The organism is Nitrobacter winogradskyi Nb-255, assembly GCF_000012725.1.
Taxonomy (GTDB): domain Bacteria; phylum Pseudomonadota; class Alphaproteobacteria; order Rhizobiales; family Xanthobacteraceae; genus Nitrobacter; species Nitrobacter winogradskyi.
On sequence record NC_007406.1, the window covers coordinates 2,880,328 to 3,108,625 of the forward strand.

Annotated in this window: 219 protein-coding genes, 2 tRNA genes, 1 other RNA gene and 13 pseudogenes (2 of these 235 running past the window's edge); 108 read left to right on the plus strand and 127 right to left on the minus strand. The window is 62.3% G+C overall.

The window, feature by feature from the left end; translation table 11 throughout:
• The 6 genes from NWI_RS13755 to NWI_RS13780 all read right to left on the minus strand — a co-directional run.
• On the minus strand, positions 1-667 hold the 5' portion of the coding sequence (locus NWI_RS13755; protein ID WP_041345128.1) for a multicopper oxidase domain-containing protein. The gene continues 284 nt to the left of window position 1, outside the view; 667 of the gene's 951 nt are visible here — the first part of the coding sequence; it begins with the start codon at positions 665-667; the stop codon falls past the left edge of the window.
• Between the two features lie 46 nt (positions 668-713).
• Positions 714-1,070, minus strand: coding sequence for a c-type cytochrome (locus NWI_RS13760; RefSeq protein ID WP_011315852.1), 357 nt, complete (start codon positions 1,068-1,070; stop codon positions 714-716).
• Positions 1,070-1,747 carry a c-type cytochrome gene (locus NWI_RS13765; protein WP_011315853.1) on the minus strand — a complete coding sequence of 226 codons (678 nt, stop codon included), beginning with the start codon at positions 1,745-1,747 and terminating at the stop codon, positions 1,070-1,072. Before NWI_RS13765 ends, NWI_RS13760 begins: the two co-directional genes overlap by 1 nt.
• Positions 1,748-1,770: 23 nt before the next feature.
• Complete coding sequence (locus tag NWI_RS13770) at positions 1,771-2,847, minus strand: multicopper oxidase domain-containing protein (protein ID WP_011315854.1); 1,077 nt, start codon at positions 2,845-2,847, stop codon at positions 1,771-1,773.
• A gap of 309 nt (positions 2,848-3,156) precedes the next feature.
• On the minus strand, positions 3,157-3,807 hold the full coding sequence (locus NWI_RS13775; protein ID WP_011315855.1) for a tetratricopeptide repeat protein: 651 nt from the start codon (positions 3,805-3,807) through the stop codon (positions 3,157-3,159).
• Positions 3,808-4,043: 236 nt separating this feature from the next.
• Positions 4,044-4,472: an RrF2 family transcriptional regulator gene (locus tag NWI_RS13780; RefSeq protein ID WP_011315856.1), complete on the minus strand. Its 429-nt coding sequence runs from the start codon at positions 4,470-4,472 to the stop codon at positions 4,044-4,046.
• Between the two features lie 267 nt (positions 4,473-4,739).
• On the opposite strand from NWI_RS13780, the gene NWI_RS13785 reads away from it, so the two are divergent.
• From NWI_RS13785 to mnhG, 6 genes are read left to right on the plus strand one after another with little or no spacing between them, the layout of a single operon-like run.
• Entirely contained in the window at positions 4,740-7,682 is a 2,943-nt protein-coding gene (locus NWI_RS13785; protein WP_011315857.1) for a monovalent cation/H+ antiporter subunit A, read from the plus strand.
• The gene (locus NWI_RS13790; protein ID WP_011315858.1) at positions 7,682-8,020 is read left to right on the plus strand and encodes a Na+/H+ antiporter subunit C; all 339 of its coding nucleotides are present in this window, start codon (positions 7,682-7,684) and stop codon (positions 8,018-8,020) included. The genes NWI_RS13785 and NWI_RS13790 overlap by 1 nt, the downstream gene beginning before the upstream one ends.
• Positions 8,021-8,022: 2 nt before the next feature.
• Positions 8,023-9,630, plus strand: a complete 1,608-nt coding sequence (locus NWI_RS13795; RefSeq protein ID WP_011315859.1) for a monovalent cation/H+ antiporter subunit D — start codon at positions 8,023-8,025, stop codon at positions 9,628-9,630.
• Positions 9,627-10,115: a Na+/H+ antiporter subunit E gene (locus NWI_RS13800; RefSeq protein ID WP_011315860.1), complete on the plus strand. Its 489-nt coding sequence runs from the start codon at positions 9,627-9,629 to the stop codon at positions 10,113-10,115. The genes NWI_RS13795 and NWI_RS13800 overlap by 4 nt, the downstream gene beginning before the upstream one ends.
• The gene (locus NWI_RS13805) at positions 10,112-10,390 is read left to right on the plus strand and encodes a K+/H+ antiporter subunit F (protein ID WP_011315861.1); all 279 of its coding nucleotides are present in this window, start codon (positions 10,112-10,114) and stop codon (positions 10,388-10,390) included. The genes NWI_RS13800 and NWI_RS13805 overlap by 4 nt, the downstream gene beginning before the upstream one ends.
• Entirely contained in the window at positions 10,387-10,746 is a 360-nt protein-coding gene (mnhG, locus tag NWI_RS13810; RefSeq protein WP_011315862.1) for a monovalent cation/H(+) antiporter subunit G, read from the plus strand. The genes NWI_RS13805 and mnhG overlap by 4 nt, the downstream gene beginning before the upstream one ends.
• A gap of 105 nt (positions 10,747-10,851) precedes the next feature.
• On the opposite strand, the gene NWI_RS13815 is transcribed toward mnhG, so the two are convergent.
• From NWI_RS13815 to NWI_RS13830, 4 genes are all read right to left on the minus strand, one after another.
• Positions 10,852-11,256 carry a hypothetical protein gene (locus NWI_RS13815; RefSeq protein WP_011315863.1) on the minus strand — a complete coding sequence of 135 codons (405 nt, stop codon included), beginning with the start codon at positions 11,254-11,256 and terminating at the stop codon, positions 10,852-10,854.
• A 33-nt stretch (positions 11,257-11,289) separates the two neighbouring features.
• Positions 11,290-13,401: a multicopper oxidase family protein gene (locus NWI_RS13820; RefSeq protein ID WP_011315864.1), complete on the minus strand. Its 2,112-nt coding sequence runs from the start codon at positions 13,399-13,401 to the stop codon at positions 11,290-11,292.
• 329 nt (positions 13,402-13,730) lie between these two features.
• Complete coding sequence (locus NWI_RS13825; protein ID WP_041345129.1) at positions 13,731-13,949, minus strand: hypothetical protein; 219 nt, start codon at positions 13,947-13,949, stop codon at positions 13,731-13,733.
• A gap of 120 nt (positions 13,950-14,069) precedes the next feature.
• The gene (locus tag NWI_RS13830) at positions 14,070-14,930 is read right to left on the minus strand and encodes an SDR family oxidoreductase (RefSeq protein ID WP_011315865.1); all 861 of its coding nucleotides are present in this window, start codon (positions 14,928-14,930) and stop codon (positions 14,070-14,072) included.
• A 448-nt stretch (positions 14,931-15,378) separates the two neighbouring features.
• Here NWI_RS13830 and NWI_RS13835 point away from each other — a divergent pair, with 448 nt between their 5' ends.
• Together NWI_RS13835 and NWI_RS13840 are read left to right on the plus strand one after the other, a co-directional pair.
• On the plus strand, positions 15,379-15,987 hold the full coding sequence (locus NWI_RS13835; protein WP_011315866.1) for a cysteine hydrolase family protein: 609 nt from the start codon (positions 15,379-15,381) through the stop codon (positions 15,985-15,987).
• A gap of 65 nt (positions 15,988-16,052) precedes the next feature.
• Positions 16,053-16,550: a ferritin-like domain-containing protein gene (locus NWI_RS13840; protein ID WP_011315867.1), complete on the plus strand. Its 498-nt coding sequence runs from the start codon at positions 16,053-16,055 to the stop codon at positions 16,548-16,550.
• Between the two features lie 253 nt (positions 16,551-16,803).
• On the opposite strand, the gene NWI_RS13845 is transcribed toward NWI_RS13840, so the two are convergent.
• Positions 16,804-18,155, minus strand: a protein-coding gene (locus NWI_RS13845; RefSeq protein WP_148203761.1) for an IS3 family transposase whose coding sequence is annotated in 2 segments (ribosomal slippage) — positions 16,804-17,819 and positions 17,819-18,155 — 1,353 coding nt in all. Because the reading frame shifts where the segments join, the coding sequence is not laid out codon by codon here.
• A 238-nt stretch (positions 18,156-18,393) separates the two neighbouring features.
• On the opposite strand from NWI_RS13845, the gene NWI_RS18020 reads away from it, so the two are divergent.
• Positions 18,394-18,537: a hypothetical protein gene (locus tag NWI_RS18020; RefSeq protein ID WP_181410331.1), complete on the plus strand. Its 144-nt coding sequence runs from the start codon at positions 18,394-18,396 to the stop codon at positions 18,535-18,537.
• A 379-nt stretch (positions 18,538-18,916) separates the two neighbouring features.
• Here NWI_RS18020 and NWI_RS13855 read toward each other — a convergent pair whose 3' ends face one another.
• The 6 genes from NWI_RS13855 to NWI_RS13880 form a co-directional block, all read right to left on the minus strand.
• A complete protein-coding gene (locus NWI_RS13855) occupies positions 18,917-19,189 on the minus strand; it encodes a hypothetical protein (protein ID WP_244374918.1) in 273 nt (90 codons plus the stop codon).
• Between the two features lie 90 nt (positions 19,190-19,279).
• On the minus strand, positions 19,280-20,368 hold the full coding sequence (locus NWI_RS13860) for a lipocalin-like domain-containing protein (protein ID WP_011315869.1): 1,089 nt from the start codon (positions 20,366-20,368) through the stop codon (positions 19,280-19,282).
• Positions 20,358-22,820, minus strand: a complete 2,463-nt coding sequence (locus tag NWI_RS13865) for an ABC transporter permease (RefSeq protein WP_011315870.1) — start codon at positions 22,818-22,820, stop codon at positions 20,358-20,360. Before NWI_RS13865 ends, NWI_RS13860 begins: the two co-directional genes overlap by 11 nt.
• The gene (locus NWI_RS13870; protein ID WP_041345660.1) at positions 22,817-23,470 is read right to left on the minus strand and encodes an ABC transporter ATP-binding protein; all 654 of its coding nucleotides are present in this window, start codon (positions 23,468-23,470) and stop codon (positions 22,817-22,819) included. Before NWI_RS13870 ends, NWI_RS13865 begins: the two co-directional genes overlap by 4 nt.
• 317 nt (positions 23,471-23,787) lie before the next feature.
• On the minus strand, positions 23,788-24,279 hold the full coding sequence (locus NWI_RS13875; RefSeq protein ID WP_041345661.1) for a pyridoxamine 5'-phosphate oxidase family protein: 492 nt from the start codon (positions 24,277-24,279) through the stop codon (positions 23,788-23,790).
• A 633-nt stretch (positions 24,280-24,912) separates the two neighbouring features.
• Entirely contained in the window at positions 24,913-25,347 is a 435-nt protein-coding gene (locus NWI_RS13880; RefSeq protein WP_244374919.1) for a hypothetical protein, read from the minus strand.
• Here NWI_RS13880 and NWI_RS13890 point away from each other — a divergent pair.
• A protein-coding gene (locus tag NWI_RS13890; protein WP_148203808.1) for an IS3 family transposase occupies positions 25,317-26,668 on the plus strand; the annotation gives its coding sequence in 2 pieces (ribosomal slippage) (positions 25,317-25,653 and positions 25,653-26,668; 1,353 coding nt in all). The two genes, NWI_RS13880 and NWI_RS13890, sit on opposite strands and share 31 nt — an antisense overlap.
• A 73-nt stretch (positions 26,669-26,741) precedes the next feature.
• Complete coding sequence (locus NWI_RS13895; protein ID WP_011315874.1) at positions 26,742-27,692, plus strand: glutathione S-transferase family protein; 951 nt, start codon at positions 26,742-26,744, stop codon at positions 27,690-27,692.
• 153 nt (positions 27,693-27,845) lie between these two features.
• Here the strand turns inward: NWI_RS13895 and NWI_RS13900 are convergent, their stop codons facing one another.
• The 4 genes from NWI_RS13900 to NWI_RS13915 form a co-directional block, all read right to left on the minus strand.
• Complete coding sequence (locus tag NWI_RS13900; RefSeq protein ID WP_011315875.1) at positions 27,846-28,499, minus strand: hypothetical protein; 654 nt, start codon at positions 28,497-28,499, stop codon at positions 27,846-27,848.
• A gap of 340 nt (positions 28,500-28,839) precedes the next feature.
• Positions 28,840-29,082, minus strand: a complete 243-nt coding sequence (locus NWI_RS13905) for a hypothetical protein (RefSeq protein WP_041345662.1) — start codon at positions 29,080-29,082, stop codon at positions 28,840-28,842.
• A 206-nt stretch (positions 29,083-29,288) separates the two neighbouring features.
• Entirely contained in the window at positions 29,289-29,474 is a 186-nt protein-coding gene (locus tag NWI_RS13910) for a hypothetical protein (protein ID WP_244374920.1), read from the minus strand.
• Positions 29,475-29,603: 129 nt separating this feature from the next.
• Positions 29,604-30,185: a YqaA family protein gene (locus NWI_RS13915; protein ID WP_041345663.1), complete on the minus strand. Its 582-nt coding sequence runs from the start codon at positions 30,183-30,185 to the stop codon at positions 29,604-29,606.
• A gap of 277 nt (positions 30,186-30,462) precedes the next feature.
• On the opposite strand from NWI_RS13915, the gene NWI_RS13920 reads away from it, so the two are divergent.
• The 3 genes from NWI_RS13920 to NWI_RS13930 all read left to right on the plus strand — a co-directional run bounded on the left by NWI_RS13920 (position 30,463) and on the right by NWI_RS13930 (position 35,203).
• Positions 30,463-31,524: an ABC transporter substrate-binding protein gene (locus NWI_RS13920; protein ID WP_011315879.1), complete on the plus strand. Its 1,062-nt coding sequence runs from the start codon at positions 30,463-30,465 to the stop codon at positions 31,522-31,524.
• Between the two features lie 241 nt (positions 31,525-31,765).
• Positions 31,766-33,595, plus strand: a complete 1,830-nt coding sequence (locus NWI_RS13925; protein ID WP_041345132.1) for a glucan ABC transporter ATP-binding protein/ permease — start codon at positions 31,766-31,768, stop codon at positions 33,593-33,595.
• Between the two features lie 240 nt (positions 33,596-33,835).
• On the plus strand, positions 33,836-35,203 hold the full coding sequence (locus tag NWI_RS13930; protein ID WP_011315881.1) for a D-alanyl-D-alanine carboxypeptidase family protein: 1,368 nt from the start codon (positions 33,836-33,838) through the stop codon (positions 35,201-35,203).
• Between the two features lie 573 nt (positions 35,204-35,776).
• Here the strand turns inward: NWI_RS13930 and NWI_RS13940 are convergent.
• Positions 35,777-36,223 carry a universal stress protein gene (locus NWI_RS13940; RefSeq protein WP_011315882.1) on the minus strand — a complete coding sequence of 149 codons (447 nt, stop codon included), beginning with the start codon at positions 36,221-36,223 and terminating at the stop codon, positions 35,777-35,779.
• A 436-nt stretch (positions 36,224-36,659) separates the two neighbouring features.
• On the opposite strand from NWI_RS13940, the gene NWI_RS13945 reads away from it, so the two are divergent.
• From NWI_RS13945 to NWI_RS13955, 3 genes are all read left to right on the plus strand, one after another.
• Positions 36,660-38,342: a long-chain fatty acid--CoA ligase gene (locus NWI_RS13945; protein ID WP_041345136.1), complete on the plus strand. Its 1,683-nt coding sequence runs from the start codon at positions 36,660-36,662 to the stop codon at positions 38,340-38,342.
• Between the two features lie 88 nt (positions 38,343-38,430).
• Positions 38,431-38,991: a DUF924 family protein gene (locus NWI_RS13950; RefSeq protein ID WP_041345138.1), complete on the plus strand. Its 561-nt coding sequence runs from the start codon at positions 38,431-38,433 to the stop codon at positions 38,989-38,991.
• Between the two features lie 133 nt (positions 38,992-39,124).
• A complete protein-coding gene (locus tag NWI_RS13955) occupies positions 39,125-39,610 on the plus strand; it encodes a peroxiredoxin (protein ID WP_011315885.1) in 486 nt (161 codons plus the stop codon).
• A 69-nt stretch (positions 39,611-39,679) separates the two neighbouring features.
• On the opposite strand, the gene rnhA is transcribed toward NWI_RS13955, so the two are convergent.
• The 3 genes from rnhA to ispH all read right to left on the minus strand — a co-directional run bounded on the left by rnhA (position 39,680) and on the right by ispH (position 42,215).
• The gene (rnhA, locus tag NWI_RS13960) at positions 39,680-40,144 is read right to left on the minus strand and encodes a ribonuclease HI (RefSeq protein ID WP_011315886.1); all 465 of its coding nucleotides are present in this window, start codon (positions 40,142-40,144) and stop codon (positions 39,680-39,682) included.
• Positions 40,141-41,121, minus strand: a complete 981-nt coding sequence (locus NWI_RS13965) for a homoserine kinase (RefSeq protein WP_011315887.1) — start codon at positions 41,119-41,121, stop codon at positions 40,141-40,143. The genes rnhA and NWI_RS13965 overlap by 4 nt, the downstream gene beginning before the upstream one ends.
• Before the next feature lie 131 nt (positions 41,122-41,252).
• Positions 41,253-42,215 carry a 4-hydroxy-3-methylbut-2-enyl diphosphate reductase gene (gene ispH / locus NWI_RS13970; RefSeq protein ID WP_041345139.1) on the minus strand — a complete coding sequence of 321 codons (963 nt, stop codon included), beginning with the start codon at positions 42,213-42,215 and terminating at the stop codon, positions 41,253-41,255.
• A 230-nt stretch (positions 42,216-42,445) separates the two neighbouring features.
• Here ispH and NWI_RS13975 point away from each other — a divergent pair, with 230 nt between their 5' ends.
• A complete protein-coding gene (locus tag NWI_RS13975; RefSeq protein ID WP_011315889.1) occupies positions 42,446-43,147 on the plus strand; it encodes a DUF1013 domain-containing protein in 702 nt (233 codons plus the stop codon).
• A 139-nt stretch (positions 43,148-43,286) separates the two neighbouring features.
• Here the strand turns inward: NWI_RS13975 and NWI_RS13980 are convergent, their stop codons facing one another.
• From NWI_RS13980 to NWI_RS13995, 4 genes are all read right to left on the minus strand, one after another.
• Positions 43,287-43,559, minus strand: coding sequence for a hypothetical protein (locus NWI_RS13980; protein WP_041345141.1), 273 nt, complete (start codon positions 43,557-43,559; stop codon positions 43,287-43,289).
• Positions 43,560-43,940: 381 nt separating this feature from the next.
• Complete coding sequence (gene fba, locus NWI_RS13985; RefSeq protein ID WP_011315891.1) at positions 43,941-45,026, minus strand: class II fructose-bisphosphate aldolase; 1,086 nt, start codon at positions 45,024-45,026, stop codon at positions 43,941-43,943.
• Between the two features lie 121 nt (positions 45,027-45,147).
• Positions 45,148-46,020 (minus strand): phosphoribulokinase, encoded by an 873-nt coding sequence (locus tag NWI_RS13990; protein WP_011315892.1) that lies wholly within the window; start codon positions 46,018-46,020, stop codon positions 45,148-45,150.
• Between the two features lie 12 nt (positions 46,021-46,032).
• A complete protein-coding gene (locus NWI_RS13995) occupies positions 46,033-47,070 on the minus strand; it encodes a class 1 fructose-bisphosphatase (protein WP_011315893.1) in 1,038 nt (345 codons plus the stop codon).
• A gap of 128 nt (positions 47,071-47,198) precedes the next feature.
• Between NWI_RS13995 and NWI_RS14000 the strand changes: the two genes are divergently transcribed.
• Complete coding sequence (locus tag NWI_RS14000) at positions 47,199-48,137, plus strand: LysR family transcriptional regulator (RefSeq protein WP_011315894.1); 939 nt, start codon at positions 47,199-47,201, stop codon at positions 48,135-48,137.
• A gap of 76 nt (positions 48,138-48,213) precedes the next feature.
• On the opposite strand, the gene NWI_RS14005 is transcribed toward NWI_RS14000, so the two are convergent.
• Positions 48,214-48,290, minus strand: a tRNA-Pro gene (locus NWI_RS14005).
• Positions 48,291-48,357: 67 nt separating this feature from the next.
• Here NWI_RS14005 and NWI_RS14010 point away from each other — a divergent pair.
• On the plus strand, positions 48,358-49,344 hold the full coding sequence (locus tag NWI_RS14010) for an L-threonylcarbamoyladenylate synthase (protein ID WP_011315895.1): 987 nt from the start codon (positions 48,358-48,360) through the stop codon (positions 49,342-49,344).
• Positions 49,345-49,355: 11 nt separating this feature from the next.
• Complete coding sequence (locus NWI_RS14015) at positions 49,356-50,786, plus strand: FAD-binding oxidoreductase (RefSeq protein ID WP_041345664.1); 1,431 nt, start codon at positions 49,356-49,358, stop codon at positions 50,784-50,786.
• A gap of 62 nt (positions 50,787-50,848) precedes the next feature.
• Here NWI_RS14015 and NWI_RS14020 read toward each other — a convergent pair whose 3' ends face one another.
• On the minus strand, positions 50,849-51,616 hold the full coding sequence (locus NWI_RS14020) for an SOS response-associated peptidase (protein ID WP_011315897.1): 768 nt from the start codon (positions 51,614-51,616) through the stop codon (positions 50,849-50,851).
• Positions 51,617-51,679: 63 nt separating this feature from the next.
• Between NWI_RS14020 and NWI_RS14025 the strand changes: the two genes are divergently transcribed.
• The 4 genes from NWI_RS14025 to NWI_RS14040 all read left to right on the plus strand — a co-directional run bounded on the left by NWI_RS14025 (position 51,680) and on the right by NWI_RS14040 (position 53,529).
• On the plus strand, positions 51,680-52,192 hold the full coding sequence (locus tag NWI_RS14025; RefSeq protein WP_011315898.1) for a hypothetical protein: 513 nt from the start codon (positions 51,680-51,682) through the stop codon (positions 52,190-52,192).
• Positions 52,192-52,608, plus strand: coding sequence for an NUDIX hydrolase (locus NWI_RS14030; RefSeq protein ID WP_011315899.1), 417 nt, complete (start codon positions 52,192-52,194; stop codon positions 52,606-52,608). The genes NWI_RS14025 and NWI_RS14030 overlap by 1 nt, the downstream gene beginning before the upstream one ends.
• 115 nt (positions 52,609-52,723) lie before the next feature.
• On the plus strand, positions 52,724-53,071 hold the full coding sequence (locus NWI_RS14035) for a TIGR02301 family protein (protein ID WP_430691774.1): 348 nt from the start codon (positions 52,724-52,726) through the stop codon (positions 53,069-53,071).
• A gap of 191 nt (positions 53,072-53,262) precedes the next feature.
• On the plus strand, positions 53,263-53,529 hold the full coding sequence (locus tag NWI_RS14040; protein ID WP_011315901.1) for a hypothetical protein: 267 nt from the start codon (positions 53,263-53,265) through the stop codon (positions 53,527-53,529).
• 155 nt (positions 53,530-53,684) lie between these two features.
• Here the strand turns inward: NWI_RS14040 and NWI_RS14045 are convergent, their stop codons facing one another.
• Positions 53,685-55,013 carry a dihydroorotase gene (locus NWI_RS14045; RefSeq protein ID WP_011315902.1) on the minus strand — a complete coding sequence of 443 codons (1,329 nt, stop codon included), beginning with the start codon at positions 55,011-55,013 and terminating at the stop codon, positions 53,685-53,687.
• A 173-nt stretch (positions 55,014-55,186) separates the two neighbouring features.
• On the opposite strand from NWI_RS14045, the gene NWI_RS14050 reads away from it, so the two are divergent.
• Genes NWI_RS14050 through NWI_RS14060 form a run of 3 tightly spaced genes read left to right on the plus strand, consistent with a single transcriptional unit; the run spans position 55,187 to position 57,299 of the window.
• On the plus strand, positions 55,187-56,068 hold the full coding sequence (locus NWI_RS14050; protein ID WP_011315903.1) for a YgfZ/GcvT domain-containing protein: 882 nt from the start codon (positions 55,187-55,189) through the stop codon (positions 56,066-56,068).
• Positions 56,065-56,691 carry a DNA-3-methyladenine glycosylase I gene (locus NWI_RS14055; RefSeq protein WP_011315904.1) on the plus strand — a complete coding sequence of 209 codons (627 nt, stop codon included), beginning with the start codon at positions 56,065-56,067 and terminating at the stop codon, positions 56,689-56,691. The genes NWI_RS14050 and NWI_RS14055 overlap by 4 nt, the downstream gene beginning before the upstream one ends.
• The gene (locus NWI_RS14060) at positions 56,688-57,299 is read left to right on the plus strand and encodes a YfbR-like 5'-deoxynucleotidase (protein WP_011315905.1); all 612 of its coding nucleotides are present in this window, start codon (positions 56,688-56,690) and stop codon (positions 57,297-57,299) included. Before NWI_RS14055 ends, NWI_RS14060 begins: the two co-directional genes overlap by 4 nt.
• 78 nt (positions 57,300-57,377) lie before the next feature.
• On the opposite strand, the gene NWI_RS14065 is transcribed toward NWI_RS14060, so the two are convergent.
• From NWI_RS14065 to ruvC, 20 genes are all read right to left on the minus strand, one after another.
• Positions 57,378-57,974 (minus strand): hypothetical protein, encoded by a 597-nt coding sequence (locus NWI_RS14065; RefSeq protein WP_011315906.1) that lies wholly within the window; start codon positions 57,972-57,974, stop codon positions 57,378-57,380.
• A 296-nt stretch (positions 57,975-58,270) separates the two neighbouring features.
• Positions 58,271-59,653 carry a cell wall hydrolase gene (locus NWI_RS14070; RefSeq protein WP_011315907.1) on the minus strand — a complete coding sequence of 461 codons (1,383 nt, stop codon included), beginning with the start codon at positions 59,651-59,653 and terminating at the stop codon, positions 58,271-58,273.
• A 429-nt stretch (positions 59,654-60,082) separates the two neighbouring features.
• Positions 60,083-62,896 carry a pyruvate, phosphate dikinase gene (ppdK, locus tag NWI_RS14075; RefSeq protein ID WP_041345666.1) on the minus strand — a complete coding sequence of 938 codons (2,814 nt, stop codon included), beginning with the start codon at positions 62,894-62,896 and terminating at the stop codon, positions 60,083-60,085.
• Between the two features lie 358 nt (positions 62,897-63,254).
• On the minus strand, positions 63,255-65,177 hold the full coding sequence (gene ftsH, locus NWI_RS14080) for an ATP-dependent zinc metalloprotease FtsH (RefSeq protein WP_011315909.1): 1,923 nt from the start codon (positions 65,175-65,177) through the stop codon (positions 63,255-63,257).
• Between the two features lie 186 nt (positions 65,178-65,363).
• On the minus strand, positions 65,364-66,440 hold the full coding sequence (gene tilS, locus NWI_RS14085; RefSeq protein ID WP_049750586.1) for a tRNA lysidine(34) synthetase TilS: 1,077 nt from the start codon (positions 66,438-66,440) through the stop codon (positions 65,364-65,366).
• Between the two features lie 25 nt (positions 66,441-66,465).
• Positions 66,466-66,747 carry a VOC family protein gene (locus tag NWI_RS14090; RefSeq protein ID WP_187147982.1) on the minus strand — a complete coding sequence of 94 codons (282 nt, stop codon included), beginning with the start codon at positions 66,745-66,747 and terminating at the stop codon, positions 66,466-66,468.
• 83 nt (positions 66,748-66,830) lie between these two features.
• The gene (gene ybgF / locus NWI_RS14095; protein ID WP_041345142.1) at positions 66,831-67,796 is read right to left on the minus strand and encodes a tol-pal system protein YbgF; all 966 of its coding nucleotides are present in this window, start codon (positions 67,794-67,796) and stop codon (positions 66,831-66,833) included.
• A gap of 321 nt (positions 67,797-68,117) precedes the next feature.
• A complete protein-coding gene (gene pal, locus NWI_RS14100; protein WP_011315913.1) occupies positions 68,118-68,621 on the minus strand; it encodes a peptidoglycan-associated lipoprotein Pal in 504 nt (167 codons plus the stop codon).
• 226 nt (positions 68,622-68,847) lie between these two features.
• Positions 68,848-69,594 carry an N-acyl amino acid synthase FeeM domain-containing protein gene (locus NWI_RS14105; protein ID WP_011315914.1) on the minus strand — a complete coding sequence of 249 codons (747 nt, stop codon included), beginning with the start codon at positions 69,592-69,594 and terminating at the stop codon, positions 68,848-68,850.
• Between the two features lie 399 nt (positions 69,595-69,993).
• The gene (locus NWI_RS14110; RefSeq protein ID WP_041345144.1) at positions 69,994-72,315 is read right to left on the minus strand and encodes a putative bifunctional diguanylate cyclase/phosphodiesterase; all 2,322 of its coding nucleotides are present in this window, start codon (positions 72,313-72,315) and stop codon (positions 69,994-69,996) included.
• A gap of 425 nt (positions 72,316-72,740) precedes the next feature.
• Positions 72,741-74,066: a Tol-Pal system beta propeller repeat protein TolB gene (tolB, locus tag NWI_RS14120; RefSeq protein WP_041345146.1), complete on the minus strand. Its 1,326-nt coding sequence runs from the start codon at positions 74,064-74,066 to the stop codon at positions 72,741-72,743.
• A 69-nt stretch (positions 74,067-74,135) separates the two neighbouring features.
• Positions 74,136-75,188: a cell envelope integrity protein TolA gene (gene tolA / locus NWI_RS14125; RefSeq protein ID WP_011315917.1), complete on the minus strand. Its 1,053-nt coding sequence runs from the start codon at positions 75,186-75,188 to the stop codon at positions 74,136-74,138.
• 2 nt (positions 75,189-75,190) lie between these two features.
• The gene (gene tolR / locus NWI_RS14130; protein WP_011315918.1) at positions 75,191-75,646 is read right to left on the minus strand and encodes a protein TolR; all 456 of its coding nucleotides are present in this window, start codon (positions 75,644-75,646) and stop codon (positions 75,191-75,193) included.
• A gap of 31 nt (positions 75,647-75,677) precedes the next feature.
• On the minus strand, positions 75,678-76,391 hold the full coding sequence (gene tolQ, locus NWI_RS14135; protein WP_011315919.1) for a protein TolQ: 714 nt from the start codon (positions 76,389-76,391) through the stop codon (positions 75,678-75,680).
• A 421-nt stretch (positions 76,392-76,812) separates the two neighbouring features.
• Positions 76,813-77,301 carry a DUF2852 domain-containing protein gene (locus tag NWI_RS14140; protein WP_011315920.1) on the minus strand — a complete coding sequence of 163 codons (489 nt, stop codon included), beginning with the start codon at positions 77,299-77,301 and terminating at the stop codon, positions 76,813-76,815.
• 266 nt (positions 77,302-77,567) lie between these two features.
• Positions 77,568-78,281 carry a TetR/AcrR family transcriptional regulator gene (locus NWI_RS14145; protein ID WP_011315921.1) on the minus strand — a complete coding sequence of 238 codons (714 nt, stop codon included), beginning with the start codon at positions 78,279-78,281 and terminating at the stop codon, positions 77,568-77,570.
• 164 nt (positions 78,282-78,445) lie between these two features.
• Entirely contained in the window at positions 78,446-78,907 is a 462-nt protein-coding gene (gene ybgC / locus NWI_RS14150) for a tol-pal system-associated acyl-CoA thioesterase (protein ID WP_011315922.1), read from the minus strand.
• Positions 78,904-79,950, minus strand: coding sequence for a Holliday junction branch migration DNA helicase RuvB (gene ruvB / locus NWI_RS14155; protein WP_011315923.1), 1,047 nt, complete (start codon positions 79,948-79,950; stop codon positions 78,904-78,906). The genes ybgC and ruvB overlap by 4 nt, the downstream gene beginning before the upstream one ends.
• Positions 79,947-80,564: a Holliday junction branch migration protein RuvA gene (ruvA, locus tag NWI_RS14160; RefSeq protein WP_011315924.1), complete on the minus strand. Its 618-nt coding sequence runs from the start codon at positions 80,562-80,564 to the stop codon at positions 79,947-79,949. The genes ruvB and ruvA overlap by 4 nt, the downstream gene beginning before the upstream one ends.
• A 25-nt stretch (positions 80,565-80,589) precedes the next feature.
• Positions 80,590-81,108 (minus strand): crossover junction endodeoxyribonuclease RuvC, encoded by a 519-nt coding sequence (gene ruvC / locus NWI_RS14165; RefSeq protein WP_011315925.1) that lies wholly within the window; start codon positions 81,106-81,108, stop codon positions 80,590-80,592.
• 328 nt (positions 81,109-81,436) lie between these two features.
• On the opposite strand from ruvC, the gene NWI_RS14170 reads away from it, so the two are divergent.
• Complete coding sequence (locus NWI_RS14170; protein ID WP_011315926.1) at positions 81,437-82,045, plus strand: hypothetical protein; 609 nt, start codon at positions 81,437-81,439, stop codon at positions 82,043-82,045.
• Positions 82,046-82,108: 63 nt separating this feature from the next.
• Here NWI_RS14170 and mgtE read toward each other — a convergent pair whose 3' ends face one another.
• The 7 genes from mgtE to NWI_RS14200 all read right to left on the minus strand — a co-directional run bounded on the left by mgtE (position 82,109) and on the right by NWI_RS14200 (position 87,322).
• Positions 82,109-83,479, minus strand: a complete 1,371-nt coding sequence (gene mgtE / locus NWI_RS14175; RefSeq protein ID WP_011315927.1) for a magnesium transporter — start codon at positions 83,477-83,479, stop codon at positions 82,109-82,111.
• 305 nt (positions 83,480-83,784) lie between these two features.
• On the minus strand, positions 83,785-84,531 hold the full coding sequence (locus NWI_RS14180) for a YebC/PmpR family DNA-binding transcriptional regulator (protein ID WP_011315928.1): 747 nt from the start codon (positions 84,529-84,531) through the stop codon (positions 83,785-83,787).
• A 173-nt stretch (positions 84,532-84,704) separates the two neighbouring features.
• On the minus strand, positions 84,705-85,526 hold the full coding sequence (locus NWI_RS14185) for a TIGR00282 family metallophosphoesterase (RefSeq protein WP_011315929.1): 822 nt from the start codon (positions 85,524-85,526) through the stop codon (positions 84,705-84,707).
• Positions 85,527-85,529: 3 nt separating this feature from the next.
• A complete protein-coding gene (locus tag NWI_RS14190; RefSeq protein ID WP_011315930.1) occupies positions 85,530-86,117 on the minus strand; it encodes a 5-formyltetrahydrofolate cyclo-ligase in 588 nt (195 codons plus the stop codon).
• A gap of 201 nt (positions 86,118-86,318) precedes the next feature.
• A non-coding RNA gene (ssrS, locus tag NWI_RS17140) (6S RNA) lies at positions 86,319-86,478 on the minus strand.
• Between the two features lie 128 nt (positions 86,479-86,606).
• Entirely contained in the window at positions 86,607-86,990 is a 384-nt protein-coding gene (locus tag NWI_RS14195; protein ID WP_009799004.1) for a cell division protein ZapA, read from the minus strand.
• The gene (locus NWI_RS14200; RefSeq protein ID WP_011315931.1) at positions 86,987-87,322 is read right to left on the minus strand and encodes a DUF4164 domain-containing protein; all 336 of its coding nucleotides are present in this window, start codon (positions 87,320-87,322) and stop codon (positions 86,987-86,989) included. Before NWI_RS14200 ends, NWI_RS14195 begins: the two co-directional genes overlap by 4 nt.
• A gap of 283 nt (positions 87,323-87,605) precedes the next feature.
• On the opposite strand from NWI_RS14200, the gene tkt reads away from it, so the two are divergent.
• The 8 genes from tkt (at position 87,606) to NWI_RS14235 (ending at position 96,176) form a co-directional block, all read left to right on the plus strand.
• The gene (tkt, locus tag NWI_RS14205; RefSeq protein ID WP_011315932.1) at positions 87,606-89,591 is read left to right on the plus strand and encodes a transketolase; all 1,986 of its coding nucleotides are present in this window, start codon (positions 87,606-87,608) and stop codon (positions 89,589-89,591) included.
• A gap of 165 nt (positions 89,592-89,756) precedes the next feature.
• The gene (locus tag NWI_RS18025; protein ID WP_187147983.1) at positions 89,757-89,912 is read left to right on the plus strand and encodes a hypothetical protein; all 156 of its coding nucleotides are present in this window, start codon (positions 89,757-89,759) and stop codon (positions 89,910-89,912) included.
• 4 nt (positions 89,913-89,916) lie between these two features.
• Positions 89,917-90,924 (plus strand): type I glyceraldehyde-3-phosphate dehydrogenase, encoded by a 1,008-nt coding sequence (gap, locus tag NWI_RS14210; RefSeq protein ID WP_011315933.1) that lies wholly within the window; start codon positions 89,917-89,919, stop codon positions 90,922-90,924.
• 142 nt (positions 90,925-91,066) lie between these two features.
• A complete protein-coding gene (locus NWI_RS14215) occupies positions 91,067-92,263 on the plus strand; it encodes a phosphoglycerate kinase (protein ID WP_011315934.1) in 1,197 nt (398 codons plus the stop codon).
• Between the two features lie 123 nt (positions 92,264-92,386).
• Positions 92,387-93,418, plus strand: coding sequence for a class I fructose-bisphosphate aldolase (locus NWI_RS14220; RefSeq protein WP_011315935.1), 1,032 nt, complete (start codon positions 92,387-92,389; stop codon positions 93,416-93,418).
• Positions 93,419-93,584: 166 nt separating this feature from the next.
• Positions 93,585-94,286 (plus strand): thiamine phosphate synthase, encoded by a 702-nt coding sequence (locus tag NWI_RS14225; protein WP_011315936.1) that lies wholly within the window; start codon positions 93,585-93,587, stop codon positions 94,284-94,286.
• Entirely contained in the window at positions 94,283-95,323 is a 1,041-nt protein-coding gene (locus NWI_RS14230) for a tetratricopeptide repeat protein (protein WP_011315937.1), read from the plus strand. Before NWI_RS14225 ends, NWI_RS14230 begins: the two co-directional genes overlap by 4 nt.
• Positions 95,324-95,384: 61 nt before the next feature.
• Positions 95,385-96,176, plus strand: a complete 792-nt coding sequence (locus tag NWI_RS14235; RefSeq protein ID WP_011315938.1) for an inositol monophosphatase family protein — start codon at positions 95,385-95,387, stop codon at positions 96,174-96,176.
• Positions 96,177-96,345: 169 nt separating this feature from the next.
• Here the strand turns inward: NWI_RS14235 and NWI_RS14240 are convergent, their stop codons facing one another.
• Together NWI_RS14240 and NWI_RS14245 are read right to left on the minus strand one after the other, a co-directional pair.
• The gene (locus NWI_RS14240; RefSeq protein ID WP_011315939.1) at positions 96,346-99,507 is read right to left on the minus strand and encodes a multidrug efflux RND transporter permease subunit; all 3,162 of its coding nucleotides are present in this window, start codon (positions 99,505-99,507) and stop codon (positions 96,346-96,348) included.
• A gap of 6 nt (positions 99,508-99,513) precedes the next feature.
• Complete coding sequence (locus NWI_RS14245; protein WP_011315940.1) at positions 99,514-100,719, minus strand: efflux RND transporter periplasmic adaptor subunit; 1,206 nt, start codon at positions 100,717-100,719, stop codon at positions 99,514-99,516.
• A 464-nt stretch (positions 100,720-101,183) separates the two neighbouring features.
• On the opposite strand from NWI_RS14245, the gene NWI_RS14250 reads away from it, so the two are divergent.
• The 3 genes from NWI_RS14250 to NWI_RS14260 all read left to right on the plus strand — a co-directional run bounded on the left by NWI_RS14250 (position 101,184) and on the right by NWI_RS14260 (position 103,968).
• Positions 101,184-102,260 carry a flagellar motor protein MotA gene (locus NWI_RS14250; protein ID WP_011315941.1) on the plus strand — a complete coding sequence of 359 codons (1,077 nt, stop codon included), beginning with the start codon at positions 101,184-101,186 and terminating at the stop codon, positions 102,258-102,260.
• Positions 102,261-102,270: 10 nt separating this feature from the next.
• Positions 102,271-103,299: a peptidoglycan -binding protein gene (locus tag NWI_RS14255; protein ID WP_011315942.1), complete on the plus strand. Its 1,029-nt coding sequence runs from the start codon at positions 102,271-102,273 to the stop codon at positions 103,297-103,299.
• 219 nt (positions 103,300-103,518) lie between these two features.
• Positions 103,519-103,968: a GNAT family N-acetyltransferase gene (locus NWI_RS14260; protein ID WP_011315943.1), complete on the plus strand. Its 450-nt coding sequence runs from the start codon at positions 103,519-103,521 to the stop codon at positions 103,966-103,968.
• Between the two features lie 61 nt (positions 103,969-104,029).
• On the opposite strand, the gene NWI_RS14265 is transcribed toward NWI_RS14260, so the two are convergent.
• Entirely contained in the window at positions 104,030-105,913 is a 1,884-nt protein-coding gene (locus tag NWI_RS14265; protein WP_011315944.1) for an ABC transporter transmembrane domain-containing protein, read from the minus strand.
• 148 nt (positions 105,914-106,061) lie between these two features.
• Here NWI_RS14265 and rpmE point away from each other — a divergent pair, with 148 nt between their 5' ends.
• Positions 106,062-106,289 carry a 50S ribosomal protein L31 gene (gene rpmE / locus NWI_RS14270; RefSeq protein WP_011315945.1) on the plus strand — a complete coding sequence of 76 codons (228 nt, stop codon included), beginning with the start codon at positions 106,062-106,064 and terminating at the stop codon, positions 106,287-106,289.
• Between the two features lie 107 nt (positions 106,290-106,396).
• Here the strand turns inward: rpmE and NWI_RS14275 are convergent, their stop codons facing one another.
• Positions 106,397-106,945, minus strand: coding sequence for a DUF1465 family protein (locus tag NWI_RS14275; protein ID WP_011315946.1), 549 nt, complete (start codon positions 106,943-106,945; stop codon positions 106,397-106,399).
• Positions 106,946-107,282: 337 nt separating this feature from the next.
• Here NWI_RS14275 and NWI_RS17720 point away from each other — a divergent pair, with 337 nt between their 5' ends.
• Complete coding sequence (locus tag NWI_RS17720; RefSeq protein WP_148203875.1) at positions 107,283-107,516, plus strand: hypothetical protein; 234 nt, start codon at positions 107,283-107,285, stop codon at positions 107,514-107,516.
• Between the two features lie 18 nt (positions 107,517-107,534).
• On the opposite strand, the gene NWI_RS14280 is transcribed toward NWI_RS17720, so the two are convergent.
• A complete protein-coding gene (locus NWI_RS14280) occupies positions 107,535-107,723 on the minus strand; it encodes a DUF1192 domain-containing protein (protein WP_011315947.1) in 189 nt (62 codons plus the stop codon).
• A 206-nt stretch (positions 107,724-107,929) separates the two neighbouring features.
• Here NWI_RS14280 and NWI_RS14285 point away from each other — a divergent pair, with 206 nt between their 5' ends.
• Positions 107,930-108,928: an NAD(P)H-quinone oxidoreductase gene (locus tag NWI_RS14285; RefSeq protein WP_011315948.1), complete on the plus strand. Its 999-nt coding sequence runs from the start codon at positions 107,930-107,932 to the stop codon at positions 108,926-108,928.
• Positions 108,929-109,025: 97 nt separating this feature from the next.
• Positions 109,026-111,902 (plus strand): EAL domain-containing protein, encoded by a 2,877-nt coding sequence (locus NWI_RS14290; protein ID WP_041345669.1) that lies wholly within the window; start codon positions 109,026-109,028, stop codon positions 111,900-111,902.
• A 43-nt stretch (positions 111,903-111,945) separates the two neighbouring features.
• Here the strand turns inward: NWI_RS14290 and NWI_RS14295 are convergent, their stop codons facing one another.
• Positions 111,946-112,554: a YqgE/AlgH family protein gene (locus NWI_RS14295; RefSeq protein WP_049750643.1), complete on the minus strand. Its 609-nt coding sequence runs from the start codon at positions 112,552-112,554 to the stop codon at positions 111,946-111,948.
• Positions 112,555-112,771: 217 nt separating this feature from the next.
• Between NWI_RS14295 and NWI_RS14300 the strand changes: the two genes are divergently transcribed.
• Positions 112,772-113,614, plus strand: coding sequence for a protein-disulfide reductase DsbD domain-containing protein (locus NWI_RS14300; protein WP_011315951.1), 843 nt, complete (start codon positions 112,772-112,774; stop codon positions 113,612-113,614).
• A 262-nt stretch (positions 113,615-113,876) separates the two neighbouring features.
• The gene (locus NWI_RS14305; protein WP_148203951.1) at positions 113,877-115,214 is read left to right on the plus strand and encodes a flippase; all 1,338 of its coding nucleotides are present in this window, start codon (positions 113,877-113,879) and stop codon (positions 115,212-115,214) included.
• A gap of 128 nt (positions 115,215-115,342) precedes the next feature.
• Here the strand turns inward: NWI_RS14305 and NWI_RS14310 are convergent, their stop codons facing one another.
• From NWI_RS14310 to cysG, 8 genes are all read right to left on the minus strand, one after another.
• Positions 115,343-116,131 (minus strand): 3-hydroxybutyrate dehydrogenase, encoded by a 789-nt coding sequence (locus NWI_RS14310; RefSeq protein ID WP_011315953.1) that lies wholly within the window; start codon positions 116,129-116,131, stop codon positions 115,343-115,345.
• 135 nt (positions 116,132-116,266) lie between these two features.
• Entirely contained in the window at positions 116,267-116,776 is a 510-nt protein-coding gene (locus tag NWI_RS14315) for a CAP domain-containing protein (RefSeq protein WP_011315954.1), read from the minus strand.
• 286 nt (positions 116,777-117,062) lie between these two features.
• Positions 117,063-118,112 carry a sulfate/molybdate ABC transporter ATP-binding protein gene (locus NWI_RS14320; RefSeq protein WP_011315955.1) on the minus strand — a complete coding sequence of 350 codons (1,050 nt, stop codon included), beginning with the start codon at positions 118,110-118,112 and terminating at the stop codon, positions 117,063-117,065.
• On the minus strand, positions 118,102-118,971 hold the full coding sequence (cysW, locus tag NWI_RS14325; protein ID WP_011315956.1) for a sulfate ABC transporter permease subunit CysW: 870 nt from the start codon (positions 118,969-118,971) through the stop codon (positions 118,102-118,104). The genes NWI_RS14320 and cysW overlap by 11 nt, the downstream gene beginning before the upstream one ends.
• 11 nt (positions 118,972-118,982) lie before the next feature.
• Positions 118,983-119,768 (minus strand): sulfate ABC transporter permease subunit CysT, encoded by a 786-nt coding sequence (cysT, locus tag NWI_RS14330; protein ID WP_041345148.1) that lies wholly within the window; start codon positions 119,766-119,768, stop codon positions 118,983-118,985.
• Between the two features lie 81 nt (positions 119,769-119,849).
• The gene (locus NWI_RS14335; protein ID WP_011315958.1) at positions 119,850-120,839 is read right to left on the minus strand and encodes a sulfate ABC transporter substrate-binding protein; all 990 of its coding nucleotides are present in this window, start codon (positions 120,837-120,839) and stop codon (positions 119,850-119,852) included.
• A 129-nt stretch (positions 120,840-120,968) separates the two neighbouring features.
• On the minus strand, positions 120,969-121,733 hold the full coding sequence (locus NWI_RS14340) for a phosphoadenylyl-sulfate reductase (RefSeq protein ID WP_011315959.1): 765 nt from the start codon (positions 121,731-121,733) through the stop codon (positions 120,969-120,971).
• Positions 121,730-123,160 (minus strand): siroheme synthase CysG, encoded by a 1,431-nt coding sequence (gene cysG / locus NWI_RS14345; RefSeq protein WP_011315960.1) that lies wholly within the window; start codon positions 123,158-123,160, stop codon positions 121,730-121,732. The genes NWI_RS14340 and cysG overlap by 4 nt, the downstream gene beginning before the upstream one ends.
• A gap of 264 nt (positions 123,161-123,424) precedes the next feature.
• On the opposite strand from cysG, the gene cysD reads away from it, so the two are divergent.
• The 3 genes from cysD to NWI_RS14360 all read left to right on the plus strand — a co-directional run bounded on the left by cysD (position 123,425) and on the right by NWI_RS14360 (position 128,694).
• The gene (gene cysD, locus NWI_RS14350) at positions 123,425-124,231 is read left to right on the plus strand and encodes a sulfate adenylyltransferase subunit CysD (RefSeq protein WP_011315961.1); all 807 of its coding nucleotides are present in this window, start codon (positions 123,425-123,427) and stop codon (positions 124,229-124,231) included.
• A gap of 34 nt (positions 124,232-124,265) precedes the next feature.
• The gene (gene cysC, locus NWI_RS14355) at positions 124,266-126,191 is read left to right on the plus strand and encodes an adenylyl-sulfate kinase (protein ID WP_011315962.1); all 1,926 of its coding nucleotides are present in this window, start codon (positions 124,266-124,268) and stop codon (positions 126,189-126,191) included.
• 277 nt (positions 126,192-126,468) lie between these two features.
• Positions 126,469-128,694 carry a malate synthase G gene (locus NWI_RS14360; RefSeq protein ID WP_011315963.1) on the plus strand — a complete coding sequence of 742 codons (2,226 nt, stop codon included), beginning with the start codon at positions 126,469-126,471 and terminating at the stop codon, positions 128,692-128,694.
• 114 nt (positions 128,695-128,808) lie between these two features.
• On the opposite strand, the gene NWI_RS18030 is transcribed toward NWI_RS14360, so the two are convergent.
• Positions 128,809-128,964 (minus strand): hypothetical protein, encoded by a 156-nt coding sequence (locus NWI_RS18030; RefSeq protein ID WP_011315964.1) that lies wholly within the window; start codon positions 128,962-128,964, stop codon positions 128,809-128,811.
• 348 nt (positions 128,965-129,312) lie between these two features.
• Here NWI_RS18030 and NWI_RS14365 point away from each other — a divergent pair, with 348 nt between their 5' ends.
• Both NWI_RS14365 and NWI_RS14370 read left to right on the plus strand, forming a co-directional pair.
• The gene (locus NWI_RS14365; RefSeq protein WP_011315965.1) at positions 129,313-129,681 is read left to right on the plus strand and encodes a DUF883 family protein; all 369 of its coding nucleotides are present in this window, start codon (positions 129,313-129,315) and stop codon (positions 129,679-129,681) included.
• A gap of 250 nt (positions 129,682-129,931) precedes the next feature.
• Positions 129,932-130,354: a hypothetical protein gene (locus tag NWI_RS14370; RefSeq protein WP_011315966.1), complete on the plus strand. Its 423-nt coding sequence runs from the start codon at positions 129,932-129,934 to the stop codon at positions 130,352-130,354.
• 18 nt (positions 130,355-130,372) lie between these two features.
• Here the strand turns inward: NWI_RS14370 and NWI_RS14375 are convergent, their stop codons facing one another.
• Both NWI_RS14375 and NWI_RS14385 read right to left on the minus strand, forming a co-directional pair.
• Positions 130,373-130,756, minus strand: coding sequence for a hypothetical protein (locus tag NWI_RS14375; protein ID WP_011315967.1), 384 nt, complete (start codon positions 130,754-130,756; stop codon positions 130,373-130,375).
• Between the two features lie 239 nt (positions 130,757-130,995).
• Positions 130,996-131,802, minus strand: a complete 807-nt coding sequence (locus NWI_RS14385; protein WP_011315969.1) for a response regulator — start codon at positions 131,800-131,802, stop codon at positions 130,996-130,998.
• A 238-nt stretch (positions 131,803-132,040) separates the two neighbouring features.
• Between NWI_RS14385 and NWI_RS14390 the strand changes: the two genes are divergently transcribed.
• The gene (locus NWI_RS14390; protein WP_011315970.1) at positions 132,041-132,259 is read left to right on the plus strand and encodes a NepR family anti-sigma factor; all 219 of its coding nucleotides are present in this window, start codon (positions 132,041-132,043) and stop codon (positions 132,257-132,259) included.
• Entirely contained in the window at positions 132,259-132,801 is a 543-nt protein-coding gene (locus tag NWI_RS14395) for a sigma-70 family RNA polymerase sigma factor (protein ID WP_011315971.1), read from the plus strand. The genes NWI_RS14390 and NWI_RS14395 overlap by 1 nt, the downstream gene beginning before the upstream one ends.
• A 177-nt stretch (positions 132,802-132,978) precedes the next feature.
• Here NWI_RS14395 and NWI_RS14400 read toward each other — a convergent pair whose 3' ends face one another.
• The 3 genes from NWI_RS14400 to dapF form a co-directional block, all read right to left on the minus strand.
• Entirely contained in the window at positions 132,979-134,637 is a 1,659-nt protein-coding gene (locus NWI_RS14400) for a CHASE domain-containing protein (protein ID WP_011315972.1), read from the minus strand.
• Between the two features lie 428 nt (positions 134,638-135,065).
• The gene (gene mtaB / locus NWI_RS14410; RefSeq protein ID WP_011315973.1) at positions 135,066-136,334 is read right to left on the minus strand and encodes a tRNA (N(6)-L-threonylcarbamoyladenosine(37)-C(2))-methylthiotransferase MtaB; all 1,269 of its coding nucleotides are present in this window, start codon (positions 136,332-136,334) and stop codon (positions 135,066-135,068) included.
• Positions 136,334-137,206, minus strand: a complete 873-nt coding sequence (gene dapF, locus NWI_RS14415) for a diaminopimelate epimerase (RefSeq protein WP_041345152.1) — start codon at positions 137,204-137,206, stop codon at positions 136,334-136,336. Before dapF ends, mtaB begins: the two co-directional genes overlap by 1 nt.
• 277 nt (positions 137,207-137,483) lie before the next feature.
• Between dapF and NWI_RS18035 the strand changes: the two genes are divergently transcribed.
• The 8 genes from NWI_RS18035 to leuC all read left to right on the plus strand — a co-directional run bounded on the left by NWI_RS18035 (position 137,484) and on the right by leuC (position 144,948).
• On the plus strand, positions 137,484-138,212 hold the full coding sequence (locus tag NWI_RS18035) for a GyrI-like domain-containing protein (protein WP_011315975.1): 729 nt from the start codon (positions 137,484-137,486) through the stop codon (positions 138,210-138,212).
• Entirely contained in the window at positions 138,209-138,931 is a 723-nt protein-coding gene (locus NWI_RS14425; protein WP_011315976.1) for an SIMPL domain-containing protein, read from the plus strand. The genes NWI_RS18035 and NWI_RS14425 overlap by 4 nt, the downstream gene beginning before the upstream one ends.
• Before the next feature lie 195 nt (positions 138,932-139,126).
• Entirely contained in the window at positions 139,127-140,677 is a 1,551-nt protein-coding gene (gene ffh, locus NWI_RS14430; protein ID WP_011315977.1) for a signal recognition particle protein, read from the plus strand.
• 78 nt (positions 140,678-140,755) lie between these two features.
• Positions 140,756-141,088, plus strand: coding sequence for a 30S ribosomal protein S16 (gene rpsP, locus NWI_RS14435; protein WP_011315978.1), 333 nt, complete (start codon positions 140,756-140,758; stop codon positions 141,086-141,088).
• 12 nt (positions 141,089-141,100) lie between these two features.
• On the plus strand, positions 141,101-141,622 hold the full coding sequence (rimM, locus tag NWI_RS14440; RefSeq protein ID WP_011315979.1) for a ribosome maturation factor RimM: 522 nt from the start codon (positions 141,101-141,103) through the stop codon (positions 141,620-141,622).
• A gap of 163 nt (positions 141,623-141,785) precedes the next feature.
• Positions 141,786-142,505 carry a tRNA (guanosine(37)-N1)-methyltransferase TrmD gene (gene trmD / locus NWI_RS14445; protein WP_011315980.1) on the plus strand — a complete coding sequence of 240 codons (720 nt, stop codon included), beginning with the start codon at positions 141,786-141,788 and terminating at the stop codon, positions 142,503-142,505.
• Between the two features lie 220 nt (positions 142,506-142,725).
• On the plus strand, positions 142,726-143,106 hold the full coding sequence (gene rplS, locus NWI_RS14450; RefSeq protein ID WP_011315981.1) for a 50S ribosomal protein L19: 381 nt from the start codon (positions 142,726-142,728) through the stop codon (positions 143,104-143,106).
• A gap of 435 nt (positions 143,107-143,541) precedes the next feature.
• Positions 143,542-144,948 carry a 3-isopropylmalate dehydratase large subunit gene (leuC, locus tag NWI_RS14455; RefSeq protein ID WP_011315983.1) on the plus strand — a complete coding sequence of 469 codons (1,407 nt, stop codon included), beginning with the start codon at positions 143,542-143,544 and terminating at the stop codon, positions 144,946-144,948.
• 130 nt (positions 144,949-145,078) lie between these two features.
• On the opposite strand, the gene NWI_RS18310 is transcribed toward leuC, so the two are convergent.
• Complete coding sequence (locus tag NWI_RS18310; RefSeq protein ID WP_244374921.1) at positions 145,079-145,531, minus strand: hypothetical protein; 453 nt, start codon at positions 145,529-145,531, stop codon at positions 145,079-145,081.
• A gap of 19 nt (positions 145,532-145,550) precedes the next feature.
• Here NWI_RS18310 and NWI_RS18315 point away from each other — a divergent pair, with 19 nt between their 5' ends.
• Positions 145,551-145,784, plus strand: coding sequence for a hypothetical protein (locus NWI_RS18315; protein ID WP_244374922.1), 234 nt, complete (start codon positions 145,551-145,553; stop codon positions 145,782-145,784).
• A gap of 116 nt (positions 145,785-145,900) precedes the next feature.
• Here the strand turns inward: NWI_RS18315 and NWI_RS14470 are convergent, their stop codons facing one another.
• Positions 145,901-146,206: a hypothetical protein gene (locus tag NWI_RS14470; RefSeq protein ID WP_011315985.1), complete on the minus strand. Its 306-nt coding sequence runs from the start codon at positions 146,204-146,206 to the stop codon at positions 145,901-145,903.
• Between the two features lie 260 nt (positions 146,207-146,466).
• Here NWI_RS14470 and NWI_RS18040 point away from each other — a divergent pair, with 260 nt between their 5' ends.
• Positions 146,467-146,754 carry a hypothetical protein gene (locus NWI_RS18040; RefSeq protein WP_187147984.1) on the plus strand — a complete coding sequence of 96 codons (288 nt, stop codon included), beginning with the start codon at positions 146,467-146,469 and terminating at the stop codon, positions 146,752-146,754.
• A gap of 179 nt (positions 146,755-146,933) precedes the next feature.
• Here the strand turns inward: NWI_RS18040 and NWI_RS14480 are convergent, their stop codons facing one another.
• A complete protein-coding gene (locus NWI_RS14480) occupies positions 146,934-147,272 on the minus strand; it encodes a hypothetical protein (protein WP_011315987.1) in 339 nt (112 codons plus the stop codon).
• Positions 147,273-147,398: 126 nt separating this feature from the next.
• Here NWI_RS14480 and NWI_RS14485 point away from each other — a divergent pair, with 126 nt between their 5' ends.
• The 3 genes from NWI_RS14485 to NWI_RS14495 all read left to right on the plus strand — a co-directional run bounded on the left by NWI_RS14485 (position 147,399) and on the right by NWI_RS14495 (position 149,289).
• Positions 147,399-147,800 (plus strand): metallopeptidase family protein, encoded by a 402-nt coding sequence (locus NWI_RS14485; RefSeq protein WP_011315988.1) that lies wholly within the window; start codon positions 147,399-147,401, stop codon positions 147,798-147,800.
• Positions 147,801-147,883: 83 nt separating this feature from the next.
• Positions 147,884-148,489, plus strand: a complete 606-nt coding sequence (leuD, locus tag NWI_RS14490; protein ID WP_011315989.1) for a 3-isopropylmalate dehydratase small subunit — start codon at positions 147,884-147,886, stop codon at positions 148,487-148,489.
• A gap of 149 nt (positions 148,490-148,638) precedes the next feature.
• Positions 148,639-149,289, plus strand: a complete 651-nt coding sequence (locus NWI_RS14495; protein WP_011315990.1) for a carbonic anhydrase — start codon at positions 148,639-148,641, stop codon at positions 149,287-149,289.
• Positions 149,290-149,384: 95 nt separating this feature from the next.
• On the opposite strand, the gene NWI_RS14500 is transcribed toward NWI_RS14495, so the two are convergent.
• Entirely contained in the window at positions 149,385-150,419 is a 1,035-nt protein-coding gene (locus tag NWI_RS14500) for an aspartate-semialdehyde dehydrogenase (protein WP_011315991.1), read from the minus strand.
• A 396-nt stretch (positions 150,420-150,815) separates the two neighbouring features.
• On the opposite strand from NWI_RS14500, the gene NWI_RS14505 reads away from it, so the two are divergent.
• The gene (locus NWI_RS14505) at positions 150,816-151,208 is read left to right on the plus strand and encodes a hypothetical protein (protein ID WP_011315992.1); all 393 of its coding nucleotides are present in this window, start codon (positions 150,816-150,818) and stop codon (positions 151,206-151,208) included.
• A gap of 122 nt (positions 151,209-151,330) precedes the next feature.
• Here NWI_RS14505 and leuB read toward each other — a convergent pair whose 3' ends face one another.
• Both leuB and NWI_RS14515 read right to left on the minus strand, forming a co-directional pair.
• Positions 151,331-152,443 carry a 3-isopropylmalate dehydrogenase gene (gene leuB / locus NWI_RS14510; protein WP_011315993.1) on the minus strand — a complete coding sequence of 371 codons (1,113 nt, stop codon included), beginning with the start codon at positions 152,441-152,443 and terminating at the stop codon, positions 151,331-151,333.
• Between the two features lie 301 nt (positions 152,444-152,744).
• On the minus strand, positions 152,745-153,254 hold the full coding sequence (locus NWI_RS14515) for a superoxide dismutase family protein (RefSeq protein ID WP_011315994.1): 510 nt from the start codon (positions 153,252-153,254) through the stop codon (positions 152,745-152,747).
• A 333-nt stretch (positions 153,255-153,587) separates the two neighbouring features.
• Here NWI_RS14515 and NWI_RS14520 point away from each other — a divergent pair, with 333 nt between their 5' ends.
• From NWI_RS14520 to NWI_RS18045, 6 genes are all read left to right on the plus strand, one after another.
• On the plus strand, positions 153,588-155,144 hold the full coding sequence (locus tag NWI_RS14520) for a malonate--CoA ligase (RefSeq protein WP_011315995.1): 1,557 nt from the start codon (positions 153,588-153,590) through the stop codon (positions 155,142-155,144).
• Between the two features lie 144 nt (positions 155,145-155,288).
• On the plus strand, positions 155,289-155,690 hold the full coding sequence (gene sdhC / locus NWI_RS14525; RefSeq protein WP_041345673.1) for a succinate dehydrogenase, cytochrome b556 subunit: 402 nt from the start codon (positions 155,289-155,291) through the stop codon (positions 155,688-155,690).
• A gap of 29 nt (positions 155,691-155,719) precedes the next feature.
• Positions 155,720-156,094 (plus strand): succinate dehydrogenase, hydrophobic membrane anchor protein, encoded by a 375-nt coding sequence (sdhD, locus tag NWI_RS14530; RefSeq protein ID WP_181410497.1) that lies wholly within the window; start codon positions 155,720-155,722, stop codon positions 156,092-156,094.
• 3 nt (positions 156,095-156,097) lie between these two features.
• Complete coding sequence (sdhA, locus tag NWI_RS14535) at positions 156,098-157,921, plus strand: succinate dehydrogenase flavoprotein subunit (protein WP_011315998.1); 1,824 nt, start codon at positions 156,098-156,100, stop codon at positions 157,919-157,921.
• Positions 157,922-158,144: 223 nt separating this feature from the next.
• On the plus strand, positions 158,145-158,927 hold the full coding sequence (locus tag NWI_RS14540) for a succinate dehydrogenase iron-sulfur subunit (protein WP_011315999.1): 783 nt from the start codon (positions 158,145-158,147) through the stop codon (positions 158,925-158,927).
• 794 nt (positions 158,928-159,721) lie between these two features.
• Complete coding sequence (locus tag NWI_RS18045) at positions 159,722-161,584, plus strand: OmpA family protein (RefSeq protein WP_041345674.1); 1,863 nt, start codon at positions 159,722-159,724, stop codon at positions 161,582-161,584.
• A gap of 100 nt (positions 161,585-161,684) precedes the next feature.
• Here the strand turns inward: NWI_RS18045 and NWI_RS14555 are convergent, their stop codons facing one another.
• The 7 genes from NWI_RS14555 to NWI_RS14585 form a co-directional block, all read right to left on the minus strand.
• On the minus strand, positions 161,685-162,914 hold the full coding sequence (locus tag NWI_RS14555; protein ID WP_011316001.1) for an argininosuccinate synthase: 1,230 nt from the start codon (positions 162,912-162,914) through the stop codon (positions 161,685-161,687).
• 70 nt (positions 162,915-162,984) lie between these two features.
• Entirely contained in the window at positions 162,985-163,773 is a 789-nt protein-coding gene (locus NWI_RS14560) for a phosphatase PAP2 family protein (protein WP_011316002.1), read from the minus strand.
• 171 nt (positions 163,774-163,944) lie between these two features.
• The gene (locus tag NWI_RS14565) at positions 163,945-164,421 is read right to left on the minus strand and encodes a hypothetical protein (protein WP_011316003.1); all 477 of its coding nucleotides are present in this window, start codon (positions 164,419-164,421) and stop codon (positions 163,945-163,947) included.
• 36 nt (positions 164,422-164,457) lie between these two features.
• Complete coding sequence (rlmN, locus tag NWI_RS14570) at positions 164,458-165,651, minus strand: 23S rRNA (adenine(2503)-C(2))-methyltransferase RlmN (RefSeq protein WP_041345675.1); 1,194 nt, start codon at positions 165,649-165,651, stop codon at positions 164,458-164,460.
• A gap of 269 nt (positions 165,652-165,920) precedes the next feature.
• The gene (locus NWI_RS14575) at positions 165,921-166,469 is read right to left on the minus strand and encodes an invasion associated locus B family protein (protein WP_011316005.1); all 549 of its coding nucleotides are present in this window, start codon (positions 166,467-166,469) and stop codon (positions 165,921-165,923) included.
• Positions 166,470-166,833: 364 nt separating this feature from the next.
• Positions 166,834-167,214, minus strand: coding sequence for a YkvA family protein (locus NWI_RS14580; protein ID WP_011316006.1), 381 nt, complete (start codon positions 167,212-167,214; stop codon positions 166,834-166,836).
• Between the two features lie 109 nt (positions 167,215-167,323).
• Positions 167,324-167,629 carry a 4a-hydroxytetrahydrobiopterin dehydratase gene (locus tag NWI_RS14585; protein ID WP_011316007.1) on the minus strand — a complete coding sequence of 102 codons (306 nt, stop codon included), beginning with the start codon at positions 167,627-167,629 and terminating at the stop codon, positions 167,324-167,326.
• A 341-nt stretch (positions 167,630-167,970) separates the two neighbouring features.
• Between NWI_RS14585 and fdxA the strand changes: the two genes are divergently transcribed.
• Both fdxA and NWI_RS14600 read left to right on the plus strand, forming a co-directional pair.
• The gene (fdxA, locus tag NWI_RS14595; RefSeq protein ID WP_011316008.1) at positions 167,971-168,309 is read left to right on the plus strand and encodes a ferredoxin FdxA; all 339 of its coding nucleotides are present in this window, start codon (positions 167,971-167,973) and stop codon (positions 168,307-168,309) included.
• Positions 168,310-168,494: 185 nt separating this feature from the next.
• Positions 168,495-168,866: a DUF488 domain-containing protein gene (locus NWI_RS14600; protein WP_041345161.1), complete on the plus strand. Its 372-nt coding sequence runs from the start codon at positions 168,495-168,497 to the stop codon at positions 168,864-168,866.
• Between the two features lie 91 nt (positions 168,867-168,957).
• On the opposite strand, the gene htpG is transcribed toward NWI_RS14600, so the two are convergent.
• On the minus strand, positions 168,958-170,871 hold the full coding sequence (gene htpG, locus NWI_RS14605; protein WP_011316010.1) for a molecular chaperone HtpG: 1,914 nt from the start codon (positions 170,869-170,871) through the stop codon (positions 168,958-168,960).
• A gap of 454 nt (positions 170,872-171,325) precedes the next feature.
• On the opposite strand from htpG, the gene NWI_RS14610 reads away from it, so the two are divergent.
• From NWI_RS14610 to NWI_RS14625, 4 genes are all read left to right on the plus strand, one after another.
• On the plus strand, positions 171,326-171,973 hold the full coding sequence (locus NWI_RS14610; protein WP_041345677.1) for a PepSY-associated TM helix domain-containing protein: 648 nt from the start codon (positions 171,326-171,328) through the stop codon (positions 171,971-171,973).
• 10 nt (positions 171,974-171,983) lie between these two features.
• Positions 171,984-172,496, plus strand: a complete 513-nt coding sequence (locus NWI_RS14615) for a DUF2271 domain-containing protein (RefSeq protein ID WP_011316012.1) — start codon at positions 171,984-171,986, stop codon at positions 172,494-172,496.
• 160 nt (positions 172,497-172,656) lie between these two features.
• On the plus strand, positions 172,657-173,469 hold the full coding sequence (locus NWI_RS14620) for a DUF4198 domain-containing protein (protein WP_011316013.1): 813 nt from the start codon (positions 172,657-172,659) through the stop codon (positions 173,467-173,469).
• Between the two features lie 4 nt (positions 173,470-173,473).
• A complete protein-coding gene (locus NWI_RS14625) occupies positions 173,474-174,490 on the plus strand; it encodes an FAD:protein FMN transferase (RefSeq protein WP_011316014.1) in 1,017 nt (338 codons plus the stop codon).
• Between the two features lie 112 nt (positions 174,491-174,602).
• Here the strand turns inward: NWI_RS14625 and dusA are convergent, their stop codons facing one another.
• From dusA to NWI_RS14640, 3 genes are all read right to left on the minus strand, one after another.
• Complete coding sequence (dusA, locus tag NWI_RS14630; RefSeq protein ID WP_011316015.1) at positions 174,603-175,625, minus strand: tRNA dihydrouridine(20/20a) synthase DusA; 1,023 nt, start codon at positions 175,623-175,625, stop codon at positions 174,603-174,605.
• A 154-nt stretch (positions 175,626-175,779) separates the two neighbouring features.
• Positions 175,780-176,730: an IS481 family transposase gene (locus tag NWI_RS14635; protein WP_011313641.1), complete on the minus strand. Its 951-nt coding sequence runs from the start codon at positions 176,728-176,730 to the stop codon at positions 175,780-175,782.
• A 57-nt stretch (positions 176,731-176,787) separates the two neighbouring features.
• Positions 176,788-178,139, minus strand: a protein-coding gene (locus NWI_RS14640) for an IS3 family transposase (RefSeq protein ID WP_148203761.1) whose coding sequence is annotated in 2 segments (ribosomal slippage) — positions 176,788-177,803 and positions 177,803-178,139 — 1,353 coding nt in all. Because the reading frame shifts where the segments join, the coding sequence is not laid out codon by codon here.
• A 32-nt stretch (positions 178,140-178,171) separates the two neighbouring features.
• Here NWI_RS14640 and NWI_RS17155 point away from each other — a divergent pair.
• Both NWI_RS17155 and NWI_RS17160 read left to right on the plus strand, forming a co-directional pair.
• A protein-coding gene (locus NWI_RS17155; RefSeq protein WP_244375026.1) for an IS5 family transposase occupies positions 178,172-178,932 on the plus strand; the annotation gives its coding sequence in 2 pieces (ribosomal slippage) (positions 178,172-178,474 and positions 178,477-178,932; 759 coding nt in all).
• Positions 178,933-179,011: 79 nt separating this feature from the next.
• Positions 179,012-179,769: pseudogene (locus NWI_RS17160) on the plus strand (IS5 family transposase).
• A gap of 114 nt (positions 179,770-179,883) precedes the next feature.
• Here the strand turns inward: NWI_RS17160 and NWI_RS14670 are convergent.
• From NWI_RS14670 to NWI_RS14705, 9 genes are all read right to left on the minus strand, one after another.
• Positions 179,884-180,156, minus strand: a complete 273-nt coding sequence (locus NWI_RS14670; protein ID WP_011316018.1) for a hypothetical protein — start codon at positions 180,154-180,156, stop codon at positions 179,884-179,886.
• A 2-nt stretch (positions 180,157-180,158) separates the two neighbouring features.
• The gene (locus tag NWI_RS14675) at positions 180,159-181,103 is read right to left on the minus strand and encodes a phage tail tube protein (RefSeq protein WP_041345162.1); all 945 of its coding nucleotides are present in this window, start codon (positions 181,101-181,103) and stop codon (positions 180,159-180,161) included.
• Between the two features lie 23 nt (positions 181,104-181,126).
• Positions 181,127-181,270, minus strand: coding sequence for a hypothetical protein (locus NWI_RS17165; RefSeq protein ID WP_202943780.1), 144 nt, complete (start codon positions 181,268-181,270; stop codon positions 181,127-181,129).
• 26 nt (positions 181,271-181,296) lie between these two features.
• Positions 181,297-182,007: a PIN domain-containing protein gene (locus NWI_RS14680; protein ID WP_011316020.1), complete on the minus strand. Its 711-nt coding sequence runs from the start codon at positions 182,005-182,007 to the stop codon at positions 181,297-181,299.
• A gap of 5 nt (positions 182,008-182,012) precedes the next feature.
• Positions 182,013-182,678, minus strand: a complete 666-nt coding sequence (locus NWI_RS14685; protein ID WP_011316021.1) for a hypothetical protein — start codon at positions 182,676-182,678, stop codon at positions 182,013-182,015.
• A gap of 132 nt (positions 182,679-182,810) precedes the next feature.
• The gene (locus NWI_RS14690; RefSeq protein WP_011316022.1) at positions 182,811-183,443 is read right to left on the minus strand and encodes a DUF6441 family protein; all 633 of its coding nucleotides are present in this window, start codon (positions 183,441-183,443) and stop codon (positions 182,811-182,813) included.
• Complete coding sequence (locus tag NWI_RS14695; protein ID WP_011316023.1) at positions 183,440-183,751, minus strand: head-tail joining protein; 312 nt, start codon at positions 183,749-183,751, stop codon at positions 183,440-183,442. Before NWI_RS14695 ends, NWI_RS14690 begins: the two co-directional genes overlap by 4 nt.
• On the minus strand, positions 183,751-184,086 hold the full coding sequence (locus NWI_RS14700; RefSeq protein ID WP_011316024.1) for a DUF2190 family protein: 336 nt from the start codon (positions 184,084-184,086) through the stop codon (positions 183,751-183,753). The genes NWI_RS14695 and NWI_RS14700 overlap by 1 nt, the downstream gene beginning before the upstream one ends.
• A 77-nt stretch (positions 184,087-184,163) precedes the next feature.
• Entirely contained in the window at positions 184,164-184,424 is a 261-nt protein-coding gene (locus NWI_RS14705) for a hypothetical protein (RefSeq protein ID WP_041345163.1), read from the minus strand.
• Positions 184,425-184,551: 127 nt separating this feature from the next.
• On the opposite strand from NWI_RS14705, the gene NWI_RS14710 reads away from it, so the two are divergent.
• Both NWI_RS14710 and NWI_RS14715 read left to right on the plus strand, forming a co-directional pair.
• Complete coding sequence (locus NWI_RS14710; RefSeq protein WP_011316025.1) at positions 184,552-185,016, plus strand: zinc ribbon domain-containing protein; 465 nt, start codon at positions 184,552-184,554, stop codon at positions 185,014-185,016.
• 131 nt (positions 185,017-185,147) lie between these two features.
• Entirely contained in the window at positions 185,148-185,531 is a 384-nt protein-coding gene (locus NWI_RS14715) for a hypothetical protein (protein WP_011316026.1), read from the plus strand.
• 3 nt (positions 185,532-185,534) lie between these two features.
• On the opposite strand, the gene NWI_RS14720 is transcribed toward NWI_RS14715, so the two are convergent.
• From NWI_RS14720 to NWI_RS18325, 7 genes and pseudogenes are all read right to left on the minus strand, one after another.
• Positions 185,535-186,368 carry a DUF3883 domain-containing protein gene (locus NWI_RS14720; protein WP_011316027.1) on the minus strand — a complete coding sequence of 278 codons (834 nt, stop codon included), beginning with the start codon at positions 186,366-186,368 and terminating at the stop codon, positions 185,535-185,537.
• Between the two features lie 9 nt (positions 186,369-186,377).
• Complete coding sequence (locus NWI_RS14725; protein WP_011316028.1) at positions 186,378-186,899, minus strand: hypothetical protein; 522 nt, start codon at positions 186,897-186,899, stop codon at positions 186,378-186,380.
• A 79-nt stretch (positions 186,900-186,978) separates the two neighbouring features.
• Positions 186,979-187,560, minus strand: a complete 582-nt coding sequence (gene tcmP / locus NWI_RS14730) for a three-Cys-motif partner protein TcmP (protein WP_011316029.1) — start codon at positions 187,558-187,560, stop codon at positions 186,979-186,981.
• Complete coding sequence (locus NWI_RS14735; protein ID WP_011316030.1) at positions 187,560-188,327, minus strand: DUF5131 family protein; 768 nt, start codon at positions 188,325-188,327, stop codon at positions 187,560-187,562. Before NWI_RS14735 ends, tcmP begins: the two co-directional genes overlap by 1 nt.
• A gap of 375 nt (positions 188,328-188,702) precedes the next feature.
• Positions 188,703-188,792: transfer RNA gene (locus NWI_RS14740), tRNA-Ser, on the minus strand.
• A gap of 114 nt (positions 188,793-188,906) precedes the next feature.
• Positions 188,907-189,335: pseudogene (locus NWI_RS14745) on the minus strand (integrase core domain-containing protein); the annotation flags it as partial.
• A gap of 119 nt (positions 189,336-189,454) precedes the next feature.
• On the minus strand, positions 189,455-189,607 hold the full coding sequence (locus tag NWI_RS18325) for a hypothetical protein (protein WP_244374923.1): 153 nt from the start codon (positions 189,605-189,607) through the stop codon (positions 189,455-189,457).
• Positions 189,608-189,698: 91 nt separating this feature from the next.
• Between NWI_RS18325 and NWI_RS17170 the strand changes: the two are divergent.
• The 8 genes and pseudogenes from NWI_RS17170 to NWI_RS14775 all read left to right on the plus strand — a co-directional run.
• Positions 189,699-189,848, plus strand: a pseudogene (locus NWI_RS17170) (GNAT family N-acetyltransferase); the annotation flags it as partial.
• A 25-nt stretch (positions 189,849-189,873) separates the two neighbouring features.
• Positions 189,874-190,884, plus strand: coding sequence for a recombinase family protein (locus NWI_RS14755; protein ID WP_011316033.1), 1,011 nt, complete (start codon positions 189,874-189,876; stop codon positions 190,882-190,884).
• A pseudogene (locus tag NWI_RS18520) lies at positions 190,881-190,928 on the plus strand (hypothetical protein); the annotation flags it as partial. The gene NWI_RS14755 and the pseudogene NWI_RS18520, both read left to right, overlap by 4 nt.
• 105 nt (positions 190,929-191,033) lie before the next feature.
• Positions 191,034-191,381 (plus strand): annotated as a pseudogene (locus NWI_RS18050) (ATP-binding protein); the annotation flags it as partial.
• A 12-nt stretch (positions 191,382-191,393) separates the two neighbouring features.
• A pseudogene (locus tag NWI_RS14765) lies at positions 191,394-191,873 on the plus strand (zinc-binding dehydrogenase); the annotation flags it as partial.
• A gap of 898 nt (positions 191,874-192,771) precedes the next feature.
• Positions 192,772-193,056 (plus strand): annotated as a pseudogene (locus tag NWI_RS18610) (hypothetical protein); the annotation flags it as partial.
• Positions 193,057-193,210: 154 nt separating this feature from the next.
• Positions 193,211-193,336 (plus strand): annotated as a pseudogene (locus NWI_RS18615) (PAS domain-containing protein); the annotation flags it as partial.
• A 6-nt stretch (positions 193,337-193,342) separates the two neighbouring features.
• Entirely contained in the window at positions 193,343-194,038 is a 696-nt protein-coding gene (locus NWI_RS14775) for a GGDEF domain-containing protein (protein ID WP_049750588.1), read from the plus strand.
• A gap of 284 nt (positions 194,039-194,322) precedes the next feature.
• Here NWI_RS14775 and NWI_RS14780 read toward each other — a convergent pair whose 3' ends face one another.
• Complete coding sequence (locus NWI_RS14780; protein ID WP_244374925.1) at positions 194,323-196,128, minus strand: autotransporter outer membrane beta-barrel domain-containing protein; 1,806 nt, start codon at positions 196,126-196,128, stop codon at positions 194,323-194,325.
• 775 nt (positions 196,129-196,903) lie between these two features.
• Here NWI_RS14780 and NWI_RS14785 point away from each other — a divergent pair.
• Together NWI_RS14785 and NWI_RS14790 are read left to right on the plus strand one after the other, a co-directional pair.
• The gene (locus tag NWI_RS14785) at positions 196,904-199,096 is read left to right on the plus strand and encodes a caspase family protein (protein WP_244374926.1); all 2,193 of its coding nucleotides are present in this window, start codon (positions 196,904-196,906) and stop codon (positions 199,094-199,096) included.
• 34 nt (positions 199,097-199,130) lie between these two features.
• A complete protein-coding gene (locus NWI_RS14790; RefSeq protein ID WP_041345168.1) occupies positions 199,131-199,454 on the plus strand; it encodes a hypothetical protein in 324 nt (107 codons plus the stop codon).
• A gap of 96 nt (positions 199,455-199,550) precedes the next feature.
• Here the strand turns inward: NWI_RS14790 and NWI_RS17175 are convergent.
• The 4 genes and pseudogenes from NWI_RS17175 to NWI_RS14810 all read right to left on the minus strand — a co-directional run bounded on the left by NWI_RS17175 (position 199,551) and on the right by NWI_RS14810 (position 202,548).
• A protein-coding gene (locus NWI_RS17175; RefSeq protein ID WP_187147962.1) for an IS630 family transposase occupies positions 199,551-200,494 on the minus strand; the annotation gives its coding sequence in 2 pieces (ribosomal slippage) (positions 199,551-200,156 and positions 200,159-200,494; 942 coding nt in all).
• A gap of 529 nt (positions 200,495-201,023) precedes the next feature.
• Positions 201,024-201,402 (minus strand): annotated as a pseudogene (locus tag NWI_RS18340) (transposase); the annotation flags it as partial.
• A pseudogene (locus tag NWI_RS18345) lies at positions 201,396-201,575 on the minus strand (DUF932 domain-containing protein); the annotation flags it as partial. The pseudogenes NWI_RS18340 and NWI_RS18345, both read right to left, overlap by 7 nt.
• A gap of 22 nt (positions 201,576-201,597) precedes the next feature.
• A pseudogene (locus NWI_RS14810) lies at positions 201,598-202,548 on the minus strand (IS481 family transposase).
• 156 nt (positions 202,549-202,704) lie between these two features.
• Between NWI_RS14810 and NWI_RS14815 the strand changes: the two are divergent.
• Complete coding sequence (locus NWI_RS14815) at positions 202,705-204,669, plus strand: relaxase/mobilization nuclease and DUF3363 domain-containing protein (RefSeq protein ID WP_011316039.1); 1,965 nt, start codon at positions 202,705-202,707, stop codon at positions 204,667-204,669.
• Between the two features lie 193 nt (positions 204,670-204,862).
• Here NWI_RS14815 and NWI_RS14820 read toward each other — a convergent pair whose 3' ends face one another.
• Both NWI_RS14820 and nhaA read right to left on the minus strand, forming a co-directional pair.
• Complete coding sequence (locus tag NWI_RS14820; protein ID WP_011316040.1) at positions 204,863-206,107, minus strand: glycosyltransferase; 1,245 nt, start codon at positions 206,105-206,107, stop codon at positions 204,863-204,865.
• 15 nt (positions 206,108-206,122) lie between these two features.
• On the minus strand, positions 206,123-207,490 hold the full coding sequence (gene nhaA, locus NWI_RS14825; protein ID WP_011316041.1) for a Na+/H+ antiporter NhaA: 1,368 nt from the start codon (positions 207,488-207,490) through the stop codon (positions 206,123-206,125).
• Between the two features lie 209 nt (positions 207,491-207,699).
• Between nhaA and NWI_RS14830 the strand changes: the two genes are divergently transcribed.
• The 7 genes and pseudogenes from NWI_RS14830 to NWI_RS14860 form a co-directional block, all read left to right on the plus strand.
• Entirely contained in the window at positions 207,700-208,302 is a 603-nt protein-coding gene (locus NWI_RS14830; RefSeq protein ID WP_202943781.1) for a type IV toxin-antitoxin system AbiEi family antitoxin domain-containing protein, read from the plus strand.
• Between the two features lie 45 nt (positions 208,303-208,347).
• On the plus strand, positions 208,348-208,650 hold the full coding sequence (locus tag NWI_RS14835) for a DUF1778 domain-containing protein (RefSeq protein ID WP_041345682.1): 303 nt from the start codon (positions 208,348-208,350) through the stop codon (positions 208,648-208,650).
• A 3-nt stretch (positions 208,651-208,653) separates the two neighbouring features.
• The gene (locus NWI_RS14840; protein ID WP_011316044.1) at positions 208,654-209,166 is read left to right on the plus strand and encodes a GNAT family N-acetyltransferase; all 513 of its coding nucleotides are present in this window, start codon (positions 208,654-208,656) and stop codon (positions 209,164-209,166) included.
• 39 nt (positions 209,167-209,205) lie between these two features.
• On the plus strand, positions 209,206-209,481 hold the full coding sequence (locus NWI_RS14845) for a hypothetical protein (RefSeq protein ID WP_011316045.1): 276 nt from the start codon (positions 209,206-209,208) through the stop codon (positions 209,479-209,481).
• Positions 209,482-209,726: 245 nt separating this feature from the next.
• Positions 209,727-210,059, plus strand: a complete 333-nt coding sequence (locus tag NWI_RS18620; protein ID WP_011316046.1) for a hypothetical protein — start codon at positions 209,727-209,729, stop codon at positions 210,057-210,059.
• An 89-nt stretch (positions 210,060-210,148) separates the two neighbouring features.
• Positions 210,149-212,305 carry a ParB/RepB/Spo0J family partition protein gene (locus NWI_RS14855; protein ID WP_041345169.1) on the plus strand — a complete coding sequence of 719 codons (2,157 nt, stop codon included), beginning with the start codon at positions 210,149-210,151 and terminating at the stop codon, positions 212,303-212,305.
• Positions 212,306-212,344: 39 nt separating this feature from the next.
• Positions 212,345-213,589: pseudogene (locus tag NWI_RS14860) on the plus strand (OB-fold nucleic acid binding domain-containing protein); the annotation flags it as partial.
• Positions 213,590-213,729: 140 nt separating this feature from the next.
• Here NWI_RS14860 and NWI_RS17190 read toward each other — a convergent pair.
• A protein-coding gene (locus NWI_RS17190; RefSeq protein WP_430691788.1) for an IS5 family transposase occupies positions 213,730-214,481 on the minus strand; the annotation gives its coding sequence in 2 pieces (ribosomal slippage) (positions 213,730-214,151 and positions 214,151-214,481; 753 coding nt in all).
• 301 nt (positions 214,482-214,782) lie between these two features.
• On the opposite strand from NWI_RS17190, the gene NWI_RS17745 reads away from it, so the two are divergent.
• Together NWI_RS17745 and NWI_RS14895 are read left to right on the plus strand one after the other, a co-directional pair.
• On the plus strand, positions 214,783-217,485 hold the full coding sequence (locus NWI_RS17745; RefSeq protein WP_187147987.1) for a hypothetical protein: 2,703 nt from the start codon (positions 214,783-214,785) through the stop codon (positions 217,483-217,485).
• 62 nt (positions 217,486-217,547) lie between these two features.
• Positions 217,548-218,899, plus strand: a protein-coding gene (locus NWI_RS14895; protein WP_148203862.1) for an IS3 family transposase whose coding sequence is annotated in 2 segments (ribosomal slippage) — positions 217,548-217,881 and positions 217,881-218,899 — 1,353 coding nt in all. Because the reading frame shifts where the segments join, the coding sequence is not laid out codon by codon here.
• Positions 218,900-219,050: 151 nt separating this feature from the next.
• On the opposite strand, the gene NWI_RS14900 is transcribed toward NWI_RS14895, so the two are convergent.
• From NWI_RS14900 to NWI_RS16510, 5 genes are all read right to left on the minus strand, one after another.
• Positions 219,051-220,402, minus strand: a protein-coding gene (locus NWI_RS14900; protein WP_148203761.1) for an IS3 family transposase whose coding sequence is annotated in 2 segments (ribosomal slippage) — positions 219,051-220,066 and positions 220,066-220,402 — 1,353 coding nt in all. Because the reading frame shifts where the segments join, the coding sequence is not laid out codon by codon here.
• Between the two features lie 310 nt (positions 220,403-220,712).
• Positions 220,713-220,844, minus strand: a complete 132-nt coding sequence (locus tag NWI_RS18485) for a hypothetical protein (RefSeq protein ID WP_283805206.1) — start codon at positions 220,842-220,844, stop codon at positions 220,713-220,715.
• A 21-nt stretch (positions 220,845-220,865) separates the two neighbouring features.
• Entirely contained in the window at positions 220,866-222,158 is a 1,293-nt protein-coding gene (locus tag NWI_RS14910; protein WP_011316050.1) for a type II toxin-antitoxin system HipA family toxin, read from the minus strand.
• Positions 222,148-222,489 carry a helix-turn-helix domain-containing protein gene (locus NWI_RS14915; RefSeq protein WP_011316051.1) on the minus strand — a complete coding sequence of 114 codons (342 nt, stop codon included), beginning with the start codon at positions 222,487-222,489 and terminating at the stop codon, positions 222,148-222,150. Before NWI_RS14915 ends, NWI_RS14910 begins: the two co-directional genes overlap by 11 nt.
• A gap of 292 nt (positions 222,490-222,781) precedes the next feature.
• A complete protein-coding gene (locus NWI_RS16510; protein WP_187147988.1) occupies positions 222,782-223,063 on the minus strand; it encodes a hypothetical protein in 282 nt (93 codons plus the stop codon).
• A gap of 53 nt (positions 223,064-223,116) precedes the next feature.
• On the opposite strand from NWI_RS16510, the gene NWI_RS14920 reads away from it, so the two are divergent.
• The 5 genes and pseudogenes from NWI_RS14920 (at position 223,117) to NWI_RS14935 (ending at position 226,945) form a co-directional block, all read left to right on the plus strand.
• Positions 223,117-223,995 (plus strand): hypothetical protein, encoded by an 879-nt coding sequence (locus NWI_RS14920; RefSeq protein ID WP_011316053.1) that lies wholly within the window; start codon positions 223,117-223,119, stop codon positions 223,993-223,995.
• Positions 223,982-224,641 carry a hypothetical protein gene (locus NWI_RS14925; RefSeq protein ID WP_187147989.1) on the plus strand — a complete coding sequence of 220 codons (660 nt, stop codon included), beginning with the start codon at positions 223,982-223,984 and terminating at the stop codon, positions 224,639-224,641. The genes NWI_RS14920 and NWI_RS14925 overlap by 14 nt, the downstream gene beginning before the upstream one ends.
• A 376-nt stretch (positions 224,642-225,017) precedes the next feature.
• Positions 225,018-225,101: pseudogene (locus tag NWI_RS18625) on the plus strand (hypothetical protein); the annotation flags it as partial.
• A gap of 16 nt (positions 225,102-225,117) precedes the next feature.
• Positions 225,118-226,122 (plus strand): Mov34/MPN/PAD-1 family protein, encoded by a 1,005-nt coding sequence (locus NWI_RS14930; RefSeq protein WP_187147990.1) that lies wholly within the window; start codon positions 225,118-225,120, stop codon positions 226,120-226,122.
• Positions 226,123-226,396: 274 nt separating this feature from the next.
• The gene (locus NWI_RS14935) at positions 226,397-226,945 is read left to right on the plus strand and encodes a hypothetical protein (RefSeq protein ID WP_011316057.1); all 549 of its coding nucleotides are present in this window, start codon (positions 226,397-226,399) and stop codon (positions 226,943-226,945) included.
• A gap of 74 nt (positions 226,946-227,019) precedes the next feature.
• Here NWI_RS14935 and NWI_RS14940 read toward each other — a convergent pair whose 3' ends face one another.
• Both NWI_RS14940 and NWI_RS14945 read right to left on the minus strand, forming a co-directional pair.
• On the minus strand, positions 227,020-227,682 hold the full coding sequence (locus NWI_RS14940; RefSeq protein ID WP_011316058.1) for a hypothetical protein: 663 nt from the start codon (positions 227,680-227,682) through the stop codon (positions 227,020-227,022).
• Positions 227,679-228,298, minus strand: partial view of a hypothetical protein gene (locus tag NWI_RS14945; protein WP_011316059.1) — the 3' portion only. Its footprint extends 340 nt past the window's final position; 620 of the gene's 960 nt are visible here — the last part of the coding sequence; its start codon lies off the right edge, out of view; it ends in the stop codon at positions 227,679-227,681. Before NWI_RS14945 ends, NWI_RS14940 begins: the two co-directional genes overlap by 4 nt.

Below are 228,298 nucleotides of genomic sequence, written 5' to 3' on the forward strand. Positions count from 1 at the left end.
CCATATAGATGCGCACGCGCTCGCCGGGCTTGGCCTCGAGTGTCTGCGTGGCATGTTCATCATGCACGGGGTCATACTGGAATGGCACGGCGTTGAAGGCGTTACGCTTCCACTTGTTCGCCATCATGCTGTCTACGTCTTCGGGATTCTCGAAGATCTGATGCTCGATCAGGACATACTCACGGTCCGCCTTGGGCATCGCGTTGGGGTCTTTCGGATCGATGATGACCACGCCGAACATGCCGCGGGCGATGTGCTGGATCATCGGATCTGACCCGCAGTGATAGAAGAACACGCCAGGGTGTTCCGGAACGTAGGAGAAGGTCTTGGTCTCGCCGGGCTTGATCGACGCAAAATCCGTCAGAACATCCGAGCGCGCGGAGTGCATGTCGATCGAATGCGATTTCTTGTTCGCGGCATCGTTCTTCAAGGTGAACTCGATGGTGTCTCCTTCCGTCGCCCGGATTATCGGACCTGGGACCTGACCGTTGAAGGTCCAGGCAGCGACGGTGTTGCCCTGATTATCGAGCGGGACCGTCACTTCCTTGGCGACCAGTTCGATCTTGACGGTCTTGGCCTGGGCCGCGGTGATCGCGGCGCCGGCAAGCATCATGACGGCCGCCACGCTCCCCGCGATGACGCCATTCCTCAAACGTACAGTGGTCATTGAAATCTTTCTCCCCTTCATGGCCTGGTATGATTCCTCGTTGAGTTCACTTGCCGCATTTGCAGACCTGCCGCAGATATTTGACGAGGCCCTTGATCTGATCCTCGGACAGGACGTGACCCCAGGTCGGCATCAGCACCGACTTGTTGACGGCAAGCCCGCCTTCCTTGATGGCCTTGAACAGTTCGTCATCCGGCGTGTCGCCCATGCTTTTCGCATCGGTATGATCGCGCGGCTTCACGGAAAGGGCGGGCACGTTGACGCCGGTGCCGTTGCGCTGGAGGCCGTGACACTGCACGCAATAGACCTCATAGACCTGCTCGATCGACTGATCGGCCCGGCTTGTCGATGGCGCGAGCAGCAGGGCCAGACCAGCGAAAACCGCGAACATTTGCGTTTTCATCACTTGTCTCCTTGGCTCAACTGAACCAGAAATGCGGTCAGCCGCTGGATATCCTGATCCTTCAGGTTCGATGTCGGCATCCAGATATGCGGATCGAAACGCTGCGGATCGGCGGTATAGGCGGCGATGAAGTCCGCTTGCAGCCGCGCGCCGGCGTCGGTCAGCCGCGGCCCGGAAAGACCTCCCTCGCCTTTCTCGCCCTGATGGCAGGCGACGCAGCCGCGAAACTTGACGAAGGCGAGCGACCCCATCCGCGCGCCTTTCATCTCCCCCTTGAAAATGCCTTCCGGGACGAGATCGGCGGGAGCCTTCAAAGCCATCAGCGCCTCGGTAGCAGCCTCGGCGTCGGCTTTCTTGAGCTTCGGGTGGGCAGCGATCTTGGACGGATCGGGCACGTCGTTCTTGTCGCCCTTCTTGACCGTCTTGAAATACGGATAGCCGGCGGGACGGATCGGCTTGGGATCCTGCAACCAGGCAACCAGCCATTCCTTCTTGAACTTGCTGCCCGCGAACCAGAGGTCGGGACCCTTGCGGGTCAGCAGTCTGTCCAGCGACGTGTCGGCAGGCTTGGCCAGCGCATGACAGCCGGAACAGCTCGGATCAAGTTTATCGGCGGCGCTTGCGCTGCCCAGTAATGCCGCGGCCAGTCCCGCGACGGCGAGCAAAAGCCCTTTCATGTCCACTCTCCTTTCGATTGGGTTCAGGGCGCTGGATCGCCCTTGAAGGCAGGGCTCTCGTGCATGTCGAGCGGCTTCTTCATCGATTCCTCGTAATAGAAATCGGGCACGAACTCCTTGTTCTTCCATTTGTAGAAGGACTGCTCCTTCACCGGAATTTCCTCGTACTCGATGGTGGTCATCATGCCACCCATCGGAGAACTGCCGTTCGTGGTGTGCTTGTCGATGTGATCGTGCACCATCCAGATGCCGGGATTATCGGCGCGCAAGATCAGGTCATAGCGCTCACCCGGCCCGAACAGGATGGTGTCGGCGAGGTAGGGATTGGCGAGGGGCCGGCCATCCTTGGCGTAAACCTCGAAGAGATGGCCGTGGATATGGATGGAATGCAGTTCGTCGCCGGCGCCGATCAGGCGGATGCGGACCACATCGCCCTCCTTGATCCGCAACGGCTGGGTGTCCGGATAGGCCTTGCCGTTGATGGTGAAGAAATCCGGCACGTCGCCAGGGACGCCGCCATAGCCGGGCTTCTTCGCCCAGGCCGACGTCCAGCTGGAGAACATCATGATGTAATCTTTGGTGACTTCCTTCTCGACCGGCGGCGGGTCCTTCGGATCGATGATGAAAGGACCCCACATGCCGCGCATGGCGACATGCTCGTTGACGTTGACGTGACAGTGATACCACATGGTGCCGGACGGCTCGGCCTTGAAGCGGTAGGTGAAGGTCTCGCCCGGAGGAATCGCCGGCTGCGTGACATCCGGCACGCCATCGTGCTTCCAGGTGCCGCGCTGATACAGGCCGTGCCAGTGAATCGTATGCGGCAATGTGGTCTGGTTCTCGACCTCGATCTCGACGTCATCGCCTTCCTTCACGTGGAAAAGCGGACCGGGACTCTGGCCGTTGAACGAGAAGACATGGAAAGTCTGCTTGTCGACGAGCTTGAGGATCGTATCCTCGATGATCATCGAGAACTGCCTCGTCTCGGCAAGCGCCGCTCCCGGACTCACGGCGCACAATGCGGCGCTTGCTGCGAAGATGACTTTTGCGAGACGTGCGCGCAGCGCACGGCATTGCACGATCATGGGCATAACATGCATTCTCGATTGATGTTTTTAGACAAACCGCTACCAAGGCACAGGCGATCGGGAGCGTTCATCCGTCAGGCGCCTGCTCTCGCTGAAGTCGCCGATACTGAACAGTTGTCGTGATCATGACGCCTGAATTTCAACCTCGAACCGACTTCATGCGAAACGTGCCATCTTCACAGCCATAAAGCAATATTTAATATTCATCTTTTACACACCTCGTCGAGCCTTGAGATTATGCCTGACGATCGCGCGCGCGCTGCGTTGAATACGTTGCGCGACGGCGCCGGTTACATCGCGGCACGTTACATCGCAGCATGACTACATCCCCGAGGTGCAGAGAGCCTGCAACGTCAACTGGCTGATGCCGACCTCCTCCGCCGCCCTCGGCATCACCGTCCAAAGCCGATCATTCCAGGTCTGATCGTTCCCCACCGTCCGCATCAAGCCGACCCATTTCACCAGCGCCGGCTTCGCCTTGCCGTTTTGCAGCAGCCACTTCCCCATGTAGAATCGCGCGATCAGGTCGTTCGGATCACCTTTGAGCACGCGTTCAAATTCCGCCTTGGCCCGATCCGAGATCACGCCGCCATCCGCCAGCGCGAGAGCCTCCCCCAATGCGACATGCAGCACGCTGTTATCAGGATCACGCTTGATCGCGCGCTCAAGCAGCGGAATGCTCAAGCGAGGAAGGTTCAGTTGCAGCAATGCGCCACCCATGACTGCCCAAGGCTGGCTTGCGTGCTCCGCGGCCAGGAGCTTCGGCAAATCGAACAAGCCCTCAAGCGGCACGGGCGGATTGGTCGCCGCGCTGTTCAAGGGAACGGTGACCTGATGCGTGGTGAGAGGCGATTGATACGTGAACCAGACCGCGACAGCCATGCCGACCGCGGCACCGGCAAACGAGGAGCCAAGGTACAGCTTCAGCCAGCCTCTGGACCTCTGCGTTTGATCGACAGGTGCTTTCCTCATGCCTCACGCCGCGGATAGATCAAATCGTCTCACTCTCGGGCAACATGGATAAACATGCATTGGAGATATATGTTTGTACAGTCTGAAATCGACAAAAACACAGATTCAGGGGCAAGAGCGGCAAACGGTAGCAGGCCGATGCACGGCGATCGGCGGTGCACGACTCGCTTCAAACACGGGACAACGCTTCGATGCTGTCTGCCGACATCCCACAGCAATGACGGATGGCGCGCCGTTCAAGCAGCCGGCGGGACTCCGAAATCTTTCGGGCTGAGAATGAGATCGGCGAGCGTATAGCGATCGAGCGTCGTGGTGAACGCGTTCAGCGCTTCCCGCAACGGCGCCCGCAACCGGCAACTTGACGTGATCGGGCAGCGGTTATTCGAGGAAAAACATTCCACGAGCGCAAAATCCGGCTCGGTGGCGCACAAGACGTCGCCGAGCTTGATCCGGTTGGGCCGTTTGGCAAGCATCAGCCCGCCAGACCTGCCACGAACGGCCTTGAGATAACCCGCGCGCGTGAGCTGATTTGCCACTTTCATCAGATGGGTGCGCGAAATGCCGTAAACGCTGGCGGTCTCTTCAATCGTGATCAGCCGATCGCCATGGGTGGCCGCATACATCAGCAGGCGCAGAGTGTAATCGAAGAAGCTCGTCAGTCGCATCGGGTGTCCCGCCGGCGGCACGTCGCGTGATCAGGGGAAAAAGATGAACCGGTCCGACGCCTTTCGCAAGTGTCGATACGTAGCATCAGCCTTGACGCTGCATCAGTCTGGCCGCAACGCGCGGCAGTTCCAGAGAGCCCCGGGCCCGCGCATCGGCCCTGGCTGCCCGCGACTCGACGCCAGCTTGCCTTCCCGCCTACAAATCGACCATACCATGGTTCCCGGCCGACATAACCGTCTGGAGTTCTCGTCCCGAAAAGGTCACGAATGACGATGCCTTATGAAACGATCCTCATCGTCGTTCTCGCGCTCCCCTTCGCCGGGAGCTGTGTTGCCGCGGTCCTTCCGAGCAACGCGCGCAACGCCGAAGCCTGGCTGGCCGGCGCGGTGTCGCTCGCCTGCGTGGTGCTTCTGGCCGTCAGCTACCCTCAGATCGACGACGGAGGGGTGATCCGGCGTACCGTCGAATGGATGCCCGAACTCGGCCTCGACTTCTACCTGAGGATGGACGGTTTCGCCTGGGTGCTCGCCGCACTGATCGTCACCATCGGGTTCCTGGTGGTGCTCTATGCCCGCTACTATATGTCTCCCCAGGATCCCGTACCGCGGTTCTTTTCCTTTCTGCTCGCCTTCATGGGAGCGATGCTCGGCATCGTGCTCTCCGGCAACCTGATCCAGCTGGTTTTCTTCTGGGAGCTGACCAGCCTCTTTTCCTTTCTGCTGATCGGCTACTGGCACCAGACGGCGCAGGCGCGGGACGGCGCGCGCATGGCTCTGATCGTGACCTCGGTCGGCGGATTCTGCATGTTCGCCGGCATACTGATCCTGGGAAATATCGTCGGCAGCTATGACCTCGATCAGGTTCTCGCGTCCGGGGACAAGATCCGCGCGCATTCGCTCTACACTCCGACGCTCGTCCTCATTCTTCTCGGAGCCCTTACGAAAAGCGCACAATTCCCGTTTCATTTCTGGCTCCCTCAGGCGATGGCGGCGCCGACGCCGGTTTCGGCCTATCTGCACTCCGCCACCATGGTGAAAGGCGGGGTCTTTCTTCTGGTGCGGCTGTGGCCAGCGCTGGGCGGAACGGACGAGTGGCTTTGGCTCGTGGGTTCGGCTGGACTGATCAGCTTCATGCTCGGGGCGTTCATCGCTCTCTTCCAGCAGGACATGAAGGGACTGCTCGCCTACTCGACCATCAGCCACCTCGGGCTCATCACCCTGCTTATCGGCCTCGACTCGCCGATCGCGCAGGTCGCCGCCATCTTTCACCTGATGAACCATGCGACGTTCAAGGCGTCGCTGTTCATGGCGGCAGGGATCATCGATCATGAAACCGGCACCCGCGACCTGCGCCGCCTGAGCGGCCTGCGCCGCTTCATGCCGATCACGGCGACGCTGGCGATGGTCGCCGCCGCCGCCATGGCGGGCGTCCCGTTGTTGAACGGCTTCCTGTCGAAGGAGATGTTCTTCGCCGAGACAATCGAGACCCACACCAACTCGCTCCTGGACGAGGCGCTGCCCTACATCGTCACAGCGGCCAGCATGTTCACGGTCGCTTACTCGCTGCGGTTCATCGCCGAAGTGTTTTTCGGTCCCCCGCCGAAAGAGTTGACACGCACACCGCATGAACCGCCGTTCCTGATGCGCTTTCCCGTCGGGCTCCTCGTTCTTGCCTGTCTCCTTGTCGGCATTGTCCCCAGCCTTACGATCGGCCCCCTGCTCCTCACCGCGCTCCATGCGGTCCTCGGCGACATCATTCCCATTTACAGCCTTGCGATCTGGCACGGCTTCACGCCCGAGTTCGTGATGAGTCTGGTCGCGATCACCGGCGGAATCGCCATCTATCTGATGCTCAGGTCGTATCTGCTGATCGCGGAAGGGCCGCCGCTTTTGCGGTATATCCAGGGTCAGCGCATTTTCGACCGCGTGCTCGTCGCCATCTCATGGCAACTCGCAAGACGGCTGGAGGAATTGCTGGGCACGCGCCGCCTGCAACCACAGTTGCGGCTGGTGTTCTGCGCGGCTTTGCTGGCCGGGATCGCGCCGATGTTCGCTCACGGCATAGATATCTGGGGAGCGCCGAGAACGTCTTTCGATGTCACATTCGCGCTGATCTGGGCGGTAGGAGGCACCTGCGCGCTGGCCGCGGCCTATCAGGGCAAATTCCACCGCTTCGCGGCCCTCATTTTCATGGGCGGCGCGGGTCTGGTGACGTGCGTCAGCTTCGTCTGGCTGGCCGCGCCTGATCTCGCCCTGACCCAACTGGCGGTCGAGACCGTCACGACCGTACTGCTCCTTCTCGGGCTGCGTTGGCTGCCGAAGCGCATCGAGAAATTTCCCGCGGCCGACGTACCGGAGCGCGATCTCTCCTCGCGCCGCTACCGCGACCTCGGCATCGCGATCGCATCCGGAGGCGGGCTCGCGGCGCTGGCCTACGCGGTGATGACGCGAGCGGCGCCCGACAGCATCGCGCGGTTCTTTGTCGAGAACGCCTACACGCTGGGCGGCGGGACCAACATTGTAAATGTCATCCTCGTCGACTTTCGTGCGTTCGACACTTTCGGCGAGATCACTGTGCTCGGCATCGTCGCGCTGACCGTCTATGCCTTGCTGCGGCGATTCCGGCCCGCCGCCGAAAGCATTCCGGTCCCCGAGCAGCAGTCCAGTCAGGATCTTTACGATGAGGCTCAACCCAGTCGCGAGAAGGGCGACACGCTCAGGAGCGCGATGGCCGTCCCCCGGCTCATGATGGCATTGCTTTTCCCGGTGATCTGCACGACAGCGGCTTTTCTCCTGCTGCGGGGCCATGACCTGCCCGGTGGCGGATTCGTCGCCGGCATCACGATGGCCGTCGCGTTCATCCTCCAGTACATCGCTCGCGGAACCACCTGGACGGAGGACCATCTGCGCATTCTGCCCGTGCACTGGATGGGCGCGGGCTTGCTCATGACCGCCGGCGTCGGCGTGGGCGCGTGGTGGTTCGAGCGGCCTTTCCTGAGTTCGTCATTCTCATATCACGAGATCCCCTGGATCGGCCCGGTGCCGGTGGCCAGCGCGCTTCTCTTTGATCTCGGGGTCTTCGCATTGGTCGTCGGCGCCACCGTCCTGATGCTGATCGCGATCGCGCACCAGACCGTGCGCAGTCATCGGACGCCTTCCAGCCGCGCATCCAGCGCCGCGGCCGCATCCGCAACGGCCGAGGTGCGATAGTGGAGATCGTACTCGCTATCGGCATCGGCGTGCTCGCGGGTTCGGGGGTGTGGCTGCTGCTTCGACCGCGCACGTTTCAGGTGATCATCGGCCTGTCATTGCTGTCTTATGCGATCAATCTTTTCATCGTCGCGATGGGGCGGCTCAAGATCGACGCCGCCCCGATTCTGGGGTCGCACGCGGCTGCGGACATAACCGGCCTTCCGGATCCGTTGCCACAGGCGCTCGTCCTGACGGCCATCGTCATCAGCTTCGCGACCACTGCGCTGTTTCTGGTCGTTCTGATCGCATCCCGCGGCCTGACGGGGACCGACCACGTCGACGGACGGGAGCCGTAATCGTGAATAATCTGATGATCGCGCCGGTCGTGCTGCCGCTGTTTGCAGGCGCGATCATGTTGGCTCTCGGAGGAGAGCAGCGACGCAACATCAGCGCCGCGCTCAATATCATCACGTCTTTCGCGCTGGTGGCGATCTCCATCATCCTGCTGCGCGCGGCCGATGTCGCCCCGACGGGCGTCGCCGGCGTCTATCGCCTGGGCGACTGGCCCGCGCCCTTCGCAATCGTGCTCGTGGTGGACCGGCTGGCGACGCTCATGCTGCTGCTGACCAGCCTGCTCGCCGCCGCAGCGGCCGTATTCTCCCTGGCGCGCTGGCACCGCGCGGGAGTGCTATTCCATCCCCTGTTTCAGTTCATGCTGATGGGAATCAACGGCGCCTTCCTCACCGGCGATCTCTTCAACCTGTTTGTTTTCATCGAGGTCCTGCTCGCGGCTTCCTATGGCCTGGCGCTGCATGGCTCGGGATCGGCACGGGTCAAGGCCGGGTTACACTACATCGCCGTCAACCTGGTGGCGTCGCTGCTGTTTCTGATCGGCGTCAGCCTGATCTACGGCGTGACCGGCACGCTCAACATGGCGGATCTGGCCACCCGCATTCCGGCGATCGGCGCGCAGGACCGCGCGCTGCTGGAGGCGGGAGCCGGCATCCTGGGCATCGCGTTTCTCGTCAAGGCCGGGATGTGGCCGTTGTGCTTCTGGCTTCCCGGCACCTATGCGGCCGCGCCACCGCCGGTGGCGGCAATTTTCGCGGTGCTGACGAAGGTCGGCGCCTACATCATCATCCGGCTGTCGCTGCTGCTGTTCGGTGACGGCACGGGCGCATCGGCTCAATTCGGGGACCAGTTGCTGCTAATGGGCGGCATGGCGACGGTGGCGTTCGGCGCGATCGGAAGCCTCGCGTCGCAGGACATGGCGCGGCTCGCTTCCTTTTCAGTACTGGTGTCGTCAGGCACGATACTCGCCACGATCGGCCTGGGACAGGTCGGCGTGACCGGAGCCGCCCTCTTCTACCTGATCAGTTCGACGCTCGGCCTGGGCGCGTTCTTTCTCCTGATCGAACTTGTCGAGCGCGACCGCGAACCGGGCGCCGACGTGCTTGCGGTGACCCGTGAACTCTACGGCGACGAGGATGACTCGGAGAATTCGCAGGAAACCGGAATCGCGATCCCGGCGACGATCGGCATCCTCGGCGTGGCTTTCATCAGTTGCGCCCTCGTCATCTCGGGCATGCCGCCGCTTTCCGGATTTGTCGCCAAATTCGCGATCCTGACGACCGCTCTCGGCTCTCCGGCGAACGAACTCCCGCTCGCGATATGGATCTTTCTTTTCCTGTTGATCGTTTCAGGATTGGCGGCGCTGATCGCCATGACGCGCGCCGGCATCCGGTCGTTCTGGGCTTCGCCCGACCGCACCATCCCCCGCGTCCGCCTGATCGAGATGGCGCCCGTTGCGGTCCTCCTGCTACTTTGCGCAATTCAGACGGTCGAGGCGGGTCCGATTATGCGATTCATGCAGGCGACGGCGCAATCGCTGCACGCGCCTCACCACTATGTCCGGGGAGTTCTGGATTCCCCGGCCAAGCCCAGTGACTCACGGGGGCCGACATGACGCGCCTCGTGCCGTTTCCCCTGGTCAGTCTCAGTCTTCTCGGGTTCTGGCTGCTGCTCAATGAAACACTTTCGCCGGGCCACATTCTTCTGGGCGGCGTGGTGGCCCTTATCGGCGGATGGGGGCTCGCGGCATTGCAGCCGCCGAAGGCGCGGCCACGGCGGCTGGGCGCGATCTTCCGCCTGGCGTTTCTCGTTTTCGTGGACATCGTGCGATCCAACGTCGCCGTCGCCCGCATCATTTTCGGACCCGAACGAAGGGAACGGACCGTGGGCTTCGTGGAGATCCCGCTTGAACTCCGTAACCCCTATGGGCTGGCGGCGCTGGCCTGCATCATCACGTCGACGCCGGGCACCCTGTGGGTGGACTTCAACGAAGCGAGCGGCATTCTGACCATCCATGTGCTTGATCTGGTCGACAAGGCCGAATGGGTGGACATCATAAAGGGACGTTACGAGCGGCGGCTGATGGAGATTTTCACATGAGCATGATGCTTGCCTGGTCGATCACCACGGCACAGATCCTGCTGGGCTGCGCGATGGCGTGCGCCGCCTTCCGCATCCTCCGTGGGCCACGGGCGCAGGATCGCGTCGTCGGATTCGACAGCCTGTATGTGAACGCGATGCTGCTAGTTCTCACCCTGGGCATCCGCACCGGAACGACGCTTTACTTCGAGGCGGCCCTGATCATTGCGCTGCTCGGCTTCGTCAGCACGGTGGCCCTCGCCAAATTCCTGCTTCGCGGGGAGGTCATCGAGTGAATGCGGCAGATGAACTTTCCGCGCTGCCCGCCGTCCTGACGGCGGTTTTCCTGGTCGGCGGAGCGGCGATCACCCTGATCGGCTCGTTAGGCCTGCTCACGCTCCGGAGCTTTTACGAACGGGTCCACGCGCCCACTTTGGGAACCACCCTGGGAACGGCCTGCATCGCCATCGCGTCGATGATCTACTTCTCAGCGCTCGGAACGCGTCCGGTGCTGCATGAACTGCTCATCATTGTTCTTATCATCACGACGACCCCGATCGGCCTGATGATTCTGGTCAATGCCGCCCTCGTTCGGGATAAATCCGAAAGCGACGGGGCACCCCAGCGAAAGGCAAAAGACGAGCAGCCCTGATGTCCTATAGCGTTCTCGAAAGAAGCATGTCCTCGGGCTTGACCCGAGAATGGATCACCTGTTCGCGCGATGTCGCAGCCATTCCACCGCGGCCCGCCGTTGGAATCAACCTGCACGGACGGCATAGAACGACGCCACCACCCCCGCCTGGCTGGCGCCATGCGGAATGGTGCGCACGACCGAACCGACGATCGCAGGCACTTCCAGCTGATCTGTACTATTCGGCCACACCGGCACCAGCCAGCCGATGTAATCGTAGATCCATGGCTCGCCTCCGACGGTGCCCTTGCCCTGGAAGCGCACCTGCATGGGCGAACCGTAACCAAAACTGCCGCGCAGATCGAGCGACCACCCGGATCCGCCGATGGTCCCTGAAAGCTCGGTTTCGGACCGCTCCACGATGGTCAGCGTCCCCGCGCCGAAGAGCAGGTCATTGGCGGGCTTGTTGAGGTTGGGATCGTTGAGGAAGCTGCGATAGCTCCAGTTTCCGACAAAGGGATTGCTCATCATCGTTCTCCGAATCTTCCGCGTGGATTGGCTCCTTCACTTGTGCCCCTTGTGACCCCCCACCCGCGCGTGTTCTCCCGACCGCGCCGCGTCGCCCTGCGCGGGGCTGTCCACCTGGTCGGGAAGCACGACGGCGACGTTCTGCATCATGCCTTGATCTTCATGATCGAGGATATGGCAATGCAGAACGTATTCGCCGATGTAGCGCTGGTAGCGGGTGCGGAGCTTGATCGTATAGATGCCGCCGGGAGCCGACGATGGAGGGATCAGGCTCTTGATCCACAGCGTGTCCTTCCAGACTCCCTTGAGTCCGGGATATTGCGGATCGGGGGGCGTGCCGCCGGCGTCGTCGATCGCGCCCGCGGCGCTGACGTCCTTGCCGTTGGGATCAAGGATCGAGACGATCTGAAACGGGTTGACGTGAATATGGAAAGGATGGCTGACGAAATGCGACTGCAGCACCCATTCCTGCGCCTTGCCGAGCGGCAATGAGCGGTCGATGCGAGCCGGATCGTAGGGCTTCACGTCAGCCGTGTTCAGCGTGTTGCCGACTTCGAACTTCACGTCGGAGCCGGACGTGTCGATGAAGAAGGTCAGTTCCTGCGTCCCATTACCCCTCACCTCTTCGTCGGCGATGTCGGGATGCGGCGTGAAGCTGGAGAGTTTCGTACCATTCTTGAGGTCCGCGATCACCGTCTGCTTGACATCATCCGGCATGTTGGCTTCGGCCAGCGCCAGCAGCTTGCCGGTGATGTGGGATTGAATGTCCTTGACCGGCGTTCCCGCGGCCACGTCCACCACCGCCAGCAGCCGCGGACCGACATCCAGTCCGTTGACCACGCCTGATTTCGGCGCCGATGCGTCGATCACGCAGTATCGTCCGGCGTCAGGGAACGCGACAAGCGCATCGAACCGATAGCCTGGCTGGAAAGTCGCGAGTTCGGTCATCTGTCCCGCACCCATCGTCAGACCGTCCGCCGCGACCAGCATGTAGGGGACCGGCGTGGCGCCGCATGTATCCTTGATGAAATCGGCGGCAGCGCCTGCCTTCAAAAGGGTTTTCGTACCCGGCTTCAGCTTGCCGTCACGCACCTTGAAAAACTGCAGACTGATGGTGTCGCGCACGCCGGCATGGATCATGCGCCAGCGCTCGATCTCGCCCTGCTTCGCCTTGAGCGGATTGTCGGGATTGAAGACCAGCCCGTTGAGCGAGGTATAGCGGCCTGAGGCAGGCCAGGTCCCCGGACCGAACTGATCGTAGCCCTCGATGCCGCCGACATCGCCCGGATCACAGATGTACCGGCCGTCGGCGTCCTGCTTGATCGGGCCGAGTTCGCCCGGCTTGGGCGCGGGCCCGCGGCAGGCATACTGGATCTGCTGCATCACCAGCACCCGCTCCGGAATGGCCGACCTCGGGATCAGCGTATCGAGATCACCATGCGCGGTTGGCGACGGCGGGCGATCACCGCGAATGATCAGGGCGCCCGCCATGCCGCTGGAGACCTGCAGCGCGGTCGAGCCATGACGGTGGGTGTGATACCAGAAGGTGCCGGACGGGTGATCCGAGGGGATATTGTATTCGTAGGTGAACCGCGTTTGCGGATTGATCGACAGCAAGACGTTGTCGCTGTTGCCGGTCGGGCTTACCCACAGTCCGTGGGTATGGAGATTGGTGCCGTTGAAGCAATGCGGAATATCAGGCATCTGCGCCCCCGGCATGCAGCCGGGATCACCGGGTTGCGGACCCGCGGGCAACGTGTTGTCGAGGGTGATGCGCACCGTATCGCCGGGAATTGCCTCAATCGTCGGCGAAACAAATGGATCGTTCGGGTTGACGCCTTTTCCGGTGTAACCCCGCAAACGAACCTTGTCGTATCCGTCCTTCGACGGATTATAGATCTGACTGTCGATATATTCGATCTTGAGATCGAGTTGGCGGTCACCGCGTACAGGCTCCGCGCTTCCGGGCGCTGGCGCGGCGGGAGCCAGTTTCTTGAACGCCGGCTTGGCGATCGGCGCCCGCTCGTCCTGCAGCACCGGAGGATTGTTGATCTCGGCCGCGGCGGGAATTGCCCCGGCAATTGCTACGCCCCCGACAAAGGCACCCGCCAGATACCCGGCGCGCGCCAAAGATCCGCCACGCGACATGCGACCCCCTCCAATTGCTCCGGCTTGAAAAAGCTCCCCGCCTTCCGCAAGTATAATGCGCCACATATATGGCCGTGTCGAGCATTTGATGAGGAAAACGATAGGATATACTACGTATATATAGTATAATAAGTTTATTTACTTATTTTCACTGACTTTCTTATTATTTGAAGGGTCTGAAGCCATCCCCTGCCGTTAAACCGCGGGTTTTGATTCAAATGGAGCACCTCCGCGGGCGTGACCCGAGTATGGGGAATATCGCGTCGCGTGCGGGGTCTCAGAACAAGAATCTCATGCTTCGCTTCACTCGATCAGAAGCGAACCTATTTTCAGGAGGCGTCGGTCGGGAACTTGCCGTCGAATTGCAACTCAACCTCCTCGTTGACTTGCTTGACGTAAAGACCCCGCCGCGAGGCATCAACGTCCCGATAATCCGAGGCGGGAATGTTCGTAATCAGACCCGAACGCAGCGCCCGTCGCCATGCCTCAAGCTCGGTCGGGGCAGCCGCACCGATGCATTGATTCTGATAGAATAAAGCGTATGCCATTGTTCCTTCTTCCTCTCATATGGGACTATCAACGTGGCGCAACCTTCAACGTGACGGAAGGCAAATTGTCCCCTCGCCACGCCGCCTGCTCATTCACTTTCAGATGAAGCGTTTGCGCTTTCAGATGAAAGGTCTACCCCCGGTCACCGCCACGGTGGTGCCGGACGTATAGCTCGAGAGCGGATCGGCCAGCATGACATAGGCGGTCGCCAGTTCGGCGGGCTGCCCGGGGCGCTTCATCGGAACCTGCTTGCCGAAGTCGGTCACGACCTCCTCGGGCATGGTGGAGGGAATCAACGGGGTCCAGACGGGGCCGGGAGCAACAGCATTCACGCGGATGGATTTTTCGGCGAGCATCTGCGCCAGCCCACCCGTAAAGTTCTGGATGGCGCCTTTCGTCGTGGCATAAGCGAGCAGGATCGGATTGGGCATATCGGAGTTGATGGACGTCGTGTTGATGATCGCGCTGCCTGGTTTGAGGTGGGGCACCGCCGCCTTGGTCAGATAGAACATCGCGTGAATGTTGACCTCGAAGGTCATTCGCCACTCATCGTCGCTGATGTCCCCGATCTCCCTGAACGTCGCCTGATGCGCCGCGTTGTTGACGACGATATCGAGACCTCCAAGCTCGTCCACGGCGCGTCGAACGATCGCCCGGCAATGGTCGGGGTCGCTGATATCGCCGGCCACGAGGGCGGCCTTGCGCCCCTCCTTCTCGATCAATGATCTCACCTCCTGGGCGTCCTCGCTCTCGTTCAGATAGGCGATGAGAATGTCCGCGCCCTCGCGCGCGAAAGCGATGGCGACGGCCCGGCCGATACCGCTATCGCCGCCCGTAATGATCGCTCTCAATCCCCGCAGCCTGCCCGAACCCCTGTAGCTGCTCTCGCCATGGTCCGGCCGTGGTTCCATCCTTGCCGTCGTGCCTGGCATGGGCTGCTTCTGGGTGGCAAACGGTGGCGCGGGATGGTCTGACGACATGAGCGGTCTCCTGTTTGCGCGGCGATCCCATCGCCAATGGCAGCCGGGCCTGACGAATTCCTCCTATGCGATCGCGTCGCAAGGCGTCAGCGAACGTGTACGAAGGAAGTGTACGAAGGGATGAACTGCTGAAACTTCCTCACTTGAAGGCTTGGTCTCTGCCAACACGCCAGAACACGGGCCGTTCCAATGTCAACGCGTTACCGGGCCGCAAACCGGGCCATTGGAAAGCTCGGGATAGCGTATCGTCCGGCAAGGATTTAAGCGAACGATGCAGAGAGGCTTCGGGTATGCCGAGCGCGAACTGCATAGAACCTTTCCCGGGAACCGTCGCGTCGAGCGGTCGTTGAGGACTCGCCGCCCTCGCTCATGGACCATCAGGACATTATCGTGACCTTTATGCCCCCGTCAGGTTGGGCGCTCTCCTTGTTCCGCCACGGGTGCTGAAATGGGAAAGCTTAAAGCCGCTCCGGGACCTCACAGCATCCACCTCTGCATCGACATGCAGCGGCTCTTCGACGAAGGGGGTCCCTGGCCCGCTCCATGGATGGCGCGGGTTCTGCCGACCGTCGAGCGGCTTGTCACGCACGCCCCCGAACGCACGGTCTTCACCCGGTTCATTCCGCCGCAGAAGCCTGAGAAAGCAACGGGCATGTGGCGCGCCTATTACGCGAAATGGCCGCGGGTTACCCGCAACGTGATGGACCTGTCGTTGCTGCGGCTGGTTCCTGAGCTTGAAACTTTCGCTCCCCCCGCGCATGTGATCGACAAGCCCGCTTACTCCGCCTTCACGGCCAGCGCGCTTCAATCTTACCTGGCCGAGATGGGCGTCGATACGCTGCTCATTACAGGATCTGAAACCGACGTCTGCGTTCTCGCGACCGTTCTGAGCGCCGTGGATCTCGGCTATCGCACCATCGTGGTGAAGGACGGCCTTTGCAGTTCCTCCGACGAGACGCATGACGCGTCGCTGCGGCTTTACGCCCAGCGCTTCAACGTCCAGGTGGAGTTGACCGACGCCGCGGAGCTGATCGATAGCTGGCGGCCGGATCCGTAGACCAAGACAAGGAACTTCGCCTCGAATCGGCGATTATTGGAAGACCTCATGCAAGGGAGCTTCCGATGAGCAAGCAGAAACGGCTTCAAGACCTTTTTCACGACACCCTGAAGGACATCTACTTCGCGGAGAAGAAAATCCTGAGTGCGCTGCCAAAAATGGCGAAGGCCGCGCAAAGTGACGAACTCCGAGCCGCCTTCGAAAAGCACGTTGATGAGACCGAAGGCCAGATCGAGCGGCTCGAACAGGTGTTCGAGGAAATCGAGGCGAGACCGCAGGGAAAAACCTGCGACGCCATCCTCGGTATTATCGAAGAGGGGAAGGAGATCATGTCCGAGTACAAGGGCTCGCCGGCGCTGGACGCAGGACTGCTCGCGGCGGCTCAAGCGGTTGAGCACTATGAAATATCGCGCTATGGCACGCTGATCGCGTGGGCCAACCAGCTCGGATTCAGCAACTCCGCCAAACTCCTCAAGCAGACTCTGGTGGAAGAGAAGAAGACCGATGAAGCCCTGGTAACGCTCGCTGAGAATATCGTCAACATCGAAGCGGAAGCGGCATAGAACTCCACGACAGCCAAGCTGTTCCAAAAGCCATTACCGAAAGGTGATGGCTTCTTCTTTTCCGGAACTCGCATCGAACATCGTGAGCGAAATCTTTCGCCTGAAGAAGCTCAAAGCGAAGAACATCCGGACCTATCTAGCCGGAAGCGGAAAGACACTCTCGCCCGAAAGATTCGAAACTGTCCGTCGTCAGATGAATTGAGACTGTTCCGGGGTCACGGGAACGGAGGTTCTGGCTCATCTGGGTTTGAGGTTAGGCGGCCTGCAGGTGATGCTGCAAGCGTCTTTGGTGGATGGTCTGGCGTTTGATCCTTTCGCGTTCGGTGAGGATGGTCTGCCCGCGGCCGAAGTAGACGTCAGCGGGCGTGAGATTATCGATGCTCTCGTGATAGCGGCCGTGATTGTAGTGCTCGACGAAGGCCGCGACCTGCCGTTCAAGGTCGCCGGGCAGATAGTAGTTTTCCAGCAGGATGCGGTTCTTCAGGGTCTGATGCCAGCGCTCGATCTTGCCCTGCGTCTGGGGATGATACGGCGCGCCGCGAACGTGTTTCATGCCCTTGCCGTCGAGCCAGGTAGCGAGTTCGGCCGAGATGTATGAGGCGCCGTTGTCGCTCAACAGCCTCGGCCGATGCGCGACCGTGATCTGGTCGAGCCCCGATGCCGCCAGAGCCAGATCGAGCGTGGCGGTGACGTCATCCGCCCGCATCGTGGCGCAGAGCTTCCAGGCGACGATGAAGCGGGAGAAGTCGTCGAGCACGGTCGAGAGATAATACCAGCCCCAACCCGTGATCTTCAGGTAGGTGAAGTCGGTTTGCCAGAGCTGGTTGGGCGCTGTCGTCTTGTCCTTGAACTCAGACGCCGCCTTGATGACGATATAGGCTGGGCTGGTGATGAGATCATGAGCCTTCAGCAGCCGATATACCGACGCCTCCGAGACAAAGTAGCGCTTCTCGTCGGTGAAGCGCACCGCCAGCTCGCGCGGGCTCAGCTCCGTTTCGCGCAGCGCCAGCTCGACGATCTCGGCCCGGATTGGGTCAGGAATCCGGTTCCAGACACGATCCGGCCGCGAGCGATGATCGGCCAGAGCCTCGATCCCACCGGTGAGATAGCGATCGTACCAGCGATAGAACGTGGCGCGCGGGATGCCGAGCTTGTCCAGGGTTCGCCGTGCCGGCAGATGCGAGGCCTCGACCAGGCGAATGATCTCGGCCTTTTCGGATGCAGGATACCTCATGTGTCGTCCTCCCCATCCGCGAGCATGCTTTTTTTCAGCAGGCGGTTTTCCAGGGTGAGATCGGCCACGGCCTCCTTCAGGGCCTGCGCCTCACGGCGCAGCTCTTTCACCTCGTCCGACGTCGCGGCGCGGGCCGTGTCACCAGCGAGACGGCGCTTGCCGGCGTCGAGGAACTCCTTCGACCAGCCGTAATACATCGACGAGGCGATCCCCTCGCGCCGACACAGCTCGGCGATGCTCTCCTCGCCGCGCACGCCTTCCAGCACGATGCGGATCTTCTCTTCAGCCGAGAACTGCCGGCGCGTTGCCCGGCGGATGTCCTTCACGACCTGCTCTGCCGGTGCTTTCTCCGGCCCGGATTTCTGTCTCATCTGCGCTCCAAATTGGCTGCGATGATCCAGAAATCCTCCCTTCCCGAAAACCCCTAAACTGTCTCAAGAGCCCTGACGGCGGACATTCGAAACCACCTCTGCATGTTGCCATGCTGGAATAGCCAAGCTGTAATTTCGAGCTGCGAACCTCGTCCATCTTCAATTCGGAACGAAAGCTGACTCCTCAGGTTGACCCGATGCCTCATCGGCACGAAATCAGTTTCGCAGGAGGGACAAAATGAAGAAGGAAGATGGACGTATAGTTGAAACCACCATGGAGGCGCGCGGCGCCGAACGTGGGCCTACCGTGCGTAATGTCCTGGTCTGGAGTACCGGACTTGTGGTGATCGGATTCGCGGCAGTCTACCTGCTCTATTTCTAGGCCACTTCCAACCCGACGGGCCATCCCAAGGAGCATATGGATTCCCAGGCGGATCAGCGCGCGATCGAAAGGGATGAAACAGGATCGAACATAGATGAATCGAACGAGCGGATCACCTAGAGCGTTTCGAGCGAAGAAGTGGATATCGGCTCGCGTGAAGAAAACGCCTCAAAGAAACACAGCCTCCCGGTTCTGATTCAATCAGAAGCGGAATGGCTCTAAGCATGGAAGCAGCCGTCAGAGAAACTGTCCTCGGGCTTTGACCCGGGGATGGTTCGCTTGAAGATTAGCTGTCAGATCGAGCGTCCTGGGCACGCTGAAAAGTTCGCTCCCGTTTTTTATCAGAAGCGAAGTCGTTGTCGGCGTTACCCGCCACATCCTAATTATTACGGTCGCGCAATCCCTTGACGCCGCTGTTCTCCGCGCAATGGTCGCAGCAATAGAACCTGCCTTCCGATTCAAGCCCATGACCAACGATCCGAATCCCACAGTGCCCGCAAACAGGGGCAAGCGCATGGATCGCGCATTCGAAGCTGTCATACGTATGGGTTTTGCCATCCATCGTGACCTGGAATGCCTTGTCGTACTCGTTTCCGCAGGTTTCGCATTGAGACATTTTTCTCTCCGGCCGCTTGAGGACGTTGTCGCGCATGATCAATTGCCCGCGACGAAATCTGTTCCACGCGGCGAGTTCCTCAGCTGAACACCTTTTGCGTCGCGAACGAATGGTGGGCGGTCTCGATCAATAGCCCGTCATTTCTAGGTAGCCGACACCCCGGTGGGTGCCGGTGAAGCTGACCGGACCTTCCCAATAGGAAAAGCGCGTTCCCATCCAGCTTGCCGGATTCAGCGGGACGGTGTCGATCGTCATTCCCCGATCTTGAATGATGATACGCCATCCTGTCGGCATCCTGCGACCTGCGACCTCCGTCGTGGCTGTCGGGATCATGTCAGCGGTTCTGGGAGAGAGCGCAGCCGACCGTCCATCCGAACCGATCCAGTTGCCTGTAAGGTAAGGTTCTCCGCGTGTTTGCCGTAACCGATACAGCATCAGCTTCTCGCCGGTTTCGAGGTGCAGCGAGAACCAGTCCCATCCCGTCTGATCCGGGGCCAGCGGCTGACTGCTCCATTCTCGATCCATCCAGGCCTGCCCGATGACATCGGCGGACCTGCCGTCGATCGTGACGGTCCCAGCCGCCGTGAAGTGCGGCTGGCTGTAATAGTAGGATGCCTGTCCGCGTTCGGATTTCACGCTGTGGCCGGCGTCGCCCTGGAGCACGAGAGCCTTGTCAGCTTCAAGCCGCAGTACGTAACTGAACTCCGCGCTCGATGCATTGACCTCAAGCGGCGCAACGTTCATCGCCGACACGCGATCGAGCCCGCGCATTCGCCATGAATCGATCCAGGCGTGAAAAGGGTCTGCATCCACACCGGCTTGGCCCACGCCGCCGCGCGCAAACGTTTCGCCACAGCGATGCGCGTCGGCGCGAGTGACGGCGGCATGGCCCATCCAGACATGCTGGTTCGCCCAACCTTCGCGTTGCGGTCCCGGCTGAATCGCCTGGCGAAACAACGTCCACTGAATACCGAGCGCATCGCCGGCATGATCTCTAAGGTTGGCCGTGAGGTACCACCATTCGATCCGGTAATCCGGATGCGGGCCGTGATCCCGGGGAAATTCAAAACTCTTTCCGGGCATGACGGAAGCGAACCCGGACGCATCACCCCCAAGTCCCGCGAAGTTCTGCGCCAGCGAGGCGCCACGCCCGAAGCCGAGAAAGGCAAGTCCCGTCGCAAATGCGCGGCGCGAGATTTTTGGACTAGCGCTCATTGGAAAATATCCTGATCAGCGCCGCCGGAGGCATGCGCGTCAGCCGAAGGAGCGGAATCAACATCGCCAGCAGCGACGCAAGCATCGCCACAACGACAAGCTCGGCGAGATGCAGCGGAAAGACATGGAACGGCAGACGCCAGCCGAATGCTCTGACGTTGACAACAGCGATCAGGCACCAGGCCACCAGCAAGCCGAGCGGCAGCGCCAGCATCGCCGTGATGAACGCGATGAATACCGTCTTGAGAAACTCGATGCCGGCAAGCTGCCGCCTTGTCACCCCGAGCGCCCATAGCGGCGCCAGTTGAGGAAGACGGGAATGGCTGAGCGTCAACAGGCTGGTGAGCAGCGCCACTCCGGCGACACCGAGCGTAAACGTGTTCAGTGCAGCGGTCACGGCGAAGGTGCGGTTGAAAATTCCTTTCGATTCCATCTTCAACGTCGACTGATCGGAGAGACGGCTTTCGTCGAGATGAAATGCCTTGCGCATGTCATCGATCAGCGGCGCAATCTTGCCCGGCGATACGCGCAGGCCGAACCGGGTCCGCGGCAGACCTGGAAATCGATCCGTGAAGGCGTCGATGTTGACCGCGATCTGCCCTTTAGGGTTGCCGTAATCGGCATAGATCGCCGCGATGCGCAAAGACCAGTCGCCAGTGGGCGCGCCGACATCCAGCCGGTCGCCAGGCCTTAGCTTCAGCCTTCTTGCGAGTTGCTCGCTCACGAGTGCGCCCTCGCCCGACTTAAGGTCGTCCCACGCATTCGGCCGCGACTCCAGCAACGGCCAGAGGTCGCGATAGGTGGCGTGGTCGGCGAGACCAAGAATCTCCACCGGCCGGCCGCCGATCCCGGTCTCGGCGCGACCGCTCGGCAGGATGGCTGTTACCTCCTGGCGGGCGCGCAGGCTCGCTTCGATATCGCGCGCCTGAGCCTCACTCATCGCGTTCACATAGACGTCCGCGGCAAGCCGACCATCCAGCCATGCGGTGAAGGTCTTGCTGAAACTCTCCACCATGGTCCCGACTCCAACGTTAACCGCGAGCGCGAGCAGCAACGCCATCAACGCCAGCGACAGTCCGGGAAGCTGCTGGCGGCTGTCCGCCCAGAACCACAACACAAGCGGCCGCCGCGAGCTTCGCTCGCCGATACGCAGCAGGAATGCGAGCAGCACGGGAAGCACAAGCGCGGCGCCCACAAGCAGCAACCCCAGCACCACAAATCCCGAAATCAGCGACTCGCCGAGGATCAGGACGATGATGGCTGCGACAAGCATCGCGGCGGCCGTGACGCCTTGCCAGCCCAGCCATTGCCGCTGCGATTGCCGCCATGCATAAGGCTGCGCCGCCGCGAGCACCGGAAGCCGGATGACTTTCAACAGGCTCGTCGCCGACGCCGCCAATGTACCGATGGCGCTCATCGCCAGACCCGCGACCCACCATTCGGGCCTGAGGGCCAACGCTCCGGAAACCCGCGCGCCATACAGCCCCTGCAGGCTCGCGGCGACGTTGGGCAGCAACCCCGCGGCGATCAGATATCCGCACACCAGTCCGACCAGGCCGCCGGCGATGGCGAGGACCAGCAACTCGATCAGCAGCAAACCATTCAGCCTCCTCGATGATACGCCGCAAGCGCGCAAGGTCCGGAACATCGGCATGCGCTGCTCGAAGGCCAGACCTATCGCCGAATAGACGATAAAGAGTCCCACAAGAAACGACAGCAGCCCGAAGGCCGACAGATTGAGATGAAAGCTGTCGGTCAGATGTTCAAGATCGGTTCCGGCGTCCGCCGCGACATACCGCAGCATGTCACCGGTGACGGCTTCAAGCGGCGGCGACCGGCTGCGCGCGTCCGCGACCAGCAGACGGGAGAGTTGGCCTTGCAGGTGAAGAATGCCTTGCGCCGCTCCGATATCGACGATCACGACATCCGGCGCGAGTTGCGCGTGAGCCCTAAGTGGCGGCAAGGATGCGCCGTCGTCCGTGCGCAAGCCCGCGCCTTCCGTGCCGGCCAGCGCGATCAATGTCTCCGGCGCGACCAGAGCCTCGCCCGGAGGCGCGATGAACGATTTCAGATCCGGCGCTCCGATCGCCGGAATCGATCCCGCCTGCGCGGGAAACGTCACCGGCTCGATCCCCAGCAAGCGCAATGGCCTTCCCTGAACACGAACCCGCCCTTCGACGACGGGCGAGACTCGCCACCCCGCGCGCCGGAGATCAACGAAAAGCTGCTGAGAGAATGTGGAGCTACGCTGCCCGACCAGCATCGCGGTTCGGGGGCCGCCAAACACCGCCGCGGCCCGATCGTAGCTGGCGCGAGCCTGATGGTTCAACGCCTCCACGCCGCTCCACAAAGCAGTCGCGGAGATCAAGCCCACCATGAGCGTCATCAATTGCAGCGGATGCCGGCGCCAATGGCTGAGCAGAACCGCAAGGACCCAGTATCCCTGCTTCACGCAATCCGTCCGGCGCTCAGTCGAACTTTCCGGTCCAGCTTCGCGGCCAGCCGCGTGCTGTGCGTCGCCATAAGGAATGCGCATCCGGTCCGCTTGACGAGATCAAGCGCGATGTCCGTCACATCGTCGGCCGTCGCCTCATCGAGGTTGCCGGTAGGCTCGTCAGCGAGGAACAGAGACGGCCTGACCGCAAGCGCGCGCCCGATCGCGACCCGCTGCTGCTGGCCGCCCGAGAGTTGTTCGGGATAACGCTTCAACAGAGTGCCGAGGCCCAGCCGATCGACAAGTTCGTTTTGCCAATGGCCGTCATGGCGGCCGGCGATACGCGACTGGAAAGCCAGGTTATCGGCGATCGTTAAGGAGGGGATCAGATTGAACTGTTGAAAAACGAGTCCGATCCGGTCGCGCCGGATCGCCGCGCGATCCCGGTCCGACAATGCGGTCACCTCCGCGTCATCGATCCGGATCGAGCCGCCGTCCGCCTCGTCGAGACCCGCGATCAGATGCAGCAGGGTGCTTTTGCCGCTTCCCGATTCACCGGTCAGTGCAACGCTCTCACCCGCGACGACATGCACGCAGACCCCGCGAAGAACGGCGATCTTCTCCTGCGCCGAACAATAGGTCTTGGTCAGGTTCTGGATAGCCAGCATCGGCGCTTGCGGAATGGGCCTCGCCGCCCCGTCCGTCGTGGACGAAATATCGACCATCGTGCGCATCACTCCCTTTTCCTGGCCTCGCAACCTGGAGCCTTTCCGCTTCTGATTGAATCAGAAGCGGGGCTCTATGATTTTGTTTTGACGCGTTTTCTTCACGCGAACCGGTATCAATCCTCAGGTCAAGCCCGAGGACATGCTTCGCTCGAAAACGCTCTAGCCTCGCAAGTGACACCTTGATCCCGACGCTCCGTGTTCAACCTGCTTGTGAGCACACTCATCCGAAACCACAGTCAAAGCGTTGAATAGCAAAGCTACATCTTGACCGTCACCTTGCGGTTCTCGCCAAGGTTCGGCTTCTTGCCGGTCAGCTTTGCCTTGGCAAACTCGAAAGCAGTCGCGACGCTGCTTGCCGGGCCATCCCATAGTTCCGCGGTAGAGGGGTCAATCTGCAACAGGCATACGCTGGGATCTGCGGGTCCCCCCGGCCACCATACTTCATCTGTCTTGCGCCACGCCGCCCTGGTCATTTCGGCATCGCGAATGATGCAGGCTTGCCCGGTGATCGACAGGTAGGCTTTATCGCTCGAACCGATAAAGGCGAGGCCGATGTCCGGCCTTGCCTTTATCTCCTCCTCCTTCGGGCTGCGAATATCGGTCACGAAGAAAATCAGACCGGCGTCGCGATCCGGCCTTGCTTCGAGCGGCCGCGCGCGCAGCCCACCGGCGAATTGCGTGGTCAGCATGCAGACGCCAACTTTTTCAACGATGTCCCAAACCCGGTCGATGTCATTTTTCCTGCTCATGGCGAGACTCTTCAAGCTGCGAACCTTGATGCGATGATGCTCCATCATCATTAAGACGCGACTGAAGGATTATCTCCAAAAGCATCGCGAGATCGCGGACTGGCTGCCGACCACCGAAACAGCGTGCCCGGAGACATCCATTGATCAAATATCACCCGTTCACGACGAGGCCTTGACGCCCCCGGCCCGGTTCACGCGCGCCGGCACGAGCCTGTCAGGAAGGCAGGTGGAATCCAGTGAGAGCCTTTCGTTTCTGATCCAATCAGAAGCGAGGCTGTCCGGTCTTGATGTGATGCGTTTTCTTCACGCGAACAGCTCATCCCATCGGCTCGCCGCGAATAGGGCGCGAGCGCCGGAAACGACCGCTATTGAAGTCTGGAACGTGTGTAAGCCAACCTTGGGAACAGAGGCTCGTCCCTGGCGTTCTATGCCATTCATCATCCGGAGGTACCGATGGCTGACGCTCGCCACCCCGATCGCCGTTATGACCGCAGTTCCAGATTGGTAAGCAACCCCGGATCTACGATGGCCGAGCGCTTTCTCTCTTACGTCAAACGCTTCTGCCCTTACTTGAAATAAAGGCCCGGCGGGTCCTACAGGACCGAGCCGGGCCGAACGACGGTGTTTTCCTGCTCAGTGAGCAGGAATGGGCTTTCCAATCGGGTGAATCGGTTTGGCGCTCCTGAAACCGACGCGCGAGAACGAAACATAAAACGCGGCGATATTCATCAGCGCCCAGATCGCGAAACCCAACGTGTAGCCGCCCATCAGATACTTGCTGCCGGCAAGGATCGCGGTCATGGTGAACCCGCATGCTGCGCCGGCGGCCTTGGCCAACCCGCTGACCGCGCCGACGTGCACGAAGTACATGGGGATCAGCTTGACGACGGCCGCCGCCGCGGCGCCGGACAGCGCCGCAAGCGCGAAGATGACGCCCAGTTCGATGGTCAGCTGTCCGCCGTCAGGGCTCTTGAGACAGTTTAGGAGTTTTCGGGAAGGGAGGATTTCTGGATCATCGCAGCCAATTTGGAGCGCAGATGAGACAGAAATCCGGGCCGGAGAAAGCACCGGCAGAGCAGGTCGTGAAGGACATCCGCCGGGCAACGCGCCGGCAGTTCTCGGCTGAAGAGAAGATCCGCATCGTGCTGGAAGGCGTGCGCGGCGAGGAGAGCATCGCCGAGCTGTGTCGGCGCGAGGGGATCGCCTCGTCGATGTATTACGGCTGGTCGAAGGAGTTCCTCGACGCCGGCAAGCGCCGTCTCGCTGGTGACACGGCCCGCGCCGCGACGTCGGACGAGGTGAAAGAGCTGCGCCGTGAGGCGCAGGCCCTGAAGGAGGCCGTGGCCGATCTCACCCTGGAAAACCGCCTGCTGAAAAAAAGCATGCTCGCGGATGGGGAGGACGACACATGAGGTATCCTGCATCCGAAAAGGCCGAGATCATTCGCCTGGTCGAGGCCTCGCATCTGCCGGCACGGCGAACCCTGGACAAGCTCGGCATCCCGCGCGCCACGTTCTATCGCTGGTACGATCGCTATCTCACCGGTGGGATCGAGGCTCTGGCCGATCATCGCTCGCGGCCGGATCGTGTCTGGAACCGGATTCCTGACCCAATCCGGGCCGAGATCGTCGAGCTGGCGCTGCGCGAAACGGAGCTGAGCCCGCGCGAGCTGGCGGTGCGCTTCACCGACGAGAAGCGCTACTTTGTCTCGGAGGCGTCGGTATATCGGCTGCTGAAGGCTCATGATCTCATCACCAGCCCAGCCTATATCGTCATCAAGGCGGCGTCTGAGTTCAAGGACAAGACGACAGCGCCCAACCAGCTCTGGCAAACCGACTTCACCTACCTGAAGATCACGGGTTGGGGCTGGTATTATCTCTCGACCGTGCTCGACGACTTCTCCCGCTTCATCGTCGCCTGGAAGCTCTGCGCCACGATGCGGGCGGATGACGTCACCGCCACGCTCGATCTGGCTCTGGCGGCATCGGGGCTCGACCAGATCGCGGTCGCGCATCGGCCGAGGCTGTTGAGCGACAACGGCGCCTCATACATCTCGGCCGAACTCGCTACCTGGCTCGACGGCAAGGGCATGAAACACGTTCGCGGCGCGCCGTATCATCCCCAGACGCAGGGCAAGATCGAGCGCTGGCATCAGACCCTGAAGAACCGCATCCTGCTGGAAAACTACTATCTGCCCGGCGACCTTGAACGGCAGGTCGCGGCCTTCGTCGAGCACTACAATCACGGCCGCTATCACGAGAGCATCGATAATCTCACGCCCGCTGACGTCTACTTCGGCCGCGGGCAGACCATCCTCACCGAACGCGAAAGGATCAAACGCCAGACCATCCACCAAAGACGCTTGCAGCATCACCTGCAGGCCGCCTAACCTCAAACCCAGATGAGCCAGAACCTCCGTTCCCGTGACCCCGGAACAGTCTCAATTCATCTGACGACGGACAGTGAATGGAAAATGGACATCGGACTGGCAACCGGTCCAGGCCAAGGATGAAAAGGGCGGCTTTGTCCGTCAGACGTCCAGCTTCCGCAACTGGATCACTCCCGATGGAAGCGCCGGACCGAGCGGAGAAAGTGGCTTCCCCGCGGAACGCGGCCGCTACCATCTTTATGTCGCGTTGATCTGCCCGTGGGCCTCGCGCACACTCATTGCCCGCAAGCTGAAAAAGCTTGAGGAAGTTGTTTCGGCGTCCGTCGTGGAGCCGGTATTGACCGACCAGGGATGGCGCTTCGGCGATTATCCGGGCGCCGGGCGGGACGAGGTCAACGGCGCGACCTATCTGCACGAACTCTATACACGAGCCGATCCGGAAATCTGCGGGCGCGCGACGGTCCCGGTCCTCTGGGACAAGAAACGCAAGACCATCGTCAACAATGAATCCGCCGAGATCGTTCGCATGTTCAACTCGGGATTCGCCGGGTTGGCAGATGACAGCGTCGATCTTTATCCGCAGGGGCTCCGTAGCGCGATCGATGCGCTCAACGACCGCATCTACCCCGCGCTCAACAACGGCGTTTACCGCGCCGGCTTCGCCACGACGCAAATCGCCTATGACGAGGCGTTCGACGACGTCTTCGCGATGCTGGACCTGTTGGAAAACTATTTGGCGAACCGTCCGTTTCTGCTCGGCCCGCGCTTCACCGAAGCCGACATCCGCCTGTTCGTGACGCTGGTGCGTTTCGATACCGCCTATCACGGTCTTTTCAAATGCAACCTGCGGCGCCTCTCCGAGTACCCCAGCCTCACCGCCTATCTCAAACGTGTGCTGGACGTTCCCGGGATTCGCGAGACGGTCAGCATCGATCACATCAAGAGAGGGTATTATTCCATCAAGTCACTTAACCCGAACGGCATCGTCCCGAAAGGTCCGGATCTCAGCCACCTTGGCCTTTGATGTGAAGAGGATGCGCCCGCAGGGGCCATGGATATCATGCAAGTCGTCGCGTATACGCTCGACGATTTCGAGACGCCGGGATGCGGGCGGAAAACCGCTGCACGATTCTCATCATCCCGTCTCCTCATCCCGCTCTGGCTGCGTGCGGCGGTCTCAGATCAGCGAGGCCACCGCTTCCAGCCCGATAATACGCGCCAGCGCACGCACCTCCCGCTTCTGATCTTCCCGCAGCCTCGTCAACAGCGGCTGCGCCGCGACCTTTATCTGCTCGATCTCGCCGGCGCGGAGCGCGGGTTGCTTGCCCGGCGCCGAACGCCGCTCATGGATTTTCTGGGCGGTCTCCCGCAATGCGCGTTCCACGGCGGGCCAGTAAGGCTCCTGCCCCGGCGTCAGCCGCAGCCTTCCCTTCAACGCCGCGATCTGCATATCGCTGAGCAGCGAGTAGTCCTTCTGGACCAACTGGCTTGCGAGTTTAGGCCGCGGACGTGGCAGCGGCGGTTCCTCGATCGGCGGCGTCGAAGGTAAAATCTCGGCATCGAAGGGAGAATCGGTTGCAACCGCCGGCCGAAGCGCTTCCGGCAACGCGCCCTCGGCGTCAGGCGTCCCAGCTTGAAGCATGACCGGAAGCCTGTCTGCCTTGCGCTCGCGATTGGCCGCCGATTCGAGCGGCTCCCCTTCCGCGGACTGCGGGGACGGCGCAGCCACGAACCGAACCATCAGAACGTTGCCGTGGCCGAATATCTCCGCCAGCGCCACGCCTGTGACGACGCAGCACGCGAGCGCGAGAATCGTCATCGTCCGCGTCAAAAAGGATCTCCGGTTTCAATTCACGAGCGCGGCTGATTGATCCTCACAACGCGCTATGAATCAAGGCTTGCCGTGCAAGACGGAACCGGGCGGCTGTTTATTCCACATCGGGAATCCCGCCTCTCGGGCGCGGCCAGAGCATTTTCCGGCGAAGTGGATACCGGTTCGCCGCAAAAAAAGCGACCAGACAACCATTTCTAGAGCATGGTCCGATTCGACTTGATCGGATCATGCTCTAGAACGGGATGAGGAAAAGTGTGGTGCGATTTCCGCCCGCATCCCGCGTCTCAGAATTTTGGATCGATTCGATCCAAACCATCGTGATCGAACGCCCCAGAGGTCAGGCAGCCAAAGTGTAGGCATCCTGGATGTCGGCGACGAGTTCGGAGGCCTCCCAGATGGCATCTGGCGGGACCGCGCTCATGCTGACGGTCCAGTTCGCGCCGCTACGGGTTTTCGGCGTGCTGACGACGTCGAACCTCACCTCGCGACACAAGGGATGCCTGCCGAACGCTATGGCCACTCGTGCCTGCAATTCCTGGATGGTCGCCGGTATTTTCCGCGGCCCGATATCGCATTCCATGGCCTTTTTGCCCCGCCCGACGGTCCCTGGCCTTTCTCGCGGCAAGTGCATACCGTTCACGGGCAAAATTTGCCTCGATAGTGGTTAATGTGTTGTTAATACGGAACCGTCTGGTCCTTCACTCGGAGAACGGTGCCCGCCACGTTGCGGAGGCCTTTTGGAACGACGCCGGTTGAACGCTCGCCGCGGCGGCCCGACCCGGCCGATTACTTGGTCCGCTTGAGTTCCTCCAGCACCTCATCGATGGTCGCAAGATGCGTTTCCACGGCCTGGCGAACCAGCGTGTAGGGCTTGGGATCGTCGGGGTCGTCGGCCCTTCGAACAACGAAGCCGCGTTTGAAGGCCATCGTCCTCGCCTGCCTGAATTTTTCCAGGTCATCATTGATCGTCATCATCATGCTCCTCCCTTCTCCACCGTTAAAAGGCGGCATCGCCCGAAACTGCGGCCTCCATCTATTCCAACTCCGCCCTGCTCATCAACGCATCGGTTCGCGGAGGCGCGGGGAGCGCGGCCTCATTTTCTAGATCAAGCGGAACGCGATCACGAACCCGAGGACGATAACGGCAGCGCCAATCGCCGCCCAAAGGCCGAGCCGCTTTTCGATCTCGCGGCGAATGGCTTCACCGTAACGGTCGAGCACGACCGCGACGATGAAGAACCGGCCGCCGCGGGCGATGATCGAGCACAGGATAAACAGCCAGACGTTGTATCCCGCAAAACCCGAGGTGATGGTGACGAGCTTGTAGGGAATCGGCGTCAGGCCCTTGCCGATGATGATCCACGCGCCCCATTCCGCATATGACGCGCGAAACGCCTCGACCTTGTCGCCAAGCCCATAGAGATGAATGAGCCACTGGCCGACCGAGTCATAAAGGAGCGCGCCGATCGCATAGCCAAGCACGCCGCCGGCGACCGAGGCGATCGTGCATACGGTCGCGAACAGCCAGGCGCGTCGTGGCCGCGCCAGCGCCATCGGCAGCAGCATGACATCGGGCGGCACTGGAAAGAATGAGCTCTCGGCGAAAGCCACGGCCGCCAGAATCCAGAGCGCATGAGGCTTGTCAGCGGCGGCGATGCACCAGTCGTAGGTCCGTCTCAGCATGGCGCGATCAACCATTACGTGGCCGATTTGTCCATGGCCCACACGAAGATTCAGCGACGCCTGCACAACCGGTGAACATCGATCTCCGCGATCGGCTGCCCGCACGATAGGCAGCGCCGCCGTCGTTCCGCGTTGCCGATCCCGACGCAGCGCAGGAAGTCGAGCCTCACGCGCGCGATATCACGGGGGTCATCGCACATTCAGATCGTCTCTGATAAAGTACACCGCGTTACGGTCGCGCGCCGCGGCCCAGCCACCGAACTGCCGCAGTATCTTCATGCAAGTGCGTTCTTTGCGTCGTCTCTGGTGTATCCTGCTTGTGCTCGTGAGCGCGGTCGGCGTTGCATGTCCCGGCGTTGCGGACAATGGGGCCGACGCCGGCGCGCCAACCCAGATCAGGTTCTCGCTCGACCGCCCGATCGATGCCGCCGTGGCTCCGGTGGTTCTGGCATCGACCAGGGGACTGTTCCGCGCGGAAGGCCTGAGCGTCACGACGGCCGCGGCCGCCGACACCGCTGATGCGATTGCGCGTGTCGCGGCCGGCAAGAGCGATCTGGCGCTCGCGGACATCAACGCCCTGATCCGCTTTCGCGATCAGCGGGGCGCGCCCCCGGTCAAGGCCGTGTTCGTGCTGTTCGACAAGGCGGCTTACGCCTTCATCGCTCGCAAGAGCCGGGGCATCAACGCCCTTGCCGACATCGAGGGCAAGACAGTCGGCGTCATCGAGGGCGATCCTTCCATCAGGCTGTGGCCTGCGCTGGCGCGGCGGAACGGCCTGCGGCTCAAAACCGTGAAGTTGCAGCAGATCTCCCCGGCCGTTCGTGAACCGATGCTGTCGGCGGGCCAGCTCGACGCCATATCCGGCCTGTCGTACCTGTCGGCGATCGACCTGCGCGATCGCGGCATCCCGGCCGACGATATCGCGGTGCTGAGATTTGCCGACTACGGCTGCGCGGCCTACGGCAAGGCGCTGATCGTCAACCCGGCGTTCGCCGCCGGCAAGCCGGAAGCGGTGAAGGCGTTCCTGCGCGCGGTGATCGCCGGGCTGCGGCTCACCATCAGGGAGCCCGCGAAGGCCGTGGATGACGTGCTGGCTCAGATGGACGGCGGATCACGCGCTGTGGAGCTGGAACGCCTGCATACGGTCCTCAGCGACAATATTCTCACCAGCGAGGTCAGGCATAGCGGCATCGGCGGCATCGATCCGGCCCGGTTCGAGACGTTGCTCGACCAGATCGCCGAAGACTTCAGATTCCGCAATCGTCCGGCGGCTACGGATATCTTCGACAGCAGTTTTCTGCCCCCGGCCAGCGACCGCAGGATCACGCAGGTTGAGTGAGCGGCACGGGCCGCTATATTCCAGCGTCGGCCTCTGATTAGATGCCGTCTGCCGTCCGGCGCATTCTTCATCCGCGCCGGAATTTCTCAAGCTTTGCTTCCGATGGAATCAGAAGCAACGGTACGGACTGTTGCTCTGACTCGTTTCCTTCACGCGAACCGGCATCCATCCTGGGGTCAAGCCCGAGGACATGCTTCGCTCGAAAACGCTACAGCATCGCGATTCACAAGAGCCTTGCCTGATGTCGATGGTCCGCCTTTACACGCGCGTTCTCGAACTGCTCGGCGCGGAAGCGCGGCTCGGCTGGATCCTGGCCGGCGCCAACCTGCTGCTGGCGGGCGCGCAGTTCGCCGAGCCGGTGCTGTTCGGCCGCATCATTGACGTCCTGTCCGGCAATCCAGCCTCCGGCCTCTTTGGAATGGCCTCGACGTCACCCTGGCCGCTGCTGGCGGTTTGGGCGGCCTTCGGCCTGTTCACGATCCTGTGCGGCGTGACCGTGGCCCTGCAGGCCGACCGTCTCTCGCATCGCCAGCGTCAGGCCGTGCTGACCGGCTATTTCGAGCACATCATGCAGTTGCCGCTCGCCTACCACGCCGGCACCCATTCGGGACGGCTGATGAAGGTGATGCTGCAAGGCACGGATGCGCTGTGGCGGCTGTGGCTCGGATTTTTCCGCGAGCATTTCGCGGCGATGATGTCGCTCGTCGTGCTGCTGCCGCTGTCGCTCTATATCAACTGGCGGCTGGCGATCCTTCTGTTCGCGCTCTGCATCGTATTCACGATGCTGACGACGCTGGTGGTTCGCAGAACCTTCGACATGCAGAACGAGGTGGAGGCGCATTTCAGCGATCTTTCCGCGCGGGCCTCCGACGCCCTCGGCAACGTCGCGCTGGTGCAGAGCTTTGTTCGGGTCGACGCCGAGGTGCAGGGCCTGCGGTTCGTCGTCGACAAGCTGCTGTCTGCGCAGATGCCGGTGCTGTCGTGGTGGGCCGTCGTCACCGTGATGACGCGCGCCTCCACCACCATCACCATTCTGGCAATCTTCACCGCAGGCATCGCGCTGAACCAGCGGGGAATGACGTCGATCGGCGAGATCGTGATGTTCGTGAGCTTCGCCACCATGCTGATCCAGAGGCTGGAGCAGGTCGTTTCCTTCATCAACAGCGTGTTCATGGAGGCGCCGCGTCTTAAGGAGTTCTTCGACGTGCTCGACGCCGTTCCGGCCGTGCGCGACCGGCCCGACGCCGTCGATCCCGGACGATTGCAGGGACGCGTTGAATTCAACGACGTGTCGTTCTCCTACGACAGCAAAAGGCCGGCGGTCGCGAACCTGTCGTTTGTCGCATCGCCTGGGGAAACCATCGCGCTGGTCGGCCCGACCGGCGCGGGCAAGTCCACCGCCGTCGCGCTGCTGCACCGGGCGTTCGATCCGCAATCCGGCATCATCAGGATCGACGGCATGGACATTCGCGACCTCACGCTCAGCGGGTTACGGCGAAACATCGGCGTGGTGTTCCAGGAGCCGTTGCTGTTCAACCGCTCGATCGCCGAGAACCTCCGCGTCGGCAAGCCCGACGCCACCGACGAGGAGATGCGGCTCGCCGCCGGACGTGCCCAGGCGCTGGACTTCATCGAACGCGGCGAGAAAAAATTCGATACGCATGCCGGCGAGCGCGGGCGAATGCTGTCCGGCGGCGAACGGCAGCGGCTGTCGATCGCCCGCGCCCTGCTGAAGGATCCGCCGATCCTGATCCTCGACGAGGCGACCAGCGCGCTGGACGCCGTGACCGAGGCCAAGGTCAACGCCGCGCTCGACGAGGTGATGAAGGGACGCACCACATTCGTCATCGCGCATCGGCTGTCCACCATACGGAACGCCGCGCGAATTCTGGTTTTCGCGGATGGCCGCGTGATCGAAAGCGGAACTTTCGGCGAACTCCTGGCGAACGGAGGTCATTTCGCCCAACTCGCGAAAGCGCAATTCATGACGCAGGAGAGTACCCAGGCAGACCTGTCCTCATCGCGAACCAACCCGGCCGTCGAAATTCGGCCCCTTTCGTTGGGGAATTAGGCTGAGGACCATCTGTTCTGGCCTGTCGGGCTGGTATAGATTGGAGCGGCCGCGACGACGGCGCCCGGACACGCTTGAAACCCAGCCGCGTATTCCGCAAAAATGGATGCCGGTTTCGCGATCAGACGACGCGCAGCTACCGACCGAGCGCATCTTCTGACGCCTGACCGGACTCCATCGGAAAATGCTCGAGAAGCAGACCGTCTTGCTGAAAGAGGGTCTTAAAGGACCGGATCGACCGTGCATTCTTCCATCTTCCCGTTTCGCAAATGGCTACCGACCTGCATCGTCCTCGCGGCCGTGGCGCTGGTTACGCTCGCGCCATCCCGCACAGTTCATGCCACCGAAGCGCATCTGCTGATCGAAGCGGATACCGGAAAGGTGCTGGAAGCCGAGAATGCCACCTTTCCCTGGTATCCGGCCTCGGTCACCAAGCTCATGACCGCTTACGTCACGCTGACGGCGGTCAAGCAAAAGCGCCTCACGCTCGACACGCTGTTGACGGTATCGCCGACCGCCGCCGCACAGTCGCCATCGAAGATGGGCTTTCGGCCGGGCACCCAGGTGACCGTCGACAACGCGCTGAAGATGATGATGGTGAAGTCGGCCAACGACATGGCCGTGGTGCTTGCGGAAGGCGTCGGCGGGTCGATCGACGGTTTCTCGGCCGAAATGAACGCGGCCGCGCAGCGGCTTGGCATGACGCAGTCGAGCTATGTCAACCCGAACGGCCTGCCCGCCGACGGCCAGATTTCCTCGGCGCGCGACATGGCCATTCTCGCGCGCGCATTCATTCACGATCTGCCCGAATACGAATATTTCGTGCACATCCCCTCGATACGCTACGGCCGCAGGGTGACGCACAACTTCAACAAGCTGATCGGACGCTTTCCAGGCGCCGACGGCTTCAAAACCGGCTTCATCTGTGCCTCCGGCTACAATCTCGTCGCATCCGCCACGCAGAACGGCAAGCGCCTGATCGCGGTGGTGCTCGGCGCATCGTCGGGTACGATGCGGGCTGTGCGCGCCGCGCAGATGCTGGAGCGCGGCTTCGCCAATAACTCGCTGTCGTGGCTGCGACCGGCGCTCGGCACCGTCGACAGGCTGGCGCCGATCGCCGCGACGCCTCCCAATCTGCGCGATGAAATGTGCGGGCCGAAACGCAGGCATCCCGCCAGCGACGAGGATAACGATGTCGTCGCCAACACGTCAGCGACAAGCGCCGCCGTGATGTCGTTCTTCGCGACCGGCGCGCAACCGCCGACGCTTCGGCCGGTGGACATGATCGCGGCCGCCCCGGCGCCCTCGGATCCCGTCATTGTCTATACCGGACCGACGCGCACCGGCGCCGCCATCGCCGCCGCGGCGGAAGCCGACGCCGCGCGCGACGCTCCGCCGAAGAGCAAGAAGCCTGGCAAGACCGCCCGCGACAAACCCGCGCCGAAAGCAGAAGCCAGAGAAAAATCAAAGAACCGGGTCTCGATCACCATCGACCCCAAGTCCGCATCCAAGTCCACGCCCAAGTCCACAAAGCCCCCGGTCAATACCAAGCCCGCCGCCAGCCCATCCGCCAAGCCCAAAACCGCTGAAGGCAAGTCCAAACCCTAGCTGTTTAGTCACGCCGTTTTACTGAGCTTCATTGTTGTTGGATTTATTGTTCTGATCGGGATTGCTGGCCTATCTACCGAGCATCGCGGTCCCTTAAAAATAGAAAACCCCGCCGGAGCGGGGTTGAGTTCGTAAGCGAATGCGACGAATACGACGCTACCGTTAATCAGTCATATTTCAACGCGGGGCCCAGTATCCGCTCGGATGGGGACCCGTCCCCAAACGGTGGCATGCACCGCCTGGACCTCGGTAATTGCGAGTGCCACAGCCCTCACCGCGATGGCTTCCTGCAAAATTTCCGCCAGGATTGGGACCGCGTCCGAACCGATGACATGCGCCTCCCGGCCCGCGATAACGTCCTTGACCGCACCCGTCGGCAACCTGAACGATGTCCGTGGACCATCCCGGCGCGGAGGCAACCGGCATCGCCTGCAACGGCGTCGAAAGGAGGGAGAAAGCCGCAAATGCAAACGCAACTCTGAGGGCATTCATTATTGCCTTCTCCATGTTCTTCCCTCCGGAGCGGGGTTTTGCTCTGAGCAAGAAGCCGAAGCCGCCAACCTGTCTGGCGGATCAGGGGACTATAAGAACGGGGATAGGTGCGGTTGCAAGAACCTCGGCGGTTTGGCTGCCTAAAAGGACACTCTTGATCCCGCGGCGTCGATGAGAGGCCATGACGATCAGGCTGCATCCATTCTTCTTCGCCACATCAACAATAGCTGCGGCCGGTGAGACGTTCTGGGTATGGAGTGTCTCGACGGTCAATCCTATTTTTTCTGCCGCTGCTTTGGCTGCCGAAAGGATAGCTTTTGCATGCCGCGTGTCGGCATCTTCAAGCCGATCCGGATCCATACCAACCTTACCCCATTCGCTTTCACCAATAGAGGGAACGGGCGACTGCTCTGTCACAGTGATGATTGTAACCTTGCCGCCATATCCGTCGGCCAGCGACAGACCATAGTCGACACCTTTCTGTGCCAGTTCGGAGCCATCAGTAGGAATGAGAATATGACTGTGCATAGCGAGACCCCTCAGCCCTCAAAAACCCGCGATGATCATAACCATCACCTCTCAACTCAACAAGGAGCCCTTTCTCCCCGCGCACTCCATCATCAGCCACCAAACGGCAGCAGCGTGGCACCAGCGCCTAGACTCGTCTAGCTGTTGTTTTAACACGTTTTCTTCACGCGAGCCGGCATCCATCCTCGGGTCAAGCCCGAGGACATGCTTCGCTCGAAAACGCTATAATAACAGGCGGCAAACGCCGCACAGGCGAACCCTGCACGTTGGCCTCCAGACCATTTCGGGCCTGCCGACGGAATAAACCGTTAAGCTTGCTGCGGCGGTATTCGCGCGTCGTGATCGCGCAACTACTTGCCTTGGACTGCCGCCTTGCCCGATATTCCCTGCACAAGACATTCTCTTTCCCTTGAACATGGGATCACCGGGACGTCACATGGATCGCATCTGGCTCAGGCAATATCCCGCAGGCGTGCCCGCCGACATCGACGCTTCGCAATACGCTTCGTTGATCGAGTTGCTGGAGGAGAGCTTCGCCAGGTTCAGCGACCGCAAAGCTTTCATCTGCATGGACACGGCGATGACCTATCGCGAGATCGACGAAACGTCGCGTGCTCTCGGCGCTTACCTGCAGAGCCTGGGACTGAAAAAGGGGGCGCGCGTCGCGCTGATGATGCCGAACGTGCTGCAATATCCGATCTCGACGGTCGCCGTGCTGCGCGCCGGCTATGCCGCGGTCAATGTCAACCCGCTCTACACGCCGCACGAGCTTGAATATCAACTCAAGGATTCCGGCGCGGAAGCGATCATCGTGCTGGAAAACTTCGCAGCGACGGTGCAGCAGGCGATCGGTAAAACCGCCGTCAGGCACGTCATCGTCGGCAGCATGGGTGACCTGCTCGGCTTCAAGGGCCTGATCGTCAATTTCGTTGTCCGCCACATCAAAAAGATGGTGCCGCCATCATCGATTCCGCACGCCGTCAAGTTCAACGACGCCCTTGCCGCGGGGCGCGGCATGGCGCTGGCCCGGCCCGAACTCGCGCCTGACGATGTGGCCTTCCTGCAATATACCGGCGGCACAACCGGCGTCTCCAAGGGAGCGACGCTCCTTCATCGCAACATCCTCGCCAACATGCTGCAGAATGACGCGTGGCTACAGCCGGTGCTGAAAAAGCCGCCGGTGATCGATCAGCTTTTCATCGTCTGCGCCCTGCCGCTCTATCATATCTTCGCGCTGACGGCGTGCTTCATGCTGGGAATGCGCGCGGGCGGAGTCAATCTGCTAATCCCGAACCCGCGCGACATTCCCGGACTGGTGAAAGAACTGAGGAAGTATCAGATCAACTGCTTCCCGGCGGTGAACACGCTTTATAACGCTCTGCTCAACGCGCCCGGTTTCGAGCAGGTCGACTTCTCCAAGCTGAGGGCGTCGATCGGCGGTGGCATGGCCGTGCAGAAGGCCGTGGCGGAGAGATGGCTGAAAGTGACGGGATGCCCGCTGCTGGAAGGCTACGGTCTTTCGGAAACCTCGCCGACGCTGACCTGCAATCCCGCCGACGGCGACAAATATACCGGCTCCATCGGGCTTCCCCTGCCGTCGACATACATCTCCATCCGCGACAATGACGGGAGGGAGATGCCGCTCGGCGAGGCGGGAGAAATCTGCGCCAGCGGGCCACAGGTCATGCCGGGCTATTGGAACAGGCAGGACGAAACCGCGAAGGTGATGACGGCGGACGGCTTCTTCCGCACCGGCGACATCGGCGTCATGTCCACGGACGGTTACACCCGGCTCGTCGACCGCAAGAAGGACATGATCGTGGTCTCCGGTTTCAACGTCTACCCGAACGAAATCGAGGACGTGATCGCAAGCCATCCAGGCGTGCTCGAATGCGCCGTGATTGGAGTCAAGGACGAGAGGTCGGGCGAAACGGTCAAGGCGTTCGTAGTCAGGAAGGATCCTGATCTCACGCGCGAGGAAATCATCAAGTTCGCCCGGACGGAATTGACGAACTACAAGGTGCCGAAACAAATCGAGTTTCGCGATTCCCTGCCGAAAACCAATGTCGGCAAGATTCTCCGCCGCGCATTGCGCGACGAGAACAAGACGGCGGCGTGAGGCGGATACGGCCCTGCCCAACTGAAACTTTCCAATGGAAAAGTTGTCCGCGCATGCGTGGACAACGAGAACAGCAAAGCGTTGCATCATGAAATCCGAAAGCACGTCCCTCCCCTCTCCCGCCGATGTCCTCGCTTTCTGGCGCGCCGCCGGACCGGGCAAATGGTACACAAAGGACAACGCGTTCGACGTTGAGGTGAGCCGTCGCTTTCTTCGGCTTTGGGAAGCCGCCGGCGCGGGCGAACTCGCAGAATGGGAGAAGACCGACGACGGCGCGCTGGCGCTCGTCATCGTGCTCGACCAGTTTCCGCGCAACATGTTCCGCAGCGACGCCCGGACCTTCTCGACCGACGACCAGGCGCTGGCCGTCGCCGAGCGTGCCATCGCCCGCGGCGCCGACACGCGCATAGAGGCCGACCTTGTCGAGTTCCTCTATGTTCCCTTCATGCATTCCGAACGGCTGGCGGATCAAGACCGTTGCATTGAGCTGTTTCGCACCCGCGGCCGACCCGAGAATCTCAAATTCGCAGAAATCCACGCCGACATCATTCGCCGGTTCGGCCGTTTTCCCCACCGCAACCTTGTGCTCGGACGCGCGACGAACGCGGAAGAGCAGGCGTTTCTCGATACAGGTGGATTCGCCGGGTAGCTTTTCAGCCGCGCGTTGTGTTCGCCGGGGCCTTGATGACAGCGCCGTGAGCGCGTGACGATTGCCGTTTCGCGGCTATGGAATACTGTATGTTCGTCCCTCCACGCCCACCGCCATTCCAGGAGATTTGACGATGACCATCAAAGTTGGCGACTGCCTGCCCAACGCGACGTTCCGCATCATGACCGAGGACGGAGTTCTAACAAAGAGCACCGACGATATCTTCAAGAGCAAGAAAGTCGCGTTGTTCGCGGTGCCGGGCGCCTATACCGGCACCTGCCACAAGCAACACCTTCCGAGCATTTTCGCCAGCGCCAACGCCATCAAGGGCAAGGGCGTGAACGAGATCGCCATCGTCTCCGTGAACGACGTCTTCGTCATGAACGCGTGGAAGCGCGACACCGACCAGCGAAACGAGGCCACGTTTCTCGCGGATGGCAACGCCGAATTCGCAAAAGCCATCGACATGACGTTCGATGGTTCCGAGAAGGGGCTCGGCATCCGCTCGAAGCGCTATTCCATGCTGGTCGAGGACGGCGTTGTGAAGACGCTGAATGTCGAGGACTCACCCGGCAAGGTCGAGGTCTCCGGCGGCGACAAGCTGCTCGGGCAGCTTTGAAAGCCCATAACGCTCACACTTCAACATCGTCATGGGAGGGCTCGCCCCGGCCATGACGATCCCGGGCGATCAAACCGTTCGCATCAACTTGGCCATCGCAACGCCCTCGCGCGCAAGCTGATCGGCGCGCTCGTTTTCGCTATGGCCATCATGGCCCTTGATCCAGTGCCAGCGCACCTGATGCGGCTGCAGGGCGGCGTCGAGCCGTTGCCAGAGGTCCACGTTCTTCACCGGCTTCCTGTCGGCCGTGCGCCAGCCATTGCGCTTCCAGCCGTGAATCCAGGCGGTGATGCCCTGCCGCACGTACTGGCTGTCGGTGGTGAGATCGACAAGCGCCGGACGTTTCAGCGCCTCTAGCGCCGAGATCGCCGCCAGCAATTCCATCCGATTGTTGGTGGTGTGCGGTTCGCCGCCCTTCAACTCTTTCTCGATGTCGCCGAAACGCAAGATCGCGCCCCAGCCGCCGGGCCCCGGATTGCCTGAGCAGGCGCCGTCGGTGAAAATCGTGACATGCGGAAGCGCGGGCGAATTCACGCCACCGGCCCCAATATCGCGACGCCGTAATCGCGGACGCCACCGACCCGCTGCTGGAAACGCAGCTTACGGACATATTCGAGTGGGTCTTTCGGCTTCACCAGCGCGCCCGCGGGGACGTTGAGAAAATCAACCAGCCGCGTCAGCAGGAACCGCAGCGCGGCGCCCCGCGCAAGCAACGGCAGCGCCGCCTGCTCGGCCTCCGACAGCGCGCGTTCCCGATGATAGGCGCCAAGCAGCGCGCGCGCCTTGGTGACATTGAAGGCATGATCCGGCTCGAAACACCATGCGTTGAGGCAGATCGCGACGTCATAGGCGAAGAAATCATGGCACGCGAAATAGAAATCGATCAGCCCCGAGAGCCTGTCGCCGAGAAACAGCACATTGTCGGGAAACAGGTCGGCATGGATCACGCCGCCAGGCAACTCCTGCGGCCAGCGCGCCTCGAGGTGGTCGAGTTCAGCCTTGAGAAAATCGTGCAATCCCGGCTGCACCGTATCGGCGCAAGCTCCGGCCTGTTCGAACAGCGGCCGCCAACTCCACACCGACAGCGCGTTGGCGCGCCTCATGGAGAAGTCGCGGCCCGCGAGATGCAGTTTCGCCAGCGCCGCACCGACCGCGGCGCAATGAGCGACGTTCGGCTTCCGTGGCCACACGCCCTCGAGAAAATCGATGATGGCGGCAGGACGCCCCGCGAGGCTGCCGAGAGTTTCGCCGTTTCTGGTCCTGACCGGCTGCGGACACACGATGCCATGGGTCGCCAGATGACCCATCAGGCCGAGAAAGAACGGCAGGTCGTCGATGGCGACGCGCTTTTCATAGAGCGTCAGGAAAAACGATCCGGAGGTGGTGTGCAGCAGATAGTTGGAGTTCTCGACGCCCTCGGCGATGCCCTTGTAGGACAGCAGTTCGCCGATATCGTAGGCTTTCAGAAAATCCGCAAGCTCCTCGGCGGCGACGTCGGTGTAGACCGCCATCTCATATCCCCGTTCCGGTCATGGCAGTGCGATCGCGTTCTCGCGCGAAGCGGATGACCTGTTCGCGTGAAGAAAACGCGCCAAAACAAAATCATAGCCTCGCTTCCGATTCTATCAGAAGCGGAAAGGCTCTAGGCGGCGTCCGGCCGCAGCGAGCGGGGCAGCGGGAAGAACTCGTTTTCTTCCGCGGCCGAGACCGTCTCCACCTCGAGTTCATAGCGCGCCGCGAATGCATCCATGATTTCCTCGACGATGACTTCGGGCGCCGACGCGCCGGCGGTGATGCCGAGGCTTTTGATCCCCTCGAACATGCTCCAGTCGAGATCGCCGGCGCGCTGCGCAAGCACAGACACCTTGCATCCCTCGCGCTCGGCAACCTCGCGCAGCCGTTGCGAGTTGGAGGAATTAGGCGCCCCGACCACGATCAGCGCGTCGACCACCGGCGCCACCTTCTTGACGGCCAGCTGGCGATTGGTGGTGGCGTAACAGATGTCTTCCTTGTGCGGCCCATGAATGTTGGGGAAGCGTTGCTTCAGCACCGCCACGATCTCGGCGGTGTCGTCGATGGACAGCGTGGTCTGGGTCACGAACGCCAGATTATCGGCATCCTTCGGCGTGAATTTCTCGGCATCCTCGGCGGTCTCGATCAGGGTCACCGCACCCGCCGGCAACTGCCCGACGGTGCCGACGACTTCCGGATGATGAGAATGCCCGATCAGCAGAATCTCGTGGCCTCGCTTGAAATGGATCGCCGCCTCGCGGTGAACCTTGGTCACCAACGGACAGGTGGCGTCGAGCGAGAAGAAATTGCGCCGCTGAGCATCCGCGGGAACCGATTTCGGCACGCCATGAGCGGAGAAAACCACTGGCGCCGTGGTGTCGTCGGGAATCTCCGCCAGTTCCTCGACGAAAATCGCTCCCTTGGCGCGAAGGCTGTCCACAACATAGCGATTATGGACGATTTCGTGACGCACATACACCGGCGCTCCATAAAGCGTCAGCGCACGTTCCACGGTGTCGATCGCCCTGACGACCCCGGCGCAGAAGCCGCGGGGCGAACAGAGCACGATTTTAAGTTTCGGTTTAGCATTCATGAGGCGATCCGGGACCGAATCACCCATACCGACAGGGCGGGAACGGCCAATAATGATGACTTTGGACGGCTTTCGGGCGCTGTCAAGACAGCCCCCCAAACCGGAGGTTCGACGGAGCAAACCATTGCGCGGCCGACCTCCGGCAGCATATATAGACTCCAATTCCCGTCATCGTCGATGACCAAAAGGCTTTGCCCCGAGGGTTGGGCAGAGCGCAAAGGAGATTTGCCATGAGCAATGCACCGCTGATGCCGAAAGCGACTGCCGTGTGGCTCGTCGACAATACCGCGCTGTCGTTTGATCAGGTCGCCGACTTCACCAAGATGCATCCCTTGGAAGTCCGCGCCATCGCCGACGGCGACGCCGCCCAGGGCATCAAGGGCATGGACCCCATCTCCACCGGCCAACTCACCCGCGACGAGATCGAGAAAGGCGAGAAGGACCCGGATTACCGGCTGAAGCTGAGCGAGAGCCGGGTGGTGCTGCCCCCGGCAGCCAAGAAAAAGGGACCCCGTTATACTCCGGTGTCACGCCGCCACGAGCGGCCGAGCGCGATCCTCTGGCTCGTGCGCAATCATCCGGAACTGAAGGACGCCCAGATCATGCGTCTGGTCGGCACCACCAAAACCACGATCGCCGCTGTGCGCGACCGTACCCACTGGAACGCCTCGACCCTGACGCCGATGGATCCGGTGACGCTGGGCCTTTGCTCGCAGATCGAACTCGACTTCGAGGTGCAGCGCGCCGCCAAGGAAAAGCCGACCGATCAGCAGTATGGCGGCGCCACCCTGCTGCCGGCATCCGAAACCACGCGCAAGGATGGCGGGTTCGAGCCGACCGAGAAGCAGCAGGAAGACCTCAACGTCGACGCTGTATTCGCCAAGCTGAAGACAATCGGCGGCAAGAAAGCCGAGGATGAGCAAACAGAGTAAAGGCGTTCAGACTTGACCGGTTCACGGCGTGGGTTCCGCGCCACGAGATCTCAGCGATCCCGATCCGGCAAGGCAACGTACCGGACGCCGCTTCCATGGCCATGACGGACCATCGGGACAGGCGCGCCGCTGAACGCCGTTACTGCCCGTTCAGCATCCGCTCGGCGAGATCGCGGTGGGAGCGTTCCATCCGATCCGATCGCGTGGCGGCGACGTCGCGATTCTTGCGGCAGGCGGTGTAGGCCGCCGATCCCTGCGGTCCGCCGTGCGTCTGACAGTACGCATCGTCATCGCCCTGGGACAGCGCGCTCGGATTGTGCCGCTCAAGATTAGCACATCCGCCCAGGGACAGCACAGTCAGCGACAGTACGGCCAAAGCGATGACCGCGCGCGTGGATGTCGTCCGTCCCATGATTGTCCCCGCATTGCCGGAGCCTGGAGCATGATCTCGAAAGGAGAAACTTTCGACAGCATCGTGGTCCACTGAAAAGAGCACTTCAGCCTGATACGATGCAGTTGAATTGGGAGCTTTTTGAGGACTGCCGGGAGAAAGGCTCCGTCGCCATGCAAGACGACGGAGCAGTACATCCGGGGCTGGACGATCGGGAGGATGAATCGTCCCAGTTCGAACCGGATGGTGTCATGTTACGAGGCGCGAATTACGAGGTGCAAAGCTGCTCCTCGGCAAGGCCGTCCCCGGAACGCGCCCTCACCGCACGGAAGGCGGCGATGTCGCGTGATCGGCCTCGGCGCGGTCCAGCCGAAAAGCCGGGCCACGCCAGAGCCGGATCTATCACTCGGCGGCGACCGCCGTTTCACCAATGCGCGGATCAAGCTTGCCGGCGCGGTAGAGCTTGGCCATTTCAGCCAATGGGATCACCTTGATCTTCGAGGCATTTCCGGCCGTGCCGAACTGCTCGAAACGCTCGCGGCAGAGGTCGCGCATCGCATCCATCGCGGGTTTCAGGAACTTGCGCGGATCGAACTCGCTTTTGTTGCTGGCCGCGACTTTCCGAAATACCGCGGTCATGGCCAGCCGGCAGTCGGTGTCGATATTGACCTTGCGGACGCCATGCTTGATGCCGCGAACGATTTCCTCGACCGGTACGCCCCAGGTCTGCGGCATCTCGCCGCCGTACTTGTTGAACTCATCCTGCAGATGCTGCGGCACCGAGGACGAGCCGTGCATCACCAGATGAGTGTTGGGAAGGCGACGGTGGATTTCCTCGACCACCTTCATAGCGAGAATGTCGCCGTCCGGCTTGCGCGAGAACTTGTAGGCGCCGTGCGAGGTGCCCATCGCGATCGCCAGCGCATCGACCTTGGTGGCGCGGACAAAATCCACGGCCTGGTCCGGATCGGTCAGCAACTGATCGTGACTGACCGGACCTTCGATGCCGTGTCCGTCCTCCTGCTCGCCGCCGCCATGCTCGAGCGAACCGAGCACGCCCAGTTCGCCTTCCACCGAGGCGCCGACCCAATGCGCCATGTCGACGACGCGGCGGGTGATGTCGACGTTATACTCATAGTCCGCCGCGCTCTTGGCGTCGGCCTTGAGCGAGCCGTCCATCATCACTGAGGTGAAGCCATATTTGATCGCGGTGGCGCAGGTCGCTTCCTCGTTGCCGTGATCCTGATGCATGCACAGCGGAATGTGCGGATACATCTGGTCCAGCGCGTCGATCATGTTCGCCAGCATGATGTCGTTGGCGTAGGAGCGTGCGCCCCTGGAGGCCTGGAGAATGACCGGAGCGTCGACGGCGGCCGCCGCCTCCATGATGGCAAGGCCCTGCTCCATATTGTTGATGTTGAACGCCGGAACGCCGTAGCCGTGTTCCGCGGCGTGATCCAACAACTGTCTCAAAGTTATGCGCGCCATGTCGGTTCCCTCCCCATCTGGCTATCGTGAAAAGACATCGCGTTTGACGCGATCGTATTCTTGGCCACGTCCCCTCCTGGCGCCATCGGGGTTGACGATTCCGGACATGCGATCATTCCCCTCATGCGCGCCTCTTTCGCTCGATGAGTTGAAGGATCAGCGGCGTCAGGATCAACTGCATCGCGAGATCCAGCTTGGACCCGTGGATGACAATAGAGTTGGCGCGCGACATGAAGCTGTTCGGGATCATGGACAGCAAATATGGAAAATCGATGCCTTTCGGATTTTTCAGACGGATGACGACCATCGACTCGTCGGGCGTCGGTATCCACCGGGCGATAAACGGATTTGAGGTGTCCACCGTCGGCACGCGCTGGAAATTGATATCCGTCTCCGCGAACTGAGGACAGATATAGTTGACGTAATCCGGCATGCGCCGAAGGATGGTGTCGGTGACGGCCTCGGTGGAATAGCCGCGCGCGCTACGGTCGCGGTGCAGTTTCTGAATCCATTCGAGATTGATCACGGGAACCACGCCGATCTTGAGATCCGCGTACTGCGCGACATTCACCTTGTCGGTGACGACGGCCCCGTGAAGGCCCTCATAGAACAACAGGTCCGAATTCTCAGGCAACGGCTGCCAGTCCGTGAAGGTGCCGGGAGGCACACCATGGAGCGCCGATTCCGTATCGTCATGGACATAATATCGCGTGGTGCCCGTTCCGGTCTCGCCATAGCTGCGGAACACCGACTCGAGTTCGGCGAACAGGTTGGTTTCAGGGCTGAAATGACTGAAGTGCCTGTTGCCCTTGTCCGATTCCTCGGCCATGCGGGTGCGCATCTCGGCGCGGTTGTAACGGTGAAAGGCGTCGCCCTCGATGTAGGCCGCGACGACCTTCTCGCGGCGGAAAATCTGCTCGAAGGTCCGCTTGACGGACGTCGTACCGGCGCCCGACGAACCCGTAATTGATATGATAGGATGTTTCCTCGACACGATATCAGCCCCTTAAACGCGAAACAGACCGCGATTCCCGAACAACGGCGCATTCGCTTCCAGAGCGCCATCAGGCACCGTATGCAAATGCTCGAGCCGCTGGACGTTCTTGATCGACCCCATGATCAGCGGAACTCGCTGGTGCAGGCTGCCGGGAACGAGATCGAGAACCCGCTTTCGTCCGGTCGAAGCACCGCCTCCCGCCTGCTCGACGATGAAAGCCATCGGGTGCGCCTCGTAAACCAGGCGCAGGCGTCCTTCCTCGTAACCGTCGCGGGCGTCTCCGGGATAAAGGAAGATGCCGCCGCGAATGAGGATGCGGAACGCCTCCGCGACCAGCGAGCCGATCCAGCGCATGTTGTAATTCTTGCCGCCGGCGCCATCGGCTCCCGCAAGGCACTCGTCGATATAGGCGCGAACCGGCAGGTCCCAGTGCCGCCTGTTCGATGCGTTGATCGCGAATTCGGTGGCTTCCGCCGGAATCTTCACTGCCGATCCGGTAAGCTTGAATACCCTGTCGACCCGGTCAAGCGTGAAGATGTCGACACCCTGCCCGAGCGTAAGAACAAGAGAGGTCTGCGGGCCGTAGACAACGAAACCAGCCGCGAGTTGCTCACTTCCGGCCTGCCTGAAGGCGGCGTTCACATCGGAGGGCGTCGGCATGATCGAAAAGATCGTACCCACCGACATGTTCGTATTGATGTTGGATGAACCGTCCAGCGGATCGAATGCGACGCAGATCGGCGCGCCCGGATTCAAAATATCCAGTTCCTCCATTTCCTCGGAGGCCAGCGCTGCGATCGGCTGCTTGCCGAGAGCGTCGCGGATAATTTGATCGGCGCGAACATCCAGATCCTTCTGAACATCCCCGTCGGTGTTGCGGCCTTGTGCCTGTCCGGTGATCCCGGCCAGCGCGCCGCGGCAAGTCAGATCAGAAATATCGATCGCGGCCTGCGCAAGCGCAGCTACCGCCCCCTTCACTGCCTGGCGAAGCGGATCCGATCCCCCCTCGCCATCCATCCTTTCCTGCAGTGTCATCTCTTGACTCATTCAGACTCCCCCTCGGCCGCAATCTCCAAACAGCCAATTTGCCGCTTTCCAGAGCGTCGCGCGAATTGACTCGTTGCATGTAATAAGTACAATTTCAATATCCTTCATAGCCGCAAAATTTTCCTTATATGATCACGAAGCTTCGCGACGTAACTATCCGGCAGCTTCGTGCTTTGGCATCGGTCGCGGCCGGCGGCAGCGTCACCGCCGCCGCAAACAAACTGCATTTGACTCAACCCGCGGTCACGCTGCAACTGCGGAATCTTCAGCAGCTTTGCGGGCTGCCTCTGCTTCAGAGAACCAGCGAGGGCATGACCCTCACGCCTGCCGGACAGGAACTGTATACGCTTTTCGAGCGCATCGAAGCCGCGATTGACAGTTGCGCGACGTCGCTCGACATGATCACAGGCCGAACCGGCGGACGCATATCGATCGGCGCGGTCAGTACGGCAAAGTATTTTGTCCCCTTCGCGATTTCCGCCTTTTCGAAGCTTCATCCGGGGATGGACATCAGCCTGACGATCGTCAATCGCCAGGACATCCGCCAGGCTTTGCGCGGCTATGCGCTCGATCTTGCGATCATGGGCCATCCGCCTCCCGATATCGAACTCGACACGCATCTGATCGGCGATCATCCGCACGTCGTTATCGCGCCGACGGGACACCGGCTGGCGAACGCGTCCGGACTTACGGCGGTGGATCTGGCGCACGAAAAGTTCCTTTCCCGCAAGCCGGGCTCGGGTACGAGATTCCTCATGGAACAGTTTTTTGAGAAGAGCAATCTCGAGCCTCAGATCGGCATGGAGATGAGCAGCAACGAAACCATCAAGCAGGCGGTTATCGCCGGTCTCGGGATTGCTTTCATCTCGGCGCATACCGTGGCCGTCGAACTGAGGGAGGGACGAATGATCACGCTCGATATCACCGGTCTTCCGATCATCCGGCAATGGTTCGTCGTCAGGAAGAAAGACAAGGTGCTGCTGCCTCCGGCGCAGGAAATGCTGGATTTCCTGGTCGCGAACGGCAAGGAGTTCCTGCCGCAGGCGCCGATCGGCCGCGTACGGTAAAAGCCCGCATCAGGGTCGATTCGTCGCGCGTTGCGTTGCGCTCCAGGCGCATCGAAATTATAAGTCATTGAAATAATGGTCGGAGTGGCAGGATTTGAACCTGCGACCCCTGCGTCCCGAACGCAGTGCTCTACCGGGCTGAGCCACACTCCGACAAGACGCGGCTTATAGCGTCGGGTTGCGCGCACCGCAAGAAGCTGAAATCGAGAACTGACATTCCATGACCGTGGACCTCAAGACGCAGATTCTCCCGGCCGGCGAGACGGCGGCCGCCGCGGCGGCGCGGATCCTTCATAATGGCGGGCTTGTCGCGTTTCCCACCGAGACCGTTTACGGCCTCGGCGCTGACGCCGCCAACGCGGAGGCGGTCGCGCGGCTCTACCGGGCCAAGGGCCGGCCCGCCTTCAACCCGCTGATCGCGCATGTCAGCGATCTTGCGGCGGCCCAGAGGATCGCCCGGTTCGATGCAGCCGCGCTCGCACTCACAGAAGCGTTCTGGCCGGGCCCGCTGACGCTGGTGCTTCCGAAGGTCGCGCGCTGCCCGGTCGCCGATCTCGCCACCGCAAGCCTCGATACCATCGCGCTGCGGGTTCCCGCCCATCCGGTGGCGCGCGCTATCCTGCGCGGGTTCGGCGGGGCGGTCGTCGCGCCGTCCGCCAACCTGTCGGGCCATGTTTCCCCGACGACGGCGGCGCATGTGCGACATGATCTCGAAGGCCGGATCGATCTCATCGTCGACGGCGGACCGGTGGAGGTCGGTATCGAGTCCACCATTGTCGGCTGTTTCGATCGGCCGACGCTGTTGCGGCCCGGCGGGATTTCGCGCGCGGACATCGAGCGCGTGCTGGGCGGCCCCTTGGTCTCGCCCGCTCCCGCCGCGGCCGATGGACGACCGCGGGCGTCGGGAATGCTGGCCTCGCATTACGCGCCGCGCGCCAGGATGCGGCTCAATGCCGCAAACCTTGCGCCCGGCGAGGCGCTGCTGGCCTTCGGGCCAGTCGATCCGCCGGGCATCGACACCGCGGTTGCGGTGATGAACCTGTCCGAACGCGGTGATCTGAAGGAAGCGGCCGCTCATCTGTTCGGCTGTCTTCGCGCCCTCGACGCCAGCGGGGCGCGAACCATCGCGGTGACGCCGATCCCCGAGGACGGGCTCGGGGAAGCGATCAACGACCGGCTGCGCCGCGCCGCCGCGCCGAAAGGCTGATGGATTTGCCGATCGCCATATCAAAATCCGCGCAGCCGCCGTTGTCGCCCGATCTGATCGCGCGCCTCGCCGCCATCGTCGGCGACAAATATGCGGTGACTGACGCTGACGAACTGGCGCCCTACCTCACGGAGGCGCGCAACCTGTTTCACGGCCGTTCGCCGCTGGTGCTGCGCCCCGCATCCACGGCGGAGGTGTCGGCGATCTGCAGGCTCGCGAGTGAACACCGGATCGCGCTGGTGCCGCAGGGCGGCAACACCGGTCTCGTCGGCGGGCAAACCCCGCACAACGGCGAGGTGGTGGTGTCGATGCGGCGGATGGACAAAATCCGCGAGGTCGATACCGCCTCCAACACAATGACGGTGGAGGCCGGCGCTATCCTGCAAGCCATCCAGCGGCGCGCCGACGAGGCCGGCCGTTTCTTCCCCTTGTCGCTCGGCGCCGAAGGAAGCTGCACTATCGGCGGCAATCTCTCGACCAATGCCGGCGGCACCGGCGCTCTCGCATACGGCGTGGCGCGCGACATGGCGCTCGGACTCGAGGTGGTGCTGCCCGACGGCCGCACCCTCAACGGGCTGTCCAAGCTGAAAAAGGACAATACCGGCTACGACCTGCGCAACCTGTTCATCGGCGCCGAAGGCACCCTCGGCATCATCACCGCCGCGGTCGTGAAGCTGTTTCCAAAACCCCGCTCCGTGCAAACCGCCTTCGTCGGTCTGAGAACGCCGGCCGACGCCTTGAGATTACTGGCCATCTCACAGGCCGAAGCCGCGGGCAGCCTGACAAGCTTCGAACTGCTCGCGGAGATCTGCGTCGACATCTGCGTCAGGCACGGCTCCGGCATCCGCGATCCGCTCACCCGTCGCTATCCCTGGTACGTGTTGATGGAAGTCTCGTCCTCGCGCGACGATGCGACGGCGACCGTCGAGACCATTCTCGAGCGGGGCATAAAGAGCGGCTGCATCGAGGATGCGGCGATCGCGGCCAGCCTTCAGCAGCGTGCGGCGTTCTGGAAGCTGCGGGAGACGATTCCACCGGCCCAGAAACGGGAGGGCGGCTCGATCAAGCACGATATCTCGGTGCCCGTCGCCGCCATACCCGCCTTCATTGCCGAGGCTAACGCCGCTGTGGTGAAGCTCATTCCGGACGCGCGTCCGGTCCCGTTCGGCCACCTTGGCGACGGCAATATCCACTACAACGTCAGCCAGCCCGTGAGCGGGATGACGACGCATGAATTTCTCGCCCGGTGGCAGGAGGTCAATGCCGTCGTTTTCGCCATCGCGCTGCGGATGGGCGGCTCGATTTCCGCCGAACACGGTATCGGCGTTCTGAAGCGCGATGACCTGCCCCGCGTGAAGGACAAGACGGCGATCGAGACGATGCGCGGCATCAAGGCGCTGTTCGACCCTCTCGGCATCATGAATCCGGGCAAGGTGCTGTAGAGGGTTCGAAACGGTAGCGCCCTGAAGATAGAGCGATAGCTGCAAATGCTTTTGGTTCCACGTCAAAACAACGAGCCCTGACCGTCGTTGCCGGAGGCTGCGGGCGCGACCTTGCGAGCTACCGGCTTCCTTGCGGCCTGCTTCGCCTCGCTTTCCGCCTGCTCCGCCGAGATCGGCATGATCAGTTGCTCATCGTCGTTGACGACGCGGTTCACGCGCACAGATACCTCATGCCAGACGAATTCGCCGTTTTCCGGCGCGCGGAGCAACAGTGTGGCTCCCCCGGCATCGACAGCGTTGCCGTCGAGCCAGCGCGCGTGATCCCTCGGGGCGATCGTCACCGGCACGCGCGGATGCAAGGTCGCGATATCACCCCGCGCCGCCGTGGTGATGATGGCGACCGTGTCGAGTTCTTCGCCGTTCGGCCCGTTCCAGGTCTCGGCCAGCCCCGCGAACGCCATCAGCCCGCCATGGCCCGGCCGGATGAAAAGCGGCTGCTTTCGTCCTTCCGATTGACGCCACTCGTAATAGCCGTCGGCCGGAAGCAGGCAGCGGCGCCGTTTCATCGCGTTCCTGAAAGCCGGCTTATCGAGCACCGTTTCGGCGCGAGCATTGATGAGAAGCGCGAATTGCCGGGGGTCCTTCACCCAGACCGGAATCAGTCCCCATCGCATCAGACGAAAATGCCGGCCTCCGTTTTCGAGGAGGATGACAGGAACCGGCTGCGTCGGCGCAACATTGTACCGCGGCGGGAAATTCGGCTGTTCAGCGTAGCCGAAAGCCTGACGCATCGCCTCCGGCGGCGACAGGATTACATAGCGTCCGCACATTTCGTCATCCCAACAAACGTAACATTCAATCCGTTTTAATCCCGCGGTCCGACACTGGGACCAATGACACCCCGAGCCGACGAATCACTCCCCTCTCCCCCGACCGCGAGCCGCCCCGGCCAGAACAGGCCGGACAGCGCCGCCGCGCTGGCGGCCGCCAATATCAATCCGCAAAGCTGTCTTGCGACCGACTATCTCAATCATTTCAACGAAGCCATCATGCTGCTCGAAATGATCCCGGACATGCCCGATTGCGTGGAGGACTTCCTGAACTGGCGGCCCATGACCTATCAGGAGCACTTCATGGCGTCCGGTTTCAAGGCGCGCGAGCAGGCGATCGAGGCTTATGAGAACGCAGCCCCCGAAATTCGCGCCGAATTCGATAGACTGACCATCACGATGACGTCCATCCTGACCGCGGTGGCTGCCGCGACCAAGGACATCCACCGGCACGAGACCCGCGCCGCGCTTGCGACCGAGGCAGTCAGCTGGATCAAGCCGATGATCACGCGGGCGGGCGGCATTATCAATGGCCAGGGTCGGGAAACCGATGTCGACTACATCATGAACCACTGATGCCGCCGCCTCAATTTCCGCAGATCGCCGTCAGCGCCGCGATCTTCCGCGACGGCAAGGTTCTGCTGGTGCGCCGCGCGCGACCGCCCGCCAAGGGCTTGCACTCGCTGCCCGGCGGACGCATCGCGTTCGGCGAGACCGTCGCCGCCGCGCTGCATCGCGAGGTGGCGGAGGAAACCGGGCTCAGGATCGAGATCACCGGCCTCGCGGGCTGGCGGGAGGTGATGCCGACCCTTCCGGGCGACGGGCATTATATCGTGATGTCGTTCGCGGCCCGCTGGATCGCAGGCGAGCCCATCCTGAACGACGAACTCGACGCCTTCAGCTGGGTCGCCCCGGAGCTGCCGGGCGAATTGCGGCTTACCGAAGGTCTGCGAACCATCATCGATGCGGCACGGCGGCTTGTCGGGGTTTGAAGCGGGCTTGAAACGTCTTGCGCGGATTGCCCTGCCTTGCTTCCATCGCACGGAATGGGCATATCACGGCGGATTCGGGCCCTTTATGCGCAAATCGGTTTTAGCGATTGTTCTGATGACGACAATCTGTGGCGCGCTGCCCGCGCGCGCGCAGGACGGAGCCGCGCCCTTCGACGCCGAGTTGCAGCGTCTGGCCGAAATCCTCGGCACGCTGCATTATCTTCGCGGCATCTGCGCCGCCAACGACGGGGCGAAATGGCGCAATGAAATGCAGGCCTTGATCGACGCCGAAACGCCGTCGGGCGAACGCCGCGCCAGGATGATCGCGGGATTCAACCGTGGCTATAACTGGTTCCAGCAGACCTACCGGGCGTGCACGCCGGCCGCGAATGTCGTCATCCGCCGTTATGTCGAGGAAGGCGCGAAAATTTCCCGCGACCTGACAGCCAGATACGCGAATTGAGCCGGCTTTCCGGACATTTCCGGGATATCCGGGTCAGTCCTTTGGACATCCCTCCAAAAGCGCTCTCGGAACGCGTTTCAAATGCAAAAAGGGACGTTAACCTTTCCTAAAGAACTGGCTGTCCGCTGCCCGCTCGCGTGCTAAACCACGGATGTTGAGCGTTCGCCTCGTCAGACGCATTCGGAATTTACATGCACCCGCCATTTGCATTCAGCCCAGCCCGCGATTCGTTTGCCGATCAGGAACAGAAGCAGGCGGCCCTCAGCTATCTCAATGAAGCATGGGCCGACGCGCGCCACGACGGCGTCGATGGTGACTGTCTGGCGCAGGCCAGCCTGTTTGCCGCCTTCGCCGAGCTTGTCAGCACCTATGGTGAGGACGCCGTGGCGACCTTCGTCGAAGGTCTGGCAGGCCGCGTCCGCAACGGCGAATTCTCGATCGCACTGGCGAAGCAATAAGCCCCGGATCAGGCCGTCCGGAGCCAAACCAGCCGCAACTGACAGATCCGGACCCAAATCCGTTTCACGGTCCGGGCTCACATGATCCACGCGTCAGAACGCGAACCGGTCATCCATCTCGGGACGAGCCAGAGGACATGCTTGGCTCGAAAACGCTATAGCGTCTCCAGAAAACGCACCGGCTCTCCCGTGGATGCGGTGGCCAGCTCTCCTTGCCACATCACGCGTCGACCGCGCACGAAGGTGCCGACCGGCCAGCCCGTCACCTCAACGCCGTCATAGGGCGTCCAGCCCGCGCGCGACGCCACCCACTTGTTGGTGATGGTCTCGGTCCGCTTGAGATCGACCACGGTGAAATCAGCATCAAAGCCGGCCGCGACCCGTCCCTTGCAGGCGATGTTGAACAGCCGCGCCGGACCGGCGCTGGTGAGATCGACAAAACGCGCCAGCGACAGGCGGCCCGAACTGACGTGATCCAGCATCAGGGGCACCAGCGTCTGCACGCCGGTCATGCCCGATGGCGACGCGGGATAGGTCTTCCGCTTCTCTTCCAGCGTATGCGGCGCGTGATCGGAGCCGAGCACGTCGATGATGCCTTGCTCGATGCCTTTCCATATCCCTGAACGATGAGCGGCGTCGCGCACCGGTGGATTCATCTGCGCCAGCGTGCCGAGCCGCTCATAACATTCGGGCGCGGCCATGGTCAGATGATGCGGCGTCGCCTCGCAGGAGGCCACATCCTTATGGTCGCGCAAATATTCGATCTCCTCGCGGGTCGAGATATGCAGCACATGAATGCGCTTTCCGGTCTCGCGGGCGAGCGTGACGAGCCGCTGTGTCGCCAGCAGCGCGGCGGTCTCGTCGCGCCACAGCGGATGCGAGCGCGGATCATTTTCGACACGCAAACTCTTGCGTTCGTTGAGACGGTATTCGTCCTCGGCGTGAAACGCGGCGCGGCGGCGGATCACGTTGAATATTCGTCGCAGGCTGTCGTCATCCTCGACCAGCAGCGCCCCGGTGGATGACCCGACGAACACCTTGACGCCGGCGCAACCCGGCGCGCGTTCCAGTTCGGGAAGCTCCCGCACGTTCTCGCGGGTGCCGCCGATGAAGAAGGCGAAGTCGCAGTGCATCCGGTGATGCGCCGCCTTCATCTTCGCCGCAAAGGTCTCCGCCGTCACCGTCAGGGGATTGGTGTTCGGCATCTCGAACACCGCGGTCACGCCGCCCATCACCGCGCTGCGCGAGCCGGTTTCGAGGTCTTCCTTATGAGTCAGTCCCGGCTCGCGGAAATGCACCTGGGTGTCGATCACGCCGGGCAGGATATGCAGTCCGCGGCAGTCGATCACCTCATTGGCGTCGGCCTGGCCAAGCCCGCCGATCGCGGCGATGCGGCCGCCGGAAACACCGATGTCGGCGACACCCTCGCCGTCCTGATTGACGATGGCGCCTGATCTCAGAATCACGTCAAATGTCTTGGTCATCGTCAAATGTCTTGGTCATCGTTCCCGAAAGCATCCGCGCGCCGGCCGAGCGGACCCTTGTTGCCGGCACCTTAGCGGCTTACGTTCCGAAAACGAAATCAGGCACGCAGGTTTGTCCGGGAACACTGCGCAAGACCAGTTCAAACAACAACACCCGGCCAAGAGAAGGTGTCATGAAAGCAGCGTTTCTTCCCGACCGTGGCGTGGTCAAGGTCAGCGGCGACGACGCGCGCAATTTTCTCAACGGTCTCGTGACCACCGATGTGACAAAGGTTCAGCCCGGACTCGGCCGGTTCGGCGCGCTGCTGACGCCGCAGGGCAAGATCACCGTCGATTTCCTCATCACGGAAGCTCAACCGGGGCACGGCGGCGGCTTTTTGATCGACTGCCCGTTGCCGCTGGCGCAACCGCTCGCAACCAAGCTCGGCTTTTACAAGCTGCGCGCCAAGGTCACGGTCGAGAACCTTTCGGGCAAGCTCGGCGTGCTGGCGGCCTGGGACGGCGAACCCGCGATGCACCCGGACCTGACCTTCGCCGATCCACGAAGCGACAGGCTGGGCTGGCGCAGCCTCGTGCCGGAGGAACTCGCGGCCCGGGCGGCCACGGTGATCGGCGCCGAACTGGTCGAAAGCGCCGATTACGAGGCTCACCGGATCCGGGCGGGCGTGCCGAGCGGCGGCGCCGATTTCAACTTCGGCGACGCCTTTCCGCACGAAGCCAATATGGACCGGCTGCACGGCGTCGATTTCGACAAGGGCTGCTACGTCGGTCAGGAAGTGGTTTCGCGCATGGAGCATCGCGGCACCGCGCGCAACCGGATTGTACGCGTGCACCTCGATGGCGGCGCGCCCGAGCCGGGGACGGCCGTGGTCGCGGGAGAGAAGCCCGTCGGCACCATGGGCTCGTCGGCGGCGGACCAGGGTCTTGCGCTGCTGCGGCTGGATCGCGCCGCCGATGCGATCGAGGCCGGGATTCCGCTGACGGCGGGCGGCGTTCCGATCCGCGTTGCCGAACCGGACGAGTTGAAGCTGCCGGCCAAGAACACCGTCGCATGACGCCATCCGCGCGCCTGCATGCGGACGGCCTCACCCGCTGTCCGTGGCCCGGCGACGACCCGCTCTACCTCGCCTATCACGACACCGAATGGGGCGTCCCAGAATATGACGACCGCGCGCTGTTCGAAAAGCTGATCCTCGACGGCTTTCAAGCCGGCCTGTCGTGGATCACGATCTTGCGCAAGCGCGACAACTTCCGCCGTGCCTTCGATGGTTTCCTGCCTGAGAAGATCGCGTCCTACGACGAGAAGAAGGTCCACGCGCTGATGAACGACGCCGGCATCGTGCGCAACCGGGCGAAGATCGAGGGCGCCGTCACCAGCGCGAAGTCCTATCTGGCGATCATGGAGCGGGGTCCGGGCTTTTCCACGCTGCTGTGGAATTTCATGGACGGCCAGCCGAAGGTCAACCGGTTCAAGACCACCGCGAACGTGCCGGCCTCGACGCCGCTCTCGATCAAAATCTCGAAGGAACTGGCGTCGCGTGGATTCAAGTTCGTCGGACCGACGATCGTATATGCCTTCATGCAGGCAACAGGCATGGTCAACGACCATCTGGTGACATGCCATTGCCACGAGACATGCGGCAAGCAGGCGCGCACGCCACGTTCCGCAACGCAATGACGGCCCGGCTTCCGAAAACCGCAACGCGCGCGTGGCAGCGGATGCTGTCCGGCCGGCGGCTCGACCTGCTCGATCCCTCGCCGCTCGACATCGAGATCGCCGATATCGCGCATGGCCTCGCCCGCGTGGCGCGATGGAACGGCCAGACCCACGGCGCGCATATTTTCTCCGTCGCACAGCACACGCTGCTGGTCGAGGCCGTCATGCGCGAGCATACGCCCCGCATCGATATTCAGGTGCGGCTGGCGGCGCTGCTGCATGACGCCCCGGAGTATGTCATCGGCGACATGATCTCGCCGTTCAAGGCGGTGATCGGCGGTTCCTATAAAGCCGTCGAAAAACGGCTGCTGGCGGCGATCCACATCCGGTTCGGGCTGCCGCCCGTCCTGCCGCCGGAAACCGGGCGGCAGATCAAGGCCGCCGACATGGGCGCGGCCTATCTCGAGGCGACCCATCTTGCCGGCTTCTCCGAGCCCGAGGCAAAGCGGCTGTTCGGCAACGACCCTCGCCTGCCGGCCGCGATGATCGACGATTATCTGACGCCATGGCCAGCAAGCGAAGCAGAGAACCGGCTTCTGGCACGATTCCAGAGCCTGCACGGTTTATAGCGCTTTTTATAGCGCTTTCGAGCGAAGCATGCCCTCGGGCTTGTCCCGAGGATGGATGACCTGTCGCGTGAAGAAAGCTTACTCGGTGGACGGGCGTAGCTGCAAAGCGCCTTCCGCCCTGGCCGGCCTCGCGTCCGGCTTGACGGGTTCAAGCCTCGCGCTTTCCACCCGCGGGGTGGGAACGCGCGCGGTCACCTCCGTGTTCGACGCGGACGCATCGGCCGTACGCGCAACCCTGCTCCGGGCATAGGGGCGTGCGGCGGCGCGCGCCAGCAACATCTGCCTGCCGCCCTGATGGTTGAAGTCGCAATATGCAAAACTCATGCCGGACACCGAGCCGCGGAAGCTACGTTCGCTCTTCTTGTCGAGATTGAAGCACGGCTCGAACGGAAGTCCCTTGATCGACGCGCAAACCGTCTGGCCGCGTACCTGGAGCGTATTGCCCGGCAGCCTCATGTGGCGAACCGGACCCTCGCCGCTGAACTGCACCGCACCGGCCGCACCGCCGTCCTCGAATACCCGGCCGGCGCCGCGCGTGCCGTCGAAGCAGGTAAACGCGAAAACCTTGCCGGCCACAAAGCGTTTGGCCTCGCTGGCATTCATGAGGTGACCGGCCATTGCCGGTGCGGCGATCGCACCCGCAAAGAGGACTCCTGACACGAAACGCGCAAGCATACTGCAACTCCGAAAACTTGATGACGGGCACGGCAGCCGATGGCTGATGGCTGATGCCTTTACCCGCTCCTTACCATACCAACCGTGGCAACATTGGAGCAGCTTGGTTGGTAAAGTCTGAATATCCTAGCGGATTCCGCGAAAGTGGATACCGGTTTTGCAATCCGGGCACGCGCAAGTTGTTGATTACGAGCGTTTTCTTGAGAACGAACCGGATTTCATACTGCCAGGAAACATCCTATCCGAAAAACCGGTTTCCACTTGCGTGGCGCGGCCCTTCGGGTCGGGATCATGCTCTAACGCCTCCGGCCTGAATCGAGTTCAGCCGAACTGCGAGCCGCCTCGGCAAGTCTGGCCGAGATTTCGGCGGTCTGAGCCGTCGCGCCCCAACTCGGCGCATCCCGGCCGTCGCCCCACGCGCGCGGGCGGTAGAAGGTATGAACGCCGGTGCGGTACATCTTCTTCATTTCGCGGACCCAGGAAGGATGGACCCAATAGGCGTGATAGTGCGTCGACTTGCCGACCTCCGGCAGCCATAGCCGCCCGTCGAGCGTGGCCTTGGCGATCCTGCGGGCGCGATCCCACATGTCCGGCTCGGTGACGACATCGCGAATGCCGTCGCAGGCGAACGTGAACTGGCAGGCCAGACGGCGATCTGCGTTCTGGTAGACCACGCCGCATACCGTGGTCGGATAATAACCCGAGAACACGCGGTTCATAACCACCTGCGCGACCGCGATCTGGCCGCGAACCGCTTCGCCGCGCGCTTCGAAATAAACCGCCTCCGCGAGGCATTTTTCCTGCCTGGCGCGCTTCTTGTCATCCAGAAGACCAAGCCGCTCGGCCGGCGTCTTGACCTCGCCCTTGCCAACCACGGTTTCGCCCGCCCTTGCTGAATCCCGCCGCGGCGGCAGCGCTACCTTCATGTCGGGATCCGGAGCCGGCATCACGATCACGGGTTCCTCACCGGGACGCCAGCGTTCGAGACCTTCATTGACGACACCCAGCGCCGAATTGCCGAAGTACAGGCTCGCCGTCTTGATGGAGAACCCCTCGGTGGAGGATTGCGACCCCTCGACCGCGCTGTCGTCCTCGAGATCGCCGGACGGCTGCCCCTCGAGCGACAGCGACGCGCCGTATTGCGGCAAAGGCGGTGCGTTCAGGGCTTCCGCCAGTTCGGGATCGAGCGTCGCGGGCTCGCCATGCCCGGCCGCCGTCTTTGCCCCCAGCACCGACGCATTCGACGTCGAAGGATCCTGCGGCGCAGCATTCGTCGGCGCAACGGGCGGCGTCTCCGGCCCGGCGAGAGCGAGACGGTCCCCCTTCAGCGCCCGATTGACACTGGGGAAATCCGAGGCGCTATACCGCTGCGGCGGCCGCGCCAGCCGGTTGCGGACCACGGCGCCCACACCCTCATCGAGACTCGCAAGCAGAAGCGTGGCCGCGCGCGGCGACGAGGTGCCGACCGGGCGTCCGAAATTGAAGGTCGCGACCTGAATCGAACTGACCGCGCTGGCGGAAACACGCTTCTGCCAGCGCTCGGCGACACCCGGCTGTCGCGCAAGCAGGGATGCGATGTCCTGATACCCGATTTCATTCGGGACCAATGCGAAGAAGCAAAGACCCGAACCGAAGAGCGCAAGACGCACGCTCTTCGGTTGGTTACGCAACACAGCCATCGATACGCCCACGCAACGCTACACACGCGATCGAGCCGCATTTTTGATGCATTTCGATCGATTACGGTAATATCGGATTAAAGTTGCGGGCGCGTTAATCGGCGATGCGGACACGCAACAGGCAAGCACGCGCCCGAGAGCGCGAGCAAACATCGGACGTGCTGGTAAACAACGGCCTGAGCGAAAGAATGAAGATTAGAGCGTTTTCGCTTCTGATGGAATCAGAAGCGAGGCTCTATGATCTTGTTTTGACGCGTTTTCTTCACGCGAACCGGTTTCCACTTGGCTTGAAAACGCTATAGGTCAACGCCCGCTTCGGGCGACGCGTGGCATACGCGGATTCAGGCAGGGCCATGATCTTATCTAAGGCCTGCTCCTGCTTCGTTATCTTGCATCAGTGTCTGACCGTTCTTCCATCGTGAGCGCTCATCACCGCCGGCCCGCGACGATCTTGCCGAGCGCCGCATGGGCGGCGGCAAGGCGCGCGATCGGCACGCGGTAAGGCGAGCACGACACATAGTTCAATCCGATCTCGTGACAGAACGCGACCGAAACGGGATCGCCGCCGTGTTCGCCGCAGATGCCGACCTTGAGATTCGGGCGGGTCTTGCGGCCGCGCGCGACGCCGATCTTCACCAGCTCTCCGACACCGCCGCGGTCCAACGAGATGAAAGGATCGATCGCCACAACTCCCTTTGCGATATAGGCGCCAAGGAAGCTCGACGCATCATCCCGGCTGATGCCGAACGTGGTCTGCGTCAGATCGTTGGTGCCGAACGAGAAGAACTCCGCCGTTTCGGCGATCTCTCCCGCCACCAGACAGGCGCGCGGCAACTCGATCATGGTGCCGACCTGGTAAGTCGGCTTGCCGCCGGTTTCGCGCATCACCGATTGCGCGGTCATATCGATCCGCGCCTTGATCAGATCAAACTCCGCCTTGGTCGCGATCAGCGGCACCATGACTTCAACGGCCACTGCCTTGCCTGTGCGCTTTTCAGCCTCGATCGCCGCCTCGAAGATCGCCCGCGCCTGCATTTCGGCGATCTCGGGATAAACGATGGCAAGTCGGCATCCACGAAAGCCAAGCATCGGATTGAATTCGGCGAGATTGCGGGCACGGTCGGCCAGCTTGCGCGGATCGGCCTTCATCGAACGCGCGACTTCCTCAATCTCGGCCTGCGTATGCGGCAGAAATTCATGGAGCGGGGGATCGAGCAGCCGGATCGTGACCGGAAGACCCTTCATGATTTCGAACAGATCGACGAAATCGGCGCGCTGCATCGGCAGCAGCTTCGATAGCGCGGCGCGGCGCGCCTGCTCATCCTCGGCCAGGATCATTTCCCGCACCGTGCGAATGCGGGTCTCCTCGAAGAACATATGCTCGGTGCGGCACAGGCCGATTCCCTCGGCACCGAACCTGAGCGCCGTTCGTGCGTCGGCTGACGTGTCGCCATTGACCCTTATGCCGAGCTTGCGAATCTCGTCGGCCCAGCCCATCAGCGTGCCGAACTCGCCCGACAACTCCGGCTCGATCATCGGCATCTGTCCGGCCAGCACCTCGCCGAGCGAGCCGTCGATGGTGATGACGTCACCGACCTTGAAAGTGCGATCGCCGATCGTCATGACGCCGCCGCCGTAGTCGACACGAATGCTGCCGCAGCCGCAAACACAGGGCTTGCCCATGCCGCGCGCAACCACGGCGGCGTGGGAGGTCATACCGCCGCGCGTGGTCAAAATGCCCTCGGCGGCATGCATGCCGTGGATGTCTTCCGGGCTGGTCTCGATCCGCACCAGGATAACCTTGCGGCCGTCGGCCTGCAGCCGGGTTGCTTCTTCCGAGGAAAACACGATCTCACCCGCGGCCGCGCCGGGCGAGGCCGGCAGACCGGCGGCAATCACATCACGCGTTGCGTTCGGATCGATGGTCGGATGCAACAGTTGATCGAGCGAAGCCGGATCGATGCGGGCTACCGCATCCCTCTTCGAGATCAGCCCCCCCCTCGCGAGTTCAACCGCGATGCGCAACGCGGCGCGCGTCGTCCGTTTGCCGCTTCGGGTCTGCAGCATCCACAGCTTGCCATCCTCGACCGTGAACTCCATGTCCTGCATGTCGCGATAATGTTCTTCGAGCAACCTGGAGATGCGCGTCAATTCCTTGAAGGACTCCGGCATCGCCGTTTCCATCGACGGTTTGTTGGAGCCGGACTCCTTGCGCGCCACCTCAGTCAGGTCCTGCGGCGTGCGGATACCCGCCACCACGTCCTCGCCCTGGGCGTTGATGAGAAACTCACCGTAGAGCCGGCTTTCGCCGGTGGAGGGATTACGCGTGAACGCCACGCCGGTCGCCGATGTTTCGCCGAGGTTGCCGAACACCATGGCCTGCACATTGACGGCCGTGCCCCACGACTCCGGAATGTTGTGCAGGCGGCGATAGGTGACTGCCCGCGCGCTCATCCAGGACGAAAACACCGCGCCGATCGCACCCCATAACTGCTGATGAGGATCCTGCGGAAAATCCTTGCCCGTCTCTCGCGCAACTGCCGTCTTGTACCTGCCGACCACCTCGATCCAGTCGTCGCCGGTCAGGTCGGTATCAAGCGAATAGCCCCTGCCGTCCTTGAACGTATCCAGAATTTCCTCGAAGTGATGATGCGCGAAGCCAAGCACGACATCCGAGTACATGGTGATGAAGCGGCGATAACTGTCATAGGCGAAACGCCGATCGTCGGAGCGTGCGGCAATCGCCTCGACGGTCCGGTCGTTGAGACCGAGATTGAGCACCGTATCCATCATGCCCGGCATCGAGGCCCGTGCGCCCGATCGCACCGAGACGAGCAGCGGATTGGTCGCGTCGCCGAACGCCCTGCCGGTTATTCTTGCGACCTGCTCCAGCGCTTTTTCGACCTGCGGCTTCAACTCCTTCGGATAGGATTTGTCATGCGCATAGAAAAACGCGCAGACGGCAGTGGTAATCGTAAAGCCGGGAGGCACCGGCAGACCGAGGTTGGCCATCTCGGCGAGATTGGCGCCCTTGCCGCCAAGCAACTCTTTCAGTGCTGCCTTGCCCTCCGCCTTGCCGCCCCCAAAGATATAGACCCACTTGCTCTTTGACCGCGGCAACGCTCCCTGAGCGTTGCGCGTCGGCTTTCCCGTGCCGACGGACTTTCGCGCCTTCGCCCGGAATTTCGCAGATGATCCTGATTTAGTCGCCAGCTTTTTCGACTTCGAGGCAGCTTTGGCCATGGTTTGAAACCGTTCCATAGCGTTTTCAGGCGAAGCGTGTCTTCGGGCTTGTCCCGAGGATGGGAATTCCGGTTCGCGTGAAGAAAACGCGTCAAAACATAAGACTAAGAGTCTTTCACCTTTTCTTGAAGCGATGAAAGAGTCTGGATCAAGGAACAACAGATCAGGGGACAACGCGATCGCCCTACACCATATTTCGGCGACTCCGCGCAAGCTACGCAAACTTGCCTTGTTCCGAAGGAGATCGACAGACGATTCAAGTTCGGGAGACAACCTACAAATGGCAAACAGCCCGGCTTGCGGCCGGGCTGTTTCGATGACGGAGCCGGTGGAGAGACACCGAGCGGTCGATGGACCATCAAGCCTGCGGCTGCGGTTCGAGCCCCGGGTCTGGCTCCGGACGCGGACGCGCTTTTCCGGCAGGCGGCACAGCCGAAGCGCGCGGGGTCGCAGGCTCCAGCACCGATTCCCGGTTCGGCTTCTTACCGTTGAGGAGGTCGGTGATCTCGTCGCCGGTCAACGTCTCGAATTCAAGCAAACCCTTGGCGAGCGCCTCCAGATCGGCCCGCTTCTCCGTGAGAATGCGGGTCGCGTCCTTGTAACCGGTCTCGACCAGACGCCTGACTTCGGAATCGATCTTCTGCGCGGTCGCCTCCGACACGTTCTGCTGACGGTTGACCTGCATCCCGAGGAACACCTCATCGTTGTTCTCGCCGTAGGACACGGTGCCGAGTTCCTTCGACAGGCCCCAGCGTGTCACCATCATGCGCGCCAGACGCGTCGCCTGATCAATGTCCGACGCCGCGCCCGACGTCACCTTTTCCGGGCCGAAGATCATCTCTTCCGCCACGCGGCCACCCATCATGATCGCGAGCCGGGAGGTCATCTGCTCCAGCGACATCGACAGCTTGTCGCGCTCGGGGAGCTGCATCACCATGCCCAGCGCCCGGCCGCGCGGAATAATCGTCGCCTTGTGGATCGGATCGGTGGCGGCGACGTTGAGACCGACGATGGCGTGGCCACCCTCATGATACGCCGTCAGCAGCTTCTCTTCCTCGGTCATGACGAGCGACTTGCGCTCGGCACCCATCATCACCTTGTCCTTGGCCTCCTCGAACTCCGACTGCGTCACCATGCGCTTGTTGCGCCGGGCCGCGGTCAGCGCGGCCTCGTTGACGAGATTCATCAGGTCGGCGCCGGAGAAACCGGGCGTACCGCGCGCGATGGTCTTGAGGTTGACGTCCGGCGCCAGCGGCACCTTGCGGACGTGGACCTTGAGAATCTGCTCGCGTCCGACGACGTCCGGATTCGGCACCACGACCTGACGATCGAAGCGGCCGGGACGCAGCAGCGCCGGGTCGAGCACGTCGGGCCGGTTGGTCGCCGCGATAAGGATGACACCCTCATTGGCCTCGAAGCCGTCCATCTCGACCAGCAACTGGTTCAGCGTCTGCTCGCGCTCGTCATTGCCGCCGCCGAGACCCGCGCCGCGATGACGCCCGACAGCATCGATTTCGTCGATGAAGATGATGCAGGGCGCGTTCTTCTTGGCCTGCTCGAACATGTCGCGGACGCGGCTGGCGCCGACGCCGACGAACATCTCGACGAAATCAGATCCCGAAATGGTGAAGAACGGCACGTTGGCTTCGCCGGCGACGGCGCGCGCGATCAGCGTCTTACCGGTGCCGGGAGGACCGACCAGCAGCACGCCGCGCGGGATCCGTCCGCCGAGACGCTGGAACTTGCCGGGGTCGCGCAGGAACTCGACGATCTCCTGCAGGTCCTGCTTTGCCTCGTCGACCCCCGCGACGTCCTCGAAGGTGACGCGGCCGTTGGCCTCCGTCAGCATCTTGGCGCGAGACTTGCCGAAGCCCATCGCCTTGCCGGCGCCGCCCTGCATCTGGCGCGACAGGAAAATCCACACGCCGATGAGCGCGATGAACGGAAGCCACGAGACCAGCAGCGAAACGAACCACGGCACGCTCTCGCCGGGGGGTTTGGCCGTGATCTGCACCTTGGCGTCATAAAGCTTTTTCACCAGCCCCGGATCGTTTGGCGCGTAGGTCTGGAAAGCGGAGCCGTTGGTGAAGTTGCCGCGAATCTCCTGTCCTTGGATCACGACATCGCGAACATTGTTCTGATCGACTTCCGTCAGCAACTGCGAGAATGAAATATCCTGCGCGGTCGTGTGGTGGCCAGGATTCTGGAACAATGTGAACAATGCCAACAGGAGCAAGACAATGATGACCCAGAGGGCGAAATTGCGCATATTGGCGTTCATCGATCTTCCTTCGAGGCCGCGCGGATCGCAGCCAGATATCCCTGCATCGACTCTAACAGATGGAAGTTGCCGACGCGTATACCAATCTAGGCGCGGCGGCCGCCGCTGCCAAGGGAACCGGACGAGACTCTTTATTAAATAAGACTTGTCCGGCTGAGGCAAGATGACACAAGGTTTTGCTCCGCGTCAGGGGCGATATTCCCGCTCACCACCTCCTTGATCCGTTTCACCTTTCGATCCGCGCCGGGGGGGGGCTGGCTCGATGCTGATCCGCTCGGAGGTCAGCGTCACCAGAGCCCCCGCCAGGGTCCTCCTGAGTAGAATACGGCGGCCGGAATCCGCATCATTCGCAGCGCTTTCGAGCGCCGAAAGCAGAGTTTCGACCTTGCCCAGTTCGGCCGGCCCCTCGCAGCCGAAGCGATCGATCGTCCGCTGCAACAATCGAACCTTGATCTCCTCCGAGAGGACCATGAAAGCCTCCGTTCGAAAGCCTGGACGGGGCGCGGCGGTATCCTGCAGGGCCAGAAACCTCTCGGCGCCGTCGACCAGAAGTTCCAGCGCGGCATTCGCGCGCATCAAACGCGATGCGAGCCGCGACAGGTTGCGGGCATCGCATCCTTCCTCCGCCAGCGCCGGCATCAGGGCGCGCAATCGCGGACGCGTGAAACCGAGGTCGCGATTGGTCGGATCCTCCGCATAGTCGATCTTTGCCTTCTTCAGCGTCGCGATCAGCCTCGCCTTGGGAACGTTCAGCAGCGGCCGGACCAGCACGAACCCGTCACGCATGGTTTCGCGCGACATCGCGGAGAGGCCCGCGATGCCGCTGCCGCGCGATATACGCATCAGAACGGTTTCCGCCTGATCATCCAGCGTATGTCCGGTCAGGACGTGGCTCGCGCCGAGAGACCGCGCCGCCTTGAACAGTAGAGCGTATCGCGCCTCACGCGCGGCCGCGGGCAAGCCCGTCGCAGGCTTCGGACCGGTCCAGCGCAACGTGCGATGAGGAATACTGAGAGATTTGGCCAGTTGCTTCACCTGGCGGGCCTCGCGCGCCGCCTCGCGCCGAAGCGCATGATCCACGGTGACGGCGACGAGATCGGGCCCGCGCTTCATGGCGCGCCGCCAGCGCGCGGCCAGCCACATCAGGGCGACGGAATCGGGACCGCCGGATACGGCGAGGACCAGCGCGCGGCTGGCTTTCCAGTCTGAAAAAAGCCGTTTGGTTTCCGTGTCTGCGATCGGCGATCCGGTGCACGCCTTCAATGGTTTCGTCGCGCGCGCGGACGATCTAGTCCGAGCCACCGATGCCCATCCCAAACGTCAGACGATTGCCATCCAGATTGTAAATCTCGAAATCACGCATGCCATAGGGACGATCGCCCGGCGGATGCACGATGGCCACCCCTCGCGACCTCAGTTCATCGTGCAGCGCGTCGACCTCGGTCGCGAACACGTTGACGGCGCCTCGGCCCGATCGGCGTTGCGTCTTGCGCGCGGCCTGCAAATGAATCGTCACTTCGTCCCGCTCAACACCGGCGCAAAAAACCGGATCACCATAAGTGAAACCCACCCTTGAGTCTGATTCAATTGCGTTGAACTCGGACTCAAGCCTAGAGCCTTTTCGCTTCTGACGGAATCAGGAGCGAAAAGGCTCTAGCATTTCACCCGCCTTTGCTCGCGATCCACGGCCTGCTTCACCCCGGCGGAGGCGCGGGGATATTTGCGCGTGACCTCGCCAAACGCCGCGCAGGCGGCCTCTTTTTCCTTCAGCGCGGCCAGCGATTGTCCGAGCCGCAGCAACGCATCGGCTACCTTCGCCGAACTGTCGTATTTCGTGGTGACGCCCAGAAAAGCCTCAGCGGCTTCACGATATTTCTGACGCTGAAACAGGCTCTCTCCCAGCCAGTACTGAGCGTCGCCCGTCAACGTGTCGGAGGGGTATTTCTCGGTGAAGCTGCGCATGGTTTCTTCGGCAAGCGCATAGTCCTTGCGCTGCATGTAGCCGATGCCGAGGTCGAACTGGTCGCGCGGCGTCGCCGACGGCGGCAGTGTCGTCAGGCCGCCCGTACTGAGCGGAGCGCTACCGGCTGCCGGATGGCTCACCGAAGAGCGTGGGCCGACATTGGCGAGATCGAGCGGAGCGCCGGCTTCACGACCACCCGGCGAGCCCACGGCCGCCGTCGGGATCGGCATCTGTCCACCGCCCAGCGCGCGCGGCGCACCGGGAGCGCCGGGATTCTGGCTGGGATCGAAAGCATCCCCGCGGCGGCCTTGCGCCGGCGCGGTCGCCGCCTGCTCCTGCACGAGCGGCGGCTGGCCTCCCCGCTGATCATAACCCGGCTGCTGCGAACTGGAAGCTTGGGGACCGGGACTTGCGGGCGCGGTCGCCGCGACACCTGATGACGCCTGCCCGGGCTGCAACTGCCGCAATTGTTGTTCCAGCATCCGATTGCGATGCTGCAATTCTTCGTTCTGCCCGGTCAGCGTTCGGAGTTGCTGTTCCAGTTGTTGAATGCGGAGTTCGGGATCGATGTCGTATTGCGCAGAGGCATGGGACGACAGCATGAGCATCGTGGCAACGGCCAGTGCGCGCGCGAACATCGGAAGCGTGGATGACATCTCGGCCTGTCGACTGAATATTAAAGCCACATCGAAAGCGCACTCATTGAAAACCTGAGTACGCCGAAAATGTGACTTGGTCCAACACAATCACTTTACGACGATCTTGCACTTTAACGACGGTGGCTGCGCTTTACGACGATCACCCAATCGGCCTGCTCCCCAAAATTGCTGAACGCGAGAACCGCAAACCCGTTTGCTTGCTGCAGATGATGCGGGTACGCGCCGTCAGTAAAGCGGTCAGCTTTATTCCGTCGATCGTGAAGACGCAAAAAAGCCGGCACCCTGGGGCGCCGGCTTGAAAACGACGTACGCGGCGCGTCAGGAACTGGCGTTGAGCACCGTGACGGCGCGCCGGTTCTGGGACCAGCAGGAGATATCGTTGCAGACAGCGACCGGGCGCTCCTTGCCGTAGGAAATGGTCCGCATCCGGCTTGGATCGATGCCACGCGACGCAAGGAAAGAACGAACGGACTGAGCGCGGCGGGCACCGAGCGCGATATTGTACTCGCGGGTGCCTCGCTCATCCGCATGGCCCTCGATCGTGAAGGAATAACGATGGTAGGTCTGCAGCCAATGCGCCTGTTTCTCGAGTGTCGTTATCGCCTGCGGCGACAGGCTGGTCTGGTCGCTCTCGAAGAACACGCGGTCGCCGACATTGACCACGAAATCCTGCTGGCTGCCCGGCGCCGCCATGCCGGCCATCCCGCCGCGGCCGCCGCTCCCGTCCATCGGATTCTTGTTGGCGCAGGCGCCCATCGACAGCGCCGCCGCAAGCACGGCAGCGAGCTTCAATCCCCGGAGGAATCGCTTCTGATTTAACATTCCGGAGCCTCCACGCTCGCGTTTTCCACTGTTATCGCTCTACAGGGGGATGGTTAAGCGAACGTTCCGTCAACCTTGATGAGACGTTGCTCAAATGCATCAAATGCCATGTTTGCGAAAGAAGCGCGCGCGATGGTTAATGAGCGGCAAATGTGGCGCGAGGGTGGACCGGCAGCGATTTGCACAACCGCTACCGAGCGCCCCCAAAGTAAGGCGACAGGCCGGATCAGGACTTCGGGACGATCGAGGGGAACGGAGAATCGACGGACGCGCGCACCGAGACGCCGGCTCTGCGCTCGAACAGCATTCGGCGTTCGAAATAGCTCGATCGGAGATACGGATAGCGGGTGAAGACCATTTCGCGCGAGGCCGGAAAATCGACCGCCATCAGGCAGATCGGCTTGATCAGCCCAGGATAGAGGCGCGGCGGACTCAGCGGCTGGTGATTGAATAGGCGCCGGTAGAACGAGCGGTGCTCCGGGCGAACGGTGGCCAGACCGAGATCGGCGTCGAAGAAACTGCAGGCGACGAAGCACAGTCGGAGCGTCAGGTAAGGCAGTTCAGGGTATCGGCCCGCGAGCTCCGGCTCGGCGACAAAGCGGGTCGGGTCGACCATCACCTTGCCCCGATCCACCTTCGACTGCAGGAAATCGTTAAACACATCCACCGACGGGGTAAGCGGATGCTGCGGCGATGAGATGCTGAGACGAATGGAACTGGCAAGCGTTCCATCCAGATAGGCGCCGAAAATCCAGGAGTTCGGCATATCGTCGAAGCGATCGGAAATTCTGCGATCACTGTTACTCTCGATCGCGCCTTCATTCAGATAAGCGCGATATCGAAGGCGATAGATGATATCCTTGTCTGCCGGCGTCTCCACCAAACGATAATCGATCCGATCAAGAAGCTCGATGCCTCGTTCGACAGGCTTGACGATTGTCTGCTTGGCGATTGTCTGTGGAGCCGGACTCATTGGAGCACCCCCCGAGCCGCCTGAGTTCCAGCCGGCGACCAAAGGTTAACGCTTCGTTAACCATTTGAAAAGCTAACAAAGCATTAGTGTTAACCCGTATCCTCATATTCTTTCATGGCCCGGCGCCACAAGCCCCTTTCCCGCTTTTGAAATTAGAGGAACTCTATCCCGAAGATAAACGTGGAGGCTGGATTTCTGGAGCATGATCCCGAAGAGTGGAAAACCGGTTTTCGGAAAAGATCATGCTCAAACAGAAAGATAAGCGACGAGTCTGCTTCAACGCAGTTGAATCAGACTCTAGAGTGTTTTCGAGCGCGGCGGATACCGGTTCGCGTAAAGAAAACGCGTCAAAACAATATCATAAAGCCCCGCCTCTGATTCAATCAGAGCGGAATGGCTCTAGGCGATCGACCGCACGGCCTTCACATTGTTATCATGCAGATAACGCCCATGAGAGGCATCGAGCAACTCACGGATGCGGACCCCGGACACCGGGCGGCTGAACAGGTAGCCTTGCGCTTCCGTCACGGTGCCGTCGAGGCTGACGAGTTCAAGCTGCTCGGTGGTTTCGATGCCTTCGACGACCACGGCCATCCCGAGATCGGCGCTCAACCGAGCCACGCCACGCAGCAGCATCAGGGGCCGGTCGGTATCGATCCCCTCCAGAAACGAGCGATCGATCTTGACTTTCTGAAGCGGGAAATTGTGCAGGTAGCTGAGGCTTGAATATCCCGTACCGAAGTCGTCGAGTGAAATCTTCACGCCCGCCGAGTGCAACTGCCTCAGCGCGTCGTGCGTCCACTCCGTGTTGCGCAGCAACGACGACTCCGTAATCTCGATTTCCAGGCGGTGCGCTGGAAGCCCGGAAACCTCAAGCGCATAGCGGACTTCGCTCAGGATGTCGCGCTGATGGAACTGCTGCGAGGAGAAGTTGACGGCGACGCTGACGGCCTCCGGCCACCTCATGCATTCCATGCAGGCCTTGCGCAGAATCCAGCGGCCGAGATCGAGGATAAGCCCCATCTCCTCCGCCACCGGAATGATGTCCATCGGTGAAACCATCCCGCGCGTCGGATGATTCCACCGCAGCAGCGCCTCGCAGGTGGTGATCCGCCCCGACTTCAGATGAACCAGCGGCTGATAGAACAGCTCGAACTCTTCCCTGGCCAGCGCCTTGCGCAGATCGAGTTCGAGGACGCGGCGCGATTCGACCGTTTCGGCCATCTCGCCGCGGAAGAAGCAGAACGTTCCACGGCCGTCCGCCTTGGCACGGTAGAGCGCCATGTCCGCGTGCTTCAGAAGGTTATCAGCGGTGATGCCGGGCGATGTCAGCGCGATACCGATGCTCGCCCCGATCTCGACAAGGTGGCGATCGACCTCGTATCGCTCCGCGAGCCGCTCGACGATACGGCGGGCGAGCGCGGACGCCTCCTCCGGCGACCGGATATTCTGCTGAAACACCACGAACTCGTCGCCGCCGAACCGGGCGACGAAATCCTCAGGACGCAGCATTCCCCTCAGCCGGTCGGCGACCATGCACAACAGGCGGTCGCCGCAGGGATGACCGAGCGTATCGTTGATCTGCTTGAACTGATCGAGATCGATGAACAGCAGCGCGGAAAGCCGCGACTCCCCGTTCAAGGATGCCAGCAGGCGTTCTATTTCGTCACGAAAGCTGAGCCTGTTGGGCAGTTCCGTCAAGGAATCGAAGCGAGCGAGATGATTGATCTTGGCTTCCGCCTTGCGTCGTTCCGTGATGTCCTCGACAAGGATAACCGTACCTCCGCCGGCCATCGGCTGGAACGTCCACGACAGCGCCCGGCCGCGTTCAAGATCCACATCGGCGGTCACGATGGCGCCGGCCTGTGAATTCTCGATCTCCGAGACAATCGCCCTCCCGTTTTCGGGTGACATCGTTCCGGCGGTCACGCATGCGGCAATCACATCCACCGCGCCGACGCCGCGATGCACGAAATCGTCGGCCAGATGCATCATTTCGTTGAAACGATAATTCATCACGCCCAGCCGGCCGTCAGCGCCGAACATGCACAGGCCATGAGGCATGTTGTTCAGCGCGGTGTCGAACTGGCCGGCGAGCGCGGCTTCGCGTTCGCGCGCGATCAAGGCGCGGAGAAAAATCTGCTGCAACCTGGTCGTGATCCTCTCCAGACCAAGGAAGTACAGCACGGTGAGAAGCGCCATCCCGAAGTAATAAGGGTCGCCTCGCAGCGCCATCGCCCCGGCCATCGGCCCGCAGGTCAGCAGAATCTGCAAGTGGAAAATCCATGGCAGCCCGTAGGCCCGGCCGGCGCCGGCCGCCACATATCCCGTGGTGACCGAAATGCAGATCATGTGCGCGACGGCGTCGTCGGTCATCAAAAGCGCGATGGCGCACCAGGCGCCAAGGGCGGTTGCGTAGAGCACCGCTCCGATCTGATAGCGAGCCTCCCACCGCCCAGCTTCGCTTACGGTCAGATCCGAACGGCGATTCTTGTATTTCGCCATGTCGAAACTGCGGAGCAGGCCAATCAGAACCAGAAGCAACGCGCAGGGCCACAACAGATGGTTGCCGGTTTTCAATGCGGTCATGACCGCGGCAATCGCAGCGCAGGCTGCGCCAGCGAACATCGGCGCGGGGTTCTGGAAGAGCGACCCCACGAGCGCCGCATATATCGCTGGCGACATCGTATCGGTATCGCGATGGTGGTCGACCAATTGCATCGGCTGCGCGCGCATCCTTTTATGGCGCGCACAGTGTTACCGGCCGCTCATGAAGCCTTTCTGAGCGAACATCGTTAGCGAGACGTTGCACCGATTGTCGAAAGTGGGATTTTTCGCGAGAATCAGCGGGTTATCCGATCACGTTTGAATGATGTCGGGCCGGTTCGAGGATGGGAATCATGCGGGTGCTTGCGAAGCCCAGCCATCGCGAAAGGCCCAGCCTAAAGCATTTTCCGGCGAAGTGGATACCGGTTCGCCGCGGGAAAATGCGACCAGACAACCATTTCCAGAGCATGGTCCGATTCAACTTGATCGGATCATGCTCCAGATTCTGTTTCAACTACGTTGAATGCTTGAGCATGATCTTTCCCGAAAGCAGGTTTCCACTTTGCGCTGGTGCGGCCCTTCGGGTCGGGATCATGACTCTAGGAGAGCAGCGGCGACCATGCCGGATCGGAGGCGAAACCGGGCGTGGGAACTTTCAATTCGTTGCGGCCGGAGACATCGATCGTATAGAGCGATGGTCCGCCACCGCCGCCGGGATCGCGGAAGAACATCAGGACGCGGCCATTGGGCGCGAAGGTCGGACCCTCGTTGTGAAATCCCGACGTCAGGATGCGTTCGCCGGAACCGTCCGGCTTGATGATGCCGATGGAAAACTGGCCGCCGCCCTGTTTGGTGAAGGCGATGTAATCACCTCGGGGCGACCAGACCGGCGTCGAATAGGAACCCTCTCCGAACGAGATGCGTTGCGCCCCGCCGCCGGTCGCGCCCATCACATAAATCTGCGGCTTGCCGCCGCGATCCGACTCGAAACAGATTCGAGCGCCGTCCGGCGAATAGGAGGGCGAAGTGTCGATCGCCGGCGTGTCGGTCAGACGTGTCGTCGACTTCGAACGCAGATCCATCACGAACAGGTTCGAGTTCCCCCCCTGCTGCAGACTCATGATGATGCGTTGGCCATCCGGCGCAAATCGCGGCGAGAACGACATGCCGGGAAAATTGCCGACGATTTCGCGCTGTCCGGTTTCGATGTTGAAGAGATAGACCCGAGGATCGCCCTGCCCAAACTCCATGTAGGTGACTTCCTGGGTCGACGGAGAAAAACGCGGCGTGATCACGAGGTCCGCGCCGCGCGTGAGGTAGCGCACGTTGGCGCCGTCCTGATCCATCAAAGCCAGGCGCTTGACGCGACGCTGCGACGACCCGCTCTCGTCGACGAACACCACGCGGCTGTCGAAATAGCCTTTCTCGCCGGTCAGACGTTCGTAAATCTGATCCGAGATGATGTGCGCAATGCGCCGCCAGTACTCCGGCGACGTAAAATACTGCTGGCCGGCGAGCTGCTGCCCGGTGGCGACATCCCACAGGCGAAACTCGGCCTTGAGCCGCCCGTCTCCCTGACGCGTCATGCGTCCGGTCACCAGCGCCTGCGCGTTGATGGTTTTCCAGTTGGCGAACTGCGGCGGCACGTCGATGTTGGTGATCTTCTCGATGTACGCGGCCTGGTCGATCGGCGCGAACAATCCGCTACGCTTGAGGTTGTTGGTGATGACCTTGGCGACGCCGGCGCCGACCTCGTTATCCGACGGTGTGCCTCCCACAAAGTTCGGAATGGCGATCGGAAGCGGCGCGACGTTGCCTTCGGTGATCTGGACCCGCGCCTGGCCGAGGGCCTGCCGGCTGCCCAGCAACACGGCAGCCGATGCCATCCCGGAAATCATGTGTCGGCGGTTCAGGCGGAACGGCATTCTCTGCAATCCATTTCTCTCAATCATCGGTCAGACTTTTTCTTTTCCGCCACGTTCGTCGCGGCGCGCTTATAATTTTCGTTCCGTGAATACGGGTTCGAAAAACTTCCATTCATCGAAATAAGCCGCGGGCAGCTTATAGGGCTGGCATTCAATGATCGCGCGCAACGCGCTCTCCTGATAGACGCGGAAGTATGGCGTTGTCGGGTTGCTGATAGCCGTCGGCGTGGCCTCGAGCGTGCCGTCGCGCTTCAGCTTGATGCTGAAGATCGCCTCGGTCATCTGGGCTTCAAGCCCGCCATAGGGTTTCTTCCAGCAACGCTCGACCTGGGACTTGAACATCGAACCCCAGGTCGCGGAATTATCCGCAGCCTTGCCGTGGGCCAATCCCAGCGCGGCGTTCGCATTCAGCGTGTCGCCGGCGACAGAATGACGGCTGGGATCGCGCTTGTCGAGCAGCGCCGCTATCTTTGATCGGTCGAACACGCGCTCGGCCCTCTTCGCCTCCGCCTGGGCTTTCGCATCGGCTTCAGCCTTTGCCTTAGCCTCGGCTTTGGCCTTGGCGTCCGCTTTCGCCTTGGCCTCCGCTTTTGCCCTTGCCCTTGCCTCGGCTTTTGCCTTTGCCTGCGCTTCGGCCTTCGCCCTGGCCTCAGCCTGAGCCTTTGCCTCAGCTACCGCTTCCGCCTGAGCCTTCGCGGCCTCTGCCTTGGCTGCGGCCTCTGCTTGGGCTTTCGCATCCGCCTTGGCCTTTGCCTCTGCCGCCTCGGCCTTCGCCGCCGCTGCGGCCTCGGCGGCGGCCTTGTCATCAGGTTTCGGTTGTTCTTTGGGCGCGACGTCGGTCACGACCGGCGGCTTCTTTTCGTCAATCTTGCCGACGGTGTCCTCCGGCGGCGGCGTGGGCTCGGCGACCTTCTCCACCAGGGGCTTTGGATTTTCCTTCTTGCCGGTCTTCATGCCGGCCGTGACGTGGGTGAGCTGATCGGCGGAGATGATGTCGACCGGCAGGGATTCCTCCGGCACCGATTCGAAAGCCTTCGACGAAAACGACACCAGCCCCCACCCGATCACGAGGACGTGCAGGGCAACCGACGCCGCCAATGTCTTATCGACCTTGACCCTCAACCTTAAGATCCCTGCTCCACTTCGGTGACCAGCGCCAGACGCTTGAAGCCGGCGCCCGACAGCCGGCCCATCACCCGCGCCACCGTGCCGTAATCCGCCTTCTTGTCGGCACGCATGAAGATGCGCTCATCGAGACCGCCGCGCGCATCGGTGATCGCCGTCAATTTCGGAATCAGTTCCTCCATCGTCACTTCGGTGTCGTTGATGAAAATCCGTCCCTGGGCATCAACCGACAACTGCAACGGTGTCTTGTCCTGCTCCAGGCTCTTGGCCTGGGTCTGCGGCAGATCGAGCGGCACGCCGACCGTCAGAAGCGGCGCCGACACCATGAAGATGATCAGAAGCACCAGCATGACGTCGACCATCGGCGTGACGTTGATCTCGGCCATCGGCTGTGACCGCCGCCGTCCCCGCCTTCCGCCCCCGCCGGAGGAAGGAGCTGCCGAATTCATAGCCATGATGGACCGCCCGCTACCATGCCGCTCGACCTCACGCCCGCTCGTCGATCTGACGTGAGAGGATCGCGGAAAACTCGTCGGCGAAACCCTCGAGGCGCTGGGCCTGACGATTCACTTCCGCCGTGAACTTATTGTAGAAAATAGTCGCGGGGATGGCGGCGATAAGGCCGATCGCCGTTGCGAACAGCGCTTCGGCGATGCCCGGCGCCACCACCGCGAGCGAGGTGTTCTTCGATGCGGCAATCGACTGGAAGCTCGACATGATGCCCCACACGGTGCCGAACAGGCCCACGAAAGGACCGGCCGAGCCCACCGTCGCCAGCACCAGCAACCGCCGCTCCAGCCGCTCGACCTCTCGCGCGATGGAAACATTCATCACTTTCTCGATCCGCATCTGAAGCCCGGCGATCGAACGCGCCTGACTTTCGAAAGACCGTTTCCATTCGCGCATCGCCGCGACGAAACACGCCGCCATCGACTGCGTCGGCTTGGCCGACAACGCCCGGTACAGGTCCTCGATCGACTCCCCCGACCAGAAAGCCTGCTCGAAGCGGTCCATCGCGCGCTTGGTGCGGGCATAAAGAAACGTCTTGTCGATCGCGATTGCCCACACCCACACCGAGCAGGCCAGCAAGCCGAGCATGACCGCTTTCACGATCCAGTGAGCATGGAAAAAAAGCGTGATCAGCGACACGTCGGCTGAGGCCAGGGGCAAGGCTGACTGCGCCACGTCGGCCGGATTCATGAGCAGTTTCCTCTCAACGCAAGGTATCCTCGATCGACGCGGGGCATGATCTCCGCCGCCGGTTTCGCGGCCACGAAGCGCACGCGGCGTGCAGGCGCCACGCAAAAGCCGGTTGAGTCACTTGGGGGGCCCGTCCAAAGCCGGAGCTTGCATCCCCTGCCAACGTGTCAAAACGAGGGCTAGCAGCGCATCCTGAACGCTGTAACCAGACGCTAATCATAGTTAAGACCAGGTTACCAAAGAAGAACCGCGGCTTTGAAATTGCTCTGGGTTTCAATCGTTGCTCACCGCGGCCGTACCCCGCAGGCACAGATGAAGAAAGCCCGCCTGTCGGACAGGCGGGCTTTCGGATCGATGACGGGAGCCGGACAGTAAAGGGGCCGGCCCTCGGGTCGGAGTGTTTTCCGAGGATAATGAGGAGCTACTGGTCTTGCGGCCTTTCTTGCGGCCTGTCGTTCGGCGGCGTCGGCTGGGTGCGATGCTGCGCCATGAACGCATCGAACTCTTCCTTATCCTTGGCGTGACGAAGGCGCTCGAGAAAGTTCTTGAACTCTTTCTGCTCATCTTCAAGCCGACGGAGCGTCTCCATGCGATATTCGTCGAAGGCGCGGTTGCCGCTGGATGGCGCGTTGAAGCCGCGGAAGCCAAAACCGCAGCGCTCCATATTATGGCGCATCCGGTCCATCTTGTATTGCATTCGATCGGCGTTCCAGCAGCCCATTTTTCTGCTCCATAGTGTGTAGAGAAGAATCGCGACACCAATCGGCCACCACACCATGAAGCCGAGCACGATCAGAACAATGCGGAAGGGATGCCAGGGAGCATCCGTGAAACGGGAAGACGGATACTGGCCTTGGCCCCGCGCGGTGTTGGGACCATTCCAGCGATCGTAGTCAGCGGTGTGGGCCATGGGCCTTCTCCATGAACGGCGTCGCGCCGCGTGAATGTAAATAACATTTACATAGGTAGGCGACCTGAGGCTTTTGTCAAGCGCGACTTTGTCCGAAAATATCTGATGTTACAGGGGGCGCGGTTCCCTATTGTGATGCCTCATCACATTTAAGAACGTCTCACCACAGGCGCGCAAAGAAAAAACCAACAATCAGAGGCTGCTGGCCGCGCGCCGGCGGCGCGGGATGAACCCGGTCACGGACGACCTACCGCTGAGTCGATCGATCAGGTCGCGGACTTTTGATCCCAAGGCCCGCGCGGCCGCCCGGCCGGAGGGTTCGAATCCTCTGGCGACCGGCGGTCGGTCGGAAAACCGAGTCCGCGCAAGTAAATCAGCACGCCGGCTTCGAGCAGATCTTCGGCGGACATCGGCATCTTGCGGCGCGCCGCGTCGCCGCGGCCAAACAGGGAAGCGATGCCGTGCGACATCGACCAGATGTGCAACGCCATCATCAGGGCCGGCGGTCGCGCGGCGCCCGGCGGTGTCAGCGCGGCCAGTCGTTCCGCCGCAGCGCGAATGACGCTGAAGGCGCGCTCGCTGGCGGCCGACAGCATCGGATTGACATCGGTCGGCAGCCCGGATTCGAACATCGCCGAGTAGTAGGCTGGCTCATCGCGCGCGAAAGCGAGATAGGCGCGGCCGACGCGCTCGAACGCAGTGACGGTATCCGGGCGGCCGTCATCCCAGGCCCTGGTCAGCACCGCTTCGAACTGCTCGAAACCACGTTGCGCGATGCTGGCCAGCAGTTCATCACGGTCGCGAAAGTGCCGGTACGGCGCCGCCGGACTGACGCCCGCCGAACGCGCCGCATCGGCGAAGGTGAAACCCGCCGCGCCTTTCTCGGCGATCAGGCCGAGCGCCGCCTGCAGCAGGGCCTCTTTCAGATTGCCGTGATGATAGCCCCGCTCCGGGCGGCGATGGTCCTTGCGCCAACTCATGTGAATAGTTTTTACATGAGCACGGGGGAAACACCACTCGTTTCGTCCTGCTTCGGTGCAAGCAGCCGGTTGAAATCCGGCGCCGCGAAGCCGCAAGCCACCGGCAAATCCCATGAACGCGCGATCGAGCCCGAGACCATGGTTCGTCAGGTGATAACCGTCGCTCAGACCTGATCCGCTTTCATCGCGATGCGCAGCGGCCTCGGTATCGGCTTCGCCCGCCCGTCGGATATGAACGCCACCCTCACCCTCGCATCCAGCAACAACGTGTCACCGCGCTTCACCTCCTGATGCAGCGTGATCGAGGCTCCGCGAACCTCCAGCGGCCGCGTGACGATGTCGAGAATGTCGTCCATGTGAGCAGGTTTCAGGAAATCGAGATGCATCGAACGCACCACGAAGGCAAAGCCCGGCGCTTCGCTTTCGGTCTCCGCGAACAGCGCGCGCTGGTCGGCGCCGAGCAGCCGCAGATAGTTGCTGCGCCCGCGCTCCATGAAACGCAGATAGCTGGCGTGATAGACCAGCCCCGAAAAGTCCGTGTCCTCGTAGTAGACGCGAATCTGCATGTGATGCCTGCCGTCGCGGATCGCACCGTCAAGATGGCCGGTCGGAGGTGGCGCATTCATCGATCTTCGTCCTGCCCGAACAACCCGGACTGCGCCGGATCGCGCGAGGGCTCGGTCAGACCGAGATGGCGGAAGGCGTGCGAGGTGAGCAACCGTCCGCGCGGGGTGCGCTGCAGATAGCCGCACTGGATCAGATACGGCTCGATGATGTCCTCGATCGCGTCGCGCGGCTCCGACAACGCCGCCGCCATGGTTTCCACACCCACCGGCCCGCCGCCGTAGCTCAGCGCGATGGTGGTGAGGTAGCGGCGATCCATGGCGTCGAGCCCCGCCGCATCGACCTCGAGCGCGCCGAGCGCGTGATCGGCGACCGCGCGATCGATCGCCGCCGCATCGGCGGCCTCGGCGAAGTCGCGCACCCGGCGCAACAGCCGGCCGGCGATCCGTGGCGTGCCCCGCGCGCGGCGGGCAATCTCGTTGGCGCCGTCGGGCGTCATGCCGACATTGAGAACCCGCGCGCCGCGGCTGACGATCTTCTCCAGCTCATCCTCGGTATAGAAGTTCAGCCGCACCGGAATCCCGAAGCGGTCGCGCAGCGGATTGGTGAGAAGGCCGGCGCGCGTGGTGGCGCCGACCAGCGTGAACTTCGCCAGCTCGATCTTCACCGAACGCGCCGCCGGACCCTCGCCGATGATGAGGTCGAGCTGGAAATCCTCCATCGCCGGATAGAGCACTTCCTCCACCGCCGGCGACAGACGATGAATTTCATCGATGAACAGAACGTCGCGCTCCTCCAGGTTGGTGAGCAGCGCCGCCAGATCGCCGGCCTTGGCGATCACCGGCCCCGAGGTCGCGCGAAAGCCGACGCCGAGTTCGCGCGCGACGATCTGCGCCAGCGTGGTTTTCCCCAGACCGGGGGGACCGACGAACAGCACGTGATCGAGCGCCTCTTCTCGTTTTCGAGCCGCGTCGATGAATATCTGCAGGTTGGCGCGGGCCTGGCGCTGACCAATGAACTCGGACAACTTCTGCGGCCGCAGCGCGGTGTCGCCCACATCGTCGGCGTGGCGCTCGGGCGCGACGATGCGGGACGCCTCAGTCACTTCGACAACTCCTTCAAGCCAAGCCGGATCAGTTGCGCGGTCTCCGCGTTTTCGCCCGCGCCGCGCGAGGCGGCCGCGATCGCCGCGGTCGCCTGCGGCTGACCGTAGCCGAGATTGACCAGCGCCGAAATCGCATCCCGCACCGGACGCGGAGCGCGCTGATCATCGAGGTCGCCCGCGAGATGGACCACCGTCGGATCGACGTTGGCGAAGGACGGCGCTTTGTCCTTCAGTTCGGTGACGATGCGCTCGGCCACTTTCGGGCCGATGCCCGGAGTGCGCGCCACCGACGCCTTGTCGCGCAGGGCGATGGCGCTCGCGAGATCCGCGGGGGACAATGTGCCGAGCACCGCCAGCGCCACCCGCGCCCCGACGCCCTGCACCGTCTGCAGCAGACGAAACCATTCACGCTCATGGTCGGTGCGAAAGCCGAACAGCTTGATCTGATCCTCGCGCACATAGGTCTCGATCGACAATACCGCGGCCTGGCCCGGCGACGGCAGCGCCTGCAGCGTGCGCGAGGCGCAATGCACCTGATAGCCGACGCCGCCGACATCGAGGATCACGTAATCCTCGCCATAGGAGTCGATGACGCCCTTGAGCTTGCCTATCATGAAATGGCTTTCTCGCCTCTCCCGCTCATCCCACAGCCTTCATCCGCGCCGCGAGCGCCGCGCTCTTGCGGTGATGCGCGTGGGTGATGGCGATGGCAAGCGCGTCGGCCGCGTCGGCGCTTTTCGGATCGGCTTTCGGCAGCAGGATTTTCAGCATCGCCTGGATCTGAGCCTTGTCGGCATGGCCCGCGCCAACCACGGTCTTCTTCACTTGGTTGGGCGCATACTCCGCCACCGCGATGCCGAACAGCGCCGGCGCCAGCATGGCGACGCCACGCGCCTGCCCGAGCTTCAGCGTGGCCACGCCGTCCTTGTTGACGAAGGTCTGCTCGATCGCGGCCTCGCTGGGACGAAATTGGTCGAGTACCGCGCCGAGTCCGGCATGGATCGCCAGCAGCCGGCTCGCCAGCGCCATGTGCTCGCGCGTCTCGACCGAACCGCAGCCCACGAACATCAGGCGATTGCCGTCAATCTCGAGCACGCCCCAGCCGGTGCGACGAAGACCGGGATCGATGCCCAGAATGCGAATCGGTGAGGAGATCATGCCTTATGTTATAGCGTTTTCGGAGCGAAGCGCCGTGGTTTGTCGAACCTTGCCGGTTCCGGTAACGACAAAACCGTAGCCGCCTTCCGCTCATCCGATTGATCTCCTGTTCGGCTGAACAGGAATCCGCTAGAGCGGAATGAGGAAAAGTGTGGTGCGGTTTTCCGTCCGCATCCCGCGTCTCAAAATATTGGAACCGATCACGTTCAGGGTCCTAGATCGATTCGATCCAAAACCATCGTGATCCAGGAGACGGGATGGCCGGGACAATTATCAAGAGGGCGGCGCATCCGCGCCGAGACCCGGACAGAAGGGAGTTTCCAGCGCCATGCGGATCACGGTCGCCCTTTTCGTCATGACGACGATCGCCAGCCTCGCCGTTTCGGCCAGTCCAGCAAACGCGGCGCAAAACCGGTTCACGTCCATCGCCAACAAGGACTGCACCTTCGCTCCGATCGGCAACGAGCCTGAGGACGCGGAGGATCAGCTCAAGACATGTCCCGGCGTCGGCGGCGCGCAGGTGCTGGTCAATTCCCTCGGGACCCGGCTACGGATCGGTTTTCGCTGGCCGAAGGCAGGTCAGCCGCAAAAGACCATCTGGGCGGTGGAAGCATGGTCCGCCGGACTGACCGTCAACTGGCGCGGATCAGGCACAGACAATGAGTTCGAGCCTTATGCCGCGATCGTCAGGATGAAGTTCCAGAAGCAGTATCTGCCGGTTGCCGGCGACCAGGTATTGGCCGTGATCCGGATCGCGCCGGATACCGCCTGCGTCATGGGCGCGGTCGATGCGGGAGCGAACCCGAACGCCAATGAAGCGGCGCGTGCGCTTGCGGACGCGGCGCCATCGTTCGCATGCGGCAAGGATAAACCGACGATCGGCGGCGTGAGCACCAGGGCCGCGAAAGAGATCGCGCGGGGCGTCGCGGAACAATGAGCGAGAGCGTTTCCAAGCGAAGCATGTCCTCGGGCTTGCGCCCGAGGGCGGATACTGGACTGACTACAGTAATGTCCCGCTCAGGATCAGCAGCGCGACGCTGAAGTAGATCATCAGCCCGGTAACGTCGACCAGCGTGGCCACCAGCGGCGCTGACGCGCTCGCGGGGTCGAAGCCGGCCCTTTGCAGCATGAACGGGAGCATCGATCCCGCCACCGAGCCGAACACCACGACGCCGATCAGCGCGGCCGCGACGGTCAGCCCGATCAGCATCCAGTGCTCGCCATAGTCATAGATGCCGAACTTCTGCCAGGCCACCACGCGGACCAGCCCGATCACGCCGAGCATGGCGCCGAGGATCAGTCCCGTCGGCAATTCCAGCAGCGCCACGCGCCACCAGTCGCCGAGCTTGACCTCGCGCAACGCCAGCGCGCGGATCAGGAGCGAGGTCGCCTGCGAGCCGGAGTTGCCGCCGGAGCTCATGATCAGCGGGATGAACAGCGTCAGCACGATGGCCTTCTCCAGTTCGCCCTCGAAGTGCTGCATGGCGCTCGCGGTCAACAGCTCGCCGAGAAACAGCACGCAAAGCCAGCCGCCGCGCTTGCGGATCATGCCCGGCAGCCCGATCTGCAGATAGGGCTGGTCGGTCGCGGCCATGCCGCCGAATTTCTGGGCGTCCTCGGTGTTTTCCTCGATGATGGCGTCGATGATATCGTCGACCGTGACGATGCCGAGGACATGCCCCGCCTTGTCCACGACAGGCACCGCCAGCATGTCGTGACGCGAGATCAGCCGGGCCACCTCTTCGCGATCCGTCAGGGGGGAGGTCGTGATCGGAGAGCGCGCAAGCTCGGCGATCCGCGCCGAAGGCTCGCCGGAGATCAGCCGCCGCAGCGACACCGCGCCGACCAGGCGGCGGGTGAAGGCGTCCAGCACATAGATGGCGTAGACGGTCTCGCGGGTCCGCTCGACCTGGCGGATGTGCTGCAAGGTGCGCTCCGCCGTCCAGTTCGCGGGCACGGTGACGAATTCGGTGGTCATCATCGCGCCCGCGGTGTTTTCCGGATAGGCGAGCAGGCCCTCGATGGTCGTGCGTGTCGGCTCGTCGAGAGCCTGCATCAACTCGGTGCGGGCCGGCTCCTCGAGTTGCTGAACAATGTCGGCGGCCATGTCGGCGGACATGCCGGCCAGCAGGATGGTCGCCGTCTGCCGCGGCAGCGCCACAACGATCTCGGGGCCGAAATTCAGCTCCGGCTTGTCGAGAATCTCGATCGAAATATCGACCGGCAGGAGCACCAGAACCGCCGCGGCGTCCTGCGGTTCGAGCTGGTTGAGAATTTCGACGTTATCGGCGACATGGCCGCCGCTCAGGCGCGAGGCCAGCGCGAACACATCGAGATCGCCGTCCGTTGTGGCGGTGTGGGTATCCGTCATAGCTCACCTTCGTGGTCTGCCGGCAACGGCAGGCCTGGCGAGCTTCATCAAGCTTTCAGACCGGCGCCGCTGTCGGCGAAGTATGTGGCGAGGTACCTTGCAAGGTACCTGGACTGTCGCTTGGCATTTGTATGATGTTCCCGTGATGGGCGTGCGACCAAGGCCGCAGCATCCCGCTTCGCTGACATGATCCTTCAGCCGGATCACGTCAAGAAAAAATCGCGCGATCCTACGCGCATCATGAATGAAGGAGAAATGCGTTCCGCGATCTTGCAGTTTGCCTCGCCTGCGGGGCGAGAAGCGGGTCAGCCGCCCAGCTTCGCGATCAGCGCGTCGGAGACCTCGAAATTGGCGTAGACGTTCTGGACGTCGTCATGTTCGTTGAGAAGATCGATGAGCTTGAGCAGCTTCTCACCGGTGTTGTCGTCGACGGCGATCGTATTCTGCGGCTTCCAGATCAACGCCACCTTGCGCGCCTCGCCGAACGTGCTTTCGAGCGCCTTGGCGACGTCACGGAAGGTATCCTGCGAGGCATAGATTTCGTGACCGCCCTCGTCCGACACCACATCGTCAGCGCCGGCCTCGATGGCGGCTTCCAGCATGTCGTCGACTGAAGCCTTGTCCGCGTCATATTCAATGACGCCGAGCCGGTCGAACATGAAGGATACCGAGCCGGTTTCCCCGAGGTTGCCGCCGGATTTGGTGAAGTACGAGCGGATGTCGGAGGCGGCGCGGTTGCGATTGTCGGTCAGCACTTCCATGATGACCGCCACGCCGCCTGGACCATAGCCCTCGTAGCGCAACTCGTCGTAGCTCTCGGCGTCGTTGCCGCTGGCCTTCTTGATCGCGCGCTCGATATTGTCCTTGGGCATGTTTTCCGCCCGCGCCGCGATCACCGCCGCGCGCAGCCGCGGGTTCATCGCCGGATCGGGCGTCCCGAGCTTGGCGGCAACGGTGATCTCGCGCGCAAGCTTGCTGAACAGCTTCGATTTCTGGGCATCCTGCCGGCCCTTGCGGTGCATGATGTTCTTGAACTGGGAATGTCCGGCCATCGGCAAGTCTCTCTCAAAAATCCGACGCCGGCGGCGCACCGGGGAGGTCGGCAAAAGGGCGTAAGCGGCGCGGCGTTATAAGACGGGATCGAACGAAATTAAAGACCATGCCCGGTAGCGCCCGACACGATCGCGCGCTCGGAGATCAAGTTCTACACGTTCTAAAAACGCAACTAGGTCCAGAAGGAAGGCTCCGCCCGCTCAAGCCGCCCGCCTATTCGCACCGGAGCGATCTTGAGGGCAAGCCCTGTCGCATCGTCTGTCTCCACCGCGACGCCGCTCAATGTGGCGGCCCCCGCCGCCGGCTCGAAGCGGCTGCTCGGAATGCCCGTGGTGAAGCGGCGCAGCGGCTCCTCCTTCTGCATTCCAATCACGGAGTCATAATCGCCGGTCATGCCGGCATCGCTCATGTAGGCGGTGCCGCCTGACAGGATCCGGTGATCCGCCGTCGGCACATGGGTATGCGTTCCCACCACCAGGCTGACGCGGCCATCGCAGAAATAACCCATGCTTTGCTTTTCGCTGGTGGCTTCGCCGTGGAAATCAACGATGATCGCGTCCGCCGCCTCGCGGAGCCGGCAGGCGTCGAGTTCATATTCGATGGCGTGGAAGGGGTCGTTGAGAGGCTCCATGAAGATGCGCGCCATGGCGTTGATGACGAGCGCGCGGCGGCCGTCCTTGGCGTCGATCATCGCCGCGCCGCGCCCCGGCGTGCCCGGCGGGAAATTCAGCGGACGAACGAGACGCGGTGCGCGTTCGATGAACACCAGCGCCTCCTTCTGATTCCAGGCGTGATTGCCGAGCGTGATCGCATCGGCGCCGGCGTCGAGCAACTCCTGGTAGATCGCCTCGGTGATGCCGAAGCCGCCCGCGGCGTTCTCGCCGTTGACAACGACGAGATCGAGCTTCCATGCGGTGACGAGTTCCGGAAGATAGTCGTTGATCGCGGTACGCCCAGTCCTGCCGACAACATCGCCGATGAAAAGGATTCGCACGTCCTATTTGCTCCCGAGCCTGCATACGCCGGCTTCGGTTAGCACATAATCGAGCCGGACGTCGTGGGACAACGCGGGCACCTGCGCTACCTCCTGCACCGTAAAAGCAAGACCGATCGCGGTAACGGTCTTGTGTCGCCGCAACGCTTCAAGCGTGCGATCGTAATAGCCGGCGCCATAACCGATGCGATGGCCGGCGCGGTCGAACGCCGCCAGCGGCACCAGCACGATGTCCGGAACGACCTCGACCGCATTGGCGGGCGGCTCAAAGGTTCCCAAGGCCCCGCGAACCAGCGCAGCGCCCGGCACCCACGCGCGAAACACCAGCGCGGTGTCACGCGCCACGATCACCGGCATCGCAAGCGCCGCGCCCTTCCCGGCAAGGCTCCGCATCAACGGCATGGGATCAATCTCGCTGCGGATCGGCGCATAACCGGCAACGACTGTCGATGACGTTATATCGAGCGGCGGCATCCGCGCCGCGAGCGCAACCGCCGCGCTGGCGCGCTCCTCTGCGCTCAAGGCATCGCGGCGAGCTAGTGCGGCAGCGCGCAACTCGTCCTTGGGCTGTGAATCAGAGGAAATCGGCATACAGAGCGTTTATAACGTTTTTCGAGCAATAAGATCGGCTCGCCAACGAGCGCGCCAGAATAAAGATCACCGAAGCCCGCGTAAAAACCGGCGCGGTTCAGGCCCCGGTCATCATTCGCGAAAGCAGATTTCCGGCACGGCCCGAGAGTGGCAGATTTCGAGCGCATGTGAATATGCAAGGAGTGAATATGCAAGGAAATGCGCGAAGCCGCGACCGCCGTTGAAGCGCTCGATCCCGGAGTTCCCTACGAAAGTAGGTGGGCACCATATGGCCGGATCCACGGACCCGACCAGGGACAGTTCCCTTAAGGATCGATAAGGCCCCGGGGATTGTGGCTTCTGACGCGCGGCGCAGCCTCGCGAGTTCAATGTAGGCCCGATGGATGCGAAGCGCCAGTGGATGATGTTGCCTCTTCTGACTTACCATCCAAAGGAGGGTGCGGAACGTCATCGCCTGTCCGAAGGGCTCTCTATATCCTTTAGAGTTGATCACCCGATGGCGATGCCGCCGCCGACGGTGCGGTTCAGTACCTGCGTGGTCTTCTCGATCCGGTGCGCCGCCATGTTCAGCGCGGCGACAACCGCCGTCTGCGTCGCGCGGGCGCGCTCGGCGGCCGCGGCGCGCACATCGCGCAACGCCTTGAGCTCTTCCTCCAGAGCGCGGATGCGCTGCTGCGCATCCATCAGTTCGTCGGATGTCACCAGAGCCGCCATGACCTCGAGACGCTGATCCCCGATTTCTCCGAACTTGCCGCGCAACTGGCCGATACGGCCTTCCAGATCGCCCGCGAGCTTCAGCAGCCGGTCTTCCTGGCCATCCTCGCAAGCCATCCGGTACTGGCGGCTATTGATGGTCACGTTGACGTGGCTCATGGCTTCTCTCCCGCCGCCTCGAGCACGGACTTGATGGCGCCGATCGCGGTGTCCAACTTTTCCGCGATCTCACGATTGGTCCGCTCCAGCTTGCGCGTGCGCACCAGCGATCCGTCGAGTTCATCCGCAAGGCGTGAGCGATCCGCGCCGAGAGCCTGAATGCGGCTCGCCAGTTCGTCCTCGTCGCGGTCCGCGTCGCGCCGCCGCTCCACCGCCCGTTCCAGCGCATCGAGCGCGGCCGTCAGCCGCCGGGTGGCGGCGTCGATATCGGTTCCCCCGCCCCCATTGGGCGGTTCAGCACTGGCGGAACGATTGGCCGGTCGGTCGTTCATGTTCGTCCTGCGCGCCTTTGGGCGGCTGCCGGTCAGGCTACAAAGCGGCGGCTCGGCAAGCCCTTAGGAACCGAAATTTACGTGGCGGACGAGGCCAGCGCAACGCCGGTGCAAAACTATGCACCATAAAACATTCTCCCCGTCAGCGTACCCCCCCCGGCACTTGGACTCCGCCGACGCAGGTGCTATGCCCCCGGCACGCCAGTCCTTTCCACTGGACTGCATCGAAATCCAATGCGAACCGTTTACTTAGCCCTCCTCCCTATAGGACCGGATATCTCCCATGCCGACCGTCGACTCCTCCCGTATGGCAAATGCAATCCGCGCGCTCGCGATGGATGGTGTAGAAAAAGCAAAATCGGGCCATCCCGGCCTGCCCATGGGCACGGCCGACATCGCCACGGTGCTGTTCACCAAGTTCCTGAAATACGACGCCGCCGATCCGCACTGGCCGGACCGGGACCGCTTCATTCTTTCGGCCGGCCACGGCTCAATGCTGCTTTATGCGTTGTTATACCTGACCGGCTACAAGCAGATGACGCTCGATCAGCTCAAGAATTTCCGGCAGCTCGACTCCAAGACGCCGGGTCATCCGGAGAACTTCATCACCGAGGGCGCGGAAACCACCACAGGCCCGCTCGGCCAGGGTGTCGCCACCTCGGTCGGCTTCGCGCTGGCGGAACGGCTGCTGGCCGCCGAATTCGGCGGCGAGGTGGTCGACCACTACACTTACGTGCTGTGCTCCGACGGCGACCTGATGGAGGGCATCAGCCATGAGGCGATCGCGCTGGCGGGTCACCTCAAGCTCAACAAGCTGATTTTCCTTTACGATGACAACGGCATCACCATTGACGGCCCGATCTCGCTGGCCGACGACGTCGATCAGGTGGCGCGTTTCAAGGCGTGCGGCTGGGACGCAAGGCGGATCGACGGCCATGATCAGAAGGCAATCGCCGCCGCGATCCGCCGGGCGCAGAAATCCGACAGGCCGTCGCTGATCGCCTGCAAGACCATCATCGGTTACGGCGCTCCCACCAGGGCCGGCACGTCCAAGGCGCACGGCGAAGCGCTTGGCGCGGAAGAACTCGCGGGGACGAAAAAAGCGCTGGACTGGGAGTATGGTCCCTTTGAAGTTCCCGACGATGTCCTCAACGCCTGGCGCAGCGCCGGACGCAAGGGCAAGCGGCACAACAAGGAGTGGCGCGCGCGGCTCGCAGCCCAGCCGGATGCTCAGCGAGACGAATTCAAGCGTCGCGTCATCGAACGCAAGCCATCTCAAAACCTCAATGAGGCGATCCGCAAGCTCAAGGACAAGCTGGTCGCCGAACCGCCGACGGTCGCCACCCGCAAAGCCAGCGAAATGGCGCTCGAGGCGCTGGTGCCGGCGGTGCCGGAACTGCTGCTCGGTTCCGCCGATCTCACCCCTTCGAACAACACCCGCACCAAGGGCCTGAAAGAAGTGGAGCCCGGCCAATATGGCGGCCGCTACATCCACTACGGTATCCGCGAACTCGGCATGGCCGCCGCCATGAACGGCATCGCCCTGCACGGCGGATATGCGCCGGCCGGCGGCACCTTCATGTGTTTCGCCGACTATGCCCGCCCGGCGATGCGCGTTTCGGCGCTGGCGTATATTCCCACAATCTACATCATGACCCACGACTCGATCGGGCTCGGCGAGGACGGTCCCACCCATCAGCCGGTGGAACATCTGGCAAGCTTACGCGCGATGCCCAACATGCGGGTGTTCCGCCCCGCCGATGCGGTCGAGACCGCCGAATGCTGGCAACTCGCTCTTGAGCGGCCGAAGGGACCGACGGTTCTGGCCCTGTCGCGCCAGAACCTCGCGCCGGTGCGCAAGACCGCGGACACGGACAATCGCTGCGCGCATGGCGCCTATGAACTGGTCGCACCCAACGGCGAGGCGAAGGTGTCGATCTTCGCGTCGGGATCCGAAGTCGAGATCGCCGTTGCCGCGCAGCAGCAACTCTCCCAGCGCGGCATCGCCTCGCGCGTTGTTTCGGTGCCCTCCCTGGAACTGTTGCTAGAGCAGCCCGAGGATCGCCGGCAGGCCATTATCGGCAAGGCTCCCGTCAAGATCGCCGTGGAAGCCGCCGTGCGCTTCGGATGGGACGCCGTCATCGGGGCGGACGGCCTTTTCGTCGGCATGAACAGTTTCGGCCACAGCGCTCCCGCCAAGGACCTCTACAAGCATTTCGGCATCACCGCCGAAGCCGTGGTCAGCGCAGTCGAAAAACGCCTTGGCTGAGGTTGAGATTGCCTCAAAATCAAAAAGGCGCTAGCTAAAAACGGTGGAATGGATTTGGCGTTCGCTGCTCGGCCGATCTTGGCCCTGGACGCGAATGGCAAATCCAGATTTCCACCGACAACTTGCATTCGCTGGCGGTCCCTGCGATTTCGACATTCGGAGAAGATGCTCGCAGAAATTAAGAGCATCGGAATGCCAAAACTCGGACCGCTAGATATTACCAACGGTCGCGGCCTGGCAGAACCGGGCAAAAAGGCGTCGACGCTGCGCGCGGCAAGCAATGGTTGCGCGCAGGGAACGCATCCATTTGAAGGAGAATGAAGACATGGCAGTCCGGGTCGCAATCAACGGGTTTGGCCGCATCGGCCGCAATGTTTTGCGCGCCGTTTACGAGTCCGGCCGCGACGAGATCGAAATCGTCGCCATCAATGACCTCGGCCCGGTGGAAACCAACGCGCATCTGTTGCGCTTCGACTCGGTGCATGGCCGCTTCCCCTTCGAGGTGAAGGTTGAAGGCGACAGCATCGTGATCGGCAAGAACAAGATCAAGGTGACCGCCGAACGCGATCCGTCCAAGCTGCCCTGGAAGGAACTCGGCATCGACATCGCGATGGAGTGCACCGGCCTTTTCACCGCGAAGGAAAAAGCTTCCGCGCACCTCACCGCAGGCGCCAAGCGCGTGCTGGTGTCGGCTCCGGCCGAAGGCGCGGATCTGACGGTGGTCTATGGCGTCAACCACGACAAGCTGACGAAGGATCATCTGGTCGTTTCGAACGGATCCTGCACCACCAACTGTCTCGCGCCGGTGGCGAAAGTCCTCAACGATCTGATCGGAATCGAAACCGGCTTCATGACCACGATTCACGCCTATACAGGCGACCAGCCGACCCTCGACACCATGCACAAGGACCTCTATCGCGGCCGCGCCGCGGGTCTTTCGATGGTTCCGACCTCGACCGGCGCCGCGAGGGCGATCGGCCTGGTGCTGCCGGAACTGAAGGGCAAGCTTGACGGCGTCGCGATCCGCGTGCCGACGCCGAACGTCTCGGTGGTCGATCTCAAGGTGATCGCCAAGAGAGAGACGTCCACGAACGAGATCAACGAGGCGATGAAGCGGGCTTCATCACAGGAGCTGAAGGGCATCCTCGGCACCACCGACCAGCCCAATGTCTCAAGCGATTTCAACCACGATTCGCACTCCTCGACTCTCCACATCGACCAGACCAAGGTACAGAACGGCACGCTGGTGCGCGTGTTGTCGTGGTACGACAACGAATGGGGCTTCTCCAATCGCATGACGGACACCGCCGTCGCCATGGCGAAGCTGATCTGACACCACGGTTTCCGGGCGCATCGCGGCGCAAGCGCTGCGGTGCGAAACCGGCGCCACTCACTACCGCAACTTTTCCTGCGTGGCGGTCCCGGCTTACGGCTCACCGTTTACGCGGCAGCACCGTGTTCGGGACATCCAGACCATGACAAATTCCTTCCGCACCCTCGATGACGTTGACGTTCGCGGAAAGCGCGTCCTGCTCCGCGTCGATCTCAACGTCCCCATGGAGCAGGGCCGCGTCACCGACGCCACGCGGCTGGAGCGGGTGGCCCCGACCATCACCGAGATCGCGGACAAGGGCGGCAAAGCGATCCTGCTGGCACATTTCGGCCGCCCCAAGGGCGCCGACCCCAAAAACTCGCTGCGCCCGGTCGCGGAGGAACTTGCAAAAGTCCTCGGCAAGCCGGTGGCCTTCGCCGACGACTGCGTCGGCGAGCCGGCGCAACAGGCGGTCGCCGCGATGAAGGATGGCGACATCCTTTGCCTGGAGAATACCCGCTTCCACCCGGAGGAGGAAAAGAACGACCCGGCCTTCGTCGCCGAACTGGCCCGGCTCGGCGACATCTGGGTGAACGACGCCTTTTCAGCCGCGCATCGCGCCCACGCCTCCACCGAAGGTCTCGGGCACAAGCTGCCGGGCTATGCGGGCCGCACCATGCAGGCCGAGCTTGAGGCGCTCAACAAGGCGCTCGAAGCGCCGACCAAGCCCGTCATCGCCGTGATCGGCGGCGCGAAGGTCTCGACCAAGATCGACCTTCTCGAAAACCTTGTCAGCAAGGTCGATGCGCTGGTGATCGGCGGCGGCATGGCCAACACCTTCCTGCACGCGCAAGGCGTCAGTATCGGCAAATCGCTGGCGGAAAAGGATCTCGCGGCGACCGCGCTGCGCATCATGGAAAAGGCCGAGGCCGCCAACTGCGCCATCATCCTTCCGGTTGATGCGACCGTGGCGTTCCATTTCGCCGCCAACACGCCATCCCACGCCTATGGGCTCGACGCGATCCCGGCCGATGGCATGATTCTCGACGTCGGCCCGCAGTCGGTGGAGCGCGTTCGTTCGGCCATCGACGACGCCGCGACGCTGGTCTGGAACGGCCCGCTCGGCGCGTTCGAACTGACGCCTTTCGATCGCGGCACAGTCGCCGCGGCAAAACACGCGGCGGAACGCACCAAGGCTGGCAAGCTGGTGTCGGTCGCCGGAGGCGGCGACACGGTCGCGGCGCTGAACCAGGCGGACGTGGCCGGCGATTTCACCTATGTCTCGACAGCCGGCGGCGCTTTCCTGGAGTGGATGGAAGGCAAGCCGCTGCCCGGCGTCGAGGTGCTGAGGGCAAAATGACGCTGCTCCTCGCGGCAAAATGAGTTGCGGCGCCGGAAAGCCGCAACTCTCATGCCTGCATGATCCTCGAAACCCGGCATCCTGACCGGAGGTCGGAAGAGGGCATGCAGGAGGTAGCCGCTCATGAATCTCGATGACCTCAACAAAGTGGCGCAGGCGATGGTCGCGCCGGGCAAGGGCATTCTCGCCGCCGACGAGTCGTCGCCCACCATCACCAAACGCTTCAATGCCATCGGCGTGACATCGACCGAGGAAAGCCGCCGCGACTATCGCGAGATGATGTTCCGCGCCACCGACGCCATGACTCAATACATCTCCGGCGTCATTCTCTACGACGAAACCATCTGGCAGAGCGCCAGGGACGGCACGCCGCTGATCAGGCTGATCGAGCAGGCCGGCGCGATTCCCGGCATCAAGGTCGATGAGGGCACGCAACCCCTGCCCGCCTGCTCCGGCGAACTCGTGACCGTCGGGCTGGACCGTCTCGCCGAGCGCCTGAACAAATACCATGCCCAGGGCGCACGTTTCGCGAAGTGGCGCGCGGTGATCGACATCAACGCGGCGGACCGCATCCCGAGCATGACCGCGATCGGCGTCAACGCCCATGCGCTGGGACGCTATGCCGCGTTGTGTCAGGCTGCCCAGATCGTGCCGATCGTCGAGCCGGAAGTGCTGATGGACGGCGACCACGACATCGATCGCTGCCTTGAGGTCACGACGCGCGTCCTCAACGTGACCTTTCAGGAGCTGCGGAAGCAGCGTGTCGCCCTGGAAGGCATGATCTTGAAGCCCAACATGGCGATCTCGGGCAAGAAGAGCGCCAGGAAGGCGCCCGTGGAGGAAGTCGCGGAGAAGACGGTGCGCATGTTGAAGGCCTGCGTGCCCGCCGCCGTCCCCGGCATCGCCTTCCTGTCCGGCGGTCAGTCCGACGAGGAGGCCACCGCTCATCTCGACGCCATGAACCGGATGGGCAACCTGCCGTGGAAGCTCACTTTCTCCTACGGCCGCGCGCTGCAGGCGGCGCCGCAGAAAGCGTGGTCCGGCAAGCCCGAGAACGTCGTCGCCGGGCAGCGGGCTCTCATCCACCGGGCGCGGATGAATTCGCTCGCAACCCGGGGAGCGTGGAGCGCCGATCTTGAAGAGAAAGCTGCGTGAGATTCTAATCCGATCTGATCTTGCCGGCATTGCGACACCAGGCGCGTCAGGTTCGTATTGAATGATAACGAGTGAAATTCACCTCTCCTGCTTGCCGAGGGAGTTTCACGGTGCTCAATGATGCGTTTCTCACTATATGAAAACGCTCACGAGGTTCAGGCTTGATATGCCCCCGAAAGCCGCACCACCACGACCAGCCCCCCGGCTTTATCTCGCGACGCCGGTCATCGATGACCCCTCGCACGTCGCGGCGCAGCTTCCCGCGCTCCTCGCGTCGGCGGATGTCGCCGCGGTGCTGGTTCGGCTCTCGCCGTCCGATCCCCGCACGATGATATCGCGGATCAAGGCGCTGGCGCCCTTGATTCAGAGCACCGGCGTCGCGCTTTTGCTCGAGGCTCACGCCGATCTGGTCGCAAGGGCGGGCGCCGATGGCGCGCATCTCACGGGCATCGAGGCGTTGCAGGAGACGCTGCCCGTACTGAAGCCCGACCGTATCGCCGGCGTCGGCGGCCTGTCGACGCGCCATGACTCCATGGTCGCCGGCGAGGCCGGCGCTGATTACGTGCTGTTCGGCGAGCCGGATGAGACCGGTGATCGGCCGTCCGCGGAAGCGATCGCCGAGCGGCTGACATGGTGGGCCGAACTGTTCGAGCCGCCGTGTGTCGCCCACGCGATGAACATCGATGAAGCGCGGCTTTTCGCGGCATCGGGCGCGGATTTCATACTGGTCGACGACATCGTCTGGACCGACACCCGCGGCGCGGCCTTGGCGCTCGCGGATATCGCAACCGCAATCGCACGAGGTCACGAATCGCAAGGCGGCGCGGAGCGCACGGACCCTCCACATGGCGTCAGGGGCGCCGGATGAGTTTGCTGCGTCCGGTCGCCATCGCCGCCGGCCTTCTCATGCTCGGGGAAAGCGCGGCTGCGCAGCTCCAGCCCTCGCCGTCGGCCGATGCGCCGTCCGCGGGCAAGAGCGTCAAGACCAAGGCCATCAAACCGCCGCCGCCAACGCCGCCCGCCGGGCTGGAGCCGGACAACAAGGCGAACGCGCAGGTTGCTGACGATCCGAACGCGGATCCGGTTTACGGCGCCTATCAGCGCGGCCTTTACAAGACGGCGTTCGATCTCGCCTTGAAACGAGCACAGGAGGACAAGAACCCCGCCGCCATGACCATGCTCGGCGAACTCTACGCCAATGGGCTCGGCGTCAGGCGCGACTACGGCAAGGCCATCGAATGGCATCAACGTGCGGCCGATCTGGGCGATCGAGAGGCCATGTTCGCGCTCGCCATGCTTCGCATCAGCGGACGCGGCGGACCTCCCGACAGGACGGGCGCGGTGAAATGGCTGGCGGCGTCGGCCAAGCTCGGCCAGCCCAAGGCCGCCTACAATCTGGCGCTTCTCCACATGGACGGGCAAACGCTGCCGCAGGATTTCAAGCGCGCCGCCGAACTGTTGCGATTCGCAGCCGACGCCGGCAGTCCGGAAGCGCAGTATGCGCTGGCCACTTTCTACAAGGAAGGCACCGGCGTCGAAAAGAACCTCTACAAGTCGGTGCGGCTGTTGCAGGCCGCCTCGCTCGCCGGCAACGTCGACGCCGAGGTCGAATATGCAATCGCGTTGTTCAACGGCAGCGGCACCGGGAAAAACGAGGCGGCCGCGGTATCGCTGCTGCGCAAAGCCGCCAGGCGAAACAGCGCGATCGCCCAAAATCGTCTCGCCCACGCCCTTGTCGAAGGCATGGGCGTCCCGATGGACAAGGTCGAAGGCCTGAAATGGCACATCGTGGCGAAAACCGGCGGCAAGGGCGATCTGAAGCTCGACGCGGCGATGGCGCAGGCGACGCCCGAAGAACGCGCCGGTGCGGAGAGCGCCGCGCGCAAATGGCTTGGAATCAAATGAACCGCTTGACGGGGGCTTCCGCGCAGGGCACCCAGACCTCAACATCCATCCGAGCCCCATCATGCTGCAATCCGCTCTTATGAACGTCATGGTCAAGGCGGCGCGCCGCGCCGGCCGTAGCCTGAAACGCGATCTCGGCGAGATCGAGAACCTTCAGGTGTCACTGAAGGGACCAGCGAATTTCGTCAGTCTCGCGGACAAGCGCGCGGAGGACATCCTGTATGATGAACTCAACAAGGCGCGTCCCGGCTACGGCTTTTTCGGTGAGGAAGGCGGCAGCCGCGAGGGCACGGACAAGAGCCACACCTGGATCGTCGATCCGCTCGACGGCACCACAAACTTCCTGCACGGCATTCCGCATTTCGCGATCTCGATCGGCCTGCAACGTGATGGCGTGCTGATCGCCGGCCTCGTTTACAACCCCGCCAATGACGAACTCTACACCGCGGAGCGCGGCAAGGGCGCCTTTCTCAACGATCAGCGGCTGCGCGTGTCGGGCCGCCGTCAGATGAACGACTGCGTGATCGCGTGCGGCCTGCCGCATATCGGACGCGGCGACCATGAATTGTCGCGACGGGAGATGGCCGCCCTCCAGCCGAAGGTGGCGGGCCTGCGACGCTTCGGCGCGGCCTCGCTCGATCTCGCTTTCGTCGCGGCGGGCCGCGTCGACGGCTACTGGGAACGCAACCTGCAACCGTGGGATATCGCGGGCGGGCAGATCATCGTGCGCGAGGCCGGCGGCATCGTCAGCGGCATCCAGGGCGACGACGATCCGCTCACGACCGGTCATGTGATCTGCGGCAACGAATTCGTCCACGCCGAACTCGTGAAGATCATCAAGCCGCTGGGATAGCGAACGTCACAAGCTGGCGTGTCCTTAGAGCACTTTCGCTTCTGATTGAATCAGAAGCGAGCTCCAGATTACTGTTTTGACGCGTTTTCTTCACGCGAACCGGCATCCATCCTCGGGTCGAGCCCGAGGACATGCTTCGCTCGAAAACGCGAAGGAGTGGGATCAAGCTCTATTCAGCCGGATGCATCGGCGCCGGCGGCCCGTGGATCTCCGCCTTGCCCGCCGGCTCCAGTCCGCTCTTGTCGCGTCCGAGCACGCGCATCACGACGACGAAAAACACCGGCACCATCAGAAGCGCCAGCACCACCACCGCGATCATGCCGCCCATCACGCTGGTGCCGAGCGCCTGCTGGCTCGCTCCGCCCGCGCCGCTGGCGATAACCATCGGCAGCACGCCGGAGGCGAAGGCAAATCCGGTCATCAGAATCGGCCGGAAGCGCAACGCGCAAGCCTCCATCGTGGCGTCGATGAGGGACTTGCCCTGCGCACGCAAATCCTTGGCGAACTCGACGATGAGGATGGCGTCCTTGGCCGCCAGGCCGATGATGGTCACGAGTCCGACGGTGAAATAGACGTCGTTGGCGAGCCCTCGCGTTGTCGCCGCCAGCACCGCGCCGAAAATCCCGAGCGGCACCGTCAGCAGGACCGCAAGCGGGATAGTCCAGCTTTCATAAAGCGCCGCCAGGCAGAGAAACACCACCAGCGCCGAGAGCGCGAGCAGGAACGGAGCCTGCGATCCCGACAGCTTCTCCTGCAACGACTGACCGGTCCATTCATAGCCGAAGCCGCGCGGCAGGCGGCCGGCCAGCCGCTCCATCTCGGCGATCGCATCGCCCGAGGTGAAGCCCGCCCGCGCCTCTCCGGAGATGCGCATCGACGGATAGTAGTTGAAGCCGACGACCTGCGTTGGCCCCTTCGACCATTCAATGGAGGAGAAGGACGAGAGCGGAACCAGCCCGCCGCTGCTGTTCTTGACGTTGTAGTTGAGGATGTCCTGCGCCGTGGTGCGGCCTTCGCGATCCGACTGCACGATCACGCGCTGCATTCGCCCCCGGTTGGGGAAGTCGTTGACATAGGTCGAGCCGAGATTGGTCGACATCGTGTCGTTGATGTCCTCAAAGGTGACTCCGAGAGCGCTGGCCTTCTCGCGGTCGACCACGAGATTGATCTGCCCCGCCGACGGCAGTCCCTCGACATAGACATTCTGCAGAATCGGACTGGCATTGGCCTCGGCGATCAACTGATTGGTCGCCTGCAACAATGCCGGATAGCCTTTCTGACCGCGATCCTGCAGACGGAAGCTGAACCCCGACGAATTGCCGAGGTTGTCGATCGGCGGTGGCTGCAGCGCGGTGATCTTGGCGTCGCGCAGCGAAGCCAGATCGCGATTGGCGTCCGCGACAATATTCGCGGCGGAATCTTTCTCAGGCCGCTCCGACCAGTCCTTCAGGGTGATGAACGCTTGGGCCGTGTTCATGCCCTGCCCCGAATAGGCGAAGCCGGTCAGGAAGGTGACGTTCTTAACTCCCGGCCGTTCGGCCAGGTATCTCTCCACCGCCTCCACCGCCGCTCCGGTCCGTCCGTGGGACGAATCCGCCGGCGTCTGCACGTCGGTCGTGATGAAGCCCTGATCGTCCACCGGCAGAAAGCCGGCGGGCAATCGAACGAAGGCCCAGACCAGAACGCCGACCAGAACGGCGTATATCAGCATCAGGCGTCCGGTTCGTCTCAGCGACCAGCCGACCGTCGAGACGTAGCGGCCGCGCACGCCCTCCAGCGCACGATTGAACCAGCCGAACAAGCCCTTGCGGGCGTGAGCATGTCCGGCCTTGACCGGCTTCAGCAGCGTGGCGCACAAAGCCGGCGTCAGCGACAGCGCCATCAGGGCGGAGAAGGCGATCGCGGCAACCACCGTGACGGAGAACTGTCTGTAGATGATGCCGACAGAGCCCGGGAAAAACGCCATCGGCACGAACACCGCCATCAGCACCAGCGTGATGCCGACGATGGCGCTGGTGATCTGCGACATCGCCTTGCGCGCTGCCTCCCTGGGCGGCAGCCCCTCCTCCGACATGATGCGCTCGACGTTCTCCACCACGACGATGGCGTCGTCGACCAGAATGCCGATCGCCAGCACCATGCCGAACATCGTCAGCATGTTGATGGAATAGCCTGCGATTAGCAGCACCGCGCAGGTGCCGAGCAGCGCGACAGGCACCACGATGGTCGGAATGATGGTGTATCGGATGTTCTGCAGAAACAGGAACATCACCAGGAACACCAGCACCACCGCCTCGATCAGCGTATGCACGACCTTTTCGATCGAGGCCTTCACCACGGGCGTGATGTTGTAGGGGATATCGTAGGTGATATTCGCCGGGAAGAACTTCGAAAGCTCTTCCATCTTGGCCTCCACCGCGCTCGCGGTGGCGAGCGCATTGGCGCCCGGCGCGAGCAGCACTGAAAGACCCGCGGTCGACTTGCCGTTCAGGCGCGTGGTGAACCGGTAATCCATGCCGCCGACCTCGACCCGCGCCACGTCGCGCAGGCGTACCGTGGAGCCGTCGCGGTTGGCGCGCAGCAGGATGGAGCCGAATTCCTCGGGCGTGCCGAGTTGTCCCTTCACCAGCACCAGCGCCGCGGTTTTCTGCCCGGCCCGGCTCGGCGGTCCGCCGATGCTGCCCGAAGCCACCTGCGCGTTCTGCGCCGCGATCGCCTTGGTGACGTCCTCCGACGTCATGCCGTAGCCGACGAGCTTTTCCGGATCGAGCCAGACTCGCAACGAACGTTCGGTGGAGAACAGCGTGGCCCGGCCGACGCCGGGAAGACGCCGGATCTCTCCGATGATGTTGCGCGTCATGAAGTCGCCGAGCCCGACCTCGTCGAGACTATCGTCCGTCGAACGCAGCGTGATGATCTGCAACACCGCGCTGGAAGCTTCCTCGACCAGGATGCCTTCCTTCAGTACGGCCGCGGGCAGGCGGGCCTCGATGCGCTTGATGCGATTCTGCACGTCCACGGAAGCGAGATCGGTGGAGGTGCCGGGAACGAAGAACGCGGTGATTTCGACCTGTCCCAGAGAATCACTGGTGGATTCGAAATTGAGGATGCCCGACGCGCCGTTGAGCTGTTCCTCGATCAGGCGCGTGACGCTGTTATAAAGATTCTGCGGCGAAGCGCCGGGGTATGCCGTCGCGATCGAGATCGAAGGCGGCGCAATGATGGGATACTGCGCAACGCCCAGGAAGGGAATCGAGATCGCGCCGACCAGACAGATGAACAGCGCGACGACCCACGCAAAGATAGGTCGATCGATGAAGAAAGCCGGCATGCTGCGTTACTGCCGGGCGGACGCTGTTTCGCCCGGCACCGCTCCCGTCTTCGGCGAAGCATCGGCTTCCCACGTCACGACGCGAACCTTGTCGCCCGCCGTGAACTTCTGGAAGCCCTCGACCACGACGCGGTCGCCCGCATTCAGCCCATCGCTGACCATCGAATAGCCGTGCTGGACCGCGTCGGTCCGGATCGGACGCACGATAACGCGATCGTCGTCCCGAACGACAAAGACCTCGCTGCCGCCGCTGGAGTCGCGTTGCACCGCCTGCTGCGGAACGGCGATCGCATCGCTGTCGACGCCCTGCTCCAACAGCACGCGAATGTACATGCCCGGCAGCAACTCGCGCTTCGGATTGGCAAATTCGCCGCGCAGCGTCACCTGTCCGGTCGAGGAATCGACCTTCGCCTCGGAAAACAGGAACTTTCCGGGCAACGGGTAAAGCTTATCATCGTTGAGCAGGAGGCGGACCTTGGCGGCGCCCGGTGCGATGCGCTCCAGATCGCCAGACTCGAACGCATGGCGAAGTTTGTTAAGCTCCGTCACCGACTGGGTGAAGTCGGCATAAATCGTATCGAGCTGCTGCACCGTCGCGAGGCTCGCCGCATCGTTCTGCACGACGAGCGCGCCCTCGGTCACCTGAGCGGCGCCGACCACGCCGTCGATCGGCGCGCGAATGGTGGTGTAATCAAGATGGAGCCGCGCCCGCGCCAGATCCGCCTTGCGGGCGGCGACATCAGCCGCCGCCTGGCGCATGTTGGCGATGGCCTTCTCGTTCTCCGCCTCGGACGTGGCATGCCGCGCGGTCAGTTTCTCGATACGTCTCGCATGGTGCGATGCCTGTTCGAGGACGGCATTGGCTTTCGCGAGCGCCGCTTCCGCGGCCTGCACTTCAACCGCAAACGGCTCCGGATCGATCTGATACAGCGGGTCGCCGGCCTTCACTTCGCTGCCTTGCTGGAACAGGCGCTTGGTGATGATGCCGGAAACCCGCGGGCGCACCTCCGCAACCCGCAACGGCGAGATGCGTCCCGGCAGTTCGCGAACGATCGCGTGCGGTTTCGGAACCACCGTGATGACGCTGACCTCGGGAATGACAGTTCCAGCGGACGCATCCGCCGTTGTCGGCTCATCGCAGCCGCCAAGAAGCGGCGACGAACCGGCTATCACGATAGCCAGAAACGCCAGTCGTATATTGAATCTCGGCATGGAAACTGCAAGCTCTGTGAGGTGTTGCTACGCGACGCGCGGATTCGCTACGTGACGCACAACGTCGATACTATCGAATCCCCAACCAAATTCTAATGAGGGCTGGAGGACGGCGACGCAACACTATTTGGCGGCGGCGCAATGTCACAGAACGATATGGCTTTGTGTCACAACACTTTACCTCGTTCTCAAACAATCGTGAACCGGGTTCCATTCAAATTTGAAGAGAACTAACGCGCGCAAACTTCGCGCCCGCTGCCGTCTCGCCACGTTGTTGTGCGAGCATCATACCGCGACGATTCTAAATAATTCAGAGGGGCACGCCACGACTGAAAGCCGGCGCCGCAGAAGAGCGACGATTGGCAAAATCGTCGGGTGAGCTATTTTCTGCCGCCAACGCCGTGCCATAATGCGGCTTGTCTCAACCTTCCTGCCCTCCCCTCGATGGTTAAGCACGCTGGCTCATGGCGCAAGGCACCGCCCCCCGCTCCGCACCGGAGATCGAACTGACGAAACTGGCCCCGCCCCGGATATTTCTGGTGCGCATGGTCGTATTCATCGTGCTCTGCGCGCTGGTGCTGGTCGTTCTCTACAAGCAGATCGTTGCCGCGTTCTTCGCCAACCCCAGCCTCAACGCGTTGATCATTGGCGTGCTGGCGATCGGAATCGTTTTCGCGTTTCGGCAGGTGATCCGGCTTTATCCGGAAATCGCGTGGGTCAACAATTTCCGCATCGCCAATGCGGGCCGGGTTCCAGACCGAAGACCGCGATTGCTGGCTCCGATGGCCGCGATCCTCGGCGGCGAACGCACCGGGCGCGTGTCGATCTCCCAGCAGACAATGCGGCATCTGCTCGATTCCATCGCCACCCGGCTCGATGAAGCCCGCGACATCTCGCGCTACATGACGGGCCTGCTGGTGTTCCTGGGTCTTCTCGGCACCTTCTGGGGCCTGATCGAAACCGTCGGCTCCGTGGGCAAGGTGATCGACGGTTTGAAGGTGGGCGGCGACACCGGATCGCTGTTCGAGACGCTGAAGGAAGGCCTCGCCGCGCCGCTTGGCGGCATGGGGATTTCGTTTTCGTCGTCGCTGTTTGGCCTCGCCGGATCGCTGATCCTTGGCTTTCTCGATCTGCAATCCAGCCAGGCGCAGAACCGCTTTTATACCGACCTCGAGGACTGGCTCGCCACCACCGTTCGCGAATACAGTGGCAACAAGACCCGGCCCGATCCGGCCGCCGAGATCAAGGCCGCGATCGAGCGGCTCAGCACCACCGTCGAGAAGACTGGATCCGGCCATGAAACCACCTCCGCGATGGCCAGCCTCGCAGAAGCCATTCAGGGGCTCGTCAGCCATATGCGGACCGAACAGCAATTGATTCGCGAATGGGCGGACGAACAGGGCGAGCAGAACCGCGAGATCAAAAAGCTGCTTCAACACCTTGCGCAGCAGCCGGATGAGGATCCGTTGACCGTCCCGCTGGCCGCGACCACCGCTTCGCGGCCGGTCGCTCCCTCGGCCGAAGGAGAGGCAAAATCTTAAGAGAGAGATCATGGCCCTAGCACGCGGGCGCCGGAACGAGAGCGGATTCAACTATTGGCCGGGATTCGTCGATGCTCTCTCGACGCTGGTGCTCGCAATCGTGTTCCTGCTGACTGTGTTTCTGGTGACGCAGTTCTTCCTGTCGCAGGAAGTCACGGGCAAGGACAAGGCGCTGGAACAACTCAACGCCCGGATCGCTCAACTGACCGATCTGCTGTCGCTGGAAAAGCTCGGCAAGGTCAGCCTCGGCGACGAGGTCAGCCAGTTGCGCGCGGGTCTCGCCTCGGCGGAGGCGGAGCGCGATCGGATCAAGGGCCTTTATGACGGCCTCGCCGGCGCGGGGAACGATGCCGCGGGCCGCGACAGCCAGTTGAACAAGGCGCTGGATTCCGAGAAGCAGATTTCATCGCGCGCGCTGGCGCAGGTCGAGGTGCTGACCCAGCAGATCAGCGCGCTGCGCCGGCAACTGGCGGCGCTGGAGAACGCGCTCGACGCCTCCGAGAAAAAGGACAAGGAGTCGCAGAACCGCATCGCCGATCTCGGCCAGCGGCTGAACGTCGCGCTGGCGAAGCGGGTGCAGGAGCTGTCCCGCTACCGTTCGGAATTCTTCGGACGCCTGCGCGCCATTCTCGGCAACCGGCCGGATATCAGAATCGTCGGCGACCGCTTCGTTTTCCAGTCGGAGGTCTTCTTCGATACCGCGCAGGCGACGCTGCTGCCGGAAGGAAAAGCTGAACTCGACAAGGTGGCAGGCGCGCTAACCGATCTCGACAAGCAGATCCCCAGCGAGATCGCCTGGGTGCTGCGCGTGGACGGCCACACCGACGTCAGGCCCATCAAAAGTCCGGTGTTCAAGTCGAACTGGGACCTGTCGGCGGCGCGCGCGATTTCTGTGGTGCAGTATCTGGCGTCGCTCGGCGTGCCGCCTCAACGTCTGGTCGCCGCGGGCTTCGGTGAATTCCAGCCGCTTGATCCCGATGCAACGGAAGAGGCCTACAAGCGTAACCGCCGCATCGAGCTGAAGCTGACCGAGCGGTGAGGTCATTATGCGATCCCCTCATCGTCATGACCAGGCCGCCAAAGGAAGGACGTGGATACCCCGGCAAAGCGGGCCTGTGCTGGTGTCGCGAAGCCGAACCCGAGAGTCTTTATGTTCGACGCGTTTTCTTCACGCGAACCGGATTCCACCACCGGGTCAAGCCCGGGGACATGCTTCGCTCGAAAACGCTATAGTGCCGGGCATGATGGCAGCGCTTGAATGACGGTCTCGTTTCAGCTCCGCCCCTACCGTGCCTCCGACGAGGACGCCGCGATCGCCTTGTGGCAGGCGACTTGGCAACAAGCCTATCCCGCGATCGATTTCGCGGCGCGCGTGTCGTGGTGGCGCGAGCGCTGGCGCAATGAACTCGTCCCCAACGCCGCCATCGTTGTCGCCGATCAATCCGGCGAGTTGGCCGGCTTCGTCACCATCGATACGGCAGGCTATCTCGACCAGCTCGTGGTCGCCCCCGCGCATTGGGGCGGCGACATCGCAAATGCGCTGATGCTTGAGGCGAAGCGGCTGTCGCCGTGGGGAATTACACTGCTGGTCAACGCCGACAACGGCCGTGCCATACGCTTCTACGCGCGCAACGGATTCGCGCACGCCGGCGAGGATGTGAATCCGATTTCAGGACGGCCGGTCAACCGCATGGAATGGAAACCCTGAGGGCTATTCCCTCCCGCCTCGCGGGAGAGATCAAGTCAAAGGGAGGGGAAAAATTAAGACTTCACGCCCCCTCGAACTGCAGCCGCGCGAGGCGGGCATATAGTCCATTCGCCGCCACCAGCGAGGCGTGCGTCCCCTGTTCCACGATCCGTCCCCGCTCCATGACCATGATGCGGTCGCAGGAAAGGACCGTCGCGAGACGATGCGCGATCACCAGCGTCGTGCGATGGCGCATCAGTTCTTCCAGCGCGGTCTGCACCAGGGTCTCGGATTCGGCGTCAAGCGACGACGTCGCTTCATCCAGCAGCAACAGAGGCGCGTCGCGCAGGATCGCGCGGGCGATGGCGATGCGCTGACGCTGTCCGCCGGACAGCGTCACGCCGCGCTCGCCGAGCAGCGCCTCGAAGCCGCCGGGCAAGCGGCGGATGAATTCGGTGGCATGAGCCAGTTCGGCGGCGCGTTCAACCTCGGCGTCGGACGCATCCGGCCTGCCGAAACGGATATTCTCGCGGGCGGACGCGGCGAAGACCACCGACTCCTGGGGCACCAGCGCTATCCGCGCGCGAACCTCGCGCGGATCGGCGGTGCGCAACGGCACGCCGTCGAAGGAGATGGTGCCCGAGACAGGATCGTAGAACCGCAGCAGCAGATGAAATATCGTACTTTTTCCCGCGCCGGACGGGCCGACGATGGCGACCTTCTCGCCCGCCTTCACCGCCAGCGAGACGCCGTCCAATACCTTGACTTCCGGGCGCGAGGGATAGGCGAAGCTTACATTGTCGAGCGTGACATCGCCGCGCGCCGGCGCCGGCAGCGCGCGCGGCGTCGGCGGCGCCGCGATCACCGGCTTGACGCGAAGAAGCTCGAACAGGCGCTCGGCCGCACCGGAGGCGGCGGCAACCTCGCCCCAGACCTCGCTGAGCTGGCCGAGACCGGTCGCGGCGAACGCGGCATACAGCACGAACTGGCCGAGCCGGCCCGGCGTCATGTCGCCTTCGAGCACGTCGCGAGAGCCGATCCAGAGGATCAGGACCACGCTGGTGAAAACGATGAAGATGATGATCGCGGTCAGCACGGCGCGGGCGCGCGCCGAATTGCGCGCCGCCAGATAGGCATGTTCGACTTCACCACCGAAACGCGCATCGGCAAGCCGTTCATTGGTGTAGGCCTGCACCGTCCTGATCCCGCCAACCAGTTCGGAGGCATAGGCGGTGGCGTCCGCGAGGTTGTCCTGCGCGCTCCGCGACAGGCGGCGGACCCAGCGTCCGAACGCGACCAGCGGCACAATGATCAACGGGATCGCCGCCAGCACCAGTCCGGACAGGCGCGGACTGGTGATGACCATCATCGAAGCCGCGCCGATGAACAGCACGACATTGCGCAGCGCGACCGATATCGAAGAACCGACCGCGGACTTGATCTGGGTCGTATCGGCGGTCAGCCGCGAGATCAGCTCGCCGCTGCGGGCGGTGTCGAAAAACACCGGCGACAGCGAGATCAGGTGGGCGAACACGTCGCGCCGCAGGTCGGCGACGATGCGCTCGCCGGTGGTGGTCACCAGAAAATAACGCGCCGCGCTGGCGCCGGCGAGGACGGCGACGACACCGATCATCATCGTAAAGTAGCTGTTGATCATCGCGACGCCCTCGGCCGTGAAGCCAAAGTCGATGATCCTGCGCACCGCGAGCGGCACGACAAGCGTCGTCAGGGCGGCGACGATCAGCGCGACAAGCGCAAGCAGCGCCCGGCCGCGATAGCGGAGGATATATGGCGTGAGCGCCAGCAGCGGGCGCAGCCGGAGGCGGCGGGCATCCTTGGCGGACGGCGCGGCCTGATCCGGCGCGGCAGGCTCCGACGCTCCGGTTCCGGCCTTCGGGGAGCTACCGGGCGGCAGCGCAACGGCCGGCGCCTTCGACGTATTCTCACGCACTTCTACCGAACTCATCACCTGACCACGCTATTGCTGATTAAGGCACGTCATATGCCCCCCTGTGCGCGCTTGCAAATGCGCAGGCGCGCTTGTCGGTGAAACCTTGGTGCGATATAGAGCGGTCCGAATTCGCCCAAAACCCTTCGCCTTGCAAGGACATATCATGAAAGCCGAAATTCATCCCGATTATCATACAATTAAGGTCGTCATGACCGACGGCACGGAGTATCTCACCCGTTCCACCTGGGGCAAGGATGGCGACACCATGAACCTCGACATCGATTCCAAGTCGCATCCGGCCTGGACCGGCGGTTCCCAGCAGATCCTCGACCGCGGCGGCCGGGTCTCCCGGTTCCAGAAGAAGTTCTCGGGCTTCCTCAAGAAGGGCTGAGCCCCTTCTTCAGGTTGAACGCTTCCGCTTTTCGAACGCTCCTGCTGCGCGGGAGCGTTTTTGCATGAGCTGGAGCATAAGTTCCTAGAACATCCGCTCCCGCGGCATCAGCTTCGGGGACCGCGGACCCGGTCAGCCGGTCTGTGACGCTCAAAGGCTTCCCTGAGGAGGTTGAGCTGCGACACCAGCGGATTATCGGCGGTTCCGCGCTCCAGGGGCGGCGCATGAATGGTGGTGTCGAGACGCCGGATCCGCGCCTGCAAATTCATCGACCGCTCGATCAAGTCCTGCAACTGCCACGGCAGTTTCGCGATCATGTCATGCGGACCGGGATCCGCTGCGGTCAGCTTCACCCTGGTCTTTTCGCGATTGGCCTGCGCCAGCGTCATCTCGCCTTCCTTGACGGCGCGATGCAGCAGCAGCCACGATGCGAGTTGCATCAGCCGGGTGGTCAGCCTCATGCTTTCGGTGGCGTAGGTCAGGCTGACGGCACGTTCGAGTGTCTTCGCCTCGCTGCGTCCATCGCCATCCAGATAGGCGGCGGTTTCCTCAACCAGATCCATGCCTTCCCGGAACAGGGCCGTGAACACCGAAGAGCCCGCAAGACGTTCGCTGAACTGCACAAGACCGGTGCCGCCTGCCGATGGATCGAACATAGGTTCATGCCTCACGCAACCAGAGCATTATCCGCCAGGTGGGTCCGTTAAGCTGCAAGAAAATGCTTTCAATCAACAACTTGTGCGCATTCCGTTCGCAACGGGCGGTTTTCACCTTTTGCGATACGCGTTCGAGCCTTCCACCGGATCTTTCGCGCCGGCTTATGATGAACAAATCATTGCCCGCCGGAGAGGCGGGAGTCCAGCGCCAAGTATCGGTAAGGGTTAATATGCACGGATAAACAGGACGACGCCGGGCAAAAAAAAGCCGCCGTTGCCGGCGGCCTTGAAGTTGATAACAGGGAGGCGTCAAACAGAGTGGACAGGAAGCCACTCGGTGTCCAATGAAGGACATTTCAGTCATAGTCAGGAAAGCTTAATCAATCGTAAACGAACGAATTTCTTCAGCTTTCGTTTGCAATTTGGGCGAGGCGAGGCTTTTGCAAGAAGTGCATTCGCGTTGCGCGGTTACCGGCGGACCGGGGCCGGTCAGGATGCCACGACCAAGGGCGGACGGTTTCGCGCCTGCCGATCCCTGAAGGAACTCGCCCACGATCTGAACCTGAACTGAAACCTCGATGCCTGAATCTCAGGACTTGAAAAAGCGGTCAGCCGCATCCTTCGAAGCGCGCTTCTTCGCCTCGGCCGTCCGCAGCCGCTGAATCTCCTCCGTCAGCAGCGCGATGCGCTCGTTGAGTTCATTCACCGAAAGCAGCGAGAGATCCTGTCCGATCTCATGGGCGATCTTTTTCCTGGGTTCGTCGCCGTCAATGGTCATGCGCCTGTTCCGCTGCGGCTCAAGAGCCCCTCAACCCGCGAGTTTCTTTTCCAGTTCGCGGTCGACTGTCCAGAGCTATTCGCTTCTCAACCGATCAGAAGCGGCCTGGGCCTGACGATTTCGTTGGATGACGCGCCTTCTTCACGCGCGCCGGTACGTTATAATCAGGGTCCGACCTCCTTTCCAAGCTTGCCCGGTGACCGACCATGGAAAAGCCGCCAGCGCAAATGACCGCCATCGGCATCAGCAAGCCCGGTGGCCCGGAAGTGTTGGTGCCGCAACTCCGCCCGGTCCCCTCGCCCGGCCCGCGCGAAGTCCTGATCAAGGTCGCGGCGGCCGGCGTCAACCGGCCGGATGTCCTGCAGCGTTCCGGCAGCTATCCGCCGCCGCCGGGCGCCAGCGATCTGCCGGGCCTGGAAGTCGCGGGCGAAGTGGTGGCGCTCGGCGAGGGAGCAAGCAGGTACCGGCCCGGCGACAAGGTGATGTCGCTGGTCTCGGGCGGCGGCTACGCTCAATATTGCGTCGCGCATGAAGCGATCGCAATTCCGGTCCCCACCGCATTCTCCATGATCGAAGCCGGCGGCACGCCGGAAACGCTGATCACGGTATGGCACAACGTATTCGAGCGCGGCGCGTTGAAGGCGGGCGAGACGCTGCTGATCCACGGCGGCTCATCGGGAATCGGCACCATGGCGATCCAGCTCGCCAAGGTGTTCGGCGCAAGGACGATCGTCACCGTCGGATCAAAGGAGAAGGCCGGCGCGTGTCTGGGGCTCGGGGCCGATCACGCCATCAACTACAAGCTTCAGGATTTCGTCGCGGAGGTGAAGGCCGCGACGGCCGGCGCCGGCGCCGATCTCATCCTCGACATGGTCGGCGGCGACTACATCGAGAAGAATTACGACGCCGCCGCGCTCGAGGGCCGCATCGTGCAGATCGCGTTTTTGGGCGGTGCGAAGGCAACCGTTAATCTCGCCAGGCTGATGGTGAAACGGCTGCATCATACCGGCTCGACGCTGCGGCCGCGTTCGGTGGCCGACAAGGCCGCGATGGTCGCCGCCATCGAAGCCAAAGTGCTGCCCATGATGCGGGAGAGACGAATCAAGCCGCTGATCGACAGCAGCTTCCCGCTCGAACAGGCAGCGGACGCGCACCGGCGGATGGAAACCAGCGCCCATGTTGGCAAAATTGTGTTGACGATTTAGATTCCCGCGTCCTGCTGAAGCCTATAATTTCTTTTGCGATTATGTCATCTATCTCGCGCGGTCGGCGGGACTGTATGTTGAACGCGAGGAAATGACATTGCATCTGGTCAGGCGGCTTGCGTGGCTTACGCTGGCCCTCATGATTTTCGTCGCGGCATCGCCGGCGCGCGCAGTCGACGCCGTCAGCGTCCGGAGCGACGCGCCCGCCATCGATCTCACCGCCATCCTCGATCATCAGCACAGCGATTCCGACCGCATTCAGGTCTCGACCGCGCCCGGCACCGACGGCATTGTTCGCCGCGTCGAGGTGCGCGCGCGGGAAGGCGGCCAGAACTGGGTGGTATTCGCGCTCGCCAACAACACCGACGATCAACTCGACCGCCTGATCGTCGCACCGCATTACCGCCTGGTGTCGTCGGGACTGCTGTGGCCGGATCTCGGGCAATCGCGCATCGCCACCATCACGCCGTCGACCGGCGATCGTCCGGAGCGGCAGGAGAGCGCCACCGCCGATGTCTTCCAGATCACGCTCGATCCCGGCGCCGTCATCACTTTCGTCATGGAACTGCGCACCGACAGGCTGCCGCAGCTTTATCTCTGGGAGCCCGACGCCTACAAGGACAAGGTCAATTCCTTCACCCTGTATCAGGGAATCGTCATCGGCATCTCCGGGCTGCTGGCGCTGGTGCTGACCATCCTGTTCGTGGTCAAGGGAAGCATCATGTTTCCCGCCGCCGCGGCGCTTGCCTGGGCGGTACTAGTCTACATCGGCGTCGATTTCGGCTTCTGGGGCAAGGTGCTGGACATGCCGGCCGGCGCTGAACGAATCTGGCGCGCCTCGGGCGAGGCGATTCTCGCGGCGACGCTGCTCGTATTCCTGTTCGCCTACCTCAATCTCAATCGCTGGCACGTGCGCTATTCGCACATCACTCTCGGCTGGCTTTTCTTTCTCGGCTCGCTGGTGGCGCTTGCCCTGTTCGATCCGGCGGTCGCCTCCGGCATCGCCCGGATATCGCTCGCGCTGATCGCGGTATTCGGCTTCGGGCTGATCGTCTATCTCGCGGTTCACGGCTTCGATCGCGCCGTCCTGCTGATCCCGACCTGGTTCCTGCTGGTGGTGTGGGTCGCCGCAGCCGGAATGGCGATCGAAGGCAAGGTCGTCAACGACATCGTGGGCCCCGCTTTGCTCGGCGGCCTCGTGCTGATCGTGATGCTGATCGGGTTCACGGTGATGCAGCATGCCTTCGCCGGTGGAGGCGGCGCTTCGGGCGTCGTATCCGACATCGAGCGCCGCGCGCTCGCATTGACCGGCGCGGGCGATCTGGTCTGGGACTGGGACGTCTCCGCCGACAAGGTCTTCACCAGTCTCGAGACCGAAAGCCTGCTCGGCCTCAAACGCGGCACGCTCGAAGGGCCGGCGGCAGGCTGGCTGGAGGTGCTGCATCCGCTCGATCAGGACCGGTTCCGCGCGGCGCTGGACAGCGTGCTCGAACAGCGCCGGGGCCGGCTGGTGCAGGACTTCCGGCTGCGCGCGTCCGACGGCCACTTCATGTGGTTCGCCCTGAAGGCGCGCCCGGTGGTGGGGTCCGACGGCGAGGTGTCGCGCGTGGTCGGAACTCTCGCCGATGTCACCGAAACGAGGAAGGCCGAGGAGCGAATGCTGCACGATTCGGTGCACGACAACCTGACCGGCCTTCCCAACCGTAAACTCTTCATTGACCGTCTCAACGCGGTCGCGACGCTGGCCAAGACCATGCCGGGCCTGAGGCCGACCCTGATGGTGATCGATTTCGACCGCTTCAAGCAGGTCAACGATTCTGTTGGCGTCGCCGTGGGAGATTCGATCCTGCTGACCCTGGCGCGACGGCTTACGCGTATCCTTAAGGCCCAGGATACGCTGGCGCGGCTTTCCGGCGATCAGTTCGGCCTCATCCTGATGTCGGAGCAGGATCCGCCTCGCATCACCGCGTTCGCCGAAACCATCCGCAAGACCATCCGCGCCCCGATCGCCTTCAATGACCGTGAGATCTTCCTGACCGCGTCGATCGGCCTCGCGCTGAGCGACCCTCAGACGCAGTTGTCGGACCAGATGATCAAGGACGCCGAACTGGCGATGTACCATTCCAAGCGGATCGGCGGCGATCGGATCGATGTCTACAAACCCGCGATGCGCGCCCGGAAGAACGACCGGCTATCGCTCGAGGCGGAGTTGCGGCGCGCCATCGAGCGGCAGGAGATCACCGTCCTCTACCAGCCTATCGTCCGGCTGCAGGACCGCTCGATCGCGGGCTTTGAAGCGCTGGCGCGATGGGACCACCCCAAGCTCGGACGGATGGCGCCCGACGAATTCATCACCATCGCCGAGGAAGCCGGCCTGATCGTCGATCTCGGGACCTTCGTGATGGACCAGACCGCGCGCCAGCTTGCCGTCTGGCAGCGCGCCATGCGGTCGCAGCCCCCGATTTTCGCCAGCGTCAACGTCTCCTCGCGCCAGTTGCTGCGGCACGATCTGATCCACGACATCCGCTCGGTGCTGTCGCGCTCATCCATCGCACGCGGCACCCTGAAGCTTGAACTGACCGAATCGCTCGTCATGGAAAATCCCGAACATGCAGCGCAGATGTTGCAACGGATTCGCGAACTCGGCGTCGGGCTCTCGCTTGACGATTTCGGCACCGGCTATTCCTCGCTGTCATACCTGCAGCGTTTCCCGCTCGACACCATCAAGATCGACCAGTCGTTCGTGCGCACCTCGACCCGCGGCACGCGGCCGGTCATTCTCAAGTCGATCATCGCGCTGGCGCACGATCTCGGCATGGATGTCGTCGCCGAGGGCGCCGAAACCGACTCCGATGCAGTGGAACTCTATCAGATGGGCTGCGAATACGCCCAGGGCTTTGCTTTCGGCGAGCCGATGGACGTCGATGCGACGATGCGGCTCCTGGCCCAGGAGCGGCTCGAGACGGCAAGCTGAAACCACACAGCTCGCGACGCTCGACAGGCGAAGCCCGGCCCGCTCAGGCGTGACCGGCTTCGTTCGACAACATGCCGGGATCGATTCCGATCTTATGCAGCGCGCGAACATATTTGTCTTCTATATCGCGGCCGAAGATCAGGTCCTGATCAGCAGGGCAGTGCAACCATCCATTGTCCTGGATTTCAGTCTCCAGTTGACCCGGCGCCCATCCGGCATAACCAAGCGCCAGGATCGCATGTTTCGGGCCGGCGCCCTTAGCGATGGCTTCCAGGATATCGAGCGTGGCGGTCAGGCAGATACCCTCGTCAATGGGCAGCGTCGCATCCTCGATGAAGAAATCGCTCGAATGCAGAACGAAGCCGCGGCCGGTTTCGACCGGGCCACCCTTCATCACTTTCATCGTCTCGGCGGTTTCCGGCAGCTTGATCAGGTCGGCTCGCTTGATGATGTCGAGCTGCACCAGCAGATCGCTGAAATCGACGCTTCCGGCGGGGCGATTGAGAATGATACCCATCGCTCCCTCGGACGAGTGCGCGCAGACATAGATCACGGAACGTGCGAACCGCTCATCTTCCATGACCGGCATCGCGATCAGCAACTGGCCGTCCAGATAGTTGCGGTCATAAGTATCCGTGTCCGCAATATCCATGTCCGCGTCGTCAGCGTGACGACGGTCCCTGCCAGGTCCTTTACGCGCTGGTTTCATCAGCAAATGACCCTCATGTTGCCCTTCCATCCTGATATTGGGTGCGCATTCTGTCAATCAACCTTCCCGAGCCATTCAACCTTCCCCAGCCATGGCTAAACAGCGCATCACAAGCAATTCAATAGTTTGGCCCGCGCGCAACCGATAAAAAGACGCCCGCATGATCATCAAGGTTCCTCTTCACGCGTTGCCCGGCGTTGCGGTCGTGCTGCTGTCGTGCGCGCTTTCGACCGCCGCGACGGGCCAGGATGCCTCGCCATGGCAGCAGGGCAGCCACGCCGCCGTCCGCCTGCTCGCGGGCTCGCGCAGCGGCGCGGTGCTGCTCGGCGGCATCGCGTTTCAGCTCGAACCGGGCTGGAAAACGTTCTGGCGCACGCCTGGCGACTCGGGCGTGCCGCCGCGTTTCGATTTTTCAAAGTCCGACAATGTCGATGCCGTGACTGTTCTGTGGCCCGCGCCATCGAAATTTCCCGACGGCGCGGGCGGCCATTCGCTCGGCTACAAGGAGCAGGTCGTGCTGCCGCTGCGAATTGCCGCCACCAATGCCGACAGGCCGATCACGCTACGCGCGACCGTCAGTTTCGCGGTATGCGCCAGGCTGTGCATTCCCGCCGAAGCCAGTATGGAGCTTGCTTTCGCCAGCGTCGCGAGCGCCGAGGACAGCACGCTGGCCGCCGCGCTCGATATGGTGCCGAAGCCGGCCCGGATCGGCGACCCCAATCCCTTGACGATCAGCAACGTCAGGCGCGAGGGAGAATCAACCGTGACCGTCGATGTCGCAACCGCCAATCCCAAGGACGACGTCAACCTGTTCGTCGAAGGCCCGACACCGGACTGGGCGCTGCCGATCCCGACCCGGCACGAGCGCGCGCCGCGCGGGGTGAAACGATTTTCGTTCAAGCTCGATGGCCTGCCGGCCAACGTCAACGCCCAGGGCGCCGCGCTAAAGCTGACGCTGGTCGGCGGCAAACAGGCCTATGAATTCAATATCAATCTGGATTGATGGCTGGTCGTCGCCGGAGGCGCCAGGCCGGGCTGTCTGGTCCGCCCAACTGAATCTTAAGAAACGGTTGCTATAGCGTTTTCGAGCGAAGTGGATGACCTGTTCGCGTGAAGAAAACGCGTCAAAACAAAATCATGGAGCCCGCTTCTGATTCTATCAGAAGCGGAAAGGTTGCAAATTCGAGTCAGGGCGCGCATCCCGCGTCGAGGATCCCGCAGTGGCCATCACGGACGCTCCCTCCGCTCCTGCGAAGCGATTGCCCATGCTGATCGGACGGCTGCGCGCGATATTGGGCGGCTCGAGCGAGGCCTCGCTGACCAGGCGGCTCGCCGGCACGATCTTCATCATCCGGGTGATAAGCGCCGGGATTGCCTACGTGGCGCAGATCCTTCTCGCGCGCTGGATGGGCGGTTCCGACTACGGCGTCTATGTGTATGTCTGGACCTGGGTGCTGCTGCTCGGCAGCATGATGGATTTCGGCATCTCGGCGTCGGCGCAGAGGATCATTCCGGAATATCACGCGAGCGGTGACAACGCGCGGCTGCGCGGATTCCTGAGCGGCAGCCGGTGGATGACATTCATCGTCGCCTCGCTGATATCGGCATCGCTGGCGGCCCTGGTCACAGCGCTGTCACCGTGGATCGATGCCGCGACGGTGCTGCCGCTCTATATCGGCTGCCTGACCCTGCCGGCGTTCGTGGTCGCCAACACCCAGGACGGCATTGCGCGTTCCCACGACTGGATGCGGCTCGGACTGATGCCGCAATTCATCGTACGGCAATCGCTGATTATCGGCTTCACCGCCGGCGCTTTCGTGCTGGGATTTCACCTCAGCGCCACCGTCGCCATGCTGGCCAGCGTCGCGGCGGTGTGGATCGCCATGATCGGCCAGATGATCGTCCTCAATCGCAGACTGCGCACGATCGTCACGCCCGGACCCAAAGTCCACGATTTTCGCGGCTGGCTCGCGGTCTCGCTGCCGATCCTTCTGGTCGAGAGCTTTTATCTGCTGTTGTCCTACACGGACGTGCTCGTGCTGCAGCAGTTTCGTTCTTCGGAGGAAGTCGGCGTTTACTTCGCCGTCGTCAAAACCCTGGCCCTGGTATCCTTCATCCACTACGCCATGTCGGCGACGACGGCGCACCGCTTCACGGAATATCATGCCGCTGGTGACCGCGAGCGGCTGGCGGCCTACCTCGCTTATGCGATCAAATGGACCTTCTGGCCCTCGCTCGCGGCCACGCTGCTGCTGCTCGCGTTCGGCAAACCGATGCTGTGGCTGTTCGGTCCGCAATTCGTCACCGGCTACAGCATCATGTTCGTCGCCGCGATCGGGCTCGTGGTCCGTTCCGCGATCGGCCCCGTCGAGCGACTGCTCAACATGCTCGGTCATCAGCATGCCTGCGCGGCCGCGTATGCGCTGGCCTTCGGCATGAACGTGGCGCTGTGCTTCGCGTTCGTCCCGCGCTACGGCGGCCACGGCGCCGCCGCCGCGACGTCGATCTCGCTCACATTCGAAACGGTGCTGCTGTTCTGGATCGTCCGCCGCAAGCTCGGATTTCATGTTCTGGCGTTCGGGAAGGGGCGGGCCTCGACATGAAAGGCACATTCGTCATGGGCGGATTTATTGCGGCCATCCAGGTCGTTCCGATGGAAACTCCGCGAAGACGTGGATGCCCCGGACAAGCCCGGGCATGCCGAGAAGACAGGCTGTTCAGGTCGATCCGGTTACGCCGCCGTCCAGCCGCCATCGATCGACAGGTTGCTTCCGGTGATCTGGGCGGCATCGTCGCTGCAGAGATAGAGCGCCAGCGCCGCGACCTGCTCCACGGTGACGAACTGCTTGGTCGGTTGCGCGGCGAGCAGCACATCGTTGACGACCTGCTCCCTGGTCATGCCGCGCGACTTCATGGTGTCGGGAATCTGCTTTTCCACCAGCGAGGTCCAGACATAGCCCGGACTGATGCAATTGCAGGTGATCCTGTGCGGCGCAAGCTCGAGCGCCACCGCCTTGGTGAGGCCGGCTATGCCGTGCTTGGCGGCCACATAGGCCGACTTGAAGGGCGATGCCACCGTCGAATGCGCCGAGGCGGTAGTGATGATGCGGCCCCAGCCGCGCTTCTTCATGCCGGGCACTGCGGCGCGGATGGCATGAAAAGCCGATGAAAGATTGATGGCGATGATCGCGTCCCACTTCTCGACAGGGAACGACTCGACCGGCGAGACGAACTGGATGCCGGCATTGTTGACGAGAATATCGACCGAGCCGAAGGTTGTTTCGCCCAGTTCGATCATGCCGGCGATCTCGGCGGGCTTCGTCATGTCGGCAGGCGAGTAGACCGCCTTGACCTCGAACTCCGCCTCGAGGCCGGAGCGCGCCTTCTCGATGTCAGCCTCGGCGCCAAGCCCGTTGATCACGACATTGGCGCCGGCGCCGGCGAAGGCGCGGGCATAGGCCAGGCCTATGCCGCTGGTTGATCCGGTCACGACCGCGGTCTTGCCTTTCAACTTCGTCATCACCCTCTCCTGTCGGAAGCGCGGATCATCAAAGCCGCGCCGCGCTGCCGTCAAAGCACCGGCGACCATGTCGCCGGTCAAGCCGCTTCGCGCTCAAGCCCACCCGCGCACGACGACGCTTACTCCACGCAGTCGTTATCGCTCGCCCGTGGATGCCAACACCAGCGTCCAGAACACCTTGTACTTGGTTTCCGGAGCATAGCTCGCGGCGATGCCCAGTTTCGTGACGCCGTTCTTGAGCATGTTCGCCCGATGGGGAGGCGAATCGCGCCAACCGGAGAACGCCTCCGCGAGGGTATGATAACCGGCGCCGATATTCTCGACCGCCAGCGTCGCCGGATAGCCGGCCGCCGCCAGCCGCTTGGGCAGCGTCCCGGCAACGTCGTGATCCATCTTGTTGCGCTTGGCCATCGCCATCGATTGCGTCTCGGCAATCTTCATGAGTTCGGGATCAACCGTCACCGGACCGAGGCCGTTGTTGGCGCGATAGCCGGAAATCATCGAGGCCGCCATAACAGAATCCAGCTTGGCCCCGCCGTGCGCCATGTCGAGATAGAAAGCCGGCTGCTCCCTGGCAGCCGGCTTTTCCGTAACGCATCCAGCCACAAGCAGCAGGCCGAGAAGCACGGCAAAAGTGCGGATCATCCTGGTGTTCCGAATCCGAAGTTCGCCTCGTCATACTGCGCCCTCCGTAGCGAACTTCGGATTCGAAAGGACACGAGCAACCTGCATTTGCTGGCGGCCCTCGATTCCAGCCATCGCAAGACATCGCAAGAGATGAGTTGGACCGGATACGAATGTCGGAATCGGGCCACCAGCCCCAATGAGCGCAGTTGTTGCACATCAACAATGGCTGAAAGATGAATGATCCCGAGTGTCCCGTTTCCCGCGCTCGCACGGCTTTATCGCGACCTCTTGATCGGATCATGCTCTAGGTGCGGTCCGCGAAAATGCGATAGCGCCTGGGCTGCAATCCGACGACCTCGCCATCGCGAAGCTCGCGGTCACGCGGCGCATCGATCTCGATGACGGTTTCACCCTGACCGTCCGACAATGCGATGTCGGCGCGCTGGATCGGACCGAAGCTCCGCACCCGCCGCACGGTGCCTTCGAGTCCACCCCAGCCCGGCGGGCTGATCTGCATATCGTGGCGGCGGACGAACAGCTTCGAGGGCCCCGACGCGCCGCACTCCGCGGCGATATTCAGCGGCGTGCCGCCGAGCCGGATCACGCCGTCCTGGATATCGACGGGCAGCACAATGGACTCCCCGATGAAGCCATGGACGAACGCTGTCGCCGGGCTGTTATACACTTCGCCCGGCTTGCCGATCTGCTCGATCCTGCCCTTGTCCATCACCACCACGCGGTTTGCGACTTCAAGCGCTTCCTCCTGATCGTGAGTCACGAACACCGAGGTGACATGAATTTCCTCGTGCAGCGAGCGCAGCCAGCGACGCAACTCCTTCCGCACCTTGGCGTCGAGCGCACCGAACGGCTCGTCCAGCAGCAGGATGCGGGGCTCGGTGGCCAGCGCCCGGGCGAGCGCGATGCGTTGACGCTGGCCGCCGGAGAGTTGACTCGGATAGCGGTCAGCGAGCCAGTCGAGTTGCACCAGATCGAGCAGTTCCTTGACCCGCGCGCGGATACTGGCTTCGTCCTTGCGTATGGCGCGCGGCTGCACCCGCAGGCCGAACGCGACGTTCTCGAAGACCGTCATGTGGCGGAACAAAGCGTAGTGCTGAAATACGAAGCCGACCTGCCGCTCACCTGCTCCGCGCGCCAACGCGTTCTCGCCGTCGAATGACACCGAGCCGCTGTCCGGCCAGTCGAGCCCGGCGATAATCCGCAATAGCGTCGTCTTGCCCGAGCCCGACGGACCAAGCAGCGCCAGCAATTCGCCATCCCCGATCGTCAGGTCGACGTTGTTAAGCGCGGAGAATGCGCCAAACCTCTTGACGATATTTTTCAGCTCAATGCTCACGCGTCTGCCGCCCCTCGTCGAGTTGCCCTTCGAGAATCGTTTTCGCAATCAGCGTGATCAATGCGAGCAGCGCCAATAACGATGCTACCGCGAACGCCGCCACAAACTGATACTCGTTATACAGGATTTCAACCAGCAGCGGCATCGTGTTGGTTTCACCCCGGATGTGACCGGAAACCACGGAGACCGCACCGAACTCGCCCATCGCGCGCGCGTTGCAAAGCAGCACGCCATAGAGCAGGCCCCATTTGATATTCGGAAGCGTGACACGAAAGAAGGTCTGCAGCCCGGAAGCGCCGAGCGACAGCGCGGCTTCTTCTTCCGCCGTCCCCTGCTCCTGCATCAACGGAATCAGCGCCCGCGACACGAAGGGAAAGGTCACGAACGTCGTCGCCAGCGCGATGCCGGGCAGCGCGAACAGAATCTGGATGTCGTGATCCTGCAGCCAGGGCCCGAGAAAACCCTGTCCCCCGAACAACAACACGAACACCAGACCGGAAACGACGGGGCTGACCGAGAACGGCAGGTCGATCAGGGTGATGAGCAGCGTCTTTCCGGGAAACTCGAACTTGGCGACGGCCCATGCGGCAATCAAACCGAACACCAGATTGAGACCGACCGAAATCGCCGCGACCGTCAGCGTCAGCTTGATCGCCGACACCGCTTCCGGTTCGGCAAGCGCCGCGAAATACACCTGTCCGCCCTTGGCGAACGCCTCAGCGAACACGATCGTCAGCGGCAACACGATGAACACCGTGAGAAACAGAATGCAAAGGCCTATCAGCAATGCGCGCACCCAGCGCGGCTCGGAGCGGGCGTCATTGCGGTCGCGCGAAATCGCGAAAGCGGCTTCGGACATCAGCGTCACCTCTAATACGCCTGCTCTTGCGCCCGCGCCCAGCGCTGCAAGCGATTGATGACGAAAATCACCAGGAAGGACACCAGAAGCATGACCACGGCGATCGCGGTCGCGTCGGCGTAACGAAATTCCGACAGGCGGATCACGATCAGCAGCGGCGCGATCTCCGACACATTCGGCAGGTTGCCGGCGATGAAAATCACCGAGCCATACTCCCCGACAGCGCGCGCGAATGCGAGCGCGAAGCCCGTGAGCAGCGCCGGGAAAAGGCTGGGCAGAACGACCCGCCACACTGTCTGCCACCGACTGGCGCCGAGGCTGGCGGCAGCTTCCTCGATCTCGGGATCGAGATCGATCAGCACCGGCTGTACGGTGCGCACCACGAAGGGAATCCCGATAAACACCATCGCAAGGAAAATGCCGAGCGGCGTATACGACACGTTGATGCCGAGTTCAGCCAGCGGCGCGCCAAGCCAGCCGTTCTGCGCGAACAGCGTCGTCAGGGCAATGCCGGCCACCGCTGTCGGCAATGCGAAAGGCACGTCGACGATTGCATCAAAGATGCGACGACCGGGGAAGCGGTAGCGCACCAGCGCCCAGACGATGATGCTGCCCATCACCAGATTGACCAGCGCGGCGAGAAACGCGAGTCCGAATGAGATCTTCAGCGCGTTCAGCGTTCGGCGGCTGGTGATGATGTCCACGAACTGGGCGAAGTTCAGTTCAAATGACTTGAGAAACAATCCTGCAAGCGGGATCAGAACAATGATCGAAAGCCACGTCAGCGTCAGCCCCATGGTGAGACCGAATCCCGGCAAGGTCCGTCGTCGTCCCGATCCTCCTTTCACGTCGTCCCGCTCCGCCCCGTTGAAGTTAGATCAGTCCTTGTAGATCTGATCGAAGATGCCGCCTTCGCTGAAATGCACCTTCTGCGCCTTGGTCCAGCCGCCAAATACCTCGTCGATCCTGAACAGTTCGACCTTGGGGAACGCATCGGCATATTTCTTGATGAGTCCCGGATTGGTCGGCCGGTAATAGTTTCGCGCGGCGATATCCTGCGCTTCCTCCGTATACCAATATTTCAGATACGCCTCGGCGGCGGCGCGCGTTCCTTTCTTGTCCACCACTTTGTCGACGACGGCAACCGGCGGCTCCGCGAGAATGGAGATCGAGGGGGCCACGATCTCGAACTTGTCTTTTCCGAACTCCTTGAGCGCCAGAAAGGCCTCGTTCTCCCACGCAAGCAGCACATCGCCGACGCCGCGCTCGACGAAGGTGACGGTGGAGCCGCGCGCGCCGGTGTCGAGCACGGGGACGTGGCTGTATATATCGGCGACGAACTGCCTCGCCTTATCTTCGCCGCCCCACTTCTTCAGCGCATACCCCCATGCCGCGAGATAATTCCAGCGCGCGCCGCCGGAGGTTTTTGGATTCGGCGTAATGACGTTGACGCCGGGCCTGACCAGATCGTCCCAATCCTTGATGCCTTTGGGGTTGCCCGTACGCACCAGGAAAACGATGGTTGACGTATAGGGAGATGAGTTCTCCGGCAACCGCGCTTGCCAATCCTTCGCCAGCAGACCGTGATCCGCCACCGCATCGATGTCATAGGCGAGCGCGAGCGTCACCACATCGGCCTGCAAACCGTCGATCACCGAGCGCGCCTGCTTTCCGGAACCGCCGTGAGACTGCCTGATCTCGACGCTCTTGCCGGTTTCTTTCTGATAATGCGCCGCAAACGCCCTGTTGAAATCAACATACAGCTCTCGGGTCGGATCGTAGGAGACGTTCAGCAACGACACATCGGCCGCGTAGGCAGAACCGGCCCAGATCAATCCGGCCAAAACCGTTAAGATTCGACGAAGCATTCCAATCTCCATAAGGCCCGCTCAAGCGACGACCGTCAGCGCCAAAGCCCATGAATGAACCTCGTCAAAGGACATGCTTAAGTCAACGGAACGGCGTTTCAATGTTTGCGGCGGCGCAGAGTCATTCCCCTACGGAATCTTCATCGTGTGAATGCCGCATTCCGTCTTGGCTCTGCCGCGCCAGCGGCCGGCCCGCGCATCCTCGCCGGCCTGTCCGCGGCTGGTGCACGGCATGCATCCGACGGAGCGGAAACCGGACGCCACCAACGGATGCGGCGGCAGCTTCGCCGACGCATAGATCGCCTCGATATCCTCGCGCGAGGCGTTCGCGAACGGATTGAACTTGAGCCGGGCCCCGTCATCCTCGACCATCGGGAGGTCGGCGCGCAGCCCACCCTGAAACCGCTTGCGGCCGTTGATCCATGCGGCGAACGGCTGAAGCGCGCGCGCAAGCGGCTCCACTTTCCGTATCCGGCAACAGGAATCGGGATCGGAAAACCACAACTCCCGATCGGGATCCTCTTGTTTCAACGCATCCTCGGACGGCGGAATGGAGCGAACATCTTTCAGGCCGAGCGCGGCGATCAACGTGTCGCGATAGGTCAGCGTCTCCTCGAACAGCCATCCGGTATCGAGGAAGATGACCGGAATGGCCGGATCGACATCCGCCATCACCTTGAGCAGCGCCGCCGACTCGGTGCCGAATGACGAGACCAGCGCCAGCCTGTCGCGACCGACCGCGCGCAGCGCAGCGCTGATCACCTCCGCAGGCGAAGCGTCGCGCAAGGACTCGTTCAGCGCGGCCGCAGCAGGCCATGCGGAGTTCGCTGCCGCAGCGGCAGATTGCGCCGCCCTGCCGGGATCGACGCTGTTTTCTTCGAGCGGAGATGTCATTCTGCAGCCATCTGAAGTGTCTGGAGGAAGGAGTTCGTGTTGCGCCATCGCGCGGAGTGCGACACCACGTCACCGATCACAAGGATGGCGGGGCCGCCCTCGACGTCGTGAACCAGCGCCGGAAGATGATCCAGTATGCCGACGACGGTTTTGGCGTCGGGCCGGGTGGCGCGGGCGAACACGCCGACCGGGGTCTCCGGCGAACGCCCGGCCGCCAGCAACCCGCTGCGGATCGCCGGCGCCGCCGTGATTCCCATATAGACCACGACGGTCATCTTGCGATCGGTCAGCGTCGACCAGTCGACGTTCGAGGCGTCGTGAGCCTTGTGCGCGGTCAGGAAGGTGACGCGCAGCGCTTCATGGCGGTAGGTGAGCGGCACCCCGGATTCCGCGGCCGCGCCAAGCCCTGCGGTAATTCCGGGAATGACCGAACAGCGGACACCGGCCTCTCGGAGCGCCTCCACCTCTTCGCCGCCGCGGCCGAAAATGAAGGGATCGCCGCCCTTGAGGCGGACGGCGCGCCGGCCGGATCTGGCGGCATCGATCAGCAGCCGGTTGATGGCGTCCTGCCCGATGCCGGGTTTGCCGACGCGGCGACCCACCGGCACACGCACCGCGTCGCGGCGGGCGCGATCGAGGATCTCCGGCGTGATCAGCTCGTCATAGAATACGATGTCGGCGTCCTGCAGCGCCCGCAGCGCCTTGACGGTGAGCAGGTCCGGATCGCCCGGCCCCGCGCCGACCAACGTGACGCGTCCCTCGATGTCGCCCGGAACAGATGCGCCCGCATAAGCGGACGGATCGGCAATCGCCTTCAGCGAGCCTTCGGCCTCATTGGCGCGGCCGGCAAGAACCGCCTCGCCGATCGGGCCGTCGATCACGCGCTCCCAGAAGCGACGACGCAGCGGAAGGTCGGGAATGTGATCATGAATCGTTTTGCGCCAGCGCCCGATCATAGCCGCGAGGTCGCCGATTCGCGCCGGCAGGACCGCTTCGATGCGTTCGCGAACACGCCGCGCCACCACGGGCGACGCGCCGCCGGTGCCGATCGCCGCCACCACGTCGCCGCGATCGACGATCGCAGGGACGATGAAGCTGGAACGCGCGGGATCATCCATCACATTGACAGGTACACCGGCCGTGAGCGCGCGCGCCGCGACGCTTTCGCCGATCGCTCCGGCGCCCGCGCAGAACACCGCGACGACGCCGCCAAGATCCGCGTTTCGCGGATCGGATTCCTCTCGCTCGATCCGCGAAGCCGCAGCCGCGTCAAGACCGGAAACCGCGAAGTCGCCGTCGGTCGCGTGCCAGCGCACCCGCGCTTCCGCAGCAAGCAACAGGCGCAATCTGGCCCGAACCGGGTCGCCCGCCCCGACGAGAAGGATCGGGCCGCGACTGGTGTCGAGAAAGATCGGGAGGAATTTCATGTGGCGTTCATCTAGCGTTTTCTATACCCATGAGCAGGGTTGACTGAAATTATTTTCTATTTATGTATCTGACAAGGTCACAGAATAGAAAATTATTTCTTCTATCTAGAGACCAAAGTATAGAATTTCATGCTGCGAAAGACTGTCCGGGGAGATACATCTTCTCAACCCCGAAACCCGCAAATCTGGCTGCCGCTGGACTCCAGCCGCCCAGCGGCATGGCTGTCGACTGTGAACGACGCGAACGAAGTTAAGGAGCAGGCCATGCAGCCTGGAATGGACCACCTCGATGCGCTCGAAGCGCAGAGCATCTATATTTTCCGGGAAGCATTTGCCCGCCTGAAGAAGCTCGCGCTGCTGTGGTCGCTGGGCAAGGATTCCAACGTGATGATCTGGCTGGCGCGCAAGGCCTTCTTCGGCCGGGTGCCCTTTCCGGCGCTGCACGTGGACACTCAAAAGAAATTCCCCGAGATGTACGCGTTCCGCGATCACTACTCCAAGGAGTGGGGCCTCGACCTCAAGGTTGATCACTGCCCGCCGGTCGAGGCGATCGATCCGACCCTGCCGCCCGCGGCGCGCTCCGCGGCGCGCAAGACCGAGGGGTTGAAACTCGCCTTGAACAAATATGGCTTCGACGGGCTGATCGCCGGCATCCGCCGCGACGAGGAAGCGACCCGCGCCAAGGAACGGGTGTTTTCGCCGCGCGGCCTTGAGGGCGGATGGGATGTGCGCGACCAGCCTCCCGAATTCTGGGACCAGTTCAACGCCTCGCCGCCTCCCGGCGCTCACTTGCGCATCCATCCGATCCTGCACTGGACCGAGGCGGATATCTGGGCCTACACCAAGCGCGAGAACATTCCGATCATTCCGCTCTATCTGGCGAAGGACGGCAAGCGCTATCGCTCGCTCGGCGACGCCGACATCACCTTTCCGGTTCCCTCGACCGCGTCAACCATCGACGAGATCCTGATCGAACTCGAAGGCACCAAGATTCCCGAACGCGCCGGACGCGCGCTCGACCACGAGACCGAGGACGCTTTCGAACGGCTTCGCGTCGCCGGCTATCTCTGATCCGAATCGTCTGAATCGAACGAGCGCTTTTCCCATGAACGTGATCGCATCCAACCTCGCGTCGAACGCTGCCCTCGCGACGCCCAACGGCACGACCCGCCCCCAGGTCAGCATCGTCATTGTCGGCCACGTCGATCATGGCAAGTCGACGCTCGTCGGGCGGCTGCTGCACGAGACCGGCAGCCTGCCCGACGGCAAACTTGAGATGCTGAAAGCGGTCAGCGCACGGCGCGGCATGCCGTTCGAATGGTCGTTCCTGCTGGACGCCCTGCAAACCGAGCGCGATCAGGGCATCACGATCGACACCACGCAGATCCGCTTCCGTACGCGCTCGCGCGACGTCGTGCTGATCGACGCGCCGGGCCATGCCGAGTTCCTGCGCAACATGATCACCGGAGCCGCACAGGCCGACGGCGCCGTGCTTATCATCGACGCGCTGGAAGGCGTGCGCGACCAGACGCGGCGGCACGGCTACCTGCTGCATCTGCTCGGCGTCAAACAGGTCGCCGTGGTCGTCAACAAGATGGACCGGGTCGATTTCAGCGCCGAACGCTTCGGCGCCATCCGGGATGAAATTTCCGCGCACCTGACCGGCCTCGGCCTCGCTCCGACAGCCGTTATTCCGATCTCGGCGCGCGATGGCGACGGCGTCGCAGAACGAACCCCGAAGATCGACTGGTACGACGGTCCCGTCGTCGTCGAAGCCATCGATGCGCTGCAACCGGCGCGACCGCTCGACGAACTGGCGCTGCGACTGCCCGTTCAGGCGATCTATAAATTCGATGATCGCCGGATCGTGGCTGGGCGTATCGAGTCGGGCGGTCTGAGCGCTGGCGACGAGATCGTCATCATGCCGGCCGGAAAGATCGCAAATATCCGCAGCGTCGAAGGCTGGCCTTCCAGTCCGACGGGCGCGCAAGGCGCCGGCCGCTCGGTCGGCATCACGCTCGACCGCGAACTGTTCGTCGAGCGCGGCGACGTCATTGCCCATGTCGGGTCGGCCCCGCGCGATACCCGAAGGATTCGGGCGCGCATCTTCTGGCTGCACGAACAACCGCTAGCGGCCGGCGCATCCATCCTGCTGCGGCTCGGCAACAAGGAAACGCGCGCCGTCGTCGTCGCCATCGAGAAAGCTGTTGATCCGGGCGAGCTTTCGAGCGCCGAGACCAAGGCGATCGCCCGCAATCACGTCGGCGAAATCGACATCTCGCTGGCGCAGCCGCTCGCGGCCGACCCCTATGTCGACAATCCCCGCACCGGCCGCCTCGTCATCGAGGTCAATGGCCGTATCGCCGGAGGCGGGCTCGTGCTCAGCGTCGATGCGGGACAGCGCGCGGTTCCGGTGGACATCGTGCCGGTGGAATCGGCTCTTCGGCCCGAAGAGCGGTCCGCCCGCTATCGTCACAACGGCGCCGTGGTCTGGCTGACGGGGCTGCCGGGCTCCGGCAAATCAACGCTGGCCCGCGCGCTGGAGCGAAAACTGTTCAGCGACGGCGGCTCGCCGATCCTGCTCGACGGCGACACGCTGCGCGCCGGACTGAACGGCGACCTCGGTTTCTCGCCGGAGGACCGTGCCGAGAACATCCGCCGGCTCGCGGAAATCGCCACGCATCTCGCACGCAATGGTCATATCGCGATCGTCGCCGCGGTCTCCCCGTCGCGTGAGGATCGCGCCGCGGCGCGGCGCATCGCAGACGACACCTTCCGCGAGATCTATGTCGCAACGCCGGCCGACGTTTGCGAACGCCGCGATCCCAAGGGACACTATGCGAAGGCGCGCGCGGGCGTCCTGCACGGCTTCACCGGCATCGGAAACGACTACCAGCCCCCGGAGTCGGTAGAACTGACGATCGATACCTCGTCCTGCACGGTCAGCGATGCCGCCGATGAAATCGAGCGGATGCTGATCAGAACCGGTGTTCTGTTCGACGAAGTGACGGATATCGCCGCCAACATCTGAGCCTTGCGGCCACAGAGGCCCGCTGCCGCCGCGAACCTACGCGGCGGGTGGTCTGGCCGCCTCTTGCCTCAACGTTCTGATCGAGCATGATCTTGTCCGAAACCGCTCTCCGCTTTGCGCGGGCGCGGCCCTTCGGGTCAGGATCATGCCCTGTTCAACTCTCGTGACGGGCTTCTCACGGAGCCGGCTTTGGCGCAAGATGACAGCCAAGGGCCGCGCTTAGGCCGCCCGATCTTGAAACAGCGCATGGTCGCGTTTCCTGCGAGAAGCCCGCGACATGAACCGAATCGACGCCCACGGACTGAAGATCGCGCCTGTCCTGTTCGATTTTATCGCCGGGGAAGCCACGCTCCGGACCGGGATCAAACCCGACGCGTTCTGGGCCGGACTTGCAGCGATCGTGCGCGATCTCGGACCGAGAAACCGCGAGCTGCTCGCGGTGCGCGACAGGTTGCAGGCCAGGATCGACGACTGGCATCGCATTCATAAAGACACGCCGTTCGACATCAGCGCCTACACAGCGTTCCTGACCGAGATCGGCTATCTGGAGCCGGAGCCGGAGACGCGACAGATCGAGACCGCCAATGTCGATGACGAGATCGGCAAAATCTGCGGCCCGCAACTGGTCGTGCCGCTAACCAACGCGCGCTACGCGTTGAACGCCGCCAACGCGCGCTGGGGCAGCCTCTATGATGCGCTGTACGGCACCGACGCCATCGCACGCGAGGCCGGCGAGGCGAAGGGATACGACAAGGCGCGCGGCGACAAGGTGATCGCGAGGGCAAAGGCCTTCCTCGATATGGCAACCCCGCTTGCGAACGGCGCTCATGCCGACGTCGCAGGCTACAGCGTGCTCAATGGACGGTTGTCGGTCACGCTCAGGAACGGCGACACCACTGGTCTGAAGGCGGAAACCCAGTTCGCGGGCTATCAGGGTGATGCGAACGCTCCATCCGCGATCCTGCTCGTCAATCACGGTCTGCATATCGACATCCAGATCGACCGCGCCCACCCCATCGGCAGGCATTATTCCGCCGGCGTCGCCGACGTGATCATCGAGGCGGCCATCAGCACCATTCTCGACATGGAGGACAGCGTCGCCGCCGTCGATGCCGACGACAAGGTCCTGGTGTATCGCAATGCGCTCGGCCTGATGAACGGCACCCTCACCGACACTTTTGAAAAGAGCGGCAAAACCCTCACCCGCGCCCTCAACCCCGACCGCGTCTACACCGCGCCGGACGGCGGGCAACTCACGCTGCACGGACGCAGCCTGCTTTTGATCCGCAACGTCGGTCACCACATGTTCACCGACGCGGTTCTCGACCAGCGCGGCGCCGAGATTCCCGAGGGTCTGCTCGACGCGGCCATATCGGGCCTTCTCGCGATTCACGACATCAACGGGGTTTCGAAAAGGCGGAATAGCCGCAGCGGTTCGCTCTACCTGGTCAAGCCCAAGATGCACGGCCCCGACGAGGTCGCGCTGACCTGCGAACTGTTCGCCCGTGTCGAGGCGATGCTCGGACTGCGGGAGAACACGCTCAAGATCGGCATCATGGACGAGGAACGCCGCACCACGGTCAACCTCAATGCCTGCATCCAGACCGCATCGAAACGCGTCTGCTTCATCAATACAGGCTTCCTCGACCGCACCGGCGACGAGATTCACACCTCGATGGAAGCCGGTCCGATGATCCGCAAAGGCGAGATGAAGACGCAGCCATGGATCAAGGCCTATGAGGACTGGAATGTCGACATCGGCCTGATCGAAGGCCTGCCCGGCCGCGCCCAGATCGGCAAGGGCATGTGGGCCGCGCCCGACCGGATGGCGGACATGCTGGCGCAGAAAATCAACCACCCGGAAGCGGGCGCCACCACCGCATGGGTGCCGTCGCCAACCGCGGCGACGCTGCACGCCTTGCACTACCACCAGATCGACGTGCGGAAACGCCAGCAGGAACTGAAGGCCGGCGGGCGACGCGCCAGGCTGTCCGATCTTCTCACGATCCCGGTGTCTCATTCGAACTGGCCGCCCGAAGACGTGAAACAGGAAATCGACAACAACTGTCAGGGTATTCTCGGCTACGTGGTGCGCTGGATCGATCAGGGCGTCGGCTGTTCGAAGGTGCCTGATATCCACGATGTCGGCCTGATGGAGGATCGCGCCACGCTGCGGATTTCCAGCCAGCATCTGGCGAACTGGCTGCATCATGGCGTCGTTACCCACGATCAGGTGATGGATTCGTTCAAACGCATGGCTGTCATCGTGGATGAACAGAACGCGGGCGATCCGCTCTACAAGCCGATGGCGCCGGGCTTTGACAGCGTGGCTTTCAAGGCGGCCTGTGATCTGGTGTTCAGGGGCCGGGAGCAACCGAACGGCTATACCGAACACATCCTGACCGAGAGGCGGCGCGAGGCCAAGCTTATGGCTCAGGCGGCTCGAGCATTTTCCGGCGAAGCGGATACCGGTTCGCCGCGGGAAAATGCGACCAGACAATAGTTTTTAAAACATGGTCCAATTCAACCTGATCGGACCATGCGCCAGCTGACGGTTCGAGCCCCGACCGGCAGCGCCCCGGCGCAGGCGCGAGCACCAGCGCCGCAGGCCATCCGTTCAGAACATCGGAACAAATCTCAACGCCGAAGCGACGCCGATCACAATGGCGGCGACGCGAGCGATCTGCTTGCCGCGGATGTCGAGCGGCGCGACGCTGATGAAATACAGAACCAGAACAACGATGAAAAACGTAATCAGGACGCTGATGAACATTCCGGCCTCCTCACACCGATAGTGGGAATTAGAGAAAGCGCCCTTACGACATTTGGCGCGCGAGCCAATCGCTGGCAAAGTTTGAAAGTTCCTAAGCGAAAGCACCGTGCGATCGATCGTGCGGGATGAGGAAAAGCGTACTTCGGTGCAGCCCGGACCCTGCTTCTTTGGAGAGCATCGCAAACGATCACGTTGGCCGCAGGCCCTACGCCCGAAGCTGAGCGACCAGCGGCATTTCCTCCCGCAACGTCTTATCTCTCAACGCCTTGGCGGCAGGCATGTCGGTGCGGAACTTTAAGCGCGACAGCACGTTGGCTAGCGTATTTCTCAAGTTTTCAGGAGCGTTGGATGGCGAGCGACGGCGAGAATGCGATCAAGAACCTGACCGACAAGGCGACCTACGACCGGCTCGAGAAAGACCTGTCGGCCGTGAAGAACGAGATCTCCGCCCTTGCCGATCAGGTCTCGGACGCGCTGAGCGGGTTGACCGGCACAGCCAGGAAGCAAGCCCGCCGCGGCTACAGGCAGGCGAAGGCGAATGTCGATTCCGTTCTGTCCGATGTCTCCGAACGCGGCAATGCAGCGCTCGACGCGGCTCAGAGCGCTGTAACGACCATCGAGGAAACCCTGGAAGACACGATCCAGCAGCGCCCGCTCGCCACGGTCGCACTTGCGATGGGTCTCGGATTTCTGATCGGCGTCACCTGGCGCCGGTGACGCTCCATGGTGTTTCCGGGCGACTCCTTCTCGTGAATAAAACGCCTCAGAACGATGATCTGCCCCTCATTTCTGATTCAATCAGAAGCGAGGGGTATTCTGGCGGTTTCTTGCATTCCGGCGATCGGCGGGGAGCGCGGCATCCTGTTGCTGCATCCGGGCCGGTCTCTGTTTTCACAATCTTTCTTTTCACACATGCGGCTCGACAAATGACTTCTCGTCGGATGAGGCGCTTCGGGTGAGGCGGTAAATGTTTCAGCGGGCAATCGATGACTTCAAGGAAAGCGCGGGCAGCGCGGTGCAGTTGACGGGTCTGGCGCTGGCCGCGGCTTTCGCAGCTTTTGTTACGATCGTATTCCTCTGCGCGGCCGCGTTCGTTTTCGTACTCCAAAACTACGGCCTGATCGAAGCTTGTCTGAGCGGAGCGGCGATCTTCTCCCTGATTACTTTCATCGCGGTCGTCACTTTATTGATCCGGCGCAAGACCGCGAAGAAGCGCGCGGTCCAGCACGCCAAAACCGCAACGCAGAGCTTTCTTGCCGATCCGATGGTGGTGGCAGCGGGACTTCAGCTCGTCCGCGCCGTCGGCGTCAAGAAGCTGATTCCAATCGTGGCGATCGGCGGCCTGGCGCTGGGATTGTTCGCGGGAGGCCGAAGCCGCAAGGAAGATTGAATTTTCCGAGCGCGATTCTCACGTCACACAGCGGCCGGGCTGGAGCCGCTTCGCAACGTCCGTCAACATGCTCACCACGGGTTCGCATGCGATCGTTCGCTTGACCCGCGCGGCGGGAGAGCGCTGCAAGCCTCGCTTCACACCGCGATCGCGCGCTTCCTGACCCGAGTCCGGAAGCCGGAACACGATCGACATCCTCGGCAGGCTTTGCAGACGAACGGAAACCGTTCTGCCGCCAGCGTTTGGGGAGGGGACAATGCCGAGGTCCGACTTGACGGCTCGATGCACGGAAGCGACGGCTGCGTCATAGACGGCTGCCTCACCATTCGATTCCAGATGCACCGCGCCCAATGACAGGGTCACCGCCAGCCCGGCAAGAAATCCCGCCGATACCTGCAACATCGTTCCAGCCGCCTCTATTCTACAAGCCGCACCGATTCCGACAGCCGCCCGTCGCGCTCGCGGACCCGCCCTGCATCAACGCCGTGCGGCGGATATCGTTCACCGCGATCCCTGAAAATGCATGAACGGAACGCTTGTCGGCAGGCGCGCCGCGACGAGGGCCAAACACCCCTGATCGACCAGCAGCGAGAATCTTGCTGATAAAGCCCGGATCCCGCGGATCCTTCTCGCGAAGGCTGTCACGACGCCGCAGCGCGAGGCTCACGGTTGCGCGAATTCCGCTGGAAGAACAGCGCCTGACTGGCGACCGCAGAAACCATCGCGGGTTGGAACGGTTTCGAGATAAGAAACGCCGGCTCGGGCCGCTCGCCCGTCAGAAAGCGCTCGGGATAGGCCGTGATGAACACAACGGGCACCTCGACCACACGCAAAAGCTCGTTGACGGCATCCAGCCCGGAACTGCCGTCAGCGAGTTGAATATCCGCCAGAATAAGGCCGGGCTCCTTGGTCTTGGCGAGCGCGATCGCATCGGCGTGGGTGCGGGCGACGCCGATCACACGATGTCCTAGGTTCTTCACGAGGCTTTCCAGATCCATCGCGATGAACGTCTCATCCTCGATGATGAGAACGTCCGTTGCAATTTCAGCCGCCATTTCGCGGCCTGCGATACCGCTCAGCCTTCGGACTTCGGCGATATCGACCTCAAGAACGAACGCGGCCTCATCCTCCGAGAACCCTTCTAGCGACAGCAGCAGGAAGGCCTGTCGCGGAAGCGGCGTTATATTCGTCAGCCGACGCTCGGTCGGCGCCAGGGTCGGCACCTCGTCCGCACCTCCGTTGACCGAGACAGAGTTCCAGATTCGGGTAAACAGCCGAAACAGACCCGCGCGCGCGCCATGCTGTTCATCGAGCAGCGTCGGATCCTGTAGCAGCGCCTCCAGCATGGCGCCGACGTAAGCGTCGCCGGAGGCCTGGCTTCCCGTCAGGGCGCGGGCATAACGGCGCAAAAGCGGCAAATGCTCGGCAACGACCTGTGATCGAAACATTCCCATCCATCCTTTTTGAGGTAGCTCATTGCTGGGAGCATTCACCGTCGGCGCAGCACGTCAACCGGCAAAATCAGGCCCGCCATTCGCCAGTTTACTCCCGAACACGACAAAAGTTCCCGAACCCTGGAACTTTCACTTCGGCATTGAATTAGGCTTCATACAAATTCCGTGATAGCGGCGCGAAGCACAGGAATTTCCAACATTTTCAATGTCTTGAAACCCGGGCGCGACTGTCATGAAAGATTCAAAACCACCCCTCGCCAAAGGCGGCCTCAACGCCGAGATTCAATCCCGGATCGGGCACCAGCTCCGCGCCATGTATGACGACGTCGTGAGGCAGGGCATCCCGGACCGGTTTGCTGAATTAATTCGAAAGCTCGATGCATCCGAACCCGGGACACCACAAGTAACCCCAAGGGGCGATCTCGACGTCAAAAATGACGGGAGGGACTAATGCCTCTCACAGATTCACTTCGCGACGAAATTCTGGCATCGGTGCCAAACCTGCGCGCTTTTGCGATATCGCTGAGCGGAAATGGCGACCGAGCCGACGATCTCGTGCAGGAAACCCTGCTGCGCGCGCTTGCCAACATCGATTCGTTTCAGCCAGGCTCGAACCTTCCCGCATGGCTGTTCACGATCCTTCGCAACCTGTTCCGATCCGATTACCGCAAGCGGCGGCGGGAGGTCGAGGATTCAGATGGCAACTATGCGAAAACGCTGAAATCGCAACCGAGCCAGAATGCTCATCTGGAGTTCGAGGAATTCCGCGCGGCGCTCGACAAACTTCCGCAGGATCAGCGGGAGGCCTTGATCCTCGTGGGTGCTTCAGGGTTCTCCTACGAGGACGCGGCGAAGATCTGCGGATGCGCGGTCGGCACCATCAAGAGCCGGGTCAACCGCGCGCGATCGAAGCTCAGCGCCCTGCTGTATGTCGAGGGCACGGAGGATTTCGGCCCCGATGATACGGTCCGGGCCGTCATCGGCAACCGGTAGCTCGACATCGCGGAGCCGCGCAGAAAGCCCGCTTCTGATTCCGTCAGAAGCGGAAAGGTGTCAGGTGCGCGAGATCAATGGCGCAGAGCGAAGCTCTGTTTATTCTTTGATTGAGCGCGGCTTGTCCGAAACCTCGTTCCACTTTGCACCGGCGGGCCTTTGGGTGGGGGATCGTGCTCAAGCCCCGGGCTTGAGCGGCGTGGAGATCTGCATCGTGCGATCTCTCTCGGTCAAGTCCACCACGGTATCTATGGGAGCGGCGAGTTCATAGACGTAACTCACCTCGGTGAAGTATCGCTTGGAAATTCCGCCCAGCGCTTCCGGCGCAACGCGGTCCAGCAGGATGATGCCGAAATCGCTGTCCTCGCGTCGGGTCGCCGCACTGGTATTGAATTCTTCCCACCTAAAGCGAAACAGCGCCTCTTCCCCCTCGCCCTCGACTTCCCAGTTCACCACAATATGCGGATGCTTGCCGACCAGCGAAAGTCCCTCGTCGGAATGCGACGCCAGTTCAAAGAACAGCAATGACAGGCTTTGGGCCGCCCGCGCGCTGACCGTGATATCAGGACCATGGATCGCGATGCGGTCGACATGAGGGATGGCGCGGGCTTCGAACAGTCCCCTCAGCTTGACCCCCTGCCACTGGCTCTCGCTGAGCAGAGAAACCACGTTCGACATGGCATGGATCCGGCCGATCAGCAATTCGCGGGCGACTTCGATGTCGGAGCCGTGCCGCAGCGTACGCGTGACGATCGATTGAATCACCGCAAGAATGTTTTTGACACGGTGATTGAGTTCATCGATGACGGCGGTCAACCGCCGCTCGAAGCCGATCCGAACCTGAATTTCCCGGCTCAGCCGCAAATTGTTATAGGCGACATATCCGAACAGGCCGCAAATGATGCTGGTCAGCGCAAGACCGATCGCGGCCACCACCGCGGCCAGTTTCTGCGCGCGATGCGAGGCGTTGGTTTTCGCGTAGTAGCCCAGCGACCAGTCCCTACCACCGAAGGTCACCGTCCGAAACACCGGCGGAGCGGGATCAGCCGTCTGTCCGGGACGCGAAGTGACATCACCGCTGTCGTCGGCGACCAATTCCAGAGCGGGGTTGCGCGGATCTTTCAGCACGACGGAAAACAGCGACAGTTCGTCGTTGGTCAGCATCAGCGACGCCAGCTTGTAGGAAAAGGTAATGAAGCCGGCCGCGGTCCCGCTATTCTCCTGGAACACCGGCGTTGCGATGACCAGCCCGATCGGCCCGTCCCTATCCATCAGATTGAGCGGATCGGACACGACGGAAGTCTTGGTCTGCATCGCTCGGGCGAACATCGGCCCCAGGATCGGATGCTGATCGAGCGAGCGGCCGGGGAATGCGGAGGTTTGCGCATTTTGCGGTTCGACATCCATGATCACGTCGATCGGCTTGTCGAGCGACGACAGATCACGCGAGGCGTCGTCAAAACTTCTGATCTGCGGATTTGGAAAGCCAGCGTTGGCGAGGGCATCACGAGCCTGCGGAAATTCGCCGGACTCAAGGCGCGCGACCCAGGCGGCGAGGACGAAATCGGTCTCAAAGGCATAGATGGAGGCTCGCAACGGGTGGAGCATGTTGGCCTGCATCGCCGAAGGTGACCGAAACAGCCCCGAGGCGACCCGCGCCAAAAGCTCCCGCTGGATGAGACGCTCCTGAACCAGGCTGGCATGAACGTCGATCGCGCGCGACAGCGCAATCCTGTCGATCGCCAGTTCCTGATCATGAGCCCGCCACGCCGCCAGACCGGAAAGAAAAATCCCGATGACTGCGACAAAGCCAATGACAAAACCCAGCCGAACCACGCGCCCTACCCGGAAATCACGAGAATAAAACCATTCGCAACACTGGCTGGCCTTACCATGAACAGCAGCGCCCCCGCGACGATGCACCACATCAATCGTGCCGCGCCAGCCTGGTTCCGCCACCAGGTACAAAAGCCGGGAACGATCGTTAACGGAGTCCGGCCAAGTGATCTTTCAGCGCACACGGATAAAAGATTCAGCCGCGAGCATTCGCCTGCGGCCATGCGCCGCTCATCGCGTTTTCGCGCGAAGCATGTCTTCAGGCTCGATTCGTAAGACCGGGGCCCGTTCGTGAAGAAAACGCGTCAGATCGATACGACAGAGCCTGACTCCTGCGTCCGTCAGAAGGGAAATGGCTGCTACCGCGAGGCCCCCTGGGACTCGAGCCTGGATCCTGTCGACGGCTGCTTCTACCTGGCGCAGCGGGATCAAGCCAGCAGCCGCGTATCGTCGTGCCCTGCCACCCGAACCGTCCGCACGGCGCCGGGCGTGTCTCCCGTCATTGCGACCGGCACGAAATGCTCGGTGCGGCCCTGCGTGCCGCTTTCGATCAGCACCCGGCGCGTCGCACCGACCTCCGCCGCAAGCCGCCGCCGCAGCGCGGCGCCCGCCGCCGCCCGTAACCGCCCGGCCCGATTCCTGACCACCTCAGCCGCGACCGGCGGCATCCGCGCCGCAGGCGTTCCCGGACGCGACGAATAGGGAAAGACATGCAGGAAGGTGAGATCACATTCGGCAACGAGATCCAGCGACCGCGCGAACATGTCATCGGTCTCGGTGGGAAAGCCGGCGATGATGTCGGCGCCGAAGGCTGTGTCCGGCCTCAACCGCCGCACCTGCGCGCAGAAATCGATGGCATCACGGCGCGCGTGCCGCCGCTTCATCCGCTTCAGGATCATGTCATCCCCGGATTGCAGCGACAGATGCAAATGCGGCATCAGCCGCTCCTCGTTCGCGATCGCGTCCATCAGATCGCGATCCACCTCGATCGAATCGATCGACGAGATGCGAAGCCGCCTCATCTCCGGCACCTGCCGCAAGATCTGCCTGACCAGCCCGCCCAGTCGCGGCCCGCCCGGAAGATCGGCGCCATAACTTGTGAGATCGACACCGGTCAGCACGATCTCGGCATAACCGGTTTCAGTGAGCACGCGAACCTGATCGACCACGGCGTCCATCGGCATCGAGCGCGAGTTGCCGCGTCCGAAGGGGATGATGCAGAAGGTGCAGCGATGATCGCAGCCGTTCTGCACCTGAACAAACGCGCGCGGCAGTCCGCCCTGAAAGCCATCGACGAGATGCGGCGCCATCTCGGTCACCGCCATGATGTCGGCGACCGCGATCTTCTTCTCCGCCGCGATCGTCACATCCGGCGCAGCGAAAGCGGCCCGCGCGGCGCGCCACGCTTCGCCCCGCATCTTCTCATCGTTGCCGATCACGCGATCGACCTCGGCCATCTGCGCGAACATCGCCGGCTCGATCTGCGCGGCGCATCCGGTGACGACGATGCGCGCATCGGGCCGCGCGCGCTTCAGGCGACGGATCGATTGCCGCGCCTGCGCCACCGCCTCATTGGTCACGGCGCAACTGTTGACGATGACGACATCCTCAAGGCCGGCCGCTTCCGCGTTGCGACGGATGACCTCGGATTCGAAGGCATTGAGCCGGCAGCCGAAAGTGATGACGTCGACCGGCATCAGGCCACCGACGCGAACAGCGCCGGATCGAAGGCGCCCTCATACTCGAATATGGCCGGACCGGTCATCAGCACATGATCGTCGCGCTCGCGCCATTCAATGGTCAGGCTGCCGCCGGGAAGCGTCATATGAACGATGCGCTCGACCCGCTTGAGCCGCGCCGCCGCCACCGCCGTCGCGCAGGCCGCCGAGCCGCAAGCCTTGGTCAGGCCCGCGCCGCGTTCCCAGGTCCGCATCGTGATGTGATCGCGATCGACGATATGGGCCAGCGTGATGTTGGCGCGCTCGGGAAACACCGGATGGTTCTCCAGCAGCGGCCCGAAACGGGCGAGATCGTAGGCATGGATGTCGTCAACCCAGAAGATGGCGTGGGGATTGCCCATGCTGACAACGGACGGCGAATGCAGCACGGGGGCGTCGATCGGCCCGACCTGGAGTTCGATATAGCGGGTATCGCGGAATTCCTCGGCCAGCGGAATATCCTTCCAGCCGAACTTCGGCGATCCCATGTCAACGCTGTAAAGACCGGGCGCGGAGCCTCGCCAGCAGTTCAAAAGCCCCGCGCGCGTCTCGAAGGTCAGCGCGGTCTTGTCTGTCGCCTCGAAGATCTGTCGCGCGACGCAGCGCATGCCGTTGCCGCACGCATTGGCTTCCGAACCATCGTTATTGTAGATCCGAACGAAGGCTTCGGTGCCCGGAGTGCGCGGGGGCTGCAGAACCATCAACTGATCATAGGGCACGCCGCCGGGCGATGCGACAGCACGAGCCTCCCCGGCCGTGACCGTGGCAGGATTGTCGCGAAGATCGACAACGACGATCTCGTTGCCGATGCCGTTCATCTTGCTGAAAGCGTGATTTGCGAGCACACTCATCGGTTCCAGTTTCCGGATCAACCCCCGGCTCCATCTCACCCGCGTTATATGGTGGCGCACGGTTGTTGACCAGCGCCACAACTCCCGTGATCAATTCACGCAAGTCCGCCGCAAGCGCCCCATGCCCGCCACGATGCGGCATGACATATCGGTCTTGTTCTGTCATGGGACGAACGCCAGAGTCGCGTATTCAGCACCTTCATCCCTCCACCTGCACCAGCGGCCAAGGACCGGGTCTCGCGGACATCGGTCAGCACGACCAGGGAGACCCTCCTCGATGAACCGCCTTCGCTTCTTTTTCCCCCTCGGGATAGCCGCCATATCGGGGGTCATGCTGCTGGGGCTATCCGCCTTGCTGGCCGAAACGCCGCCTGCGACGCCTCCCGGCGCGACGGCGCCCGCTGCCGAGGCTCCGCCAGCCGCGCCGGCCCCGCCCGGAACGACCGCCCCCGCCACGCCGACTCCGCCCCCGGCCGAGGTGCAGACACCGGAAAACCCGACCGCGGAAGCCCCCAAGCCGCCGGCGACCGCACCCGTGCAAACGGCCGACCCCTTCGGCGAGGAACACACCCTGACCCCGAAGACCGTCCTGTCACTGCGAAACACCGCCACCTGGGACACCGCCTTCGAAACGCTGATCGATTCGTTCAAGTCGCTCGCGGCCCTGCTGGACAAGCGGGGCGTCAAGCCCGCCGGCAACATGATGATCGTCTATACCTCGACGGACGATAACGGCTTCTCGTTTCTGGCCGAAATCCCGGTCGATCAGGAGATCAAGGACCTGCCCAAGAACATGAGCATGGGTAAATCACCGGAGGGCAAGGCGCTGAAGTTTGTACATCGCGGCTCCTATGACAACATGGACAACACCTATGAGGCGATCACAAACACCCTCGACGACAGGAAGCTTGAAGCCAAGGATACCTTCATCGAGGAATATACGACCGATCCCCTGAAGACCGAGGAAGACAGCCTGGTCATCGATGTCTATGTCCCGCTGAAATGAGAACCGTCATGCAGAACCGGATCCCGCTCGCCATCGCCATCGCCATCGCCACCACCACCGCCTTGATCCCGCTGGCCGCGCAAGCCGATACGCCGCCGCCAATGATCTCGGTAACCGGCGAGGCCACGATCTCCACGCCGCCTGACCTTGCCCAGATCGAAGCAGGCGTCACGACCGACGCCAAGACGGCGCGCGAAGCGTCCGAAGCCAACAATGCCGCCATGAGCAAGGTGCTGGCCGCGCTGAAAAGCGCCGGCATCCCCGAGAAGGACTTTCAGACGTCGCGGCTATCGCTGCAGCCGCAATATACCAATCCGAATCGCTCAAGCCCCAGCGTCCTCTCCGGCTACCGCGCCACCAACCGGGTCGCCGTCAAGCTGCGCGACATCAGCAAACTCGCCGGGGTGATCGATACGGTGACCGCCGCCGGCGCCAACGACATCGGCGGCATCAATTTCGCGGTCTCCAACGCATCGAAGCTGCTCGACGACGCCCGCGCCGAGGCGGTCGCCGACGCGCGGCGCAAGGCTGAAATCTACGCCAAGGCGGCAGGCGTCTCGCTCGGCGCGCCGCTCAGCATTTCGGAGCACGGGAGCTCTGCGCCGGTCATGTATCGCCGCGCCGCGATGCCGATGGCCGCGGAGGCCGCCATCGCGCCCGGCGAGGAAACGCTTCGCGTGACGGTCGGCATCTCCTGGGAGATCAAGGCCGCGCCATAAAGCGCGGCCCGCCGATCGGCTTGACTCGGGCGGGCCAGTGCCTGTAAATCCGCCCGAATTCTCGAAAAGACTTCTTTTCGACCCGCCGACCGGCCGCAGGGGCCGGAGGTCAACGCCCGACAGCGCTGTGCGCCCTCGGGCGCAAACGTGTTTTGGGTTTAGGTCTCACGGACCCTCGGAAGACAGGAACGGCTCATGTTCGACAATCTGTCGGAACGGCTCGGCGGCATTCTCGATCGGCTGACGCGGCGCGGCGCGCTGACGGAAGCCGATGTCGACGCCGCCATGCGCGAGGTTCGCCGGGCGCTGCTGGAAGCCGACGTCTCGCTCGACGTGGTGCGCAGCTTTACCGACAAGGTCCGCGAACAGGCGATCGGCGCCACCGTCGTCAAATCCGTGACGCCGGGCCAGATGGTGGTGAAGATCGTTCATGACGAACTGATCGCCACGCTCGGCTCCGACGGACAGACCATCGAACTCAACGCCGTGCCGCCGGTCATCATCATGATGGTCGGCCTGCAGGGCTCGGGCAAGACCACCACGACCGCGAAACTGGCGCGGCGGCTGACCGAGCGGGACAAGCGCAAGGTCCTGATGGCCTCGCTCGACATCTATCGTCCGGCAGCGATGGAGCAGCTCGCGGTGCTCGGGCGCGATCTGGACATCAAGACGCTGCCGATCGTCGCCGGGCAGAAACCGGAGCAGATCGCGCGCCGCGCGCTGGAGGCCGGTAAGCTCGGCGGCTACGACGTGGTGCTGCTCGACACCGCCGGCCGCACCACGCTCGACGAAGACATGATGTCCGAGGCGGCGAGCATCAAAACCGCCGCCCACCCGCATGAGGTGCTGCTGGTCGCGGATTCGCTGACCGGCCAGGACGCGGTCAATCTCGCGCGGTCGTTCGATGAGCGCGTCGGCCTCACCGGAATCGTGCTGACCCGCGTCGACGGCGACGGCCGCGGCGGCGCCGCGCTGTCGATGCGCCAGGTCACCGGCAAGCCGATCAAGCTGATCGGCACCGGCGAGAAGACCGACGCGCTGGAGGATTTCCACCCCTCCCGTATCGCCGGCCGTATCCTCGGCATGGGCGACGTGGTCTCGCTGGTCGAGAAAGCCTCCGCCAACATCGACGCCGAAAAAGCCGCGCGCACCACCGAAAGGATGCGCAAGGGCCAGTTCGACCTCAACGACCTGCGCGAACAGTTGCTGCAGATGTCCAAAATGGGCGGCATCTCCGGCCTGATGGGCATGATGCCCGGCGTCTCCAAGATGAAGAACCAGATCGCCGCGGCCGGCCTCGACGACAGGATCATCAAGCGCCAGGTCGCCGTGATCGACTCGATGACGCGGCAGGAACGCAAGCATCCCGAAATCCTGAAAGCCAGCCGCAAGCGGCGCATCGCCGCCGGCGCGGGCCAGAAGGTCGAGGAGATCAACAAGCTCCTCAAGATGCATCGCAGCATGGCCGACATGATGAAGATGATGGGTGCCGGCAAGCGCGGCCCCTTCGCCGGCATCGCGCAGGCCATGGGATTTGGAGGGGGCATGCCCAGCGCCGAACAGATGAAGGCGCTCGCGGACAAAATGCCGAAAGGCGCCGATGGCCTGCCGCAACTGCCGAAGGATCTGCCGGCCGGATTACGCGGCGGCCTGCCGAATCTTCCCGGCCTCACCGGACTGACGGGCAAACCGACTCTGCCCGGTCTTGGTAAGCCAGGTCTCGGCTTTCCCCGGAAGAAGAAATGAAACGAACGGCCTCACACATTTCGCCACTGATTTAACGACACAACGAACTCATCAGACAGATCCAAGAAGGAGAACCTTATGCCCGTCGTGATCCGCCTTGCCCGTGCCGGCACCAAGAAGCGCCCGGTCTACCATGTCGTCGCCGCCGATTCCCGCTATCCGCGCGACGGCCGTTTCATCGAGCGGCTCGGCCACTTCAATCCGCTGATGCCGAAGGACAATGCCGACCGCCTCAAGCTCGACCTCGACAAGGTCAAGGCCTGGCTCGCCAAGGGCGCGCAGCCGTCCGACCGCGTCGCCCGTTTCCTCGATGCCGCCGGCGTCAAGAAGCGCACACCGCGCAACAATCCCGTGAAGGCTGTGCCGCGCAAGGAGCGCAAGGCGCAGGCCGAAGCCGCCGCGAAGTCCTGAGGCTAAGGCGGCATGACGGCGCGCGTCTGCGTCGCCCGGATCGGCGCCGCGCATGGCCTGCGCGGCGAGGTGCGGCTGTGGACGTTCACCGAGGACCCGATGTCGGTGACGCGATACGGCCCGCTCTCGACAAAGGATGGCGCGCGTCAACTCGAAGTGTCGCACGCGCGCGCGGCCAGCGATCACCTCATCGCAACGCTCACCGGCGTGACTACGCGCGAGGAGGCTGAGCGGCTCAATGGCACGGAACTCTACGTCGCGCGCGACAAGTTGCCCGAGACGGACGAAGGCGAATTCTACCACGCCGACCTGATCGGCCTGGCCGCATTTGATGCGGCGGGCACGGCGCTCGGAACGGTCGCCGCCATTCACAATTTCGGCGCCGGCGACATCATTGAGATCGCGCCGGCGCGCGGCCCGACCCTGATGCTGCCGTTCACCGACGCCGTGGTGCCCATCGTCGACATCGCAGGCGGACGCGTGGTGATCGAGGCGCCCGCAGAAATCGACGGCGAGGAGCCGAACTCCGTTTAGCCGGTGCGGGTACTCTTCCTGGCTCTTCGTGAGGCTCGGGCTTGTCCCGGACACCCACGTCTGTCTTCTCTATGACAAAGACGTAGATGGCCGGGACGCCTGCACAAAGAAGCGCTTCGCGCTTAAGCCCGGCCATGACAGCTATTCAGCCAAGAGCTTATCGATGACCTGGCGCGCGACCGTCCTGACCCTGTTTCCCGAGATGTTTCCGGGGCCGCTCGGCATCAGCCTCGCCGGAAAGGCGCTGGCGGCCCGCTTATGGGCGCTGGACATCCGCGACATCCGGAACTCCGCCACCGACCGCCACCGCAGCGTCGATGACACCCCGGCGGGCGGCGGTCCCGGCATGGTGCTGCGCGCCGACGTGCTGGCCAGGGCCATCGATGCCGCAGAGACGCCTCCGGGCGCACCGCTCCTCCTGATGAGTCCGCGCGGTCGGCCATTGACCCAGTCGCGGGTGGCGGAACTTGCCGCCGGTCCCGGACCGTTGATTGTCTGCGGACGTTTTGAGGGGGTCGACCAGCGGATCATCGACGCTCGCGGGCTCGATGAGATCTCGATCGGAGATTATGTGCTGTCGGGGGGTGAAATCGCGGCGATGGCGCTGATCGACGCCTGCGTCCGGCTTCTGCCGGGGGTGATGGGCAAGGCCGAATCGGGCGAGGATGAAAGCTTCTCGCACGGGCTTCTGGAATATCCCCAATACACGCGCCCGCAGGAATTCGAGGGCCGGGTGATCCCGGACATTCTGCTGTCCGGCGACCATGCCAAGGTGGCCGGCTGGCGAAGGGCCGAGGCGGAAGCCTTGACGCAGGAGCGCCGTCCGGACCTGTGGGCGGCAAGGGCCACTCAAAATCCGCCAGAACGCAAGACAAACGGGTGACAACGCGGCGGCTTTGACGTATAGGGAGCCCAAATCCGCGCAGCGAGCATTTCCAGGCAAAGTGGAATCCGGTTCGCCGCTGGAAAACTCTCTACCTGACTGAGTTGCGCGTATTCATTCCGCAGAAACGGTATCCCCTTTTGCGGCATGCGCGCCACTGGACATATGAATTCCGCGCAGCCCCCTCAAACGGCCGGGCGCGCCGCCGATGGAGATTGCAATGAACATCATTCAGCAGCTCGAAAAAGAGCAGTTCGACAAGCTGTCGGCGACCAAGACCATTCCCGAGTTCGGCCCCGGCGACACCGTGATCGTCAACGTCAAGGTGGTGGAGGGCGAGCGGACCCGCGTGCAGGCCTATGAAGGCGTCTGCATCGGCCGCTCCGGCGGCGGGCTCAACGAGAGCTTCACGGTCCGCAAGATTTCCTACGGCGAGGGCGTCGAGCGCGTGTTTCCGGTGATGTCGCCGATGATCGACTCGATCAAGGTGGTGCGCCGCGGCAAGGTGCGTCGCGCCAAGCTGTACTATCTGCGCAAACTGCGCGGCAAGTCGGCCCGTATTGTCGAGAAGAAGACGGACCGCGCAGCCGCGACGAACTGAGCGCAAGCCGCCTCGGGTCCCGAAATGCACGAAAGCGCGGCGCTGGCCGCGCTTTTTTGTTGCGGCGGGCAAGTCTGAGCATGACCCGATCGAACTGAATTGGACCATGCTCTATAAAATACTGCCTGGTCGCATTTTCTTGCGGCGAACCGGTCTCCACTTCGCCGGAAAATGCCCTATCTATCCCGAGCGCCGCCGCTCGTTCGATTGTCGAGGCGGATGCGGCCATGGTATTAAAGACGCAATGATTACGGATCGGATCAGCAGCGACATCGGCCGCTTCACGGCCCGCATCGTGATCGACGATCGCAGCCGTTTGCCGGGACGCTTCTTTGGGCGGTTCGCGACTTCGGCGACCTGACACGTCCTCTCTTCAGCGACCGTCCCGCGCGGCTTGCGCGACCCGATTCAAGAACTCCCGATAGGTTCACGTTCATGTCTCAACCGACAACCCTTTACGACAAGATCTGGAACGATCATCTGGTGCACGAGGCCGAGGACGGCACCTGCCTGATCTATATCGACCGTCACCTCGTCCATGAGGTGACGTCACCTCAGGCATTCGAGGGGCTGCGCGTCGCGGGACGCAAGGTTCATGCGCCTGAGAAAACGCTCGCGGTGGTCGATCACAACGTGCCGACCACGGATCGATCAAAGCCCAATCCCGATCCGGAGAGCGCCGAGCAGATCGCCGCGCTGGCGCAGAACGCGCGGGATTTCGGCATCGAGTACTACAACGAGTTCGACAAGCGGCAGGGCATCGTTCACGTCATCGGCCCCGAGCAGGGCTTTACGCTACCCGGCACCACCATCGTCTGCGGTGACAGCCACACCTCGACCCATGGCGCGTTCGGCGCGCTGGCGCACGGCATCGGCACGTCCGAGGTCGAGCACGTGCTGGCGACCCAGACGCTGATCCAGAAGAAAGCGAAGAACATGCGCGCCGTGGTCGACGGCAAGCTGCCGGACGGCGTCACAGCCAAGGACATCATCCTCGCGATCATCGGCGAGATCGGCACCGCGGGAGGCACGGGCTACGTGCTGGAATACGCCGGCGAAGCGATCCGCGCGCTGTCGATGGAAGGCCGCATGACGGTCTGCAACATGTCGATCGAGGGCGGCGCGCGCGCCGGTCTCATCGCGCCGGACGAGACGGCGTACGAGTTCCTGAAGGGCCGCCCGAAGGCGCCGAAGGGCGCCGATTGGGATGCCGCCCTGCGCTACTGGGAAACGCTGCGCAGCGATGACGGCGCGCACTTCGATCACGAGATCCGGCTTGACGCCGCAAAGCTGCCGCCGATCGTGACCTGGGGCACCAGCCCTGAAGACGTGATCGCGGTGACCGGCAAGGTGCCGGATCCCGCCGCTATCGAGGACGAGGCCAAGCGGCTGTCGAAGGAGCGCGCGCTGCATTACATGGGCTTGCTCCCTGGCACGAAGATCACTGACATCAGGCTTGACCGCGTCTTCATCGGCTCCTGCACCAACGGCCGCATCGAAGACCTCCGCGCCGCCGCGAAAATCGCGGAAGGCCGGACGGTCAACGGCAACGTCAGCGCGATGGTCGTACCCGGCTCAGGGCTGGTGAAGGAACAGGCGGAGGCGGAAGGCCTCGACAAGATCTTCACCAGGGCCGGCTTCGAGTGGCGCGAACCCGGCTGCTCGATGTGCCTTGCGATGAATCCCGACAAGCTGAAGCCGGATGAGCGTTGCGCTTCGACCTCGAACCGCAATTTCGAGGGGCGGCAAGGTTTCAAGGGCCGCACGCATCTGGTGTCACCTTCGATGGCGGCGGCGGCCGCGATCGCCGGGCATTTCGTCGATATACGCGAATGGCGTTGAGCCGTCTGTCGCCTGAAGGCATTTTCAAGCGAAGCATGATGGCCTTGCGCTCGACACCGCAATGAAGCACAACACCTCCATGTGATCGTGGCCGCATCGCTTTGTGCCGAACGACGTTGTCGAAGTGCTCTTACAATCCGCGCACATTCGTCTGACAAAACGAACGTCTGACAAAACGAGGCTTCCGATCAGTTTCCGCTCGATCACTGATCGAAAAGTTTTCAACGAGGATGCGACGGCGAATCAGGCCCGCCTCAACTGGCGGGCTGCCTTCGCCGGACAATTCCGTTAGCCGTAACGACGTAATGAAAACAGCCAAGACCAGAGCCGCCGCCCCCAAGGCGGAAAAAACCTCGCGCCCGCCCGCCAATGCGAAGGCATCGGCAAAGACGCCATCCAGGACGGCTGCCAAAGCCACTGCAAAGGCGGCTGCAAAGCCTGCGTCCGAGAAAGGCAAAGCCGCTGGGCCGGCGGAGGTCGTGGAGAGCGGCGGCACGGCCGCGCCGCGTGCGGCTGACAAGCCGGTCATGACCGCGCCGCGCGATGCACTAACCTTGCCGCCGAAACCGGCTGCCGCGATCACTCCACCGATTCCGGCACCCGTGGCTGCGCCGCCGACACCTGCCGCTACGACGATCAAGCCGGTATCCGGTCCCGCGGCGCGGGCCGACGTGCCGCCTGACGCCGGCTTTACGCTGCGGGTCGATGGGCATTTCAAGAACCAGTTCGAGACGCTCGCCCAGGCGACACAGGCCGCGACCGACCTGAAGTCGCGTTTTCCGATCCTGCGTATCGAGATATACGATGCCGCGAACAAAGCGCGGCTGCCGATCTGATCGGCATTGACGCCGATGACGTCGGGCCGTTGCGCGTCGAAGCTTTCAGCTTTTCTTTCCGGCCCGCACAGGCATATCCGCTCGCGATCGGACGGGGTTCAACAGCCGCGCTCGTCTCACCAGGACGGATCGAGGCCGTAGCCGAAGCCGAACGGAAAGAACGGAGTCACTTTTCCCGGCGCATAGTAGGATGGCCGTCCATAGTAAGGCTGATAGGGACCACGCACGTAGACGCGCGCGCGCTGATGGCGATATCCGCGGCTCGCGCGATGAGGGCGCCGCGTCGCTCCGACCTCGATCAGCGTCCCCGGCTGAGCGGAGACAGTGACGGCGCCAGGGACGGCCTTCGCGCTTTCAATGAACGCCACGCCACAAAACGCGATGATTGCCGCGGCCAGACTGACGCCCAGATATCTTTTCATGGCGATTGCTCCGTGGATCGACCGACGTGAGTTGTCATTATGACACGTTTCTCGAAAGATCCGCCACGCTTCAGGGAAGGCAGGCCCGCTGCGCGGACCTGCTCGACATGACGGGAACCGGTTTCGCCGAACTCCCGGCCTGGAGCGTTTTCGAGCGAAGTGGACACCGGTTCGCGTGAAGAAAACGCGACAAAACAAAATCATGGAGCCCGCTTCTGATTCTATCGGAAGCGGGCTCCAGGTCATCAACGCCAGTGACGATGATGGTGGTGGTGGCGATGATGATGACGATTCCAATTGTGGCGGTGGTGACGATGGTTCCGCCAATGACGGCGGTGATGACGTTGATGCCGCCAGTGACGATGGTGATGGTGTCCCCACTGCACGTTGGTCGTCAGCTTACCTGCGCCGCTCTGCCCGGCGACGATGCCCGGGCTGACCGGAGTCGCCGCCTGCGCCTGTTGCGCGGGGGCCGCGAAAAACAGAAGCGCACCGAGAGCGGCGAATCCAAGAATTTTCTTCAAGAGCATGTAGACCTCCTTGAGTAGGACGGGTAACCGCGACGGCAGCAGAAGACTCGTCGCCGCGACGCGAGCGAGACGCGAGTGACAAGGCTATGAGCCAACAAGTGAACGCGACGTGAATGTGCCTGCGGCAAGATGCATCGAATGCGCGGATAGCGTGATCGGATGCGCGGCCACAAACAAACCGCGCTTCATGCGAACAGTCAGCCGCGGCGCCAGTAGCAGTTCATTCGCGGAACGATCACTGTCCCGCTCGGCCGGAATTCCTGCACATAGTGCGCGGTGCAGTCGCGCACCGCGTCTGATCCCGGATGATAGCTCGGATAAACTCCACGCTCATCCTCGCGATAAATCCGCACGCGCGGACGCCGCTTGTGGGTTTGCGCCGACATGCCCGACGACACGGCGCGATCCATGTTCCGCGCGGCGGTTCGCGCTTGCGCCTGTCCGCCATACATGAGCAGCAACGTCCCTGGCACCACCAGCAACAGCAACGACGCCGCCGCCGTCACGAGTCTTCCCGCCGCTGTCCTGACGTCCATGGCCGCGCCCCGATCACCCTGTTCCCCGCGAACGGTCTCCGATTGCCGCGCCCGCGTCAACCGCAAGACCGCCCGGATCGTAAAAAACCATGCCGTAACGGTGAAACACGGGTTAAACAGAGCTTCATGTGGACCTCCGCCAAAGCCCCCTCGCTGAACGAGATGGAGACCATGGCGCGCGAGGCGTTCGCCCGCCTGCCGGAGAATTTCCGGCGTCTGTGCGACGGCCTCATCATTCGCGTCGAGGATTTCCCGACCGACGAGGTGCTGAAAGAAATGCAGGCCGAGAGCGAATTCGACCTGCTGGGGCTGTTCCAGGGCACGGGTCTGCCGTTTCAGAGCCACGATGACGTTGCCAGGCTGCCCAATATGATCTGGCTCTATCGCCGTCCCATCATCGACTACTGGGCCGAGCACGATGAAACGCTCGACCATATCATCAGCCATGTCCTGATCCATGAAATCGGCCACCACTTCGGGCTGTCCGATGCCGACATGGAAGCGATCGAGGCGCAGGCGGTGGAATAGCACGGCATGTCCGCTACGGCATGTCCGGCTATTGGATCAGCGCCGGGAACGGGATAGAATGGCCACTTACGAGGATCCTCGCCATGGATAAGTTCACAACGCTGGAAGGCGTCGCGGCGCCACTGAAGATCATCAATGTCGATACCGACATGATCATTCCGAAGCAGTACCTGAAGACCATCAAGCGCACCGGCCTGGGCAGGGGGCTTTTTTCGGAACAGCGCTACAGAGACGACGGCTCGGAGAATCCGGATTTCGTTCTCAACAAGTCCGCCTATCGCAACGCCAGAATCCTTGTCGCCGGCGACAATTTCGGTTGCGGTTCGTCACGCGAGCACGCGCCATGGGCGCTGCTCGACTTCGGCATCCGCTGCGTGATCTCCACCTCGTTCGGCGATATTTTCTACAACAACTGCTTCAAGAACGGCATCCTGCCGATCCGGGTGACCCAAGCCGACCTCGACAAGCTGTTCGATGACGCCGAACGAGGCGCCAACGCGACGCTGACCATCGATCTCGCCAATCAGGAAATACGCGGGCCCGACGGCGGCACGGTGAAATTCGAGATCGACGCGTTTCGCAAGCATTGCCTGTTGAACGGTCTCGACGACATCGGGCTGACGATGGAAAAGAAGGCGGCGATCGACAGCTACGAGGACAAGGCGAAGCGCGAGCGCGCCTGGGCCTGACCTTTCCCGAACGCCCGAGACGTCGCGGGTCCGTACGCCTCGGCTCGTCGACAGGTCGCGCCAGCAGCGTTTGCGGCCTGCCTTCGAAGGCCATGACCGGAACGTCCGGCTTTGTCTTCACCGTGCGGACAACAACGGATGGGTGCGAAATGAACGGTTTCCCGCAACGCCTGATCGACGGCTATCGCGCATTCGTCACGCAACGGATGCCTGTCGAGCAATCACGCTATCGCGCGCTGTCCGAACGCGGGCAGTCGCCGGAGACGATGGTGATCGGTTGCTGCGATTCGCGCGTTTCCCCGGAGGTGATTTTCGATGCCAGGCCCGGCGAACTGTTCGTCGTGCGCAACATCGCCAACCTGGTGCCGGTCTATCAGCCCGACGGCGCCGCCCATGGCATTTCGGCTGCGCTGGAGTTCGGGGTGGAAGTGCTCAAGGTAAAGCACATCGTGATCCTCGGCCACGCGCAATGCAGCGGCATCAGCGCCATCATCAAAAAGGCCGCGCCGCTGTCGTCCGGCGACTTCATCGGCCGGTGGATGGCGATGTTCATCAAGCCCGGCGAGGTCATCGAGCAGCGCGAACGGGAGACGACGAAAGAATTCGCCACCCGTCTCGAAAAGGCGGCGGTATTCCGCAGCATCGAAAACCTGATGACCCTTCCCTTCGTGCGGAGATCCGTCGAGAGCGGGCATCTTCACCTGCACGGCGCCTATTTCAGCATCGCCGAAGGTTCGCTCTACGCGCTCGATCAGGAAGCCAGGGAGTTCCGCAGCGTCGGGGATAACAGCCTCATCTGAGGTCTATAGCGTTTTCGAACGCAATGGATGCTCGCGAAAACGCTATATGGCGGGAAACCGTGGCGGAGTCGGAAAGCCCGGCCCCGGCGGCTTGATCAGGCGGCCTTCGGCTTCGCTCGGATCAGCTTGCGGTTGATCAGGCACTCGGCGATCTGGATCGCATTGAGCGCCGCACCCTTGCGCAGGTTGTCAGACACGACCCACATCGACAGACCGTTCTCCACGGTCGCATCCTCGCGGATGCGGCTGATGTAGGTCGCGTCTTCACCGGCCGATTCATACGGCGTGACATAGCCGCCCGGCTCGTGCTTGTCGATGACGAGACACCCCGGCGCATTGCGCAGGATGCCGCGCGCCTCATCCGCCGTGATCGGTTTCTCGAACTCGATGCTGACAGCTTCCGAATGGCCGATGAACACCGGCACCCGCACACAGGTCGCGGTCAGCTTGATCTTGGGATCAAGAATCTTCTTGGTCTCCGCCATCATCTTCCATTCTTCCTTGGTGTAGCCGTCCTCCATGAACACGTCGATCTCGGGGATGACGTTGAAGGCGATACGCTTCGGAAACTTTTTGTTAACCAGTTCGCTCGCGGTGTAGACCGCCTTGGTCTGCGCGAACAGTTCGTCCATGGCGTCCTTGCCGGCGCCCGACACCGATTGATAGGTCGCAACCACGACCCGCTGGATGACGGCCTTGTCGTGCAAGGGCTTCAGCGCCACGACAAGCTGCGCCGTCGAGCAGTTCGGATTGGCGATGATGTTCTTTTTCGTGAAGCCGGTCACCGCATCGGCGTTGACCTCGGGCACGATCAACGGCACGTCGGGGTCCATCCGCCATGTTGACGAATTGTCGATCACGACCGCGCCGGCCGCGCCGATCTTCGGCGACCATTCCTTCGACACCGCGCCGCCGGCTGACATCAGACAAATGTCGGTATCGCTGAAATCGTGATTTTCCAGCGCTTTGACTTTCAGGGTTTTGTCGCCGTAGGAGACTTCGGTGCCGACGCTGCGGCGCGAGGCCAGCGCCACCACCTCATCCGCCGGAAATTTCCGCTCGTCCAGTATGTTGAGCATTTCACGCCCGACATTGCCGGTCGCTCCGACCAGCGCGACTTTGTAACCCATCGCTCAACTCTCCGAAGAAACGTCTCCGTCCCGCTCACGCGCGAGAAGGGAAGACGCTGCGCTTCTAAGCGAGAAACGCCATCAAGACAACGCCGGACCCTGTTCCTCATCCTCCTTGCCCATGCGCCGGGCGCTGCGGAGAGGACGGCAGGCCGTGACCGCGCCGTGAAAATCATATATAGCTTATTTAAAACAGTAACTTAAAACCATATCACCGGCTAACGCGTGCTTCGGGCGCCAGGATTCTCAGGGCCCCACAGACCGGGGACCGCGCCGGGGGTCGAGGCAACATTTCGTCGTCATCCGCATTATTCTGGCAAGGTGTGGCCCGATTGGGCTTGTGGCGCGAACCAACTGGGCGGTAAAAAGGCAATCACTCGGATTTGTGAGGACGCGATGACCTTGAAAATTTCCACCGCGACCGGCGCCCCTAGAATCATCGCGCTGTCGCTTGCGGCGGCCTTCATCGCGGTTGGCTTCAGCGCGTCGGACGCGAGCGCCAAGCAGCGCAGGTACCTTGACCGCGACAGCGCCTATGGTCCGAGCGGCCCCAACGTGTCCTACCAGTCCGGCCCGCGCACCCGCGTCTACATCTCCAAGCGCTCGTGGCTGGATGCAGGCACCGAAGTGTTGCCAGGCGAGCGCAAGTACACCGACTATGCCTTTCCGCCTTCCGTCGGTTATCCTTCGTTCGCCCGCGAGAACCTGAACCGGCCGATCGACCGCCAGCCGCTCAGCTCGCCAGCCGATCTCGGCGGCAGATACCCGACCGGATTCCCGCTCTACTGATCAGCCCATTCTCTGATCAGCCACTTGCACTGATCAGCCGCTTGCGGGCATCGGACGCGCCAACCCGTCCGATCGCGACGGCTGCCGGGAATCCTGCCGCGGGCATGACTCCGGAGCCACGTTCAGGCGTGCAGCGCCTCAAGCTCCTTCACGATCGCCTCGCCCATCTGCGATGTGCTGACCACGGTGGCTCCCTCGGACTTCAAATCAGCGGTGCGCAGGCCCTTCGCCAGCACGGCGGCGATCGCGGCGTCGAGCTTGTCCGCCAAATCCCCCCTGTCGAAGGAATAACGCAGCGCCATCCCGAACGAGGCCAGCATCGCAATCGGGTTGGCCAGGCCCTGGCCTGCGATGTCGGGCGCGGAGCCATGCACCGGCTCATAAAGCGCCCGGCGCTTTTCGGTTTTCGGGTCGGTGTCGCCGAGCGAGGCGGATGGCAGCATGCCCAGCGAGCCGGTGAGCATCGCCGCGATGTCGCTCAGCATGTCGCCGAACAGGTTGTCGGTGACGATCACGTCGAACTGCTTCGGCCAGCGCACAAGCTGCATACCGCCGGAGTCCGCAAGCTGATGCTGCAACGCGACATCCTTGTACTCGCGCTGATGCACCTGCGTCACGACTTCGTGCCATAGCACGCCGGTTTTCATGACGTTGCGCTTTTCCATCGAGGTCAGCTTGTTGCGGCGCTTGCGCGCGAGATCGAAGGCAACGCGCGCGATGCGTTCGATTTCATAGGTGTCGTAGACTTGCGTATCGACGGCGCGCTTCTGGCCGTTGCCGAGATCGGTAACGGTCTTCGGCTCTCCGAAATAGACGCCGCCGGTCAGTTCGCGCACGATCATGATGTCGAGGCCCTCGACCACCTCGGGCTTCAGGCTGGAGGATTCCGCGAGCGCCGGATAGCAGATCGCCGGACGCAGGTTGGCGTAGAGCGCGAGATCCTTGCGCAGCCGCAACAGGCCCGCTTCCGGCCGCACCTCATAAGGCACTGAATCCCACTTCGGACCGCCGACCGCGCCGAACAACACCGCATCGGCGGCGAGCGCCTTCGCCATGGTGGCGTCGGTGATGCTGACCTTGTCGGCATCATAGGATGCGCCACCCACCAGCCCTTCTTCGGTCTCGAATTTGGCGATGCCCTGCGCGTCCAGCCAGCCGACCAGCCGCTTCACCTCCGCCATCACCTCGGGACCGATGCCATCACCGGGCAAGAGCAGCAGCTTGTAGGTCGCCATGATAAAATCCTCGGACAGTCATCATGACCGGGAAAGCGGGCATGTGTTGCCCGCCGACGCCCGGCCTATCCCTGCCTGCAAGCGATGAAGGCGGGATGCCCGGCGCAGGGCCGATCATGACATTGCATGTGACGCCGATTGCTAGGCCGGTGTCGCGCTGTTGGCAAGACCGCCATTGCGGCGGACTGTTCTACAGTCAGGTATCGTCGCCACGCGCACGCAACGTCGACGTGGCGCGGCAAGCGGAGCCGCCGCGGCCGAACGCTGGCGGCCGGGCACGCCGTTGCAGTCCCTGACGTGCCTACTCGATAACGCCGCAGGCGATGCGCCCCCCGGCTTCGCCGGTCGGATCCGTCTTGTAGTCGTCCGCCGCCGCGTGAATGACGATGGCCGTGCCATCCGGCTTCAGCACCGAATTCGGCTTGTCCTTGTCCAGCGTGATGGCGGTACTGACAACATCGAGCTTCAATTCGCCGGAAGCAGGCACGACGATGTTCGGCAGGTCTCCGGCGTGAGAGCCATCGGCCGCCATCATGCCGTGCTTCTTGTTGTCCGGGTTGAAATGGCCTCCCGCCGATTTGAAAGGCGGCTCGCACTTTCCGACCGCGTGAATGTGGAAGGCGTGTTCGCCGGGAGGAATATCTTTCAGAGCGGCCTTGAGCAGAACGCCGTCCTTGACCTGAATCAGCTCAACCTTCCCGACCTCCGCGCCTTCGGCGTTTTTCAGCAGGGCCCTGGCCGAATTGGCGGAGACCGCAGTCACGCTCAGGGCGAGGAGAGCCGTCGTCGCGAACAGGACACGAGCGATCATGGTAAACCTCCGCTGCGGAATTCATGGCTTGGAAACATGGCTGGGAAAAACGGCGTCGCCGCCGCCCTTATAGCAGCAACTCCTCCCAGCGGCCAGTCACATCACCGGCCGCTGAGGGAATTGTCATCCCATCTTCATCGGCCGTTCCTGTGCGGCAGTTGCGCGAAACCTTGTTCACAAAACGCGAGCCGGCCTCCCCGCGCGGCTGGCCGCATCGCTGCATTGCCTTGCAAGGGACAACCTTGTTATCCAGCCCCTGCGCACTTGTTATCCAGCCCCTACGCGGCCGCCCGCGATCACGCCGCGGGTCCATGATCGCCAACGGAAACCGTCATGAACGCCAACCTGTTCTCGCGCCTGTTCGACGATCTCGACGATGCAAGCCTGCTCGCGATCGAAACGATGGACGGACCGCGCATCACCTATGGCGATCTGATCGCATTCTCCGGACGGCTGGCCAACGTCCTGGTGGCGCGCGGCGTGAGGCCGGGCGATCGCGTGGCGGTCCAGGCCGAAAAGTCGGTGCCCAATCTCGCGCTCTATCTCGCGACCGCGCGCGCCGGCGCGGTCTATCTGCCGCTCAACGACGCCTATACGCTCAGCGAACTCGACTACTTCATCACCGACGCCGAGCCATCGCTGGTGGTGTGCGACCCCTCGAAAGCAGGAGGTCTCCAGGCGATCGCATCGAAAGTGAACGCTACGATCGAGACCCTGGACGCGAAGGGAAAGGGATCGCTGACCGGAGCCGCCACGACAGCAAAGCCTGATTTCATCACGGTTGCGCGCGCAGGCGACGACCTTGCCGCGATCCTCTACACGTCAGGCACGACCGGGCGATCCAAGGGCGCGATGCTGACTCACGACAATCTGACATCGAACGCCATGAGCCTCGTCGATGCCTGGCGCTTCACCCAAAAGGATGTGCTGATCCACGCGCTGCCAATCCATCACACTCACGGACTGTTCGTGGCTGGTAACGTCACGCTGCTTGCACGCGCTTCGATGATCTTTCTTCCGCGGTTTGATCCGGAAGCTGTCATCAACATAATGGCGCGCGCCACCGTGCTGATGGGCGTGCCGACCTTCTACACGCGCCTGCTGCAACATCCGGCGCTGACGAAAGAATCGACCGGACCTATGCGGCTGTTTATCTCCGGCTCCGCTCCTCTGCTCGCCGACACTCACCGCGAGTGGTCGGCGCGTACCGGTCACGCCCTGCTCGAACGCTACGGCATGACGGAGACCGGCATGAACACGTCAAATCCTTATGACGGCGATCGCGTTCCCGGTGCCGTGGGCCCTGCGTTGCGTGGGGTCTCGGTCCGCGTCACCGACCGGGAGAGCGGAAAGGAGCTGCCGCGCGAAAGCGTCGGCATGATCGAGGTCAGGGGCCCGAACGTGTTCAAGGGCTACTGGCGGATGCCCGAGAAGACCAGGACCGAATTTCGCGACGACGGCTTCTTCATCACGGGCGACATCGGCAAGATCGATCACCGGGATTACGTGCACATTCTCGGCCGCGGCACGGACCTCGTGATAACAGGAGGCCTCAATGTCTATCCGAAGGAGGTCGAAAGCGAAATCGACGCGCTCGCGGGCGTGGCCGAGAGCGCGGTCATCGGCGTCCCTCATCCGGATTTCGGCGAGGGCGTGACGGCGGTCGTGGTCCGCGGCAAGAATGGAGACATGACCGAAGAACAAATGCTGAAAGCGCTGGATGGGCGATTGGCGAAGTTCAAAATACCGAAGCGAATCATCTTTGTCGACGAACTGCCTCGTAACGCCATGGGCAAGGTGCAGAAGAATATTTTGCGCCATACCTATGCCGGCCTGTACGGATCGAAGGTCCCCGGCGGCTTCCTGCCGCATGATGTTAAGAAACTGTGAAGGCGGTGTTCCCAGCGGCTATCCGTCAACAGCGATATTGAACGTTGCACAGGCTGGCTCAACTCCATAAGTATATGAGCAGAATTGCTTGTCGCGGATCCCCAACAGGGCTTGCGTCGCGTGCCCGCAACCAGCGAAGCCATGATGACCGTCAGGATCGAACGACCGCTTTCGCCGCACCTGCAGATTTACCGCTGGACCCTGACGATGACGCTGTCCATCGTCCACCGCGCGACCGGCGTGGCGCTCTATTTCGGAACCCTGTTGCTGGTCTGGTGGCTGATGGCCGTGTCATCCGGGCCCGGCGCGTACGCCGCGGTCCAGTCCTTCACGTCGAGCTGGGCCGGACGGCTGATCGCGTTCGGGTACACGTGGGCGCTGATGCATCACATGCTCGGCGGCGTTCGCCACCTCGTCTGGGATCTCGGCTACGGATTCCAGCCGACCGAGCGTGAGTGGCTGACCAGGGCGACGCTGATCGGCGGCATTCTGCTCACGGCGCTGCTCTGGATCGCCGCCTATGCGATCGGAGGCGGAGGACGATGACCGCAACGCCGCCATCCGGCGCGAAGTCCATGCGGACCCCGCTGGGGCGGGTTCGCAACCATGGCTCGGCCCATTCCGGCACGACGGATTTCTGGCGCCAGAGACTCACCTCGGTCGCCATGATCCTGCTCATCGTACCGATGGTCGTGGTGATGATGATCCTGCTCGGCCGCAACCAGGCGGGCGCGGCGCAGATTCTCGGCTCGCCGCCGATCGCCATCATCATGCTGCTGTTCGTGGTCGCCAGCATCTGGCATATGAAGATCGGGATGCAGGTGATCATTGAGGACTACGTGCACGACGGAAAGCTAAAACTGGCGTCGATCATGGCGAACAACTTTTTCTCCGTGACCCTGGCGCTGACCGCCGCTTACGCCATCTTCAAATTGTCATCCGGAGTTTAGTTCATGGCCGGAAACGGCAACGCGGCGGCGGCCGTCAACGGCAAGGCCTATCCCATCGAAGATCATACCTATGACGTTGTCGTCGTCGGCGCCGGCGGAGCCGGACTGCGGGCCGTCGTGGGTTGCGGCGAGGCCGGCCTGCGCACCGCCTGCATCACCAAGGTTTTTCCCACCCGCTCACACACCGTGGCGGCGCAGGGCGGCATTTCCGCCTCGCTCGGCAACATGCACAAGGATGACTGGCGCTGGCATATGTACGATACCGTCAAGGGATCGGACTGGCTCGGCGATCAGGATTGCATCGAATACATGGTGCGTAACGCACCGGAGGCGGTCTACGAACTCGAGCACTGGGGCGTTCCGTTCTCCCGCACTGAAGACGGCAGGATCTACCAGCGCCCGTTCGGTGGCATGACGATCGATTACGGCAAGAGCCAGGCCCAGCGAACCTGCGCCGCCGCCGACCGCACCGGTCACGCCATGCTGCATACGATGTACGGTCAGGCGCTGCGCCGCGCCGCCGAATTCTTCATCGAGTTCTTCGCCATCGACCTGATCATGGACGATCAGGGCGCCTGCCGCGGCGTGATCGCGCTGAAGCTCGACGACGGCACGCTGCACCGCTTCCGCGCCCAGACCACCATTCTCGCAACCGGCGGCTACGGGCGCGTTTATGCCTCCTGCACCTCGGCGCATATCTGCACCGGAGACGGCGGCGGCATGGCGTTGCGCGCCGGCCTGCCGTTACAAGACATGGAGTTCGTCCAATTTCATCCGACCGGCATCTACGGTTCGGGCTGCCTCGTCACTGAAGGCGCGCGCGGTGAAGGCGGCTATCTGGTCAACGCCGAGGGCGAGCGCTTCATGGAGCGCTACGCGCCGTCCGCCAAGGACCTCGCCTCGCGCGACGTCGTCTCGCGGGCGATGACGATCGAAATCCGCGAAGGCCGCGGCGTCGGCAAGAAGAAAGACCACATCTTCCTGCACCTCGACCATCTCGACCCGAAAGTGCTTCACGAACGGCTGCCGGGCATTTCGGAAACGGTGAAGATCTTCGCCGGCGTCGACGTCACCCGCGAGCCGATCCCGATCCTGCCGACAGCGCACTACAACATGGGCGGCATCCCCACCAACTTCCACGGCGAGGTGGTCACCAAAAAGGACGGCAATGACAACGCGGTCGTGCCGGGCCTGATGGCGGTCGGCGAAGCCGCCTGTGTCTCCGTGCACGGCGCCAACCGCCTTGGCTCCAACTCGCTGATCGATCTCGTGGTGTTCGGTCGGGCCGCCGCCCGGCGCTGCGCCGAAAAGCTCACCGCCAACGCCGAGCAGCCCGATCTCCCCGCGAACTCCAGCGACATGGCGCTCGGACGCCTCGACAAATTTCGTTACGCCGCAGGCGGCACGCCGACCGCCAGGCTGCGCGAGAACATGCAACGCGTGATGCAGGCCAACTGCGCCGTCTTTCGCACCCAGGATACCCTGGCTGAAGGCCAGAAACTGATTCACCAGGTCCACGAAGGAATTTCCGACCTCGCCGTGTTCGATCGCTCGCTGGTATGGAACACGGACCTGATGGAGACGATGGAGTATGACAATCTCATCTCCCAGGCGGTGGTGACGATGGATTGCGCCGCCAACCGCACCGAGAGCCGCGGCGCCCATGCGCGCGAGGACTACCCGCAACGCGACGATCAGAACTGGATGAAACACACGCTGGCGCGGCTCAGCGATCGCGGCGTCACCACGATCGACTACCGCCCGGTACACGACTACACGATGACAAACGACGTTCAGTCGATCCCGCCGAAGGCGCGGGTATATTGATCCGAAGCCAGAGCCTTATCGCTTCTGTCGGGATCAGAGGCGAGGCTCTATGATCTTGATTTAACGCGTTTTCTTCACGCGAACCGGTATCCACTTCGCTCGAAAACGCTATAATAACGTCATGCGCGACCATGATCCGCGCATCCTTCGCGAGTAGATGGATGCGAGTAGATGGATCGCCGGATGAGACCCGCAATGACGGACATACAGCAAGGACGCACCGATGGTTAAGTTCGCGCTTCCGAGAAAGTCAAAGGTGACCGAAGGCAAAACCTGGCCGAAGCCGGGAAGCGCGACCGAAACCCGCGAATTCAAGGTCTATCGCTGGAATCCGGACGACGACGAGAATCCAAGGGTCGACACCTTCCATGTCGATCTCCACGAGTGCGGCCCCAGGGTGCTCGATGGCCTGATCTGGATCAAGGATCATATCGACCCGACGCTGACCTTCCGCCGCTCCTGCCGCGAGGGTGTATGCGGTTCCTGCGCCATGAACATCAACGGCCAGAATACGCTGGCCTGCACCCAATCGCTTCACGACATTCCCGGCGACGCGGTGAAGGTCAATCCGCTGCCGCACCAGCCGGTCGTGAAGGATCTCGTTCCCGACCTGACAAATTTCTACGCGCAGTATGCCTCGATCGAGCCGTGGCTGAAGACCGCGACGCCGACTCCGCAGAAGGAGTGGCGGCAAAGCCGCGAGGATCGCGAAAAGCTCGACGGCCTCTACGAATGTATCCTGTGCGCCTGCTGTTCGACGGCATGCCCGAGCTACTGGTGGAACAGCGATCGCTTCCTCGGCCCCGCCGCCCTGCTGCAAGCGGCGCGCTGGGTCACCGACTCACGCGACGAGGCCACCGGCGAGCGTCTTGACTATCTCGAGGATCCGTTCCGGCTCTATCGCTGCCACACCATCCTCAATTGCACCAAGGCTTGTCCGAAGAGTCTGAATCCAGCGGAAGCCATCGCCACGCTGAAGCTGAAGCTGGTCGAGCGCCAGGTCTGACTCCCGTGCAATGACGGGGCACAGCTGACGCGACTATCCTGCGCGCGCGGCAGCCGGCGCCGATGTCGGCAGCCGAAGGCGTGCCGTCATCGTCTCGAACAGCAGCTCCGGAACATCACAGCCCCGAACCCGTTATAGCGTTTCGAACGAAGCGGATGGCCTGTTCGCGTGAAGAAAACGCGTTGAACCAGGCTCGTCGCTTATCTTTTGTTTGAGCATGATCTTTTCCGAAAACCGTTTCCACTTTTCGGGATCATGCTTCCAGCGTTTCAGGTCCGGAGCAAATCGTCCGAGGTTGCGGGCGAGACCTGTCATCTGGAAACGCCGAATGGAGAAGCCTGATGGGGGATGAACCGACCGAAGTGCCGCCCGCGGAGCCTGGCCGTCCGACGGAGCCGCCTCGCGAAGACCCGCCAGGAAGCCCCCAGCCTGGTCCCGACATTCCGCCGCCAGCACACGAACCGGATGCGCCCGTCCCTCCGCGGGAATTACCCGGCCAGATGCCCGATGAGCTGCCGCCACAGGCTCCTCCGACACCGCCCGCGCAGCCTCCCGCCACGATGCATATGCGTCACCAAGCGTAATGCAACGGCGCGAGCCATCCAGGTCGGGGCAATCCAGGTCGGTGCAATCCGGATCGGTGAATGACAGGCGACGAATGCCGCATGTCTGATCCGCTCGCGCGAAAACGGATCACCGCCACACTCCAGCCTTATCGCTATCGATTGATCGGTTCCCCGCTCACTGACGGCAGGCTGGTCCTGCTGCCGAAATCTCTCTTGGAAGAAATAGCCATGACGCATTTTCGCCTGCTCCTGCTCGCCACGTCGGCTCTCACTCTCTCGTCGCTGACGGTGACGCCTTCACAGGCGCAATCCGGGCCGGTCCAGTTCGCGCAGGCAACGCCCTCGGGCGAGAACGGCGACAAGGACAAGCGGAAGGGACCGCCGAAAGCCGCACCCGATCGTCCGGCAGCCAGCCAGCCCGCGGCGGCGCCTCCTCATGCGCGCCCCAAGGCGCCGAAACCTCCGACGGCCGCTCCGCCGCGACCCGCCATACCCCCGGCGGCCCCGCCTTCGCGGCCGACAGCATCGCCACAGCGAGCAACACCTCCCGCTGCTCCAGAGACGCCTAGAGCCGCACCATCGCCTCAGCCAGCCACGCCGCCGGCTGCCCCGAAACCGCCCGCGCCGTCAGCCGTCGCCCCGCCGTCTCCACCAAAGGGCACGCCGCCGGCTGCGATGAAACCCGCTCCTGCGACGTCTGCTCCGATCGCGCCGCCACAAGCCACGCGACCCACGACGCCCCCAGCCGGCGCGGAGCCGAATGCAATGCGTCGCGACGAGCAAGGCCGTGGCAGATTCGAGCGCAACCGTGGTGAACCCGGTGGTCCCGGCGAGCGCCAGAAGGGCGCAGCGCCTGCGCCGAAGACAACCCCGGCGGCCGGATCGCCGTCCGACGCTCCAAAACCCGCGCCGGCGAACCCGCCCGTGGCCGCTCCGGCCGCAAGCCCCTCCCCCAATCCGAATGGAACCAAGGCCGGATCTGAGCCTCCCACCCCCGCCAGCCGGACCGCAAGGCCGGCAGGCGCGCCTCGTGCCCCCCAGGCGCCGCCGACCGTCACGGCTCCCCTGCCGCCGCCACCCCCGGTCGCCGACAAGGTCGTGGCGCCCGGCGCCGCGCCACAGGGACCCCGCCGCATCGAGGATTTTCGTTCCAGGCGGCAGGAGACGCAGCAGGGTGGCCGCACCATCATCACCGAACCGGGTCGCGTGATCGTGCGTGATCCGAGCGGACAGTCATTCATCCGGCACAACGAAAGTGATCGATTCCGCCGCGGGGCGCGGGATATCCGGCAGGAGCGCGTCGGTAACGACACCCGTAACATTGTGGTGCGGCAGGACGGCACGCAGATCATCACCGTCAACGATCGCGACGGACGGATGCTGCAACGAATCCGCCGTGACCCGCGCGGTCAGGAGATCGTCATCATCGACAACAGGCATCCCGGCCACGGCGGCCGGGGTGGTGCGCTCGCCGCAGGCGTCGCCGCCGGCATAGCGGCGGGCGCGATCGGCAGCTACTTCGTATCGCTGCCGCCGCCGCAGATCGGAATTCCGCCCGATCGTTACATCGTCGAAGCGGAAGGCGCGCCGCCCGAGGTGATCTACGACACCCTGATGGCGCCGCCGGTGGAGTCGATCCAGCGTCCTTATACGCTCGATGAAGTTCGCTACAGCCCGATGGTGCGCGCGCGGATGCCGAGCATCGATCTCGACACCATCAATTTCGAGACCGGATCATGGGATATCTCGGACGATCAGGCCGCGAAACTGCAGGTGATCGCCGACGGCATCAACCGTGTGGTCGCGCGCAATCCAGGCGAGGTGTTCCTCATTGAGGGCCACACCGACGCCGTTGGCAACGACGTCGACAACCTGTCGCTGTCGGATCGCCGGGCGCAATCGGCGGCGGAGCTGCTGACGCAGCAATTCCAGGTGCCGCCGGAGAACCTGGTGACGCAAGGCTATGGCGAGCAGAATCTGAAGATTCAGACCGACGGTCCCTCGCGGGAGAACCGGCGTGTCACGGTCCGTCGTATCACGCCGCTCCTGAACGGCGGGCAGACCGCGGGGTATCAGCAGCCGCCCAACTGATCGAGCAGAAGCAAAACGAAACGGCCGGGAGCGATCCCGGCCGTTTTTGTTCTTATTGAAGCCGGTTGCCGCTGTCGTCCCACGCGGGCTCGCGATGCGCCTACAGCCCCAGCTTCTTCCTGCGCTGGCCGAGCGTGCGCAACCGCAGCGCATTGAGCTTGATGAAGCCGGCCGCATCGCGGTGATCATAGGCCACGGCTCCCTCCTCGAAGGTGACGAGGTCCTGATCGTACAGCGAATACGCGCTGTCGCGGCCGACCAGGATGACGTTGCCCTTGTAGAGCTTCAGCCGCACCTGTCCGGTGACGTAACGCTGGCTCTGGTCGATCGCGGCCTGCAGCATCTCGCGCTCGGGCGAAAACCAGAAGCCGTTGTAGACCAGCTCGGCGTATTTCGGCATCAGTTCATCCTTCAGATGCGCCGCGCCGCGATCCAGCGTGATCTGCTCGATGCCGCGATGAGCAACCAGAAGAATAGCGCCGCCCGGCGTCTCATACATGCCGCGCGACTTCATGCCGACGAAACGGTTCTCGACCAGGTCGAGCCGGCCGATGCCGTTGGCGCGGCCGAGTTCGTTCAGCTTCGCGAGCAAGGTGGCGGGAGACATCTTGCCGCCATCGATGGCGACGGCATCGCCCTGCTCGAAATCGATGGTGATGTAGGTCGGCTGGTCCGGCGCCGCCTCCGGGTCGATGGTGCGCGAATAGACGTAATCCGGCACTTCCTGCGCGGGATCTTCCAGCACCTTGCCCTCGCTGGAGGCGTGCAGCAAATTGGCGTCCACGGAGAACGGCGCTTCGCCGCGCTTGTCCTTGGCGATCGGAATCTGGTGCTGTTCGGCGAACGCGATCAATTGCTCGCGCGAACGCAGATCCCACTCACGCCACGGCGCGATGATGGTGATGTCAGGCTTGAGCGCGTAATAGCCAAGCTCGAAACGGACCTGATCGTTGCCCTTTCCGGTCGCGCCATGCGCCACGGCGTCGGCGCCGACCTTCTCCGCGATCTCGATCTGCTTCTTCGCGATCAGCGGGCGCGCGATCGAAGTGCCGAGCAGATATTGCCCCTCATAAACCGCATTGGCGCGGAACATCGGGAATACATAATCGCGAACGAACTCCTCGCGTAAGTCCTCGATGAAGATGTTCTCGTCCTTGATTCCGAGCAACTGCGCCTTCCTGCGCGCGGGCTCAAGTTCCTCGCCCTGGCCAAGATCGGCGGTGAAGGTCACGACCTCGGCGCCGTAGGTGGTCTGCAACCATTTCAGGATAATCGAGGTATCGAGCCCGCCCGAATAGGCGAGCACGACCTTCTGCACCTTCTTGCTCATGGAAATCCTGTGATGACGTGAATTCGGCGGGACTATAGGCGGAACCGGACCCCACGCAAGGTCCGAACGCTCATACCGGCTTCTCCGGCGCGGGTGCGGGGCCGACATCGCGGCCTCGCCATCGCTGCCGCAGGCGATAGCCCGGCCAGGCGAAGCGGGTCAACGCGGCATCGATCCCGGCGTCGCTCTTGCGGGTCGACGGCCAGCGGTAGATGTAGCCGTGCACCAGCCAGATCACCAGAAACGCCACCAGACCCGCCGTCGCCACGTCGGTGAAGAAATGACCGCCGAAGGCCATCCGCAGCACGCTGGTGACCGCGCCGAACGCGAGCGCCCCCGCATAGGCCAACGGCCGCCACGCGGGCGGCGTCAGCGCCGCCGGGGCCAGCGTCCAGAACGCGGTCGCGCCCTCGCCGGAGAAAAAAGAGCAGTTCCGGCCGCACTCGCCGCGCGGGTCCCACCAGGGCATGAACTTCCACGGGCCGCTGAACTCCGTCACCATCACCGGCCGGGGCCGGGCCCAATAGCTCTTGAACGTCAGGTTGGTGAGAATTCCCGCGCTGAGCAGCATCGTGATCAGCAGAAACGCAACGGCCCGGCCGGACATCATCAAGGGGCGATCGGGGCGAAACATCTTGACCGCCAGCGCGACGATCGCGGGGACCGCGAACCCCCACGCCACCCACATCGCGGCATTGCGCGCGAACGAGGCGAGCGCATCGGACTTGAGCGGAAAAGTCCCGGTCGCGGAATCATAGAACAGCGCCGCTAGACGGAGATCGTATTCGGGATGAATCCCGAACACGACCCCGATCACGAGCGCAAGTCCAAGCGCAATGAATAAGCCGGGGCGGTTCATGGAGCGCGGTTTATAGCGTTTTCGAGCGAAGTGGAATCCGGTTCGCGTGAAGAAAACGTGTCAAACGAAGGACTCTCGAGCATGATCCCGCAAAGTGGAAACCGGTTTTCGGATAAAACCATGCTCGATCACAAGGTTTACGGCTACAGGCATGAAAAGGCCGAGGACGGCTCAGGTCCGCGAAGGCAAGTCGGGAGGCCGCGGATCGCGGGGAGCTTCCCGCCACGCGCCGGCATTGCGCCCGGCGATCAGCCAGTAAGTGAGGCCGGCGACGACGCCGGCTCCGGTCATGATTTCGAGGTGACGGCGCACGATGCCATCAAACCGCATGGTCTCGGGATCGAACGGAACCAGGCCAAGATAGCAGGCCGCGCCGCAAATCGCGCCGCCGACGGCGTAAGCCAGTATCCCTCGGATCGAGAAGGCTTCGGTGATGAGCACCACGATCATCGCCGGCAAGAGCGCAAAGCCGCTCACGAAGATGAAGCCGAATCCGAGGACGACATCCAGCGTATCCGGATTCGGTAGGGTGACGTCGAGATCGCTGAACTCTGGATACAGCAGCGCCACCACGACGATCGTCCCCGCAACGAAGCACGCCGCCAGAAGTCCGAACAGAATAGCGAACAGCCGGCCGATCAGCGCCATGACGGCAATCCATCCGCGACGACAGCCGTCATCTCCTCAATCCGTCATCGCCATGGCGCGGAGCGCCTGACGCTCACGAGCGGACAGCTTCTCGGTTTCGGACTTGAGTTGTCCGCATGCGGCCAGAATGTCGCGGCCGCGCGGCGTGCGCACCGGAGAGGAGTAGCCAGCGTTGAAAACGTACTCGGAAAATTTCTCGATCTGGTCCCAGTCGGAGCATTCATAGCGTGTCCCCGGCCACGGATTGAATGGAATCAGATTGATCTTGGCGTGGATGCCATTGAGCAGCTTCACCAGCCGCCTGGCGTCATCGAGCGAGTCGTTGACGCCCTTGAGCATCACGTATTCGAACGTGATCCGTTTTGCGTTGGAGGCCGCCGGATAATCACGGCACGCCTGCATCAGTTCGGCGATCGGATATTTGCGGTTCAACGGCACCAGTTCGTCGCGCAACTCGTCGCGCACCGCATGCAGCGAGATCGCCAGCATGACCCCGATCTCCTCGCCGGCGCGAACGATGTTCGGAACCACGCCAGAGGTCGACAGCGTGATCCGACGCTTCGAGATGCCGATACCCTCATTGTCGGCGACAATCAGAAGCCCGTCGCGAACCGCGTCGAAATTATAAAGCGGCTCACCCATCCCCATCATCACGATGTTGGTGACAAGACGATTGCCATGCGGCGTCTCGCGGTCGGCCCAGTCGTTCAGCCGGTCGCGCGCGACCATGATCTGGCCGACGATCTCGCCCGCCGTGAGATTGCGCACCAGGCGCTGGGTGCCGGTGTGGCAGAAGGAACAGTTCAGCGTGCAGCCGACCTGCGACGATACGCACAGCGTGCCGCGATCGGTCTCCGGAATGTAGACGCATTCGACTTCATGCGGTTTTTCGAGATCGTCGCCGCTCGGCAGCCGCAGCAGCCATTTGCGTGTTCCATCGCTGGAAATCTGTTCGGCAACCACTTCGGGGCGATCGAGCGTGACGTGCTTTTCGAGTTCAGCACGCATGTCCTTCGACACGCTGGTCATTTCGGCGAAGGTGCGGGCCCCCCGAACATACATCCAGTGCCAGAGCTGCTGCACCCGCATCCTGCGTTGCTCCCGCGGGATGCCGATGGCGGCGAGCCGCTCGGCCATTTCCGCGCGCGACAAGCCGATGAGGGAAGGCTTCGCCGGGGGCACGTAGGTCCCAATCGCGGTTTTCTCCAGGGGAACGCCGCCCTCCGCCATTCCGGACACAGCCGTCCTGTTCGCTGCGATGTCCGTCTCAGTCGATTTTGTGCTCAGGTTGCCGGGCGTCTCGGTCATGCAGCATGACATAGGCTTTCCAGCGCCCGCTGAAAAGCCGGTAAACGCAGCAAGGCGGCGTTGATGGGTCGTGTTGATGGGTCTGCTTCAACCACGCCGAACCAGACCCAATCTTTCGACCGAGCACGATCTTATACCGAGAACCGGTTTCCACTTTGCTGAGCGCGGCTCTTCGGGCTTGGATCTCAATTCTAGCGCTTGCAATCCTGCGCAACCCTGTCCAGGGCCTGCGACAATCCCTTGAGGGAAAACACGTCCGTAGTCTGCGTCCCCCTCGACGACATGCCCTTGACGGTGGCTTCCGAACCCTTGCGCATAGCGTCGATCAGACGATCCTCATCGGCGGCGTTCTTGATCCAGATGCCGTCGCCCTGGGTGTACATCGCGTAGCTCGTACCGCTGACCTCGACCGTAGCTTCCGAGCCCGGCTTGAGCGGATAGCCCATTGTGACCGATACTTCGTTCGTCACCTTCTCCGCCGGCCGTGTCGAAACAAAAGCATAGGCCGTATCGCGCGGCCGATTCGGCGGATTGGTCCTTGAGGATGTCGGCTTGGAGAGAGCGAAACATACTTTCTTGCCGTTAGGCGAGGCGGTGTACGCCCCCCATGCGCCGAACTGTCCCAGCAGCGTCGGCTCGGAACTGCCGGCTGTCGGTGCGCTGAATGCGGGAGCAAGGCCGAGCCCACCTGCGAGCAGACTTCCCACCAGAACTGTCAGCAATTGCCGCATAGACATCATCAAATCTCGTCCTTCATCATTTGTGCTGGAAGATGGCTTGACGTGCGCGGATCACACGTCACCGGGAATAACTGGAAACGCCTGATTTGTGAAGGCGGCCCATCCTTGCGGCTCGCGTCCCGATTCGCAAGTTCTCCGCCCGGCCCGGCGGCACGCAATGACGCCGCACGATCGCGTGACGGAGTCATGCGATGCTTGAACATGATCCGCCGACTGGGTTGAGCCGGACCATGCTCCAGAAACTATTGTCTGGCCGCATTTTCTTGCGGCAGAACCGATATCAATTCGCGGATAATGCTCCAGCGATCGCGACAGCAGCCACGCCTTCATCATGGAAGCGCGGTATCGGCATGGCCTGAGGCGTTTACGCCGCTTCGTTCTCTATCCCGCGCTTTAATGCCGTGCGCGCGGCCTCACGATGCTCCGGCGTGATATGCGCGGCGACGATCCTGATCGCCGTCGCGAGCACCGCGGCGTCGTCGGTGAAGCCGAGCACCGGCAGCATGTCGGGAACGAAATCGAGCGGCAGAACGAAATAGGCGATGGCGCCGAGCAGCGACGCCTGCACATGACGCGGCGTCTGCTTGTCGAATGCGCAGTAGTAGGCGGCCAACAGATCCTCGGCGAAGGGAACATGAGCAACGACGCGCTTCAGCTTGCTCCAGAAACGCCGGCGCACATTGTCGCGGTCCTGCGCCAGCCGATCGGCCGGCTCAAATCCCACACTATGTTTCGATGCCGTCATCAAGGTTCCCGAACGCAAGTTTCCCGAACGTATGTCGCGGATCGTCAATGACGCCGCACCCACAAAGTGGGAACTGCGTTTCTCCGCTGCAAGGCCGGTATCGACGCGCTCAAATCCCGCCACACTGCCTTGCGATCGCGTTCATCGCCTCCGCCAGCCTGATGTCGCGCTCGGTGACGCCGCCGGCATCGTGAGTCGCGAGCACGACCTCCACCGTCCTGTAGACATTGCGCCACTCCGGGTGGTGATCAGTCTTTTCGGCGACCAGCGCGACGCGGGCCATGAATCCGAAAGCCTCGTTGAAGTCCCGGAACGTGAAGGTTCGCGTAATGGCCTCGCGACCGGCGACCTGCGACCAGCCCGGCAGTTCGTTGAGCGCCGTGTTTCGTGCTTCATCCGAAAATCGCTCCACCATGTTTGTCTCCTTTCGCGGACTGGGAAAAGGCTATGGTCAGATCGGTTCACATTGGCGTGTTTTGGGGCGAAGCGGAGCCTGCCGTCTCCGAAGAATCCCATGAAACGTTGCTTCCGATCGGTATTGAGCATATAAGGGCTATTTACGATCTATCTTATAAACAAGTGTTGCTGTTCCCCGCCCGGCGTTTCCACGCTGGTATGGTGATATAACGCCTTGGCTAAGGCGTTTGTTGATGTATACGGCCTATATCGAGAACGGGCATCGCGGAATCGCGCTTACGCGAGGGTTTGCGCCGATGTTCGTCGCGCTTCCTTTCTGCCTTCGCGGAGTCTTCCGAGATGACCTTCGTTGTCACTGAAAATTGTATCAAGTGCAAATACATGGATTGTGTGGAGGTATGTCCGGTCGACTGCTTCTACGAAGGCGACAATATGCTCGTCATCAATCCCGACGAGTGCATCGACTGCGGCGTGTGCGAGCCTGAATGTCCGGCCGAGGCCATCAAGCCTGACTCCGAGCCGGACCTCGAAAACTGGCTCAAGCTGAACGCCGAATATTCCGCGGTCTGGCCGAACATCACCATCAAGCGCGATGCGCCTGCCGACGCGAAAACATTCGACGGCGTCGCCGGCAAGCTGGAGCAGTATTTTTCAGCGAATCCCGGTCAAGGCGACTGAACGCGCGCACCGCGCCGTCGCTATTGTCCCGAGATGCCGGGGCAGTCGGCATCCGACGAAGAACGATGGCGTTTTCGAGCGCGGCATGCCCTCAGGCCCGAGGATACCGGTTCGCGTCACGGAAACATGTCAGGTCAGAATCTGGAGACCGCGCTTTTGATCCCATCAAAGCGGCGGAAAATCTGGTGACGCGGCTTGCGGCCAGGAATATCAGCGTGAAGCGAGCCTATGAGGCCCCCGCCGCCGACGATGGCTCGCGGATACTGGTTGACCGCCTGTGGCCTCGGGGTCTCCCCAAGACGGAGGCCGCCATCGATCTCTGGTTAAAGGATATCGCGCCCAGCACCGGGCTGCGCAAATGGTTCGGACACGATCCCGCCCGCTGGCAGGAGTTCCGGCAGAGATATGTGGAAGAGATTCACCAGCACCCGGAAGAACTCGACGAATTGCGGACCCGCGCCAAAGCCGGCCGGGTTACGCTCGTCTTTGCGGCTCATGATGAAGCACACAACAACGCGGTCGTGCTGAGAGATGTCCTTCTGGGCCGCGTCAGCTGAACCGCTCCATCCCGGAGGGCCGGCTGCGCTCGAAAACGCGACAGCCGTACCCGCCACGATCATTCGCAAGGTTCGATCCGTCAGGGCGCCATCAATCGCCGCCGCCCGCGCTGGAGCGACGCAGTCCCCGCTCGACGAGACGGATAAGGCGCCTGGAAAACTCAAGCGCATCACTGGGGCGGTCTCCGTCGAGAACGCGCGCATCGTCAAGCAGCATCCGGGCGGCGTCCTCCTTGAACTCGCGATCATCCTGCCCGAGCGCCGCCAGCGAAGCGACCAGGGGATGGTTCGGATTCACTTCGAGAACCGGCTTGGATGCGCCCGCCAATTGTCCCACTCCGAGGAGAATTTTTTCCAGTTGCCGATCGGGTCCCGACTCGGCGGCCACGAGGCAAACCGGACTATCGGTCAGACGATCGGACGAGCGGACGTCTGAAACCAGGTCCGAAAGCGTTGTCTTGAGGAAGGCGAGAAACTCCGTGACACCCTCGCTGACGTCCGGTGACGGCTCGGTGCCGGCGTCGAGGCGCGGGATCGCAGCCAGATCCGCTGCTCCCTGCGTCACGGATTTGAACGGCTTTCCCTCGAAGCTCGGTCCGGACGTGACCCAGAAGCTGTCGACCGGATCGGACAGCAGGAGAACCTCCACGCCGCGGGCGCGAAAGCCCTCCAAATGAGGCGAGGCTTCGAGACGGGCGGCATCCTGCCCGGCGAGATAGTAGATCGAGGTCTGATTTTCCTTCAACGCGCCGACATAGTCCTTGAGGCTTCGCAACGATCCGGCCGTCGTCCTGAAGCGGGAGAGGCCCAGCACGGTGTCACGCCGGTCGGCGGCATCGTAGATGCCTTCCTTGAACATCGGACCGAAGGCTTCCCAGATTTTCCCGTAGGCCTGCGCGTCCTTGTCTGCCAGCTTCTCAAGCTCGCTGAGGATGCGGCCGGTGATGCTTTTCTTGATCGCGGCCAGGATCGGACTTTCCTGAATCATTTCGCGCGAGATATTGAGCGGCAGGTCCGCCGAGTCGACGACACCGCGCACGAACCGCAGATAGCGCGGCAAGAGATCAGCATCCTCGGTGATAAAGACGCGTCTCACGTAAAGTTTGAGTTGCCGCTTCTTGTCCGGCTCGAACAGATCGAAAGGCCGGGTCTGCGGCACGAACAGCAGCGCCGTGAACTCCTGCCGGCCCTCGGCGCGGAAATGCACCGTCAGCGCGGGTTCGTCGAACTGGCCCGCGACGCTGCGGTAGAAATCGGCGTATTCGGAAGCGCTGATCTCGCCGCGCGGGCGGGTCCAGAGCGCCGCGCCATCGGCGATCTCGGCCGGCTCGGCTCCGGGCTTCTCGATGAGCGCGATCGGAACCGGCACATGCCCCGATTGTTCCTTGATCATCTGCTCGATCTTGAGCCGATCGGTATATCCCGTCGCGTCTTCGGTCAGATGAAGCGTCACGCGGGTTCCTCGCGCGGGGGCCTCGCTCTCGTCCACGGGCGTGACCGTGAATGTCCCCTTCCCGTCCGATGACCAGCGCCAAGCCTCCCTGGCGCCCGCGCGCCGTGAGACCACATCGACCTGATCCGCCACCATGAAGGCCGAATAGAATCCGACGCCGAACTGACCAATCAGGGCGACGCCGTCACCCGACTCCGCGGCCTCAGCCTGCTCGATGAAAGCCTTGGTGCCCGACCGCGCGATCGTTCCCAGCGCGTCGACCAGTTCGTCCCGGCCCATGCCGATACCGTTGTCCTCGACCGCCAGTTGCCGCCGTTCCGCATCGATGGTGATGGAGATGCGCGGTCTGGTTTCATCCGTCAGCAAGGCAGGATCGCTGATCGCCTCATAACGCAGACGCTCGCAGGCGTCCGCAGCGTTCGAAATCAGCTCCCGCAAGAACACGTCCTTGTCGGAATAGACCGAGTGCACCATCATCTGGAGCAGCTTGGCCACATCCGCCTCAAACACCCGGCTTTCGGCCGCGCCATTCTTGTCGATTGTCGAGGTCATATCTCGTTTACCCTTGATCAACTTGACGCAAAAACTCAGTGCGCTTCAAACGTTCATCTTCCCGTCGCGGCGGATCCGGTCAAGCGGGCCTCCGAACCTGCCCGCACGACAGGATGCCGGCATGGCCTGGATCTGAAGCTCGCATCAAAGGTTCGCAATGGATACGCGAATCTGGGAACCGAAGCACCCGCGCCGGGATGATATAGAAACCATCTGCGTGTCATTCCAGTGCGTTGCGCCTGCCACGGCCCAGGAAACGCATGGAAAACGCATGGAAAACGCATGGTGGCCGGCCCGGCACCGGCAAGCTATTTAGAATGAACCTAATCTCGTGCGGTAGTAATGCGAAGTCGGTTTCGCTAAACACCTTTGGACGATCTTGAAGGGTACCGCCCGCCTCCTGGATTTGCAGAGCACTGACCCGGCGACGAGACAAATGGACAATCCGGATAGATTGACAGTCGACGGTGACGAGCTCTGGCAGCGAAAGAAGCGCCGCGCTTTTTTCATTAATCAACTCTATCAGTGGCATTGGATCAGTTCAGGCCTGTGTTTGATCGGCATGCTGCTGTTCGCCCTGACCGGAATTACGCTGAACAATGCCGGTCAGATCGAATCCAAGCCCGCGGTGACGATGCGTCAGGCACAACTGCCCCAAGCGCTGATCGCCGACCTTACGTCTGATCCAGGCAACGCCAAGGCGGCTCTGCCCTCGAGCATCAACGAGTGGCTGCGACGCGAGATCGGCGTCAGCACCGCGGAGCGCGACACTGAATGGTCGTCCGACGAGGTCTATGTCGCCCTGCCCCGACCGGGCGGCGACGCATGGCTAAGCATCCAGCGCGACGGCAGCGGCGCGGTATCTTATGAGGTGACCGACCGCGGCTGGATCGCCTATCTCAATGATTTGCACAAGGGCCGCCACACCGGCAAGGCGTGGAGCTGGTTCATCGACGTGTTCGCGGCCGCCGCGATCACCTTCTGTCTTACCGGCCTGCTGCTCCTGCAGCTTCATGCCAAGCGGCGTCCGGCCACCTGGCCCGTCGTGACCCTGGGACTGATTATTCCGACCCTGCTCGCTGTTCTTCTCATTCATGGCTAGAAGGTAAACAATGCGCCTTTTGATTTCCGCCGCACTCACGACCCTTGCCGCAAGTTCGTCGCTGGCTTCCGAGGCGACCATCAGCATCGATGTTCCTCAGCTCGATGTCGCCGAGTACCACAAGCCTTATGTCGCGATGTGGGTGGAACAGGCCGACGGCGGCAAGATCACCAATCTTGCCGTGTGGTACGACGTCAACCACAAGAAAAACGAAGGTACGAAGTGGCTCAAGGACGTACGGCAGTGGTGGCGCCGCACCGGCCGTGAACTCGCGCTTCCCGTCGATGGATTATCCAGTCCGACCCGCGCGCCCGGCACCCACCAGATCAAGTTTGATAGCGCCAGCAAACCGCTCGAAGGACTGACGCCAGGCAAATACCAGCTCGTCATCGAGGCCGCTCGCGAAGTCGGCGGCCGTGAATTGCTGAAGATCCCGTTCGAGTGGCCGCCGAAGGCACCCGCAACCGGCGAAGCCAAGGGGGAACGTGAGCTTGGCACGGTCACATTGAAATTGACCCCTTAAAGCTTCCGCTTCCAATGACATCGGAAACGGAACGCCACGAGTCAATCTGACGCGTTTTTTCTCGGGAGCCGATACTCCCATCGTTCAAAAACGCCTTGATCGCGCCCTCGAACACACCGTGCGTTTGTCGCCTCACAGCTTTCATGGAAAGGATTTCGCCATGACCAACCATCTCAAGCTTGCACTGATCGCGGCGACGGTTTCGCTGCTTGCCCCGCCCGCGCAGGCTCACCGCGCCTGGCTGCTGCCATCCGCCACTGTCCTGTCCGGCTCCGACCTCTGGGTCACGGTCGACGGCGCCATCTCCAACGACCTGTTCTATTTCGAGCATAACCCGTTGCCGCTCGACAAGCTGGCGATCGAGGGACCCGACGGCAAGGCCGTCACGCCGGAAAACCTGGCCAAGGGCCGCTTCCGCAGCACCGTCGATTTCAAACTGGCGCAACCCGGCACCTACAAACTGAGCCTGACCCACCAGGGCCTGTTCGCGAGCTATAAACTGGACGGCGAAAACAAGCGCTGGCGCGGCAAGCCCGACGAACTGGCCAAGGCCATTCCCGCCAAGGCGACCGACGTGAAGGTCACGGAAAACCGCAGCCGGATCGAAACTTTCGTCACCTCGGGCAAGCCTTCGTCCGACACGCTGAAACCGACCGGCACCGGGCTCGAGATGATTCCGGTGACCCACCCCAACAATCTGGCGGTGGGAGAGAAGGCGACGTTCCGTCTCGTGCTGGACGGCAAGCCCGCCGGCAATGTCGCGGTCGAGATCGTTCCCGGCGGGATCCGCTATCGCGACACACTGAACGACAGCAAAGCCACCACCGATGAGACAGGCACTTTCAGCATAACGTTCCCGGAGCCGGGCTACTACTGGATGAAGGCATCGGTGCAGGACGACAAGAGCACGATCAAGGACGCGCAGCAGCGCCGCAGCACGTACATCACCACGGTCGAAGTGCTGCCGCAGTAACACGATGACAGCGCCGGTCGCGCGGCGTGTGGCCATCCCGATAATCCCGGAGATGCCGCACGCCGTATCTTCGGCGGAGCGCATCCGGGAACTCGCCGGCACGACCATGGGCACGACGTGGACGGTCAAGTTTGTCGGATCGTCCGCCCGCGCGCAAACCCTGCACCGGATGATTCCGCTGGCCCTTGAGCGCGTAATCGCGCAGATGAGCCCGTGGGAAGGTCAGTCCGACATCAGCCGGTTCAACCGTCTGGCGCTGAATCGGTGGCAGGATCTGCCGCCGGAATTCAGCCGCGTCATGGTGAGCGCGCTGCGCATCGCGGCGGAATCCGGCGGCGCTTATGATCCCACCATGGGAGCGCTGGTCGATCTCTGGGGGTTTGGTCCGAGCGGCGCTCGCGCCTCGCCGCCGTCGCCGGATGAGATTGCCCAACGCCACCGGGAGTGCGGATGGCGACGGCTCGACCTTGATGCCGGCGCCCGCCGCATGCGGCGATCCAGTTACGGACTGCTCGATCTCTGTGGCATCGCCAAGGGATTCGCGGTCGATCTGGTGGCGGAAACCTTGCGTGAGCTCGGGATCCACAACGCGCTGGTGGAGATCGGCGGCGAATTGCGGGGCCTCGGCGTCAAGCCGGACGGCAGCCCGTGGTGGGTCGAGATCGACCGGCCGGCGCGGCCAACGGATAAGGCCGCCGCCGAGCCGATCCTGGTCGCGTTGCACCAGCTTGCAATCGCGACATCCGGATGCGAACGCGGCTTCACGCGCGGCGCGGACCACTTCTCCCACACACTGGATCCGCGAACCGGATGGCCGATCGCCAACGGCATGATGACTGCAACCGTCCTGCATCCCTCGTGCATGGAAGCCGATGGCTACGCCACCGCGCTGATGGTGCTTGGACCGGATGCCGGCGTCGATTTCGCCGTCAAGCACCAGCTTGCGGCTCTCATCCTGTTCAGGCAAGGCGATGCCGTCATGGAACGGACAACACCGGCCCTCGATGCCATGCTGGCGTGAGAGCATGCTGACGTGAGCGTGAGATGAGAGCCGGCCATCCTTGCGCCGCCGGCTCTGATATCGTCGGTCGCACGGTTTCCACTTTACGCTGGCGCGGCCCTTCGGGTCGGGATCATGCTCTAACCGCAAAACCGGCATCCGCTTTCACGGAATACGCGGGAAACTCGTCCACCCGCGCAATCGCCTCTTGCAGAACCTCGACGCCGGCATCTGGCTTTACACCGTTCTCCGCAAGATAACGTCGAAACCCCCGCGCCCCCGGCACGCCATGAAACGCGCCGACAAGATGCCGGCTGATGGAATGCAGTCGCGCGCCGCCCGCGAGCTGTTCCTCAATGTACGGGACCATGGCTTCGAGCGCCTGCTTCATCGTCGGGTGTGGCGGTGCCTCACCGAAAAGCTCGGAGTCGACCTCCAGCAGACGCCACGGCTCCTGATAGGCGGCGCGGCCCAGCATGACCCCGTCGACATGCGCCAGATGCTGTTTCGCTTCCGGGATCCCACCGATACCGCCGTTGATGATGATGGGCAGGCCGGGAAACGACGCCTTCAACCGGTAAACCCTGCCATGGTCCAGCGGCGGAACATTGCGGTTCTCCTTCGGAGACAATCCTTGAAGCCAGGCTTTCCGCGCGTGGACGATCAGCGCATCGACGCCGGCGGCGACAACCTTGCGCACGAAAATATCAAGGGCGGATTCCATGTCCTGATCATCAATACCGATCCTGCACTTCACGGTGACCGGAACAGAAACCGCGCGCTTCATGGCGTTGACGCTCTCGGCAACGATGTCTGGTTCGGCCATCAAACAGGCTCCAAACCGACCATCCTTCACCCTGTCGGACGGGCAGCCGACGTTCAGATTGATCTCGTCGTAACCAAAATCCTCTCCGATCCTTGCCGCGATCGCGAGATCGGCCGGATTTGATCCACCGAGCTGGAGCGCGACCGGATGTTCAATATCGCTGAACCCGAGCAACCGATCGCGCGCGCCATGAATTACGGCACCGGTCGTCAGCATCTCGCTGTAGAGCCACGCCCTGCGCGTGAGCAGACGATGAAACACCCGACAATGACGATCTGTCCACTCCATCATCGGCGCGACGGAAAATATATGTGGTTGATTTAGCTGCATTTTTCGCGTACATTCAAATCGTTAGGTCGCGTCGTGTGCACTAAGTTTTACGCCGTGACACGACGTTTTTTCCGGCTTTTCTGTCCGTCGTCAGATGAATTGAGACTGTTCCGGGGTCACGGGAACGGAGGTTCTGGCTCATCTGGGTTTGAGGTTAGGTGTTCAGTCCCGGCATTTGATGGATTGGATCGATGATGAATCGATCGGGCTCTGAAGTCCATCGTTTGCAGATGAACTCGTAGGGTGTGAGGCCTTTGAGCGTCTTCAGCCTTCGACCGAAGTTGTATGCCTTGATGAAGTCCTGAAGGTGCCGGCGCAGTTGGTCATGATTGTCGTAGTGGAAGCGCTTGACGGTGGCGTCCTTGATGGTGCGGTTCATCCGTTCCACCTGTCCGTTGGTCCAGGGATGGTTGATCCTGGTGAGCCTGTGCTCGATGCCGTTCTCGTCGCAGACGCGATCGAAGATGTGGTGGAACGCATATTTGTGACGGGCGTGGTTGGTGAACTGGATGCCGTTGTCCGTCAGCACCGTGTGGATGGCATAGGGAACTGCCACGATGAGGTTGCGCAGGAACTGAGCCGCGACCATCTTGCCCGCCTCTTGGTGGAGCTCGGCGTAGGCGAACTTCGAAGTGCGGTCGATGGCCACGAACAGGCGCAGCTTGCCCTCAGCCGTCTGCACCTCGGCGATGTCGATGTGGAAGTAGCCGATCGGGTAGCTCCTGAACGTCTTCCTGATCGGCTTGTCGCCTTCGACCTCCGGGAGCCGGCTGATGCCGTGACGGTGCAGGCAGCGATGCAATGAAGACCGCGACAGGTGCGGGATCGTTGGCTGAAGCGCGTAGAGGCAATCATCGAGCGGCAACAGGGTATGCTTGCGGAAGGCGACGATGATCGCCTCCTCCTCGGATGAGAGCACCGTCGAGCGCGGATCTTTCGGTCCCGTCGGAAGGTCGGCCACCGAGGTCCGCTTCTTCCATTTTGCGACGGTCTTCTGGTTGATCCCGTAGCGTTTCGACAGCGCTCTCAGGCTCTCTTCACTATTTTGTATTGCTCGACGGATTGCCTCTGTCGTCGTGGCGCTCCCGTGAAGAACCTGTCCCATAGCGCATCCTTCCATTCTCCGGAAAATAATGCACCATCAAATGCCGGGATCAAACAGTTAGGCGGCCTGCAGGTGATGCTGCAAGCGTCTTTGGTGGATGGTCTGGCGTTTGATCCTTTCGCGTTCGGTGAGGATGGTCTGCCCGCGGCCGAAGTAGACGTCAGCGGGCGTGAGATTATCGATGCTCTCGTGATAGCGGCCGTGATTGTAGTGCTCGACGAAGGCCGCGACCTGCCGTTCAAGGTCGCCGGGCAGATAGTAGTTTTCCAGCAGGATGCGGTTCTTCAGGGTCTGATGCCAGCGCTCGATCTTGCCCTGCGTCTGGGGATGATACGGCGCGCCGCGAACGTGTTTCATGCCCTTGCCGTCGAGCCAGGTAGCGAGTTCGGCCGAGATGTATGAGGCGCCGTTGTCGCTCAACAGCCTCGGCCGATGCGCGACCGTGATCTGGTCGAGCCCCGATGCCGCCAGAGCCAGATCGAGCGTGGCGGTGACGTCATCCGCCCGCATCGTGGCGCAGAGCTTCCAGGCGACGATGAAGCGGGAGAAGTCGTCGAGCACGGTCGAGAGATAATACCAGCCCCAACCCGTGATCTTCAGGTAGGTGAAGTCGGTTTGCCAGAGCTGGTTGGGCGCTGTCGTCTTGTCCTTGAACTCAGACGCCGCCTTGATGACGATATAGGCTGGGCTGGTGATGAGATCATGAGCCTTCAGCAGCCGATATACCGACGCCTCCGAGACAAAGTAGCGCTTCTCGTCGGTGAAGCGCACCGCCAGCTCGCGCGGGCTCAGCTCCGTTTCGCGCAGCGCCAGCTCGACGATCTCGGCCCGGATTGGGTCAGGAATCCGGTTCCAGACACGATCCGGCCGCGAGCGATGATCGGCCAGAGCCTCGATCCCACCGGTGAGATAGCGATCGTACCAGCGATAGAACGTGGCGCGCGGGATGCCGAGCTTGTCCAGGGTTCGCCGTGCCGGCAGATGCGAGGCCTCGACCAGGCGAATGATCTCGGCCTTTTCGGATGCAGGATACCTCATGTGTCGTCCTCCCCATCCGCGAGCATGCTTTTTTTCAGCAGGCGGTTTTCCAGGGTGAGATCGGCCACGGCCTCCTTCAGGGCCTGCGCCTCACGGCGCAGCTCTTTCACCTCGTCCGACGTCGCGGCGCGGGCCGTGTCACCAGCGAGACGGCGCTTGCCGGCGTCGAGGAACTCCTTCGACCAGCCGTAATACATCGACGAGGCGATCCCCTCGCGCCGACACAGCTCGGCGATGCTCTCCTCGCCGCGCACGCCTTCCAGCACGATGCGGATCTTCTCTTCAGCCGAGAACTGCCGGCGCGTTGCCCGGCGGATGTCCTTCACGACCTGCTCTGCCGGTGCTTTCTCCGGCCCGGATTTCTGTCTCATCTGCGCTCCAAATTGGCTGCGATGATCCAGAAATCCTCCCTTCCCGAAAACCCCTAAACTGTCTCAAGAGCCCTGACGGCGGACAGTCGCGCGGCGTTGCACGGGTGGATGATCGGCGGGTGCTGAACGGGATTTTCTGGCGGCTGCGCACCGGTGCGCCGTGGGCGGACATTCCAGCGCGCTACGGCCCGCATACCACTTGCGTGAACCGCTTCAACCGGTGGCGCAAGGCAGGCGTGTGGGATCGCATTCTGTCGGCTGTTTCAAAGGCTTACGATGGCGACATCCAAATGATCGATTCGTCGTCGATCCGCGTGCATCAACATGCGGCCAACGGTCAAAAAAACAGACGCGATCCCGTTGCATAGGTCGCTCGCGCGGCGGGCTGACCACCAAAATCCACGCGCTGGTGGATGCCTGCGGCCTGCCGATCGTCCTCAAGATCACCGAAGGCCAGGCCCATGACGGGCGTAGCGCGCAGGACATGATCGACACCGTCGAACGCGGCGACGTGCTGCTGGCCGACCGGGCCTACGACTCCAACGCCCTGCGTCAAACGCTGGCCGCGCGCGGCGCGAGAGCCAATGTGAAGCCGATGCCAAATCGCGTTGCGGCCTTGCAATTCAACAGACGGCTCTATCGCAAGCGCAATCTGGTCGAACGCTTCTTCAACAAAATCAAGCACTATCGCGCCGTCGCCACCAGATATGACAAACGTGACGACAACTTCCTCACCTCCATCAAGCTCGCCTCAATCCGCATCTGGTTGCGATTTAATGAGTCGATGACCTAGGCCGGATCGACATTCAGGATTCCCAGGCGGTCTGATCGCTGATTCATAGGGTTCCGTGATTCTGACACGGAGCTGCACGATGGGGATCAAGCGGTATGAGCTGAGCGATCATCAGTGGGCGAAGATTGCACCGTTGCTGCCAGGCAAGGCCTCTGATCCGGGACGGACGGGATCGGATAATCGGTTGTTTGTGAACGGCTGCCTGTGGGTGCTGCGATCCGGCGCGCACTGGTGTGACCTGCCGGAGCGCTATGGCCGCTGGAAGACGGTGCATCGGCGGTTCAGCAGGTGGTGCCATGCTGGTGTGTGGGAACGGGTGTTCTCCACCCTGACAGCCGATCGCGACAACCAGTATCTGATGCTCGACTCAACCATCGTTCGAGCCCATCAGCAGGCGGCTACCGGAAAAGGGGGGCCAAGGATCAGGCGCTGGGGCGTTCCCGAGGTGGACTGACCACCAAGGTCCACATGCTCGCCGATGCGCTGGGCCGACCCTTGCGTTTCATCGTCACCGCCGGGCAGGTCGGAGACATCACACAAGCCCCCGCGCTGCTCGAAGCCCAGGCCGGGGACGCCGTGCTGGCCGACAAGGCTTATGACAGCAACGCCTTGCGTGCACTCATCGCCGGCATGGGCGCCGAAGCGGTGATCCCCTCAAACAGGACGCGCAAAATCATCATCCCGCATGACGCCGGTCTCTACAAGCACCGCAACCGCATCGAGCGCTGCTTCAACCGTCTCAAGCACTTCCGCCGTTTCGCCACCCGCTACGACAGGCGAACCGTTCACTTCACGGGCTTCGTTCACCTGGCCGCAGCCCTGATCTGGCTGCCGTGAATGTCGATCCGGCCTAGAGTCTTTTCGCTTCTGACGGAATCAGAAGCGAGGCTCTATGATCTTGTTTTAACGCGTTTTCTTCACGCGAACCGGTATCCACTTCGCTCGAAAACGCTATAGGAGCGCGTCGATCCCTTCCGGTGTGACGGGAACTGGATCGCCGTCGGCATCGCCGACACCTTCCCAGCCGGTGACCACGCGGCGGGCGACCGCCTTCGCCATGACCAGTGCCTGCTCCTCCTTGCTCGCCCCTTCGGGCAGCGCCTCGACCGCCGGATCGTTGCGTGCGGCGACCATGATCGCGGTGGTGACGGGCAGGACGTGTAGGCGCAGGCCAGCCCCGAGATCGAGCCATTTCGGCTCACTGGAAAGGTCGAGACGGATCATGGTCAGTAGCTTTCGATGTCGTTGACGAGAACGGCGGTGCACATCCGTCCCAGCGCAGCGTCGCGCGCGGCCTGCCAGTCGAAGCTGGCCTGCACGCCCTGCGGTCCGGAAATCTCGATCCGCGGGCGCGGCAGATAGACGGCGTGGACGGTGAAGGTGAAGCTCTGGCCCGAGGTCAGGCCGTAGGCGAATTCCAGTTCGCAAGGGGTGCCACCGATCGCCTGGCTGACGAGCGTGCTGTCGGCGAAGCGGACCTCCGTGCGGCCGGTGAGCGCGGCAATCGAAGGATCGGCGCCGTCGATCATGCCGTCGGCGCGGATGGTCTCGATCCGGTCGAGATTGTTGGCATAGGTGATCTCGGTCGAAACCACGTTGCCCAGGGCGGTGCCGTTGCGTTTGATCGAGCCGTTGAAGTGGCCGAACCGGATCAGGTCCAGTTCCGCCGGTGTTCCCGCGCCGCTGGTCGTGGCCACGGTCTCGCCCTGCGCCACCAGCCGCGCGGTGGCGGTGAGCAGGCCCGAACGCTGCATCTGCCAGCTGAGCTGGTCCAGCACCACGCCGGAATACATTGCGTAGCGCGGCACCTCGGGCATGGCGGTCTCGATCGCCATGCTGGGCAGCGTCCAGCTGCCGGACTGGAACGTATGGGTATATGGACCGGGCGAGCTTCCGGTGGTGGTCGGCGCGCCGAAGGCCGCCTTCAGCCAGAAGCCGAAGGCCTCGGCATCGATCGGCACCACCACATCGCCATCGGCGGTCACCGCGTCCTTGATGGGCGCAAGAGGATCGCGGCCATAGCCCAGAAGCTCCGAGTTCAGAAGCGGCTGTTCCGCCCCGAGCGTGGCGCTGGCAAAGGGCATCCGGGTGTAGCCGCTGCCGGGCGGCGTGCCATAGGTCGTCTCGAACGCGAGCGCCATCCGCGCCCGCGCCCCTTGGGCGCGTGCCATATCGGTCTCCTTGTCGAAGGGGTTCAGCCGAGCGGGTCGGCTGTGGAATAATGCAGTACCACCGGGATGACGGCCGCCTTCAGGCTGGCCGCGCCATCCACCGGCAGATCGACGGGCTGTGGGGCCTCCGCCTCCACCCATAGGATGGTTCCGCGAGCGGTGGGCATGCAATGAGCCTGTAACCTGTCAGTGCTCAGGCTTGGGTATTTAAGCCCAGCCTGTAAGCCGCTTCGTGCAGGGCGCGAGCATATTCGATGCCAACCACCGCGAACTCCTGCGCGATATCAGCATGTAGCTGCGAGCCTGGTCGCTCAATGAACTCCGCCGTGTTCGAAGAGGCAAAGACAATTCTCTCGGTGTAGCCCTTCACGCGGAGTTCTTTCGCGAGCGTCAGGTAGGTTTCGACAACCAGGCAGTCCTTAAACGAATCTTTACCTTGGCGCGCAGGTGTGGCTCTCTGCATCATCCTTCGATGGGCGCGCCCAGTCAGAGTGTCAGTCGTAGGCGCAACGAGAGAAGCGTCGACCCAGTCCACGAGGATTAACTCGCATCGCGAAACGGCGTTCAACCCGTGTGAAAGATCAGCTTGACCGTTCACACCGAGCGCGCCGCTCCAGCCATCAATCCTTTGCAGCTCAATCTGCAGCTTGCGTAGACCGTCTTCCGTCTCCTGACGAACTCTTCCCCGGTTATCGCTGAGTTCGTCACAAACTTGGCTGGCAACGACTGAGCCAACTGATCCGATCAGTTTGACGGCCTCTGCGATTGCCTTAGCAGACAGAACTGATCGTGCATCCACGTTATCGCGGCGTGGTGATCTCAAGATATCGAGCAGAATGCATGTATCTGGCAAGATTAGAGGAACCTGAGCCGCAACGATGTCATCCAAGTTTTGGAGTGTCACGGCGCTTATCCCCTCGTGAGGCGATCATACGTCTCAAGAAGAGAAATTCCCTTTTCGTAGTCGATGGCGAGTTTTTGCGCGGATTGCTCATCCCACCCGTCGATCTCGACGAGCCATTGAATAAGAATATCGGTGCCGAGTGGCGGCCCACCGAGGTGCACCGCCACAACAAATTGCTCCCATCGCTCAGCATCATTGGGATGAGAATTGGTTGTGCTTTTGTTTGCCAAAACTGAAAAGCGCCGCAAAGATTCTGCAGCACCCTTCGAAATCCAGCTATCGAGCTGGCGGACAGGCTCTGTGATGTTGACGTTGAATTCGAATTCCCGCTGGGCTGGCTGGACTACTTTTCTTACAAAGTCCTGTAATAAGGCGTTGTACTCGGAGACACTCAGCTGACCTTGCTCGGCGGGCACAATGTTCGTAACGGCATATCCATTTTCTCGCTGCCATAGGGTCAGTGCCGCCATCGGTCGGTCGGAACCGACGTAACGAAACTGGATGATGTCTTCATCGCCGCCAGAATATTTGCGAAGTTCTGTTTCCTGGTCTGCATCATGAACCCAGTCCGGCGTCTGATGGTTCACAAGGCATGTTCGGATTGCGTTCAGGTCGCCTTGGGCTGGTGCCAACGTCAGATCCTGAAATGCTTCTATTCCCTGTGTCGACACCTTGGCGCTCCCGTGCTTTTAGTGGTCTATCCATAGCCTGACGCAGGTCTGGAATTCTAGATGGTCTCTCGTCGCTGCTGCGAAACGCCGGGAGACCAGAAAAGACTAGCGGTGCCTGCCGCAGCAGCTATTTCAAGGCATTCGCCCGTCCACCCAGTTCGCCACGATCTGCCCCGGCACCGCATCGCGCATCCGCTCGGCGTCCCGTGCGAGGTCCAGCCGCTTCGGCAGCCTGACCTGCGGGACCAGCAGGAAGATCGGCACGGTGGCCAGCCCCCGACCGGTCTTCGACCGTGACGCAACCGCACGGCCCCTGCTGTTCAGCCGCCCCTCGGCGACCAGCAGGCTCGGACCGGTGCGGCGATAGACGAAGCGCAGGCGCAGGCCGGTGCGGCGTTCCCATTCACCGGGAGTGATCCGCCCGCCGCGCAGGGACTTGCCCGCCGCAGGCGTCGGGATCGTCAGCCAGAAGCCGTTCTTCGAGCGGATCAGCGGGCCGGTGTCGTGCGCGCCGACGATCACCGGCGCCTTCGACCAGACCAGCGCAGCCGCATTGAGACTGGTCCTGCCTTTCGGGAACTGCTCCGACCGGATGGTGCGGGCAAGCCGCGCCCCGAGACCCGCGCCGGTAATCTGCGCGCGCCAGGCGGTCTTGAGGCCGGTCCCGGCGTCGCGCATTGCTGATGTGACGGCCTTCTCACCGGCCTTCACCTCCTCGTCCATCAGGCGGACGATATCGCCGACGATGCTGACGCCGAGTTTCATGCGGGCCTCAGATCGAGAGTCCAGACGAGCCGTTCGCGGTCGCGAACGGGTTCACCCTGAATGAGAAAGGCGTCGCCGCCGATCTCGATGCGATCACCGGGACGCGGGTTCGGAACCTCGGTCACGCGCAGGTCGATCCGCGTTGTTTCCGACCAGAGCCGCGCATCACCGAAGTCGGTGATCGCATCGGCCCGTCGGGCAACGACGCGCACCGGAACGGACACGCCGCCATTGGCGATGTAGACCGCGTCCCGCCCGATGTTCGGATCGGCGAAGAGCGCACTGAGCGCGGCGGCGAAAGCACTCATCAGAAGCTCGCGTTCAGGCGCACCCTACCGATGGTGTCGCCCGCGCCGCTCGCCACGGCCTCGACGGCCACCCCGATGAGCGCGTTGTCGGTCGAAACGGTCGTGGTGCGCTTGTTGGTATCGTCCCAATAGACCCTTGCGCCGACGGTCCAAGCCTGGCTGCCGACCTTCGTCAGGTCGAAGACGCCGACGAGCGCGGTCTCGACGGGTTCGCCACTGGCGGCGGTGCCTGCGGCCACGCCGAAGACGGAGCCGACGAGCAGGCCGTCGCCGGAGACGACGGCATAGGGGGCGGTCAGAGTGATGGTGTTGCCGGGCTGGACGTAGTTCTTCATCGCGAGGGTCCTTTCGGAAAAGCGAAGGGCGGCCCGTCAGGACCGCCCGGATGTCAGGGTTCGGGATGGGGTGCGCGTTACGCGCCCGGGTTCTTGTAGAGGCCGCGCCAGTCGATGGCCTTGGCGCCGAAGTCGAGGCGGCACTTGATCTCGACGCCGTCGACGTCGAAGCCGTTGCGGGTCTCGATGTACGCGCCCTGCTGCCCTTCGAGATAGGCATACTCGATGGTGTCGATCTGGGCCGGTGAGGCCGCCAGATACCAGGCGGTCTCGCTGGCGGCATCGAGCCGGGGCTCGCTGATCGGCGCCAGCGTGCGGATCGCGCCGTATCCGCGCAATCATCTCCACGACCAGCATCTCCCACCACCTGCTTCGTTACAAAGCAGGCAGCGCAACAGACCAACCTTCAGGGGGTCAATTTTGGACGCCGATCCCCCGGCTTAGAGGGTCAATATTGCAGGCCGAATGACACACAAGGGTAAGGCCTATCCCGGCGAGCATGCGGCCATCATCGACGAGCGGCTATGGGATCAGGTCCATGCCATCCTGCGGGAGAGCCCGCGCAAGCGGGCCAACAATAGCCGCGCCCAAGCGCCTGCACTCCTGAAGGGACTGATCTTTACGGCCACAGGTGCCGCCATGACACCGAGCAGCACGAAGAAGGGTGCACGGCGATACCGATACTACGTCTCGATGGACGTCATCCGGAACCGCGAAACCGGCGAGGAGGACATTCCGCATCGCCTCCCTGCCGATACAGTGGAAGCAGCCGTCGTGAACGAATTGCGGCGGGTCATGCGCGGCCCGGAAATCACGGCGCAGGTCATTGCCCACTTGGAGCGTGAGGGTCACGCGTTTGCCGAGACGGACGCGATCTCCGCACTGCAAAAGTTCGAGGACGTCTGGGGCCAACTATTCCCTGCGGAGTAGGCCCGGATCGTGCAGTTGCTGGTGCGAAGGGTCACCGTGACGGCTGAGGGGCTGGTCATCGATGTTCGGACTGACGGTGTCTCGGGCGTCATGCGGGACATGATGGCACCACGAACAAGGGAGGCGGCTGAATGATCAAAACCGACGATACCATCCAACTCTTCGTCCCGCTCAAAGTCCGCAAGCAGAACGGGCGGCCGAAGATCATGCCGCCTGCCAACTATCTGCCCAGCGAAGACCGGACACAGGATCCGCACATCCTTCGCGCCATTGGCCGGGCTTGGGGCTGGCGACGGCGCATGGAAGCTGGCGAATTCAATACGGTCACCGATCTGGCGAAATCGGTTGGGCTCGCAGAGCGCCATGTTAGCCGACAACTGCGGCTCGCCTACCTCGCGCCCGGTGTCCTCAAACGTTTGGTCTACAGACGCGACGTACCTGTCGTGACCCTGTTGAAACTGACCGATGTCGCGGCCCTGCCATGGGACGAGCAGCCGGAGCGGGTGTTCGACTGAGCCTCAGTGAAAGCTCGCCTGAAACGTGGTCGCGGTCAGCGAGACATGCGCGTCCAGTGGCGGGTGCAACTCGAAGGCCTTCGGCTCGCGGGAGAAATTCCACAGCCGGAACAGGCGCCATTCCGAGCGCCGCTCCTCGGCCACGGCCAGTTCGTTGCGGGTGATGTGGAAGGGCGTGCGCTCCCATCCATTCGTGGTCTTCACCTCGATCAGGCGCGACCGCCCGTCCGGTGCAAAGCTCTCAATGTCATAGCCCGCGCCGTCGCCATCCTCTTCCGACACCCAGCGTACCTTCCGCGCCAGATCCTCACGCCCCACGGCCTGAAGCGACGCCCGTTCATGCGCCAGCACACGTTCCTCGCCCGCGCGACCGAGACTGCGATTTCGCTCGTCCCGCCCCGCGACATCGAATTTGCGGGCGATGTGCAGCATCTGCTCCAGCTCCTGCGGCGGTGGCTGGTTGGACAGCGTGGGAGGTGGGCCGATCCAGAGCTGCGCGGCCTCTTGCAGGCCGGTGGCCGGATGCGTGCCGGGCATCTGGCCGAGCCAGTCGGGATTGAACGCGAGCCAGCGCGCCACCGCATCGACCAGCGTCATCTGGAAATTGAACGCCGGCTTGTAGCCGGGGATCCAGTCTTCGCCGAGCCCTTTCAGCACCGCACTGATGTTCTGGTGCTTGAACTCGATCGACGTGCGTGTGCGGTCGATCCGTTCCTGAAGCTGCCGGTCGTGCTCGGCCTTATTGTAGGGACGCCCGGCGATGTCGTCGGCCAGCATCGCGAAGTAATCCGCGACGATCAGGTCGTTCTCTTCATCCGTCCAGGGCCCGTTCGACATTGCGCCAGGCTAGAGGGAAGAAGTCGGCCTGTCATCAGCAGCTTCTGATGTCGCGGGATAGAGCTTTGTGTCGGCTTGGGGCTTGCGCTTCCCCGGCGGCAAATCGAAACGCAAAAAGCCCGCCTTGTGCTGGCCCACAGCGATGTCCTTGACGTGGGTCCCGCGCACAGGAACCTGCTCCATGACGAGAGGCGCAGCGCTTTCGAACGCGATTCCTGGTTGTGATCGCACCAGCCCGAGCAGCGTTTCGGTCGCCCAACCCATGTTTGCGGCGCAACCGACACCGTCGCGTTGAGCCTCGAACTCAATGATCTGTTCCTCTGAGAACAATGACGGTTGGCCACTCTCGGTTATCTTGATGTTCTGCCTTGTACGAATGGCTTCCTTTTCGACGAGTGCCTGCACATCACGAAAAACCGAAACTCCGTGCGAATTGTGCGTGCCAAGGATCAGCCGCATCTTGATGCGGTCTTCCCGAGGCTTACGGATCACGATGTCGGGCAGATGCGTGGCAGCACCCGCTTCCTTCATCTTCGCCTTGAAGAGCCTGAGAACCTTCTCCTCGTTGGAAATGTCGGGAAGAGCCTCGAAAGCCGGCCGCCAGGCCGGGTCAGCAAGGAAGCGCCCGACCGATGTCGCAACACCATCCCATCCCGCATGACTTCACATGCTCCGACATGAAGTTGAACAGAACCTCACCGCGCAGATCCTTCAAAAACGAGAAGATCGGGCGGCTATCGACATTCCATCCGGTTGGGTCAATGAATGTGAACGTGAAGCTGTCTCGAACGTCGCTGCAAGCTGCCTGAATACCTGAAAGGTTGTCCTCGAACGCGCCTGAGAACACCTTGATATCGAAATCAGTTTTGCTTGTTGCAAATGCTTGGAGCTTGGCGAGAGACTCGGGGTTCTTCTCGCAGAATCGGAAACGGACCCTGAGATTCGAGTGGCCGAGATTCGTGAGGATACCTCGGACATTCTCGAGCGTTGTCAGCGCGAGAGCAAACGACGTATCTGACAGGGATTCGGAGTCCGAATTCCGCCAAGGACCGGCGAAAGCATCGACAAAATTAAAGACGGGCGAACGTCCCTGAAAAAGTTTGTAGGCCGCATTCTCCAGATACTTCTGCAAGAATAAGTGTTTGATAAACGACTGTTCTCGGCCCTGGTAATGGTTGATGTTAAGCCGCATTAAACGCTCTCGGGTTGCAGAGCGTCAAGAATCGGTTTGGGGACTATCTGCCAAGGGAACCCGTTCCATTCCTCGCCATCGAGCAGTCTGCCGCCTGACTTCGGCCGGGCACCGCCCCATTGCTTGAAGAAGAAGGCCACGTCGTCGCGATCGCAGATGTCACGGAGCCGTCGTGCCCAGTCGGCCTGCATCGGTCGGGCACCAGGACCGCTTTCGCCACCGACGATGGCCCAAGCGATGCCACGCAGGTCTACATCTTCGATCCGCCCCAGGAGAGGCTCGAACGAAATGAAGCGCGCCTCAGAGTTAACCCCCTTCAGATGCTCGACGCGGCTGGTATGTGCAGCATCCTCCACCGAGACGCCAAGCCAGATATGACGTGGTACAGGACCACCCGAATAGCGCGCTCGGACATAGTTGCGCATGAGCGAGCTGCGCTTGGTCAGCACCTGATAGACGTGCCAGTCCGCACGCTCCATGGCATCGAACACTTGGTCGATGAAGGTGCGGTCGATGTTTTTATGGAAGAGATCACTCATCGAATTGACGAAGATCATGCGAGGCTTCTTCCACAGGAAGGGCTGCTCTAGCCGCGAGGGCCAGAGCTTCAGGTCAAAGCCCTGTTCGTAGGGATGGCCGACAATACCACGCCAGCGTTCCGCGAAGCGCTCTGCGTAGCAATTGTCGCAACCCGGACCGACCTTGGTACAGCCGGTGACGGGATTCCACGTAGCGTCCGTCCACTCGATCTCGGATTTCTGTGCCATGCCTCATACCCTTTTGTGGATAACTCTAAGCGATTGTGGCAAATGAGGGAATCCCATTTCGGCTGTCTTCTGCATACTTGCCCGCGCTGCTGCACGAGACCACGCCGCCTGTGGGTGTCTCCGGTCCACTGCCTGCCGGATGTCACCACGGCAACTTCGCCGAGGCAGGTTCTTGTTAAGATGCTGGCATAGCGTCACTTTTTGAACCCGACCTACTGTGCAGGCAGGGCGCTCGAAGAGAGACGCTGGCCGTTCAGAGACCGATATCCGCCGCGCTGCCAGTCTCCGCAGGGCGGACCCGGCAGCCAAACCCCTTTGAGATAAAAAGAAAAAAGCCCCGCTTGGGGGCCTCGTGGCAGGTTCGCAACTTGAAAGTGGCGGAGAGAGTGGGATTCGAACCCACGGTACGGTTTCCCGCACACACGCTTTCCAAGCGTGCGCCTTAAGCCACTCGGCCATCTCTCCAGCCCCCCTTCTCATAGGCGGCGCACCAGTTTTTGCAAGAGAGAGGATCTGTGGCGCCGGGATTTCCCTAGCAATATGCTGTGCTCACCGCCATCGAGAGCTGCATCGGGAGCTCTAGGTGTTCAGTCCCGGCATTTGATGGATTGGATCGATGATGAATCGATCGGGCTCTGAAGTCCATCGTTTGCAGATGAACTCGTAGGGTGTGAGGCCTTTGAGCGTCTTCAGCCTTCGACCGAAGTTGTATGCCTTGATGAAGTCCTGAAGGTGCCGGCGCAGTTGGTCATGATTGTCGTAGTGGAAGCGCTTGACGGTGGCGTCCTTGATGGTGCGGTTCATCCGTTCCACCTGTCCGTTGGTCCAGGGATGGTTGATCCTGGTGAGCCTGTGCTCGATGCCGTTCTCGTCGCAGACGCGATCGAAGATGTGGTGGAACGCATATTTGTGACGGGCGTGGTTGGTGAACTGGATGCCGTTGTCCGTCAGCACCGTGTGGATGGCATAGGGAACTGCCACGATGAGGTTGCGCAGGAACTGAGCTGCCACATGTAGCTGTAGGTCGCATGGTGCCACCACTCAATATGCAGCATGGCGTCGCACTCTGGTCCGCTTCGGTTAGTACTTCGAGGCTGTCTGCATTCTGGAACCGGCGTCCTCGCTCCCTATGCGCCTTTGGCCGAACGTTGTTCGATAAACCCGACGGCCGAGGCCACACCGTTTTCCGCGTTGATCGCGGCTCCGAGATCGGCCGCGCGAGCGCGCATGCCGGGATCATCCATGGCCCGAAGGGCGGCCGCGAGGTCGTCGGCCGCCATCTTGCGCTTGTCGAGTGGCTGCGGCCCGACGCCGAGTGCAACCAAGCGGCGCGCCCAGAAGGGTTGGTCGCCGATGAAGGGGCAGATCGCGGTCGGCTTGGCTATCGACGCAAAGGACGAGAAAGCGGCGCGCTGGTATGAGCGTTTCGGTGCGATGCCGCTGCTCGACAGCAGCCCGCTTAGCCTGATCCTGCCGTTCAAGACCATCATTGACGCTCTGGACGCCGCGCAGAGCGAATGACCGATCAGAGGAAGGAACAACAAGAATGATCCGCATTGCCCTTTACGCCCGCTATTCCTCCGAGAACCAGCGAGACGCCTCTATCGAGGATCAGTTGCGCCAGTGCCGCGAACGCGCCGAGCGCGAGGGCTGGACCGTGGTGGAAACCTATTCCGACCGGGCCATTTCCGGGTCTTCCATGTTCCGCGCCGGCATCCGGTCGCTTCTGGCCGACGCACAGGCGGGCCGCTTCGACATGGTGCTGTCCGAGGCGCTGGACCGCATCAGCCGCGATCAGGAGGACGTGGCGGCTGTCTTCAAACGCCTGCGCTTCGCCGGCGTATCCATCGTCACCCTGTCCGAAGGCGAGATCAACGAGCTACATGTCGGCCTCAAGGGCACCATGAATGCGCTGTTCATCAAGGACCTCGCCATCAAGACCCATCGCGGCCAGCGCGGACGTGTCGAAGCTGGCAAGAGCGGTAGCGGCAGGGCCGCCTATGGCTATCGTGTCGTCCACCAGCTCGACGCCAGCGGCGAGCCGATCCGGGGCGAGCGGGCGATTGTCGAGGACGAGGCCGAGGTGGTGCGCCGTATCTTCCGCGAATACGCTTCCGGCAGAAGTCCGAAGGAGATCGCCTTCCAGTTGAATCGGGAGGGTGTTCCGGGTCTGCGCAATCGGGCATGGATCGACGCCACCATTCGCGGCAACCCGCTCGCCGGCACGGGCATCCTCAACAACGAGCTTTATGCCGGTGTTCTCGCGTGGAACCGGCAGCGCTTCATCAACAACCCCGAGACCGGCACGCGCGTGTCGCGTATCAACCCGGAAAGCGCGTGGATCAGGACCGAGGTTCCGCATCTGCGGATCGTGAACGATGCGCTCTGGCAGGCGGTGCGGGAGCGCCAGCGCGGCATCTCCGCCCTGTTCGGCCCCAATCTAGCCAACACCCGCGAGGGCCGCGCCAAGCGTCTATATCTGACCAACCGGCCGTCACCCTTCTTTCCGGCCTGCTTACCTGCGGCTGCTGCGGCGGCAGGATCAGCATGGTCATGACCGACCGCTATGCCTGCCGCAACCATCTGCGCAAAGGCATTTGCGACAACGGCCGCACGATCCGGCGCGACGAGATCGAGGCGCGCGTGCTGGCGGGGCTGCGGGATCGCCTTGTGTCGTCCGAGGCTGTCGCGGAAGCGGTGCGCGCCTACCTGCCGTTCGCTCAATCCGGCGGCCAGCTCCTGTTCCATCTCGTCAGCAGACTCTACGAGCGTACGTCCATCGTCGTCACAACCAATCTCGCCTTCGGCGAATGGCCAAGCGTGTTCGGCGACGCCAAGATGACAACCGCGCTGCTCGACCGTCTCACCCACCACTGCGACATTGTCGAGACCGGCAACGACAGCTGGCGATTCAAAAGCCGCGACGACGATCACGCCACCCGCGCTCGTCCCGTCTCCGCAATCCCGGCCAGCTCCGACGGGCCGAGCGCTACCCTCAAACCACGCCGCGCGAAGGGGTCAAATTTGGACGCCGATACGGGGTCAAATTTGTGAGCCGATTGACACATCACGACGGCGCGCCGTTACAACCATGAATTCGTTCGTTCGCTCGGAGCGGACGAAATCATCGACCACATCTCCGATGACTACGTTTCAGCAGTGGCTGACCTGACGCAGGGGCACGGGGTGAACGTCGTATTCGATACCATCGGCGGCGACACCCTGACGAGAAGCGCCCTCGCCCTCGCGGATGCCGGACGGGTGGTCAGCATCGTCGACATCGCACAGCCGCAGAACCTGATCGAGGCTTGGGGAAAGAACGCCGCCTACCATTTCGTGTTCACCCGTCAGAATCGAGGCAAGCTCGACGCGCTGACCAACCTCATCGAACGCGGCCTGATCAAACCTGTGATCGGCGCAGTGCTTCCGCTCGCTCGGGTGGGCGATGCGCATGAATTGCTTGAGGGTGGAAGCTCCCGCGGGCTTCGGGGCAAGGTGGCGATCGATGTGGCAGGCCAGACTGTCAGGCTTCCCACGCAGCGATAAGTACACCGATAAGGCAGGGCACATTCCCGCAGGACTATCCTTTTCGGAAAAGCGACGGCACTGTCGCCAGCCGGTGTCTTGCGTCACTTGAGAGGCTCATCAAAACCCAGGGTCGAACAGCAGAGTTGACGCGTTCATCGACCGGCCAACCTAACCGAACCGGACGTTAGCCGCATGTAAATTGACTCGCCGCGGAAAAACACATGCTCTTCGTGGCGGCGTTGCGCCAGGAGCGATACAGATGCATGCGAACAAAGCATGTGTAGATCATCCGGACAGCGGGATCATGATACGACTTCGAGTTCGAAGGCACGCCGATCAATCAGACGCTCGTCAACAAATTCAACCGGCCCCAACGAGAGACTTCCAAATCTGGTCGATGGCGTTCAGGGACTGGCCGGAGTCCCTCGCCCGACGTTGAGGACATTGCCATACAGAGCGGATCTGGTCCGCGAACCCCCGATAGCGGGCTAATCTTCACTCTGGAAACCCATAACTTCCAGCCGACGTAGCATACTGATGTTTACAGGCAGACTTACTTAACCTCAAAGAGAGATCATCCTCGCCGGATAAAACTTTTCGTTGTCGAGGACGTTTGTACGGCAGATTCTATCGGCCGAGGGCGGATCATCAATGGTCGTCGGCCGGTTGTAAGCCAGCTCCGTCGATAGGCGGCGGCAAGCCGGCGGGTCGAAGCAAGTCAGAGAGAACTCGATGGATGAGCAACCATGTCGGTTCATCGCAGGTATCCGCTGGTCCACAGCGTGGAAAGAAATGGCTGCGCACGCTGACAAGGCTCGACTGGTCGGCGGCCGGCCTGTCCCGCTTCGACGATTGGGACCAAGCCTTGCTGACGGTTGCCAACCTGATGGCGCACTCCTTTTCTCCCATGGCGATGATGATCGGGCCAAAGGGAATCCTCGTTGCCAATGACAGCGCGCAAAGCCTCTTCATTGAGACCACCGGTACGGTCAACGGCAGGTCAGTCCTTGATGTGTTGCCAGATAGCGTATCGTTCTATGCCAGTGTTCTGGAAAGCGGGCTGGCTGGAAAGGCCCTGAGTTTCCGCGAGCAGCCGATCCGGCTGGCAGCCGATGGCGGGCATCGTACGCACTGGTTCAACCTGGACTTCACGCCTGTCATGGGATCGAACGGAAAGCCGCTCGCCGTTCTCGGAGTTGCTTCGGATATTTCCGTCTTTATGCGGCGCATACGCAGCCTTTCAGAATCTGAGCAGAGGTTGCGTCTGGCGCTGGATGGCTCCGGAATGGTCGGCATCTGGACCCTCGATCCCCAGACCAGCTTGGTGACGGCCGATGCGAACGTCGCGCGAACCTATGGTCTTTCTCCGGAAGATTGTGCTGCGGGTATCGCCAATCAACGCTTTTTCGACTCTGCGGACGGGGCAGCCATACGACATCGATTATCGCTTCCGTCACCGGTCGGGCGAGTATCGCTGGTTGCGCGTAATGGCGCTGCCGATCCATGGCGACGACGGTCAGATCATCCGATGGTTCGGCACCAGCACGGACGTCCATGAAGCCTATCTCCTCGCCGGGGAACGCGAACGCCTCGCCCATGAGTTGGAACGCATCGCCACCGAGGATGAGCTGACAGGCCTGCTGACGCGGCGCGCATTCATTGATAGGGTGACCACGATGATCGATCGCAGCCCTCGCTCGCGTCGTCAGTCGAGCCTTTTGATGCTCGACATCGATCACTTCAAGTCGATAAACGATACTTACGGCCATCCGGTCGGAGACCGGGTCCTTGCAGTCGCTGCCGCAAGGCTTCGCGCGGCGGTCAGAAAACAGGATCTGGTCGGACGGCTCGGCGGCGAGGAGTTCACCGTTTATCTTCCCCACTGCTCCAGGCGTGAAGCGCTCGAAGTGGCCGAGCGAATCCGGGCGTCGATGGATGGGGAGCCCGTCGCGCTTGAGGATGGCACCGTGGTTGCGACAGTCAGCATTGGTGTGACGACAGGTCCCGCAAGCAGCTTTTCCCTGCACCGCTCTCTCGGCGTTGCGGACAAGGCGCTTTACGATGCAAAAACCGCGGGACGCAATCGCACGGTGTTTGCCGGGCTCAAGCCGGGCGGGCGGATGCCTGAGGGATGCGTGGCGGCGCCGGACCCGGCGGCCGGCAACTCAGCCGGCTTCACTTGAGGCTTGGCGAACCGCAGCGCGAGATCGACCTCATTCAGCGAGACCGCCGTTGACGTCGATAACGCCGAGGAGTTGGGAACGCTCCCTCAATAGCCGCAGTTTCTGATAGGTGAGGCCGTCTTGCCTTTCAACCGGCACGCGAGACCTCCCCCTCTTGGTCCTTCAGCGAGTTTGTAGTTCTTTCCAGTCCCACATCGCCGTTTCGATTCACGTGTCGGACGAGGATCAGATTGTGTCGACCGTCAGCAACCTATCAACGCTGCTGACGGCGGATAGCTCTGGATTCAATAGCGCGCCGCCAGCACCGGCTCGATCGGGAAGCGATAGTTCAAGCCAACGGTCGAGATGAAGCCGTGATTGCGGACATCGACCTGGATCGGGGGGATGCCGCCGCCCTGGGCCAGGCTGTGGCGCTCGGTGCCGAGGTCAAAGTAGTTCGACTCCGCGCGCACTGTCCAGTTGCGAGACAGCGCGAACTCGGCGCCGTAACCGATGGTCCAGCCGACGGCAGTCCTGCTGCTGCTGGCGCCGCAGCCCGGCTGCGTGATCAAGGCTGGAATGCTGTAGTCGATATACTGGCCATTCGGCCCCGTATTACAGGTCGAGACAATCCGGGTGTTACCAAAGGCGGCGCCGCCACGCAGATAAACCAGCGATCGACTCCACAGCGCGTATCCGAGTTTGGCTGTGGCCGTGCCAAGCCAGTCGATCTCATTCCTGCAGGTGTAGAACAACGCGTTGGGGCACGAACGCGCACCGTTGGCGTTGCTTGCGTTAAACGCACCCTCGATACCGACCACCCACGGTCCGGTCTGCCAGTCGTAGCCGATCTGGCCACCGCCGGCGAAGCCAGCGAAACGCGGATTGGCGCCGGTGCCGAAGCCCGGGAAGCTCCAATCGGTCCTTCCATTGAGAACACCGGTGCTGGCGCCGATGTAGAAGCCGGTCCAGTTATAGGGAGCAACCCCCATGGCAGGGGCCTTGGCGAACAACGGTGCGCCGGCGACCTGATCGGGGCTGAACTGATAACGCAGGCCACCGTTCAGGCTGTAGCCCTCGATATTCGAACCGGTGCGGTAGTCGGCACGCAGGTAGCCCAGCCAGCCAGTATTCAATACCTGCGCCGCCACGCCAAGGCCGAATTGACCGTAAGTGCCGATCGAACTGGTGCGAACGTTGCCGGCGACATCAAAACCCGGAATCGGAAAATAGCCCGTGAACGAGGCGTTCGCTCCGCCCTGGAATTCATGAAAGACGCTGGCGGTACCGAAGGGTTGCCACGCGATATTGCCGGAGACGATATTGGTGCCGGCGCGCAGGCTCCAGCGGCCGAGCGCGCTGTACATATCGTCGACGCGCAACGTACCCGGCAGGGAAATGCCACCGGCCGTCGGCAGAACAAGAGTACCGGTAATGTTGAGCGGATCGACCTGAACCCGCGAGACGACGATACCCGCCGACGGCTCGATAAACCAGTTGTTGGGAAGTTGGTGGTGGTAGCCAAAGTTGCCAGCGAACGACAGGCCGCGCGCATCCAGCTTCTGGTTGAAAATGCCGCTGACGTTGGGATCGCTCAGGGTGTTTTGATAGTAATCGAGGCGGATCTGACCATCGACGAAGAAACCGCCATGGGTCGCGGCGGCATACATGCCGACAAACGGCACCTGTAGAGAATTCTGAAAGGTGCCGCCGAACGGATTCTCGGATCCGGCAGAAGAGGTATCCCTGGACCTGGCGCCGAGATAACCAACGGTGGTGCCGAGATGGACGTTCCAGCCGTTCCAGTTAAGTTGCGCGATATCGGTTCCTAGCTGCACCCCGGAAAAGCTCAGGCGCGAAGAGTTATTGCAGTCGATCTGACCCGGACTGGCGACACCGCCGACCGAAACGTTGGATGTCGTCGTGTTATTCCGCGTGGTTATTTCGCCGCCGATGCCGCGCACCCAGATGCCGCCCCCTTCCTGATTGGGCGCCGCGTTGGCGGGCGCGCTGACGAAGGCGGTGGACTGGGTGAGGAAGACGGTGTTGGTCGCGTTGATCGCTGAAACCAGCGAGTTCACGGCCGCCCCGCCCGCCGTAAACGGCAGCACGTCAGCGCCAAGACCGACGAGCGTCCCCGAGCCCGTGCAAGCCGCGATCGCTCCGGATGATGCCGATAGCGCAAAGGCGAACGCGCCACCGGCTACGACGCGGCGACGAAGAGCGCCATTTCCAGGCATGGATGCGCGGACAACAACATTCATTGATAACACCCCCGGGGGACAGCCGGCTTTGTGCTGGCCTGTATTAGGAAATAGATAGATACGCGGCAATAACCGATAGCAGACGCACGAAGCATAACGTGGAGTCGGGATCGTCGAAAGCGTATGGCTGAGTCCTGCCGCGATGAAGCCACATTTTCCGCGCGGCTGTGGTCGAGAGGCCACATTATTATCCCCACGTTGGGATGTAGAGGTATTATAGTCCTGCCGAGCGACTATCGCACGGGCCGAATCCTCGTCCGATATCTTTCCCCTATCAGGGCAGAGTTCTGTGACTCGTCGCACGGTCGGCGGGAAATATTCTGAAACACAATGACGGCAACGGTTCCAGCCACACCTCACCGGCGGGCTCTTGAGGGGTGGCCAGCCAGGGGCACAGGCCGCTTCGCTGACGTAACACGAATCCTTGTGATCGGTCCTTTGATTGATCGGCCGCACCAAAGCCGATAAATTCTGATAAAATGTTGGAGGGCTATGTTCCGCAGCAAGCGGGCGGCGCAAAGAAGAAAGAAGGAGGCGATGGCCGCGTCGGACCGGCCTGATAGCGATCGAAACGGTTCGATCGCACCAAAACTCGAAACCGGAGGAACGGCGCACGTTCGGCGTGCGCGGCACAGCAATGCTCAAGCGTCTCGGCCTCATCGCGGCAATGATCGGAGGAGCCATTGTCATGGCGCTGTCCTCCGGCGCGGCATGGGCTGACAAGCGCATCGCGCTGGTGGTCGGCAATTCCAGCTATCAAACGGTGCCGCAGCTTCCAAACCCCGCACGCGACGCCAAGGCCGTCGGCCAGATGTTCGAGGACGCCGGTTTCGATTCGGTGGAGGTGCTGCTCGATCTCGGCAATCTCGATTTCAAGCGCGCCATCCGCAAGTTCGAAACCGACGCCGATCAGGCCGACATCGCGGTGATCTATTATGCCGGCCATGGCATCGAGGTGAACGGCAACAATTTCCTGATTCCGGTCGACGCACGGCTCTCCAGCGACCGCGACGCCGAGGACGAAGCGATCCGGCTGGAGCGCATGGTGCTGTCGGCCGACGGCGCGAAAAAATTGCGTGTCATTATCCTTGACGCCTGCCGTGACAATCCGTTCACGGTGAAGATGCGCCGCGAGCGTCGCGCCGCCCTGCGCGCGATTTCGTCCGGCCTCGGAAAGGTCGAGCCGACCTCGACTGATACCCTGATCGCCTACGCCGCGAAGGCAGGATCGACGGCCGATGACGGCGAGGGCAGGCACAGCCCGTTCACCACGGCGCTGCTCAAGAACCTTACCGTGCCCGGCCTCGATATCCGCCTTGCCTTCGGCCGGGTGCGCGACGAGGTGATGAAGCTGACGGGCGCCCGGCAGGAGCCGTTCGTTTATGGGTCGCTCGGCGGCGGCAACATCTCGCTGGTTCCGCCGCCGGTGGTCGAGAAGGAGCCGGAGGCTGCCGACGTCAAGGGTGACTTCGAACTGGTCGCCAAGATCAATTCGCCGCGCGCCTGGGAGGTGTTCATCAGCACCTACAAGACCGGCTTCTATGCCGATCTGGCGCGGGCGCAGCTTGCCAGCCTGACCAGCAAGACCGCAACCGATATCGTCCGTGATGTCGGCAACGTCACCGTGGCGGCGCTGCCGCAGGACACGCCCGCGCCGGTGAACGAGCCATCGTCCCGCGAGCGACTCGAGTTCGACCGGCTGAAGGATTCAACCGACCAGGCCGCGCTGAAGCGATTTATCAAGCGCTATCCGGATTCGCCGCTGGCGCTGCAGGTGCAGCATCGCCTGGAGGTGTTGCAAAACGCCGCGGCCGAGCGCGAGGAAAAGCAACGTGCGGAGCGCGAAGCCGCGCGGCTCGCCGCCGAGCAGGCGCGCATCGAAGCCGAGCGCAGGAAAGCGGAGCTGGCGGCCGCGAGGAAGCGCGAGGAAGACGAGCGCCGCGCCAAGGCCGAGGAAGCGGCGCAGCAGGCCCGCGCAGCCGAGGCCGAGCGCAAGGCGGCCGAGGCCAAACGCAAGGCCGAGGAGGCCCAGAGAAAAGCTGAAGAACGCGCAGCCGCCAAGACGGCGGCCGAAGCCGCGCGTCAGAAGGCCGAGAGCGAGCGCGCGGCGCGTCAGGCCGAGCTGGAACGACGGAAGGCGGAAGAAGAGCGCCGCAAGGCCGAGCTTGCGAAACAGAAGGAAGAGGCCTGCAAGGCCGAGGAAGCCCGATTCAAGGAACTCATCGCCAACGGCGGCGAGGGTAAAGGGCTCGACAACGTCAAGGCGTTCGCCCGGGAGGCAACCTGTGCCCGCCTGCAGCCACAGGTCGCGAGCACGATCAAGACGTTCGAGGACGAGATTGCCAGGCGCCTGGTCATGACAGCGCAGGTTGAACTCGGTCGCATCGGCTGCTTCGCCGGCGACGCCGACGGCCAACTCGGTCCCGCCACCAGGACGGCGCTCAACCGCTACCAGGCCGCCAAGAACCCCTCGGGCAAGGCCGGCTCGGATAAACGCCGCAACAACGGCGACCTCCCCCTCACCGATGACGTGGTGAAGGAGCTCGGCCAGCAGAGCGGCCGGGTCTGTCCGCTCGCATGCAAGACCGGCGAGGCGCTCAAGGACGATACATGCGTCGCCGTGACCAAGCCGCAGCCGCCGGCCACCGTGCAACACAAGCGCGACGAGAAGGCGACGGCGAGCAAGCCGGCCCGCCGTCCCGAGCGCACCCAGACCAGCCGTCAGCGCGAGCCCGCGCCCCGCGCCCGGCAGGAAGCATCGCGCCCATCTTCATCGTATCGCGCGGCCCCCGCCATGATCGGCGTTGGCTTCTGACACCCCGCCCGCAAGGATCAGGAAAGCACCGCCCATGACCGCAGCACAACTTTCCCGGCTCTACCTCGCGGCCGCGTTTGGCACGGCAGTGGCGCTTGCGGGGCCCGCCGCGGGCAGCGAAGGCTTGGTCGCGCGCACCGTTCCGACGGCGCAAGCGACCGTTGCCGCAACATCAGGGCCGATTCCGCGCATTGCTCCCTCGCCAAGGAAATCGGCCCGGACGGCCAGCATTCACGCGGTCCGCAGGACCGCCCCGCTCGCCGCTCCCCCGCGCCGCTACGCCTATGAGCAACCCGCCGCGTGCGCAGACTTCTGGTGCAGCCCGTTGGCCGTGCTGATGCTCGGTATCGGCTTCTGATCATACCGCCTCAGTTAGTTGCGCACGCCGCGCGCGCAACGATCGATCGGGGCCACATCGAGAAAGTGGACGACCTCCGCCTAGAGTATGATGAGTTTAGATTTGGTTGTATCCTGCATTGACGAAGTAGTTGGCGCATTCAGCCGGTGCAACGGTTTCGAGGATCGGAGCGATAGCATTGTAGACGGCCTCGGTGGTCCGCTGCGCGGCTTTGCGTAGCCAGTGTTTGAACTTGGCAAAGAACTGCTCGATCGGGTTCAGATCAGGCGAGTATTTCGGCAGGTAGAAGAGCCGGGCACCGGCGGCACGGATGACGCGACGCACGGCGCTGGCCTTGTGCGAGCCGAGGTTGTCCATAATGACGATGTCGCCGTGCCGCAGGGTCGGGACCAGAACCTTCTCGATGTAGAGAAGGAAGGCTTCGCCGTTGATCGGCCCCTCGATGAACCACGGCGCGGTGATGCGATCGTGGCGCAGAGCGGCCATAAAGGTCATGGTCTGCCAGCGGCCATGCGGCACCTTGGCTCTGATGCGTTGACCGCGCGGCGCCCAGCCCCGCAGCGGCGCCATATTGGTTTTGGTCCAGGTCTCATCGATGAACACCAGCCGAGTGGGATCAATCCGATCTCGATACTTGGTCCATTGCGCTCGCCGACGGGCGACATCGGGACGATCCTGCTCTGCAGCAATCAGCGTCTTTTTTTGTAACTGAGCTTCACAGCGTGAACGAACTCCCACATCGTGCGGTAATCGACCTTAAGGCCACGCTCGGCAAGTTCGGCCACCAGCCCGCGCACGGTAAAGTCCTTTCGGCACCGTTGCAGCAGCCATTCGCGGTGCGGCCCCGCAATCTTCTTTGGCCTATAGCCGCCGATCTGGCTTGGCGCGACGCTGCCGGTCTCGTGGAAGCGTTGTACCCAGTTGATCGCCGTGCTGATGCCCACCCCAAACTGGGCCGCAGCCTGATGCCGCGACAGGCCGCCTTTAACGACAGCACGCACTACCCGCTCACGAAGGTCGTTCGAATAGGCTCGTCCCATCCATGCTGGCCTCCTTCCCAGTCAGCATGTTGAATCAGATGAATTCTGATTTGGGAATCTCAATCGATTCAAAATAAACCCATCCCGCTCTAGAGCATGATCCGATTAAGTTGAACCGGACCATGCTCTAGAAATGGTTGTCTGGTCGCATTTTCTTGCGGCGAACCGGTATCCACTTCGTTCGCCGGAAAATGCTCTGGCCTGAACAGGAGCGAAAGTCGGTTTGAACCTTTGGCTGAGCTCAAGCAACTCATTATCGCTGGGAATTTCAGCGCCCAGTGCGTATCAGCCAGCGCCGCCGGCGAACATACTCCGCCGCGCGGCGTTGCGTGCTGAATGCACAAACTCTATTGCGGGATGCTGACCGCCCCGGCCGGGTCTGCCCGAGTCGCCGCAGGCAAGGTTCGCATCAAGGGATCGACGTCCCGGTTGCTACAGACGCTTGTAGCGGGAGGTAGCGTAAATTCAGTGCCCACTCAAGGACTGAAGTGGCGCAGAAAGTGTCTACTAGAGCCATTTTGGATTGAGATTACGCATAACCGGCGTGATTGAAGAAGTTGATGCATTGGTCTGGAGAGAAGATCGAGGATAGAACCGATCCTGTTCCAGAGTGCGGGGATCGATCGCTCGGCGGCCTTTCGCAGATGGGCCTTGAGCTTTGCGAACGCCATCTCGATCGGGTTGAGGTCGGGCGAGTACGGCGGCAGATAGCGCAACTGCGCGCCAGCGGCCTCAATGATTTGTCGAACATCGTCGTTCTTGTGGGCGGGCAGATTGTCCATCACCACGATGTCGCCTGGCTTCAGGGTCGGGACCAGGCATCGTTGCAGGTAGACGCGAAAGATCTCGCCATTCATCGGCTCGTTGATGACAAAGGGAGCGGTGATAGCGTCGTGGCGCAGTCCTCCGCCTCCAAGGTCTTCACAAGCTCGGCGCGGTGCGACAGCAAGCCATGCTGCAGGTTGATGCCTGCGAGCGGCGCGGGAAGCTGGCGCATATAGGTCGCGGGCACGCCGACGAGGCTGCACAACTGCCCGAAACTCCAATGCGTGGGCGCAACGGGCTGCTCCTGTCCGGGGACGGCCTTCGCCTTCTTCGATGACCTAGGTGTTCAGTCCCGGCATTTGATGGATTGGATCGATGATGAATCGATCGGGCTCTGAAGTCCATCGTTTGCAGATGAACTCGTAGGGTGTGAGGCGCTTTGAGCGTCTTCAGCCTTCGGCCGAAGTTGTATGCCTTGATGAAGTCCTGAAGGTGCCGGCGCAGTTGGTCATGATTGTCGTAGTGGAAGCGCTTGACGGTGGCGTCCTTGATGGTGCGGTTCATCCGTTCCACCTGTCCGTTGGTCCAGGGATGGTTGATCCTGGTGAGCCTGTGCTCGATGCCGTTCTCGTCGCAGACGCGATCGAAGATGTGGTGGAACGCATATTTGTGACGGGCGTGGTTGGTGAACTGGATGCCGTTGTCCGTCAGCACCGTGTGGATGGCATAGGGAACTGCCACGATGAGGTTGCGCAGGAACTGAGCCGCGACCATCTTGCCCGCCTCTTGGTGGAGCTCGGCGTAGGCGAACTTCGAAGTGCGGTCGATGGCCACGAACAGGCGCAGCTTGCCCTCAGCCGTCTGCACCTCGGCGATGTCGATGTGGAAGTAGCCGATCGGGTAGCTCCTGAACGTCTTCCTGATCGGCTTGTCGCCTTCGACCTCCGGGAGCCGGCTGATGCCGTGACGGTGCAGGCAGCGATGCAATGAAGACCGCGACAGGTGCGGGATCGTTGGCTGAAGCGCGTAGAGGCAATCATCGAGCGGCAACAGGGTATGCTTGCGGAAGGCGACGATGATCGCCTCCTCCTCGGATGAGAGCACCGTCGAGCGCGGATCTTTCGGTCCCGTCGGAAGGTCGGCCACCGAGGTCCGCTTCTTCCATTTTGCGACGGTCTTCTGGTTGATCCCGTAGCGTTCGACAGCGCTCTCAGGCTCTCTTCACTATTTTGTATTGCTCGACGGATTGCCTCTGTCGTCGTGGCGCTCCCGTGAAGAACCTGTCCCATAGCGCATCCTTCCATTCTCCGGAAAATAATGCACCATCAAATGCCGGGATCAAACACCTTAGCCATTGTTCCAATCCTTTCTCTGTTCATGCCGGAGGCATGGCCCCCGCCATGCCTCATCGCATTGGTTTGTCTCGGCTTGTCCGGAGCGTCGTCATGGCGGCGCGTGACGACGACCGCTTCCGGCCGAAGGTCGCGCCACCGAAAGCACGCGGCAGCGCGCGGGCGCCGAAATTCACCAGTCGCGTGCTCAAGGCCGCGTCGAAGATCGGACCGACCAGCACCGGAACGCTGCGCCGACAGCCCTCGCGCGGCGGCGCCCGGTTCGGCCGCGGCCATGTCGCGGCGAAGTTCGCCGGCCAGTCCCTGCGCGGCAACGCCCGGCGCGTCGTCATCAAGACCCGGCTGGTGAATCTGGCGAAGGTCGGCTCGCACGCAACCATCCGCCATCTGCGCTACATCGAGCGCGACGGCGTGACCAAGGACGGCAGCAAGGCGCGCACCTACGGCCCCGGCACGGACGAGGCCGATATCGCCGCCTTCGAGGAGCGCGGCCGAGAGGATCGGCACCAGTTCCGCTTCATCGTCTCGGCCGAAGACGCCGGCGACATCGGCGACCTCAAGACCTATACACGCGATCTCATGAGCCGCATGGAAGCCGATCTCCGCACCAAGCTCGATTGGGTCGCGGTCGATCACTGGAACACCGACAATCCGCACACGCATATCGTCCTGCGCGGGCGCCATCCGGACGGATCGGATCTGGTCATCGCCCGCGACTATATCTCCAACGGCATGCGCAATCGCGCCCGCGAACTTGCGACCGAATGGCTCGGTCCTCGCACCGAGATGGAAATCCGCGATGGTATCTTGCGCGAGGCCGATCAGGAGCGCTGGACCGGCCTCGACCGGATGATTCAGCGCGAGGCGGAAGACGGTGTCGTGAATCTTCTGTCCGAGCCGGCGGTTGCCCAGGCGCGCTTTCGCCACACGAGCATGATCGGCCGGTTGCAAAAGCTCACCGAAATGGGACTTGCCGACGAGACCGGCCATTGCGTCTGGACGCTTCATGCCGACGCCGAGGCCACCTTGCGCCGGATGAGCAAACGCGGCGACATCATCCGCACCATGCAGCGCGCCATGACCGGCCTGAAACGCGACTTCGTCGTCCTCGACGGCGCGACCGCGCACACCCCAGTCGTCGGCCGCATCGTCGACAAGGGATTGGCCGATGAACTGTACGATCGCGGCTATCTGATCGTCGACGGTGTCGACGGCCGCGCCCATTACGTGCCGCTCGCTGCCAACGCCGACCTGGAATCGCTGCCGATCGGCGGCATCGTCGAGACCCGCGCCGCAACCGAACGAACGGCGGACCGGACCATCGCCGGCCTTGCCGCGAACGGCATCTATCGCACCGATCATCACCTTGCGATCGAGCGCGCGAAGGCAACGCCGGAACACGATCCGGACAGCTTCGTCGCTGCCCATGTCCGCCGCCTCGAAGCCTTGCGCCGCGTCGGCATCGTCGAGCGCGTCGAGGACGGCGTGTGGCGTGTGCCCGCCGATCTGGCGGAGCGCGGCAAAGCCTACGATGCGAAGCGGCTCGGCGGCGTCGATGTCGAGCTGTGCTCACACCTGCCGATCGACCGGCAGACCCGCGCCATCGGCGCCACCTGGCTCGATCGCCAACGCTTTGGCGATCTGTCGGGACTTGGCCAATCCGGCTTCGGCGCCGAGGTCCGCGACGCCATGCGCAACCGCGAGGATTATCTTGTCGATCAGGGCTTCGCCGAGCGACGCGGCCAGCGTGTCATCTTCGCCCGCAACCTGCTCGCCACGCTGCGCAACCGCGAGATCGAGGCGGCCGCGAAGGAGATAGCCGGCGAGACCGGCTTGCCGCATCACGTCGTTCAGGACGGTGAGCGGATCAGTGGCATCTACCGCCGCTCTGTCATGCTCGCCAGCGGCCGCTTCGCCATGCTCGATGACGGCATGGGTTTCAGCCTCGTGCCTTGGCGGCCGGTGCTAGAAAAGCATCTCGGCCAGTCCGTCGCCGGCATCGCCCGCGGCAACAGCGTGTCGTGGATGTTCGGGCGACGGCGGGGGATGGGTGTCTGACAGATTTGGGAATCGTGCGGCAATCTAGGCATGCTTTGGTTTGAATGTCAGCTTTTAATCCGCTGCGAACGTTGGCTGTAGCTCGCGAAGAACTCAAGATGTTCTGCGCCATGTTCATATCTACGATAGCGCAATGACGCGGCACGTGTTCTGCATGCCATGAACCGCAAGGCGAGCGATCTTCGTTAAACTTCTAAAGGCCGCAGCAGGCCCCTTCAACAATGAAACGGACGGCGGCATCGACGCCGTTCTCGGCTCGGATGGCGACACCGAGATCGGCAGCGCGGGCGCGCATGTCGTGATTGTCCATCGCCAGGAAGGCGGCAGCGAGGTCGTCGGCTGTCATCGCTTTCTTGTCCAACGGCTTCGGTCCTACCCCAAGAGCGACGACGCGGCGGGCCCAGAACGGCTGGTCGCCGAAGAAGGGGCAGATTGCCATCGGCTTACCGGCACGCAATGCAGCCCCCGTGGTCCCGGCGCCACCGTGATGCAGCGTGGCGTGCATGAGCGGAAAGAGCCGGTCATGCGGCGCGCCTACGATGACGTGGATATGTTGGCTCGGCTCGATCTGCCCGAGCGCGCCGCCCGCGGTGGCGAGCACGCCCCGCTTGTCTGCTCGCTTCAGGCCGGCGACCACGACGCTCGCCATTCGTTGTGGATCAACGCCCGGCATGCTGCCAAAACCGACATAGATCGGCGGCTCACCCGCTGCAAGGAAAGCGGCAAGCTCGCCGTCGGGGCTCCAGTTCGGCGTATCGAGGAACCAGTAGCCGGTCACCGCTACATCTGCGTCCCAGTCGTGTGGCTTCGGCAACACATATGGGCTATAGCCGTAAAGCGTGCCGGCAAGAGGTGCGGCTTTCCCGCGAGCCGACAATCCGAGGGCATCCACCCGCCATGCGCGGATCGTTTTGCCGAACAGCAAACTGCCGCCGTGGATCATCAGCGCATGGCTCGCCCGGTTGAGCGGGCCGAGCGAGGGAAAGGGTAGCACTGGCGTCGGAAAGGCCGATGTCGGCGTGAAGCCTGGCAGCGGCGACGCGAGGAAAAGTGGAACGCCGAGCTTCGCTGCGATGTGCGGGGCGCCGAGCGCCTTGGGATGAAACAGGATAGCGTCGGGTGCGAAATCGCGGGCCGCTTTCCATTCGGCATCGAGCAGCCGCCGGCTGATCTCGCGATAGAATTTCAGGAGCTTGAACCCTGCACCGAAACCAGTGCCGGCGCTGCCGATCACCTGCTTCGCTTCGGGCGAGTCGAGCACTGCAAGGAACTCAGCCGGCAGCGGCGCGAAAGCAACGCCCTCGGCCGCTGCCATGTCGGCGAACTGGGCGGGTGCGACAATCAACACCCCGTGCCCGTGCGCTCTGAGCCCGCGCGACAACGCGAGATAGGGCTGCGTGTCGCCGCGTGTGCCGAGCGTATGGATGGAAAAGCGCATCCCGCCTTCTCAATTTCAATCGTGAGCGCCCGTCCGCGCTCTGAGTCTGCGGACGTACAATGCGCCCCAGCCAAGCCCGAGCAGCGCGGCCACCGAAGAGCCTAGCAGCACGCCGAGCTTTGCCGCGGCCAGCAGATTCTCATCGGCAAAAGCAAGAATGGCGATGAAAATGGACATGGTAAAGCCGATACCGGCTAGCAGACCGATCAACAAAATGCCGCCCCATGACACGCCCGGCGGCAACCGGCACCAGCCCATCCGCACCATGAACCATGTCGCGCCGACTACGCCGAGCGGCTTGCCTACAACGAGAGCAAGCCCGACGCCGAGCATGGCGAGATGCGCTTCTCCTGCGAACAGATTGACGCCACCGACACTCACGCCCGCATTCGCCAGCGCAAAGAGAGGCATGACGCCGTAGGCGACCCAGGGATGCAACGCTGTCTGTACACGCACCACTGGCGGCAGCATCTCCCGATTGGCGAGGCGCAACTGCCGCCGGGGGTGAGCCAGACGACGCGCATCTTTCGTCGACACGGCGTCGTGGCTTCGCAGCTCCTCGGAAATACGGGACAACACGTCTATAGGCTGCTCGCGCATCGGAATGGACATCACCGGCGTCATCAATCCGAGTACGACGCCGGCGAGAGTCGGGTGGGCCCCGGTCACCAGCAGGCCAACCCAGATCACGGCGCCGGGAAGGACGTAGGCATAGGCCGAGCCGACACCGATCCGCTGAAGCCCCACCACCATCACGACGCCGAGGGCGGCAATCGCAAAACCGCTGGGATCGAGCCCGCCAGAGTAGAAGAAGGCTATGATCAAAACAGCAACGACGTCGTCGATGATCGCGAGTGCGAGCAGAAAGACGCGCAAGTTGCCGGGGATCGAGCGGCCCAGCAGGGCGAGCACGCCCACCGCGAAAGCGATGTCGGTCGCCGTCGGCACCGCCCAGCCGTGCGCGCGCACCATGTCGGTGTTCAGCACAAGGTAGATCAGTGCGGGAACGATGACCCCTCCGGCGGCTGCCGCCACCGGCAGGATCGCCTGGTCGAGTTTGCTCAGTGCCCCTTCATGGATCTCGCGCCGGATTTCCATGCCGACGACCAGGAAGAACACTGTCATCAGCGCATCGTTGACCCAGAAATGCAGGGACTGCGCATAGACGAAAGTGCCGAGCCCGATCGAAAGCGGCAGATGCCACAGGTCGTGATAGCTTTGGGCGAAAGGGGAGTTGGCCCAGATCAGTGCAACAGCAGCCGCGACCAGCAGCACGATGCCGCTGACGGCCTCGACATGCAGGAAGCGCTCCAGCGTCGTAAGGGCCCGCTCGGCGAGGAACTGGGCCCGCGGCAGGTCACGGGGAGAGGTCTGTCGGTCCATCGGTCACGCATGCTCAGCGTGGCGGCCCGACCATCGCACGACCTGTTTCGCTGCCCAATGCAGCGAACACCCTGGCCGTCTTTACACTCGACCTTGCCGACGAGGCAACAGTATTGCCCTGGCGGCCATTGCTGAAAAAGCAGATCGACCAGTCCTTCGCCGGCATCGCCCGTATCACCACTTATTTACAAGTGGAGACGATTTGTCTGATGCTAAAAACGGCCCGGTCCGAGGACATTTTCCGCGCCCACGGCGGCCAGCTCCGCATGAGCGAAGCGATCCGTCACGGCCTCAGCCGCTATACGCTGTATGCTCTCAAAGAGCACGGTGCCATTGAGCAGATCAGCCGCGGCCTCTATCGTCTTGCCGATCTCCCGCCCATCGGCAATCCCGATCTCGTGACCGTCAGCCTGCGTTGTCCGCACGCCGTCATTTGTCTTGTTTCGGCGCTGTCCTGGCACGGGATCACCACCGAGATCCCCCATGCGGTCCCGGTGGCCGTTCCGCGCGATGCGCGCGCCTTCCCGCGCTCGACCATCCCTCGATCCTCGCGCATCGGTTTTCGGATGCGTCGTTCAAAGCCGGCATCGCGCGCCATGACGTCGATGGCGTGCCAGTCCGTATCTACGATGCCGAGAAGTCGATCGCCGATAGCTTCAAGTTCCGCAACCAGATCGGAATGGACGTGGTTCTGGGAGGCGCTCCAACTCTACCGGCAACGCAAGAGATTCGACCCCGGTAAGCTGGTCAAATACGCCAAGGTCTGCCGGGTGGAGAATGTCATGCGACCTTATCTAGAGGCGATCTCTTGAAATTACCGGCCAATGGCCGTACATTGAGATTCTAGGAGAATGACGATGGCCCAATCTGCGACGAAATCAGCCCAGCGGCGTGTGCGTGACGAACGCCTGGAAACCCGCGTGACCGCTGATCAGAAGAAGCTCATCGAGCGTGCCGCGGCGCTGCAAGGCCGAACGGTGACGGATTTCGTTCTGACCAGCGTGCAGGAAGCTGCCCGTCGCGCGATCGAGGACCATCAGACCCTCCACCTCTCCTTGCGCGACAGTCAGGCTTTCGTGCAAGCGTTGATGAAGCCGCTGCCGGTGAATGATCGGCTTCGAGATACCGTCCGCCGCTATCGTCAGAGAACGGGTGTCTGACGAGTGGGCAAAGGCGGCGACGAGCTGCTGCGGGTCGAAGTTCTCGGCCCGCACCACGACCGCTCCGGGTTCGAAAGCGGGATAGAGCCGCTCGATCGATATTTCCGGACTCAGGCCAGCCAGGATGCCAAGAAAAACATGGCAGCGCCCTTCGTCTTGGTGCTGCCTGATAGAGCCATCGGAGGCTATTACACGCTGTCATCTACTGCTCTGAAGCTCGCAGAGTTGCCGGCACAGGCAACGCGCAAGCTGCCTCGCTATCCTTCGGTTCCGGCGACGCTGATCGGACGTCTCGCGGTGGATCGACGCCATCAGGGAAAAGGCTACGGCCGGTTTCTTCTGGCCGATGCCCTCTATCGCGCGCTGCGAAGTGAGATTGCGGCTTTCGCGGTCATCGTCGATGCCAAGGACGAGAACGCCCGCCGCTTCTACGAGCGTGAGAGCTTCCTCCCACTCCCTGACCAACCGATGAAACTGTTTCGTCCGATGGGCGATATCGAAAAGCTATTCAAATAAGAACGGGAATACACCCGGGAACCAGACGGAGCCACTGTCATGAGCAGCACATTCCGAAAACAACCGGCCAAGAGCGATCTAAAGCGGCCAGCCAGGCGTGGCATGGCTCGCTTCGAGGTGGTCGGCCGCGCCGCTGATCGTGATCTTATCCGATCCCTCGCGAAGCGCCTCGCCGAAGACGGCGCGGAAGCCGACCGGATTCGCGCGACTATCAGCCAGAGCATGAGCACCAAGCCCGTGAGAAAGGCGGGCATTCTCGATGCACTCCGCCGCTCTCCGCTGGTCGGCGCTTCCCTCGATCTCGCTCGCCGATGACGGTGCGCTCCGTGCGAGCTACGAACGTCAGAAAAGTTCTTGCATCACTGCGTGACGTATCGCCGCAAGACTGACTTGCCGGAATCGATACGTAGAAATAAGAAATAGTACGTGCTCGCATTGAGATCATGTTTGCCGCCACAGGCAACGAATTTGGTCTTTGACTAAGCGCCTTCCACGCAACAACGCTCGTGTGCGCCGGCCTGCAAAACAGGCCGTCATCAAAGGGCTGTTGCGGGGCAAGAATGACGCCGACGAAGGTGCTCATCGGACAAATGCTGGTCGTGTTCGGCATCACGCTTGCCGGCACATGGGCCGCAACCCAATGGGTCGCTTATTCCCTCGGATTTCAGCAGCGCCTCGGCGAACCCTGGTTTCTGATCGCCAATCTTCCCGTCTACTACCCGTGGCGCCTGTTTGAATGGTGGTACGTCTACGATGCTTATGCATCTCTCCCCCGCGGCTACCGCCTGCGCAATGGCAGGGCCGCGCACGCGCAAGGCGGCGCATCGTTGTCACGCTCACCACCGGTCCAATCCACCTCGCTTGTCGCGCAGCCCGGCCACGCTCGCCGATAGCCGCCCCCCTCTCTGCCGAGCGCTCACGCGCCCCCGGGAGGCATGGCGGGGGCCATGCCTCCGGCATGAACAGAGAAAGGATTGGAACAATGGCTAGGACATCGAAGAAGACGAAGGCCGTCCCGATTGCGACGGTCGTGGAAGCGGCGGCGGACGTGGACGTTCGCAGCGTCGGAGAAGCGGAAGCGGTTGCGGCGACTGAGAGCGGCGCGGAAACCGTGTCGGTCGCGGCAAGCGGCGAGACGGTTTTCATCCCGCTCAACAAGTTGAAGAAGTCGCCCCGCAATGCGCGTAAGATCCCGCACGGCGAGGCGGACATTGAAGCCTATGCGGCCAGCATCGCGGCCAAGGGCATTCTGCAAAATCTTGTGGTCGAACCCGAGCGCGACGAGGAAGGCCAGCCGACCGGCTTCTATTTTGTCACCATCGGGGAAGGCCGCAGGCTGGCGCAGTTGCTGCGCGCGAAGCGCAAGCAGATCAAGAAGACCGAACCGATCCGCTGCGTCATCGACACGGCGAATGATCCGTTCGAGATCAGCCTTGACGAGAACGTCACGCGCACCGCCATGCACCCGGCCGACCAGTTCGAGGCATTCCGTGAGCTTGCGGAAACTCGCGGATGGGGTGCGGAGGAAATCGCCGCCCGGTTCGGCGTCACCGCGCATGTGGTGAAGCAGCGGCTTCGGCTTGGCGCGGTCAGCCCCAAGCTGATGCAGGTCTATCGGGACGGCGGTTTGACGCTGGACCAGTTGATGGCGTTCGCCATCACGGAGGATCATTCGCGGCAGGAGCAGGTTTATGAAAGCCTGTCCTATAACCGCGATCCGTCCTTCATCCGTCGCGAGCTGATGCAGGCCAATGTTCCGGCATCGGATCGCCGTGCCATCTTCATCGGCCCGGAATCCTATTCGGAGGCGGGCGGCAACATTGTCCGCGATCTGTTCCCGGAGGATCGTGGTGGCTTCTATGAAGATGTCGCATTGCTCGACCGGCTTGTCATGGAGAAGCTGGAAAGCATTGCGTTCCGCGTCCGGGGAGACGAGGGATGGAAGTGGTGGGAAGCGCATATCGACTTCCCGCATGCGCACGGCATGCGCCGCGTCTATCCGCATCCGGTGGAGTTGTCGCCGCAGGATGAAGCCGACTACGCCGCCGCGCAGGAGGAATATGACCGCCTGTCGTCGGAGTATGAGGACGCGGACGAGCTTCCCGACGATGTGGATCAGCGTTTCGGGGAGCTTGAAGCCGAGATCGAGCACATCGACGCCAAGCGCCACGCCTACGATGTTGACGACATCTGCCGTTCTGGCGTGTTTGTCGTGCTCGACCATGACGGCGGGGCGCGCGTCGAACGCGGCTTTGTCCGCCCCGAGGACGAGAAGCCGGAAGCGGAGGAAGCCAGCGATGGCGAAACCGTCATCGACCGCGTGCGCGTCAACGATGATGGCGAGGTCATCGAGGATGGCGAGGACGGCAATCATGCTGCCGACCTTGAGGCGGAGGACGAGTATGCGGAGGAAGACGGCAAGCCGCTGTCGGACCTTCTCATCCGCGACCTGACGGCCCATCGCACCCTTGGCCTGCGGCTCGCTCTTGGCGGGCAGCCGGATATGGCGTTGATCGCCGTCACCCATGCGCTCGCCGCGCAGACCTTCTACCACGCCGTTGATGCGCATTGCCTCGATATCCGTCCGAACAGCGCGCATCTCGCGAGCCATGCGGATGGCATCGAGGACACGGCAGCGGCGAAAGCGCTGGCGGATCGTCATGCCGGATGGGCGGCGGACATGCCGCGCGACGTAGCGGACCTGTGGGGCTTCATTGCCGGGCTGGACCATGCGAGCGTCATGGCGCTGTTCGCGCATTGCGCCTCGCAGACCATCAACGCGGTGAAGCTGCCTTGGGAGCGTAAGCCGCGCGCGCATGCGACGGCTGACAAGCTGGCAACAGCGCTCGCGCTCGACATGACGGCGAACTGGACGCCCACGGTGCGGACCTATCTCGGCCGCGTCACCAAGGCGCTCATTCTCGACGCCGTGCGGGAGGCTGTCAGCGACGAGGCGGCGGATCGTCTCGCCTCCGTGAAGAAGCAGCCGATGGCGGAAGCCGCCGAGCAGCTTCTTGCCGGGACCGGATGGCTGCCGCCGCTGATGCGCACCACGCCGGTTGCGGAAGCGGAGAGCGGACCTGTCGAGGACATCGCCGCGCCCGAGGGAAACGAAGGCTTCCCCGAAGCCGCCGAGTGAACCGGAGCGCGACGTCTCCGATCTCATCGACACGTTGGCAAGCTGGTGAACGGCATGATCGCCAACGGCTATGACCGCGATTTCGCCGAGCGGACATTCTCGCAAATCGAAGGTTTCGGCAGCTACGGGTTTCCGGAATCGTATGCCGCGTCATTCGCGCTTCTGGCCTACGCCTCCTCCTGGCTGAAATGCCATCACCCGGATGTCTTCTGCGCGGCTCTGCTCAATGCGCAACCGATGGGATTCTGCGCGCCTGCTCAGATCGTGCGCGACGCGAAGGAGCATGGCGTTGAGGTGCATCCGGTATGCGTCAATGCCTCGCGATGGGACTGCACACTGGAGATGACCGGCTGTGAAGATCGTTTCGCGGTTCGGCTTGGCATGCGCATGGTGAAAGGACTCGCCAATGCCGACGCCGCCGCGATCATCGCCACGCGAGGGGAAGCGCCCTTCATATCGGTGGACGACCTGTCGCGGCGGGCGTCGGTGCCGGCCGCGTCGCTCGTACAATTGGCTGACGCCGATGCGTTTCGAGAATCCTTGGGGTTGCCGCGGCGCGACGCCTTATGGGCGATCAGGGCGCTGCGCGATACGCCCCTGCCGCTGTTCGCGGCCGCCGCCCGCCGCGAGGCCGCGACCGTCCCGGAAATCCGCGAGCCCGCCGTCGCGCTGCGTCCGATGACCGCCGGCGCCGAGGTGGTCGAAGACTATGGACACGTCGGTCTGACCCTGCGCCATCATCCGGTCAGCTTCCTGCGGGGCGATCTCGCCCGACGCCGCATCGTGCCCTGCGCCGAGGCGATGGCCGCCCGCGACGGTCGCTGGTGTGAGGCTGCCGGCATTGTCCTGGTACGACAGATGCCCGGCAGCGCAAAAGGCGTGATGTTCATCACCATCGAGGACGAGACCGGGATTGCCAACGTCGTGGTCTGGCCCAAGGTCTTTGAGCAGAACCGGCGCACCATCCTGTCCGCCGGCATGATCGGCATCCGCGGGCGGATTCAGCGCGAAGGCGACGTCGTCCACCTCGTGGCGCATCAGCTTGCCGACCTGTCGGCGGCGCTGGCCAGCGTCGGCGAGCGCAATGGCGAATTCTCCGTGCCGCATGGCCGTGGCGACGAGGCACGGCACGGCGGCTCCGGTCCCGATCCGCGTGAACTTCCGCCGCGCGGAATGCGGGCGCGGAATTTCTATGACCCCTTATGCCGAACTCGGCATAAAGGATCTTATCCCGAGTCGGAGACTATGCCGATCAAGCTGCCTAAACCACGGGACTTTCGGTAAAAACGCCGCCGCGGCTCGGCATAGTAACGGTGTTCGCGGTCGCGAATGTCTCAGTTGGGGTGGATTCCCGCCCGACCGCTTCTTGGCAGACCACGCAATAAAGCGGACGTCCAATTGATCGCATTAGGCCGGATCGACATTCACGGCAGCCAGATCAGGGCTGCGGCCAGGTGAACGAAGCCCGTGAAGTGAACGGTTCGCCTGTCGTAGCGGGTGGCGAAACGGCGGAAGTGCTTGAGACGGTTGAAGCAGCGCTCGATGCGGTTGCGGTGCTTGTAGAGACCGGCGTCATGCGGGATGATGATTTTGCGCGTCCTGTTTGAGGGGATCACCGCTTCGGCGCCCATGCCGGCGATGAGTGCACGCAAGGCGTTGCTGTCATAAGCCTTGTCGGCCAGCACGGCGTCCCCGGCCTGGGCTTCGAGCAGCGCGGGGGCTTGTGTGATGTCTCCGACCTGCCCGGCGGTGACGATGAAACGCAAGGGTCGGCCCAGCGCATCGGCGAGCATGTGGACCTTGGTGGTCAGTCCACCTCGGGAACGCCCCAGCGCCTGATCCTTGGCCCCCCTTTTCCGGTAGCCGCCTGCTGATGGGCTCGAACGATGGTTGAGTCGAGCATCAGATACTGGTTGTCGCGATCGGCTGTCAGGGTGGAGAACACCCGTTCCCACACACCGGCATGGCACCACCTGCTGAACCGCCGATGCACCGTCTTCCAGCGACCATAGCGCTCCGGCAGGTCACACCAGTGCGCGCCGGATCGCAGCACCCACAGGCAGCCGTTCACAAACAACCGATTATCCGATCCCGTCCGTCCCGGATCAGAGGCCTTGCCTGGCAGCAACGGTGCAATCTTCGCCCACTGATGATCGCTCAGCTCATACCGCTTGATCCCCATCGTGCAGCTCCGTGTCAGAATCACGGAACCCTATGAATCAGCGATCAGACCGCCTGGGAATCCTGAATGTCGATCCGACCTAGCGGAGAGCGTGGCGGAAGGCTTCAGCAATGCGGCGGGAACTGATAACCGAATAGGAGCGAATTCTTGAAAGGCTGCCGAGGGATTGCGACTTTCCACACTCGCGAGTGCAGGCTATGCGGATTAAGCCGACAACAGTAGTTTTGCGGAATTGTACAGACCACCGGCCGCTTGGTCGCACCGCCGACGACAGTTTTTGAATTTAGGGGGACGAATGTCGGATCAAGCGTTGGACGCATTGTCGGAGGCAATTAGTGAAGAACGGCCGGTGATCTTGGTCGCTGGCCAGGCGTTTGGCGCATCCGATACGCATGGCGAAGCAATTCTCAATGGATTTCTGGATCGACTTGGGAGAAAAGCTCAGACCGGCGGCTGGCGGGTCGCTCTAACCGACCCGGTAACGGATGCTGACATGGCATGGTTGTCCGAACGATTTGATCGCCATGTCCCTTCAGAGTCGACACTTCGAGTGTTTGATTTGCCGTGGAGTGCCGTATTTACCTCTTCGATCGACCCACGTTTCGCAGGGAGGTTCGAGACAAGAGGACGTCAGCCCGAGGCAGTCCTATCTCGCGGAGCATATGCCCGTGTTTCACGAAGCCGTTCTCGTCCGCCAGTCTACTACCTTTTTGGTCGCGCCAACGAAACGGTTTCTGACGCAAGGCCCCCGAAGACCAAAGCGGATCTGCTTCGCAGATCGCAAAATCATGCCAGTGAACTCCTGAACCGACTTGCTGAAACTGCAACCGCTCGCGGTTTGGTTGTGATCGCCGGGTTTGATCCCGCGCGAGATTGGCTCGATGTCGATGCGCTACTAGCGACATTGTCGGATCAGGCCGGTGTCCGAGCAATATGGTTCGGAGCACCGCAACGCCTCGATTCCGTTGTTGCGGATGAGATGATCGCGCAAGGTTCCCTCATCACTACGCAAACAACCGTTGCTGCGGCGCTCGCTTCCCTTGACCTTCAAGGGCGTATCAACATGGTTGGGGCTGCCGCTCCTGATGAGCCCGGCATAGTCACTACGAGCGCCGGCATTCTCGATATCACCCCCCAGCTGCGACTGCGTGTTGAGGCCTCTGCAAGAATCGTCGACGACGCTTGGACAGAGCATCCCGAGCCGCTCGAGGTCTCTGAATTCCACGAAGCATTTAGAAAATTCCACGGAGACCTGGGTGGCTTTCGTGGGATGATGGAGGGCGTTGCTAGGGAGTTCGCTATCCAGCGTTCGTTCGAGACCGAATTGTGGAAGGCGATCGAGGCAGCAATTCGACAGCCCCAAGAGTCCGATAGCCTTGTGGTGCTCCACGGACAATCGGGGACTGGAAAAAGTGTTTCCCTTGCTCGGTTGGCTTGGAAATTACGTCGAGATCTCGCGCTACCGGTTCTTGTGGCTGCCGGTCGACTGCCAACGCCCACCGACGTCGATGCTTTTTGCTCGGCGGCAGAACGAACAGGTTCTCCGGTTACGATAGTCGTTTGCGACGCAAATCAGTCGCCCTGGCGCTATCGAGATCTAGCAGCAGCTCTTCAAAGCCGCGGAAGGCGCGTTGTTGTTGTTGGATCGAGTTATCGAATCGAGGAACATTCCCGGCAGGGCTTCCGCCGCTGTGTGGAGGCGCCAGCCACGCTTTCGGCAGCTGAGTCGAGAGACTTAGAGAAAGTCGTAGCTCGCTTTTCATCAACCCAATCGGCGAGTGAGGCTTCTCCGCCAGAAGGATGGAACGCGCTTGCTTGGCTTTACAGACATCTATCTGCGGGACGGCAGCGGATTGCAGCCGGTATCAGCAGCGAGGCGCGTTTCGCCGAGAGCGCAGTGCGGGAACGAGCGCGAAGCGCTCCTCGTGCATCTGGACGATCTGCTCTGGCGGATCAGCTAATCGCTGCAGGCATCGCGGAAGAATCCACTCAGCTATTCGACAACGATGAGGCTCTCGCTGCCACCGGTGAGGACGCTGCTGCACGCCTTATCGACTTAGTTATGGTCGCCGGCCGGTTGAGCTGTCCGGTTCCTCTCAACCTGCTGATGCGAGTTATCAGCGACAGGTCTGACGGTCTCGGCGTCGAGGGAGTAGCTCATCTATTTCAGGACCTGGATTTGTTCAGATGGCGGGCGGCAGACGCGGAAGGAACCGAGCTCTTGATCTCGCCGCGGCTACAGCTCGAAGCCGAACTTATTTGCCAGCGTCGGCTTGCTGATCCATCTCGCGAAATTGACTGTCTTATAGAGCTTATAAAGGGTGTTAGGCCCAGCGGGGTTGATCGGAACATAGAGAGGACCTTCGTTCTCGACCTTTTACAGAAGCTCGACCGCGATGGCCCCCGCGGTCAGGCATACCGACGCGGGTACCTAAGGTTTGCAGACGCACTCGAAGACCTTCGAAAGAAGGCTGGGGTTCGCGATGCCTCACTAATGCTTCGCGAATGCGTATTCCGACGCCAAGCCATATTCTCTCTGGACGGGTACAACTCAACCGAGGAAATGGACGAGGATGCAAGATTAATGGTTCTCGATGCGGCTCGTGCGGTAGTTGAAGAAGCCCTTCGGCTTATTGATCTGGGTGAGTTGCACGCCGGGAAACGCAACAGGGTAAACCTTATCGTCGAACGTGCCTCGATCTATGGCTACCTTGCTGTTCAGCGGACCAATTCCGGAGGCAATGCATTGTGGGCGGACTATTTGGCTGCTCGAACTGCCAGTGCGCGCGCCACGGCTATGAGTGATGACTATCACCCGTTCGATGTGGCTCTTTGGACCTCTTGTGACGTGTTGCGCGGCGCGACGCTATCCGACGAGCAACGGGCCGAGCTGTTATCGGATCTCTATTCGACTATGGACCTAGCCGATGGAATGGACTTCAGATCGGATCAACGGATTCGCTATCTTGAGAGGCGTGTTCGCCGTCAGCACGCATGAGACAAATTGAGGGACTTTCCGAAGGGAGGATTTCTGGTTCATCGTAGCCGCAAAGAGCGAAGATGAAGCAGAAATCCGGACCAGGCAAAGCGCCGGCAGAACAGGTGCTGAAGGACATCCGACGGCAGACGCGCCGGCATTATTCGGCGGAGGAGAAGATCCGTATCGTGCTGGAAGGACTGCGCGGCGAGGAGAACATCTCCGAGCTTTGCCGCCGCGAAGGCATCGCCGCCTCGATGTATTACGGTTGGTCCAAGGAGTTCCTGGAAGCCGGCAAGCGCCGGTTGGCGGGCGACACGGCACGTGCCGCAACCTCTGGCGAGGTGAAAGATCTTCGTCGGGAAGCCTCGGCGTTGAAGGAAGTCGTCGCCGATCTCACCCTGGAGAACCGTCTGCTAAAAAAAAGCATGAACGGGGATGGGGAGAACGAGGCATGAGGTATCCTGCGTCCGAGAAAGCCGAGATCATCGCGTTGGTGGAGCAGTCGCATTTGCCGGCCAAACGCACGCTGGACAAGCTCGGCATCCCCCGCGCCACGTTTTATAGATGGTACGATCGCTACCGCGCGGGCGGCATTGAGGCCCTGGCAGATCACCGCTCTCGACCGGATCGGGTCTGGAATCGTATCCCGGATGACGTCCGCGGCCAGATCATCGACCTGGCATTGGAGCTTCCGGAACTATCGCCGCGAGAGCTCGCCGTGCGGTTTACCGACGAGAGAAAGTACTTTGTCTCGGAGGCTTCGGTCTATCGGCTGCTGAAGGCGCACGACCTCATCACCAGTCCGGCCTATGTAGTGATCAAGGCGGCGAACGAGTTCAAGGACAAGACCACCGCCGCCAACCAGCTCTGGCAGACCGACTTCACCTACCTGAAGATCACCGGCTGGGGCTGGTACTATCTATCGACGGTGCTCGACGACTTCTCGCGCTACATCGTCGCCTGGAGGTTAGGTCCCACGATGTGTGCCTCCGACGTCACGGCTACGCTCGATCAGGCACTGGCCGCCTCTGGTCTGGATCACGTCAGCGTCAGGCAGCGGCCCCGGCTTCTCAGCGACAATGGTTCGAGTTACGTCGCGGATGATCTGGCCACGTGGCTCAGGGCCAAGGACATGCAGCATGTGCGCGGAGCGCCGTATCATCCTCAGACTCAGGGCAAGATCGAGCGTTGGCATCAAACGTTGAAGAACCGCATCCTGCTTGAGAACTACTATTTACCGGACGACCTCAAACGTCAGGTCGCCGCGTTCGTCGAACACTATAATCATGACCGCTACCACGAGAGCATCGGCAACGTTACACCTGCCGACGTCTACTTCGGCAGGGCTGAGACAATCCTCGCCGAACGACACCGCATCAAGCGCGACACCATCGCAAACCGTCGCTTGCAGCATCAGCTGCAGGCCGCTTAAACTCTAACCACAGATGAACCAGAGCCTCTCTTCTAGAAATGTCTGATCAGTCTCAAATTATCTGACGACGGACAGGGGTGTCCGTCGTCAGATGAATTGAGACTGTTCCGGGGTCACGGGAACGGAGGTTCTGGCTCATCTGGGTTTGAGGTTAGGCGGCCTGCAGGTGATGCTGCAAGCGTCTTTGGTGGATGGTCTGGCGTTTGATCCTTTCGCGTTCGGTGAGGATGGTCTGCCCGCGGCCGAAGTAGACGTCAGCGGGCGTGAGATTATCGATGCTCTCGTGATAGCGGCCGTGATTGTAGTGCTCGACGAAGGCCGCGACCTGCCGTTCAAGGTCGCCGGGCAGATAGTAGTTTTCCAGCAGGATGCGGTTCTTCAGGGTCTGATGCCAGCGCTCGATCTTGCCCTGCGTCTGGGGATGATACGGCGCGCCGCGAACGTGTTTCATGCCCTTGCCGTCGAGCCAGGTAGCGAGTTCGGCCGAGATGTATGAGGCGCCGTTGTCGCTCAACAGCCTCGGCCGATGCGCGACCGTGATCTGGTCGAGCCCCGATGCCGCCAGAGCCAGATCGAGCGTGGCGGTGACGTCATCCGCCCGCATCGTGGCGCAGAGCTTCCAGGCGACGATGAAGCGGGAGAAGTCGTCGAGCACGGTCGAGAGATAATACCAGCCCCAACCCGTGATCTTCAGGTAGGTGAAGTCGGTTTGCCAGAGCTGGTTGGGCGCTGTCGTCTTGTCCTTGAACTCAGACGCCGCCTTGATGACGATATAGGCTGGGCTGGTGATGAGATCATGAGCCTTCAGCAGCCGATATACCGACGCCTCCGAGACAAAGTAGCGCTTCTCGTCGGTGAAGCGCACCGCCAGCTCGCGCGGGCTCAGCTCCGTTTCGCGCAGCGCCAGCTCGACGATCTCGGCCCGGATTGGGTCAGGAATCCGGTTCCAGACACGATCCGGCCGCGAGCGATGATCGGCCAGAGCCTCGATCCCACCGGTGAGATAGCGATCGTACCAGCGATAGAACGTGGCGCGCGGGATGCCGAGCTTGTCCAGGGTTCGCCGTGCCGGCAGATGCGAGGCCTCGACCAGGCGAATGATCTCGGCCTTTTCGGATGCAGGATACCTCATGTGTCGTCCTCCCCATCCGCGAGCATGCTTTTTTTCAGCAGGCGGTTTTCCAGGGTGAGATCGGCCACGGCCTCCTTCAGGGCCTGCGCCTCACGGCGCAGCTCTTTCACCTCGTCCGACGTCGCGGCGCGGGCCGTGTCACCAGCGAGACGGCGCTTGCCGGCGTCGAGGAACTCCTTCGACCAGCCGTAATACATCGACGAGGCGATCCCCTCGCGCCGACACAGCTCGGCGATGCTCTCCTCGCCGCGCACGCCTTCCAGCACGATGCGGATCTTCTCTTCAGCCGAGAACTGCCGGCGCGTTGCCCGGCGGATGTCCTTCACGACCTGCTCTGCCGGTGCTTTCTCCGGCCCGGATTTCTGTCTCATCTGCGCTCCAAATTGGCTGCGATGATCCAGAAATCCTCCCTTCCCGAAAACCCCTAAACTGTCTCAAGAGCCCTGACGGCGGACAACCGCAAAAAGCCGCACGAAAACCCGCAAAGAAGGCGGCAGCAGCCCGCTCAAAAGCACCGCAACAGCCGACGCCCTGACCTCATCAAGGCCAGCGGCAATCAATGCGTTGTCGCTGCCCTGCACTCTTTACAAGGCGTGTTCGCGCGCTCGATCGCTGTGTCGGGCAACTACTGCGCAAGTTCCTCAGCGCTCGGGATATCGATGATCTCGTGCCAATGCTTGATCAGTTTCTGATAGCCACGTCGACCCAGTGCTCGAACTTCGCCCAGGTGGTGGTGATCCGGCCGATCTCGACGAGCGTCGATTCGTGGAGATCGCGTTGCGGATGGCGCGCCATCTTGGTTCTCCGTCCCATCCGGGCAGTCGAAATGGAAGATCAGGCCGGTGGTGCGGCTCGCGACATCGGAAGGCGAAAGCCAGGATAGACAAACGACCGGCTGATCGTGTTGCAGTCCGCTTCCGAGAGTCCCTCGCGCCGCGCGACCTCGTACCACTTGTTTCGAACCTGCTCCTCCATGTCCGACACGATTTTTTCGGCTTGGTCTTTTTCGAGCAGGAATCGCATGCTTTGCGAGACAATATTCTCGGCGTTGGCGTAGCGGCCTGCGTCGCCGCAGATCATCGCGAGATCGCGCCGCTCCTCGCTGATCAACGGCGTCGGTGTGAGATCGTACGCAGGCGAGAGCTTCCAATCCGGCGTCATCGCCACGGCCGCATGATTGCGTGGGTGATCATCGGTGTTGGAGATCAATGCGTTGAAGCACATCCTGCGGAACAATTCAGCAGCGTCGGCACGCGGGTTGGCAGAAATTCGCCGCAGCTCTTCGACCAGCAGAACGTAGGACCACCGGTCGCGCGTATCGTGCCCCTCTTCGGCACGAAGGAGTGTCAGGCCGCTGAGCATGCGGGCGCGGAGATAGCCGCCTTGAGTCTGTTCACGATCAAAGCGCTTGACCATGAGAACGTCCCGGCCGCCGACGACGATCACCTTGCTCTCCGCCGTTGTGACACCGCATGCCCGTGCGAGCACGAGCATCGCGTGCTCAGCGCGAGCGCTGTTCCATTTGTCGTCCTTCCTGTTGAACTTGGCGATCCATAGTCCGTCGGTGTCCTCGACGACGGCCTTTGGCCGCGCACCGCCCATCGACGTGACGACCAGCAACAACTCCTCGACCTGAGCGGCTTCGGCGTCGTCTGGGCGATCTTCTTCATCGACGATTGCGTCGGCGATCTTCTGCAGGCGAGGAAGGCTCAGGGTCTTGTTGAAATCGCGCTTCGGCGCCGGAGGCTGCTGATTCAGTCCGAAGCCGAGCGCGCCCGCGCGGTCGTCGGGTGAGTGCAGCAGGTAGTCCATCTCGTTGAGTTGGGCGGCACCGACATGTCGCTCGATCACGCGTCGACCCCAATAGTCCGGTCCAGCGTCGCGCAGCGCACCGAACAGGCCTTTCATGCCGACTGTTTCGTAGGTCTGGCCGGCAAGCCTGAGTTCGATCGGATCAATGGGGACGGCTTCGGCGCGCGCGAGATAGCTGCGGCCGTAGACCAGCCTGCCGATCGCAACGTCGCGCCTGTCCTTGGTGAGCTCAAACCGCGCCGCGGTGACGGGCGCGGTCTGGCCAGGCAAGGTGATGTAGACGAAGCATTCCGTCGGAGTGACCCTAGAAATCATTGTCCAATCCCTTCGGGCTGCGGGCGTGAACACGATCCTGGATCAAGGCGAGACGCTGGCCCTCCTCATCGAAGCGCGGATCGGCTGCATCACCGAGGCGGTCAATCAGGCCGTAGGCCCACAGCAAGCCCGCATACACACCGACCTGCGTCGAGACCTTGCCCTTCTCGGCGTCCAGGATGGCACGTCGGCCGGTCCCGATCTTGGCGGCAGTGGCGTCGACGGTCAGGTTGCGGCGCAGGCGCGCAGTCCGCAGATCGGCACCCAGCTTCTTCAGGGCTCGATCAACCTCAAAGGGGGGTGCCTGGACGAGGCTATTCTTGGCAGTCATAGGCTCTTAAGGGCTCCAAATCCAGGTTTTCGTGCTCTTAAGAGCATATAGGAGGCAGATCCTTAACGACAAGTGCCTGATGCTCTTAAGAGCATGAAAAGGCCCATCAGTGCTCTTAAGAGCACTTCATTCAACGTAGGGGCAGGCCACGCCATCTCCGAATCGCAGGATGGCGTGGACTCCAGACGCTCCCAGAGTCAATATCTTGTGGAAAAAGAATCACATTGATCCAAATATTGCGAAACTCTGATGAGTTTCCTATCTGGGTTCCAATCACCCTACCCCATCTCCATCATTTTTTGGGACGCGGCATGCCCATAGAACAAATCCAGTACGGGAACGACCAATGACCGCCTCCCTCACTTTCTTCCCTGTCTCCAACGGAGACATGGTCCTGATGTGCCTCGACAATGGTCAGCGCATCCTCATCGACATCAACATCCGCGGTAAGGCGGACGACGATGACGATGACACGCCGGACGTGGCCGAAGACCTGCGAAGTAGGCTTGAACGGGACGACCAAGGCCGCCACCCTCATAGCGACCACGTCGCGGGCCTGCGCAATCACTTTCATCTCGGCCACCGGACACCTGGGACGAAGATGATGACAAGATCCTGATCCGCGAGATGTGGTCGTCGCCCGTCGTGTTCCGCCGCGCCGGCGCCAACGGCGAGTCGCTCTGCGAGGATGCCAAAGCCTGGCAAAAGGAAGCACGGCGGCGCGTCGCGCTCTTCCGCGAGAACGGGTTTTCGACGGAGGAAGGCGATCGCATCCTGATCATGGGCGAGGACATCGACGGGAAGACCGACGATATCCTCGACATCGTCATCAAGCGCGATGGAACGATCGACGCCTGCAACCGGGTGCAGGACAGCTCTTTCCAGGGGCGGTTGCTGGCTCCCCTTCCTCCGGTTGACGACGACGACGACGAGACGCTCCGGCACAATCAGTCGTCGGTCATCATCCGCTTTTCGCTGCGTGGCGGCGGCATCAGTGACCGTTGCCGCTTCCTGACCGGGGGCGACGCCGAAGTCGCGATCTGGAATCGGCTCTGGAATTTGCACAAGGCAGAGCGCGCGGACTGGTTCACCTACGATATCATGGAGACACCGCATCATTGCTCCTGGCGCAGTCTGAGCTTTGATCGCTGGAGCGAGATGGGCGAAGACGTCAAGGTCGATCCTGACGCGCGAAGCGCTCTCTCGCAGACGCGCAAGGGCGCGATCATCGTGGCGAGCTGCAAGCCCATCAAGGCAGCCGATGACAATCCGCCGCACGAGCGGGCGAAGCGCGAGTATATCGACATTCTCGACGACGATGCCGACCGGTTCTTCTGTACGGACGAATACTGGAATGACAAGAAGGTCGCCTTGGAGTTCGAGGTGAAGTCGAACGGCATCGTGCGGAAAATCGGCAAGGCATCGGCTCTCGCCGCCCCGGCTCTCGGTATCAGCGCAACCGCTTCGCAGGCCCGCCCGCATGGAACCGGGCATGGCGGGAAATGACTATCGCGGCCACGCCGAACGTTTTCTCGCAGCGGCGCTTCGTCATCCGGAGTGCCGCGGCGGCCGTCTGATATCTGTCGATGCCGGCGGCTCGCGTATCGAACTCGATCTGAACGTCGAGATGCCGCTCGCGTTCAAGGTCGATGGCGCGAGCCCGAACGGCGTTCGCGTTGTCGAGACGGTCAATGTCAGGCTCTGGCCGAGTTATCCGTGGTCATCGCCCTCGTTCTACCTGCGAATGGATTTCCCGAGGGATCTTCCCCACGTTCAGCCGGGTCCGGTGACCGAGCCGCCGCGCCCCTGCCTGATCGACGGAAACCAGCGAGAGTATTTCTTCCAGTTTGGCTTGGTTGAGCTCGGCATCTTCAACCTCGTACATCAGCTTGTCCTGTGGCTCCAGCGTGCAGCCGAAGGCACGCTGATCCATCACGGACGAGGATGGGAGCCGACCTTGCGTTGTGATCTCAACGACGTGATCGCGCTCAATGCCGAAGCTTGCCGCGCAGTCGTTGATCGCAACGGCGGATATCGGGTTCTCAAGTCCACCTTCTTCCGGAGCGGCGGGGACGGCTCGCTCGTCGACAAGCAAGGCACCACGTGGCTGGACGTCATTCGTGGCTGCGGCCTACATGCCCGAGACCGTTGATACCTTGGCCCGCCTAAAAGAGCGGGCTGCCGAACTTGGATGTAGCCGAGGGTTGGGCGTCTTTCTCGATAGTCTCGAACGCAGTTGGGAGGGCTACGTCCTCGAGGCGCCCGTTCCAATCGGAATTATTCTGTGCGCGCGCAAGCCCGAGCATTTGGTCGGATCAATATCCAATATCGAACTGCTGCCTTATCTGGTGGACATCAAGGCGCTGAAGGGACGCGCCGCACTCTTCGCGGCAGGTGACACGGAGCCCGTTGTGCCGGCCATGCAGATCGATGCGACGAATCCCGCCCTGTTACGCGACGTCTCCGGCGCTCCCGACTTTGCTCCCGTGTCGATACTGGGCTGCGGCAGCGTCGGTTCAAAGATGGCAATGCATCTCGCGCGGTCCGGCGTAACGATTGGCGCGGTCAGCGATAATGGGATGCTTCGCCCACACAACATGGCACGGCACGCGCTGGCCCGCGCGTCGTTTGCCGGTTCAAGAGCTTGCCACCGAGCTTGCGCTGCTCGGACAATCGCCCGCGGTGCACGATGGCGATCTGGTCGTCGATCTTCCCAAGAACAAGCAACGCAAAACGTTCCTGCCGAAGGAAGCGCGCTATGCTGTCAACACAACAGCATCGCTCGCCGTCCGCGAAGCTCTCTCGGTGATCGGATCGAAGCAGGCCAAGGCCCGGTTCGCTGAGGCGGCGCTCTTCGGGCGGGGCGACGGCGGTTTCTTGCTCCTAGAGGGCGTCGCTCGCAATCCAACGCTTTGCGACCTGACCGACGAGCTCAACGCCACGGTGACGGACGACCGTGTCCGCAAGCTGTTGTTTGACCCTGAATTCGGCTTGACGGAAATCCAAATCGGCCAAGGGTGCGGATCGCTCACCATGCCGATGACTGACATGCGTCTCTCAGCGATGACGGCGGCACTCACTGAAGAACTTGTCGGCCTGATGCAGGCCGATGAGGATCCGGGATGCATTGTTGTCGGAACAAGAGCTGAAGGATCATCCAACACCACCTGGACGCGCGAACGCGTCGCTCCCTTCGAGGTCGTGAGCATAGAGGGTCCGCAGGGATGGACCGTTCGGGCCTCCTCGCGTGTCATGACCAAGATCGCAGAAGAAGTGGCGCGCCATCCTGCCGTGGAGACCGGTGGAGTCCTGGTCGGCACATGTAGTGCACGACTGAGGACGATCATCGTGGTCGATTTGATCGAGGCCCCGCGGGACAGCGTGCGCTCAGCGACCCGCTTCGTGCTGGGGACCGCCGGCCTGAAAGCCGCAATCAAAGCGCGGCACCGGACCAGCGGCGGTACGCTTTTCGACGTCGGTACCTGGCACTCGCATCTGGCGGATCAAGGCCCGTCTGCGCTCGACCGAGCCACTGCCCGGCAGCTCGCGGCGGAACGGCCGCCTCCCTCCGTATTGCTGATCCAGGCTCCCACACGTCTCTACGCCCTCATGCATAATGGAGCGGCCACATGAGAGGGACTTGGCACCGCTATGGAGGCGAAGCAAGTGCGAAGGGACGGACTTGATCGACGCAGCGCCAAGTCGGTCGCGAACAACTACATCGGGCAAATGCGGGAAATCGCAAAATTTCAAATGAAATCGCGTTCGCGGGCCAAATAGCATGAAACGATTCCCTCGGGTTGTCGTCGCTGTCGGACGCGCGGCTGCCCACGCGTTCGGCGAATAGGAACGGCGACTGATTTTACAGAACTTTTCCCGACCGACGGCGACTAGGAAAGATACTGCAATGGCTGAGCAGAACGGATACTTGGCGGAGCTGGCGAAGCTCCGGGAAGCAGACAGCCAAGCCTACCTCAAGCAATGGATTGTTTGGTTGGCGGTCGGATCTGCCGCCGGAGCGGTCGCGTTGCTGTCGTTGGCCGCGCAATCGGGCAATCCCAACTACGCAATTCGCTTTCTGCTGCCATCCCTATGGGCCTTCGCAGCAGGCGTCATCTTTGCAGGGGCGAGCATCGCTCTTCTCTCCAAAAAGCTGGGAGCGATGGCAGAACACTTTGTTCATGCTTATAATCGCGCTCAGATGGAAATTAAGATCGCCGAGACGCCAGAGGTATTCGCATCCCCGCAGCACCTTGCCGACGGAGCAAACGCCGCCCGAAACAAATTGATCTCCGAACAGCATAAGGCACACGCATTCGCCGAGAAGGCGTGGGTCTCACAGACGCTGTGGAGCCGCATGTGGACAGGCTGCGTTATCGTCTCGGCCACTAGATTTATCTTTGGGATCGTGTGGCCCCTCATCCAACTCAGCTTGGGCAGAACCTTGATCCCCTGAAGGTCGCCGCGATTGAAGATCACGGCATCCGATGAACTGAGCCCGCTTGAAAATCAGAAACTTAGAGGGCGTCCTCAAAGGCCATTTGCAGCCTTTTGCTTCTTTGAGATCGCCGGGGCACTTCCTTTTGTCGAAATGGTGGCTGTCCGAGGGCTGACTTCGATTCCGGGGGCGACAAAGCTAAGCGCCATCGCGATCGCGAATAGAACTATGCCATTTCGAATAAGGTCGATAGCAGCGGAGGCTTCGTTTGCGCGGATCAGGTTGACCACCTCAAAGCCGGCGGCAGCTTCATTCATCGATTTTCGAGCGCTTTCGCCGCCGCTAGCAACTGCGTTCATAAACTTGGCGCCATAGCCGAAACGAGGCTTTGGTCGGAGACCTCTAAATCCGATTATTGCGCCGTAGAAGAAAAACACCATCGACAGGAATAGCAACGCGACAATGGTCCATTTAATCGGCGAAGCAGCCAAGCCATCGACGATTGATTTCGCAACGGCACCGCCGACCGTCAGCGCAACGGACAACGCCGCCGTAAGCTTTGAGAGTTTGTCGTCCAGCTCTTTTGCGCGCGTCCACTCTGACTCGATATATTTCTCTATGTCTTCTTCGCTCAGCGACTTAATGTCAGAGAATGACTCTTGCGCGTCGAGCGATTCAAGTTTCTTCACGATTCGACGATTGACGAAAGGCATTCTGAACGCGTCGAATAGACTCGAAAACGGGACTTTAATCATTTGCTGCCCTCCGAAGCCAACTCCATTGCGATGGCTTCCGAGATGCCACGACCGTCCCGATCCAACCAACCCCACTCACCGGTCGGATTGATTTCTATGAACCAATATCGGCCAGCAGATAACGCCAAATCAATCGCGCCATACCCGAGGCCCAGATGCCTGATTAGGGCGAGGCACCGGCGTTGCACTTCGATCGGAAGCTCATGCTCTCGATAGATAAGGTCTGTCTTCGGCGTCAGACGCCAGTCGCCTTCAATACCGCCACCTTCGACTTCGACAGTCGTGCACCAAACGTGCTCACCAATTATCGTCACACGAAGGTCGAGCTTCGGGGAAAGGAGCGCCTGACAAGCGACCGGGACCGCGTGGAAGCTTTCGTCGGCACAGTCAGACCAGTCCGTTACAATCGTATACCCGAAGTGTTGATTATCGTGGTCCGCTAGAAGAACAGTATCAATGCTCTTGACCGCGAGCTTCTGGCCGACGATGCGAGGGACATCGGCAAATCTGTCGTTTGTCACCAATGTTTCGGGCACGTCGAAACCCAGCTTGTAGGCCTCCCTCAGCTGAAATGGCTTCGATTCAGCGCGATATGTTGCGGCTGGGTTATTGAACC

Bases quoted from the DNA above. Each gene is read 5' to 3' on its own strand.
- NWI_RS13965 (WP_011315887.1), bottom strand. From the start codon at position 41,121: ATGGCGGTCTACACCGACGTCGCCGCCGAGGAGCTTGCGGATTTTCTG.
- NWI_RS14265 (WP_011315944.1), bottom strand. From the start codon at position 105,913: ATGAGTTCGGTAGAAGTGCGTGAGAATACGTCGAAGGCGCCGGCCGTT.
- NWI_RS14235 (WP_011315938.1), top strand. From the start codon at position 95,385: ATGCTGCAATCCGCTCTTATGAACGTCATGGTCAAGGCGGCGCGCCGC.
- NWI_RS13830 (WP_011315865.1), bottom strand. From the start codon at position 14,930: ATGTCGTCAGACCATCCCGCGCCACCGTTTGCCACCCAGAAGCAGCCC.
- tolR (WP_011315918.1), bottom strand. From the start codon at position 75,646: ATGGCTATGAATTCGGCAGCTCCTTCCTCCGGCGGGGGCGGAAGGCGG.
- NWI_RS14225 (WP_011315936.1), top strand. From the start codon at position 93,585: ATGCCCCCGAAAGCCGCACCACCACGACCAGCCCCCCGGCTTTATCTC.
- NWI_RS14485 (WP_011315988.1), top strand. From the start codon at position 147,399: ATGTGGACCTCCGCCAAAGCCCCCTCGCTGAACGAGATGGAGACCATG.
- NWI_RS14310 (WP_011315953.1), bottom strand. From the start codon at position 116,131: ATGACGAAGTTGAAAGGCAAGACCGCGGTCGTGACCGGATCAACCAGC.
- NWI_RS14700 (WP_011316024.1), bottom strand. From the start codon at position 184,086: ATGAAGAACTACGTCCAGCCCGGCAACACCATCACTCTGACCGCCCCC.
- NWI_RS13805 (WP_011315861.1), top strand. From the start codon at position 10,112: ATGAGCATGATGCTTGCCTGGTCGATCACCACGGCACAGATCCTGCTG.
- NWI_RS14305 (WP_148203951.1), top strand. From the start codon at position 113,877: ATGCTGATCGGACGGCTGCGCGCGATATTGGGCGGCTCGAGCGAGGCC.
- NWI_RS13835 (WP_011315866.1), top strand. From the start codon at position 15,379: ATGGGAAAGCTTAAAGCCGCTCCGGGACCTCACAGCATCCACCTCTGC.
- NWI_RS13820 (WP_011315864.1), bottom strand. From the start codon at position 13,401: ATGTCGCGTGGCGGATCTTTGGCGCGCGCCGGGTATCTGGCGGGTGCC.
- NWI_RS18045 (WP_041345674.1), top strand. From the start codon at position 159,722: ATGACGCATTTTCGCCTGCTCCTGCTCGCCACGTCGGCTCTCACTCTC.
- NWI_RS13915 (WP_041345663.1), bottom strand. From the start codon at position 30,185: ATGCTGAGACGGACCTACGACTGGTGCATCGCCGCCGCTGACAAGCCT.
- NWI_RS14055 (WP_011315904.1), top strand. From the start codon at position 56,065: ATGACGCCATCCGCGCGCCTGCATGCGGACGGCCTCACCCGCTGTCCG.
- leuD (WP_011315989.1), top strand. From the start codon at position 147,884: ATGGATAAGTTCACAACGCTGGAAGGCGTCGCGGCGCCACTGAAGATC.
- NWI_RS18040 (WP_187147984.1), top strand. From the start codon at position 146,467: ATGATGGTGGTGGTGGCGATGATGATGACGATTCCAATTGTGGCGGTG.
- leuB (WP_011315993.1), bottom strand. From the start codon at position 152,443: ATGGCGACCTACAAGCTGCTGCTCTTGCCCGGTGATGGCATCGGTCCC.
- NWI_RS14300 (WP_011315951.1), top strand. From the start codon at position 112,772: ATGATCATCAAGGTTCCTCTTCACGCGTTGCCCGGCGTTGCGGTCGTG.
- NWI_RS14560 (WP_011316002.1), bottom strand. From the start codon at position 163,773: ATGAACCGCCCCGGCTTATTCATTGCGCTTGGACTTGCGCTCGTGATC.
- NWI_RS13840 (WP_011315867.1), top strand. From the start codon at position 16,053: ATGAGCAAGCAGAAACGGCTTCAAGACCTTTTTCACGACACCCTGAAG.
- NWI_RS17165 (WP_202943780.1), bottom strand. From the start codon at position 181,270: ATGCCCACCGCTCGCGGAACCATCCTATGGGTGGAGGCGGAGGCCCCA.
- fba (WP_011315891.1), bottom strand. From the start codon at position 45,026: ATGGCGCGCATAACTTTGAGACAGTTGTTGGATCACGCCGCGGAACAC.
- NWI_RS17745 (WP_187147987.1), top strand. From the start codon at position 214,783: ATGTCGGATCAAGCGTTGGACGCATTGTCGGAGGCAATTAGTGAAGAA.
- NWI_RS14845 (WP_011316045.1), top strand. From the start codon at position 209,206: ATGAGCAGCACATTCCGAAAACAACCGGCCAAGAGCGATCTAAAGCGG.
- NWI_RS13860 (WP_011315869.1), bottom strand. From the start codon at position 20,368: ATGAGCGCTAGTCCAAAAATCTCGCGCCGCGCATTTGCGACGGGACTT.
- NWI_RS13925 (WP_041345132.1), top strand. From the start codon at position 31,766: ATGTCGATGGTCCGCCTTTACACGCGCGTTCTCGAACTGCTCGGCGCG.
- NWI_RS13920 (WP_011315879.1), top strand. From the start codon at position 30,463: ATGCAAGTGCGTTCTTTGCGTCGTCTCTGGTGTATCCTGCTTGTGCTC.
- NWI_RS14255 (WP_011315942.1), top strand. From the start codon at position 102,271: ATGGCCCTAGCACGCGGGCGCCGGAACGAGAGCGGATTCAACTATTGG.
- NWI_RS13905 (WP_041345662.1), bottom strand. From the start codon at position 29,082: ATGGAATGCGATATCGGGCCGCGGAAAATACCGGCGACCATCCAGGAA.
- NWI_RS14790 (WP_041345168.1), top strand. From the start codon at position 199,131: ATGACCGCAGCACAACTTTCCCGGCTCTACCTCGCGGCCGCGTTTGGC.
- NWI_RS14365 (WP_011315965.1), top strand. From the start codon at position 129,313: ATGGCGAGCGACGGCGAGAATGCGATCAAGAACCTGACCGACAAGGCG.
- NWI_RS13765 (WP_011315853.1), bottom strand. From the start codon at position 1,747: ATGAAAGGGCTTTTGCTCGCCGTCGCGGGACTGGCCGCGGCATTACTG.
- NWI_RS13775 (WP_011315855.1), bottom strand. From the start codon at position 3,807: ATGAGGAAAGCACCTGTCGATCAAACGCAGAGGTCCAGAGGCTGGCTG.
- tolQ (WP_011315919.1), bottom strand. From the start codon at position 76,391: ATGAATCCGGCCGACGTGGCGCAGTCAGCCTTGCCCCTGGCCTCAGCC.
- NWI_RS14070 (WP_011315907.1), bottom strand. From the start codon at position 59,653: ATGGCTGTGTTGCGTAACCAACCGAAGAGCGTGCGTCTTGCGCTCTTC.
- mgtE (WP_011315927.1), bottom strand. From the start codon at position 83,479: ATGACGGATACCCACACCGCCACAACGGACGGCGATCTCGATGTGTTC.
- NWI_RS14275 (WP_011315946.1), bottom strand. From the start codon at position 106,945: ATGTTCGATCCATCGGCAGGCGGCACCGGTCTTGTGCAGTTCAGCGAA.
- cysD (WP_011315961.1), top strand. From the start codon at position 123,425: ATGCAGCCTGGAATGGACCACCTCGATGCGCTCGAAGCGCAGAGCATC.
- NWI_RS14050 (WP_011315903.1), top strand. From the start codon at position 55,187: ATGAAAGCAGCGTTTCTTCCCGACCGTGGCGTGGTCAAGGTCAGCGGC.
- NWI_RS18620 (WP_011316046.1), top strand. From the start codon at position 209,727: ATGACGCCGACGAAGGTGCTCATCGGACAAATGCTGGTCGTGTTCGGC.
- NWI_RS14935 (WP_011316057.1), top strand. From the start codon at position 226,397: ATGGCTGAGCAGAACGGATACTTGGCGGAGCTGGCGAAGCTCCGGGAA.
- NWI_RS14060 (WP_011315905.1), top strand. From the start codon at position 56,688: ATGACGGCCCGGCTTCCGAAAACCGCAACGCGCGCGTGGCAGCGGATG.
- cysT (WP_041345148.1), bottom strand. From the start codon at position 119,768: ATGGGGCTGACGCTGACGTGGCTTTCGATCATTGTTCTGATCCCGCTT.
- NWI_RS14390 (WP_011315970.1), top strand. From the start codon at position 132,041: ATGAAAGATTCAAAACCACCCCTCGCCAAAGGCGGCCTCAACGCCGAG.
- NWI_RS14180 (WP_011315928.1), bottom strand. From the start codon at position 84,531: ATGGCCGGACATTCCCAGTTCAAGAACATCATGCACCGCAAGGGCCGG.
- NWI_RS13950 (WP_041345138.1), top strand. From the start codon at position 38,431: ATGAAATCCGAAAGCACGTCCCTCCCCTCTCCCGCCGATGTCCTCGCT.
- NWI_RS14285 (WP_011315948.1), top strand. From the start codon at position 107,930: ATGGAAAAGCCGCCAGCGCAAATGACCGCCATCGGCATCAGCAAGCCC.
- NWI_RS14910 (WP_011316050.1), bottom strand. From the start codon at position 222,158: ATGATTTCTAGGGTCACTCCGACGGAATGCTTCGTCTACATCACCTTG.
- trmD (WP_011315980.1), top strand. From the start codon at position 141,786: ATGACCTGGCGCGCGACCGTCCTGACCCTGTTTCCCGAGATGTTTCCG.
- NWI_RS13815 (WP_011315863.1), bottom strand. From the start codon at position 11,256: ATGATGAGCAATCCCTTTGTCGGAAACTGGAGCTATCGCAGCTTCCTC.
- NWI_RS14110 (WP_041345144.1), bottom strand. From the start codon at position 72,315: ATGCAATTGGTCGACCACCATCGCGATACCGATACGATGTCGCCAGCG.
- NWI_RS14775 (WP_049750588.1), top strand. From the start codon at position 193,343: ATGGCGCTGCCGATCCATGGCGACGACGGTCAGATCATCCGATGGTTC.
- NWI_RS14375 (WP_011315967.1), bottom strand. From the start codon at position 130,756: ATGTTGCAGGTATCGGCGGGATTTCTTGCCGGGCTGGCGGTGACCCTG.
- NWI_RS14025 (WP_011315898.1), top strand. From the start codon at position 51,680: ATGACACCCCGAGCCGACGAATCACTCCCCTCTCCCCCGACCGCGAGC.
- NWI_RS14815 (WP_011316039.1), top strand. From the start codon at position 202,705: ATGGCGGCGCGTGACGACGACCGCTTCCGGCCGAAGGTCGCGCCACCG.
- NWI_RS14240 (WP_011315939.1), bottom strand. From the start codon at position 99,507: ATGCCGGCTTTCTTCATCGATCGACCTATCTTTGCGTGGGTCGTCGCG.
- cysC (WP_011315962.1), top strand. From the start codon at position 124,266: ATGAACGTGATCGCATCCAACCTCGCGTCGAACGCTGCCCTCGCGACG.
- tkt (WP_011315932.1), top strand. From the start codon at position 87,606: ATGCCGACCGTCGACTCCTCCCGTATGGCAAATGCAATCCGCGCGCTC.
- NWI_RS14195 (WP_009799004.1), bottom strand. From the start codon at position 86,990: ATGAGCCACGTCAACGTGACCATCAATAGCCGCCAGTACCGGATGGCT.
- NWI_RS13870 (WP_041345660.1), bottom strand. From the start codon at position 23,470: ATGCTGGCTATCCAGAACCTGACCAAGACCTATTGTTCGGCGCAGGAG.
- NWI_RS18020 (WP_181410331.1), top strand. From the start codon at position 18,394: ATGAAGAAGGAAGATGGACGTATAGTTGAAACCACCATGGAGGCGCGC.
- NWI_RS18325 (WP_244374923.1), bottom strand. From the start codon at position 189,607: ATGGCGGCCGACGACCTCGCGGCCGCCCTTCGGGCCATGGATGATCCC.
- gap (WP_011315933.1), top strand. From the start codon at position 89,917: ATGGCAGTCCGGGTCGCAATCAACGGGTTTGGCCGCATCGGCCGCAAT.
- NWI_RS14030 (WP_011315899.1), top strand. From the start codon at position 52,192: ATGCCGCCGCCTCAATTTCCGCAGATCGCCGTCAGCGCCGCGATCTTC.
- NWI_RS14395 (WP_011315971.1), top strand. From the start codon at position 132,259: ATGCCTCTCACAGATTCACTTCGCGACGAAATTCTGGCATCGGTGCCA.
- NWI_RS14280 (WP_011315947.1), bottom strand. From the start codon at position 107,723: ATGACCATTGACGGCGACGAACCCAGGAAAAAGATCGCCCATGAGATC.
- pal (WP_011315913.1), bottom strand. From the start codon at position 68,621: ATGTTAAATCAGAAGCGATTCCTCCGGGGATTGAAGCTCGCTGCCGTG.
- cysG (WP_011315960.1), bottom strand. From the start codon at position 123,160: ATGAAATTCCTCCCGATCTTTCTCGACACCAGTCGCGGCCCGATCCTT.
- ybgC (WP_011315922.1), bottom strand. From the start codon at position 78,907: ATGAATGCGCCACCTCCGACCGGCCATCTTGACGGTGCGATCCGCGAC.
- NWI_RS13780 (WP_011315856.1), bottom strand. From the start codon at position 4,472: ATGCGACTGACGAGCTTCTTCGATTACACTCTGCGCCTGCTGATGTAT.
- NWI_RS14925 (WP_187147989.1), top strand. From the start codon at position 223,982: ATGGCGGGAAATGACTATCGCGGCCACGCCGAACGTTTTCTCGCAGCG.
- NWI_RS14315 (WP_011315954.1), bottom strand. From the start codon at position 116,776: ATGATCCGCACTTTTGCCGTGCTTCTCGGCCTGCTGCTTGTGGCTGGA.
- NWI_RS14555 (WP_011316001.1), bottom strand. From the start codon at position 162,914: ATGAGCAAGAAGGTGCAGAAGGTCGTGCTCGCCTATTCGGGCGGGCTC.
- NWI_RS14505 (WP_011315992.1), top strand. From the start codon at position 150,816: ATGACCTTGAAAATTTCCACCGCGACCGGCGCCCCTAGAATCATCGCG.
- NWI_RS13945 (WP_041345136.1), top strand. From the start codon at position 36,660: ATGGATCGCATCTGGCTCAGGCAATATCCCGCAGGCGTGCCCGCCGAC.
- sdhD (WP_181410497.1), top strand. From the start codon at position 155,720: ATGCGGACCCCGCTGGGGCGGGTTCGCAACCATGGCTCGGCCCATTCC.
- NWI_RS14010 (WP_011315895.1), top strand. From the start codon at position 48,358: ATGACCGTGGACCTCAAGACGCAGATTCTCCCGGCCGGCGAGACGGCG.
- NWI_RS13825 (WP_041345129.1), bottom strand. From the start codon at position 13,949: ATGGCATACGCTTTATTCTATCAGAATCAATGCATCGGTGCGGCTGCC.
- NWI_RS14710 (WP_011316025.1), top strand. From the start codon at position 184,552: ATGACACACAAGGGTAAGGCCTATCCCGGCGAGCATGCGGCCATCATC.
- rpmE (WP_011315945.1), top strand. From the start codon at position 106,062: ATGAAAGCCGAAATTCATCCCGATTATCATACAATTAAGGTCGTCATG.
- ruvC (WP_011315925.1), bottom strand. From the start codon at position 81,108: ATGATCTCCTCACCGATTCGCATTCTGGGCATCGATCCCGGTCTTCGT.
- NWI_RS14585 (WP_011316007.1), bottom strand. From the start codon at position 167,629: ATGGTGGAGCGATTTTCGGATGAAGCACGAAACACGGCGCTCAACGAA.
- NWI_RS14250 (WP_011315941.1), top strand. From the start codon at position 101,184: ATGGCGCAAGGCACCGCCCCCCGCTCCGCACCGGAGATCGAACTGACG.
- rlmN (WP_041345675.1), bottom strand. From the start codon at position 165,651: ATGGCGGAGGGCGGCGTTCCCCTGGAGAAAACCGCGATTGGGACCTAC.
- NWI_RS14385 (WP_011315969.1), bottom strand. From the start codon at position 131,802: ATGTTTCGATCACAGGTCGTTGCCGAGCATTTGCCGCTTTTGCGCCGT.
- NWI_RS14520 (WP_011315995.1), top strand. From the start codon at position 153,588: ATGAACGCCAACCTGTTCTCGCGCCTGTTCGACGATCTCGACGATGCA.
- NWI_RS14855 (WP_041345169.1), top strand. From the start codon at position 210,149: ATGGCTAGGACATCGAAGAAGACGAAGGCCGTCCCGATTGCGACGGTC.
- NWI_RS14695 (WP_011316023.1), bottom strand. From the start codon at position 183,751: ATGAGTGCTTTCGCCGCCGCGCTCAGTGCGCTCTTCGCCGATCCGAAC.
- ispH (WP_041345139.1), bottom strand. From the start codon at position 42,215: ATGAATGCTAAACCGAAACTTAAAATCGTGCTCTGTTCGCCCCGCGGC.
- NWI_RS13800 (WP_011315860.1), top strand. From the start codon at position 9,627: ATGACGCGCCTCGTGCCGTTTCCCCTGGTCAGTCTCAGTCTTCTCGGG.
- NWI_RS14515 (WP_011315994.1), bottom strand. From the start codon at position 153,254: ATGATCGCTCGTGTCCTGTTCGCGACGACGGCTCTCCTCGCCCTGAGC.
- NWI_RS14670 (WP_011316018.1), bottom strand. From the start codon at position 180,156: ATGATCCGTCTCGACCTTTCCAGTGAGCCGAAATGGCTCGATCTCGGG.
- dapF (WP_041345152.1), bottom strand. From the start codon at position 137,206: ATGAGTGTGCTCGCAAATCACGCTTTCAGCAAGATGAACGGCATCGGC.
- NWI_RS14145 (WP_011315921.1), bottom strand. From the start codon at position 78,281: ATGAGTTGGCGCAAGGACCATCGCCGCCCGGAGCGGGGCTATCATCAC.
- NWI_RS18030 (WP_011315964.1), bottom strand. From the start codon at position 128,964: ATGTTCATCAGCGTCCTGATTACGTTTTTCATCGTTGTTCTGGTTCTG.
- NWI_RS14065 (WP_011315906.1), bottom strand. From the start codon at position 57,974: ATGCTTGCGCGTTTCGTGTCAGGAGTCCTCTTTGCGGGTGCGATCGCC.
- NWI_RS18025 (WP_187147983.1), top strand. From the start codon at position 89,757: ATGCTCGCAGAAATTAAGAGCATCGGAATGCCAAAACTCGGACCGCTA.
- NWI_RS13955 (WP_011315885.1), top strand. From the start codon at position 39,125: ATGACCATCAAAGTTGGCGACTGCCTGCCCAACGCGACGTTCCGCATC.
- NWI_RS14540 (WP_011315999.1), top strand. From the start codon at position 158,145: ATGGTTAAGTTCGCGCTTCCGAGAAAGTCAAAGGTGACCGAAGGCAAA.
- NWI_RS14755 (WP_011316033.1), top strand. From the start codon at position 189,874: ATGATCCGCATTGCCCTTTACGCCCGCTATTCCTCCGAGAACCAGCGA.
- NWI_RS14425 (WP_011315976.1), top strand. From the start codon at position 138,209: ATGAGAACCGTCATGCAGAACCGGATCCCGCTCGCCATCGCCATCGCC.
- NWI_RS14035 (WP_430691774.1), top strand. From the start codon at position 52,724: ATGACGACAATCTGTGGCGCGCTGCCCGCGCGCGCGCAGGACGGAGCC.
- NWI_RS14915 (WP_011316051.1), bottom strand. From the start codon at position 222,489: ATGACTGCCAAGAATAGCCTCGTCCAGGCACCCCCCTTTGAGGTTGAT.
- NWI_RS14470 (WP_011315985.1), bottom strand. From the start codon at position 146,206: ATGAAAAGATATCTGGGCGTCAGTCTGGCCGCGGCAATCATCGCGTTT.
- NWI_RS14040 (WP_011315901.1), top strand. From the start codon at position 53,263: ATGCACCCGCCATTTGCATTCAGCCCAGCCCGCGATTCGTTTGCCGAT.
- NWI_RS16510 (WP_187147988.1), bottom strand. From the start codon at position 223,063: ATGAAAGTGATTGCGCAGGCCCGCGACGTGGTCGCTATGAGGGTGGCG.
- NWI_RS14245 (WP_011315940.1), bottom strand. From the start codon at position 100,719: ATGCCGAGATTCAATATACGACTGGCGTTTCTGGCTATCGTGATAGCC.
- rpsP (WP_011315978.1), top strand. From the start codon at position 140,756: ATGCCCGTCGTGATCCGCCTTGCCCGTGCCGGCACCAAGAAGCGCCCG.
- NWI_RS13995 (WP_011315893.1), bottom strand. From the start codon at position 47,070: ATGAGTCAAGAGATGACACTGCAGGAAAGGATGGATGGCGAGGGGGGA.
- sdhC (WP_041345673.1), top strand. From the start codon at position 155,289: ATGACCGTCAGGATCGAACGACCGCTTTCGCCGCACCTGCAGATTTAC.
- dusA (WP_011316015.1), bottom strand. From the start codon at position 175,625: ATGCAGCTAAATCAACCACATATATTTTCCGTCGCGCCGATGATGGAG.
- NWI_RS14625 (WP_011316014.1), top strand. From the start codon at position 173,474: ATGACAGCGCCGGTCGCGCGGCGTGTGGCCATCCCGATAATCCCGGAG.
- NWI_RS14830 (WP_202943781.1), top strand. From the start codon at position 207,700: ATGCTAAAAACGGCCCGGTCCGAGGACATTTTCCGCGCCCACGGCGGC.
- NWI_RS14580 (WP_011316006.1), bottom strand. From the start codon at position 167,214: ATGACGGCATCGAAACATAGTGTGGGATTTGAGCCGGCCGATCGGCTG.
- ruvA (WP_011315924.1), bottom strand. From the start codon at position 80,564: ATGATAGGCAAGCTCAAGGGCGTCATCGACTCCTATGGCGAGGATTAC.
- NWI_RS14335 (WP_011315958.1), bottom strand. From the start codon at position 120,839: ATGCTTCGTCGAATCTTAACGGTTTTGGCCGGATTGATCTGGGCCGGT.
- NWI_RS14565 (WP_011316003.1), bottom strand. From the start codon at position 164,421: ATGGCGCTGATCGGCCGGCTGTTCGCTATTCTGTTCGGACTTCTGGCG.
- tcmP (WP_011316029.1), bottom strand. From the start codon at position 187,560: ATGCGGCTTAACATCAACCATTACCAGGGCCGAGAACAGTCGTTTATC.
- NWI_RS14020 (WP_011315897.1), bottom strand. From the start codon at position 51,616: ATGTGCGGACGCTATGTAATCCTGTCGCCGCCGGAGGCGATGCGTCAG.
- NWI_RS14190 (WP_011315930.1), bottom strand. From the start codon at position 86,117: ATGCCGATTTCCTCTGATTCACAGCCCAAGGACGAGTTGCGCGCTGCC.
- NWI_RS14495 (WP_011315990.1), top strand. From the start codon at position 148,639: ATGAACGGTTTCCCGCAACGCCTGATCGACGGCTATCGCGCATTCGTC.
- NWI_RS14690 (WP_011316022.1), bottom strand. From the start codon at position 183,443: ATGAAACTCGGCGTCAGCATCGTCGGCGATATCGTCCGCCTGATGGAC.
- NWI_RS14500 (WP_011315991.1), bottom strand. From the start codon at position 150,419: ATGGGTTACAAAGTCGCGCTGGTCGGAGCGACCGGCAATGTCGGGCGT.
- NWI_RS14370 (WP_011315966.1), top strand. From the start codon at position 129,932: ATGTTTCAGCGGGCAATCGATGACTTCAAGGAAAGCGCGGGCAGCGCG.
- NWI_RS14260 (WP_011315943.1), top strand. From the start codon at position 103,519: ATGACGGTCTCGTTTCAGCTCCGCCCCTACCGTGCCTCCGACGAGGAC.
- NWI_RS14735 (WP_011316030.1), bottom strand. From the start codon at position 188,327: ATGGCACAGAAATCCGAGATCGAGTGGACGGACGCTACGTGGAATCCC.
- NWI_RS13785 (WP_011315857.1), top strand. From the start codon at position 4,740: ATGACGATGCCTTATGAAACGATCCTCATCGTCGTTCTCGCGCTCCCC.
- NWI_RS14230 (WP_011315937.1), top strand. From the start codon at position 94,283: ATGAGTTTGCTGCGTCCGGTCGCCATCGCCGCCGGCCTTCTCATGCTC.
- NWI_RS18485 (WP_283805206.1), bottom strand. From the start codon at position 220,844: ATGGGACGGAGAACCAAGATGGCGCGCCATCCGCAACGCGATCTCCAC.
- ffh (WP_011315977.1), top strand. From the start codon at position 139,127: ATGTTCGACAATCTGTCGGAACGGCTCGGCGGCATTCTCGATCGGCTG.
- ftsH (WP_011315909.1), bottom strand. From the start codon at position 65,177: ATGAACGCCAATATGCGCAATTTCGCCCTCTGGGTCATCATTGTCTTG.
- NWI_RS14920 (WP_011316053.1), top strand. From the start codon at position 223,117: ATGTGGTCGTCGCCCGTCGTGTTCCGCCGCGCCGGCGCCAACGGCGAG.
- NWI_RS14200 (WP_011315931.1), bottom strand. From the start codon at position 87,322: ATGAACGACCGACCGGCCAATCGTTCCGCCAGTGCTGAACCGCCCAAT.
- NWI_RS13855 (WP_244374918.1), bottom strand. From the start codon at position 19,189: ATGCGCGACAACGTCCTCAAGCGGCCGGAGAGAAAAATGTCTCAATGC.
- NWI_RS14340 (WP_011315959.1), bottom strand. From the start codon at position 121,733: ATGACATCTCCGCTCGAAGAAAACAGCGTCGATCCCGGCAGGGCGGCG.
- cysW (WP_011315956.1), bottom strand. From the start codon at position 118,971: ATGTCCGAAGCCGCTTTCGCGATTTCGCGCGACCGCAATGACGCCCGC.
- mtaB (WP_011315973.1), bottom strand. From the start codon at position 136,334: ATGCCGGTCGACGTCATCACTTTCGGCTGCCGGCTCAATGCCTTCGAA.
- sdhA (WP_011315998.1), top strand. From the start codon at position 156,098: ATGGCCGGAAACGGCAACGCGGCGGCGGCCGTCAACGGCAAGGCCTAT.
- fdxA (WP_011316008.1), top strand. From the start codon at position 167,971: ATGACCTTCGTTGTCACTGAAAATTGTATCAAGTGCAAATACATGGAT.
- NWI_RS14000 (WP_011315894.1), top strand. From the start codon at position 47,199: ATGATCACGAAGCTTCGCGACGTAACTATCCGGCAGCTTCGTGCTTTG.
- ppdK (WP_041345666.1), bottom strand. From the start codon at position 62,896: ATGGCCAAAGCTGCCTCGAAGTCGAAAAAGCTGGCGACTAAATCAGGA.
- NWI_RS14220 (WP_011315935.1), top strand. From the start codon at position 92,387: ATGAATCTCGATGACCTCAACAAAGTGGCGCAGGCGATGGTCGCGCCG.
- NWI_RS14835 (WP_041345682.1), top strand. From the start codon at position 208,348: ATGGCCCAATCTGCGACGAAATCAGCCCAGCGGCGTGTGCGTGACGAA.
- NWI_RS18035 (WP_011315975.1), top strand. From the start codon at position 137,484: ATGAACCGCCTTCGCTTCTTTTTCCCCCTCGGGATAGCCGCCATATCG.
- NWI_RS14820 (WP_011316040.1), bottom strand. From the start codon at position 206,107: ATGCGCTTTTCCATCCATACGCTCGGCACACGCGGCGACACGCAGCCC.
- NWI_RS14215 (WP_011315934.1), top strand. From the start codon at position 91,067: ATGACAAATTCCTTCCGCACCCTCGATGACGTTGACGTTCGCGGAAAG.
- NWI_RS14480 (WP_011315987.1), bottom strand. From the start codon at position 147,272: ATGGACGTCAGGACAGCGGCGGGAAGACTCGTGACGGCGGCGGCGTCG.
- NWI_RS14620 (WP_011316013.1), top strand. From the start codon at position 172,657: ATGACCAACCATCTCAAGCTTGCACTGATCGCGGCGACGGTTTCGCTG.
- NWI_RS13975 (WP_011315889.1), top strand. From the start codon at position 42,446: ATGAGCAATGCACCGCTGATGCCGAAAGCGACTGCCGTGTGGCTCGTC.
- NWI_RS14615 (WP_011316012.1), top strand. From the start codon at position 171,984: ATGCGCCTTTTGATTTCCGCCGCACTCACGACCCTTGCCGCAAGTTCG.
- NWI_RS14720 (WP_011316027.1), bottom strand. From the start codon at position 186,368: ATGTCGAACGGGCCCTGGACGGATGAAGAGAACGACCTGATCGTCGCG.
- NWI_RS14045 (WP_011315902.1), bottom strand. From the start codon at position 55,013: ATGACCAAGACATTTGACGTGATTCTGAGATCAGGCGCCATCGTCAAT.
- NWI_RS14940 (WP_011316058.1), bottom strand. From the start codon at position 227,682: ATGATTAAAGTCCCGTTTTCGAGTCTATTCGACGCGTTCAGAATGCCT.
- NWI_RS14295 (WP_049750643.1), bottom strand. From the start codon at position 112,554: ATGGATATTGCGGACACGGATACTTATGACCGCAACTATCTGGACGGC.
- NWI_RS14140 (WP_011315920.1), bottom strand. From the start codon at position 77,301: ATGGCCCACACCGCTGACTACGATCGCTGGAATGGTCCCAACACCGCG.
- ybgF (WP_041345142.1), bottom strand. From the start codon at position 67,796: ATGTCATCCACGCTTCCGATGTTCGCGCGCGCACTGGCCGTTGCCACG.
- NWI_RS14715 (WP_011316026.1), top strand. From the start codon at position 185,148: ATGATCAAAACCGACGATACCATCCAACTCTTCGTCCCGCTCAAAGTC.
- tolB (WP_041345146.1), bottom strand. From the start codon at position 74,066: ATGCCGTTCCGCCTGAACCGCCGACACATGATTTCCGGGATGGCATCG.
- NWI_RS14170 (WP_011315926.1), top strand. From the start codon at position 81,437: ATGCGGATCACGGTCGCCCTTTTCGTCATGACGACGATCGCCAGCCTC.
- htpG (WP_011316010.1), bottom strand. From the start codon at position 170,871: ATGACCTCGACAATCGACAAGAATGGCGCGGCCGAAAGCCGGGTGTTT.
- NWI_RS14575 (WP_011316005.1), bottom strand. From the start codon at position 166,469: ATGATGTCTATGCGGCAATTGCTGACAGTTCTGGTGGGAAGTCTGCTC.
- NWI_RS14725 (WP_011316028.1), bottom strand. From the start codon at position 186,899: ATGAAGGAAGCGGGTGCTGCCACGCATCTGCCCGACATCGTGATCCGT.
- nhaA (WP_011316041.1), bottom strand. From the start codon at position 207,490: ATGGACCGACAGACCTCTCCCCGTGACCTGCCGCGGGCCCAGTTCCTC.
- NWI_RS13760 (WP_011315852.1), bottom strand. From the start codon at position 1,070: ATGAAAACGCAAATGTTCGCGGTTTTCGCTGGTCTGGCCCTGCTGCTC.
- leuC (WP_011315983.1), top strand. From the start codon at position 143,542: ATGTCTCAACCGACAACCCTTTACGACAAGATCTGGAACGATCATCTG.
- NWI_RS14635 (WP_011313641.1), bottom strand. From the start codon at position 176,730: ATGGGACAGGTTCTTCACGGGAGCGCCACGACGACAGAGGCAATCCGT.
- NWI_RS14675 (WP_041345162.1), bottom strand. From the start codon at position 181,103: ATGGCACGCGCCCAAGGGGCGCGGGCGCGGATGGCGCTCGCGTTCGAG.
- NWI_RS13910 (WP_244374920.1), bottom strand. From the start codon at position 29,474: ATGACGATCAATGATGACCTGGAAAAATTCAGGCAGGCGAGGACGATG.
- rplS (WP_011315981.1), top strand. From the start codon at position 142,726: ATGAACATCATTCAGCAGCTCGAAAAAGAGCAGTTCGACAAGCTGTCG.
- NWI_RS13940 (WP_011315882.1), bottom strand. From the start codon at position 36,223: ATGCACAGTCATATTCTCATTCCTACTGATGGCTCCGAACTGGCACAG.
- NWI_RS14360 (WP_011315963.1), top strand. From the start codon at position 126,469: ATGAACCGAATCGACGCCCACGGACTGAAGATCGCGCCTGTCCTGTTC.
- NWI_RS13875 (WP_041345661.1), bottom strand. From the start codon at position 24,279: ATGAGCAGGAAAAATGACATCGACCGGGTTTGGGACATCGTTGAAAAA.
- rimM (WP_011315979.1), top strand. From the start codon at position 141,101: ATGACGGCGCGCGTCTGCGTCGCCCGGATCGGCGCCGCGCATGGCCTG.
- NWI_RS13770 (WP_011315854.1), bottom strand. From the start codon at position 2,847: ATGCATGTTATGCCCATGATCGTGCAATGCCGTGCGCTGCGCGCACGT.
- NWI_RS14105 (WP_011315914.1), bottom strand. From the start codon at position 69,594: ATGAGTCCGGCTCCACAGACAATCGCCAAGCAGACAATCGTCAAGCCT.
- NWI_RS13980 (WP_041345141.1), bottom strand. From the start codon at position 43,559: ATGGGACGGACGACATCCACGCGCGCGGTCATCGCTTTGGCCGTACTG.